Origin of the sequence: Pseudomonas sp. CCI1.1 (assembly GCF_034348165.1) — a bacterium.
GTDB classification, from domain to species: domain Bacteria; phylum Pseudomonadota; class Gammaproteobacteria; order Pseudomonadales; family Pseudomonadaceae; genus Aquipseudomonas; species Aquipseudomonas paracarnis.
This window is the reverse complement of record NZ_CP133780.1, coordinates 3,785,033-4,011,799: the sequence shown is the minus strand read 5'-3', so window position 1 is coordinate 4,011,799 and position 226,767 is coordinate 3,785,033. Positions and strand designations below refer to the sequence as shown.

At 57.5% G+C, this 226,767-nt stretch carries 221 protein-coding genes, 6 tRNA genes, 3 rRNA genes and 7 pseudogenes (2 of these 237 only partly in view); 148 read left to right on the top strand and 89 right to left on the bottom strand.

Going from position 1 to position 226,767, the window contains the following annotated elements; translation table 11 throughout:
* A protein-coding gene (gene trpE / locus RHM69_RS18205) for an anthranilate synthase component I (RefSeq protein ID WP_200600066.1) crosses the window boundary here: on the top strand, nt 1–1,116 show its 3' portion. The gene continues 366 nt to the left of window position 1, outside the view; only the last 1,116 of its 1,482 coding nucleotides appear in the window; its start codon lies beyond the left edge, outside the window; it ends in the stop codon at nt 1,114–1,116.
* A 122-nt stretch (nt 1,117–1,238) separates the two neighbouring features.
* Here the strand turns inward: trpE and estP are convergent, their stop codons facing one another.
* Complete coding sequence (gene estP, locus RHM69_RS18200) at nt 1,239–3,161, bottom strand: esterase EstP (RefSeq protein WP_019817792.1); 1,923 nt, start codon at nt 3,159–3,161, stop codon at nt 1,239–1,241.
* 411 nt (nt 3,162–3,572) lie between these two features.
* Here estP and RHM69_RS18195 point away from each other — a divergent pair, with 411 nt between their 5' ends.
* From RHM69_RS18195 to RHM69_RS18180, 4 genes are all read left to right on the top strand, one after another.
* Entirely contained in the window at nt 3,573–4,166 is a 594-nt protein-coding gene (locus tag RHM69_RS18195; protein WP_014720169.1) for an aminodeoxychorismate/anthranilate synthase component II, read from the top strand.
* A gap of 9 nt (nt 4,167–4,175) precedes the next feature.
* Nucleotides 4,176–5,225 carry an anthranilate phosphoribosyltransferase gene (trpD, locus tag RHM69_RS18190; protein ID WP_200600055.1) on the top strand — a complete coding sequence of 350 codons (1,050 nt, stop codon included), beginning with the start codon at nt 4,176–4,178 and terminating at the stop codon, nt 5,223–5,225.
* Nucleotides 5,222–6,058, top strand: coding sequence for an indole-3-glycerol phosphate synthase TrpC (trpC, locus tag RHM69_RS18185; protein WP_014720168.1), 837 nt, complete (start codon nt 5,222–5,224; stop codon nt 6,056–6,058). The genes trpD and trpC overlap by 4 nt, the downstream gene beginning before the upstream one ends.
* A gap of 143 nt (nt 6,059–6,201) precedes the next feature.
* The gene (locus RHM69_RS18180) at nt 6,202–6,897 is read left to right on the top strand and encodes a lipoate--protein ligase family protein (protein WP_014720167.1); all 696 of its coding nucleotides are present in this window, start codon (nt 6,202–6,204) and stop codon (nt 6,895–6,897) included.
* Here the strand turns inward: RHM69_RS18180 and crp are convergent.
* Nucleotides 6,894–7,538, bottom strand: coding sequence for a cAMP-activated global transcriptional regulator CRP (gene crp / locus RHM69_RS18175; protein ID WP_014720166.1), 645 nt, complete (start codon nt 7,536–7,538; stop codon nt 6,894–6,896). The two genes, RHM69_RS18180 and crp, sit on opposite strands and share 4 nt — an antisense overlap.
* Nucleotides 7,539–7,783: 245 nt before the next feature.
* Here crp and RHM69_RS18170 point away from each other — a divergent pair, with 245 nt between their 5' ends.
* Nucleotides 7,784–8,206: an OsmC family protein gene (locus tag RHM69_RS18170; RefSeq protein ID WP_003194686.1), complete on the top strand. Its 423-nt coding sequence runs from the start codon at nt 7,784–7,786 to the stop codon at nt 8,204–8,206.
* Between the two features lie 46 nt (nt 8,207–8,252).
* Here the strand turns inward: RHM69_RS18170 and coq7 are convergent, their stop codons facing one another.
* The 6 genes from coq7 to hemJ all read right to left on the bottom strand — a co-directional run bounded on the left by coq7 (nt 8,253) and on the right by hemJ (nt 12,660).
* Nucleotides 8,253–8,900: a 2-polyprenyl-3-methyl-6-methoxy-1,4-benzoquinone monooxygenase gene (gene coq7, locus RHM69_RS18165; RefSeq protein ID WP_003194684.1), complete on the bottom strand. Its 648-nt coding sequence runs from the start codon at nt 8,898–8,900 to the stop codon at nt 8,253–8,255.
* 85 nt (nt 8,901–8,985) lie between these two features.
* Nucleotides 8,986–9,324 (bottom strand): histidine triad nucleotide-binding protein, encoded by a 339-nt coding sequence (locus tag RHM69_RS18160; RefSeq protein WP_003194682.1) that lies wholly within the window; start codon nt 9,322–9,324, stop codon nt 8,986–8,988.
* Nucleotides 9,325–9,369: 45 nt separating this feature from the next.
* Nucleotides 9,370–10,158 carry an SDR family NAD(P)-dependent oxidoreductase gene (locus tag RHM69_RS18155; protein WP_003194680.1) on the bottom strand — a complete coding sequence of 263 codons (789 nt, stop codon included), beginning with the start codon at nt 10,156–10,158 and terminating at the stop codon, nt 9,370–9,372.
* 61 nt (nt 10,159–10,219) lie between these two features.
* A complete protein-coding gene (locus tag RHM69_RS18150) occupies nt 10,220–11,176 on the bottom strand; it encodes a DUF805 domain-containing protein (RefSeq protein ID WP_032903899.1) in 957 nt (318 codons plus the stop codon).
* Nucleotides 11,177–11,244: 68 nt separating this feature from the next.
* Nucleotides 11,245–12,207, bottom strand: coding sequence for an NAD(P)H-dependent flavin oxidoreductase (locus tag RHM69_RS18145; protein ID WP_014720163.1), 963 nt, complete (start codon nt 12,205–12,207; stop codon nt 11,245–11,247).
* Nucleotides 12,208–12,231: 24 nt separating this feature from the next.
* Nucleotides 12,232–12,660 carry a protoporphyrinogen oxidase HemJ gene (gene hemJ / locus RHM69_RS18140; protein WP_038451716.1) on the bottom strand — a complete coding sequence of 143 codons (429 nt, stop codon included), beginning with the start codon at nt 12,658–12,660 and terminating at the stop codon, nt 12,232–12,234.
* A gap of 134 nt (nt 12,661–12,794) precedes the next feature.
* On the opposite strand from hemJ, the gene argC reads away from it, so the two are divergent.
* Nucleotides 12,795–13,829, top strand: a complete 1,035-nt coding sequence (gene argC / locus RHM69_RS18135) for an N-acetyl-gamma-glutamyl-phosphate reductase (RefSeq protein WP_014720162.1) — start codon at nt 12,795–12,797, stop codon at nt 13,827–13,829.
* Nucleotides 13,830–13,994: 165 nt separating this feature from the next.
* Nucleotides 13,995–14,345 carry an iron-sulfur cluster insertion protein ErpA gene (erpA, locus tag RHM69_RS18130; RefSeq protein WP_003176443.1) on the top strand — a complete coding sequence of 117 codons (351 nt, stop codon included), beginning with the start codon at nt 13,995–13,997 and terminating at the stop codon, nt 14,343–14,345.
* Between the two features lie 65 nt (nt 14,346–14,410).
* Here the strand turns inward: erpA and RHM69_RS18125 are convergent, their stop codons facing one another.
* Both RHM69_RS18125 and RHM69_RS18120 read right to left on the bottom strand, forming a co-directional pair.
* Complete coding sequence (locus tag RHM69_RS18125) at nt 14,411–15,502, bottom strand: anhydro-N-acetylmuramic acid kinase (protein WP_032903897.1); 1,092 nt, start codon at nt 15,500–15,502, stop codon at nt 14,411–14,413.
* 3 nt (nt 15,503–15,505) lie between these two features.
* Complete coding sequence (locus RHM69_RS18120; protein WP_191949467.1) at nt 15,506–16,918, bottom strand: peptidoglycan DD-metalloendopeptidase family protein; 1,413 nt, start codon at nt 16,916–16,918, stop codon at nt 15,506–15,508.
* Between the two features lie 209 nt (nt 16,919–17,127).
* Between RHM69_RS18120 and tyrS the strand changes: the two genes are divergently transcribed.
* The 55 genes from tyrS (at nt 17,128) to bfr (ending at nt 59,592) form a co-directional block, all read left to right on the top strand.
* Complete coding sequence (gene tyrS, locus RHM69_RS18115) at nt 17,128–18,327, top strand: tyrosine--tRNA ligase (RefSeq protein ID WP_014720158.1); 1,200 nt, start codon at nt 17,128–17,130, stop codon at nt 18,325–18,327.
* Between the two features lie 495 nt (nt 18,328–18,822).
* A 16S ribosomal RNA gene (locus tag RHM69_RS18110) occupies nt 18,823–20,359 on the top strand.
* A gap of 81 nt (nt 20,360–20,440) precedes the next feature.
* Nucleotides 20,441–20,517 (top strand) — tRNA-Ile (locus RHM69_RS18105).
* Nucleotides 20,518–20,547: 30 nt separating this feature from the next.
* Nucleotides 20,548–20,623 (top strand) — tRNA-Ala (locus tag RHM69_RS18100).
* 247 nt (nt 20,624–20,870) lie between these two features.
* Nucleotides 20,871–23,762, top strand: a 23S ribosomal RNA gene (locus RHM69_RS18095).
* Nucleotides 23,763–23,918: 156 nt separating this feature from the next.
* Nucleotides 23,919–24,034, top strand: a 5S ribosomal RNA gene (gene rrf, locus RHM69_RS18090).
* Together the 16S, 23S and 5S rRNA genes with 2 tRNA genes alongside form the textbook arrangement of a ribosomal RNA operon.
* A 155-nt stretch (nt 24,035–24,189) precedes the next feature.
* Nucleotides 24,190–25,149: a bifunctional biotin--[acetyl-CoA-carboxylase] ligase/biotin operon repressor BirA gene (gene birA / locus RHM69_RS18085; protein ID WP_014720157.1), complete on the top strand. Its 960-nt coding sequence runs from the start codon at nt 24,190–24,192 to the stop codon at nt 25,147–25,149.
* On the top strand, nt 25,139–25,888 hold the full coding sequence (locus RHM69_RS18080) for a pantothenate kinase (protein ID WP_014720156.1): 750 nt from the start codon (nt 25,139–25,141) through the stop codon (nt 25,886–25,888). Before birA ends, RHM69_RS18080 begins: the two co-directional genes overlap by 11 nt.
* A gap of 7 nt (nt 25,889–25,895) precedes the next feature.
* Nucleotides 25,896–26,342 carry a hypothetical protein gene (locus RHM69_RS18075; RefSeq protein ID WP_200600938.1) on the top strand — a complete coding sequence of 149 codons (447 nt, stop codon included), beginning with the start codon at nt 25,896–25,898 and terminating at the stop codon, nt 26,340–26,342.
* Between the two features lie 142 nt (nt 26,343–26,484).
* Nucleotides 26,485–26,569 (top strand) — tRNA-Tyr (locus RHM69_RS18070).
* Nucleotides 26,570–26,593: 24 nt separating this feature from the next.
* Nucleotides 26,594–26,667 (top strand) — tRNA-Gly (locus RHM69_RS18065).
* A gap of 26 nt (nt 26,668–26,693) precedes the next feature.
* Nucleotides 26,694–26,769: transfer RNA gene (locus RHM69_RS18060), tRNA-Thr, on the top strand.
* 143 nt (nt 26,770–26,912) lie between these two features.
* Nucleotides 26,913–26,988: transfer RNA gene (locus tag RHM69_RS18055), tRNA-Trp, on the top strand.
* 45 nt (nt 26,989–27,033) lie between these two features.
* Nucleotides 27,034–27,402 (top strand): preprotein translocase subunit SecE, encoded by a 369-nt coding sequence (gene secE, locus RHM69_RS18050; RefSeq protein ID WP_003194658.1) that lies wholly within the window; start codon nt 27,034–27,036, stop codon nt 27,400–27,402.
* Between the two features lie 9 nt (nt 27,403–27,411).
* The gene (gene nusG, locus RHM69_RS18045) at nt 27,412–27,945 is read left to right on the top strand and encodes a transcription termination/antitermination protein NusG (RefSeq protein ID WP_003176436.1); all 534 of its coding nucleotides are present in this window, start codon (nt 27,412–27,414) and stop codon (nt 27,943–27,945) included.
* Nucleotides 27,946–28,061: 116 nt separating this feature from the next.
* Nucleotides 28,062–28,493, top strand: coding sequence for a 50S ribosomal protein L11 (gene rplK / locus RHM69_RS18040; RefSeq protein WP_003176435.1), 432 nt, complete (start codon nt 28,062–28,064; stop codon nt 28,491–28,493).
* The gene (rplA, locus tag RHM69_RS18035) at nt 28,493–29,188 is read left to right on the top strand and encodes a 50S ribosomal protein L1 (RefSeq protein ID WP_003176434.1); all 696 of its coding nucleotides are present in this window, start codon (nt 28,493–28,495) and stop codon (nt 29,186–29,188) included. Before rplK ends, rplA begins: the two co-directional genes overlap by 1 nt.
* A 199-nt stretch (nt 29,189–29,387) precedes the next feature.
* A complete protein-coding gene (gene rplJ, locus RHM69_RS18030; RefSeq protein ID WP_003176433.1) occupies nt 29,388–29,888 on the top strand; it encodes a 50S ribosomal protein L10 in 501 nt (166 codons plus the stop codon).
* 78 nt (nt 29,889–29,966) lie between these two features.
* Nucleotides 29,967–30,332: a 50S ribosomal protein L7/L12 gene (gene rplL, locus RHM69_RS18025; protein WP_003176432.1), complete on the top strand. Its 366-nt coding sequence runs from the start codon at nt 29,967–29,969 to the stop codon at nt 30,330–30,332.
* Nucleotides 30,333–30,551: 219 nt separating this feature from the next.
* On the top strand, nt 30,552–34,625 hold the full coding sequence (gene rpoB / locus RHM69_RS18020; RefSeq protein WP_019819139.1) for a DNA-directed RNA polymerase subunit beta: 4,074 nt from the start codon (nt 30,552–30,554) through the stop codon (nt 34,623–34,625).
* A gap of 64 nt (nt 34,626–34,689) precedes the next feature.
* Nucleotides 34,690–38,889 carry a DNA-directed RNA polymerase subunit beta' gene (gene rpoC / locus RHM69_RS18015; RefSeq protein WP_019819137.1) on the top strand — a complete coding sequence of 1,400 codons (4,200 nt, stop codon included), beginning with the start codon at nt 34,690–34,692 and terminating at the stop codon, nt 38,887–38,889.
* 216 nt (nt 38,890–39,105) lie between these two features.
* Nucleotides 39,106–39,477, top strand: a complete 372-nt coding sequence (gene rpsL / locus RHM69_RS18010) for a 30S ribosomal protein S12 (RefSeq protein WP_002555494.1) — start codon at nt 39,106–39,108, stop codon at nt 39,475–39,477.
* Between the two features lie 118 nt (nt 39,478–39,595).
* On the top strand, nt 39,596–40,066 hold the full coding sequence (gene rpsG, locus RHM69_RS18005; RefSeq protein ID WP_002555493.1) for a 30S ribosomal protein S7: 471 nt from the start codon (nt 39,596–39,598) through the stop codon (nt 40,064–40,066).
* Between the two features lie 30 nt (nt 40,067–40,096).
* Nucleotides 40,097–42,202 carry an elongation factor G gene (fusA, locus tag RHM69_RS18000; protein ID WP_003194651.1) on the top strand — a complete coding sequence of 702 codons (2,106 nt, stop codon included), beginning with the start codon at nt 40,097–40,099 and terminating at the stop codon, nt 42,200–42,202.
* Between the two features lie 30 nt (nt 42,203–42,232).
* A complete protein-coding gene (gene tuf / locus RHM69_RS17995) occupies nt 42,233–43,426 on the top strand; it encodes an elongation factor Tu (RefSeq protein ID WP_003176426.1) in 1,194 nt (397 codons plus the stop codon).
* 157 nt (nt 43,427–43,583) lie between these two features.
* Nucleotides 43,584–43,895 (top strand): 30S ribosomal protein S10, encoded by a 312-nt coding sequence (gene rpsJ, locus RHM69_RS17990; RefSeq protein WP_003186070.1) that lies wholly within the window; start codon nt 43,584–43,586, stop codon nt 43,893–43,895.
* An 81-nt stretch (nt 43,896–43,976) separates the two neighbouring features.
* Nucleotides 43,977–44,612 (top strand): 50S ribosomal protein L3, encoded by a 636-nt coding sequence (gene rplC, locus RHM69_RS17985; protein ID WP_003194649.1) that lies wholly within the window; start codon nt 43,977–43,979, stop codon nt 44,610–44,612.
* Nucleotides 44,613–44,624: 12 nt separating this feature from the next.
* Nucleotides 44,625–45,227: a 50S ribosomal protein L4 gene (gene rplD / locus RHM69_RS17980; protein WP_003176424.1), complete on the top strand. Its 603-nt coding sequence runs from the start codon at nt 44,625–44,627 to the stop codon at nt 45,225–45,227.
* Entirely contained in the window at nt 45,224–45,523 is a 300-nt protein-coding gene (gene rplW, locus RHM69_RS17975; protein ID WP_002555488.1) for a 50S ribosomal protein L23, read from the top strand. Before rplD ends, rplW begins: the two co-directional genes overlap by 4 nt.
* Before the next feature lie 14 nt (nt 45,524–45,537).
* Nucleotides 45,538–46,362, top strand: a complete 825-nt coding sequence (rplB, locus tag RHM69_RS17970) for a 50S ribosomal protein L2 (RefSeq protein WP_003186055.1) — start codon at nt 45,538–45,540, stop codon at nt 46,360–46,362.
* A 16-nt stretch (nt 46,363–46,378) separates the two neighbouring features.
* Entirely contained in the window at nt 46,379–46,654 is a 276-nt protein-coding gene (rpsS, locus tag RHM69_RS17965) for a 30S ribosomal protein S19 (protein WP_002555486.1), read from the top strand.
* Between the two features lie 11 nt (nt 46,655–46,665).
* Nucleotides 46,666–46,998: a 50S ribosomal protein L22 gene (rplV, locus tag RHM69_RS17960; protein ID WP_003103908.1), complete on the top strand. Its 333-nt coding sequence runs from the start codon at nt 46,666–46,668 to the stop codon at nt 46,996–46,998.
* A gap of 13 nt (nt 46,999–47,011) precedes the next feature.
* Nucleotides 47,012–47,698, top strand: coding sequence for a 30S ribosomal protein S3 (gene rpsC / locus RHM69_RS17955; protein WP_003176422.1), 687 nt, complete (start codon nt 47,012–47,014; stop codon nt 47,696–47,698).
* A gap of 12 nt (nt 47,699–47,710) precedes the next feature.
* Complete coding sequence (rplP, locus tag RHM69_RS17950) at nt 47,711–48,124, top strand: 50S ribosomal protein L16 (protein WP_003176421.1); 414 nt, start codon at nt 47,711–47,713, stop codon at nt 48,122–48,124.
* Nucleotides 48,124–48,315 (top strand): 50S ribosomal protein L29, encoded by a 192-nt coding sequence (gene rpmC / locus RHM69_RS17945; protein ID WP_002555481.1) that lies wholly within the window; start codon nt 48,124–48,126, stop codon nt 48,313–48,315. The genes rplP and rpmC overlap by 1 nt, the downstream gene beginning before the upstream one ends.
* A gap of 2 nt (nt 48,316–48,317) precedes the next feature.
* Nucleotides 48,318–48,584, top strand: coding sequence for a 30S ribosomal protein S17 (gene rpsQ / locus RHM69_RS17940; RefSeq protein WP_003194644.1), 267 nt, complete (start codon nt 48,318–48,320; stop codon nt 48,582–48,584).
* 23 nt (nt 48,585–48,607) lie between these two features.
* Complete coding sequence (rplN, locus tag RHM69_RS17935) at nt 48,608–48,976, top strand: 50S ribosomal protein L14 (protein WP_002555479.1); 369 nt, start codon at nt 48,608–48,610, stop codon at nt 48,974–48,976.
* Nucleotides 48,977–48,987: 11 nt separating this feature from the next.
* Nucleotides 48,988–49,302: a 50S ribosomal protein L24 gene (rplX, locus tag RHM69_RS17930; protein WP_003176416.1), complete on the top strand. Its 315-nt coding sequence runs from the start codon at nt 48,988–48,990 to the stop codon at nt 49,300–49,302.
* A 22-nt stretch (nt 49,303–49,324) separates the two neighbouring features.
* Complete coding sequence (gene rplE, locus RHM69_RS17925) at nt 49,325–49,864, top strand: 50S ribosomal protein L5 (RefSeq protein ID WP_003194642.1); 540 nt, start codon at nt 49,325–49,327, stop codon at nt 49,862–49,864.
* Between the two features lie 13 nt (nt 49,865–49,877).
* On the top strand, nt 49,878–50,183 hold the full coding sequence (rpsN, locus tag RHM69_RS17920; RefSeq protein WP_003176414.1) for a 30S ribosomal protein S14: 306 nt from the start codon (nt 49,878–49,880) through the stop codon (nt 50,181–50,183).
* Nucleotides 50,184–50,391: 208 nt separating this feature from the next.
* Nucleotides 50,392–50,784: a 30S ribosomal protein S8 gene (gene rpsH, locus RHM69_RS17915; protein ID WP_003176413.1), complete on the top strand. Its 393-nt coding sequence runs from the start codon at nt 50,392–50,394 to the stop codon at nt 50,782–50,784.
* 12 nt (nt 50,785–50,796) lie between these two features.
* Nucleotides 50,797–51,330: a 50S ribosomal protein L6 gene (gene rplF / locus RHM69_RS17910; protein ID WP_003194640.1), complete on the top strand. Its 534-nt coding sequence runs from the start codon at nt 50,797–50,799 to the stop codon at nt 51,328–51,330.
* Nucleotides 51,331–51,340: 10 nt separating this feature from the next.
* A complete protein-coding gene (gene rplR / locus RHM69_RS17905; RefSeq protein ID WP_003186037.1) occupies nt 51,341–51,691 on the top strand; it encodes a 50S ribosomal protein L18 in 351 nt (116 codons plus the stop codon).
* 3 nt (nt 51,692–51,694) lie between these two features.
* A complete protein-coding gene (gene rpsE, locus RHM69_RS17900; protein ID WP_003176409.1) occupies nt 51,695–52,195 on the top strand; it encodes a 30S ribosomal protein S5 in 501 nt (166 codons plus the stop codon).
* Between the two features lie 2 nt (nt 52,196–52,197).
* Nucleotides 52,198–52,374 (top strand): 50S ribosomal protein L30, encoded by a 177-nt coding sequence (rpmD, locus tag RHM69_RS17895; RefSeq protein WP_003176408.1) that lies wholly within the window; start codon nt 52,198–52,200, stop codon nt 52,372–52,374.
* A 3-nt stretch (nt 52,375–52,377) separates the two neighbouring features.
* Nucleotides 52,378–52,815, top strand: a complete 438-nt coding sequence (gene rplO, locus RHM69_RS17890; RefSeq protein ID WP_003176407.1) for a 50S ribosomal protein L15 — start codon at nt 52,378–52,380, stop codon at nt 52,813–52,815.
* Nucleotides 52,816–54,144, top strand: a complete 1,329-nt coding sequence (secY, locus tag RHM69_RS17885; RefSeq protein WP_003194637.1) for a preprotein translocase subunit SecY — start codon at nt 52,816–52,818, stop codon at nt 54,142–54,144.
* Nucleotides 54,145–54,172: 28 nt separating this feature from the next.
* Nucleotides 54,173–54,289 (top strand): 50S ribosomal protein L36, encoded by a 117-nt coding sequence (rpmJ, locus tag RHM69_RS17880; RefSeq protein ID WP_002555468.1) that lies wholly within the window; start codon nt 54,173–54,175, stop codon nt 54,287–54,289.
* A 129-nt stretch (nt 54,290–54,418) separates the two neighbouring features.
* Nucleotides 54,419–54,775, top strand: a complete 357-nt coding sequence (gene rpsM, locus RHM69_RS17875) for a 30S ribosomal protein S13 (RefSeq protein WP_003194635.1) — start codon at nt 54,419–54,421, stop codon at nt 54,773–54,775.
* 30 nt (nt 54,776–54,805) lie between these two features.
* Nucleotides 54,806–55,195: a 30S ribosomal protein S11 gene (rpsK, locus tag RHM69_RS17870; protein ID WP_002555466.1), complete on the top strand. Its 390-nt coding sequence runs from the start codon at nt 54,806–54,808 to the stop codon at nt 55,193–55,195.
* Nucleotides 55,196–55,213: 18 nt separating this feature from the next.
* Nucleotides 55,214–55,834 carry a 30S ribosomal protein S4 gene (rpsD, locus tag RHM69_RS17865; RefSeq protein ID WP_003176404.1) on the top strand — a complete coding sequence of 207 codons (621 nt, stop codon included), beginning with the start codon at nt 55,214–55,216 and terminating at the stop codon, nt 55,832–55,834.
* Between the two features lie 22 nt (nt 55,835–55,856).
* A complete protein-coding gene (locus RHM69_RS17860; protein WP_003176403.1) occupies nt 55,857–56,858 on the top strand; it encodes a DNA-directed RNA polymerase subunit alpha in 1,002 nt (333 codons plus the stop codon).
* Between the two features lie 41 nt (nt 56,859–56,899).
* Entirely contained in the window at nt 56,900–57,286 is a 387-nt protein-coding gene (gene rplQ, locus RHM69_RS17855) for a 50S ribosomal protein L17 (RefSeq protein ID WP_003176402.1), read from the top strand.
* A 237-nt stretch (nt 57,287–57,523) separates the two neighbouring features.
* On the top strand, nt 57,524–58,972 hold the full coding sequence (locus RHM69_RS17850) for a catalase (RefSeq protein WP_014720152.1): 1,449 nt from the start codon (nt 57,524–57,526) through the stop codon (nt 58,970–58,972).
* Nucleotides 58,973–59,127: 155 nt separating this feature from the next.
* Nucleotides 59,128–59,592 (top strand): bacterioferritin, encoded by a 465-nt coding sequence (bfr, locus tag RHM69_RS17845; protein WP_003176400.1) that lies wholly within the window; start codon nt 59,128–59,130, stop codon nt 59,590–59,592.
* 69 nt (nt 59,593–59,661) lie between these two features.
* On the opposite strand, the gene uvrA is transcribed toward bfr, so the two are convergent.
* Nucleotides 59,662–62,496 carry an excinuclease ABC subunit UvrA gene (uvrA, locus tag RHM69_RS17840; RefSeq protein WP_014720150.1) on the bottom strand — a complete coding sequence of 945 codons (2,835 nt, stop codon included), beginning with the start codon at nt 62,494–62,496 and terminating at the stop codon, nt 59,662–59,664.
* A 178-nt stretch (nt 62,497–62,674) separates the two neighbouring features.
* On the opposite strand from uvrA, the gene RHM69_RS17835 reads away from it, so the two are divergent.
* From RHM69_RS17835 to RHM69_RS17810, 6 genes are all read left to right on the top strand, one after another.
* A complete protein-coding gene (locus RHM69_RS17835; protein ID WP_014720149.1) occupies nt 62,675–64,069 on the top strand; it encodes an MFS transporter in 1,395 nt (464 codons plus the stop codon).
* A gap of 9 nt (nt 64,070–64,078) precedes the next feature.
* Nucleotides 64,079–64,594 carry a single-stranded DNA-binding protein gene (locus tag RHM69_RS17830; RefSeq protein ID WP_003232445.1) on the top strand — a complete coding sequence of 172 codons (516 nt, stop codon included), beginning with the start codon at nt 64,079–64,081 and terminating at the stop codon, nt 64,592–64,594.
* Nucleotides 64,595–64,737: 143 nt separating this feature from the next.
* On the top strand, nt 64,738–65,973 hold the full coding sequence (locus RHM69_RS17825; protein WP_200600936.1) for a site-specific integrase: 1,236 nt from the start codon (nt 64,738–64,740) through the stop codon (nt 65,971–65,973).
* The gene (locus RHM69_RS17820; RefSeq protein WP_200600928.1) at nt 65,966–67,528 is read left to right on the top strand and encodes a site-specific integrase; all 1,563 of its coding nucleotides are present in this window, start codon (nt 65,966–65,968) and stop codon (nt 67,526–67,528) included. The genes RHM69_RS17825 and RHM69_RS17820 overlap by 8 nt, the downstream gene beginning before the upstream one ends.
* On the top strand, nt 67,525–69,477 hold the full coding sequence (locus RHM69_RS17815; protein WP_200645933.1) for a hypothetical protein: 1,953 nt from the start codon (nt 67,525–67,527) through the stop codon (nt 69,475–69,477). Before RHM69_RS17820 ends, RHM69_RS17815 begins: the two co-directional genes overlap by 4 nt.
* Before the next feature lie 16 nt (nt 69,478–69,493).
* The gene (locus RHM69_RS17810) at nt 69,494–69,922 is read left to right on the top strand and encodes a hypothetical protein (protein ID WP_200600538.1); all 429 of its coding nucleotides are present in this window, start codon (nt 69,494–69,496) and stop codon (nt 69,920–69,922) included.
* A gap of 363 nt (nt 69,923–70,285) precedes the next feature.
* Here RHM69_RS17810 and RHM69_RS17805 read toward each other — a convergent pair whose 3' ends face one another.
* The 6 genes from RHM69_RS17805 to RHM69_RS31135 all read right to left on the bottom strand — a co-directional run bounded on the left by RHM69_RS17805 (nt 70,286) and on the right by RHM69_RS31135 (nt 75,327).
* A complete protein-coding gene (locus RHM69_RS17805) occupies nt 70,286–72,007 on the bottom strand; it encodes an ABC-three component system protein (protein WP_200600536.1) in 1,722 nt (573 codons plus the stop codon).
* The gene (locus RHM69_RS17800) at nt 72,004–72,252 is read right to left on the bottom strand and encodes an ABC-three component system middle component 6 (RefSeq protein ID WP_318533490.1); all 249 of its coding nucleotides are present in this window, start codon (nt 72,250–72,252) and stop codon (nt 72,004–72,006) included. The genes RHM69_RS17805 and RHM69_RS17800 overlap by 4 nt, the downstream gene beginning before the upstream one ends.
* Nucleotides 72,249–73,169: an ABC-three component system protein gene (locus tag RHM69_RS17795; RefSeq protein WP_200600534.1), complete on the bottom strand. Its 921-nt coding sequence runs from the start codon at nt 73,167–73,169 to the stop codon at nt 72,249–72,251. Before RHM69_RS17795 ends, RHM69_RS17800 begins: the two co-directional genes overlap by 4 nt.
* A gap of 48 nt (nt 73,170–73,217) precedes the next feature.
* Nucleotides 73,218–73,409, bottom strand: coding sequence for a type II toxin-antitoxin system RelB/DinJ family antitoxin (locus RHM69_RS17790; protein ID WP_200600532.1), 192 nt, complete (start codon nt 73,407–73,409; stop codon nt 73,218–73,220).
* A 707-nt stretch (nt 73,410–74,116) separates the two neighbouring features.
* Nucleotides 74,117–75,094, bottom strand: a complete 978-nt coding sequence (locus RHM69_RS17785; RefSeq protein ID WP_033902000.1) for an IS5 family transposase — start codon at nt 75,092–75,094, stop codon at nt 74,117–74,119.
* A 59-nt stretch (nt 75,095–75,153) separates the two neighbouring features.
* Nucleotides 75,154–75,327, bottom strand: coding sequence for a helix-turn-helix domain-containing protein (locus tag RHM69_RS31135; protein WP_369124982.1), 174 nt, complete (start codon nt 75,325–75,327; stop codon nt 75,154–75,156).
* Nucleotides 75,328–75,415: 88 nt separating this feature from the next.
* On the opposite strand from RHM69_RS31135, the gene RHM69_RS17780 reads away from it, so the two are divergent.
* Entirely contained in the window at nt 75,416–75,877 is a 462-nt protein-coding gene (locus tag RHM69_RS17780; protein WP_200600528.1) for a hypothetical protein, read from the top strand.
* Nucleotides 75,878–76,349: 472 nt separating this feature from the next.
* Here the strand turns inward: RHM69_RS17780 and RHM69_RS17775 are convergent, their stop codons facing one another.
* The 6 genes and pseudogenes from RHM69_RS17775 to RHM69_RS17750 form a co-directional block, all read right to left on the bottom strand.
* Nucleotides 76,350–77,399: a copper resistance protein B gene (locus tag RHM69_RS17775; RefSeq protein ID WP_200600526.1), complete on the bottom strand. Its 1,050-nt coding sequence runs from the start codon at nt 77,397–77,399 to the stop codon at nt 76,350–76,352.
* A gap of 11 nt (nt 77,400–77,410) precedes the next feature.
* On the bottom strand, nt 77,411–79,222 hold the full coding sequence (locus RHM69_RS17770; protein WP_200600524.1) for a copper resistance system multicopper oxidase: 1,812 nt from the start codon (nt 79,220–79,222) through the stop codon (nt 77,411–77,413).
* A gap of 458 nt (nt 79,223–79,680) precedes the next feature.
* Nucleotides 79,681–80,023 (bottom strand): annotated as a pseudogene (locus RHM69_RS17765) (DUF3147 family protein).
* Nucleotides 80,024–80,066: 43 nt separating this feature from the next.
* The gene (locus tag RHM69_RS17760; RefSeq protein WP_200600522.1) at nt 80,067–80,525 is read right to left on the bottom strand and encodes a DUF411 domain-containing protein; all 459 of its coding nucleotides are present in this window, start codon (nt 80,523–80,525) and stop codon (nt 80,067–80,069) included.
* A 26-nt stretch (nt 80,526–80,551) separates the two neighbouring features.
* Nucleotides 80,552–80,806, bottom strand: coding sequence for a heavy-metal-associated domain-containing protein (locus RHM69_RS17755; RefSeq protein ID WP_200600520.1), 255 nt, complete (start codon nt 80,804–80,806; stop codon nt 80,552–80,554).
* Between the two features lie 64 nt (nt 80,807–80,870).
* A complete protein-coding gene (locus RHM69_RS17750; protein WP_267911869.1) occupies nt 80,871–83,243 on the bottom strand; it encodes a heavy metal translocating P-type ATPase in 2,373 nt (790 codons plus the stop codon).
* A 165-nt stretch (nt 83,244–83,408) separates the two neighbouring features.
* Here RHM69_RS17750 and RHM69_RS17745 point away from each other — a divergent pair, with 165 nt between their 5' ends.
* From RHM69_RS17745 to RHM69_RS17720, 6 genes are all read left to right on the top strand, one after another.
* Entirely contained in the window at nt 83,409–84,092 is a 684-nt protein-coding gene (locus tag RHM69_RS17745; protein ID WP_200600518.1) for a heavy metal response regulator transcription factor, read from the top strand.
* Nucleotides 84,089–85,453, top strand: coding sequence for a heavy metal sensor histidine kinase (locus RHM69_RS17740; RefSeq protein ID WP_200600516.1), 1,365 nt, complete (start codon nt 84,089–84,091; stop codon nt 85,451–85,453). Before RHM69_RS17745 ends, RHM69_RS17740 begins: the two co-directional genes overlap by 4 nt.
* A 164-nt stretch (nt 85,454–85,617) precedes the next feature.
* A complete protein-coding gene (locus RHM69_RS17735) occupies nt 85,618–86,238 on the top strand; it encodes a tyrosine-type recombinase/integrase (protein WP_003152807.1) in 621 nt (206 codons plus the stop codon).
* 455 nt (nt 86,239–86,693) lie between these two features.
* Entirely contained in the window at nt 86,694–87,239 is a 546-nt protein-coding gene (locus tag RHM69_RS17730; protein ID WP_318533489.1) for a sugar O-acetyltransferase, read from the top strand.
* Between the two features lie 215 nt (nt 87,240–87,454).
* Entirely contained in the window at nt 87,455–87,745 is a 291-nt protein-coding gene (locus RHM69_RS17725; protein WP_150580276.1) for a hypothetical protein, read from the top strand.
* A 2-nt stretch (nt 87,746–87,747) separates the two neighbouring features.
* A complete protein-coding gene (locus RHM69_RS17720) occupies nt 87,748–87,978 on the top strand; it encodes a hypothetical protein (protein ID WP_412072138.1) in 231 nt (76 codons plus the stop codon).
* Between the two features lie 702 nt (nt 87,979–88,680).
* Here RHM69_RS17720 and RHM69_RS17715 read toward each other — a convergent pair.
* A complete protein-coding gene (locus RHM69_RS17715; RefSeq protein WP_200600514.1) occupies nt 88,681–88,872 on the bottom strand; it encodes a hypothetical protein in 192 nt (63 codons plus the stop codon).
* A gap of 368 nt (nt 88,873–89,240) precedes the next feature.
* Here RHM69_RS17715 and RHM69_RS31130 point away from each other — a divergent pair, with 368 nt between their 5' ends.
* From RHM69_RS31130 to RHM69_RS17690, 6 genes are all read left to right on the top strand, one after another.
* Nucleotides 89,241–89,465: a cupin domain-containing protein gene (locus RHM69_RS31130; RefSeq protein WP_323055222.1), complete on the top strand. Its 225-nt coding sequence runs from the start codon at nt 89,241–89,243 to the stop codon at nt 89,463–89,465.
* Between the two features lie 257 nt (nt 89,466–89,722).
* A complete protein-coding gene (locus RHM69_RS17710; protein WP_200600512.1) occupies nt 89,723–90,592 on the top strand; it encodes a c-type cytochrome in 870 nt (289 codons plus the stop codon).
* 58 nt (nt 90,593–90,650) lie between these two features.
* Nucleotides 90,651–92,027: a cbb3-type cytochrome c oxidase subunit I gene (locus tag RHM69_RS17705; protein ID WP_150580280.1), complete on the top strand. Its 1,377-nt coding sequence runs from the start codon at nt 90,651–90,653 to the stop codon at nt 92,025–92,027.
* Nucleotides 92,028–92,038: 11 nt separating this feature from the next.
* Nucleotides 92,039–92,848: a CbbQ/NirQ/NorQ/GpvN family protein gene (locus RHM69_RS17700; RefSeq protein ID WP_200600546.1), complete on the top strand. Its 810-nt coding sequence runs from the start codon at nt 92,039–92,041 to the stop codon at nt 92,846–92,848.
* Nucleotides 92,848–94,878, top strand: a complete 2,031-nt coding sequence (locus RHM69_RS17695) for a nitric oxide reductase activation protein NorD (protein WP_200600510.1) — start codon at nt 92,848–92,850, stop codon at nt 94,876–94,878. Before RHM69_RS17700 ends, RHM69_RS17695 begins: the two co-directional genes overlap by 1 nt.
* A gap of 26 nt (nt 94,879–94,904) precedes the next feature.
* On the top strand, nt 94,905–95,612 hold the full coding sequence (locus RHM69_RS17690; RefSeq protein ID WP_200600508.1) for a succinate dehydrogenase iron-sulfur subunit: 708 nt from the start codon (nt 94,905–94,907) through the stop codon (nt 95,610–95,612).
* A gap of 233 nt (nt 95,613–95,845) precedes the next feature.
* On the opposite strand, the gene RHM69_RS17685 is transcribed toward RHM69_RS17690, so the two are convergent.
* From RHM69_RS17685 to cadR, 10 genes and pseudogenes are all read right to left on the bottom strand, one after another.
* Complete coding sequence (locus RHM69_RS17685) at nt 95,846–97,036, bottom strand: NnrS family protein (protein WP_200600506.1); 1,191 nt, start codon at nt 97,034–97,036, stop codon at nt 95,846–95,848.
* A gap of 163 nt (nt 97,037–97,199) precedes the next feature.
* Entirely contained in the window at nt 97,200–97,412 is a 213-nt protein-coding gene (gene tnpB / locus RHM69_RS17680; protein WP_200600504.1) for an IS66 family insertion sequence element accessory protein TnpB, read from the bottom strand.
* A complete protein-coding gene (gene tnpA, locus RHM69_RS17675) occupies nt 97,409–97,741 on the bottom strand; it encodes an IS66-like element accessory protein TnpA (RefSeq protein ID WP_234452060.1) in 333 nt (110 codons plus the stop codon). Before tnpA ends, tnpB (RHM69_RS17680) begins: the two co-directional genes overlap by 4 nt.
* Before the next feature lie 191 nt (nt 97,742–97,932).
* Nucleotides 97,933–98,786 (bottom strand): IS5 family transposase gene (locus RHM69_RS17670; RefSeq protein WP_200600500.1). Its coding sequence is split into 2 segments (ribosomal slippage): nt 97,933–98,442 and nt 98,445–98,786, totalling 852 coding nucleotides; the frame shifts between segments, so codons are not numbered across the junction.
* A gap of 56 nt (nt 98,787–98,842) precedes the next feature.
* The gene (locus RHM69_RS17665; protein ID WP_318533492.1) at nt 98,843–99,049 is read right to left on the bottom strand and encodes a BPSL0761 family protein; all 207 of its coding nucleotides are present in this window, start codon (nt 99,047–99,049) and stop codon (nt 98,843–98,845) included.
* Nucleotides 99,050–99,596: 547 nt separating this feature from the next.
* Nucleotides 99,597–100,463 carry a sterol desaturase family protein gene (locus RHM69_RS17660; protein ID WP_069553801.1) on the bottom strand — a complete coding sequence of 289 codons (867 nt, stop codon included), beginning with the start codon at nt 100,461–100,463 and terminating at the stop codon, nt 99,597–99,599.
* A gap of 68 nt (nt 100,464–100,531) precedes the next feature.
* Complete coding sequence (locus RHM69_RS17655; protein WP_069553802.1) at nt 100,532–101,278, bottom strand: helix-turn-helix transcriptional regulator; 747 nt, start codon at nt 101,276–101,278, stop codon at nt 100,532–100,534.
* Nucleotides 101,278–101,787: a signal peptidase II gene (lspA, locus tag RHM69_RS17650; RefSeq protein WP_069553803.1), complete on the bottom strand. Its 510-nt coding sequence runs from the start codon at nt 101,785–101,787 to the stop codon at nt 101,278–101,280. Before lspA ends, RHM69_RS17655 begins: the two co-directional genes overlap by 1 nt.
* Nucleotides 101,784–102,126: pseudogene (locus tag RHM69_RS17645) on the bottom strand (DUF3703 domain-containing protein). The gene lspA and the pseudogene RHM69_RS17645 overlap by 4 nt, the downstream one beginning before the upstream one ends.
* A 104-nt stretch (nt 102,127–102,230) precedes the next feature.
* A complete protein-coding gene (gene cadR / locus RHM69_RS17640) occupies nt 102,231–102,638 on the bottom strand; it encodes a Cd(II)/Pb(II)-responsive transcriptional regulator (RefSeq protein ID WP_069553804.1) in 408 nt (135 codons plus the stop codon).
* Between the two features lie 98 nt (nt 102,639–102,736).
* Here cadR and RHM69_RS17635 point away from each other — a divergent pair, with 98 nt between their 5' ends.
* From RHM69_RS17635 to RHM69_RS17605, 7 genes are all read left to right on the top strand, one after another.
* Nucleotides 102,737–103,633: a cation transporter gene (locus RHM69_RS17635; RefSeq protein WP_371859254.1), complete on the top strand. Its 897-nt coding sequence runs from the start codon at nt 102,737–102,739 to the stop codon at nt 103,631–103,633.
* 201 nt (nt 103,634–103,834) lie between these two features.
* Nucleotides 103,835–104,410 (top strand): recombinase family protein, encoded by a 576-nt coding sequence (locus RHM69_RS17630; RefSeq protein WP_069553806.1) that lies wholly within the window; start codon nt 103,835–103,837, stop codon nt 104,408–104,410.
* A 4-nt stretch (nt 104,411–104,414) separates the two neighbouring features.
* Nucleotides 104,415–106,052, top strand: coding sequence for a DDE-type integrase/transposase/recombinase (locus RHM69_RS17625; protein WP_200600544.1), 1,638 nt, complete (start codon nt 104,415–104,417; stop codon nt 106,050–106,052).
* Entirely contained in the window at nt 106,042–107,013 is a 972-nt protein-coding gene (locus RHM69_RS17620) for an ExeA family protein (protein WP_069553808.1), read from the top strand. Before RHM69_RS17625 ends, RHM69_RS17620 begins: the two co-directional genes overlap by 11 nt.
* 869 nt (nt 107,014–107,882) lie before the next feature.
* The gene (locus RHM69_RS17615; RefSeq protein WP_200600498.1) at nt 107,883–108,332 is read left to right on the top strand and encodes an antitoxin Xre/MbcA/ParS toxin-binding domain-containing protein; all 450 of its coding nucleotides are present in this window, start codon (nt 107,883–107,885) and stop codon (nt 108,330–108,332) included.
* A 73-nt stretch (nt 108,333–108,405) separates the two neighbouring features.
* Nucleotides 108,406–108,585, top strand: a complete 180-nt coding sequence (locus tag RHM69_RS17610) for a hypothetical protein (protein WP_200600496.1) — start codon at nt 108,406–108,408, stop codon at nt 108,583–108,585.
* 220 nt (nt 108,586–108,805) lie between these two features.
* Entirely contained in the window at nt 108,806–109,681 is an 876-nt protein-coding gene (locus tag RHM69_RS17605) for an SIR2 family NAD-dependent protein deacylase (RefSeq protein ID WP_200600542.1), read from the top strand.
* A 332-nt stretch (nt 109,682–110,013) separates the two neighbouring features.
* Here RHM69_RS17605 and RHM69_RS17600 read toward each other — a convergent pair.
* The 8 genes and pseudogenes from RHM69_RS17600 to RHM69_RS17565 all read right to left on the bottom strand — a co-directional run.
* A pseudogene (locus RHM69_RS17600) lies at nt 110,014–110,475 on the bottom strand (OST-HTH/LOTUS domain-containing protein); the annotation flags it as partial.
* A 1,190-nt stretch (nt 110,476–111,665) separates the two neighbouring features.
* Nucleotides 111,666–114,389 carry a hypothetical protein gene (locus tag RHM69_RS17595; RefSeq protein WP_200600494.1) on the bottom strand — a complete coding sequence of 908 codons (2,724 nt, stop codon included), beginning with the start codon at nt 114,387–114,389 and terminating at the stop codon, nt 111,666–111,668.
* A gap of 144 nt (nt 114,390–114,533) precedes the next feature.
* Nucleotides 114,534–115,175 (bottom strand): hypothetical protein, encoded by a 642-nt coding sequence (locus tag RHM69_RS17590; RefSeq protein ID WP_200600492.1) that lies wholly within the window; start codon nt 115,173–115,175, stop codon nt 114,534–114,536.
* Entirely contained in the window at nt 115,175–115,921 is a 747-nt protein-coding gene (locus RHM69_RS17585; protein ID WP_200600490.1) for a hypothetical protein, read from the bottom strand. Before RHM69_RS17585 ends, RHM69_RS17590 begins: the two co-directional genes overlap by 1 nt.
* Before the next feature lie 60 nt (nt 115,922–115,981).
* Nucleotides 115,982–116,647, bottom strand: coding sequence for a hypothetical protein (locus tag RHM69_RS17580; protein WP_200600488.1), 666 nt, complete (start codon nt 116,645–116,647; stop codon nt 115,982–115,984).
* Between the two features lie 44 nt (nt 116,648–116,691).
* Complete coding sequence (locus RHM69_RS17575; protein ID WP_200600486.1) at nt 116,692–119,727, bottom strand: ATP-binding protein; 3,036 nt, start codon at nt 119,725–119,727, stop codon at nt 116,692–116,694.
* A gap of 35 nt (nt 119,728–119,762) precedes the next feature.
* Nucleotides 119,763–120,872 carry an ankyrin repeat domain-containing protein gene (locus RHM69_RS17570; protein ID WP_200600484.1) on the bottom strand — a complete coding sequence of 370 codons (1,110 nt, stop codon included), beginning with the start codon at nt 120,870–120,872 and terminating at the stop codon, nt 119,763–119,765.
* 524 nt (nt 120,873–121,396) lie between these two features.
* Nucleotides 121,397–121,642 carry a hypothetical protein gene (locus tag RHM69_RS17565; RefSeq protein ID WP_200600482.1) on the bottom strand — a complete coding sequence of 82 codons (246 nt, stop codon included), beginning with the start codon at nt 121,640–121,642 and terminating at the stop codon, nt 121,397–121,399.
* A 119-nt stretch (nt 121,643–121,761) separates the two neighbouring features.
* Between RHM69_RS17565 and RHM69_RS17560 the strand changes: the two genes are divergently transcribed.
* Together RHM69_RS17560 and ltrA (RHM69_RS17555) are read left to right on the top strand one after the other, a co-directional pair.
* On the top strand, nt 121,762–122,637 hold the full coding sequence (locus RHM69_RS17560; RefSeq protein WP_200600480.1) for a helix-turn-helix transcriptional regulator: 876 nt from the start codon (nt 121,762–121,764) through the stop codon (nt 122,635–122,637).
* A gap of 884 nt (nt 122,638–123,521) precedes the next feature.
* Nucleotides 123,522–124,943: a group II intron reverse transcriptase/maturase gene (gene ltrA, locus RHM69_RS17555; RefSeq protein ID WP_011805433.1), complete on the top strand. Its 1,422-nt coding sequence runs from the start codon at nt 123,522–123,524 to the stop codon at nt 124,941–124,943.
* 188 nt (nt 124,944–125,131) lie between these two features.
* Here the strand turns inward: ltrA (RHM69_RS17555) and RHM69_RS17550 are convergent, their stop codons facing one another.
* The gene (locus tag RHM69_RS17550; RefSeq protein WP_318533491.1) at nt 125,132–125,440 is read right to left on the bottom strand and encodes a YetF domain-containing protein; all 309 of its coding nucleotides are present in this window, start codon (nt 125,438–125,440) and stop codon (nt 125,132–125,134) included.
* 404 nt (nt 125,441–125,844) lie between these two features.
* Between RHM69_RS17550 and RHM69_RS17545 the strand changes: the two genes are divergently transcribed.
* The gene (locus tag RHM69_RS17545; protein WP_200600478.1) at nt 125,845–126,090 is read left to right on the top strand and encodes a hypothetical protein; all 246 of its coding nucleotides are present in this window, start codon (nt 125,845–125,847) and stop codon (nt 126,088–126,090) included.
* A 264-nt stretch (nt 126,091–126,354) separates the two neighbouring features.
* Nucleotides 126,355–126,918 (top strand): annotated as a pseudogene (locus RHM69_RS17540) (IS5/IS1182 family transposase); the annotation flags it as partial.
* 854 nt (nt 126,919–127,772) lie between these two features.
* Here RHM69_RS17540 and RHM69_RS17535 read toward each other — a convergent pair.
* Entirely contained in the window at nt 127,773–127,970 is a 198-nt protein-coding gene (locus RHM69_RS17535; RefSeq protein WP_234452058.1) for a PIN domain-containing protein, read from the bottom strand.
* On the opposite strand from RHM69_RS17535, the gene RHM69_RS17530 reads away from it, so the two are divergent.
* Nucleotides 127,969–128,232 carry a hypothetical protein gene (locus RHM69_RS17530; RefSeq protein ID WP_200600550.1) on the top strand — a complete coding sequence of 88 codons (264 nt, stop codon included), beginning with the start codon at nt 127,969–127,971 and terminating at the stop codon, nt 128,230–128,232. The two genes, RHM69_RS17535 and RHM69_RS17530, sit on opposite strands and share 2 nt — an antisense overlap.
* Nucleotides 128,233–128,675: 443 nt before the next feature.
* Here RHM69_RS17530 and RHM69_RS17525 read toward each other — a convergent pair whose 3' ends face one another.
* The 4 genes from RHM69_RS17525 to RHM69_RS17510 all read right to left on the bottom strand — a co-directional run bounded on the left by RHM69_RS17525 (nt 128,676) and on the right by RHM69_RS17510 (nt 133,138).
* The gene (locus tag RHM69_RS17525; RefSeq protein ID WP_200600474.1) at nt 128,676–130,583 is read right to left on the bottom strand and encodes a nuclease-related domain-containing DEAD/DEAH box helicase; all 1,908 of its coding nucleotides are present in this window, start codon (nt 130,581–130,583) and stop codon (nt 128,676–128,678) included.
* A gap of 429 nt (nt 130,584–131,012) precedes the next feature.
* Nucleotides 131,013–131,258, bottom strand: coding sequence for a hypothetical protein (locus RHM69_RS17520; protein WP_234452057.1), 246 nt, complete (start codon nt 131,256–131,258; stop codon nt 131,013–131,015).
* Between the two features lie 382 nt (nt 131,259–131,640).
* Complete coding sequence (locus tag RHM69_RS17515) at nt 131,641–132,618, bottom strand: IS5 family transposase (RefSeq protein WP_033902000.1); 978 nt, start codon at nt 132,616–132,618, stop codon at nt 131,641–131,643.
* A 289-nt stretch (nt 132,619–132,907) separates the two neighbouring features.
* Nucleotides 132,908–133,138, bottom strand: a complete 231-nt coding sequence (locus RHM69_RS17510; RefSeq protein ID WP_200600472.1) for a TIR domain-containing protein — start codon at nt 133,136–133,138, stop codon at nt 132,908–132,910.
* An 82-nt stretch (nt 133,139–133,220) separates the two neighbouring features.
* On the opposite strand from RHM69_RS17510, the gene RHM69_RS17505 reads away from it, so the two are divergent.
* The 4 genes from RHM69_RS17505 to RHM69_RS17490 are packed head-to-tail and all read left to right on the top strand — an operon-like array spanning nt 133,221 to nt 140,674.
* Nucleotides 133,221–135,953 carry a DNA methyltransferase gene (locus RHM69_RS17505; RefSeq protein WP_200600470.1) on the top strand — a complete coding sequence of 911 codons (2,733 nt, stop codon included), beginning with the start codon at nt 133,221–133,223 and terminating at the stop codon, nt 135,951–135,953.
* Between the two features lie 2 nt (nt 135,954–135,955).
* Nucleotides 135,956–138,040 carry a DEAD/DEAH box helicase gene (locus RHM69_RS17500; protein ID WP_200600468.1) on the top strand — a complete coding sequence of 695 codons (2,085 nt, stop codon included), beginning with the start codon at nt 135,956–135,958 and terminating at the stop codon, nt 138,038–138,040.
* 10 nt (nt 138,041–138,050) lie between these two features.
* Nucleotides 138,051–139,352: a GIY-YIG nuclease family protein gene (locus tag RHM69_RS17495; RefSeq protein ID WP_200600467.1), complete on the top strand. Its 1,302-nt coding sequence runs from the start codon at nt 138,051–138,053 to the stop codon at nt 139,350–139,352.
* Nucleotides 139,349–140,674 (top strand): ISL3 family transposase, encoded by a 1,326-nt coding sequence (locus RHM69_RS17490; RefSeq protein WP_200600465.1) that lies wholly within the window; start codon nt 139,349–139,351, stop codon nt 140,672–140,674. The genes RHM69_RS17495 and RHM69_RS17490 overlap by 4 nt, the downstream gene beginning before the upstream one ends.
* 35 nt (nt 140,675–140,709) lie before the next feature.
* On the opposite strand, the gene RHM69_RS17485 is transcribed toward RHM69_RS17490, so the two are convergent.
* A complete protein-coding gene (locus tag RHM69_RS17485) occupies nt 140,710–141,156 on the bottom strand; it encodes a TIR domain-containing protein (RefSeq protein ID WP_282378252.1) in 447 nt (148 codons plus the stop codon).
* 482 nt (nt 141,157–141,638) lie between these two features.
* Here RHM69_RS17485 and RHM69_RS17480 point away from each other — a divergent pair, with 482 nt between their 5' ends.
* The gene (locus RHM69_RS17480; protein WP_200600463.1) at nt 141,639–142,331 is read left to right on the top strand and encodes a hypothetical protein; all 693 of its coding nucleotides are present in this window, start codon (nt 141,639–141,641) and stop codon (nt 142,329–142,331) included.
* Nucleotides 142,332–142,374: 43 nt separating this feature from the next.
* Nucleotides 142,375–143,157 carry a hypothetical protein gene (locus RHM69_RS17475; protein WP_200600461.1) on the top strand — a complete coding sequence of 261 codons (783 nt, stop codon included), beginning with the start codon at nt 142,375–142,377 and terminating at the stop codon, nt 143,155–143,157.
* 147 nt (nt 143,158–143,304) lie between these two features.
* On the opposite strand, the gene RHM69_RS17470 is transcribed toward RHM69_RS17475, so the two are convergent.
* Nucleotides 143,305–143,628, bottom strand: a complete 324-nt coding sequence (locus RHM69_RS17470; RefSeq protein ID WP_200600459.1) for a hypothetical protein — start codon at nt 143,626–143,628, stop codon at nt 143,305–143,307.
* A gap of 662 nt (nt 143,629–144,290) precedes the next feature.
* Between RHM69_RS17470 and RHM69_RS17465 the strand changes: the two genes are divergently transcribed.
* The 3 genes from RHM69_RS17465 to RHM69_RS17455 all read left to right on the top strand — a co-directional run bounded on the left by RHM69_RS17465 (nt 144,291) and on the right by RHM69_RS17455 (nt 145,145).
* Nucleotides 144,291–144,581 (top strand): hypothetical protein, encoded by a 291-nt coding sequence (locus RHM69_RS17465; RefSeq protein ID WP_200600457.1) that lies wholly within the window; start codon nt 144,291–144,293, stop codon nt 144,579–144,581.
* Complete coding sequence (locus RHM69_RS17460; protein ID WP_200600455.1) at nt 144,578–144,847, top strand: hypothetical protein; 270 nt, start codon at nt 144,578–144,580, stop codon at nt 144,845–144,847. Before RHM69_RS17465 ends, RHM69_RS17460 begins: the two co-directional genes overlap by 4 nt.
* Nucleotides 144,848–145,034: 187 nt before the next feature.
* Nucleotides 145,035–145,145 (top strand): BPSL0761 family protein, encoded by a 111-nt coding sequence (locus tag RHM69_RS17455; protein ID WP_318533488.1) that lies wholly within the window; start codon nt 145,035–145,037, stop codon nt 145,143–145,145.
* Nucleotides 145,146–145,521: 376 nt separating this feature from the next.
* Here RHM69_RS17455 and RHM69_RS17450 read toward each other — a convergent pair.
* Both RHM69_RS17450 and RHM69_RS17445 read right to left on the bottom strand, forming a co-directional pair.
* Nucleotides 145,522–145,719, bottom strand: a pseudogene (locus RHM69_RS17450) (integrase); the annotation flags it as partial.
* 245 nt (nt 145,720–145,964) lie between these two features.
* A complete protein-coding gene (locus RHM69_RS17445; RefSeq protein ID WP_200645932.1) occupies nt 145,965–146,477 on the bottom strand; it encodes a hypothetical protein in 513 nt (170 codons plus the stop codon).
* A gap of 575 nt (nt 146,478–147,052) precedes the next feature.
* Here RHM69_RS17445 and RHM69_RS17440 point away from each other — a divergent pair.
* The 5 genes from RHM69_RS17440 to gabD all read left to right on the top strand — a co-directional run bounded on the left by RHM69_RS17440 (nt 147,053) and on the right by gabD (nt 153,885).
* The gene (locus RHM69_RS17440) at nt 147,053–147,616 is read left to right on the top strand and encodes a hypothetical protein (protein ID WP_234452056.1); all 564 of its coding nucleotides are present in this window, start codon (nt 147,053–147,055) and stop codon (nt 147,614–147,616) included.
* A 537-nt stretch (nt 147,617–148,153) separates the two neighbouring features.
* A complete protein-coding gene (locus RHM69_RS17435) occupies nt 148,154–149,527 on the top strand; it encodes a sigma-54 interaction domain-containing protein (protein WP_200599828.1) in 1,374 nt (457 codons plus the stop codon).
* Nucleotides 149,528–149,697: 170 nt separating this feature from the next.
* Nucleotides 149,698–150,846: an iron-containing alcohol dehydrogenase gene (locus RHM69_RS17430; protein WP_200599826.1), complete on the top strand. Its 1,149-nt coding sequence runs from the start codon at nt 149,698–149,700 to the stop codon at nt 150,844–150,846.
* Between the two features lie 97 nt (nt 150,847–150,943).
* Nucleotides 150,944–152,374: a hypothetical protein gene (locus tag RHM69_RS17425; protein WP_200599825.1), complete on the top strand. Its 1,431-nt coding sequence runs from the start codon at nt 150,944–150,946 to the stop codon at nt 152,372–152,374.
* Between the two features lie 59 nt (nt 152,375–152,433).
* Nucleotides 152,434–153,885, top strand: coding sequence for an NADP-dependent succinate-semialdehyde dehydrogenase (gabD, locus tag RHM69_RS17420; protein WP_200599824.1), 1,452 nt, complete (start codon nt 152,434–152,436; stop codon nt 153,883–153,885).
* Here the strand turns inward: gabD and tnpB (RHM69_RS17415) are convergent.
* Both tnpB (RHM69_RS17415) and RHM69_RS17410 read right to left on the bottom strand, forming a co-directional pair.
* On the bottom strand, nt 153,808–154,176 hold the full coding sequence (gene tnpB, locus RHM69_RS17415) for an IS66 family insertion sequence element accessory protein TnpB (protein ID WP_267911859.1): 369 nt from the start codon (nt 154,174–154,176) through the stop codon (nt 153,808–153,810). The two genes, gabD and tnpB (RHM69_RS17415), sit on opposite strands and share 78 nt — an antisense overlap.
* Nucleotides 154,173–154,364: a hypothetical protein gene (locus RHM69_RS17410; RefSeq protein ID WP_200599823.1), complete on the bottom strand. Its 192-nt coding sequence runs from the start codon at nt 154,362–154,364 to the stop codon at nt 154,173–154,175. The genes tnpB (RHM69_RS17415) and RHM69_RS17410 overlap by 4 nt, the downstream gene beginning before the upstream one ends.
* Between RHM69_RS17410 and RHM69_RS31125 the strand changes: the two are divergent.
* Nucleotides 154,296–154,481 (top strand): annotated as a pseudogene (locus RHM69_RS31125) (hypothetical protein); the annotation flags it as partial. The gene RHM69_RS17410 and the pseudogene RHM69_RS31125 overlap by 69 nt on opposite strands.
* Nucleotides 154,482–155,291: 810 nt before the next feature.
* Nucleotides 155,292–156,053, top strand: coding sequence for a trans-aconitate 2-methyltransferase (tam, locus tag RHM69_RS17405; RefSeq protein ID WP_200599822.1), 762 nt, complete (start codon nt 155,292–155,294; stop codon nt 156,051–156,053).
* Between the two features lie 21 nt (nt 156,054–156,074).
* On the opposite strand, the gene RHM69_RS17400 is transcribed toward tam, so the two are convergent.
* On the bottom strand, nt 156,075–156,638 hold the full coding sequence (locus RHM69_RS17400; protein WP_014720147.1) for a cysteine hydrolase family protein: 564 nt from the start codon (nt 156,636–156,638) through the stop codon (nt 156,075–156,077).
* Between the two features lie 96 nt (nt 156,639–156,734).
* On the opposite strand from RHM69_RS17400, the gene RHM69_RS17395 reads away from it, so the two are divergent.
* The 3 genes from RHM69_RS17395 to RHM69_RS17385 all read left to right on the top strand — a co-directional run bounded on the left by RHM69_RS17395 (nt 156,735) and on the right by RHM69_RS17385 (nt 159,730).
* Nucleotides 156,735–157,706 carry a GlxA family transcriptional regulator gene (locus RHM69_RS17395; protein WP_073452015.1) on the top strand — a complete coding sequence of 324 codons (972 nt, stop codon included), beginning with the start codon at nt 156,735–156,737 and terminating at the stop codon, nt 157,704–157,706.
* Between the two features lie 169 nt (nt 157,707–157,875).
* Nucleotides 157,876–158,985 carry a DUF3182 family protein gene (locus tag RHM69_RS17390; protein WP_019818880.1) on the top strand — a complete coding sequence of 370 codons (1,110 nt, stop codon included), beginning with the start codon at nt 157,876–157,878 and terminating at the stop codon, nt 158,983–158,985.
* Nucleotides 158,975–159,730: an alpha/beta hydrolase family protein gene (locus RHM69_RS17385; RefSeq protein ID WP_019818878.1), complete on the top strand. Its 756-nt coding sequence runs from the start codon at nt 158,975–158,977 to the stop codon at nt 159,728–159,730. The genes RHM69_RS17390 and RHM69_RS17385 overlap by 11 nt, the downstream gene beginning before the upstream one ends.
* 114 nt (nt 159,731–159,844) lie before the next feature.
* On the opposite strand, the gene RHM69_RS17380 is transcribed toward RHM69_RS17385, so the two are convergent.
* The 4 genes from RHM69_RS17380 to RHM69_RS17365 are packed head-to-tail and all read right to left on the bottom strand — an operon-like array spanning nt 159,845 to nt 163,758.
* Nucleotides 159,845–160,810 carry a lysylphosphatidylglycerol synthase domain-containing protein gene (locus tag RHM69_RS17380; RefSeq protein ID WP_014720143.1) on the bottom strand — a complete coding sequence of 322 codons (966 nt, stop codon included), beginning with the start codon at nt 160,808–160,810 and terminating at the stop codon, nt 159,845–159,847.
* Nucleotides 160,800–162,062 carry a cardiolipin synthase ClsB gene (gene clsB / locus RHM69_RS17375; protein WP_019818875.1) on the bottom strand — a complete coding sequence of 421 codons (1,263 nt, stop codon included), beginning with the start codon at nt 162,060–162,062 and terminating at the stop codon, nt 160,800–160,802. Before clsB ends, RHM69_RS17380 begins: the two co-directional genes overlap by 11 nt.
* Nucleotides 162,059–162,835, bottom strand: a complete 777-nt coding sequence (locus RHM69_RS17370) for an endonuclease/exonuclease/phosphatase family protein (protein ID WP_014720141.1) — start codon at nt 162,833–162,835, stop codon at nt 162,059–162,061. The genes clsB and RHM69_RS17370 overlap by 4 nt, the downstream gene beginning before the upstream one ends.
* Nucleotides 162,832–163,758: a DUF72 domain-containing protein gene (locus RHM69_RS17365; protein ID WP_014720140.1), complete on the bottom strand. Its 927-nt coding sequence runs from the start codon at nt 163,756–163,758 to the stop codon at nt 162,832–162,834. Before RHM69_RS17365 ends, RHM69_RS17370 begins: the two co-directional genes overlap by 4 nt.
* 187 nt (nt 163,759–163,945) lie before the next feature.
* Between RHM69_RS17365 and RHM69_RS17360 the strand changes: the two genes are divergently transcribed.
* Nucleotides 163,946–166,039 (top strand): mechanosensitive ion channel family protein, encoded by a 2,094-nt coding sequence (locus RHM69_RS17360; protein ID WP_020302444.1) that lies wholly within the window; start codon nt 163,946–163,948, stop codon nt 166,037–166,039.
* 11 nt (nt 166,040–166,050) lie between these two features.
* Here the strand turns inward: RHM69_RS17360 and RHM69_RS17355 are convergent, their stop codons facing one another.
* Complete coding sequence (locus RHM69_RS17355) at nt 166,051–170,298, bottom strand: DEAD/DEAH box helicase (RefSeq protein ID WP_200599821.1); 4,248 nt, start codon at nt 170,296–170,298, stop codon at nt 166,051–166,053.
* 166 nt (nt 170,299–170,464) lie between these two features.
* Here RHM69_RS17355 and RHM69_RS17350 point away from each other — a divergent pair, with 166 nt between their 5' ends.
* Nucleotides 170,465–171,349, top strand: coding sequence for a sugar nucleotide-binding protein (locus RHM69_RS17350; protein WP_072435451.1), 885 nt, complete (start codon nt 170,465–170,467; stop codon nt 171,347–171,349).
* 164 nt (nt 171,350–171,513) lie between these two features.
* Here RHM69_RS17350 and RHM69_RS17345 read toward each other — a convergent pair whose 3' ends face one another.
* The 5 genes from RHM69_RS17345 to RHM69_RS17325 form a co-directional block, all read right to left on the bottom strand.
* On the bottom strand, nt 171,514–172,212 hold the full coding sequence (locus RHM69_RS17345; RefSeq protein ID WP_014720136.1) for an OmpW/AlkL family protein: 699 nt from the start codon (nt 172,210–172,212) through the stop codon (nt 171,514–171,516).
* Nucleotides 172,213–172,359: 147 nt separating this feature from the next.
* Nucleotides 172,360–172,881: a DUF3299 domain-containing protein gene (locus RHM69_RS17340; RefSeq protein ID WP_020302441.1), complete on the bottom strand. Its 522-nt coding sequence runs from the start codon at nt 172,879–172,881 to the stop codon at nt 172,360–172,362.
* 11 nt (nt 172,882–172,892) lie between these two features.
* Entirely contained in the window at nt 172,893–174,158 is a 1,266-nt protein-coding gene (locus RHM69_RS17335; RefSeq protein ID WP_014720134.1) for an ABC transporter permease, read from the bottom strand.
* Nucleotide 174,159: 1 nt separating this feature from the next.
* Entirely contained in the window at nt 174,160–174,870 is a 711-nt protein-coding gene (locus tag RHM69_RS17330; protein WP_014720133.1) for an ABC transporter ATP-binding protein, read from the bottom strand.
* Between the two features lie 148 nt (nt 174,871–175,018).
* Nucleotides 175,019–175,618 carry a DUF2796 domain-containing protein gene (locus RHM69_RS17325; protein WP_014720132.1) on the bottom strand — a complete coding sequence of 200 codons (600 nt, stop codon included), beginning with the start codon at nt 175,616–175,618 and terminating at the stop codon, nt 175,019–175,021.
* Between the two features lie 129 nt (nt 175,619–175,747).
* Between RHM69_RS17325 and RHM69_RS17320 the strand changes: the two genes are divergently transcribed.
* Entirely contained in the window at nt 175,748–176,089 is a 342-nt protein-coding gene (locus RHM69_RS17320) for a hypothetical protein (protein WP_003194591.1), read from the top strand.
* Here RHM69_RS17320 and trxA read toward each other — a convergent pair.
* The 3 genes from trxA to RHM69_RS17305 all read right to left on the bottom strand — a co-directional run bounded on the left by trxA (nt 176,086) and on the right by RHM69_RS17305 (nt 178,192).
* A complete protein-coding gene (gene trxA / locus RHM69_RS17315) occupies nt 176,086–176,958 on the bottom strand; it encodes a thioredoxin (RefSeq protein ID WP_069868792.1) in 873 nt (290 codons plus the stop codon). The genes RHM69_RS17320 and trxA overlap by 4 nt on opposite strands.
* Nucleotides 176,959–177,083: 125 nt before the next feature.
* Nucleotides 177,084–177,740, bottom strand: a complete 657-nt coding sequence (locus RHM69_RS17310; RefSeq protein ID WP_014720130.1) for a class I SAM-dependent methyltransferase — start codon at nt 177,738–177,740, stop codon at nt 177,084–177,086.
* Nucleotides 177,737–178,192 (bottom strand): YbaY family lipoprotein, encoded by a 456-nt coding sequence (locus tag RHM69_RS17305; protein ID WP_003194586.1) that lies wholly within the window; start codon nt 178,190–178,192, stop codon nt 177,737–177,739. Before RHM69_RS17305 ends, RHM69_RS17310 begins: the two co-directional genes overlap by 4 nt.
* Nucleotides 178,193–178,331: 139 nt before the next feature.
* Between RHM69_RS17305 and nrdR the strand changes: the two genes are divergently transcribed.
* The 11 genes from nrdR to RHM69_RS17250 all read left to right on the top strand — a co-directional run bounded on the left by nrdR (nt 178,332) and on the right by RHM69_RS17250 (nt 186,506).
* Nucleotides 178,332–178,796 (top strand): transcriptional regulator NrdR, encoded by a 465-nt coding sequence (nrdR, locus tag RHM69_RS17300; protein ID WP_019818855.1) that lies wholly within the window; start codon nt 178,332–178,334, stop codon nt 178,794–178,796.
* Nucleotides 178,793–179,920, top strand: a complete 1,128-nt coding sequence (gene ribD, locus RHM69_RS17295; RefSeq protein ID WP_200599818.1) for a bifunctional diaminohydroxyphosphoribosylaminopyrimidine deaminase/5-amino-6-(5-phosphoribosylamino)uracil reductase RibD — start codon at nt 178,793–178,795, stop codon at nt 179,918–179,920. The genes nrdR and ribD overlap by 4 nt, the downstream gene beginning before the upstream one ends.
* A gap of 49 nt (nt 179,921–179,969) precedes the next feature.
* Entirely contained in the window at nt 179,970–180,632 is a 663-nt protein-coding gene (locus RHM69_RS17290; protein WP_014720128.1) for a riboflavin synthase, read from the top strand.
* 15 nt (nt 180,633–180,647) lie between these two features.
* Entirely contained in the window at nt 180,648–181,739 is a 1,092-nt protein-coding gene (gene ribBA / locus RHM69_RS17285; protein ID WP_003194579.1) for a bifunctional 3,4-dihydroxy-2-butanone-4-phosphate synthase/GTP cyclohydrolase II, read from the top strand.
* Nucleotides 181,740–181,826: 87 nt separating this feature from the next.
* Nucleotides 181,827–182,303, top strand: a complete 477-nt coding sequence (ribE, locus tag RHM69_RS17280; RefSeq protein WP_003194576.1) for a 6,7-dimethyl-8-ribityllumazine synthase — start codon at nt 181,827–181,829, stop codon at nt 182,301–182,303.
* Nucleotides 182,300–182,800 (top strand): transcription antitermination factor NusB, encoded by a 501-nt coding sequence (nusB, locus tag RHM69_RS17275; RefSeq protein WP_014720126.1) that lies wholly within the window; start codon nt 182,300–182,302, stop codon nt 182,798–182,800. Before ribE ends, nusB begins: the two co-directional genes overlap by 4 nt.
* Nucleotides 182,801–182,818: 18 nt before the next feature.
* Complete coding sequence (gene thiL, locus RHM69_RS17270; protein WP_019818852.1) at nt 182,819–183,784, top strand: thiamine-phosphate kinase; 966 nt, start codon at nt 182,819–182,821, stop codon at nt 183,782–183,784.
* Between the two features lie 54 nt (nt 183,785–183,838).
* Nucleotides 183,839–184,561 carry a substrate-binding periplasmic protein gene (locus tag RHM69_RS17265; RefSeq protein ID WP_019818851.1) on the top strand — a complete coding sequence of 241 codons (723 nt, stop codon included), beginning with the start codon at nt 183,839–183,841 and terminating at the stop codon, nt 184,559–184,561.
* Between the two features lie 129 nt (nt 184,562–184,690).
* The gene (gene ribA / locus RHM69_RS17260) at nt 184,691–185,308 is read left to right on the top strand and encodes a GTP cyclohydrolase II (protein ID WP_005791841.1); all 618 of its coding nucleotides are present in this window, start codon (nt 184,691–184,693) and stop codon (nt 185,306–185,308) included.
* On the top strand, nt 185,305–185,724 hold the full coding sequence (locus tag RHM69_RS17255) for a hypothetical protein (RefSeq protein ID WP_014720123.1): 420 nt from the start codon (nt 185,305–185,307) through the stop codon (nt 185,722–185,724). The genes ribA and RHM69_RS17255 overlap by 4 nt, the downstream gene beginning before the upstream one ends.
* On the top strand, nt 185,721–186,506 hold the full coding sequence (locus tag RHM69_RS17250) for a cobalamin-binding protein (RefSeq protein ID WP_019818849.1): 786 nt from the start codon (nt 185,721–185,723) through the stop codon (nt 186,504–186,506). The genes RHM69_RS17255 and RHM69_RS17250 overlap by 4 nt, the downstream gene beginning before the upstream one ends.
* Nucleotides 186,507–186,596: 90 nt before the next feature.
* On the opposite strand, the gene RHM69_RS17245 is transcribed toward RHM69_RS17250, so the two are convergent.
* From RHM69_RS17245 to RHM69_RS17220, 6 genes are all read right to left on the bottom strand, one after another.
* The gene (locus RHM69_RS17245) at nt 186,597–188,471 is read right to left on the bottom strand and encodes a TonB-dependent receptor domain-containing protein (protein ID WP_032904143.1); all 1,875 of its coding nucleotides are present in this window, start codon (nt 188,469–188,471) and stop codon (nt 186,597–186,599) included.
* A gap of 137 nt (nt 188,472–188,608) precedes the next feature.
* Nucleotides 188,609–190,507, bottom strand: coding sequence for a 1-deoxy-D-xylulose-5-phosphate synthase (gene dxs, locus RHM69_RS17240; RefSeq protein ID WP_014720120.1), 1,899 nt, complete (start codon nt 190,505–190,507; stop codon nt 188,609–188,611).
* A 110-nt stretch (nt 190,508–190,617) separates the two neighbouring features.
* Nucleotides 190,618–191,505 carry a (2E,6E)-farnesyl diphosphate synthase gene (gene ispA / locus RHM69_RS17235; protein ID WP_014720119.1) on the bottom strand — a complete coding sequence of 296 codons (888 nt, stop codon included), beginning with the start codon at nt 191,503–191,505 and terminating at the stop codon, nt 190,618–190,620.
* Nucleotides 191,502–191,744, bottom strand: a complete 243-nt coding sequence (locus tag RHM69_RS17230; RefSeq protein WP_003194556.1) for an exodeoxyribonuclease VII small subunit — start codon at nt 191,742–191,744, stop codon at nt 191,502–191,504. The genes ispA and RHM69_RS17230 overlap by 4 nt, the downstream gene beginning before the upstream one ends.
* Nucleotides 191,745–191,900: 156 nt before the next feature.
* The gene (locus RHM69_RS17225; protein WP_034133857.1) at nt 191,901–192,278 is read right to left on the bottom strand and encodes a MerR family transcriptional regulator; all 378 of its coding nucleotides are present in this window, start codon (nt 192,276–192,278) and stop codon (nt 191,901–191,903) included.
* A complete protein-coding gene (locus RHM69_RS17220) occupies nt 192,217–192,861 on the bottom strand; it encodes an NAD(P)H-dependent oxidoreductase (RefSeq protein ID WP_014720117.1) in 645 nt (214 codons plus the stop codon). The genes RHM69_RS17225 and RHM69_RS17220 overlap by 62 nt, the downstream gene beginning before the upstream one ends.
* Nucleotides 192,862–193,035: 174 nt before the next feature.
* Here RHM69_RS17220 and RHM69_RS17215 point away from each other — a divergent pair.
* The 9 genes and pseudogenes from RHM69_RS17215 to RHM69_RS17175 all read left to right on the top strand — a co-directional run bounded on the left by RHM69_RS17215 (nt 193,036) and on the right by RHM69_RS17175 (nt 200,426).
* A pseudogene (locus RHM69_RS17215) lies at nt 193,036–194,075 on the top strand (PDDEXK nuclease domain-containing protein).
* Nucleotides 194,076–194,303: 228 nt separating this feature from the next.
* Nucleotides 194,304–194,885: a YjfI family protein gene (locus RHM69_RS17210; RefSeq protein WP_116665030.1), complete on the top strand. Its 582-nt coding sequence runs from the start codon at nt 194,304–194,306 to the stop codon at nt 194,883–194,885.
* Nucleotides 194,886–194,902: 17 nt separating this feature from the next.
* The gene (locus RHM69_RS17205) at nt 194,903–195,601 is read left to right on the top strand and encodes a PspA/IM30 family protein (RefSeq protein ID WP_014720114.1); all 699 of its coding nucleotides are present in this window, start codon (nt 194,903–194,905) and stop codon (nt 195,599–195,601) included.
* 156 nt (nt 195,602–195,757) lie between these two features.
* The gene (locus RHM69_RS17200) at nt 195,758–196,318 is read left to right on the top strand and encodes a rhomboid family intramembrane serine protease (RefSeq protein WP_019818836.1); all 561 of its coding nucleotides are present in this window, start codon (nt 195,758–195,760) and stop codon (nt 196,316–196,318) included.
* A 72-nt stretch (nt 196,319–196,390) separates the two neighbouring features.
* A complete protein-coding gene (locus RHM69_RS17195; protein ID WP_191949050.1) occupies nt 196,391–197,425 on the top strand; it encodes an ion channel in 1,035 nt (344 codons plus the stop codon).
* Nucleotides 197,412–198,086 (top strand): DUF2491 family protein, encoded by a 675-nt coding sequence (locus tag RHM69_RS17190; protein ID WP_020302431.1) that lies wholly within the window; start codon nt 197,412–197,414, stop codon nt 198,084–198,086. Before RHM69_RS17195 ends, RHM69_RS17190 begins: the two co-directional genes overlap by 14 nt.
* 16 nt (nt 198,087–198,102) lie before the next feature.
* Nucleotides 198,103–198,531: a DUF350 domain-containing protein gene (locus RHM69_RS17185; protein WP_003194539.1), complete on the top strand. Its 429-nt coding sequence runs from the start codon at nt 198,103–198,105 to the stop codon at nt 198,529–198,531.
* A gap of 18 nt (nt 198,532–198,549) precedes the next feature.
* Nucleotides 198,550–199,257, top strand: a complete 708-nt coding sequence (locus tag RHM69_RS17180) for a DUF1190 domain-containing protein (protein ID WP_014720111.1) — start codon at nt 198,550–198,552, stop codon at nt 199,255–199,257.
* 11 nt (nt 199,258–199,268) lie between these two features.
* On the top strand, nt 199,269–200,426 hold the full coding sequence (locus tag RHM69_RS17175) for a glutathionylspermidine synthase family protein (protein ID WP_014720110.1): 1,158 nt from the start codon (nt 199,269–199,271) through the stop codon (nt 200,424–200,426).
* Nucleotides 200,427–200,563: 137 nt separating this feature from the next.
* Here RHM69_RS17175 and ycaC read toward each other — a convergent pair whose 3' ends face one another.
* Nucleotides 200,564–201,196, bottom strand: a complete 633-nt coding sequence (ycaC, locus tag RHM69_RS17170) for an isochorismate family cysteine hydrolase YcaC (RefSeq protein WP_014720109.1) — start codon at nt 201,194–201,196, stop codon at nt 200,564–200,566.
* Nucleotides 201,197–201,706: 510 nt separating this feature from the next.
* Here ycaC and RHM69_RS17165 point away from each other — a divergent pair.
* Nucleotides 201,707–201,943 (top strand): DUF6124 family protein, encoded by a 237-nt coding sequence (locus RHM69_RS17165; RefSeq protein WP_019818827.1) that lies wholly within the window; start codon nt 201,707–201,709, stop codon nt 201,941–201,943.
* 296 nt (nt 201,944–202,239) lie between these two features.
* Here the strand turns inward: RHM69_RS17165 and RHM69_RS17160 are convergent, their stop codons facing one another.
* Nucleotides 202,240–203,010, bottom strand: a complete 771-nt coding sequence (locus RHM69_RS17160; protein WP_014720107.1) for a LexA family transcriptional regulator — start codon at nt 203,008–203,010, stop codon at nt 202,240–202,242.
* A 194-nt stretch (nt 203,011–203,204) separates the two neighbouring features.
* On the opposite strand from RHM69_RS17160, the gene RHM69_RS17155 reads away from it, so the two are divergent.
* Nucleotides 203,205–204,167 (top strand): IS30-like element ISPpu17 family transposase, encoded by a 963-nt coding sequence (locus tag RHM69_RS17155; RefSeq protein WP_004577240.1) that lies wholly within the window; start codon nt 203,205–203,207, stop codon nt 204,165–204,167.
* A 528-nt stretch (nt 204,168–204,695) separates the two neighbouring features.
* Nucleotides 204,696–206,117: a group II intron reverse transcriptase/maturase gene (gene ltrA, locus RHM69_RS17150; RefSeq protein ID WP_011805433.1), complete on the top strand. Its 1,422-nt coding sequence runs from the start codon at nt 204,696–204,698 to the stop codon at nt 206,115–206,117.
* A 93-nt stretch (nt 206,118–206,210) separates the two neighbouring features.
* Here the strand turns inward: ltrA (RHM69_RS17150) and ppa are convergent, their stop codons facing one another.
* The 8 genes from ppa to RHM69_RS17110 all read right to left on the bottom strand — a co-directional run bounded on the left by ppa (nt 206,211) and on the right by RHM69_RS17110 (nt 214,657).
* Nucleotides 206,211–206,738 carry an inorganic diphosphatase gene (gene ppa, locus RHM69_RS17145; RefSeq protein WP_003176323.1) on the bottom strand — a complete coding sequence of 176 codons (528 nt, stop codon included), beginning with the start codon at nt 206,736–206,738 and terminating at the stop codon, nt 206,211–206,213.
* A 109-nt stretch (nt 206,739–206,847) separates the two neighbouring features.
* Complete coding sequence (locus RHM69_RS17140) at nt 206,848–207,663, bottom strand: zinc-dependent peptidase (protein ID WP_014720106.1); 816 nt, start codon at nt 207,661–207,663, stop codon at nt 206,848–206,850.
* 6 nt (nt 207,664–207,669) lie between these two features.
* On the bottom strand, nt 207,670–208,326 hold the full coding sequence (locus tag RHM69_RS17135; protein WP_003194521.1) for a DedA family protein: 657 nt from the start codon (nt 208,324–208,326) through the stop codon (nt 207,670–207,672).
* Between the two features lie 321 nt (nt 208,327–208,647).
* Complete coding sequence (locus tag RHM69_RS17130; protein ID WP_014720105.1) at nt 208,648–209,106, bottom strand: GNAT family N-acetyltransferase; 459 nt, start codon at nt 209,104–209,106, stop codon at nt 208,648–208,650.
* Between the two features lie 89 nt (nt 209,107–209,195).
* Nucleotides 209,196–210,032, bottom strand: a complete 837-nt coding sequence (gene eutC, locus RHM69_RS17125; protein ID WP_019818775.1) for an ethanolamine ammonia-lyase subunit EutC — start codon at nt 210,030–210,032, stop codon at nt 209,196–209,198.
* Complete coding sequence (locus tag RHM69_RS17120; protein WP_014720103.1) at nt 210,029–211,423, bottom strand: ethanolamine ammonia-lyase subunit EutB; 1,395 nt, start codon at nt 211,421–211,423, stop codon at nt 210,029–210,031. The genes eutC and RHM69_RS17120 overlap by 4 nt, the downstream gene beginning before the upstream one ends.
* Nucleotides 211,424–211,486: 63 nt before the next feature.
* A complete protein-coding gene (gene eat, locus RHM69_RS17115; RefSeq protein ID WP_003194515.1) occupies nt 211,487–212,920 on the bottom strand; it encodes an ethanolamine permease in 1,434 nt (477 codons plus the stop codon).
* A 216-nt stretch (nt 212,921–213,136) separates the two neighbouring features.
* On the bottom strand, nt 213,137–214,657 hold the full coding sequence (locus tag RHM69_RS17110) for an aldehyde dehydrogenase family protein (protein ID WP_005791797.1): 1,521 nt from the start codon (nt 214,655–214,657) through the stop codon (nt 213,137–213,139).
* A 272-nt stretch (nt 214,658–214,929) separates the two neighbouring features.
* Here RHM69_RS17110 and RHM69_RS17105 point away from each other — a divergent pair, with 272 nt between their 5' ends.
* Nucleotides 214,930–216,840 (top strand): sigma-54-dependent Fis family transcriptional regulator, encoded by a 1,911-nt coding sequence (locus RHM69_RS17105; protein WP_200599744.1) that lies wholly within the window; start codon nt 214,930–214,932, stop codon nt 216,838–216,840.
* A 345-nt stretch (nt 216,841–217,185) separates the two neighbouring features.
* Here RHM69_RS17105 and RHM69_RS17100 read toward each other — a convergent pair whose 3' ends face one another.
* Nucleotides 217,186–217,470 carry a hypothetical protein gene (locus tag RHM69_RS17100; RefSeq protein ID WP_177480889.1) on the bottom strand — a complete coding sequence of 95 codons (285 nt, stop codon included), beginning with the start codon at nt 217,468–217,470 and terminating at the stop codon, nt 217,186–217,188.
* On the opposite strand from RHM69_RS17100, the gene RHM69_RS17095 reads away from it, so the two are divergent.
* From RHM69_RS17095 to RHM69_RS17080, 4 genes are all read left to right on the top strand, one after another.
* Nucleotides 217,457–218,215 (top strand): hypothetical protein, encoded by a 759-nt coding sequence (locus tag RHM69_RS17095; protein WP_234451985.1) that lies wholly within the window; start codon nt 217,457–217,459, stop codon nt 218,213–218,215. The genes RHM69_RS17100 and RHM69_RS17095 overlap by 14 nt on opposite strands.
* A gap of 109 nt (nt 218,216–218,324) precedes the next feature.
* Nucleotides 218,325–219,674: a UDP-N-acetylmuramate:L-alanyl-gamma-D-glutamyl-meso-diaminopimelate ligase gene (mpl, locus tag RHM69_RS17090; protein ID WP_020301976.1), complete on the top strand. Its 1,350-nt coding sequence runs from the start codon at nt 218,325–218,327 to the stop codon at nt 219,672–219,674.
* Entirely contained in the window at nt 219,671–220,300 is a 630-nt protein-coding gene (gene ubiX / locus RHM69_RS17085; protein WP_003194503.1) for a flavin prenyltransferase UbiX, read from the top strand. The genes mpl and ubiX overlap by 4 nt, the downstream gene beginning before the upstream one ends.
* A complete protein-coding gene (locus tag RHM69_RS17080) occupies nt 220,293–220,577 on the top strand; it encodes a YceK/YidQ family lipoprotein (RefSeq protein WP_122301361.1) in 285 nt (94 codons plus the stop codon). Before ubiX ends, RHM69_RS17080 begins: the two co-directional genes overlap by 8 nt.
* Before the next feature lie 143 nt (nt 220,578–220,720).
* Here the strand turns inward: RHM69_RS17080 and RHM69_RS17075 are convergent, their stop codons facing one another.
* From RHM69_RS17075 to RHM69_RS17065, 3 genes are all read right to left on the bottom strand, one after another.
* Nucleotides 220,721–221,362 (bottom strand): oxidoreductase, encoded by a 642-nt coding sequence (locus RHM69_RS17075; RefSeq protein WP_014720096.1) that lies wholly within the window; start codon nt 221,360–221,362, stop codon nt 220,721–220,723.
* 29 nt (nt 221,363–221,391) lie between these two features.
* Nucleotides 221,392–223,110 (bottom strand): C13 family peptidase, encoded by a 1,719-nt coding sequence (locus RHM69_RS17070; protein WP_019818759.1) that lies wholly within the window; start codon nt 223,108–223,110, stop codon nt 221,392–221,394.
* Nucleotides 223,111–223,273: 163 nt separating this feature from the next.
* Entirely contained in the window at nt 223,274–223,729 is a 456-nt protein-coding gene (locus tag RHM69_RS17065; RefSeq protein WP_019818757.1) for a MaoC family dehydratase, read from the bottom strand.
* A gap of 184 nt (nt 223,730–223,913) precedes the next feature.
* Here RHM69_RS17065 and RHM69_RS17060 point away from each other — a divergent pair, with 184 nt between their 5' ends.
* The 4 genes from RHM69_RS17060 to RHM69_RS17045 all read left to right on the top strand — a co-directional run bounded on the left by RHM69_RS17060 (nt 223,914) and on the right by RHM69_RS17045 (nt 225,908).
* Nucleotides 223,914–224,267, top strand: a complete 354-nt coding sequence (locus tag RHM69_RS17060) for a CidA/LrgA family protein (protein ID WP_014720093.1) — start codon at nt 223,914–223,916, stop codon at nt 224,265–224,267.
* The gene (locus tag RHM69_RS17055; RefSeq protein ID WP_014720092.1) at nt 224,264–224,980 is read left to right on the top strand and encodes an LrgB family protein; all 717 of its coding nucleotides are present in this window, start codon (nt 224,264–224,266) and stop codon (nt 224,978–224,980) included. The genes RHM69_RS17060 and RHM69_RS17055 overlap by 4 nt, the downstream gene beginning before the upstream one ends.
* Before the next feature lie 21 nt (nt 224,981–225,001).
* A complete protein-coding gene (locus RHM69_RS17050; protein WP_014720091.1) occupies nt 225,002–225,592 on the top strand; it encodes an LON peptidase substrate-binding domain-containing protein in 591 nt (196 codons plus the stop codon).
* Between the two features lie 100 nt (nt 225,593–225,692).
* Nucleotides 225,693–225,908, top strand: coding sequence for a hypothetical protein (locus tag RHM69_RS17045; protein ID WP_019818751.1), 216 nt, complete (start codon nt 225,693–225,695; stop codon nt 225,906–225,908).
* On the opposite strand, the gene RHM69_RS17040 is transcribed toward RHM69_RS17045, so the two are convergent.
* Nucleotides 225,902–226,767: the 3' portion of a bifunctional DedA family/phosphatase PAP2 family protein gene (locus RHM69_RS17040; RefSeq protein ID WP_019818749.1), read on the bottom strand. 451 nt of this gene lie beyond the right edge of the window; only the last 866 of its 1,317 coding nucleotides appear in the window; its start codon lies beyond the right edge, outside the window — the gene reads right to left on this strand; the stop codon is at nt 225,902–225,904. The two genes, RHM69_RS17045 and RHM69_RS17040, sit on opposite strands and share 7 nt — an antisense overlap.

The window sequence follows — 226,767 nt, the reverse complement described above, 5'->3', positions numbered from 1 at the left end:
TTCGGCTATGACTGCGTGCGCTATGTGGAAAAACGCCTGGGCAAATGCCCGAACCCGGACCCGCTGGGGGTGCCGGACATTTTGCTGATGGTGTCCGACGCGGTGGTGGTGTTCGACAACCTCGCCGGCAAGATGCATGCGATTGTCCTCGCCGACCCCGCCCAGGCTGATGCCTTCGAACAAGGCCAGGCCAACCTGGAAGCGTTGCTGGAAAAACTTCGCCAGCCGATCACCCCGCGTCGCGGCCTGGACCTCAGCCGCCCCCCGGCGGCCGACCCGGTGTTCCGCTCCAGCTTTACCCAGGATGACTACGAGCGCGCCGTCGATACCATCAAGGAATACATCCTTGCCGGTGACTGCATGCAAGTGGTGCCGTCGCAACGCATGTCCATCGACTTCAAGGCGGCGCCGATTGACCTGTACCGCGCACTGCGTTGCTTCAACCCGACGCCGTATATGTACTTCTTCAACTTCGGCGACTTCCACGTCGTGGGCAGTTCGCCGGAAGTGCTGGTGCGGGTTGAAGACAACCTGATCACCGTGCGCCCGATTGCCGGCACGCGCCCCCGTGGGGCGACCGAAGAAGCCGACGTGGCGCTGGAAGAAGACCTGCTCAGCGACGAAAAGGAAATTGCCGAACACCTGATGCTGATCGACCTGGGGCGCAACGACACCGGGCGTGTCTCGGAAATCGGCTCGGTGAAACTGACCGAGAAGATGGTCATCGAACGGTATTCCAATGTGATGCATATCGTGTCCAACGTCACCGGCGAGCTGAAGGCCGGGCTGACGGCGATGGACGCCCTGCGAGCGATTTTGCCGGCGGGCACATTGTCGGGGGCGCCGAAGATCCGTGCGATGGAAATTATCGACGAACTGGAGCCGGTCAAGCGTGGTGTCTACGGCGGCGCCGTCGGGTATTTTGCCTGGAACGGCAATATGGACACCGCCATTGCGATCCGCACGGCCGTGATCAAGGACGGCGAACTGCATGTGCAGGCGGGCGGCGGGATTGTGGCGGACTCGGTGCCGGCCCTTGAATGGGAAGAAACCCTCAACAAGCGTCGGGCGATGTTCCGTGCCGTGGCATTGGCAGAGCAAACTCCACAAGACTGAAGCTGGAATAAAAAATGTGGGAGCGGGCTTGCCCGCGACGACGGTGTGTCACTTGAGATATTCAGTGACTGATCCACCGCCATCGCAGGCAAGCCAGCTCCCACATTTATTTTGCGCAGTATTTAGAAATCCAGACTGACTCCGACATTGATGCCTTGCTGGGTCAAGTTGTCATCCTTTCTCACGTTATACGCCGCCCGCAACGCCAGGTCCTGAGTCAGCTTGTGGCTGACACCCAGGCTCAAGCGGTCAGAATTACTGCGAGGCGTATACCCGTCGAGCTTGAAGTCGATCCCCTGCACGCTGTTGAGCGAAATGTTCACCTTCTGGGTGTCATTTTCAAACTCATGCTCGTGGGCCACTTCGCCAAAAACCTGGGTTTGCGGCGTGATGCGGTAGCTGCCTTGCAGGCCGACGCCCAGGCGTTTGGAGTCGCGTTGTTGATCGTCAAAGGTCAGGGCGGTGGAGCGGCTGCTTTTCTCCGAGTAACCATTGACTTCAACCCGCGCGTAATCGGCGCTGATGAACGGCGAGAGGTGCCAGTCGCTGCCCGGCGCGGCGATGTCATACCCCACGCGGCCGCTCAGGGCCCAGAGCCAGCCATCGGTGTCACCTTTCTCCGAGCCTTCGCTGACACCCAGGGCAAACTTGCGTTTGAGGCTGTCAAAGTCCAGCTTGCCGCCGGTCAATGCGGCATCGGCCCACCAGTGGTTCTGCTGATACTGAGCGAATGCCGTGCCCATATAGCTGTTGAGCTTGTAGTCCGAATCATTGGCGCCGGCTTCGAGAGTCTGCCGATACAGGCCGGCGGCAACGCCCACGCGCCAGTTTTCATCGAGCCGGTAGCTGCCACCGATATTCAGGTTATAGCCGCTGCCGTCGCCACTGGCCGAGCTGCTCTGATCATCGAAATCCAGGCGTTGGCCGCCGCCGGCCACTATGGCGCGCCATTGGCCGACGGCTTGCCAACTGCCGTTGTCCGCTTGCCATTGGTTACGCAGCTCGTCCTGGTGGGCGCGCAATGTGCCTTGGGCCATTTCCGGCAGCAAGGTCAGTTCCCACGGCGCGGCGAGTAGCGAATAGGCGTAGTCGGCAATCAAGCGTTGCCCGGCCACGGTAGGGTGGACCGAGTCGTTGTAGATCAGCTTGGTTGGGTCCGGGTTGGTGCCGCCGATGCCATAGGTTGGGTTGGCGGTGCAACTGTTACCGCTGAAGCAGGTGCCCGTCAGGTTCTGCCCGGTGGCTAGGCCGAAGCGGGCTGGATCGGCGAAGGCCTCGTTCAACAGCAGCGGGATGTTCAGCGGGATAACCTGCGCATCCACTTGTGACAGACGCTGTACCAGGGACTGGTTGAAAATAGTGCTCAGGGCCGAAGTCGCTGCTTGCTGTGGGGTGCCGTTGATGGCCGGCGTCAGGCCCAGGTCGGGTAGCATCCACACCATAATGTAACGCGCGCCGGCTTGTTGCAGGGCCTGGGCGCTGTCCGCCAGCCTGCCACCGGCGGCGACCGCTTGAGCGGGGCTGAGTACCCGGCCTTGCAGGAAGTCATTGCCGCCACCGGAAAGGAAGTAAAGTGCGTTCGGGTCGGCTCTCCCACCATTAGCCGGCAGATAGCCCTGCCGACTGCGCAACACAGTGCCGCCCCCGGGGTTGCCTGGGGGAATCGCAGCATTGGAGACTGAGGTAATGGAGTCGAGGATATTGTCGGTACGGTAGCCACCCACTGCCCAGTTGTTGCCGTCTGGCAAACCCTGGGCTGCGCGAACCGGTGAGGTGGAAGCATTCAGGTCGTTGGGAGCGACGCCCAGTTTCGTGCCCAGCAGGGTCGATGAGACCAGGCCGTATTCACCCTGGAAGGTCGGCCCGGTTCGGTTGGTAAAGCGCAATGTGGCGCCGGCCGAACCGTCGGGAAACTGGCCTGCATCCGCCAGGCTGTCGCCGAAAACCACCATGGTTGAATAAGGTGACGGGGCTGCGAACGCCTGGGCGCAGGCCAATGATAGGAGGCAGCCGGCAAGGGGCGCGAAAAACGCTGGTCTGAGCATGCAAGATTCCATTGGGTTGTTTTTATGTCGGAAGTGAACACTAGCAAAATTTCTGGCATTTTCTGTAGGGAAATCCGGAATCCACCTACGTTGCGTCCCCGTATTTGCGGCTCCATATTGCACCGCTGGCGAGCCTACGTTACTGTGCCTGAACGTATGAATGAGACCCTCCCCGTGTTGATCATCAGCAAACTCTTGATGCGAGTAGTCAAGGCACACGCCCGTTGGCGTTGGCGCGCCTGACATTTTTCTCTGCCGGCCTGGCCGGACCTGTACCGATTTGCCTTCTTCACCCGTTGTCTGACGCCCCTTGCCAACTCACCCTGGCAACCGGAACGTGCGTCTGGCAGCGGGTCACACGCTTGGAAGGCGGTCATTTGAAATCAGTGAATTCAAGAGGTTTGAACCCACATGTTGCTGATGATTGATAACTACGACTCCTTTACCTACAACGTTGTGCAGTACCTGGGCGAACTGGGTGCCGAGGTCAAGGTGGTGCGCAACGATGAACTTACCGTTGCTGAAATCGCTGCGCTGAACCCCGAGCGCATCGTGGTTTCGCCTGGCCCGTGCACGCCGACCGAGGCGGGCATCTCTCTGGAAGCTATCCAGTATTTCGCCGGCAAGCTGCCGATCCTGGGCGTCTGCCTGGGCCATCAGTCCATCGGCCAGGCGTTTGGCGGTGATGTGGTGCGCGCGCGCGAGGTCATGCACGGCAAGACCAGCCCGGTGTTCCATCGGGATTTGGGTGTATTCCATGGCTTGAACCTGCCGGTGACCGTGACCCGTTACCACTCTCTGGTGGTCAAGCGTGAAACCTTGCCCGAATGCCTGGAACTGACCGCCTGGACCCAATTGGAAGACGGCTCGGTCGACGAGATCATGGGCCTGCGCCACAAGACATTGAACGTCGAAGGGGTGCAATTTCACCCTGAATCAATCCTGACCGAGCAGGGCTACGAGCTGTTCGCCAACTTTCTCAAGCAGAGCGGCGGCACGCGCTAAGGACTTTTCATGGATATCAAGACTGCCCTGAGCCGTATCGTCGGCCATCTGGACCTGAGCACCGCGGAAATGAGCGATGTGATGCGCGAGATCATGACCGGTCAATGCACCGATGCTCAGATCGGCGCTTTTATGATGGCGATGCGCATGAAGAGCGAAAGCATCGACGAAATCGTCGGTGCGGTGTCGGTGATGCGTGAGCTGGCGGACAAGGTCGAACTCAAGACCCTCGACGGCGTCGTCGATGTAGTGGGCACCGGCGGTGACGGTGCGAATATTTTCAACGTGTCGACCGCCTCATCCTTCGTGGTGGCCGCCGCTGGTTGCATCGTCGCCAAGCACGGGAACCGCGCGGTGTCTGGCAAGAGCGGCAGTGCCGACTTGCTGGAAGCTGCCGGTATTTACCTGAACCTCACGCCGGTGCAAGTAGCGCGCTGCATCGACAGCGTTGGCATTGGCTTCATGTTTGCTCAGTCCCATCACGGCGCGATGAAGCACGCTGCCGGCCCGCGCAAGGACCTTGGCCTGCGTACCCTGTTCAACATGCTCGGCCCGCTTACGAATCCGGCCGGTGTGAAGCATCAGGTGGTGGGCGTGTTCAGCCAGGCGCTGTGCCGGCCGCTGGCCGAAGTATTACAACGCTTGGGCAGCAAGCACGTGCTGGTGGTGCACTCCAAGGATGGCCTCGACGAATTCAGCCTGGCTGCGCCGACCTTCGTGGCGGAGCTGAAGAACGACGAGGTCACCGAATATTGGGTCGAACCTGAAGACCTGGGTATGAAAAGCCAGAGCTTGCACGGCCTGGCGGTGGAAAGCCCGGCGGCTTCGTTGGAGTTGATTCGTGATGCTCTGGGGCGTCGCAAGACCGAAAACGGTCAGAAAGCTGCGGAAATGATTGTGCTCAACGCTGGCGCAGCACTTTACGCCGCCGACCATGCCTATAGTCTCAAGGAAGGTGTCGCCTTGGCCCACGATGCGCTGCACACCGGCCTGGCTCGTGAGAAGCTCGAAGAGCTGGGAGCATTCACCGCCGTATTCAAGATGGAGAATGAAGGATGAGTGTGCCAACCGTTCTGGAAAAGATCCTGGCCCGCAAGGCTGAAGAAGTGGCCGAGCGCCGCGCCCGCGTGGGCCTGGCCGAGTTGGAAGCCCAGGCGAAAAGCGCCGATGCGCCACGCGGCTTTGCCAATGCCTTGATCGCCCAGGCCAAGCTCAAGCAGCCGGCCGTGATCGCCGAGGTCAAGAAAGCCTCGCCGAGCAAGGGGGTGATTCGCGAGAACTTTGTACCCGCCGAGATCGCCGCCAGTTATGAGAAGGGTGGGGCGACTTGCCTGTCCGTACTGACGGATATCGACTACTTCCAAGGTTCAGACCTGTTTCTGCAACAGGCGCGCGCCGCGTGCAAGTTGCCGGTGATCCGCAAGGATTTCATGGTGGATCCGTACCAGATCGTTGAAGCCCGAGCCTTGGGTGCCGACTGCGTGTTGCTGATTGTCTCCGCATTGGATGACGTGAAGATGGCCGAGCTGGCGGCCGTGGCCAAAAGCGTCGGCCTGGACGTGCTGGTCGAAGTACACGACGGCGACGAACTGGAGCGCGCATTGAAGACCCTCGATACTCCGCTGGTGGGCGTCAACAACCGTAACCTGCATACCTTCGACGTCAGCCTGGAAACCACCCTCGACCTGCTGCCGCGTATCCCGCGTGATCGTCTGGTGATTACCGAGAGTGGCATCGTCAACCGCGCCGATGTGGAACTGATGGAAATCAGTGGCGTGTACTCGTTCCTGGTGGGCGAGACGTTTATGCGCGCAGAGAACCCGGGGGCGGAGCTGCAGCGCTTGTTCTTCCCGGAGCGCGGTACGACGATCAGCGGTTCGACACTAGACTGATTTGAAATACGCTCGGAACTGTAGGAGCTGGCTTGCCTGCGATAGCGGCGGGTCAGCCAACCTCTGTGTAGCTGACACACCGCTATCGCAGGCAAGCCAGCTCCCACATTGGTTTTGTGTTTATTCAGGTAGGTAGGTGTTCGATGCTCCAGCCCGTGATCATGACTGTCGAAGCAGGCCTTGCCGCCGAGCAAGACCTATTGGCAGCCGTTTGCGCGGGTGAGCAGGCATTCGGATTGCTGTTCTGGCAGCCCAGTGACCAAGCACTGGTCATGCCGCGCCGTTTGAGCCGGCTGCCGGCATTCGCGGTGGCGAGCCAGGTTTCGGCCGATGCGGGTTGGCCGGTATTGCTGCGTGAAACCGGTGGTGAGCCAGTGCCGCAGTCCGGCGCCACGGTCAACATCGCCCTGGTCTATGCCCCACCGCGCAGTGAAAGCGACCAGGGGCGCATCGAAACCGGCTATCAGCGCTTGTGCCAACCGATTTGTGATCTGTTGATCGAGTTGGGTGGCGATGCGTCCGTCGGCGAAATTGACGGTGCCTTTTGCGACGGCCGTTACAACGTCAACCTCAATGGCCGCAAAATGGTGGGCACTGCCCAGCGTTGGCGACAAAGCGGTGGCCGCCCGGTCGGGTTGGTGCATGGCGCAATGTTGCTGGAGAATGATCGTGAGCAATTGATTGCGGCGGTCAACCGCTTCAATCAAGCCTGCGGTTTGGAGCAGCGGGTTCGCGCCGATAGCCATATCGCACTGCACGAAGCGTTTACGGCGCCGGATGCGATCCGTCGGCTCGACACGTTGTACCGTCAGATGCTGGCTGGCTTCCTGCCGGTTTAACGGGTACCGAACACCACCATCGTCTTGCCTTTGACGTGCACCAAGTTGCGTTCTTCCAAGTCCTTGAGCACGCGGCCGACCATTTCTCGTGAACACCCGACAATACGTCCGATCTCCTGGCGCGTGACTTTGATCTGCATGCCGTCGGGATGGGTCATGGCATCGGGTTGCTTGCATAGGTCCAACAGGCAGCGAGCGACGCGGCCGGTGACATCAAAGAACGCCAGGTCGCCGACTTTGCGGGTGGTGTCGCGCAGGCGCTGGGCGATCTGACCGCTCAGGGCGTACAAGATGTCCGGATCATGCTGGGCCAATTCGCGAAATTTTGCATAGCTGATTTCGGCCACTTCGCACTCAACTTTGGCTCGTACCCAAGCACTGCGTTCCTGCTCTTTGCCTGCTTGTTCAAACAAACCCAGCTCCCCGAAGAAGTCTCCGGCGTTGAGATAGGCAATGATCATCTCACGGCCATCCTCATCCTCGATCAGGATGGTGACTGAGCCCTTGATGATGAAAAACAGGGTTTCTGAGCGCTCGCCGGCGCAGATGATGTTGTGCTTGGCCGGATGACGTCGGCGCTGGCAATGCAGCAACAGCTTGTCGAGGTTCTTGATCTTGGGTGTGGGAGTAAGAGCAACCATGGTTGTATCCCGAAAAGACTGCGCGGTGTAGTTGGCGTTGTTTTTATCCAGCGGCATCTCATTGATATACGCTGTACAAGTCATGGCAATGCGCCATTCATTTGGCGCCAGCTTACCAGACACCTTCTGTCGCGATTAGCCAATTTAGCGGCAAACGCTGTCATTTATCGAATTTATGCAGAGCGCTGTTGTTTCAAGGCCCTGTGCTAAGCTGGCGACCCTTTTTTAGCAGTGGAGTCTGGGCGATGAAGGCACGCATCCAATGGGCGGGCGAAGCCATGTTCCTCGGTGAGTCGGGCAGCGGCCATGTGGTGGTCATGGACGGTCCGCCGGAAGCCGGCGGTCGTAACCTGGGTGTACGCCCCATGGAAATGTTGCTGCTGGGTGTGGGCGGTTGCAGCAATTTTGACGTGGTCAGCATCTTGAAGAAGTCCCGCCAGGCCGTGGAAAGCTGTGAAGCCTTCCTGGAAGCTGAACGCGCCACTGAAGACCCCAAGGTTTTTACCAAGATCCATATGCATTTCGTGGTCAAGGGCCGGGCGCTGAAAGAAGCCCAGGTCAAGCGCGCCATCGAGCTGTCGGCAGAGAAGTACTGCTCAGCATCGATCATGCTGGGGGCTGCGGGCGTGGTCATTACCCACGACTACGAAATCATCGAGCTGGGTTGATTACAGCAGGCAAAAGAAAGGGCGCTTCGGGCGCCCTTTTTTCGGTTCAGATTCGATAAGTGCTTTTGGTCATGACCTTGGCCAACAGGCTCATGCCGAACCGTACCGGGGCTGGAAAGCGGAAGCCGCCCGCGTCCAGCGCGCTTTCTGCATGGTGCTCTTCGTCAATGCGCATCTGCTCAAGAATGGCCCGTGACTTTTCGTCTTCGGCCGGCAGTTGCTCCAGGTGTTCATCCAGGTGCTTGCACACCTGATGTTCTGTCGCGGCCACAAACCCCAGGCTGACTTTGTCACTGATCAGCCCGGCAGCCGCGCCGATACCAAACGACAAGCCATAAAACAGTGGGTTGAGCACGCTGGGATGGCTGCCCAACTGGCGGATGCGTTGTTCGCACCAGGCCAGATGGTCGATCTCTTCCTCGGCCGCATGCTCCATCGCCGTGCGTACCTGTGGCAACTTGGCGGTCAGCGCCTGGCCCTGGTACAGCGCCTGGGCACAGACTTCGCCGGTATGGTTGATGCGCATCAGGCCAGCGACGTGACGGGTATCGGTCTCGCTCAACTGTACATCCGGCTGCACGATGGCGGGCGATGGGCGGTAGGGCTGGCCACTGAACGGCAGCAGGGTGCGCATGGCCATGTCGGCTTGCAGCAACAGACGGTCAATCGGCGAGTAGTGACGTTGGGTAGTCATGCTGACCTCCGGGAAGAATCTCGGCGGCCAGTTTACCGCAAGAGAGCGTCCAGCGTTTGTGCTGAGTCAATTTGCCCTTGTGCACTCAGCCCGGTGGCCAGTTCATCTGGCGCTGACCCAGCACGTGCATATGGATGTGGTAAACGGTTTGCCCGCCGTCTTCATTGCAATTCATCACCACACGAAAGCCTTTTTCGCAGCCTTGTTCCACGGCCAGGCGTTGGGCGGTGAACAGGATATGGCCGGCCAGCGCCTTATCGTCCTCGGTCAGGTCGTTGAGGGTACGAATGGGTTTTTTCGGGATAACCAGGAAATGCACTGGTGCCTGGGGGGCGATATCGTGAAAAGCCAGGACTTGGTCATCTTCATAGATGATCTTCGCCGGTATTTCCCTGTTGATGATCTTGGTGAACAGAGTATCCACAGCTGTATCTCCATCGTGAAAAGTGAGGTAAGTGTACGTAGGCCGTCAGCGCGGGCAATAGGCCTTGTTGATGGCACCGGCAATTTTGCGGGTCAGCCAGCGGGGGCTCAGGCGTGGGCTGAACGTCAGCCAACGATTGCGGCGCCCGGGAATGATGATGGCCTTGTTCTTTTCCAGCGCCCGCACGGTGTAGAGCGCGACTTCTTCCGGGCTCATCAGTTGCTGGCTGCGGTCGAGTTTCGCCGTATCCATCTGCGCGGTGCCGAAGAATGCGGTGCGCGTAGGGCCAGGGCACAGCACTGAAACCTTGATGCCGCAGGTCTTCAATTCCTCGCGCAACCCTTCGGAGAAGTGCAGCACGTAGGCTTTGCTGGCGTAGTAGCTGCTCATCCACGGCCCAGGCTGGAAGGCCGCGACCGAAGCCACATTGAGGATTTGCCCGCCGCCATGCAGGGCCATGGCATTGCCCAGTGCGTGGCACATGCGGGTCAAGGCCAGGATGTTGACTTCGATGAGGTCCTGCTCGGTCATCCAGTCCTGGGCCAGGAACGGCCCGCTGGTGCCGATGCCGGCGCAGTTGACCAGCAGGTCGATCTGTCGCTCACCCTCTTCGAGCTCCAGCAAAAAGCCGGACAAGCGCAGCGGCTCGCCCAAATCACAGGCGCGAAACAGTACCTCGACGCCGAAGCGTTGGGTCAATTCCAATGCAATGCTTTCCAACTGATCACGCTGGCGGGCCACCAGAATCAAGCTACGGCCACGCCGTGCCAAGGCTTCGGCCAATGCCAGGCCGATGCCACTGGAGGCGCCGGTGATCAGAGCGTAACGGGTCATGCCTTTCTCCATCGCAACGCCGCCGGCCCATGACAGTGCGTCACAGGCGGCGGGCGTTTCTTCACTGTTCTGGAGAGTCTACAGGTTCGGCTGCATCGTCAGCACTTTGCGCTGCGGCTTCGTCAACGATAGCGCTTTGATCGGCGTCTGCATCGGAGGTGATGGAGCTGCTTTCGTAGCTGCTGTCCATGTTGGCTTCAAGCTGGTCCAGGTAGCCGTTCATGCCCAGGGTGACGACGATGATGAGCATCAAGGGAATGAACGCCAGCCACAGCGAGGCCAGGATTTTCACCGCAGTGGAGTTGCGTGGTGGTGGCGCGCCGTATTGGTTGGCGCCCGTGTTGCCTGGCAATACCAGCAACAGCAGCGGGAAAACACTGTTAACCAGCGGAACCAGGTTGAGCAGGTACAGCCAGCCAGACCAGCCCAGGTCATGCAGGCGCTGCACGCCGATTTGCACGCTCACCACTACCAGTGCCACAAACAGCGCGAAACCCAGCAGTGAGCCAATAATGATGGCGATGGTTGGCGAGGCTGTCGCCACCGCGAAGCCCACCGTACTGATGATGCCCGCTGCCACCAACATCGCGACGGTCAGTGCCAGCGTCCAGGCCAGGTAGCGCAGGCGCCCGATGCGCCCGTGGATGGTGAAGACCTTGAGGGTTGCGAACTCCGGCAGGTCGTCGCCAACGGCAGCGCGTGGGGGAGCATAAGGTGAGGCGGCGGCGCGGTCAGCGGTTGACGAGCTTGTTTCGTGGGTTTCTGCCAGGCTGAATGCCACAGGTTGTTCGGCCTCGATGCGAGCGTCGACCCCGGCGTTGTGCAGTGCCGTGAGGTAAGTTTGCGCGTCGGGGTGGGACAGGTCGCGCTTGAGCGCGACGGGGCGGCCGGTGAAGAGCTTTTCGATCGCTTCAACATCACTTTTGAATAACTCGGCGAGGTTCAGCTTGGCGGTGGTGCTTTCGACACCTGGGCGCAAGGCTCCGTCAAACACAATCTTGAAACGGCTGTCGCTCATGCGGGCATCCTTGTCACTTAATCAGGGAGAGTATGCAGGCCTGTCCAATCGGCAGGCCTGCCAGTGGGTCAGCGTGGCCAGCGCAGTTGCGCGGCGTGCTCGCGTGCTTTGCGGTATTCGGCATCCAGGCGGGCAACGAGGTCATCCACACTGGGTACATCATTGATCTCACCGACGCCTTGGCCAGCAGACCATACAGTTTTCCACGCTTTGGCCTCATCGCTCAATGGCTTGAGCTTGGAACCGAAGTTGACTTCACCTTTGCCTTGAAGCGCAGCGAGGTCAAACCCGGCATTTTCCAGGCTCTGGCGCATGAAGCTGGCAGGTACGCCGGAGACTGCTGGAGTGTGCACGATGTCGGCGGCGCGCGATGTGAGCAGCATCTCCTTATACGCATCCGGTGCCTGGCTTTCGGTGGTGCCGATAAAGCGCGTGCCGAAATATGCCAGGTCTGCCCCCAGCACCTGGGCGGCGAGGATTTCGTGCCCATGGTTAAGGCAGCCCGCCAGCAGTAGGGTTTTGTCGAAGAACTGGCGAATTTCGGCAATCAGTGAAAAGGGGCTCCAGGTGCCAGCGTGGCCACCCGCACCAGCGGCGACGGCAATGAGGCCATCAACACCCGCTTCAGCGGCTTTCTCGGCATGGCGTCGGGTAGTGACGTCATGAAATACCAGGCCGCCGTAGCTATGAACCGCGTCCACCAACTCCTTTACCGCACCGAGACTGGTGATGACGATGGGCACCTTGTGCTCGACGCAGATCGCCAGGTCTGCCTCCAGTCGCGGGTTGCTATTGTGCACGATCAGGTTCACGGCATAGGGCGCAGGGTTGTCCAACTGAGCCAGGCCCGCTTCGATTTCTTCCAGCCAGGCCTTGAAGCCACTGCTTTCGCGTTGGTTGAGCGCCGGGAAACTCCCAACTACCCCGTTGCGACAGCAGGCCAGGACCAGTTGCGGATTAGAGATCAGAAACATCGGCGCGGCCACCACGGGCAGGCGCAGACGTTGTTCCAGCAGAGCGGGCAGCGACATTGGAGGTTCCCCGAGTAATTGACGTTAGAACGGTTTGACCACGACCAAAATTACGATAGCCAGCAATATCAGAACCGGGACCTCATTGAACCAGCGATAAAAGACATGGCTGCGGGTGTTTTCGCCACGGGCGAAGCGCTTTACCTGTGCGCCGCACATGTGATGGTAGCCAATCAGCAGGATGACCAGGGTCAACTTGGCGTGGATCCAGGCGCCCGACTGGAAAATGCCGGGGTTGAGGGCCAGCATCCAGATGCCGAAGACCAGTGTGGCAACCATCGCCGGGCCCATGATGCCCCGGTACAACTTGCGCTCCATGATGCTGAAGCGTTCCTTGCTGACGGTGTCTTCGCTTTGGGCGTGGTAGACGAACAGGCGCGGCAGGTAGAACAGCCCGGCAAACCAGCAAACGATGCTGACGATATGGAAGGCTTTGACCCATAGATAGAGCATTTTAGTTATTCCCAGGTTCACGGTAGCGAAGATAGTAGTGGCTCATGCGCCCGTACGTCACGTTGACGGTTGTCGCAGGACGATACGGCCCCTATTATCGACGGCTTTCCAGTGGGTTCGTTGAGGGCAGGTTTATGGTCAAGGTCGGTATCGTCGGCGGCACGGGTTACACCGGTGTCGAATTGCTGCGTCTGTTGGCTCAGCATCCGCAAGCTGAGGTGGTGGTCATCACTTCCCGATCCGAAGCCGGGCTGGCCGTGGCCGATATGTACCCGAACCTGCGAGGCCACTATGACGGTCTGGCGTTCAGTGTGCCGGACACCAAGACTCTGGGTGCCTGCGACGTGGTGTTCTTCGCCACGCCTCACGGTGTCGCCCATGCTCTGGCCGGTGAGTTGCTGGCGGCCGGTACCAAGGTTATCGACTTGTCGGCAGACTTCCGCCTGCAAGATGCCGACGAGTGGGCCAAGTGGTACGGCCAGCCCCATGGTGCGCCGCAGCTGTTGGAAGAGGCGGTTTACGGCCTGCCGGAAGTCAATCGCGAGCAGATCAAGCAAGCACGCCTGATTGCGGTGCCGGGTTGCTATCCGACGGCGACGCAATTGGGCTTCCTGCCATTGCTGGAAGCTGGCCTGGCGGATGCGTCGCGGCTGATCGCCGACTGTAAGTCGGGCGTCAGTGGTGCGGGCCGTGGCGCGGCGGTCGGTTCTCTATACTCCGAAACGTCGGAAAGCATGAAAGCCTATGCGGTAAAAGGTCATCGTCACTTGCCGGAAATTCGCCAGGGCCTGCGCCGCGCTGCCGGCCAGGATGTGGGTCTGACCTTCGTGCCGCACCTGACGCCGATGATCCGCGGGATTCACTCCACGCTGTATGCGACTGTCACTGATCGCTCGGTAGACCTGCAGGCGTTGTTTGAAAAACGTTATGCCAATGAGCCGTTCGTCGATGTGATGCCGGCCGGCAGCCATCCGGAAACGCGCAGCGTGCGTGGTGCCAATGTGTGCCGTATTGCGGTGCATCGTCCGCAGGATGGCGACCTGGTGGTGGTGTTGTCGGTGATCGACAATTTGGTCAAGGGCGCTTCGGGCCAGGCGGTGCAGAACATGAATATCCTGTTCGGCCTGGACGAGAAGTTGGGCCTGTCCCACGCGGGGATGTTGCCTTAACGCGGGATCACCGTTGCGCAAAAGGCCCTTTGATCGGGCCTTTTGCATTTTTAATGGTCGCTGGGCGGATTGATATACCGTAACAATAGTTGACCGCTTTTCTAGGAGAAGCGGATAATACCCGCCATTACGCATATGGCGGCGCTACGCCGGGAGATTATCAGCATGAGCGTTGAGTCCTTCACCCCCACGGCTTTGCAATTCACCCACGGTGCTGCGCACAAGGTGAAGAGCCTGGTCGATGAAGAGGGTAATGATCGCTTGAAGCTGCGCGTATTCGTTACGGGCGGCGGTTGTTCAGGGTTTCAGTACGGTTTTACCTTCGATGAAGATGTGGCCGATGACGACACTATCGTTGAGCGCGAGGGTGTAAGCCTGGTCGTGGATCCGATGAGCTTCCAATACCTGGCAGGTGCCGAGGTGGATTATCAGGAAGGTCTGGAAGGCTCGCGTTTCGTGATCAAGAACCCTAATGCCACCACGACATGTGGTTGCGGGTCTTCGTTCTCGATCTGATCGGTAGCAGATACAAAAACGCCGCTTGGCTTTTACGGGCCAAGCGGCGTTTTGCTGTCTGGGATTCAGGCGGGGTAGATCGCGCCAAGCACTCGAAGCCCACGTGCGCCAGTGACGCTGGGACGATTGGCGGCAATGCCTTCAAGGCAGCAATGGGCCAGCCAGGCGAAGGCCATTGCCTCTACCCAGTCAGGGTCTACGCCATAGGCCGCTGTAGTGCTGACATGGGTGGAAGGCAGCAACGTTCTCAGCCTGCCCATCAGTGCCCCGTTATGGGCGCCGCCGCCGCAGATCAGCAAGGTTGTTGTGTCAGTCTGGGCGCTTTGCAGGGACTCGACGATGGTCAGGGCCGTCAGCTCCAGCAGGGTGGCCTGTACGTCTTGGGGTTCAAAGGTGGGCAAACGGCCAAGGTGCTGCTGCAGCCAGGCCAGGTTGAACACCTCTCGGCCCGTGCTTTTCGGGCCTTTGGTCATGAAGAACGGATCGCTGAGCAGCGTATTGAGCAGCTGGGGCTGGACCTTGCCGCTGGCCGCCCATTGCCCGTCCCGATCAAAGTGTTCTCCGCGCTGCAGGTGAATCCAGGCATCGAGCAGCACGTTCCCCGGGCCGCAGTCGAAACCGGCGACAGGCTTGCCCGTCTCGATCAGGCTGAGGTTGCTGAACCCGCCGACATTCAATACCGCGCGATTGCCCGTCTGCTCGCCGAACAAGGCTTCATGAAAGGCTGGAACCAAAGGAGCGCCTTGGCCGCCGGCAGCGACATCGCGGCTGCGGAAGTCGCTGACGACAGTGATGCCTGTCAGTTCGGTGAGTAGGGCAGGGTTGCCGATCTGAACGGTGAAGCCTCGGGCGGGTTCATGGCGAATCGTCTGGCCATGACTACCAATCGCCCGAATGTCCTGAGGCTTGAGGTTTTGTTGCTCCAGCAAGGCGATGATCCCTTGTGCAGCGAGCGTCACCCATTGCTGCTGGGCAATTGCCGAACGGGCGATTTCATCCGGGCCGCTGGCGCATAGGCTCAGCAGTTCTGTGCGCAAGGCGTCGGGCATTGGGATATAGCGAGTGGCGATCAGATTGATCGCCGCGCCTTGTTCGATAAGGGCGATATCCAGGCCGTCGAGGCTGGTCCCGGACATCACACCGATATAGAGCGGCATACCTTAACGCTTCGCCGAAGCCAGCAAGGTGGAGCGCTCTTGATCCATCCGTGCCATCAGCGGCTGGCTCTGCTGCATGAAGCGCGCGCGTTCGGCCTTGGCAATCGGGTCAGCCATTGGGAGCTTCTGGCCCAGTGGGTCGACGTGTACGCCGTTGACCTGGAACTCATAGTGCAAGTGCGGGCCGGTGGAGAGGCCGGTGGTACCGATGTAACCGATCACTTGGCCCTGTTTCACGTTGCCGCCAGTCTTGACGCCCTTGGCAAAACCTTGCATGTGGCCGTACAGCGTGCGGTACGTGTTGCCGTGCTGGATGATCACCGTATTGCCGTAACCACCACGACGCCCCGCCAACAAGACCTTGCCGTCGCCTGCCGCTTTGATTGGCGTGCCACGCGGCGCGGCATAGTCGACACCCTTGTGCGCGCGAATTTTGTTCAGAATTGGATGCTTGCGGCCCATGGAGAAACGCGAGCTAATACGGGCAAAGTCAACGGGGGTACGGATGAAGGCCTTGCGCATGCTGTTGCCATCAGCTGTGTAGTAGCTGCTGCTGCCCTGTTTGTTGGTGTAGCGCACGGCGGTGTAGGTTTTGCCACGGTTGGTGAAGCGTGCAGACAGAATGTTGCCAGTGCCGACCACTTTTCCGTTGGCTACTTTCTGCTCGTAGATCACGTCGAATTCGTCGCCTTGACGGATGTCCTGAGCGAAGTCGATGTCGTAGCCAAATACGCTGGCCATGTCCATGGTCATGCTATGCGAGAGGCCCGCACGCGCGGCCGATTGCGACAGGGAGCTGTTGATCACGCCGTGTACGTAGGCGGAACGCATGACGGGTTTGGTGGTGATTCGGTTGAATGCGAAGCCTTTGGCGCCTTTGCTCAGGCTGATACTTTCCAGGTCACTGATGCTGGTGTGCAGGTTGTTCAACTGGCCGTCTGGCGTCAGCTCAAATTCAAGCTTCTGGCCACGTTTGAGCTGAGTGAATTGCTTGGCTTGCTTATCGCTGGCGAGCACTTCATTTACAGCGGCGGCAGGCAACCCAACCTTTTCGAACAGGGTAGATAGTGTATCGCCTTTGCCCACGATGACTTCGCGATGCTGGGGATTCTTGGCTGCGGCTGCTGCAGGTGCTTCCTGGGCGGCTTGCTGGGTGTCTTCGGGAGTGCTTTCGATCTGTGCGAAAGGTGACTCAGTTGCAGTGTTTGTGGCTTGTTGAGCGTCGGAAGCGTCTTGATCTTGTGTCAGTTGTTCAACTGGGCTTTCCAGATCGAGGCTCAGGGATGTTCGTTTGGCTTCAACGTCACTGGAAGGGAATACCAGCAGTGCCAGGCTGAGAAGGGCGGCGATACCACTTGCGGCGAGCAGGTGGGTCTTCGGGTAAAGCGGCGGCGCTTTAGACGGTTCAGTGGTCATAAGTAATTTTGACTTTGAAGATGAAATGGAAAAGATGAATGACATGATGAAGATGAAATAACTGTATAAAATATAACCAAATCATCTGTGGCGCAAGCTCGCGAACGCTGGGCTTGCTGAACGGTGTCCGTGCGCAGGGCAAAACTTGTAATTAGTCCCTGATCTTGTATGGTTGGTTCCCTTTTGAATCTGAGCCTTGCGGGTCTGTTATGAAGTCGGTTGAAGAGCAGCTAGCGCTGATAAAACGTGGTGCGGAAGAACTGTTGGTCGAGGCCGAGCTGATCGAAAAGCTCAAGCGTGGCCAACCCCTGCGTATCAAGGCTGGCTTTGATCCGACCGCGCCGGATCTGCACCTGGGTCATACCGTGCTTATTAATAAGCTGCGTCAGTTCCAGGAGTTGGGCCATCAGGTCATCTTCCTTATAGGTGACTTCACCGGGATGATCGGTGATCCAAGCGGCAAGAGCGCTACGCGCCCGCCGCTGACTCGCGAACAGGTGCTCGATAATGCCGAGACCTATAAGACCCAGGTATTCAAGATTCTTGACCCGGCCAAGACCGAGGTGGCGTTCAACTCCACCTGGATGGACAAAATGGGACCGGCAGATTTCATTCGCCTGACGTCCCAGTACACTGTGGCGCGCATGCTCGAGCGCGATGACTTCGACAAGCGCTACTCGACCAATCAGCCAATCGCCATTCATGAGTTCCTTTACCCGCTGGTTCAAGGGTACGACTCGGTGGCGCTGCGTGCGGATGTCGAGCTGGGTGGCACCGATCAGAAGTTCAACCTGCTGATGGGGCGTGAATTGCAGCGCGCCTATGGTCAGGAGGCTCAGTGCATTCTGACCATGCCATTGCTGGAGGGCTTGGATGGCGTCAAGAAGATGTCCAAGTCCCTGGGTAACTATGTCGGTATCCAGGAGGCGCCGGGTGTGATGTACGGCAAGCTAGTATCTATTCCGGATGCGCTGATGTGGCGCTACTTCGAGCTGTTGAGCTTCCGCTCGATGGACGAGATCAATGGGCTGCGTGCGGATGTCGAGGCGGGCGCTAATCCTCGCGATGTGAAGATTAAGCTGGCTGAAGAAATCGTTGCGCGTTTCCATGGTGAGGAGGCTGCGGCCAGCGCTCACCGTGCGGCAGGTAATCGCATGAAAGATGGCGAGCTGCCTGACGATCTGCCCGAGATTGAGCTGACTGCTGCCGAGGCGATGCCGATTGCCGCTGTGCTTAATAAAGCTGGCCTGGTGAAGAATTCAGCGGTCGCGCGTGATCTTTTGGGGTCCGGCGGTGTGCGTATAGATGGTGAGGTGGTTGATCGCACCTTTATATACGAGCTGGGCGCCACTCACGTTTGCCAGGCGGGCAAGAAGGCATTTGCGCGAATTACGCTCAAATCCGAATAAGTCTGAAATAGATGTTGACGGCGAATTATATCTGTCTATAATTCGCCCCACTTCCGGCGCAGTCGAAACGGAAAACTCCTTGGTAAACAATGAGTTACGCAGTTCTCGACAGCAAGTTGCTTCAGTTCATCGAAGCCAAAAGGAAGTTGAAAAAGAGGTGTTGACAACGGCGTGTAACGCTGTAGAATTCGCCTCCCGCTTACGAGAGATCGCAAGCGCAAGTGGTTGAAGTTGTTGAAGAAATCTTCGAAAACTTCTGAAAATAACCACTTGACAGCAAATGAGGCTGCTGTAGAATGCGCGCCTCGGTTGAGACGAAAGATCTTAACCAACCGCTCTTTAACAACTGAATCAAGCAATTCGTGTGGGTGCTTGTGGAGTCAGACTGATAGTCAACAAGATTATCAGCATCACAAGTTACTCCGCGAGAAATCAAAGATGTAACCAACGATTGCTGAGCCAAGTTTAGGGTTTCTTAAAAACCCAAAGATGTTTGAACTGAAGAGTTTGATCATGGCTCAGATTGAACGCTGGCGGCAGGCCTAACACATGCAAGTCGAGCGGTAGAGAGAAGCTTGCTTCTCTTGAGAGCGGCGGACGGGTGAGTAATGCCTAGGAATCTGCCTGGTAGTGGGGGATAACGTTCGGAAACGGACGCTAATACCGCATACGTCCTACGGGAGAAAGCAGGGGACCTTCGGGCCTTGCGCTATCAGATGAGCCTAGGTCGGATTAGCTAGTTGGTGAGGTAATGGCTCACCAAGGCGACGATCCGTAACTGGTCTGAGAGGATGATCAGTCACACTGGAACTGAGACACGGTCCAGACTCCTACGGGAGGCAGCAGTGGGGAATATTGGACAATGGGCGAAAGCCTGATCCAGCCATGCCGCGTGTGTGAAGAAGGTCTTCGGATTGTAAAGCACTTTAAGTTGGGAGGAAGGGTTGTAGATTAATACTCTGCAATTTTGACGTTACCGACAGAATAAGCACCGGCTAACTCTGTGCCAGCAGCCGCGGTAATACAGAGGGTGCAAGCGTTAATCGGAATTACTGGGCGTAAAGCGCGCGTAGGTGGTTTGTTAAGTTGGATGTGAAATCCCCGGGCTCAACCTGGGAACTGCATTCAAAACTGACTGACTAGAGTATGGTAGAGGGTGGTGGAATTTCCTGTGTAGCGGTGAAATGCGTAGATATAGGAAGGAACACCAGTGGCGAAGGCGACCACCTGGACTAATACTGACACTGAGGTGCGAAAGCGTGGGGAGCAAACAGGATTAGATACCCTGGTAGTCCACGCCGTAAACGATGTCAACTAGCCGTTGGAAGCCTTGAGCTTTTAGTGGCGCAGCTAACGCATTAAGTTGACCGCCTGGGGAGTACGGCCGCAAGGTTAAAACTCAAATGAATTGACGGGGGCCCGCACAAGCGGTGGAGCATGTGGTTTAATTCGAAGCAACGCGAAGAACCTTACCAGGCCTTGACATCCAATGAACTTTCTAGAGATAGATTGGTGCCTTCGGGAACATTGAGACAGGTGCTGCATGGCTGTCGTCAGCTCGTGTCGTGAGATGTTGGGTTAAGTCCCGTAACGAGCGCAACCCTTGTCCTTAGTTACCAGCACGTTATGGTGGGCACTCTAAGGAGACTGCCGGTGACAAACCGGAGGAAGGTGGGGATGACGTCAAGTCATCATGGCCCTTACGGCCTGGGCTACACACGTGCTACAATGGTCGGTACAGAGGGTTGCCAAGCCGCGAGGTGGAGCTAATCCCATAAAACCGATCGTAGTCCGGATCGCAGTCTGCAACTCGACTGCGTGAAGTCGGAATCGCTAGTAATCGCGAATCAGAATGTCGCGGTGAATACGTTCCCGGGCCTTGTACACACCGCCCGTCACACCATGGGAGTGGGTTGCACCAGAAGTAGCTAGTCTAACCTTCGGGAGGACGGTTACCACGGTGTGATTCATGACTGGGGTGAAGTCGTAACAAGGTAGCCGTAGGGGAACCTGCGGCTGGATCACCTCCTTAATCGACGACATCAGCTGCTCCATAAGTTCCCACACGAATTGCTTGATTCATTGAAGAAGACGAAAGAAGCAGCCCGAAATTGGGTCTGTAGCTCAGTTGGTTAGAGCGCACCCCTGATAAGGGTGAGGTCGGCAGTTCGAATCTGCCCAGACCCACCAATTTTGTGTGGGAAACGCCTGTAGAAATACGGGGCCATAGCTCAGCTGGGAGAGCGCCTGCCTTGCACGCAGGAGGTCAACGGTTCGATCCCGTTTGGCTCCACCACTACTGCTTCTGTTTGTATAAAGCTTAGAAATGAGCATTCCATCGTTGTGATGGTGAATGTTGATTTCTAGTCTTTGACTAGTTCGTTCTTTAAAAATTTGGGTATGTGATAGAAAGATAGACTGAACGTTACTTTCACTGGTAACGGATCAGGCTAAGGTAAAATTTGTGAGTTCTCTTAACTGAGAAATTCGAATTTTCGGCGAATGTCGTCTTCACAGTATAACCAGATTGCTTGGGGTTATATGGTCAAGTGAAGAAGCGCATACGGTGGATGCCTTGGCAGTCAGAGGCGATGAAAGACGTGGTAGCCTGCGAAAAGCTTCGGGGAGTCGGCAAACAGACTTTGATCCGGAGATGTCTGAATGGGGGAACCCAGCCATCATAAGATGGTTATCTTGTACTGAATACATAGGTGCAAGAGGCGAACCAGGGGAACTGAAACATCTAAGTACCCTGAGGAAAAGAAATCAACCGAGATTCCCTTAGTAGTGGCGAGCGAACGGGGACTAGCCCTTAAGTGGCTTTGAGATTAGCGGAACGCTCTGGAAAGTGCGGCCATAGTGGGTGATAGCCCTGTACGCGAAAATCTCTTAGCCATGAAATCGAGTAGGACGGAGCACGAGAAACTTTGTCTGAATATGGGGGGACCATCCTCCAAGGCTAAATACTACTGACTGACCGATAGTGAACTAGTACCGTGAGGGAAAGGCGAAAAGAACCCCGGAGAGGGGAGTGAAATAGATCCTGAAACCGTATGCGTACAAGCAGTGGGAGCCCACTTTGTTGGGTGACTGCGTACCTTTTGTATAATGGGTCAGCGACTTATTTTCAGTGGCGAGCTTAACCGAATAGGGGAGGCGTAGCGAAAGCGAGTCTTAATAGGGCGTCTAGTCGCTGGGAATAGACCCGAAACCGGGCGATCTATCCATGGGCAGGTTGAAGGTTGGGTAACACTAACTGGAGGACCGAACCGACTACCGTTGAAAAGTTAGCGGATGACCTGTGGATCGGAGTGAAAGGCTAATCAAGCTCGGAGATAGCTGGTTCTCCTCGAAAGCTATTTAGGTAGCGCCTCATGTATCACTGTAGGGGGTAGAGCACTGTTTCGGCTAGGGGGTCATCCCGACTTACCAAACCGATGCAAACTCCGAATACCTACAAGTGCCGAGCATGGGAGACACACGGCGGGTGCTAACGTCCGTCGTGAAAAGGGAAACAACCCAGACCGTCAGCTAAGGTCCCAAAGTTATGGTTAAGTGGGAAACGATGTGGGAAGGCTTAGACAGCTAGGAGGTTGGCTTAGAAGCAGCCACCCTTTAAAGAAAGCGTAATAGCTCACTAGTCGAGTCGGCCTGCGCGGAAGATGTAACGGGGCTCAAACCATACACCGAAGCTACGGGTATCACGTAAGTGATGCGGTAGAGGAGCGTTCTGTAAGCCTGTGAAGGTGAGTTGAGAAGCTTGCTGGAGGTATCAGAAGTGCGAATGCTGACATGAGTAACGATAATGGGTGTGAAAAACACCCACGCCGAAAGACCAAGGTTTCCTGCGCAACGTTAATCGACGCAGGGTTAGTCGGTCCCTAAGGCGAGGCTGAAAAGCGTAGTCGATGGAAAACAGGTTAATATTCCTGTACTTCTGGTTATTGCGATGGAGGGACGGAGAAGGCTAGGCCAGCTTGGCGTTGGTTGTCCAAGTTTAAGGTGGTAGGCTGGAATCTTAGGTAAATCCGGGATTCTAAGGCCGAGAGCTGATGACGAGTTACCTTTCAGGTAACGAAGTGGTTGATGCCATGCTTCCAAGAAAAGCTTCTAAGCTTCAGGTAACCAGGAACCGTACCCCAAACCGACACAGGTGGTTGGGTAGAGAATACCAAGGCGCTTGAGAGAACTCGGGTGAAGGAACTAGGCAAAATGGCACCGTAACTTCGGGAGAAGGTGCGCCGGTGAGGGTGAAGGACTTGCTCCGTAAGCTCATGCCGGTCGAAGATACCAGGCCGCTGCGACTGTTTATTAAAAACACAGCACTCTGCAAACACGAAAGTGGACGTATAGGGTGTGACGCCTGCCCGGTGCCGGAAGGTTAATTGATGGGGTTAGCTAACGCGAAGCTCTTGATCGAAGCCCCGGTAAACGGCGGCCGTAACTATAACGGTCCTAAGGTAGCGAAATTCCTTGTCGGGTAAGTTCCGACCTGCACGAATGGCGTAACGATGGCGGCGCTGTCTCCACCCGAGACTCAGTGAAATTGAAATCGCTGTGAAGATGCAGTGTATCCGCGGCTAGACGGAAAGACCCCGTGAACCTTTACTATAGCTTTGCACTGGACTTTGAATTTGCTTGTGTAGGATAGGTGGGAGGCTTTGAAGCGTGGACGCCAGTCTGCGTGGAGCCATCCTTGAAATACCACCCTGGCAACTTTGAGGTTCTAACTCAGGTCCGTTATCCGGATCGAGGACAGTGTATGGTGGGTAGTTTGACTGGGGCGGTCTCCTCCTAAAGAGTAACGGAGGAGTACGAAGGTGCGCTCAGACCGGTCGGAAATCGGTCGTAGAGTATAAAGGCAAAAGCGCGCTTGACTGCGAGACAGACACGTCGAGCAGGTACGAAAGTAGGTCTTAGTGATCCGGTGGTTCTGTATGGAAGGGCCATCGCTCAACGGATAAAAGGTACTCCGGGGATAACAGGCTGATACCGCCCAAGAGTTCATATCGACGGCGGTGTTTGGCACCTCGATGTCGGCTCATCACATCCTGGGGCTGAAGCCGGTCCCAAGGGTATGGCTGTTCGCCATTTAAAGTGGTACGCGAGCTGGGTTTAGAACGTCGTGAGACAGTTCGGTCCCTATCTGCCGTGGACGTTTGAGATTTGAGAGGGGCTGCTCCTAGTACGAGAGGACCGGAGTGGACGAACCTCTGGTGTTCCGGTTGTCACGCCAGTGGCATTGCCGGGTAGCTATGTTCGGAATAGATAACCGCTGAAAGCATCTAAGCGGGAAACTAGCCTCAAGATGAGATCTCACTGGAACCTTGAGTTCCCTGAAGGGCCGTCGAAGACTACGACGTTGATAGGTTGGGTGTGTAAGCGCTGTGAGGCGTTGAGCTAACCAATACTAATTGCCCGTGAGGCTTGACCATATAACACCCAAGCAATTTGCGAACTCGAGAGAGACCAGATTGCGGTGTGTGAAGACGCAATGAACCGAAAGTTCGACGCTCACAAAACACCACGATCTATCACATACCCAATTTGCTGAAGCGAGGCCAACTGGCCACGACTCAGTACCCGAATTTCTTGACGACCATAGAGCATTGGAACCACCTGATCCCATCCCGAACTCAGCAGTGAAACGATGCATCGCCGATGGTAGTGTGGGGTTTCCCCATGTGAGAGTAGGTCATCGTCAAGATTAAATTCCGAAACCCCAATTGCGAAAGCAGTTGGGGTTTTGTTTTGGGCGCTCGAAAATCTTGTGGGGCGTCGATCAGTACTGATATTCACCCTTTCTATGCAATGACCCTGCGCATGGCTATCATGCGTGCCTCATTCTGAGGCGATATGTGCATGCTGACGTTGTTGAAACTTCTGAAAGATGGTCAGTTCCATTCTGGAGAAGCGCTTGGCGCCGCCCTGGGCGTTAGTCGCAGTGCCGTGTGGAAGCAGCTTCAGCATCTTGAGGCAGAATTGAATCTTCCTATCCATAAGGTTCGGGGTCGTGGGTATAGATTGGCTGCGCCATTGGTATTTTTGAATGCGCAGGAGGTTTCTCGGGAGGCGACTTCCCTATCTTGGCCCGTTCATATTTTCGATTCCATTGACTCCACTAATGCCGAGGCCTTACGTCTTGTCGATGCGGGTAGTGCGGCACCTTTTGTTGTGCTAGCGGAGCAGCAGACGGCTGGTAGGGGGCGCAGAGGCCGTAAATGGGTCAGCCCATTTGCGCAAAACGTTTACTACAGCCTTGTATTGCGTATTGAGGGTGGTCTGCGGCAACTGGAAGGGTTGAGTCTGGTGGTAGGACTGGCAGTCCTGCAGGCTCTGCGTGAGTCGGGTGTGCAGGGCGCGGCTTTGAAGTGGCCAAACGACGTCTTGGTTGGGCACAAGAAAATCTCAGGCATCTTGCTTGAGCTGGTGGGAGATCCCGCGGATATCTGTCACGTTGTGCTAGGGATAGGTATCAATGTGAATATGCAGAGGGCAGCTGATGTTGATCAGCAGTGGACCTCGATGCAGCTTGAGACGGGCTTTTCAGTTGATCGCAATCACCTGGTGGCGCGACTGGGTTTGCAACTCCAAGCCTACCTAGATCGACACAAGGCTGCGGGTTTTGCAGGGTTGCAAGACGAATGGGAGCAGCATCACGCGTGGCAGGGGAAGTCCGTGTCGCTTATCGCGGGCGTCAATCAGATTGATGGGGTTGTGCTGGGCGTGGATCGTCAGGGCGCCTTGCGTTTGGATGTCGGTGGCGTTGAGAAAATATACAGCGGTGGTGAGTTAAGCCTGAGGTTGCGTGATGATTCTTGAGCTCGACTGTGGAAATAGCTTTATCAAATGGCGTGTTCTTGAGTTGAGTGAGGCAACTGTTCGCGCGGAAGGTATCGCAGGTTCAGATATCGCGCTGATCGATAGTTTGGTGGCTTTGCCTGGTCTATTGCTCACGCGTTGTCGGTTAGTGAGTGTTCGCGCGCTTGAGGAGACCGATAAGCTGATAGCTGCCTTGGTAGCGGCATTTGGCGTTGCTGTTTCCTGTGCAACCTCTGCTCAAGAAATGGGCGGAGTGCGCAACGGCTACGAAGACTTCCAGCGCCTGGGGATGGATCGATGGCTGGCCATGCTAGGCGCGTTCAAGTTGGCGTCAGGTGCATGCCTGGTACTCGACTTTGGTACAGCGGCGACAGCAGATTTTATTGGTCCGGACGGTGGGCACCTGGGTGGGTTTATTTGCCCGGGTATGCCGCTTATGCGTAATCAACTGCGAACCCATACCCGCAAGATACGCTATGACGACGCGGCCGCTGAGCGGGCTGTGGAACGTCTCTCTCCTGGTCGTACGACCGTAGAGGCCGTCGAGCGTGGGTGTACGCTCATGCTTAGAGGGTTTGTGCTGACCCAGCTCGAGTTGGCGCGAGGCTATTGGGGGGAGGATTTCACGGTCTTCCTCACTGGCGGCGATGCTGACCTGGTGAGGGATGCTGCGCCTCAGGCTCGGCTGGTCCCGGATCTGGTGTTTGTTGGTTTGGCAATGGCGTGTCCTTTGTCTTGAGGTGATTATGCGCTGGCTGTTTTTACTTTTACTGGTCCTCAATGTTTTCTATTACGTCTGGCATCAGCAAGAGGCGCCATTGCGGGCCAAGGATGTCACGCCCTTGAGTCTCCATCGGGGGGCACAACAAGATATTCGCCTCCTGAGTGAGTCGGCAGATGCGGTGGCGCGGCGTGATCGAGCGAGGCCGGCAGAGGCGCAGAATACCTGCTTGTACATCGGTGGGTTCACTGATCGACGCCAAGCCTCCTCTCTCGAGCAGAGGCTCACCAGCCTGGATATCAAGGTCAAAGTACAGTTGCTGAATACGCCGGACGCCTCGGGTTATTGGTTGCGTGTAGCCCCTGAGAGCCGTCGCCTGGCTGACGATCTGCCCTTTGAAAGCCTTGCTAATGAATTCAATGAGTTAAAACATAAAATAATGCTGTGTGAAGGCATTGCAACTCTCGAATAGTTTGCATAGAATGGCGCCCGCTTCGCAGTGAAGACCTTTAAGGGCTACAGTGCAAAGCGACCGTCAATGCAGCTAACCTCATAATTTAAATGAGAAAATGCTTGACAGAAGGTCGGCGTGATGTAAAATGCCGGCTCGCTTAGGAGGGGTTCCCGAGCGGCCAAAGGGATCAGACTGTAAATCTGACGTCTACGACTTCGAAGGTTCGAATCCTTCCCCCTCCACCATTTTTAGCGTGAGCTGCAAGCTCCGCGGGTATAGTTTAGTGGTAGAACCTCAGCCTTCCAAGCTGATGATGCGGGTTCGATTCCCGCTACCCGCTCCAAGTTTGCAGGTTGTGCAAGGTGTTTCGCTCTTGTAGCTCAGTTGGTAGAGCACACCCTTGGTAAGGGTGAGGTCAGCGGTTCAAATCCGCTCAAGAGCTCCATATGACAAGGCAGATATGAAAATATCTGCCTTTGTTTTAACAGCTGCCTCGGCTTGAATGTTGTTCGATGTTTCAGGTCTTGTGGGGTTGGTTGTTGTAAAGTCTTTTTCAGGCCTGCATAATGGTCGGCCTGATTTTGTTTTAGGTCAGTAGCTCAATTGGCAGAGCGACGGTCTCCAAAACCGTAGGTTGGGGGTTCGATTCCCTCCTGACCTGCCAGATTCACGTGGTGTGTCTGGCTTTCTTTTCACAGGATCTTCATAGATGACTCCTAAGGCTGAAGCTCAAAGCTCTCGTTTCGATCTGGTAAAGTGGCTCGCTGTAGTCGCCTTGGTGGTCGTAGGCGTTGTTGGCAATCAGTACTATTCTGCTTCGCCGATCCTGTACCGTGTACTCGCTTTGCTTGCCCTCGCTGCTGTAGCTGCCTTTGTAGGCCTGCAGACTGCCAAAGGCAAGTCGTTCGCGGTACTGGTTAAGGAAGCTCGCACCGAAATCCGTAAAGTCGTTTGGCCGACTCGCCAAGAAACCACTCAGACCACATTGATTGTCGTGGCTGTTGTTCTGGTTATGGCGTTGCTGTTGTGGGGGCTTGATTCCCTGCTCGGCTGGCTTGTTTCCTTGATTGTTGGCTAAGGGTGTCCCGTGGCTAAGCGTTGGTACGTTGTGCATGCTTACTCGGGTTACGAGAAGCATGTTATGCGCTCTTTGCTGGAGCGCGTAAAGCTGGCAGGCATGGAAGATGGCTTCGGCGAAATTCTGGTTCCCACTGAAGAAGTGGTTGAAATGCGGAATGGGCAGAAGCGCAAAAGCGAACGCAAGTTCTTCCCTGGCTACGTGCTGGTACAAATGGACATGAACGAAGGTACTTGGCACTTGGTCAAGGATACCCCTCGCGTCATGGGCTTCATTGGCGGTACTGCCGACAAGCCTGCTCCGATCACCGACAAAGAGGCGGAAGCAATTCTGCGTCGTGTTGCTGATGGTAGCGACAAGCCCAAGCCGAAGACATTGTTCGAGCCGGGTGAGGTTGTTCGCGTTACAGACGGTCCGTTCGCTGATTTTAACGGTACGGTCGAAGAAGTTAACTACGAAAAGAGCCGGATCCAAGTGGCAGTGCTCATTTTCGGTCGCTCTACCCCGGTAGAGTTGGAGTTCAGCCAGGTCGAAAAGGTCTAGCTGGGCAAGCATCCCAACCCCGCAGCCTAGGCTGTGGGGTTTTGTCGTCACTGGGATAAACGCGCAAGTAACCGGGGAGCCTTTCGAGGCGTTTGAACCCGTAATTGGAGTGCCTCATGGCCAAGAAGATTACCGCTTACATCAAGCTGCAAGTGAAGGCCGCTCAGGCCAACCCTAGCCCACCCGTCGGTCCAGCTCTGGGTCAGCACGGCGTGAACATCATGGAATTCTGCAAGGCCTTCAACGCCCGTACTCAGGGTCTTGAGCCAGGTCTGCCGACTCCAGTGATCATCACTGTATACAGCGACCGTAGCTTCACCTTCGAAACCAAGTCGACCCCGGCTTCGGTTTTGCTGAAGAAAGCTGCCGGTCTGACCAGCGGTTCCGCTCGTCCTAACACCGTTAAGGTTGGCACCGTAACCCGTGCTCAGCTGGAAGAAATCGCGAAAACCAAAAACGCGGATCTGACTGCAGCTGATATGGATGCAGCCGTGCGTACCATCGCCGGTTCTGCTCGTAGCATGGGCCTTAACGTGGAGGGTGTGTAATGGCTAAGCTGACCAAGCGCCAAAAGGCTATCGCCGGCAAGATCGAAGCAGGCAAGTCCTACAACTTCGTAGACGCTGCTGCCCTGCTGACCGAGCTGTCGACTGTCAAGTTCAGCGAGTCTGTTGACGTTGCTGTAAACCTGGGTGTTGACCCACGTAAATCCGACCAGGTCGTTCGTAGCGCTACTGTGCTGCCACACGGCACTGGCAAGACTGTACGTGTTGCTGTCTTCACCCAAGGCCCAGCTGCTGAAGCTGCTCTGGCCGCTGGTGCTGATCGCGTTGGCATGGACGACCTGGCTGCCGAAATGAAAGGCGGCGACCTGAACTATGACGTCGTTATTGCTTCCCCGGATGCAATGCGTGTTGTAGGTCAGTTGGGTCAGATCCTCGGTCCACGTGGCCTGATGCCTAACCCTAAAGTCGGCACCGTAACTCCAGACGTAGCTACCGCGGTTAAAAACGCCAAGGCTGGTCAGGTTCGTTATCGCACCGACAAAAACGGCATCATTCACACCTCCGTTGGCAAAGTCGGCTTCGATGCCGTCAAGCTGAAGGAAAACGTTGAAGCCCTGATCGCTGATCTGAAGCGTATCAAGCCTGCTTCCTCGAAAGGTATCTACGTCAAGCGCGTTACCCTGAGCACCACTATGGGCCCAGGTCTGGTCATCGACCAAGGCTCGCTGGACGTATAAGACATAAATTGGCGCAAGTAATTGCGCCAATTGAAAGATTGGGGTCCCTGCCTGGCGGGGGCTATCCAAGACCGTAGGCGACGCAAGTCTTAAACCAACAAGCCTACGCAGATGGTGCTCCCGGTTCCTTACCGAATCAGACACCAAAACGACATCAGGCCTAGGCCAGATGAAACGGTAACAAGCAGGAGTTAAACCCGTGGCAATTAATCTCGAAGACAAGAAGGCCATCGTCGCTGAAGTCAACGAGGCTGCCAAAGCTGCTCTGTCCGCTGTCGTGGCTGATGCCCGTGGTGTGACAGTAGGCGCTATGACCGGACTCCGTAAAGAGGCTCGTGAAGCTGGCGTATACGTACGTGTTGTACGTAACACCCTGCTCAAGCGCGCCGTTGCTGACACTGAATACAGTGTTCTCAACGACGTGTTCACCGGCCCGACTCTGATCGCGTTCTCTAAAGATCATCCAGGCGCTGCTGCCCGTTTGTTCAAAGAATTCGCCAAGAGTCAGGATAAGTTCGAGATCAAGGCAGCTGCGTTCGAGGGCAAGTTCCTCGCAGCTAACCAAATCGACGTACTGGCAACACTGCCGACCCGTAACGAAGCTATTTCGCAGCTGATGAGCGTGATTCAAGGCGCTACCAGCAAGCTGGCTCGTACTCTGGCTGCAGTTCGCGAGCAAAAAGAAGCTGCCGCAGCCTAAGGCTGAGCAAATTCTCTCGCGTATTTTTGTTTATTTCGATGGCCGCGTAGGCCGTCCCCCAATTCAGGAAATACAGCAATGTCTATCTCCCAAGACGATATCCTCAACGCCGTAGCTGAAATGTCGGTTCTGCAGGTTGTTGAGCTGATCAAAGCTTTCGAAGAAAAATTCGGCGTTTCCGCTGCCGCTGCTTCCGCTGGCCCAGCTGTTGCTGCTGTCGCTGCTGAAGAGCAAACCGAATTCAACGTCATGCTGCTGGAAGCTGGCGAGAAGAAAGTAAACGTGATCAAGGCAGTACGTGAACTGACCGGTCTGGGCCTGAAAGAAGCCAAGGCTGTAGTTGACGGCGCTCCTGCCCAGGTTCTGGAAGCAGTGTCGAAAGACGCCGCTGACAAAGCCAAAGCTACTCTGGAAGAAGCAGGCGCTAAAGTCGAGCTGAAGTAAGCATCGACCTTGCGTCTCCAGCCCAAGCGTTAAGCTGAAGGCTGATGGCTGGTGGCTCTTGCCACCGGCCTTTTTCCGTTCTTGGCTGTCGACTCGGTCGCCGCCATTAACGCGCTGTAGCCACCCGAAGCGGTGGTGCAAACCATGGGGTTTGCAAGATTTTCTGGCTGCTCCCGTCGGAGGGGCCAAACAAGCAGGTGACCAAGCTGGGGAACGCTGATGGCTTACTCATATACTGAGAAAAAACGTATCCGCAAGGACTTTAGCAAGTTGCCGGACGTCATGGATGTCCCGTACCTTCTGGCTATCCAGCTGGATTCGTATCGTGAATTCTTGCAGGCGGGAGCGACCAAAGATCAGTTCCGCGACGTGGGCCTGCATGCGGCCTTCAAATCCGTTTTCCCGATCATCAGCTACTCCGGCAATGCTGCGCTGGAGTACGTCGGTTATCGCCTGGGCGAACCGGCATTTGATGTCAAAGAATGCGTGTTGCGTGGCGTTACGTACGCCGTACCTTTGCGGGTAAAAGTCCGTCTGATCATTTTCGACAAAGAATCGTCGAACAAAGCGATCAAGGACATCAAAGAGCAAGAAGTCTACATGGGCGAAATCCCACTGATGACTGAAAACGGTACCTTCGTAATCAACGGTACCGAGCGTGTAATCGTTTCCCAGCTGCACCGTTCCCCGGGCGTGTTCTTCGACCACGACCGCGGCAAGACGCACAGCTCCGGCAAACTCCTGTACTCCGCGCGGATCATTCCGTACCGCGGTTCGTGGTTGGACTTCGAGTTCGACCCGAAAGACTGCGTGTTCGTGCGTATCGACCGTCGTCGCAAGCTGCCGGCCTCGGTATTGCTGCGCGCGCTCGGTTACACCACTGAGCAAGTGCTGGATGCTTTCTATACCACCAACGTATTCAGCCTGAAGGATGAAACCCTCAAGCTGGAACTGATCGCTTCGCGTCTGCGTGGTGAAATTGCCGTCCTGGACATCCAGGATGAAAAAGGCAAGGTCATCGTTGAGGCTGGCCGTCGTATCACTGCGCGCCACATCAACCAGATCGAAAAAGCCGGTATCAAAGAGCTGGAAGTGCCTCTGGACTACGTTCTGGGTCGCACTACCGCCAAGGTCATCGTTCACCCGGCTACAGGCGAAATCCTGGCTGAGTGCAACACCGAGCTGAACACCGAGATCCTGGCCAAAATCGCCAAGGCCCAGGTTGTTCGCATCGAGACCCTGTACACCAACGATATCGACTGCGGTCCGTTCATCTCCGACACACTGAAGATCGACTCCACCAGCAACCAATTGGAAGCGCTGGTCGAGATCTATCGCATGATGCGTCCTGGTGAGCCACCAACCAAAGACGCTGCCGAAACCCTGTTCAACAACCTGTTCTTCAGCCCTGAGCGCTATGACCTGTCTGCGGTCGGCCGGATGAAGTTCAACCGTCGTATCGGTCGTACCGAGATCGAAGGTTCGGGCGTGCTGTGCAAGGAAGACATCGTTGCGGTACTGAAGACCCTGGTCGACATCCGTAACGGCAAAGGCATCGTCGATGACATCGACCACTTGGGTAACCGTCGTGTTCGCTGCGTAGGCGAAATGGCCGAGAACCAGTTCCGTGTTGGCCTGGTGCGTGTTGAGCGTGCGGTCAAAGAACGTCTGTCGATGGCTGAAAGCGAAGGCCTGATGCCGCAAGACCTGATCAACGCCAAGCCAGTGGCTGCGGCGGTGAAAGAGTTCTTCGGTTCCAGCCAGCTTTCGCAGTTCATGGACCAGAACAACCCGCTCTCCGAGATCACCCACAAGCGCCGTGTTTCTGCACTGGGCCCGGGCGGTCTGACCCGTGAGCGTGCAGGCTTTGAAGTTCGTGACGTACACCCGACGCACTACGGTCGTGTTTGCCCGATCGAAACGCCGGAAGGTCCGAACATCGGTCTGATCAACTCCCTGGCCGCTTATGCGCGCACCAACCAGTACGGCTTCCTCGAAAGCCCGTACCGTGTGGTGAAAGACGCTCTGGTCACCGACGAGATCGTGTTCCTGTCCGCCATCGAAGAAGCTGATCACGTGATCGCTCAGGCTTCGGCCACGATGAACGACAAGAAAGTCCTGATCGACGAGCTGGTAGCTGTTCGTCACTTGAACGAGTTCACCGTCAAGGCGCCGGAAGACGTCACCTTGATGGACGTTTCTCCGAAGCAGGTAGTGTCGGTTGCAGCGTCGCTGATCCCGTTCCTGGAACACGATGACGCCAACCGTGCGTTGATGGGTTCCAACATGCAGCGTCAAGCTGTACCGACCCTGCGTGCTGACAAGCCGCTGGTAGGTACCGGCATGGAGCGCAACGTAGCCCGTGACTCCGGCGTTTGCGTCGTGGCTCGTCGTGGCGGCGTGATCGACTCCGTTGATGCCAGCCGTATCGTGGTTCGTGTTGCCGATGACGAAGTAGAAACTGGCGAAGCCGGTGTCGACATCTACAACCTGACCAAATACACCCGCTCGAACCAGAACACCTGCATCAACCAGCGTCCGCTGGTGAGCAAGGGTGATCGCGTTCAGCGTAGCGACATCATGGCCGACGGCCCGTCCACCGACATGGGTGAGCTGGCTCTGGGTCAGAACATGCGCATCGCGTTCATGGCATGGAACGGCTTCAACTTCGAAGACTCCATCTGCCTGTCCGAGCGTGTGGTTCAAGAAGACCGCTTCACCACGATCCACATCCAGGAACTGACCTGTGTGGCACGTGATACCAAGCTTGGGCCAGAGGAAATCACTGCAGACATCCCGAACGTGGGTGAAGCTGCACTGAACAAGCTGGACGAAGCCGGTATCGTTTACGTAGGTGCTGAAGTTGGCGCTGGCGACATCCTGGTCGGTAAGGTCACTCCGAAAGGCGAGACCCAACTGACGCCGGAAGAGAAGCTGCTGCGTGCCATCTTCGGTGAAAAAGCCAGCGACGTTAAAGACACTTCCCTGCGTGTACCTACCGGTACCAAGGGTACTGTCATCGACGTACAGGTCTTCACCCGTGACGGCGTTGAGCGTGATGCTCGTGCACTGTCCATCGAGAAGACCCAGCTCGACGAGATCCGCAAGGACCTGAACGAAGAGTTCCGTATCGTTGAAGGCGCGACCTTCGAACGTCTGCGTTCCGCTCTGGTAGGCCACAAGGCTGAAGGCGGCGCAGGTCTGAAGAAAGGTCAGGACATCACCGACGAAATTCTCGACGGTCTTGAGCACGGCCAGTGGTTCAAACTGCGCATGGCTGAAGACGCTCTGAACGAGCAGCTCGAGAAGGCCCAGGCCTATATCGTTGATCGCCGCCGTCTGCTGGACGACAAGTTCGAAGACAAGAAGCGCAAACTGCAGCAGGGCGATGACCTGGCTCCAGGCGTGCTGAAAATCGTCAAGGTTTACCTGGCAATCCGTCGCCGCATCCAACCGGGCGACAAGATGGCCGGTCGTCACGGTAACAAAGGTGTGGTCTCCGTGATCATGCCGGTTGAAGACATGCCGCACGATGCCAATGGCACCCCGGTCGACGTCGTCCTTAACCCGTTGGGCGTACCTTCGCGTATGAACGTTGGTCAGATCCTTGAAACCCACCTGGGCCTCGCGGCCAAAGGTCTGGGCGAGAAGATCAACCGTATGATCGAAGAGCAGCGCAAGGTCGCAGACCTGCGCAAGTTCCTGCACGAGATCTACAACGAGATCGGCGGTCGCAACGAAGAGCTGGACACCTTCTCCGACCAGGAAATCCTGGATCTGGCGAAGAACCTGCGCGGCGGCGTTCCAATGGCTACCCCGGTGTTCGACGGTGCCAAGGAAAGCGAAATCAAGGCCATGCTGAAACTGGCAGACCTGCCGGAAAGCGGCCAGATGCAGCTGTTCGACGGCCGTACCGGCAACAAGTTTGAGCGCCCGGTTACTGTTGGCTACATGTACATGCTGAAGCTGAACCACTTGGTAGACGACAAGATGCACGCTCGTTCTACCGGTTCGTACAGCCTGGTTACCCAGCAGCCGCTGGGTGGTAAGGCTCAGTTCGGTGGTCAGCGTTTCGGGGAGATGGAGGTCTGGGCACTGGAAGCATACGGTGCTGCATACACTCTGCAAGAAATGCTCACAGTGAAGTCGGACGATGTGAACGGTCGTACCAAGATGTACAAAAACATCGTGGACGGCGATCACCGTATGGAGCCGGGCATGCCCGAGTCCTTCAACGTGTTGATCAAAGAAATTCGTTCCCTCGGCATCGATATCGATCTGGAAACCGAATAACACGTGACGCGAATCGAGAGCGTGGCCGTTTGGCCCGCTCTCTGCTCCGCCAGGAGGAAAGGCCTTGAAAGACCTACTGAATTTGCTGAAAAACCAGGGTCAAGTCGAAGAGTTTGACGCCATCCGTATTGGATTGGCATCGCCTGAGATGATCCGTTCGTGGTCGTTCGGTGAAGTTAAAAAGCCGGAAACCATCAACTACCGTACGTTCAAGCCTGAGCGTGACGGCCTGTTCTGCGCCAAGATCTTTGGCCCGGTAAAGGATTACGAGTGCCTGTGCGGTAAGTACAAGCGCTTGAAGCACCGTGGTGTGATCTGCGAGAAGTGCGGCGTTGAAGTTGCGCTGGCCAAGGTTCGTCGTGAGCGCATGGCGCACATCGAACTGGCTTCGCCGGTTGCCCACATCTGGTTCCTGAAATCGCTGCCGTCCCGTATCGGCTTGCTGATGGACATGACCCTGCGTGATATCGAACGTGTTCTCTACTTCGAGAGCTATGTCGTTATCGATCCAGGCATGACCACCCTTGAAAAGGGTCAGCTGCTGAACGACGAGCAGTACTTCGAAGCGCTGGAAGAGTTCGGTGACGATTTCGATGCCCGCATGGGTGCCGAAGCTGTCCGCGAGCTGCTGCACGCTATCGACCTGGAACACGAGATTGGTCGTCTGCGCGAAGAAATTCCGCAAACCAACTCCGAAACCAAGATCAAGAAACTGTCCAAGCGTCTGAAGTTGATGGAAGCCTTCCAGGGTTCCGGCAACTTGCCAGAGTGGATGGTGCTGACCGTTCTGCCGGTTCTGCCGCCAGACCTGCGTCCGCTGGTGCCGTTGGACGGTGGTCGTTTCGCGACGTCCGACCTCAACGACCTGTACCGCCGCGTGATCAACCGTAACAACCGCTTGAAGCGCCTGCTTGATCTGTCCGCTCCGGACATCATCGTGCGCAACGAAAAGCGTATGTTGCAGGAAGCGGTCGATGCCTTGCTCGACAACGGTCGTCGTGGTCGCGCTATCACCGGTTCCAACAAGCGCCCTCTGAAATCCCTGGCTGACATGATCAAGGGTAAGCAAGGTCGTTTCCGTCAGAACTTGCTCGGTAAGCGTGTTGACTACTCCGGTCGTTCGGTAATTACCGTAGGCCCGACCCTGCGTCTGCACCAGTGCGGTCTGCCCAAGAAGATGGCACTTGAGCTGTTCAAGCCATTCATCTTCGGCAAGCTGGAAATGCGTGGTCTGGCGACCACCATCAAAGCGGCCAAGAAAATGGTCGAGCGCGAACTGCCCGAAGTTTGGGACGTTCTCGCCGAAGTGATTCGCGAACACCCGGTTCTCCTCAACCGTGCACCGACCCTTCACCGTCTGGGTATCCAGGCGTTTGAACCAGTACTGATCGAAGGTAAGGCTATCCAGCTGCATCCTCTGGTCTGTGCCGCGTACAACGCCGACTTCGACGGCGACCAAATGGCCGTGCACGTACCGCTGACACTGGAAGCCCAGTTGGAAGCGCGTGCGTTGATGATGTCGACCAACAACATTCTGTCGCCAGCCAACGGTGAGCCAATCATCGTTCCGTCGCAGGACGTTGTATTGGGTCTGTACTACATGACTCGTGAAGCGATCAACGCCAAAGGCGAAGGTCGTGTGTTTGCTGACCTGCAGGAAGTTGACCGTGTGTTCCGTGCCGGCGAAGCCGCACTGCACGCCAAGGTCAAGGTGCGGATCCACGAAACCGTCAACGACCGTGACGGCGGCAGCGTGAGCAACACCCGTATCGTCGACACCACTGTCGGCCGTGCGCTGTTGTACCAGGTTGTGCCAAAAGGTCTGTCGTACGACGTCGTCAACCTGCCGATGAAGAAAAAGGCGATCTCCAAGCTGATCAACCAGTGCTACCGCGTGGTTGGTTTGAAAGAGACCGTTATCTTCGCTGACCAGTTGATGTACACAGGTTTCGCTTACTCGACTATCTCCGGCGTTTCCATCGGCGTTAACGACTTCGTTATCCCGGATGAAAAAGCCCGCATCATCAGTGCTGCCACTGACGAAGTGAAAGAGATCGAGAGCCAGTACGCCTCCGGCCTGGTAACCCAGGGCGAGAAGTACAACAAAGTGATCGACCTTTGGTCCAAGGCCAACGACGAAGTGTCCAAGGCGATGATGGCCAACCTCTCGAAAGAGAAAGTCATCGACCGTCATGGCGTCGAAGTCGATCAAGAGTCTTTCAACTCGATGTACATGATGGCCGACTCGGGCGCACGGGGTTCTGCTGCGCAGATCCGTCAGCTCGCCGGTATGCGTGGCCTGATGGCCAAGCCGGACGGTTCCATCATCGAAACGCCGATCACTGCGAACTTCCGTGAAGGTTTGAGCGTACTTCAGTACTTCATCTCCACTCACGGTGCTCGTAAGGGTCTTGCGGATACCGCGTTGAAAACCGCTAACTCCGGTTACCTGACTCGTCGTCTGGTAGACGTTGCACAAGATCTGGTTGTAACCGAGATCGATTGCGGCACCGAGCACGGCCTGCTGATGACGCCGCACATTGAAGGCGGTGACGTTGTAGAGCCGCTGGGTGAGCGCGTATTGGGTCGTGTTATTGCCCGTGACGTATTCAAGCCAGGTACCGAGGAAGTTATCGTTCCTGCCGGCACCCTGGTTGACGAGAAGTGGGTCGAGTTCATCGAACTCAACAGCATCGACGAAGTGATCGTTCGCTCGCCGATCAGCTGCGAAACCCGCTACGGCATCTGCGCCAAGTGCTATGGCCGTGACTTGGCTCGTGGTCACCAGGTGAACATCGGTGAAGCGGTCGGCGTTATCGCTGCCCAGTCCATCGGTGAGCCGGGTACCCAGCTGACCATGCGTACGTTCCACATCGGTGGTGCGGCAAGCCGGACCTCCGCAGCCGACAGCGTTCAGGTGAAGAATGGCGGTACCGTCCGCCTGCATAACCTCAAGCACGTTGAGCGAGTGGATGGTCACCTGGTTGCTGTGTCCCGTTCCGGTGAGCTGGCCATCGCTGATGACTACGGTCGTGAGCGTGAGCGTTACAAGCTGCCGTACGGTGCTGTGATTTCGGTTAAAGAAGGTGACAAGGTCGACGCTGGCGCAATCGTGGCCAAGTGGGATCCGCACACTCACCCAATCGTTACCGAAATGAAAGGTACCGTGACCTACGTGGGCATGGAAGAAGGCATCACGATCAAGCGTCAGACTGACGAATTGACCGGTATGACCAACATTGAAGTACTCGACGCCAAAGATCGTCCAGCTGCCGGCAAAGACATCCGTCCTGCCGTGAAGATGGTCGACGACAACGGCAAGGACCTGTTGCTGCCAGGCACTGACGTAATCGCTCAGTACTTCCTGCCAGCCAACGCCCTGGTCGGTGTAGCGGATGGTGCGAAGATCGCGATCGGTGATGTTATCGCGCGTATCCCGCAAGAAACTTCGAAGACCCGTGACATCACCGGTGGTCTGCCGCGTGTTGCCGACTTGTTCGAAGCTCGTCGTCCGAAAGAAGCGTCGATTCTGGCTGAAGTCAGCGGCACCATCGCGTTCGGTAAAGAGACCAAGGGCAAGCGCCGTCTGGTCATTACCCCGAACGACGGTAGCGATCCGTATGAAGAGCTGATTCCGAAGTGGCGTCACCTGAACGTGTTCGAAGGCGAACAGGTAAACCGCGGCGAAGTTATCTCCGACGGTCCGAGCGATCCACACGACATCCTGCGTCTGCTGGGTGTGAGTGCGCTGGCCAAGTACATCGTTAACGAGATCCAGGACGTTTACCGTCTGCAAGGCGTGAAGATCAACGACAAGCACATCGAGACCATCCTGCGTCAGATGCTGCGTAAAGTTGAAATCGCTGAATCCGGCGATTCCAGTTTCATCAAGGGCGACCAGATGGAACTGACTCACGTACTGGTAGAAAACGAGCGCCTGGCGAACGAAGAGAAATTTGTCTCCAAGTTCACTCGCGTGCTGCTGGGTATCACCAAGGCGTCGTTGTCCACTGAGTCGTTCATCTCGGCGGCCTCCTTCCAGGAGACCACTCGCGTACTGACCGAAGCAGCGGTAACCGGCAAGCGCGATTACCTGCGCGGCCTGAAAGAAAACGTAGTCGTGGGTCGTCTGATCCCGGCAGGTACCGGTTTGGCTTACCACAGCGAGCGTAAGCGTCGCCGTGATGCTGACAAGCCGCTGCGCGTAAGCGCCAGTGAAGTGGAAGCTGCACTGACCGAAGCGCTGAACTCAAGCGGTAACTGAGTTCTGCGATAGATGAGTCTGGGCCCTGGCACTCCCGTTCGTCGGATCGAGGCATTTTTGCCCCGGTTCGACGCGAGGGGAGGTCGGGGCCTTGCCTTGACTGGGGACAAGATCCTCTTTAGACTCTTGTACCCCTAAATTTGGCGGGAATTCGTTCCTGCCATTTTGCTTTTCTTGCAAGACAATAGCGTCGCAAGACAACAGTGGAGCTAGTAGATGGCAACTATCAACCAGCTGGTACGTCAGCCGCGTAAGCGTATCGTCGAGAAATCCGACGTACCTGCGCTGCAGAACTGCCCGCAACGTCGTGGCGTATGCACCCGTGTGTATACCACCACGCCGAAAAAACCTAACTCGGCACTGCGTAAAGTATGCCGTGTGCGTCTGACCAACGGTTTCGAGGTTTCCTCGTACATCGGCGGTGAAGGCCACAACCTGCAAGAGCACAGCGTGGTACTGATCCGCGGCGGTCGTGTAAAAGACTTGCCAGGTGTTCGTTATCACACCGTACGCGGTTCCTTGGATACTTCCGGCGTTAAAGGTCGTAACCAGGGTCGTTCGAAGTACGGTACCAAGAAGCCTAAGTAGTAGCGGCTTTTTGTAAACCTGAATCATCTTATTTTCTGAGTCGATAAGAGTAAGGTCGGAGGCGTCCCGAAAGGGCACCGATTCCGAGCGAACCTGAAGACCGTTTGAGGGCTTATCCATGCCAAGAAGACGCGTAGCAGCCAAGCGCGAAGTGCTTGACGATCCAAAATACGGAAGCCAAATCCTGGCCAAGTTCATGAACCACGTAATGGAAAGCGGCAAGAAAGCCGTTGCCGAGCGTATCGTTTATGGCGCGCTGGAAAAGGTTAAAGAACGCAAGAACAGCGACCCCCTGGAAATCTTCGAGAAAGCTCTCGACGCCATCGCTCCGCTGGTCGAAGTGAAGTCGCGCCGTGTAGGCGGTGCTACTTACCAGGTTCCGGTTGAAGTTCGCCCGTCCCGTCGTAACGCTCTGGCAATGCGCTGGTTGGTAGACTTCGCCCGTAAGCGCGGCGAGAAGTCTATGGCTCTGCGTTTGGCCGGCGAACTGTTGGACGCTGCTGAAGGTAAAGGTGCTGCTGTTAAGAAGCGTGAAGACGTGCACCGTATGGCTGAAGCCAACAAAGCTTTCTCGCACTACCGCTTCTAATTTTAGCTTCACTAATTTTGCGAGGGCTTTATGGCTCGTACTACTCCGATTAGCCGCTACCGTAACATCGGTATCGTCGCTCACGTGGATGCTGGTAAAACCACCACCACCGAGCGCGTACTGTTTTACACCGGCAAAAGTCACAAAATGGGCGAGGTGCATGACGGCGCCGCGACCACAGACTGGATGGTTCAGGAGCAGGAGCGTGGTATTACCATTACTTCTGCTGCTATTACCGCCTTCTGGAAGGGTTCCGAGAAGCAGTACAAAGATGAGCATCGCTTCAACGTAATCGATACCCCGGGCCACGTAGACTTCACCATTGAAGTTGAACGTTCCCTGCGCGTACTCGACGGCGCTGTCGTTGTGTTCTGCGGCACCTCGGGTGTTGAGCCTCAGTCGGAAACCGTATGGCGTCAAGCCAACAAGTACGGTGTTCCACGTCTTGTTTATGTAAACAAGATGGACCGTGCTGGTGCCAACTTCCTGCGCGTGATCGGTCAGATCAAGCAGCGTCTGGGTCACACTCCGGTGCCTATCCAGTTGGCTATCGGTTCCGAAGACAACTTCCAGGGTCAGATCGATCTGATCAACATGGAAGCTGTTTACTGGAATGATTCCGACAAAGGTATGGTTCCTGTTCGTAAGCCTATCCCTGAAGAACTTCAGGAACTGGCTGACGAGTGGCGCAACAACATGGTTGAGGCTGCTGCCGAAGCCAGCGAAGAGCTGATGAACAAATACCTCGAAGGTGAAGAACTCACCAACGTGGAAATCAAGGCCGCTCTGCGTCAGCGTACTATCGCTGGTGAGATCGTCTTGGCTGTTTGCGGTTCCTCGTTCAAGAACAAGGGTGTTCCCCTGGTTCTCGACGCCGTTATCGACTACCTGCCTGCTCCAACCGACATTCCTGCTATCAAGGGTTCCAACCCTGATAACGAGGAAGAAGAAATGGAGCGTCACGCCGATGACAACGAGCCGTTCTCGGCTCTGGCGTTCAAGATCGCTACCGACCCATTCGTGGGTACTTTGACCTTCGTCCGCGTTTACTCGGGCGTGTTGGCCTCCGGCGACGGCGTGATCAACTCGGTTAAAGGCAAGAAAGAGCGCGTGGGTCGTATGGTGCAAATGCACGCAAACGCCCGTGAAGAGATCAAGGAAGTACGCGCTGGTGACATCGCGGCCCTGATCGGCATGAAGGACGTCACCACTGGTGAGACTTTGTGCGACGCTGCCAAGCCAATCATCCTGGTTCGCATGGACTTCCCGGAGCCGGTTATTTCGGTTGCCGTAGAGCCTAAAACCAAGGATGACCAGGAAAAAATGGGTATCGCTCTGGGCAAGCTTGCTCAGGAAGATCCATCTTTCCGCGTCAAGACTGATGAAGAGACTGGTCAAACGATCATCTCCGGCATGGGCGAGCTGCACCTGGACATCCTGGTTGACCGGATGCGCCGTGAGTTCAACGTCGAAGCCAACATCGGTAAGCCTCAGGTTTCCTATCGTGAGCGCATCACGAAGAACTGTGAAATCGAAGGCAAGTTCGTTCGTCAGTCCGGCGGTCGTGGTCAGTTCGGTCACTGCTGGATCCGTTTTGCTCCTGCTGACGAAGGTCAGGAAGGTCTGCAATTCGTGAACGAAGTAGTAGGTGGTGTTGTTCCTAAGGAATACATCCCTGCTATCCAGAAGGGTATCGAAGAGCAGATGAAGAACGGTGTTGTTGCCGGCTATCCGCTGATCGGCCTGAAAGCAACCGTTTTTGACGGTTCTTACCACGACGTCGACTCCAACGAGATGGCGTTTAAGGTGGCTGCTTCCATGGCAACCAAGCAACTGGCCCAGAAGGGCGGTGGTGAGTTGCTTGAGCCAATCATGGCGGTAGAAGTTGTTACACCTGAAGACTATATGGGTGATGTCATGGGCGACCTTAACCGTCGTCGCGGCATGATCTTGGGTATGGAAGACACGGTTTCCGGCAAAGTGATTCGCGCCGAGGTTCCGTTGGGCGAGATGTTCGGTTATGCGACCGACGTTCGTTCCATGTCCCAGGGTCGCGCAAGCTACTCTATGGAATTCAAAAAATACAACACAGCTCCGGCGCACATCGCTGAAACTGTATCCAAAAAACAAGGCTGATTCAGTCCTTTAGGCAAGGAGTTAATTGTCGTGGCTAAAGAAAAATTTGATCGTTCCCTACCGCACGTCAACGTTGGCACCATCGGTCACGTTGACCACGGTAAAACCACTCTGACTGCTGCTCTGACTCGCGTTTGCTCCGAAGTATTCGGTTCCGCAATCGTTGATTTCGATAAAATCGACAGCGCGCCAGAAGAGAAAGCTCGTGGTATCACCATCAACACCGCGCACGTTGAATACAACTCGCTGATCCGTCACTACGCTCACGTTGACTGCCCAGGTCACGCTGACTATGTGAAGAACATGATCACCGGTGCTGCCCAGATGGACGGCGCAATCCTGGTTTGCTCGGCCGCTGATGGTCCGATGCCACAAACCCGTGAGCACATCCTGCTGTCCCGTCAGGTTGGCGTTCCGTACATCGTGGTTTACCTGAACAAGGCTGACCTGGTAGACGACGCTGAGCTGCTGGAACTGGTTGAGATGGAAGTGCGCGATCTGCTGAGCACTTACGACTTCCCAGGTGACGACACTCCGATCATCATCGGTTCTGCTCGTATGGCTCTGGAAGGCAAAGACGATAACGAAATGGGCACCACGTCCGTTCGTAAACTGGTTGAGACTCTGGACAGCTACATCCCAGATCCAGTCCGTGTTATCGACAAGCCGTTCCTGATGCCAATCGAAGACGTATTCTCGATCTCCGGTCGCGGTACTGTTGTAACTGGTCGTATCGAGCGCGGTATCGTCAAGGTTCAAGATCCACTGGAAATCGTTGGTCTGCGTGACACTACCGTCACCACCTGCACCGGTGTTGAAATGTTCCGTAAGCTGCTCGACGAAGGTCGTGCTGGCGAGAACTGCGGCGTTCTGCTGCGTGGTACCAAGCGTGACGACGTTGAGCGTGGCCAGGTTCTGGTCAAGCCAGGTTCGGTTAAGCCGCACACCAAGTTCGAAGCTGAAGTATACGTACTGAGCAAAGAAGAAGGCGGTCGTCACACTCCGTTCTTCAAAGGCTACCGTCCACAGTTCTACTTCCGTACTACTGACGTGACTGGTAACTGCGAACTGCCGGAAGGCGTAGAAATGGTAATGCCAGGCGACAACATCAAAATGGTTGTCACCCTGATCAAAACCATCGCTATGGAAGACGGTCTGCGTTTCGCAATCCGTGAAGGCGGCCGTACCGTTGGTGCTGGCGTTGTAGCTAAAATCATCGAGTAATCTCTCTTTTGAGTGAGCTTTGATGTTTTGAGAAAGCCCCCGCTTAGCGGGGGCTTTTTTATTGGGTTGACACCTATCTAGGGCGTCTATAGAATTGCGCCTCCTTTTAACGGGCGTATTGCGCCCGGTGGGAATAGCAGCCGGAGTCTGAAATCCAATGCAAAATCAGCAAATCCGTATCAGGTTGAAGGCTTTTGACCATCGCCTGATCGACCAATCCACCCAGGAAATCGTGGAAACCGCGAAACGTACTGGTGCTCAAGTGCGTGGTCCAATTCCACTGCCTACCCGTAAAGAGCGGTTCACCGTTCTGGTCTCCCCGCACGTCAACAAAGACGCGCGTGACCAGTACGAGATCCGTACTCATAAGCGCGTACTGGACATCGTCCAGCCAACGGATAAAACCGTTGATGCACTTATGAAGCTCGATCTGGCGGCCGGTGTGGAAGTACAGATCAGCCTCGGCTAAGACTTGGGTCTTAGTCGTGTAACGCTCTGAAATGGGCGGCCATAGCGGGTGAAAGCCCCGTACACTCATGAGGTTTACAACATGACTATTGGTGTAGTCGGTCGTAAATGCGGTATGACCCGTATTTTCACCGAAGAAGGTGTCTCCATTCCGGTCACGGTCATTGAGATCGAACCGAATCGCGTCACCCAGTTCAAAACTGAAGAAACCGATGGCTATCGTGCAGTGCAAGTCACTGTCGGCGAGCGTCGTGCTTCGCGCGTGACTGCTGCTCAAGCAGGTCACTTCGCTAAAGCAAACGTTGCAGCTGGTCGTACTGTCATGGAGTTCCGTCTTGAAGACGGCGACTACCAGGCTGGCGATCTGATCAACGCTGAAATCTTCGCCGCTGGTCAACTGGTTGATGTAACCGGTCAGTCCAAAGGTAAAGGCTTCCAGGGTACGATCAAGCGTTGGAATTTCCGTGGTCAAGACAACACTCACGGTAACTCCGTTTCCCACCGCGTCCCGGGCTCTATTGGCCAGTGCCAGACTCCTGGTCGTGTATTCAAGGGCAAAAAAATGTCCGGTCATATGGGCGCTGAGCGCGTGACCGTGCAGTCCCTCGAAGTAGTGCGCGTCGACGCTGAACGCAATCTGTTGTTGGTCAAGGGTGCTGTTCCTGGCGCTACTGGCGGCAACCTGGTTGTACGTCCAGCGGCCAAGGCTCGCGGTTAAGGGGAAGCTGACATGCAATTAAATGTAAATGACGCTCAAGCGATCGAAGTTTCCGAACTGACATTTGGCGGCGAATTCAACGAGACGCTCGTTCACCAAGCAGTCGTGGCCTACATGGCCGGCGGCCGTCAAGGTAGCAAGCAGCAAAAGACCCGTTCCGACGTACGTGGTGGCGGTAAGCGCCCTTGGCGTCAGAAAGGCACTGGCCGTGCTCGTGCCGGTACTATCCGTAGCCCAATCTGGCGTGGCGGCGGTACCACTTTCGCAGCTCGTCCACAGGATCACTCTCAGAAGCTCAACAAGAAGATGTACCGCGCAGCACTGCGCTCCATCCTTGCTGAACTCGTGCGTACTGATCGTCTGGTCGTGGTTCAGGACTTCGCTGTTGAAAGTCCAAAAACCAAAGATCTGCTGGGCAAACTGAACAACATGAGCCTGACCGACGTTTTGATCGTGTCTGAAGCTGTTGATCAGAACCTGTACCTGGCTGCTCGCAACCTGCCACACGTTGATGTACGTGACGTGCAAGGTTCCGATCCAGTTAGTCTGATCGCATACGACAAGGTGTTGATCACCGTGTCGGCCGTGAAGAAATTCGAGGAGCTGCTGGGATGAACCAGGAACGCGTATTTAAAGTTCTGCTTGGCCCGCACGTTTCCGAAAAGGCTACGGTTCTGGCTGACAAGAAAGGCCAGTTCGTTTTCAAGGTTGCAACTGACGCAACCAAGCTGGAAATCAAGAAGGCCGTCGAAAGCCTGTTCAGCGTGAAAGTAGAGCGTGTTACTACCCTGAATGTTCTGGGTAAGAGCAAGCGCACTGCTCGCGGTCTGGGCAAGCGTAATGACTGGAAGAAGGCAGTTATCTCCCTTCAGCCAGGCCAAGATCTCGATTTCAGCAGCAGTGCTGAGTAAGGAAGGGGTGCATCATGGCAATCGTTAAATGCAAACCGACTTCCCCTGGCCGCCGTTTTGTGGTCAAGGTGGTCAACCAGGAGCTGCATAAAGGCGCTCCTCACGCACCGCTGCTCGAGAAAAAATCGAAGTCTGGTGGTCGTAACAACAATGGTCGCATTACCACTCGTCACATCGGTGGTGGCCATAAGCAGCATTATCGTCTGGTCGATTTCCGTCGCAACGACAAAGATGGCATCGCTGCCACTGTCGAGCGTATCGAATACGATCCAAACCGTACTGCTCACATCGCTCTGCTGCTGTACGCAGATGGCGAGCGTCGCTACATCATCGCCCCTAAAGGCGTGAGTGCTGGCGACCAGCTGATCGCAGGTGCTCTGGCACCGATCAAGCCGGGCAACGCTCTGCAACTGCGTAACATTCCAGTTGGTAGCACCGTACACGGCATCGAATTGAAGCCAGGTAAAGGCGCACAGATCGCTCGTTCCGCTGGTGCTTCGGCTCAGCTGATCGCTCGTGAAGGTGTCTACGTGACCCTGCGTCTGCGTTCTGGTGAGATGCGTAAAGTACTGGCTGAATGCCGTGCGACCCTGGGCGAAGTCTCGAACTCCGAGCACAGCCTGCGTTCGTTGGGTAAAGCTGGTGCCAAACGCTGGCGTGGCGTTCGCCCAACCGTTCGTGGTGTTGCCATGAACCCGGTTGACCACCCACACGGTGGTGGTGAAGGTCGTACCTCTGGTGGTCGTCATCCGGTATCGCCATGGGGCTTCCCGACTAAGGGCGCGAAGACTCGTGGTAATAAGCGTACCGACAAAATGATCGTCCGTCGTCGCAAGTAAATAGAGGGATACGACAGTGCCACGTTCTCTGAAAAAAGGTCCTTTTATTGATCTTCACCTACTGAAGAAGATCGAAGTGGCGGCGGAAAAGAACGATCGCAAACCAGTTAAGACCTGGTCGCGTCGTTCGATGATCCTGCCACAAATGGTCGGTCTGACCATCGCAGTACACAACGGTCGTCAACACGTCCCAGTTCTCGTTAACGAAGACATGGTCGGCCACAAACTGGGCGAGTTTGCCGGTACCCGCACTTATCGTGGGCACGTGGCAGACAAGAAAGCCAAGCGTTAAGGGGTTAGGAAATGGAAGTAGCCGCTAAGTTGTCGGGCGCTCGAATCTCCGCCCAGAAAGCCCGCTTGGTCGCCGACCAGATCCGCGGGAAGAAGGTGGGCGAAGCGCTCAACCTGTTGGCTTTCAGCAGTAAGAAAGCCGCCGAGATCATGAAGAAAGTGCTGGAGTCGGCCGTAGCCAACGCCGAGCATAACGAAGGCGCAGACGTTGATGACCTGAAGGTCAGCACCGTTTTCGTCAACGAAGGGCGTTCGCTGAAGCGCATCATGCCACGTGCCAAAGGCCGTGCTGATCGCATCGTCAAGCGGTCTTGCCATATCACTGTCAAGGTTGCTGACAAGTAACGGAGTCGAAGAGATGGGTCAGAAAGTACATCCCATTGGCATTCGCCTGGGAATCGTCAAGGAGCACACCTCCGTCTGGTACGCAGACGGTCGGACTTATGCGGACTACTTGTTCGCTGATCTGAAGGTGCGTGAGTATCTCCAAGACAAACTAAAAAGCGCGTCCGTAAGCCGTATCGATATCCATCGTCCGGCCCAAACTGCACGTATCACCATCCACACCGCTCGTCCAGGTATCGTTATCGGGAAGAAAGGTGAAGATGTTGAGAAACTGCGTCAGGACCTGACCAAGCAAATGGGTGTGCCTGTGCACATCAATATCGAAGAGATCCGCAAGCCGGAGCTCGACGGTATGCTGGTTGCGCAGAGCGTAGCTCAGCAGCTGGAGCGTCGCGTAATGTTCCGTCGCGCTATGAAGCGCGCCGTACAGAACGCCATGCGCATTGGTGCCAAAGGCATCAAAATCCAAGTGAGCGGTCGTCTCGGCGGTGCTGAAATCGCACGTACTGAATGGTATCGCGAAGGTCGTGTGCCACTGCACACCCTGCGTGCCGACATCGACTATGCCAACTACGAAGCTCACACCACTTACGGTGTGATCGGTGTAAAGGTTTGGATCTTCAAAGGCGAAGTAATTGGTGGTCGCCAAGAAGAACTGAAACCACAAGCACCAGCGCCTCGTAAAAAAGCTGCTAAGTAAGGGGTACGCCAAATGTTGCAACCTAAGCGTACGAAGTTCCGCAAGCAGATGACAGGCCACAACCGTGGTCTGGCTCAGCGCGGTAGCAAAGTCAGCTTCGGCGAGTTCGCGCTGAAGTCTGTAGCTCGTGGTCGTCTCACCGCTCGTCAGATCGAGTCAGCGCGTCGTGCTCTGACCCGTCACGTAAAACGTGGCGGCAAGATCTGGATCCGTGTATTCCCGGACAAGCCGATCTCCAAAAAGCCTCTCGAGGTTCGGATGGGTAAAGGTAAGGGTAACGTGGAATACTGGGTAGCCCAGATTCAGCCAGGCAAAGTCCTGTATGAAATCGAGGGTGTTTCTGAAGAGCTGGCGCGTGAGGCTTTCGCCCTGGCTGCTGCAAAGCTGCCGCTCGCCACCTCCTTTGTTAAACGGACGGTGATGTGATGAAAGCGAATGAACTTCGTGAAAAATCCGCACAGCAGCTGAACGAGCAACTGCTCGGCCTGCTGCGCGACCAGTTCAATCTGCGTATGCAGAAAGCAACTGGCCAGTTGGGGCAGTCTCATCTGCTCTCGCAAGTTAAGCGTGACATCGCTCGCGTGAAGACTGTGCTCAACCAGCAGGCAGGTAAGTGATCATGGCTGAAGCCGAAAAGACTGTCCGTACGCTGACTGGCCGTGTTGTCAGCGACAAGATGGACAAAACCATCACCGTTTTGATCGAGCGTCGCGTTAAGCACCCGATCTACGGTAAATATGTTAAGCGTTCGACTAAGCTGCACGCGCACGACGAAACCAATCAGTGCCACATCGGCGACAAGGTCACTATTCGTGAAACTCGTCCGATGGCCAAGACCAAGTCTTGGGCACTGGTTGATGTTCTCGAACGCGCTGTGGAAGTCTAAGGACTAGGGGTCGGAGAAATTATATGATTCAGACTCAATCCATGCTCGATGTGGCCGATAACAGCGGCGCTCGCCGTGTTATGTGCATCAAGGTGCTGGGTGGCTCCCATCGTCGTTACGCTGGTATCGGTGACATCATCAAAGTTACCGTGAAGGAAGCAATTCCTCGCGGTAAGGTGAAAAAAGGCCAAGTGATGACTGCTGTTGTAGTCCGCACTCGTCACGGCGTACGTCGTGCTGATGGCTCCATTATCCGCTTTGATGGCAACGCTGCTGTTCTTCTGAACAACAAGCAAGAGCCGATCGGCACCCGTATCTTTGGGCCAGTGACCCGTGAACTTCGTACTGAGAAGTTCATGAAGATCGTCTCGCTCGCCCCAGAAGTGCTGTAAGGAGATCCGACATGCAAAAGATTCGTCGTGACGACGAGATCATCGTGATCGCCGGCAAAGACAAAGGTAAGCGCGGTAAGGTGCTTAAGGTTCTCGCCAATAACCGTCTGGTTATCGGTGGTCTGAACCTGGTCAAGCGTCATACCAAGCCTAACCCGATGTCGGGCGTGCAGGGCGGTATCGTCGAGAAAGAAGCTCCGCTGGACGCTTCTAACGTCGCCATCTTCAACGGCGAAACCAACAAGGCTGACCGCGTTGGTTTCAAAGTAGAAGACGGTAAGAAAATTCGTGTCTTCAAGTCGACCCAAAAAGCGGTTGATGCTTGAACACTGCTAGGTAGATTAGACCATGGCACGACTACAAGAGATTTACCGGAAGGAAATCGCCCCTAAGCTTAAGGAAGAACTTAAGCTCGGGAACGTGATGGAAGTTCCGCGCGTCACCAAAATCACCCTGAACATGGGTCTGGGCGAAGCGATCGGCGACAAAAAAGTCATCGAGCACGCTGTTGCTGACCTGGAAAAGATCACCGGTCAAAAAGTCGTTGTGACTTACGCTCGGAAATCCATCGCTGGCTTTAAAGTCCGTGAAGGTTGGCCGATCGGCGTCAAAGTGACTCTGCGCCGTGAGCGTATGTACGAATTCCTGGATCGTCTGCTGTCGATCTCCCTGCCTCGGGTCCGCGACTTCCGCGGCCTGAATGCCAAGTCCTTCGATGGTCGTGGTAACTACAGCATGGGCGTGAAAGAGCAGATCATCTTCCCGGAAATCGACTACGACAAGATCGATGCTCTCCGCGGTCTGGACATCACCCTGACCACCACTGCCAAGAACGATGATGAAGGCCGCGCTCTGCTGCGTGCGTTCAAATTCCCGTTCCGCAACTGATTGGAGTAGGACCATGGCCAAGATGAGCATGAAAAACCGCGAGCTGAAGCGTCAGCTCACGGTTGCCAAGTACGCCAAGAAGCGTGCAGCACTGAAAGCAATCATCGTTGATCTGAACGCAAGTCCAGAAGCGCGTTGGGAAGCTACAGTTGCTCTGCAGAAGCAGCCACGTGACGCAAGCGCTTCGCGCATGCGTAACCGCTGCCGCCTGACCGGTCGTCCACACGGCGTTTACCGCAAGTTCGGCCTCGGCCGTAACAAACTGCGTGAAGCGGCAATGCGTGGTGACGTACCAGGTCTGGTTAAAGCCAGCTGGTAAGTACTTTCAACGTCCAGGTGGTCGGAATCGCAAGATACTGACCGCCGGTGACCTTGAATCTGGATCAAGCCCCTTTTGGGGCTTGTTTCATTTCTGGAGTATGTCTAAAATACGCGGCTCGCCTGAGCCCGTGTTTTTTGTGCTCGGAGATTCTCGGCGACATATGTAGCCGCAAGGCTAATTTTTTTGTATTAGGAGCGTCTAGCCCATGAGTATGCAGGACCCGTTAGCGGACATGCTAACTCGTATCCGTAATGCCCAGATGGCTGAAAAGTCCGTCGTAAGCATGCCATCTTCCAAGTTGAAGGTAGCTGTTGCCAAAGTCCTGAAAGACGAAGGCTACATTGCGGGTTATCAGATCAGCAGCGAAATCAAACCACTGCTGTCCATCGAGCTGAAGTACTTCGAAGGCCGTTCGGTCATCGAGGAAGTGAAGCGCGTTAGCCGTCCAGGCCTGCGTCAGTACAAGTCCGCTGAAGATCTGCCGAAAGTTCGTGGCGGTCTGGGCGTGTCTATCGTCTCCACCAACAAAGGTGTGATGACGGATCGTGCTGCGCGCGCTGCCGGTGTCGGCGGCGAAGTACTTTGCACTGTGTTCTAAGGGGGGATAAGCATGTCTCGCGTCGCTAAGAACCCCGTTAAGCTGCCAGCCGGTGTCGAAGTCAAATTCGCAGGCCAACAGCTTTCGGTGAAGGGTGCCAAGGGTACTCTTGAACTGAACATCCATTCGTCCGTTGAGATCGTTGAAGAAGCTGGTGAGCTGCGTTTCGCTGCTCGCAATGGCGATCAACAAACTCGCGCAATGGCCGGTACCACGCGTGCGTTGGTAAACAACATGGTCCAAGGCGTAAGCCAAGGCTTCGAGCGTAAGCTCCAGCTGGTCGGTGTTGGTTACAAAGCGCAAGCAAAAGGCACGGTTTTGAACCTTGCCCTTGGCTTCTCGCACCCAGTGGATTACGAACTGCCAGCGGGCATCACTGCTGAGACTCCTAGCCAGACCGATATCCTGATCAAGGGCATCGACAAGCAGCTGGTAGGTCAAGTGGCCGCTGAGATCCGCGACTTCCGTCCACCAGAGCCGTACAAAGGCAAAGGTGTGCGCTACGCGGACGAAGTCGTCCGTCGTAAAGAAGCCAAGAAGAAGTAGGGCATAGCAAATGACCGACAAAAAAGTTACTCGACTGCGTCGCGCTCGCAAAGCACGCCTGAAAATGCACGAACTCGAAGTCGTGCGTCTCTGCGTGTTCCGCTCGTCGCAGCACATCTACGCCCAGGTCATCTCGGCCGACGGCAACAAAGTCCTGGCAAGCGCCTCGACTTTGGATAAAGAACTGCGTGATGGTGCCACTGGCAACATCGACGCGGCCACAAAGGTTGGCCAGCTGGTCGCTACGCGTGCTAAGGCCGCTGGCGTCTCGCAAGTGGCTTTCGACCGCTCTGGCTTCAAGTACCACGGCCGCGTGAAAGCGCTGGCTGATGCTGCTCGTGAAGCTGGGCTGGAGTTCTAAGTTATGTCAAATAACGACCAAAAGCGCGACGAAGGCTACATTGAGAAGCTGGTTCAAGTTAACCGCGTAGCCAAAACCGTTAAAGGCGGCCGTATCTTCACTTTCACCGCGTTGACCGTGGTGGGTGATGGTAAAGGGCGTGTTGGCTTCGGCCGTGGCAAGTCACGTGAAGTGCCTGCCGCGATCCAGAAGGCAATGGAAGCTGCTCGTCGCAACATGATCCAAGTTGATCTGAACGGCACCACTCTGCAGTACGCAATGAAGTCCGCTCACGGCGCTTCGAAGGTGTACATGCAGCCTGCTTCTGAAGGTACCGGTATCATCGCTGGCGGCGCTATGCGTGCTGTCCTCGAAGTTGCTGGCGTTCAGAACGTTCTGGCCAAGTGCTATGGCTCGACTAACCCGGTAAACGTGGTTCACGCCACTTTCAAGGGTCTGAAGGCTATGCAATCTCCTGAGTCCATCGCTGCCAAGCGTGGTCTGACTGTCAAGGAGATCTTCTGATCATGGCTACCGTTAAAGTAACGCTGATCAAAAGCATGACCGGCCGCATCCCTAACCACAAATTGTGCGTTAAAGGTTTGGGTCTGCGTCGCATCGGTCACACTGTAGAAGTCCAGGATACTCCCGAGAATCGCGGGATGATCAACAAGGCTTACTACATGCTGCGTGTAGAGGGTTAATCGATGAAACTCAATGATCTGAGTCCAGCGCCGGGTTCCCGTCGCGAAAAGCATCGTCCGGGCCGTGGTATCGGTAGTGGTTTGGGTAAGACCGGTGGCCGTGGCCACAAGGGTCAAACCTCCCGCTCCGGTGGCACCATTGCTCCAGGCTTTGAAGGCGGTCAACAGCCGCTGCATCGTCGCCTGCCTAAGTTCGGTTTCGTATCCCTGAAAGCCATGGATCGCGCAGAAGTGCGTCTGTCCGAGCTGGCTAAAGTGGAAGGCGACATCGTTACTGTGCAGACCCTGAAAGATGCCAACGTGATCAACGTCAACGTACAGCGTGTGAAAATCATGCTGTCCGGTGAAGTGACTCGCGCTGTCACTATCGGCAAGGGAATCGGCGCCACCAAAGGTGCGCGTTCGGCTATCGAAGCAGCTGGCGGCAAGTTCGAGGAATAAATGGCTAAGCAAGGTGCTCTCTCAGCGCTCGGCAAAGGCGGTATGTCTGAACTTTGGGCTCGTCTGCGTTTTCTGTTCCTGGCGATTATCGTCTACCGAATAGGCGCACACATCCCGGTTCCAGGTATCAACCCGGACCGACTCGCAGACCTGTTTCGACAGAATGAGGGGACCATTCTTAGCTTGTTCAACATGTTTTCCGGCGGCGCGCTGGAGCGGATGAGCATCTTTGCACTGGGGATCATGCCGTACATTTCGGCATCGATCATCATGCAACTGATGACAGCCGTCAGCCCGCAGCTGGAGCAGTTGAAGAAGGAAGGTGAAGCTGGCCGTCGCAAGATTAGCCAGTACACCCGCTACGGCACTGTCGTCCTCGCCCTGGTTCAAGCTATCGGCATGTCCGTTGGCCTGGCGGGGCAGGGCGTTGCGTTCACTGGTGACTTTGGCTTCCATTTCGTCGCGGTATCCACGTTTGTGGCTGGTGCGATGTTCATGATGTGGCTGGGTGAGCAGATTACTGAGCGTGGTGTTGGCAACGGTATCTCGATGTTGATTTTCGCAGGTATCGTCGCCGGTCTTCCGAGAGCAATCGGGCAGTCTTTCGAGTCTGCGCGTCAGGGTGATATCAATATCTTCGCCTTGGTTGCCATCGGTTTGCTGGCAGTAGCGATTATCGGTTTTGTGGTGTTCATTGAGCGTGGCCAGCGTCGTATTGCTGTTCACTACGCCAAGCGTCAGCAGGGCCGTAAGGTCTTCGCTGCGCAGACCAGCCACTTGCCGCTGAAAGTGAATATGGCCGGTGTTATTCCGGCAATTTTCGCGAGCAGCATCTTGCTGTTTCCGGCTTCGTTGGGTACCTGGTTTGGTCAGTCTGAAAATATGGGCTGGCTGCAGGACCTCTCTCAGTCGATCGCTCCTGGTCAGCCGTTGAATATTCTGCTGTTTAGTGCAGGGATTATTTTCTTCTGCTTCTTCTATACGGCGTTGATGTTCAATCCGAAAGACGTAGCGGAAAACCTGAAGAAGTCCGGTGCCTTTATTCCGGGCATCCGTCCAGGTGAGCAGTCGGCACGCTACATTGATGGCGTTCTGACTCGTTTGACCCTGTTCGGTGCTCTATATATGACGGCCGTGTGCTTGTTGCCCCAGTTCCTGGTGGTTGCAGCAAACGTTCCGTTCTACCTTGGCGGGACCTCGTTGCTGATCGTGGTCGTGGTTGTGATGGACTTCATGTCCCAAGTACAATCGCACCTCGTTTCGCACCAGTACGAATCCCTGATGAAGAAAGCCAACCTGAAGGGCTACGGCAGCGGCATGTTGCGCTGAGTACCCCATAAGGTTCGAGGAGTTGGTGATGAAAGTTCGTGCATCGGTGAAAAAGCTGTGCCGTAACTGCAAGATTATTCGCCGCGAAGGTGTTGTTCGAGTAATTTGCAGCGCGGAACCGCGTCACAAACAGCGCCAAGGCTGAGTGTGATCCGCTTGAAGCCCGGCAGCTAGTGCGCTGCCGGGTTGATTATTTGTTATTACAGCGATATTATCTCGCGCCCTATTTCTTGGCTTCCGGGGCGTAGGTAGCTGTCAATTGGAGTCCCACTGAATGGCCCGTATTGCAGGCGTTAACATTCCAGATAACAAGCACACTGTTATCTCGCTGACCTACATCTATGGTGTTGGTCGCACTACTGCGCAGAAAATTTGCGCAGTTGCTGGGGTAAACCCAGCCGCTAAGATCAAGGATCTGAGCGACGAGCAGATTGAACAGCTGCGTGGCGAAGTGGCGAAGTTCACCACTGAAGGTGACCTGCGTCGCGAAATCAACATGAAAATCAAGCGTTTGATGGACCTCGGTTGCTATCGCGGTCTGCGTCATCGTCGTGGTCTTCCAGTACGCGGTCAGCGTACCAAGACTAACGCGCGTACCCGTAAAGGTCCGCGTAAGCCGATCCGCAAGTAATCGCCCCAGCGAATCGACAGGAAAATTATCATGGCAAAACCTGCTGCTCGTCCTCGTAAAAAAGTTAAAAAGACAGTGGTTGATGGCATCGCCCACATCCATGCATCTTTTAACAACACAATCGTGACCATCACCGACCGTCAAGGTAACGCGCTTTCTTGGGCTACCTCCGGTGGTTCGGGTTTCCGCGGTTCCCGCAAGTCCACCCCGTTTGCTGCTCAAGTAGCTGCTGAACGTGCTGGTCAAGCTGCGCTGGAATACGGCCTGAAAAACCTCGACGTTAACGTCAAGGGTCCAGGTCCAGGTCGTGAGTCTGCTGTCCGTGCTTTGAACGGCTGTGGCTATAAGATCGCCAGCATCACCGACGTGACGCCAATCCCGCACAACGGGTGCCGTCCGCCGAAGAAGCGCCGCGTGTAATCCAGGAGATTGTAAAGAATGGCTCGTTACATTGGTCCAAAATGCAAACTCGCTCGTCGCGAAGGCACCGATCTCTTCCTGAAGAGCGGCGTGCGCGCGATCGAATCGAAGTGCAACATTGAAGCAGCACCTGGTATCCACGGCCAACGCCGCGGTCGCCAGTCCGACTACGGCACCCAACTGCGTGAAAAGCAGAAGGTCCGTCGTATCTACGGCGTTCTCGAGCGTCAGTTCAGCGGCTACTACAAAGAAGCTGCTGGCAAGAAAGGTGCAACCGGTGAAAACCTGCTGCAACTGCTCGAATGCCGTCTGGACAACGTTGTATACCGTATGGGCTTCGGTTCGACTCGTGCCGAATCCCGTCAGCTGGTATCGCACAAGTCGATCAGCGTTAACGGTCAGACCGTAAACGTTCCGTCCTACCAGGTTCGTGCTGGTGACGTGGTCGCAGTTCGCGAGAAAGCAAAAAACCAACTTCGCATTGTCCAAGCTCTCGATCTGTGTGCCCAACGTGGCCGCGTAGAATGGGTAGAAGTAGACACTGAGAAGAAGTCGGGCGTTTTCAAGAACGTTCCTGCTCGCAGTGATCTGTCCGCCGACATCAACGAAAGCCTGATTGTCGAGCTCTACTCCAAGTAAGGGCTAGAAAATAGGTGCATCCATGCAGATTTCGGTAAATGAGTTCCTGACACCCCGCCACATTGATGTGCAGGTTGTCAGTCCAACCCGCGCCAAAATTACTCTCGAGCCTCTCGAGCGTGGTTTTGGCCACACCCTGGGCAACGCGCTGCGCCGCATCCTGTTGTCCTCAATGCCCGGCTGTGCAGTAGTCGAGGCCGAGATTGACGGTGTGCTCCACGAGTACAGCGCCATCGAAGGTGTACAGGAAGACGTAATTGAAATCCTGTTGAACCTTAAAGGTCTGGCTATCAAGCTGCACGGCCGTGACGAAGTTACGCTGACCTTGTCGAAGAAGGGTTCGGGGGTGGTTACCGCTGCCGATATTCAGCTGGATCATGATGTCGAGATCGTTAACCCCGATCACGTAATCGCTAACCTGGCGTCTAACGGCGCCCTGAACATGAAGCTCACTGTAGCTCGTGGTCGTGGTTATGAACCGGCCGACTCGCGTCAGAGCGATGAAGACGAAAGCCGCAGCATTGGTCGCTTGCAGCTTGACTCTTCGTTCAGCCCGGTTCGCCGTATCGCATACGTGGTGGAAAACGCCCGTGTCGAGCAGCGTACTAACCTGGACAAGCTGGTTATTGATCTGGAAACCAACGGTACCCTGGATCCTGAAGAGGCTATCCGCCGCGCTGCAACCATTCTGCAACAGCAGTTGGCTGCGTTCGTCGACCTCAAAGGTGACAGCGAACCAGTGGTAATCGAGCAGGAAGACGAGATCGATCCGATCCTGCTTCGCCCGGTTGACGATCTGGAACTGACTGTACGTTCGGCTAACTGCCTTAAGGCGGAAAACATTTACTACATCGGTGACCTGATCCAGCGCACCGAAGTAGAACTGTTGAAGACTCCGAACCTGGGCAAGAAATCCTTGACTGAAATCAAGGACGTTCTGGCCTCCCGCGGTCTGTCCCTCGGCATGCGCCTCGACAACTGGCCGCCTGCAAGTCTTAAGAAGGACGACAAGGCGACTGCCTGATCGTCGTAATCACCGAACGTGAGTTTGGTAAGGAATGAACCATGCGTCATCGTAAAAGTGGTCGTCACCTGAGCCGTACCAGCTCGCACCGCAAGGCCATGTTCCAAAACATGGCGGTGTCGCTGTTCGAGCACGAGCTGATCAAAACTACACTGCCGAAAGCTAAAGAACTGCGTCGCGTTGCTGAGCCGCTGATCACTTTGGCCAAGACAGACAGCCTGGCTAACCGCCGTCTGGCTTTCGACCGTACTCGTTCGAAAGCTATCGTTGGTAAGCTCTTCAACGACCTGGGCAAGCGTTACGCTACCCGTGAGGGTGGCTACCTGCGCATCCTCAAGTGCGGTTTCCGCGCTGGCGACAACGCGCCTATGGCGTACGTCGAGTTGGTTGATCGTGCTACTGCCGGCGAAGCTGTAAGCGCCGAGTAAGACGACAAGCTGCAACGAAAAACCGGGCCTAGTGCCCGGTTTTTTGTGCGCGTAACAAAAGCGCAACTTATACAAGCTTCCATAGGCCGGGCGCTGCACTATAGCGAACGGAGTGTTGTTAGTTATTCTCTATCGATGCCTGCAATTTAATGAATTTGTAGGCGTGGTGTTGATGATCAATACTCCCTCCAAGCCGATTAGCCGGCAGTTCCAAGTCCGACCTGAGGAAGATTGAGCATGAGCCAGAATAAAGTCCTTACCACCGCCAGCGGTGCTCCCGTTGCGGATAACCAGAACTCCCGTTCCGCGGGCCCTCGTGGTCCGTTGTTACTCGACGATTTCCACCTGATCGAGAAGCTCGCTCACTTCAACCGTGAAAACATCCCTGAGCGTCGCGTGCACGCCAAAGGATCGGGCGCCTACGGTACGTTCACAGTCACCCGTGACATCACCCAGTACACCAGCGCCAAGCTGTTCGAATCTGTTGGCAAGCAAACGCCGACATTCCTGCGATTCTCCACTGTAGGCGGTGAGCGCGGTTCTGCTGACACTGAACGTGATCCACGTGGCTTTGCCTTGAAGTTCTATACCGAAGAGGGTAACTGGGACATCGTGGGTAACAACACTCCCGTGTTCTTTATTCGTGATCCGCTGAAATTCCCGGATTTTATCCACACCCAGAAACGCCTGCCGCAGAGCAACCTGAAAAGCGCGCAGATGATGTGGGACTTCTGGTCGCACTCACCAGAGGCGCTGCATCAGGTCACCATTCTGTTTTCGGACCGTGGCATCCCGGACGGCTATCGCCACATGCATGGTTTCGGCAGCCACACTTACAGTCTGATCAATGCCCAGGGTGAGCGTCATTGGGTGAAGTGGCACTACAAGACTAAGCAAGGCATCAAGAACCTGGCGCCGGCCGAGGCCGCCCGCTTGGCGGGAACCGATCCTGATTACGCCCAGCGTGATCTGTTTGGTGCAATCGAGCGCGGTGACTTCCCCAAGTGGCGCGTGTGCATCCAGATCATGACCGAGGCACAGGCGAACGCCCATTACGAGAACCCGTTTGACGTGACCAAGACCTGGTCGCAAAAAGAATTCCCGTTGATTGAAGTGGGTGAGCTGGAGCTCAATCGTAATCCGCAGAACTACTTCGCCGAAGTCGAGCAGGCCGCATTTGGCCCAAGCAACATGGTCCCAGGCGTTGGCCTGTCGCCGGACCGTATGCTGCAAGGTCGGGTTTTTGCCTACGCCGATGCGCACCGCTACCGTGTGGGCACCAACCACCAGCAACTGCCGGTGAACGCACCACGTAGCCCGGTTAACAGCTACCAGCGTGACGGCTCCATGGCTTTCGGTAGTAACGGCGGTGCGGCTCCGAACTACGAGCCAAACAGCTATGCAGACGCACCGAAACAAGCCCCGCAGTATGCAGAGCCAGCATTGACCCTGAGCGGCGCGGCTGATCGCTACGATCATCGCGAAGATACGGACTACTACAGCCACGCCGGTGCGCTGTTCCGTCTGATGAATGATGAGCAGAAAGCCCTGCTCACCAATAACATCGCCGGTGCTATGGGTGGCGTTTCCAGCGATGTGGTCCAGCGTCAACTGCAGCACTTCTATAAGGCCGACCCGGCTTATGGAGAAGCAATCGCAAAGGCACTGGGTGTATCGCTTAACTGACTCTAAACGATAAGCAGAACCGCCCTCATTTGGGCGGTTTTTGCGTTATTTCAGCTACTTTTCTCCGGAAATCTTCACTTTTCTGCCGTTTGTCCCGTGACCTTCAAGTCAGCATGGTTCAAACTACAGTCTTTCAAGCAGGGAGATGTAGGGCGATGCAAGGTCACCCCGACGTAATCGATTACCTCAACACGTTGCTGACGGGCGAACTGGCAGCTCGTGACCAATATTTCATCCATTCGCGTATGTACGAAGACTGGGGCTTTACCGAGCTCTACGAGCGTATCAACCACGAAATGGAAGAAGAGGCACAGCACGCTGATGCCCTGATGCGCCGCATTCTGATGCTCGAAGGCACGCCGCGTATGCGTCCTGATGATCTGGACGTGGGTACCACAGTGCCTGACATGCTCGCTGCCGATCTTCGCCTTGAGTACAAGGTCCGTGCTGCACTCTGCAAGGGCATCGAGCTTTGTGAGCAGCACAACGACTATGTCACCCGGGAAATACTGCGAGTGCAGTTGAATGACACCGAAGAAGATCACACCTACTGGCTGGAAAAGCAGTTGGGCCTGATCAAGCTGATCGGCCTGGAGAATTACCTGCAATCGCAGTTCTGATTCCCGGCTATAAAAAAAAGCCCCTGTCACCGCAAAGTGGCAGGGGCTTTTTATTGGACGATGAAAAGATCAGGCCCGATCGCGTTCCAGCAATGGTTTCAGGTAGTAACCGGTGTGCGACTGCGGCATTTCGGAAACCTGCTCTGGCGTGCCCACTGCGATGATCTGGCCACCCTTCGAACCACCTTCCGGCCCCAGGTCTACCAACCAGTCGGCCGTCTTGATCACATCAAGGTTGTGCTCAATCACCACCACGGTATTGCCGTGGTCCCGCAAGCGGTGCAGTACGTCCAGCAACTGCTGGATATCCGCGAAGTGCAGGCCAGTGGTCGGCTCATCGAGGATGTACAAGGTTTTGCCGGTATCACGCTTGGACAGCTCGCGAGACAGCTTGACCCGCTGCGCTTCACCACCCGACAGCGTGGTCGCTGATTGCCCCAGCTTGATGTACGACAGGCCTACATCCATCAGCGTCTGCAGCTTGCGCGCCAACGCCGGCACGGCGTCGAAGAACTCGCGAGCTTCCTCGATTGTCATCTCCAGGGTTTCATGGATGCTCTTGCCCTTGTACTTGATCTCCAGGGTCTCGCGGTTGTAGCGCTTGCTCTTGCACACATCGCACGGCACGTAGATGTCGGGCAGGAAGTGCATCTCCACCTTGATCAGGCCGTCGCCCTGGCAGGCTTCGCAGCGCCCACCCTTGACGTTAAACGAGAACCGGCCCGGCCCATAACCTCGTGAACGCGACTCGGGTACGCCAGCGAACAGCTCGCGGATAGGCGTAAACAGCCCGGTGTAGGTGGCTGGGTTGGAACGCGGTGTGCGTCCAATCGGGCTCTGGTCGATGTCGACGACCTTGTCCAGATGCTCCAGGCCTTTGATGCTGTCGTGGGCCGCAGCTTCCAGAGTGGTCGCGCCGTTCAGGGCGGTGGCACTCAGTGGGAACAAGGTGTTGTTGATCAGCGTCGACTTGCCCGAACCGGAAACACCGGTCACGCAGGTCAGCAGGCCCAGCGGAATCTCCAGGTCGACATTGCGCAGGTTGTTCCCGCGCGCGCCCTTGAGGTGCAGAGCCATCTTTTTGTTGCGCGGCGTACGCTTGGCGGGCACTTCGATCTTCACCCGGCCAGACAGGTACTTGCCGGTCAACGAGTCCGGATGTGCCATCACTTCGGCAGGCGTGCCCTCGGCAACGATATGGCCACCATGCACACCCGCGCCCGGGCCGATATCGACCACGTAGTCCGCCAGGCGGATAGCGTCTTCATCATGCTCGACCACGATCACGGTATTGCCGATATCGCGCAGGTGTTTCAGCGTGCCCAGCAGGCGGTCGTTATCCCGTTGGTGCAAGCCAATCGACGGCTCATCGAGGATATACAGCACGCCCACAAGGCCCGCGCCAATCTGGCTGGCCAGACGGATTCGCTGTGCTTCACCGCCCGACAAGGTATCGGCGCTACGGTCCAGCGACAGGTAGTCCAGGCCAACGTTGACCAGGAACTGCAGACGCTCGCGAATTTCCTTGAGGATCTTGTCGGCAATTTCCCCGCGTCGCCCGGTGAGCTTGAGTACGCCAAAGTATTCACACGCATCGCCGATCGGCAGGTTGGTCACTGCTGGCAGGGTCTTTTCGCCTACCCACACGTGACGTGCCTCACGACGCAGGCGGGTGCCACGGCAATCCGGGCAAGGCTGAGTACTGAGGAATTTTGCCAGTTCTTCACGCACGCTTGCCGATTCGGTCTCGCGGTAGCGACGCTCCAGGTTCGGCACGATGCCTTCGAACGGGTGCGAGCGCTTGACGATGTCGCCACGGTCGTTCAGGTACTTGAAGTCGACATTCTGCGAACCGCTGCCATGCAGAATGACCTTCTGCTGGTCTGCCGGCAGCTGGTTGAACGGCACTTCCAGGCTGAACTTGTAGTGCGAGGCCAATGATCCGAGCATCTGGAAATAGTAGACGTTACGCCTGTCCCATCCGCGTATCGCCCCCTCGGCCAGGGTCAGGTCACCATTGACCAGGCGCTTGATATCGAAAAACTGCTTCACACCCAGGCCGTCGCAAGTCGGGCAGGCGCCGGCCGGGTTGTTGAAGGAAAACAGCTTGGGTTCCAGCTCACTGATGGCATGGCCACAGATCGGGCAGGCGAAGCGCGCGGAGAAGATGATCTCTTCGCCCGGCTCGTCATCCATCGGCGCTACGAGGGCAATGCCATCGGCCAGCTTCAGCGCGGTTTCGAACGATTCCGCCAAACGCTGCTGCAAGTCGGCGCGCACCTTGAATCGGTCGACCACCACGTCAATGGAGTGCTTTTTCTGCTTGTCCAGCTTCGGCGCTTCGTCCAGCTCATAGAGCTTGCCGTTGATGCGCGCCCGCACGAAGCCCTGGGCACGCAGTTCTTCGAAGACCGACAGGTGTTCACCCTTGCGCTCGCGAATGACGGGCGCCAGCAGCATCAGCTTGGCGCCCTCTGGCTGGGCCAGTACCAGGTCGACCATCTGGCTGACGGTCTGGGCTTCCAGGGGAATATCGTGGTCTGGGCAGCGCGGAATGCCCACGCGCGCATACAGCAGGCGCAGATAGTCGTAGATTTCGGTAATGGTACCCACGGTGGAGCGCGGGTTGTGGGACGTGGATTTCTGCTCGATGGAAATAGCCGGCGACAGGCCTTCAATGGTGTCGACATCGGGCTTTTCCATCATCGACAGGAACTGCCGGGCGTAGGCCGACAGGGATTCCACATAGCGACGCTGACCTTCGGCATACAGCGTGTCGAACGCCAGGGACGATTTGCCGGAGCCGGACAAGCCGGTGATGACGATCAGTTTGTCCCGGGGCAGGGTCAGGTCGATGTTCTTCAGGTTGTGGGTTCTAGCCCCACGAATCAGGATCTTGTCCAAGATGGCCTCGCACGGCGGGCGTAAATGATGCCGGAGTATACGGCTAAAGACTGGATGAATATACACTGTCAAAACGCCGCTTGCAGCCTTACATGAAAGCTGCGCGGCAAAGCGCCGCATATACCCTCTCAATCGATGGGACTGGTAGAATCGCCGCCGGTTCACACGAGGTTTTTCCATGCACGATCCCCACAGCGAACGCATGAGTAGCGGCGAGACCCGAGCGGCAAGCGGTCTGGCCCTGGTGTTCGCTTTCCGTATGCTGGGCATGTTTATGGTGTTGCCGGTGCTGGCCACCTATGGGATGGATCTCGCAGGGGCGACCCCCGCCTTGATCGGCCTGGCGATTGGCGCCTATGGCCTGACCCAGGCAATTTTCCAGATTCCGTTCGGGATTATTTCCGACCGCATTGGCCGTCGCCCGGTGATCTATCTCGGGCTGATCGTATTCGCCCTTGGCAGTGTGCTAGCGGCCCAGTCCGATTCGATCTGGGGCGTGATCGCCGGGCGCATCCTGCAGGGCGCAGGGGCAATTTCCGCCGCCGTGATGGCGTTGCTGTCGGACCTGACCCGCGAACAACACCGCACCAAGGCCATGGCGATGATCGGCATGACCATCGGCCTGTCGTTTGCCGTGGCCATGGTGGTCGGCCCCTTGCTCACGCGCGCGTTCGGCTTGCATGGGCTGTTCCTGGCCACGGGCGGCATGGCGTTGTTCGGCATCCTGATCGTGGCTTTTATGGTGCCGCGCTCCACCGGCACCCTGCAGCATCGTGAATCGGGCGTCGCACGCAAGGCGTTGCTGCCGACGCTCAAGCACCCGGACCTGCTGCGCCTGGATTTAGGTATCTTCGTATTACACGCCATGCTGATGTGCAGCTTCGTCGCCTTGCCCCTGGCCCTGGTGGAAAAAGCCGGTCTGCCCAAGGAACAGCACTGGTGGGTCTACCTCACTGCGCTGTTGATTTCGTTCTTCGCCATGATCCCGTTCATCATCTATGGCGAGAAGAAACGCAAAATGAAACGAGTTTTACTCGGCGCCGTCGCGACATTGATGCTCACTGAACTATTCTTCTGGCAGTTCGGCGACAGCCTGCGAGCATTGGTGATCGGAACGGTGGTGTTTTTCACCGCCTTCAACCTGCTCGAAGCGTCGTTGCCGTCACTGATCAGTAAAGTTTCACCGGCAGGCGGCAAGGGTACGGCCATGGGGGTGTATTCCACCAGCCAGTTCCTGGGTTCCGCGTTGGGCGGCATCATGGGCGGCTGGATGTTCCAGCATGGCGGTTTGTCGGTTGTGTTCCTCGGATGCGCCGGGCTGGCTGCACTTTGGCTGGTCTTTGCTGTTACCATGCGCGAACCTCCCTACGTCACCAGTCTGCGTTTGCCGCTATCGCCCGAGGCGATCCGCGAAGCCGGCCTGGTAGAGCGCCTGAAGGCTGTCGTAGGGGTAACGGATGCAGTCGTGGTCGCTGAAGAGGCGGCCATTTACATCAAATTGGACACCGAATTATTGGATCGCGCGACGCTCGAGCAACTGGTCAACCCAGTGCCGACAGCGCGCCCAGCCTAGGAGAACGTTATGGCCCGTGGGGTTAACAAAGTCATATTGGTCGGTACTTGCGGCCAGGATCCCGAAGTTCGCTACTTGCCTAACGGTAACGCCGTGACCAACCTGAGCCTGGCGACCAGCGAACAGTGGACCGACAAGCAGACCGGCCAGAAGGTCGAGAAGACCGAATGGCACCGCGTGTCGATGTTCGGCAAGGTCGCAGAGATCGCCGGTGAATACCTGCGCAAAGGTTCGCAGGTCTACATCGAAGGCAAACTGCAAACCCGTGAGTGGGAAAAAGACGGCATCAAGCGTTACACCACCGAAATCGTGGTCGACATGCAAGGCACCATGCAACTGCTGGGTGGCCGTCCACAGGGCGACCAACAGGGCCAGGGCGGCATGTCCAACTCGGCACCGCGCCCACAGCAGTCGCGTCCACAGCCAAGCCAGCAGCCACAGCGTGAGTCGCGCCCAGCACCACAGCAGGCTGCTCCGCAACCGGCTCCGGATTTCGACAGCTTTGATGACGATATCCCGTTCTAGAATGCACCTATGACAAATCTGTAAAATACCTTCACTAAAGCCCTGATTATTCGGGGCTTTTTTATTACATCTGCCAACGTATTGACAGCTTACTAAAGAGGAACTTAGCTACCTAGACCAAAATGTCAATTTTGGAGGTGGCCATGCTGCGGACTCAACGGTTCGTGATGAAGTCGGGTGAGCGTTATGTGGTATTGATCGATGAGTGCACAGGAATCCCGCACTACGCTGCCAATCTGTTCATCACCACCCAGCTGCGTAACGCCAGCGCATCCTATGCGTCGATGGTGGCTGCGGCTGGGCACCTGACCTTCCTCTACCGGTTTTTCGCGGTACGCAACATTGACCTTGTCGAGCGGTGCCAAACGAAGGCATTCCTTCACCCATACGAGGTCGACAGCTTACGAGACTTCCTCTCCTATCGATTCCGAGAATGGGAGCGCTGCACCGTCGATCCACAGCTGTTTACCGTCGAAGCGTTATTAGCCTCGCGCGGTGTCGTTCACAAGGATGTTCTCTATTCCCGTCTGACTACCGCTAAACAATACATCGTCTGGTTTGGCAGGCGCTTTTTCGACCACTTACGTCCCGAACCTGAGGCGCTGAGTCAACTGGGTATGCAAATCCTCGCGTTGCGCCCCCGTCATATGGGGCGTAATCAACAGTTAATCGACCGCGCCTTGAGTGAGCGAGAACAGGCGTTGCTAGCGCAGTGTCTCGAATTAGATGCACCCAGTAATCCCTTTGGTCATGACGTGCGGGTGCGGAACCGGCTGATCGTGCTGATTGAAATGGAATTGGGCATCAGAGGTGGCGAGCTGTTGAATATCAGGATTTCCGACTGCAACTTCTCTAATAACACGTTGCTTATCGCTCGCCGGGCCGATCAAGTGGACGATCCACGCAAATATCAGCCATTAGTAAAAACTCGTGAGCGAAAACTGCCGGTGTCCGACAGTTTAATGGCGGAAGTCCACAGTTACATCATGGTGCAAAGACGCGCGGTGCGAAATGCCAATCGGTGTCCGTATTTATTCGTGACCCATAAAAATGGACCGACAGTTGGCCAACCGCTGTCCATTTCCGCTTATCAAAAGGTATGGGATGTCTTGCGGTCATCGGTCGCTGAGCTTCACGCGGTAACGGGGCATCGCCTTCGTCATCAGTGGAATCACTCCTTTTCTAAGGAATTGGATGAACTGCCCAACCCGCCCTCCGCGGAAGAGCAGGAGCAGATAAGGTCACGTTGGATGGGGTGGAAAGAGGGCTCGGGAACCGCCGCTACCTACAATAGGCGGTTTATCCAGGCCAAAGCCGACGAGGCGGGACTGGCCCTCCAGCGTAAGGCCCGGTCACAAAAGGGAGAGTGCGATGAATGATTGCCAGATCGGCTTATCCCCCCAAACTATCGGGGTTTTTACTTCCTTCGACGGATACAGCTGTACGTTTGATGATGATCGCTGGAGCCTTAATAGAAATATCGCTTTGAATATTGGATTGGTCAGGCATCTTCTTTCGCCGGAATCTTTTGAAGGGTTACGTCATACCCTGAAGTTTTTTGCGGTTAATATGTCGGCTGCACATACTTCAAATTTATTTGATCGATATCATGCACTGCTAAAGTTTTGTAGTGGTGAAGCCATTACGCCAACGCTCGTTGTGAAATATCGTCAGTCCATCGGCGCTGCTCATGAGTGGTACCTCGCGGTGATAAGAGTGTTGATTAAACAATGGCATCGCTTGAACTACCCAGGCTTGAATCCGGAGTTAGTCGCATTTTTTAATCAGCTTACGCTTCGAGGTAACCGCAAAGGTGAGGCGGTGAAACAACTCGACAATGAAAAGGGTCCTCTTTCGGATATTGAGTTGCTCGGGTTTAACGATACTCTCGTTCAAGCCTATGAAGCGGGCCGCGTCAGCATCACTGAACTGGCACTGTCGATGTTGGTGAGTCATACCGGCAGCCGGCCTGTCCAAATCACCAACACCAGGTTGGTGGATCTCGCCGACTCCGTGAGTGAACAGGGTGAGCCGTTTTACTCCATTTTAATGCCTCGCGGCAAACAACCCGGTCAGTGGTTTCGACTTCGTTTTCGTCGGCGGGCGCTTACAGAAGAATTATTTATAATTCTGACGGCTCAAGCGACCTATGTCATCGCGACGGCAACAGCGTGTTGGCCCTTCAAGCTCAGTGAAGAGTTGCTCAAACAACTACCGTTATTTCCTAATTGGAACGCCATTAAGCAAATAAGCAATGAAACGGAGTTTCTTGCCACGATAAAAACAGATCAACTTCATCTTCCAAGCGGAAGGGTGACGAACATTTTACAGCAGGTAACCGAAGCAATCGGTTTGATCTCTGAGCGAACGGGTCAGACCCTTAAATTATCAGCGGTGCGTTTTAGATATACCCTCGGTACCAGGGCGGCGCGCGAAGGGTACGGCCCTTTGGTCATTGCCGAGTTACTCGACCACTCGGATACCCAGAACGTTGACGTGTATATCCAGAATGTTCCGGAGCATGCGGCACGCATCGATGAGGCGGTGGCTTCCCAGCTTGCGCCGTTTGCGCAGGCATTTGCGGGAGTGATCGTTACGTCAAAAACTGTTGGGGTCCGAGGCGGTGATCCGGGCAGTGACATCCGCTCGGACAGCGGCCGCGGCGCAGGTACCTGTGGTTGCTTTGCCTTTTGTGCCGCCAATGTGCCCATTCCCTGTTACACCTGCGTTCATTTTCAGCCATGGCTGGACGGACCCCACCAGGAAGTGCTCTCCGAGCTATTGGCGGAAAGAATACGTTTGATTGACGTCACCCAGGATGTGGCTGTTGCTTCGGTGTTGGACCGCAGCATCCTCGCCGTAACCCAGGTCGTCGAAGCGTGCAAGGCGCGCAAAATGCAGGATGCCTCTTCGTCCGATCCGGGGGCCATATGAGCGACACCTCGCGCGTCATTCCGTTTGTGTCGCGTAGCAATAGGACCGCCTCAGTCAATGTCCGAAACTTCATCGCCCATATGAAAAGGTGCTTCATGGGAACTGAGGCGGAATGGGATGCGGTTCGTTGGCCGGGTCTAGGCTTTTCCAAACTTGGATGCAAAAGCTTCCAGATACCACCCCAAATGATCATGGACATCAACTTCATGAGCTTTGCGAAAGCCTACGTTCACCATCGGAGGGTAATGGATCCGCGTGTAAATACTGCACAGATGGGGATCATGTTTCGCTCATTGGAGGCGGCGATGGTGAAAGCCCATGGTTCAGGCAGCATGCATCTTTGCACAATCGCCGACCTAGATGAAGCTGCTCAGGTAGCGCAGGATCACTACTCTCGCGACACCGCCTATGGAACCGGCCTTTATTTGATGAATTTGGCGCAGTTTTTAAGCAGCAACTTCATGTGTGGGCAAAACCTGAAAGATTGGGTGAGCCCTCAGCCCCGGCCACTAGACATGTTCAATTCGACCAGTCGGGAGGGCGAAGAATCTCGCTCCAAAAAACTGCCAGGCGAGGAGGAACTCGACGCCATTGCCGAGATCTTTGCCAGTAACCCGACCAATCCGAAAGATATATTCACGACTTCAGCATTTGCTTTGCTGATGTGCGCTCCATCGAGGGCCAACGAAATTCTCGCCCTGCGTGCGGATGCTGAAGTTGAGGAGGAGGATCGAGATGGAGTTTTAAGATATGGCTGGCGATTTTATTCCAGCAAGGGGTTTGGCGCTGATATCAAATGGATCCCGTCCTCTATGGAGGGTATTGCCAAGGAAGCCTTCAAAAGAATGCTTGCACTCAGCAGTGAGGCTCGAGCGCTCGCCTTATGGTTGGAAGAACATACGCATGAGTTTTTCCGGCACGAAATGTGCCCTGATGTTGAAGAGGATAAACCACTCAGCTTGAATGAACTCACCGAGGCGCTTGGCCACAAATTTAGTAGGCGCACCGATGCCGGTACTTTTGCAGCCTCACGAAAGTTGAGCGCGGCAGATGGCGCATATACGTTAAAAACTTTGTGTGAGCATCTGCGTACTAAATTGCCTCCGGGCTTTCCATGGTTTGATAAAGCCAAAGGCGTAAAATACTCTAACTGTATTTTTTCGATTCTGGGCAATCAACTCCACGCTCGTAGCTTGACAAGCCCAGTGACGCTTCAGAAAGTGCAGGTTAGTGCCCTGTGGGGGGACTTAGGGCCACGAAACACTGTTGGCAATCATCATAGCGTGTTTGATCGATACGGTTACCAACATCCGTCAGGCAGACGCTACAAGTTAACAACCCATCAACCTCGCCATCTGTTAAACACCATCGCACAACGCGGGGGGCTAAGTAATTTAGCACTGGCGAAATGGTCGGGTCGGGCGAATATTCGGAGCAATCAAGTTTACAATCACGTCAGCAACGCGGAGGTGTTTGAGAAGCTGCGAGAGCTAAGGACAATGGGGCAGGATGCGAACTCTAAAGGGCTCCATGAATTGCGCACGCCGGTTGATCACGACGATGTACTGATCTATCGGGAAGGAGCAGCGCATATCACGGAGTTTGGCTACTGTGTGCACAACTTTGTCATTAGTCCCTGCACGAAATTTCGCGACTGCATCAATTGTACGGAGCAAATCTGCATCAAAGGCCACGAGGCTAATCGAGAGCGTCTGGCCATCCGATTGGAGAAACTTGAGCGAGTTTGGGCCATGGCCTTGGAGGGCGAAAGCCTAGGTGAATATGGGGCGGATAAGTGGGTGACTCATCATGTCAATACGATCCAAAGAATTAAAAGTTTGTTAGCGTTGATGGACAACCCTGAAATCGCTGACGGTGCACTCATAAAATTGAGGGGGGCTGATTTCAGTCAGTTGACCAGGGTGTTTCATGGGATTGGTGCGGACTAATTGGATAAAATGAATAATGGCCAAACATTTGTCAAAGTTTGATGTGGGCGCCATCGTTAATATTATACATGGCTGGGACGGCGATAAAATAACATGGGAAGGAGTATGTGATGCGGCCCTTAGCGTAGTGGGTAAGCGACCGACCCGGCAGTCTTTGAATACCCATAAAGAAATAGTCGGTGCCTATACTGCGCAGAAGGCCAAGCTAAAGGTCTCCAAACCGTCAATCGCGAAGCCATCGAGCCTGACAGTTGCAGCGAGTAGGATTCGTCATCTTGAGAGTAAAATATCTGACTTGCAGCTGCAAAACTCAGCGTTGCTGGAGTATCTGACGTTGCTCCAGTACAACGCTTACAAGAAAGGGATGACGGAAAGCGAGTTAACGATTCCATTACCAAAGATTGATCGCGAGCGAACGCAAGAACCAAACACTCCTCGTAGATAATTCTACGGCCCGGCGGCCCATCAGCCGCCGGTGCAGTTACTCTGGAGTACTTAGGGACGGGCAATGTGATAGGCGAGACGCGAAATCAGGCTTTGTAAGGGGCAGCAGTTTCAGAGAGCAAGGGACGAGCCTCATGGACTCTGGCGGCTAAGTGCCATTGAGTTAATTCGAATGGCGGCTTCTGGTCGACTCCCGCCGAGCCATCGGGCAGAAAGCGACCCATTGCAGACGTTCCCATGTGACTACGAAAATAGGGTCGATTCAGTGGATCAACCACGATCCTTTGGTCTTCTTATCCATTGTATTTCCCTTAAGGTCCACTGCGGCCACCCTGCCCAGAGCTGAATAGCGCAAATCTGCTCTCTAACCAAACCTTATGCCAAACAAACCGCCGTCTTCGGTGGCGTCAGTCAAACGCTTGGGCAAGACATAGCCATTGAGGTCGAAACCATCGAGGGTCTCTTTGAAGGCATCGTCTTCATTCATCGTCACGATGTACTGAAAACCAAGCTCCTGGGCAATCTCAGAGCCAAGGCGCAATGCGCTAATTACCTGGCGGCCGTCAACACCATCGAACAGGTGGCTGTCATGAATCAAGAATCCAGGCCCAATTTGTCGGCTGATGCACAGGCGCATAAGCATCATGTCGAAGCAGAAGATTTGCATGTTCTTGATGCCTTTGCTGCGCTGCCCTTGCATTGGAAACTTGAAGACTGGTCCATTCGAGGTTTCATCGATCGTCATGCTCCCCGCCGATTCATACAGGCGTTGAGAGGTTTCCTCGAAGGCGACGATAGCTTCAGCCAGCCTGTCCTTTTGTTCGGTGAAGTCACGCCGTAGGCGGATCGTGAGGCGGTTGCGCTCGATCTCTAGCTCGTTCTTGGTGCCTTCGAGCTGCTCTGCGGCTTCGAAGCGTTGCCGCAGGGATTCCACTTCGAATTCCAGCCGTCCCAGCTCGCCTTGCAGTTTGAGGAACTGTTCGAGCGCACCATGGCTCCTGAGAATGCCCAGAATTTCGCCGCGCCTCTGGTCGAGCTGCGCCTTCTTACTATCACGCAGCTCGATACGCATCTTGGCGGCTTCGAGTTCGCTGGACAGATAGTCCCTGCGATTGCGCACCACAGAGTCATGAAAACTCTTCACATCCTCGTAGCGGCGCTTGACCAAGTCAGGCAGGACGATGCCCGCCTCTTGGTAGACCGCCTGGAGATCCTCATGGTCAGGAGGAACCTCGGAGGCGAGGGCGTTTTCCAGATCACGAATAGCTGAGAAGTCGATGGTATTGGCGTTGGCTAACTCGTTGAGCTGGCGGGTCAAGCTGGAACTTTCGACTTCCAGTTCCCGGTACTCAGGCAAGACCTGAAACGTCTCAACTTCCGCGTGAAGCTTCTTGAGGCGAGCTTCCTGAATGGTCAGCTCTGTGCGCAAGTCGGCGGCCTTGCCAATAATTGAGCCGAATGCACCGTTCCCGGCCGCCTTCTTTAGCTCTTCAAGGGTCTTTTCCCGATCCCGGACAACTTGCCAGTCCCTGGCAATCTGCCAGTCCAGTCCGAGCAGGAACATCAGTGCCATCTGCATGTCGCCGGTACCCTGCATCGTGGCCTGTTTTTCCGGCGTCATGAAGGCACCGCTCGCCTGTCGGCGCACAAAGTAGGCAAACAGCGATCTGAACGAAGGCGGCTTGCTGCCTGCGGCTTCAAGGCTAGTCAAACCAAACATTTGTTCGCCAAGGAACGTACACCACTCGGTGGCCGAGAACTTCACTTTCGCGGCTGGTGGGGCAGTCACGAAAACTTTGGCTTTGGAACCACCACTGCGTTCGACGACAGTGGGTTCCAACTTCAAGTCGAAGTCCATGCCGAAGGTGTACTCCGCCAATTCCCGGGTTCGGAAAATCGAGTCCGGCCCCGCGTCAGCACCAAGCAGAAAATGCACAAGCTCCACGAAACTCGTTTTACCAGCGCGATTGCGTGTTTGTTTTGTGGTCGCTCCCTCGGTTTTTTGAGCGAGCAGCACATTTAGACCTGGTTTCAGATCTCCAAGATTCTTAAAGGTCGGCAGAGTGCTGAAGATGTTGTGAATCAAGCTGTTCTCCGTGTCACAAGGCCGCTTTCGAGCTCAATGATTCCAAGGGCGTACAGAAGATCGAGGGAAAGTAAGAACCAGTCGTACGTAACTCGCCGAGGCATGGCAGTCACGCCCGTTTCATGCCTACTCAGCTCCTCCCAAAGTGCGGAGACAGTCTTTGGCCGTGTGAGAAACGTCAAAATATGACCGCCGACGGTCAACAATGCGCGATCCTGCGGAAGATGCTTGGATGGAAGGATCATGCTGTCCCCACCGTTTGAGCGTCCTCGAAAATTTCGCACTTGTCGAAAAGGTATGCCATGACTGCCAGCACTGCGGCCTTATGTGTGGGAGTGGTGTTCGCTGAGCCGCCAGCCCACGCTTCAAGGCGACCGAAAATTTCATCAGGATGCAGTAGAGGGGCGCTATCCCGTAGGGCTATGTATTCGCGCTTGAACGTCTGTGCAATTTGTTCGCCGTAGGTAGGGTTCTTCCAGTTATTGAAGAACTGCGCAACGAGCGGTGACTTCTGCATACCGATCTTCAGGAAGTCGGCCACAGCTTGAGACAGAAGGTTTGCTTCGATCTTCCCACGTGATACGTCTTTTACTTCGCTAGTAGTGGGCACTGGAGTGACTTTGATGTGGCTGAGCACGGCCATCAGGTCGCTGTAGCCCAGGTTGACATTTGCCTCCATCGTGAGCGACGGCCCAAACCAAGACTCAAGGTCCTGCAAGCTCAACTGACGGAACTTCGCCAGCATTTCTTCGTATCCACAGTGGCCGATTCTGATCTGCGGGTTGTCTTGCCCGAGCTTCGCAAGAGCTTCAATGATGTGAGGACCCAAACGGCCATCGGGTGCGTTGTGCACGAAGGTCCACTCATCGAAATGCTGCTCCCAGTGGTCTTTCGCTCCCTCGAAGTCTTCGTTGATTTTCTTGATGGCTTCAGCAGCGCTCAACTCGTTGGGGGCATAACTCTGGAACAAAATTCTTGCCGACGGCAGATATCCATCGTTCTTGCGGTCACCAACGTTTCCCCAAGGCCGGCAAGCCATGAAGTCGTTAGGGTGGGCTTTTGACATTAGCCTCTCAAAAAGACGTTGAAACCCGTCCCCCTTGGTTTCCAAAAATGCGATGCGGAAGTCTTTTTCATAATTGAGCTGCTGTATGCGATCCATGCGTTTAGGCCCGTGGAGTATTTTTCTTGATTTTCTTCAGGCAAGCCTTCAAGGCTTTTTGATTTCGGAGTGGGGCTGTGCTCGATTGATATCAAATGGGAGGGCCTTGTCCGCCGCGATGCGAACGAGCAGCATCCGAATCGCATCCGAAACAGACAGCCCCATACCAGCCAGCACATGGCTAGCTTCATCCTTGATATGGCCGTCGATCCGAGCGCGAACGACATCACTGTTTGCCATTGGATTTCTCATAGCGATTTGTAGCTACATTGTGCTCCAATTGGGCTGCCATGTCATTTGCTTCTTGCTGAATTGGGCAGGTGTCCCGCAGTTCCGCCATCACGCTCGGGGGCTGCCCCCCTTGCATCGCGCCAAGTTACAGGATCCTTGATGCCTTGGGCCCTTTCACGCTTGCGTACTCTGCCTACTAATACGTGGCATGGGTGGAGCGCGAAGGTCTTGCTGCCCCCTTTGCGCAAGCTGGACGTTCGCCTCGCCGCCAAACCCATTACGGGCATCCCTAGCGGCGCGGGCCAACTCGGCGCCGAGTTCAGGACGTTCTTCCGTCAGGCGGTTGGATACAGCGACAACTTGCCAGGTGCTTCTGCCGGAAAATTCTGGCCGAAAACGGTGCTCCACCATTGGCTGCTATTGGCCGAATCCTTTCGGTGGCGGTCCCAGAACCTAGGTCAGCTAGAAGCGAGGGCATTAAGCTCTAACTCAACACGCTTCAAAAGCGCGGATATATCTTCCCCCTCCAACAGGTAACTTTTTGCCAAAAGGGTAATTGGGTGGATGCCTAGGGAAGGTCTGAAGTAAGCAGCCGTTTTTAACGGCCTCGCTGTCTGAGGTTCAAAAAACACCGACTTAATCGAAAATCAGACCTTTCCTCCTGTCAGTTCACTGTTTTTTGCGGAATAGCACCTTTTCAGGGCTCATTGTCCACATCACAGGCGCACCTCGCCTGCATTCAACAGTCGTTTTCGCATCATCCACAGGTTCGATAAGGCAAACAGTGTGGTCTGCTGCGCGGTGTTTTTCACCAAGCCTCGGAAGCGGACTTTCGTATAACCAAACTGGCGCTTGATCACCCTGAATGGATGCTCAACCTTGGCCCGGACTTGAGCTTTCGCGTATTCGATTTTGCGGCGCATGCGACCGATCAGGCTCTTTTTTGCATGCTTCTTATAGCTGCTGGGGCGCGCTGCGATCGACCAGATCATCTGGCGATGTTGATGCTCCGCACGCTTCTCCACGCCGGTGTAACCGGCATCGCCAGAGACGTAAGTTTCCTCGCCATGCAGCAACTGATCGACCTGAGTCACGTCCGCCACATTCGCCGCCGTGCCCACCACGCTATGTACCAGACCGGATTCAACATCGACACCGATGTGCGATTTCATCCCGAAATAGTACTGATTTCCTTTCTTTGTCTGGTGCATTTCGGGGTCGCGTTTACCGTCCTTGTTCTTGGTCGAACTGGGCGCATGAATGATCGTCGCATCGACCACAGTTCCCTGACGCAGCAGCAAACCTCGGTCGCCCAAATAGCCGTTGATGACCTGCAAAATCCCACCGGCCAGCTCATGTTTTTCCAACAGCCGGCGGAAGTTGAGGATCGTGGTTTCATCCGGAATCCGATCCAAATGCAGCCCGGCAAACTGGCGCAGAATCGTGGTTTCGTAGAGGGACTCTTCCATCGCCGGATCGCTGTAGCCGAACCAGTTTTGCATCAGATGAACCCGCAGCATGGCCATCAACGGATACGCCGGACGACCGCCTTCACCCTTCGGATAATGCGGCTCGATCAACGCAATCAGGCCTTTCCAGGGCACGACCTGATCCATCTCAATCAGGAAACGCTCACGGCGGGTCTGCTTACGTTTGCCTGCGTACTCGGCATCAGCGAAAGACATTTGCTTCATCGGGGCTCAACCGTTCAGTTCGTGGGACAGCCGTATCTCACCAGATTTGGAAGTCTTTTTCAGAGTTTCCCTAGGGCCTTCGCGAGATCTTCTAACTTTTCGATTGAAGGGCTTTTCTTTCCATTCTCAACCTCGCTCACATACGCTTGGCTGGGTGCTAGCGTCTCCTGCGACAACCCCCTGTGCAGTCGACTTTTTCTTAGCGCTAACCCAAACGCGATCTTCCGTTCCATTTGTACGGCTCACAAAAGGAACGATGAAGCCGGTCAAGCACGGAAAGGACTATACTCGATAGCGATATTATAGCGACGGAGGTGCACCGTGTTCCGCACTTATGACTGGGCTGAAGCCATTTCAGTACCTCTTTTCGAGGATGATTTTCGCGTTTGGACTTATATCGAGTACGACGTCGGCGGGGTTTGGTTTCACGTCCAGATCGAGGAGCGTGAACGCACAAAGTGGCGTCGCTTCAATCTAATGATTAGCGGCGAATTTGCACTGCGATCTTTGATTGCCCGACAGTCTGAGGACCTGGTAGTAGTCGACGTACAGCTAGTTAGCGCTAGTGAAGTTAACAACAGTGGACGGCTAATGATGGAACCACTAGTCAAAGCTGAACATCTCTACCAAAAAAGAAAGAAGGGCGTTCTTTACGAGGTCGATAGTGGTCGGCGCTATTTGGTGGGTGATCCGACTCTTGATCCGGCTAGGTCTGATGGCCATGACCTGATTTTTGCTTCATCTATGTGCCTAGGCTCTCAGCTTTTTGATCCGTCAAGGTAGTGTGAAAACATGGATTCTTAGATTCTAGTGTTAGTCCGCACGTCGTGATCAGCAAAAAAATCTACAAGGCTAGCTTTATGCGCAATTATGCAAAAATTCATAATATGTCCGAAGCGTGACAGGATGATGGTTCATAGCCGCATACGGATTACTTTGTCGGGCTTCCCAAAAAATGCCGGTGGCAAAGAAAAGAAATGTTTCCTTTAAGTGCTGAAAACAGCCTTAAAGACAATATTTCTTTACCTACGGCTAACCATTGATCCAGTGAACGTTGCAACCATGACCGGCAGAGAACGACCCAAAGCCGCCCTTCGTAAAGGGCAGAGATCGGCCATAAGCCGCCATTTTTTGACTGATTGGATCATGATCTTAGGTGTCGCCGGATGCTCTGGCACCTCCGATGCGCTTCATCGTGAGGCTCGGAGGTGCCAGAGCAATTAGGGGCGGCCATTCATAGCCCCATGAAATCACCTCAAAACCAGAAACGGACCCCAGCCACTACTCGGCTTTCACTGCTGTTACCGTTGTCGGCTTGTCGCATGTCCGCAGTATTTCCATAGGCGCGTTGCCAGTTCACGCCGATATAGGGCGCGAATTGCCGGTTGATTTCATAACGAAGGCGCACGCCCAGCTCCGTATCGCTGAGGCCCGCGCCCACGCCACGTTGCGGGTCGTTGCGGCTATGCAGGTTGACCTCAAGGCTGGGCTGCAGGATCAGTCGGTTGGTTAGCAGGATGTCGTAGTCGGCGGCCAGCCGTGCAGCGCTTTGGCCATCTTCGCCGAGAAACGCGGTCGCTTCGATTTCCAGGCCGAACAGCGGCATGCCTTGTACGCCCAACGTAGCCCAGGTTTGCGGCGAGCCGGGCTTGAAGTCCTGGCGCACACCGGCCACCGTTTCCCACCAGGGGCCGATGGCGTGGCTCCACAGCACCTGCAGTTCGGCCTCTTCGGTATGACCATCGACGCGTTCGCCTTCTGAGCGGATCGCGAAGCGATCGATGTCGCCGCCAACCCAGCCGTTTATGTCCCAAACCAGCGCGCTGCCATCATCAGCGTCCTGCCATTCCAGTTGCTCAGCGAGCAGAAAGTAATTCCTTCCACCCTCGTGCATGGCCTGTGGTGGCAATTCCGGGAAGGCGGCGGCTCGGTCGGCGTCCGTTAACGCTGGAAGCGTGTGGCCGGCGGACGTTTGAGTGGGTCGCGGCATGGATGTTTTTGCACCTGAATGCCCCACACTCGGCTGCTTATGGCGCATGTGCTCCATCATCTGCTCATGGTCCATGTCGCCATGATCCATTCGCCCATCTTTCATGTGCTGGCGATGCATTTCCTGCATTTCCTGCATCGGCTGGCCATGATCCATTGCCGGGCCGCGTGGCTTAGCTGTCGTTTGGGTGTCGGGCGCAGCCTGCGGGTGGTGGCCTTGATGTTCATCCTGGGCCATGGCCTGCTGCAGTTGCAGTGCAGCCGTCAGACCAAGAGCCAACAGGGGAGTCAGGAGGTTGCGTGGGGTGGCATTCATCGCTTCTCTCCTTACTCGTACACACGGACTTCGCGGAACATGCCGAGGTCCATGTGCATCAACAGGTGACAGTGGTAGGCCCAACGGCCAAGGGCATCGGCCGTGACGCGGTAGCTGCGTTTGGCGCCCGGCGGCAGGTCGATGGTGTGTTTGCGGACTAGGAAGTTGCCCTGTTCGTCCTCCAGATCGCTCCACATACCGTGCAGGTGAATGGGGTGGTGCATCATGGTGTCGTTGACCAGCACGATGCGGATCCGCTCGCCATATTTTAGGCGGATCGGCTCGGCATGGGCGAACGCCACGCCGTCGATGGACCAGGCGAAGCGCTCCATGTGACCGGTCAGGTGCAGTTCGAGGGTGCGGCTTGGCTGCCTGCCGTCCGGGTCGGCGAAACGGCTGCGCAGGTCAGCGTAGGTCAGTACGCGGCGCCCGTTATCGCGCAACCCGATGCCCGGATCGGCCAGCTTGGGTACCGGCATCATGGTCTGCATATCGAGCAAGGGATTGCCGGCCTCGCTGGCCGGATGCTGCTGCATGCCGGTCATGGAACCATGATCCATACCCATCATGGCGCCGTGATCCATGCCTGCCATCGAGCTGTGATCCATAGCGGACATCTGGCTGTGGTCCATGCCTGCCATTGAGCTGTGATCCATACCGCTCATAGCAGCGTGATTCATCGAGCTGCCATGGGCCCCATGATTGCCGTGGCCCATGTCTTCCATGCTGAGTTCGGGGCGAGGATCCACGGCGGGTACCGGCGCGCGTAGTCCTTCACGTATCGCCAGACTGCCGCAGGCGTAACCACTACGATCCATGGCTTGGGCGAACAAGCTATAGGCCTGCTGGTCCTTGGGCTCCACCAGGATGTCGTAGGTTTCCGCCACCGCCAGACGCAGTTCATCCACCTCAACCGGCTCCACGGGCTGGCCGTCGGCAGCGATAACCGTCAGTTTCAGGCCGGGGATGCGGAAGTCGAAGTAGGTCATCGCCGAGCCGTTGATCAGGCGCAGGCGAATGCGTTCGCCGGGCTTGAACACGCCGGTCCAGTTGTTTGCCGGTGTATGGCCGTTGAGCAGAAAGCTGTAGGTAGCTCCACTGACGTCGGCAAGATCCGTGGGGCTCATATTCATTTTCGCCCAGGCCCAGCGGTCACTCAGGGTTTCGCTCCAACCCTTGTCAGCGACGTCCTTGATAAAGTCGCCGACCGTGCGGCGATGCTCGTTGTAGTAGTCCGACTGCTTTTTCAGCTTGGCCAGTACCCGCGCCGGATTCTCATCGGTCCAGTCAGAGAGCATCACGACATAGTCACGCTCATAGCGGTAGGGCTCGGGTCGCAGCGGATCGATGATCAGCGGGCCGTAAACGCCCAGCTGTTCCTGGAAGCCGGAATGGCTGTGGTACCAGTAGGTGCCGTGCTGTTTCACCTGGAAGCGGTATTCGTACTTACCGTCCGGCGCGATGCCAGCGAAGCTGAAGCCGGGTACGCCGTCCATGTTGGCCGGCAGCAGGATGCCGTGCCAATGGATCGAGGTGTCCACCGGCAGACCGTTACGCACGCGCAGCGTTACGGTATCGCCTTCACGCCAGCGCAACAGCGGGCCGGGGATCGAGCCGTTGATCGCCATGGCGGTGCGCCGCTTGCCGGTGAAGTTTACCTCCAGTGCGTCGATGGTCAGATCGAAGTCGGTGCCGGCCAGCACGGTCGGCTGACCTGGGCTGCTCAATGCCCAGACCGGCTGGTGCCACAGGCCGAAGCCGGCGAGCGCGCCGCCGGCGGCCAGGCCCTTGATCACGGTGCGGCGTGAAGGAGTGGAAGGCATCTGGGGTATCCCTACAGGAAAAAATGTTTGGACGAAACGTGTTGGCGCGCTTTGCTGACGCCGGGGGTCGCTACCCTGGTTGGCCACAACCAATTGCCTGCCATCAGGCGACACGAACACCTGGACTGGGCCGGGGCCGACCGGGTAGGTATCGAGCAGCGTGCGCTGATTCGGGTCCACTGCCGACACCGCGTTCTCGCCGCTGAGGGACACCAACAGACGCTGTCCGTCGGGCGCAAAGGCTACTTGCACCGGCTTTTGGCCATCGGCGACAGGCGAGCAGGGCGCCTGCAAAGACGCCGGCAAGAGAGAGGGCAAATAGACGGGGTCGCATGAAAGTTTTCTCCGACAGTTTCGATGGCCAGCCTAGCGAGCCTTGGCTGTCGCCAGCCTGAAACCGCGATTACATTTCTGTCAGCTTGTCGGTGCGCAGACCGCCGACCGAGCCACGCCGGGCTTCATAGCAGCTCGATGCCGAAGCGCCGCAGCACGAGCGCCAGCGCGCCGAAGCAGATCACCGTCAGCACCGCGCACGCCAGGCCAGAAGCCCAGGCGCGGCAGCAGGCGTGGAAAGACCAGAAACATCGGTAGCGTCGGCAGCACGTACCAGAAGGTGTACCAGGCGTGGCTGGCGATCTTCTCCGTCGGCTGACGCTCCAGGTATAGCCAGGTCAGGCTGGGCAGGGTGATCAGTGCCAGCGCGGCGAGGAAGCCGCCCAGCTTGTCGCTGCGCTTGGCGGCTTCCGAGACCAGCACCACCACGGCGGCGCTGAGCAGGTATTTGGTGACCATCCAGCCCATAAAGGCTCCCGATGCTGTTCTGTTGTTGGCCATCATCCCGGTCTCAGCGCGCCGGCTGGCTGCCGATATAGTCGCCGATCACCAGGTCGCGGCCGCCAGCGGTCAGACCGATAACCTGGTAGCGCTGGTACGGCTGGCCGTAATCCATGCCCGGTGAGCCGGCCGGCATGCCCGGCACGGCGACGCCGGCGAGGTCGTCGCGCTGTCGCAACGCGAGAATCGCGGCGACCGGTACATGCCCCTCGACGAACTTTCCATCAATCACGCCCGTATGACATGAGGCCAGGCGCGGCAGTACACCCAGATCTTGCTTTACCGCATTCATATTGCGTTCGACGTGGTCACGGACCTCAAAGCCGTTGTCCTTCAAGTAGCTGATCCAGTCTTTGCAGCACCCGCAGTTGGCGTCGCGGTGTACATCAATGGTCAGGGGCTCGGAGGCTTGTACAATCCCACTCATCAGCAGGACGGAGAGGGCCACCCCCGTCAGCTTTCTTGACATAAAGAACCCTCCATCCAATCGCTTGTTCAGTTGCAACAGCAACCACCTTTTTTCGCGCTGCTCGGCGCGACCGCCGCGAGGGCCAGTTGGGCCGGATAGCCGGCCTGGGTCAGGGCGTCGATCAGGGCCTGACTGTCGCTCTGGCCGCCGACTAAAACCCGTGCCGACTGCAGATCGACCTCCACGCTTACGACGCCTTCAACGCTGTTGAGCGCCTCCGTGACATGCTTGACGCACGCGCCGCAGGTCATGCCCTGGACGCTCAGTTCTGTAGTGCTCATGGAATTTTCCTCATGCTGGGTACAGGTCAATCCTCAACCTTGCCAGCATGGCAAGGTCAAGGGCTTATCCATCAATGGATACCTTGCGCAGCCTCAAGGCGTTGAAGACTACCGAGGCCGAACTCAAGCTCATCGCCAAGGCGGCGATCATGGGTGACAGTAAATGACCGGTCAGCGGGTACAGCAGGCCGGCGGCCAGCGGAATGCCGAGAGCGTTGTAGAGAAAGGCGAAGGTCAGGTTCTGGTGCATGTTGCGCACGGTGGCCACTGACAGGCTGCGCGCCCGCAGGATGCCGAGCAGGTCGCCCTTAACCAGCGTGACCTGGCCGCTGTTCATCGCCACATCAGTACCGGTGCCCATGGCAATGCCGATATCAGCGCGTGCCAGGGCCGGAGCATCGTTGATGCCATCCCCGGCCATGGCGACGCGGTGCCCTTGCTCTTGCAGGGCAGCGGCCAGGCGTTCCTTGTCTTGCGGTTTGACCTCGCCGTGCACTTCCTCGATGCCCAGCTCGCGCGCCACGGCGCGAGCGGTGGTCAGGCCGTCACCGGTGGCCATGATCACCCGCACGCCGTCGGCCTGCAGGCGCTGAACTGCGAGTTTCGAGGTCGGCTTGATCGGGTCGGCAACCGCCAGCAGACCAGCCAGCGCGCCGTCCACCGCCAAAAACATGATGCTGACGCCTTGGCCGCGCAGCTGTTCGGCCTGCGCTTTGAGCGGGCTCGCATCGACGCCGGCATCATTCATCAGCGCGGTGTTGCCCAACTGCAGGTGGCGGCCGTCAACCTGGCCACGCACGCCGATGCCGGAGGCCGATTCAAAGGTCTCGGGCGTGCTCAATGCCAAGCCTTCGGCGCGGGCATGATCGACGATCGCTTGGGCCAGGGGGTGCTCGCTGCCCTGATCCAGGCTGGCTGCCAGCCGCAGCACCTCGTCCGGGGTGAAACCGGGCGCCGCTTCTACGCTGTGGAAGGCAGGGCGCCCTTCAGTCAGGGTGCCGGTCTTGTCGACGATCAGGGTGTCAATCTTGCGCAGGTTCTCGATGGCGCCGGCATCGCGGAACAGCACGCCGCTGCCGGCCGCCTTGCCGGTGGCGACCATGACCGACATCGGCGTGGCCAGGCCCAGGGCGCAAGGACAGGCAATGATCAGCACCGCCACCGCGTTGATCAGGCCGAACACCCAGCTTGGCTCTGGCCCCCACAGACCCCAGCCGAGGAATGTCAGTACGGCAATGCCGATGACCACCAGCACAAAGTAACCGGCGATGACGTCGGCCAGTCGCTGCATCGGTGCCTTGGAACGCTGCGCTTGGGCAACCATCTGCACGATTTGCGCAAGCATGGTCGCGCTGCCGACCTTCTGCGCCTGCATCACCAGGCTGCCATGGGCGTTCAGGGTGGCCCCGATCAGGCTGTCACCGGGACGCTTCATGATCGGCACGGGCTCGCCGGTGAGCATCGACTCGTCCACCGCGCTTTCGCCTTCCAACACCAGACCGTCGACCGGTACCTTCTCGCCCGGTCGCACGCGCAGCATGTCGCCGCTGTGCACGTGAGTGAGCGGGATGTCTTCTTCCGTGCCGTCCGCGTTGATGCGCCGCGCAGTCTTGGGCGTCAGGCCGAGCAGAGACCTGATCGCCGCCGAGGTCTGCGAACGCGCTTTGAGTTCGAGGATCTGGCCAAGCAGGGTCAGCGAGATGATCACCGCCGCCGCCTCGAAGTACACGCCGATGCGCCCATCCTGCAGGAAGTCGGCGGGAAACACGCCCGGCATCAGGGTGGCGACCAGGCTGTACAGGTAGGCGGCGGCGGTGCCGAGGCCGATCAGCGTCCACATGTTAGGGCTGCGCAGCAGGAAGGAACGCAAGCAGCGGACGAAGAACGGCCAGCCGGCCCAGAGCACCACAGGAGTGGTCAAGGCGAGTTCGACCCAGTTCTGCGTCACTCCGTGGAACAGAATGAGGGCATGACCGCCCATGGCCAGCACGGTGACCATCACCGTCAACGGTAATGTCCACCAGAAACGGCGGGTGAAGTCCGTGAGCTCCGGGTTTTCCTCTTCTTCCAGTTCGGGCATGAGCGGCTCCAAGGCCATGCCGCATTTAGGGCACGTGCCGGGGCCGGTTTGAAGAATTTCCGGATGCATCGGGCAGGTGTATTCAGCACCCGTATCGGCGGCAGACGCCTTGGTGGCGATAGGGCTTTGGTTGCCATGCGGGGCCTGTACGGCACACCCACCCGTTTTCCCCGGCACGGCTAAATAGCGGCGTGGCTCAGCACTGAACTTGTCCAGACAGTGCTGGCTGCAGAAGCGCAGCGGTTGGCCATCGTGGCTGGTCTGGTAAAGGCTGTCGGGTTTAACCGTCATGCCACAGACCGGATCACGATCTATTGGCAATTGAGCCATCGGGTGGGACTGCATGGTGTTGGACATTGACCTCTCCTGTAGCACTTGTGCGCACCCTGGGACTAAGCATATTGCGACAACCTATCCGCACAGGGCTGACATCACCCTGACCTCAAGATTACATTCCTGTCAGCTTCTGGCCGGCATCCTTCCTGCGCGGCACACTGACACTCTGTCAAATGAGTCCTGCCCATGAAAATCCTGGTCGCGGAAGATGAACCCAAAACCGGCACCTACTTGCAACAGGGGCTCAGTGAAGCCGGATTTTCCGTCGATCGCGTCACCAGCGGTATCGATGCCCTGCAGTATGCGCTGAGCACGCCCTACGACCTGTTGATCCTCGACGTGATGATGCCCGGTCTGGATGGCTGGGAAGTGCTGCGCCTGGTGCGGGCCGCTGGCAAGGACATGCCTGTGCTCTTTCTCACCGCGCGGGATCGGGTAGAGGACCGGGTCAAAGGCTTGGAGCTGGGTGCCGACGATTATCTGGTTAAACCCTTCGCCTTCTCTGAGCTGCTGGCGCGGGTGCGCAGCCTGCTGCGGCGCGGTAACACGCCGCTGATTGCGACACACCTGCACATCGCTGATCTGGAGGTTGACCTGTTAAAACGGCGCGCCATACGCGGCGGTCGGCGCATCGATTTGACCGCCAAGGAATTTGCTCTGCTGGAGCTGTTACTGCGCCGGCGAGGCGAGGTATTGCCCAAATCCCTGATTGCGTCGCAAGTCTGGGACATGAATTTCGACAGCGACACCAATGTGATCGAGGTGGCGATTCGCAGGTTGCGGGCCAAGATCGACGACGACTTCGAGCCCAAGCTGATCCACACGGCCCGCGGCATGGGCTACATGATCGACGAGCCCGAGCAGCCATGAGCCGCCTGTCGCTGACCATGCGTCTGAGCCTGCTGTTCATGCTGGCCGTCACAAGCGTGCTGGCGCTGACCGGCCTGTCATTCAATATGCTCAGTCAGCATCATTTTGACGAGCTGGATCGCCGGGTGTTGGCTGATAAGCTGGCTGCTACCGAGCGTTTGCTGCTCGGGCTCAGCGACCTTAAGCGCCTCGACGCCGTGCGGCCCCAGCTATACGCCATGCTCGGCGGGCATCGCGATTTGGCCGTGCTGATCCTTGATGGCGAAGACCGCATCCTGTTCAGCGTGCCGGAACTCTCCGAGGTTCCCCGGGCATATCAGCAGTTGGCCACGCAAGGAGAGGGTGAATGGCAGCGCGATGGCCAGGTGTTGCGCGGCGCGGCGCAGGTAATCGAGCGCGGCAATCAGCACCTGCGCGTGTTGCTCATGCTCGATGTGACCGCTCACAAGGTGTTTTTCCATGTCCTGGCCGGCTGGCTGTGGGCGGCTTTGGTTCTTTTCGCACTGCTGAGCGCATTGCTCGGCTGGATGCTGGCCAGAAGCGCTTTGCGACCCGTGCGCGAAGTCACCCAGGTGGTGGCCTCAGTGTCGGCCAGGTCGCTGACGGAACGCATTCCCACGCAGAACATACCCGTTGAGCTGTTAGCGCTGGTGGAGGCTTTCAACGACATGCTCGCGCGCCTGGAAGAGTCCTTCGTCAGACTGTCCAACTTCTCGGCAGACATCGCTCATGAGCTGCGCACGCCGGTCAGCAATCTGCTGACCCATACCGAGGTGGTGCTCAGCCGCGCTCGAAATCTGGACGACTATCAGGAAAACCTGCATTCGAACCTGGAAGAACTGCAGCGCATGTCGAGGATGATCGACGACATGCTGTTTCTGGCCAAGGCGGACAACGGGCTGATTGTTCCGGAGCACCAGCCGGTGGACCTGCACCGGCTGTGCGCCAGCCTGCTGGAGTTCTACGACATGGCCGCTGAAGAAAGGAATGTCCGTTTCGTGCTCACCGGCTCGGCAACGCTCAACGGCGACGCGCTGATGCTGCGCCGTGCGCTGTCCAATCTACTGTCGAATGCGCTGCGTTACACCCCGGATAGTGGGGCCATCGTCATGTCGATTCGACAACAAAACGGCGAGGTACGACTGACGTTGAGCAACCCCGGCGAGAGTATTCCACCGGAACACCAAGAGCGTCTGTTCGACCGTTTTTACCGGATCGACAAGTCTCGTCGTGAAGGCCTTCCAGGAAATGCCGGTCTGGGCTTGGCCATCACCCGTTCAATCGTCGAGGCCCATCAAGGGAGCATCCATTGCCGCAGCGTAGAGGGCGGCACAACATTCGAATTGGCATTTCGCGTCTAACGGGTTGGCCTGATGGCGAACGTTGCATTTCACAGCGCCTCCTGCCCGTCCCGTGAATCGAGTCACCCTAGTTTTGTAGGCGCGTCTGAGCGGCTGCTCCTGGCCGGTTAGCGACCACTTCTCTGGCTAGCCATGCTTGTCCTCCCACATGTGGAGGACTTGCCATGAACATCACTGCTACCTGCACCCGCCGGCCCTGGAACAAAGGAAAGTTGGTCGGACAGAAAACCCCGCTCCGGCTGAGAGATATCTGGGCCATCCGAGTAAGGCTTCAGCTTGCAGAACGAACCCGGGATCTGGCTTTGTTCGATCTGGCCATCGACAGCAAGCTTCGAGCCTGCGACTTAACCAAGCTCCGTGTATGCGACGTTGCTCATGGCGAGCATGTGTCATCACGAGCAATGGTTATGCAGCAGAAAACGAAGCGACCAGTGCAGTTCGAAATTACTGAGCAAACACGGTCTGCTCTCGCGGCCTGGATACACCAAGCCCAGCTCCGTAGCCAGGACTGCCTTTTCCCGAGCAGGCTGCACACCTCAGACCATCTATCCACTCGTCAATACGCTCGTATCGTCAAAGGCTGGGTGCAAGCCATTGGCCTTGATCCGGCCATGTATGGCACTCACACAATGAGACGTACAAAGGCATCACTGATCTATCGCAGGACAAAGAACTTGCGGGCCGTTCAACTTCTGCTTGGCCATACGAAGCTGGAGAGCACCGTTCGATATCTTGGGATTGAGGTCGACGACGCCTTGGAAATGGCAGAGCAGACCGAGGTTTGACCATGTATAGCGACGGTCGAAGTCAGGCCGTCGCTAACGGGTCGATTGCTGCCGTTCGCATCTGGCGGAGTCGACCAAGTTTCGCTCACTTTCGACGACTTCCAAGTGGTGAAGATTGTTCTGCACCGAGGCAGAGCAACTGATTAAAGGAAAGATGCTTTATACATATGAATCAATGTGTTACAGATTTCCTTATTACGTCGCAACACTATGGAAACCGCGATTTGTATAGGGCTACCGGTCCTTATTACGTGGTTTCATCGGGTGCAGTCGGGATGACGCAATCCATGCCGACGGGGCCTATGCCCATCCAGCTGCATGAGCAGGGGGCGCCGTGACCGATTTGTTTTTAGTCTGAGGGAGATCAACTCATCTGCTCGAAGTGAGCAGGTAGCGGTTCGACCAACGGATCCATATGTTTAACTGGTACCTGGCAGCCTGATCGAACTACACGGGTGAAAAATATAAATGAGATGCAAAAAGCGGCGGCGGGGCTTCTTCACAACGCCAATCACGACATGGAATTGCTGAAGCAGCGAGCTGAGGTCAAAGACAAACTTTTCGAATTGAACAGTACCCGACCCAGCGACACGGCAGCCCGTACCCAACTCATAAAGGCCATCGTCGCCCGAATTGATGATGGCTTCACCATCGAAGGTCCATTTTACTGTGACTACGGCTACAACATTGAAATTGGGAAAAACTTTTACGCTAACACCAATCTGGTGATCCTCGATGGCGCCAAGGTCACGATTGGCGACAATGTTTTTATAGCCCCTAATGTGGGTCTTTATACAGCGGGGCACCCGCTTGATGCTGCCCGCAGAAACGAAGGCCTAGAGTACGCATTCCCGATTCACATTGGTCACAACGTATGGATCGGCGCCGGTGTTTCCATCCTTCCCGGCGTGAGCATTGGTGACAACGTAGTGATCGGATCAGGAAGTGTTGTTACACGCTCTCTGCCCGCGAACGTGGTGGCAGTCGGAAACCCCATGTAAGGTGCTCCGCGAGATCACAGCGGCTGATGCTCAGGCCTTCAGCCAAAATGAAGGCCTGCCAAAGGGCGCATAACGGGACATTCGTCAAACCACCCCCTACAGACGAGCTCGCTGCGGCGGGCTTTTTGTGCTCGCTTAAAACCAGAGCCCGGCAGTCTGGTCTACCCTTACCGGTGCTCATGGTGTTGGCAGGTCGATGGACTGGAGGAAAGCTAGTGTCGTTACCGATCACCGCCCGGCAACTGAACGCCTTGCGAGCACTGCAACGCATCGACCCCGATTTGGGTGAACTGGCCACCACGATTGCGCTGGCGTTCGATCCGTCGAGCATCGAGAACCCACAAATGGCGCGGCTAATCCTTGAAAAAACTTGTCGACGGATTGTCGCCGGTCAACCGGGGAGTCATGAAGCGATGATCCAGCATCTGGAGCGCTTCGGTGACTTGGACTGTCTGTCACCTGAGCAGGTCAGTGACTTTACAGACCGGATCAGGAAGCATGCGTAATCATGCGCCAAGGTATCCACGAAGACGCGCTGCGCGCCATGCTCGAGGGCGGTGCGGTGCGCGATGTACTGGTCAATCGTCATGACGAGAAGTGGATGTTGGCCGTCCGTCTGGGCGGGGCCGGAAGTCGCTGGCTGCCCGTGCGCTCACGCCGCGAAGCGCTGCGCACACGGGCGAGCCTGACGGCGGTGGGCGCTTTGCCGAGGCGGCAGGCATCCGGGTGTTCCAGGTAGAAGTTTAGTCGGCAGATTTACAGCCGACTGTCATCCGCCTGCTGGGCTCAAGGGAATGAACCGGTAAGTTCGCCTCATCCCCTGCAAGGAGCTCTTGCATGACGAAGGACGCGGTATTCACGCATTGCGTGGCGCTTGATCGCTGCTCTGTGAGCGGCAAATTGGCTGAGCGGAGCGATGGAGCCTTATGGGAAATTTCGTGATCTGCACCCAGTGCCAGGCGACACAGTCGATCAGCCTGGCGCATGAACCCTTTGATCATTTGACCGCTTGTGCGGCTACCGGGTACGGTCTGCACCCTGGCACGATCTAGCCCGTCTGTTGAGCCAGCTTCCAGCCGTTACCCACTGAATCACTGCACTGACAGGATCCGTTTCTGTTGCAGGTCAACGTCCCGGCAGGTAGCTACGTCTGCGAGGCATTCGCTTTAAAACTTCATCAAGATCTTACTCATCCGCAACAGTCTGCCGGCCAAAAGCTGACAGTCGTGGCCGCACTGTGACGCGCTGACCCCAGTCGAGGCGGTGGGCATTCGATGCTTGAGCTCCACACGACATCCCCTGTCGGGACCGACAAAGACAACAAGAGTCTTGGCAAGCGCGTCTGCATTACAAACGTAAGCGTTCCGCCAACTCCCCTTGCAGGGCTGGGGGTATTGCGCAGACTCGGTCTTTATCGGGGTATATGAATCCAAGCGACATGTTAGTGAGCGTTGCCCTCATCGATGGCCAGATGCTCAGGAAACCCATGCACACCGACGCCAAATCGCTCAATAAGCACCGTCATGGCTAATTGCTTTTTTAGCGTTACACGATTTGTGAAAGGCAAAGAAAAAGGGCGACTCGTTATCGAGATGATTTTGCAACCAAAAGAATCGGCATGTTTCACGGTCATTATTTTCTGTTCCTTCTACATCGATACTACCAGAACTGGAGCATTTGCTCGGCCATCATTCGATCATGCCAAAAGGCACCCATATATGGACGACAATTACCCGAGCGATTAGACGGTATTAGGTATACACCCTGGTGAAGTCGTCCTACTATCGGCCGTAGGGCTTTGACATTGATCGTAGAAAGTAGCCTGAATCGTTTCGGTTGTGGCTATAGGCCTGATCAGCGACTACCCTCCTATAACAATGGGATATAAACGTGGCTTTAAAACATGCCAAATCGGCTGAGGTGGTCAGTCTGCTCAGCTCAGTCGACTCATCGCAGGCCCCGATCTCCCAAGCGCTCGTCAGCAGCCCAGAGATCGAGCTAATGCGTTTGATTCTGAAAGCTGGCAAAGAGCTTCCGCCTCACGCTGTCGCTGGTCCTATCACGCTTTACTGTCATCAGGGTTCGGTCGAAGTCCGGGCAGGTGGGGTCTGGCAGACGATGAGCGAAAGCGATCTGATGTACGTCGAAGGTGGGGCGGAGCATGCCTTGCACGCTCTTACCGACGCGATCGTTCTGGTGACTATCTTTCGACTGCCGGACCGATAGTCTATCTTCAACACGCGAACGATCAGCGCGGCAAGGCACCGATACGGCCACTGCACCCACTTGTGCCTAATGAAAAGCGACGCTTCGTCCATTCACCGCTAACCGCACTGAAATAGGAGATCTGCGTTGGAAAAGACTTTCAGAATTCTCAGTTTCGCGGTCATCGCGCTCATGCTTGTGGCCTCTGTCTATGCCGGCGCCATCGGCATCTATTACTGGACCGGTATCGGCGTGTAACACGTCCCTGAGAGCATCCCATGAACAAACGTCAAACTCGCCTGTTCGCTGTGATCTCCACAGCTATCGCTGCTGTGGCTTTCCTGGGCATGACCTTGGACACCCACCGGCAATTCCCGGCACTGACACATTCCGAGAACATCACGCCGGCCGTTACTCGCGGCAAGGATGTCTGGCATGAGAATAACTGCATCAACTGCCACACCATCTTTGGTGAAGGTGCCTATTACGCGCCGGATCTGACAAAGATCTCTCAACATCGCGGCGCGCCGTACCTGACCGCGTTCCTGAAAGACCCGTCAAAATTCTATGATGAGAAACGGCATCGCCGGCTGATGCCCCAGCCAAATCTGAACGACCAGGAAATCTCGGACCTGATCGCCTTTTTCGACTGGGTCGCCAATGTCGACAACCAAGGCTGGCCTCCGCGCCCAATCTTGGTAACCGGGTCATCTATTCCAGGCACTACTCTCACAGTCGCGCAGCAGGATGCTTCAGGGCCCGGCAGAACCACCGACCCCATGCCACCCGGCGCCCGTCCGGTCAGTGGTAGCGATGACCCGATAGCTCTTGGCGAAGCGCTGTTCGGCACCGCCACGCCAGTCTGCAACGCCTGTCATTCGATCGCCCCCGGCGTGAACCTCGCCGGCCCAACACTGGCCGGGATTGCTACCCGCGCGCAAGAAACCATAGCCTCCCCGGAATATGCGGGGAGCGCCGACAGCGTGGAAGCCTATATCCGCGAGTCGATCACCAAACCCAGTGCCTATCTGCACCCTGGCGAAATGTACTCAGCAGGCGGTACTTCATTCATGCCGAACAACTACGCCGAGTCTCTGACCGACGAGCAGATCGACCAACTGGCCGCCTACCTGGCGACGTTTAAATAACAAGGTCGTGTTAGAGCTGTCGACGATTTGACCGGACATTATTTTTCAGGGGTGGGCAATGCGTTATAAATCACAGTCGGTCGCTTACTGGTACTTTGCCATCGCAATGGTACTTTTTGGATTGCAACTGGTGTTCGGACTGCTCTCGGCAGCCAAGTATCTGGGTCCGGATCCGTTGCTAAACATCTTGCCATTTGACGTCACCAAGACGATTCACACCAACTTGCTGATCGTTTGGGTACTGACCGGCTTCATGGGCGCAACCTACTGGATGGTACCGGACGAATCGCGCACTGAGCTGTACAGCACCAAACTCGCCTACATCCAGCTCGGTTTGTGGACAGTAATGGGTGTCACTGCCGTCATCGGTTATCTGTTCGGTTATGGTACCGGGAACAAACTGCTCGAGCAGCCGTTACCGCACAAGATCGTTATTGTTATCTGCATGCTGATCTTCCTCTACAACATCGGCATGACGATCAAGAAATCCGGCCGCTTCACCACCACCGAGGGCGTGTTACTGCTCGGCTTGGGTAGCGCGGCAGTGCTCTATTTGCCGGCCCTGCTGCATTACGAGAATTATGTGGTGTCGATCTACTACCGTTGGTGGACCATCCATCTCTGGGTCGAGGGCGTATGGGAAATGATCCAGGGCGGCTTCCTTGCCTACTTGCTGATCCGTCTCTCCGGCGCCGATCGCGAGGTGATGGAGAAGTGGCTGTATGTGATCGTCGGCTTGGTTTTCATCGCTGGAATTATCGGTACCGCGCATCACTATTATTGGATCGGCGTACCCACTTACTGGCTGCCGATCGGTGGCTTATTCAGCGCGCTGGAGCCAGTCGCACTGGTGGGCATGGCGATGTACGCCTACTACGCTATGCGCCGCTCCGGGCTTGCACACCCGAACAAACTGGCTCTGCACTGGACCATCGGGAGCGCGCTGTTCACGATGTTCGGCGCCGGCCTGCTAGGCCTTGCGCATACCTTTCCCAGCGTCAACAAGTGGACTCACGGCACCCTGATCACCGCCATGCACGGACATGCGGCCTTCTACGGCGCATACGTGATGATCGTACTGGCGATGATCACCTACGCCATGCCCTCGATCACCCGCCGCGAGAATGTGGACGGCACTAACCTCGGCTACTGGGCGTTCTGGTTGCAGCTGGCCGGGATGTTTGGCATGACCCTGTCGTTCGGTACGGCGGGAATCGGCCAGGTCTACCTGGAGCGCATCCTCGGCATGGGTTACCTCGATACCCAGCTGAAGATCCAGGTGCATTTCCTGATGCTGGTAGCGACCGGATCGCTCTTCGCCCTTGGCGTTGGCATGTTCATCTACGACTTCTTCCGCTTCCCGCCGCGCCTGAGCGTGGGCGACAGCGAACCCCTGCCGATAACCACCACCAGCGCCGCAAGGCCAGGTTTGTGACCGACCTGCGAATGGCCGGCTCCGGACCGGTCGCCAAACACGCCGATGAAGCGCCCTGGTACGAAGCCAGCGGCGACGAAGTGATGCTTTTCGAGCAATGCCACGCACGGCAGTTGGCCGTCATGCTCAAAGGCCCGACCGGCTGCGGCAAGACCCGTTTCGTAGAGCATATGGCTTGGCGCCTGGACCGTCCGCTGGTGACCATTTCCTGCCACGACGACATGACTGCCAGTGACCTGATCGGACGTTTTCTGATCGGTAACCAAGGCACCCGCTGGGTCGACGGGCCGCTGACCCGAGCGGTGCGCGAAGGCGCTATCTGCTACCTGGACGAAGTGGTCGAGGCGCGCCAGGACACCATAGTCGTGCTCCACCCGCTCACTGACCACCGACGCATTCTGCCGCTGGACAAAACCGGCGAAACCCTCGAGGCTGCGGCCGGCTTCCAGCTGGTGGTCTCTTACAACCCTGGTTATCAGCGCATGCTCAAGGATCTGAAACCCAGCACCCGGCAACGCTTCGTCGCGCTGGATTTCGACTTTCCCTCCGCCGAGCGAGAGACACGCATCGTAATGCGCGAGAGCGGCGCCGACCACGCCATCGCCACCGCCCTTGTCTCGCTGTGCCAGCGGTTGCGCGCATTGCATGATCGTGGCCTCGCCGAAGTACCAAGCACTCGCTTGCTGATCGCCACCGCCCGTCTGATCGCCAGCGGCATCCCGGTGCGCACAGCCTGCAACGCCGCGCTGATTTCGCCGCTATCCGACGATGCCACACTGGTGGGTGCCATGCATGATCTGGTCGACATGACCTTCGTCTGATGGCCGAAGCCGAAGACGTCATCAGCGACGTCGCCCGCCATGCCACCGTGTACGTACAACGGCTCTGGCAACGCCGACGCAACGCGCTCAATATGCCGAGACCCATCGCTCTGGAGGATGTGGCCGAGCGGCTCGACCTGTTAATTCACGCGGTCTTCGGTTGCAGCTATCCGCTGCGCATCGCTCAGCCACCGGCGCCGCCGACACTGCTGGCCAAACTCTTTCAGCATGTCGAACGCCCCTATCGACAAACCGCCGTGCCCGCCACCGACGGGGTGCGTATCTGGCTGCCTGCTCATTTGGGCATCGCGGATTTTCAACAGGCGCTCCCGCGGTATCGCACCCTCGCTCTGCAACAGGCGATGCGTGCCTGGCGTGGCAGCGCCACGCTCCACGACGCCTTGGATACACCGCTGCAACGCAGTCTTTATCTGCTGCTCGAAGCCTGGGCCGCAGACTTGCAGCTGCTTGAACGTCTGCCGGGTATCGCCGATGCCCTGAACGGATTGCGCCGGCAAGCCTTGAGCGAAAGGCCGGCGCTGAGTCAGTTCTCTCCATCCCGTCAGCCGTTGGAGCGCTTGCTTCGGCAAGTATTGCAGCAGCGCTGTGGCGAGCCCATCGCTGGATTGCATCCACCCGTCACACCCGACGACGCACTGATTCAGGCGCGCCACCTGGCAATCACGTTGAATGACCGACAGCTATCGGCGCAGCCGGGCAAGCAACCCCTGCTGCTTGATCACTGGACGGGAGACCTGCGTTCGGCTCCCCACAGTGGCTCGCACGACAATGACAACTGCAGCGAACCCGACCCCGCGCCAACCAGCCCGCACGGCGCCCGCCTGTCTCGCCGCCCCGAGGTGCGCGAAGCGATGGAAGGCGAAGACGAGGAGCAGCCGGATGGCATCTGGATGGTGCAACCGTCTCCCCCGCTGGAGCAGGCGGAAGATCCGATGGGCATGCAACGCCCCACCGACCGCAACGAGGCCACCCCGGCCGAGGAATACGCCGACTCGCTATCCGAGCTCAACGAAGCGCGCCTGGTTCGCACCCCGGGCAGCCCGAAAGAAGTTCTTATTTCCGACGATCCGCCGGATGCCTGCAGCTTGCAAGCCAGCAACGAGCCGGAAAGCCATGCCGAACAGCTCAGTTATCCCGAATGGGACTACAAGCGCGGCAGCTATCGTAACCCCGGCGCCACAGTTCATCTCTTGCCGGCCCCGTTGGGAACATCGCAGTGGGTCACGCAAACACTGGAAACCCATCGATCGATGCTTGACGCCATTCGCCGCCAATTCGAGATGCTGCGCGCCCGCCGGCTACGTCTGCGCCGCCAACTGGATGGCGACGAGTTGGATCTGGACGCCTATATCGACGCCTTGGGTGAAGCGCGTGCCGGCTTGGACATGCCCCAGGCCGTCTACCAATCGCAGCGCAGCGCACGGCGTGACATGGCCATCATGCTGCTAATCGACGCCAGCGGCTCCACCGACGGTTGGCTATCAAGTAACCGTCGCATCATCGACGTCGAGCGCGAAGCCCTGTTGCTGATGTGCATGGCGCTCGAAGGCTTGGACGAACCCTACAGCGTGCAGACCTTTTCCGGCGAAGGACCGGGCATGGTGACGCTGCGCAGCATCAAGGCATTCGACGAGCACTACAGCGAGGAAATCGGCCAGCGCATCGCTGGGCTCGAACCGGAGCGCTACACCCGCGTCGGCGCCGCGATTCGTCACGCCAGCGGCCTGCTGATGAAGGAGCCGGCCACGCACCGGCTGCTGTTGCTGCTCTCCGATGGCAAACCTAATGATGTAGACGACTACGAAGGCCGTTACGGCGTCGAGGACATGCGCCAGGCCGTCAATGAAGCCAAGTTGCAGGGCATCTACCCCTTTTGCTTGACCATCGACCGCCAGGCCGCCAACTACCTGCCTAAAGTCTTCGGCGCCCGGCAATACGCCTTGCTGCCCAAACCGGAACTGCTGCCGGGCGTTCTCCTGGAGTGGCTCAAGCGTCTGATATCGGCCTAAACACACCGCAACGCGAGGAAATATTTATGCTCGTAATACAGGTGTATCGCTATAACGAAGAACAGGACTCCACGCCCTACATGCAATCAATGTCGGTGGCCGATGAATTTCGCGGGCGGATGGTGCTGGATGTATTGGAGCATTTGCGCGAAATCGATCAGTCACTTGCTTACCGTCGCTCCTGCCGCGAGGGTGTTTGCGGCTCGGACGGCATGAACATCAACGGTAAAAATCGTCTGGCATGCATCACCCCGGTTTCGGAGGCACTGGGCGGTTCAAACAAGCTGATTATCCGACCGTTGCCTGGAATGCCGGTGATTCGCGATCTGGTCGTGGATCAGAGTCTGTTCTTCAAACAGTACGAACGGGTCAAACCTTGGCTAATCAACGAAGAACCCGCGCCAAGTACTGAACGCCTGCAATCTCCAGCAGAGCGTGCCCTGCTGGATGGCCTTTACGAATGTATCCTCTGCGGCTGCTGCTCCTCGCAGTGCCCTTCTTGGTGGTGGAACCCGGAGAAATTTATTGGCCCGGCGGGGCTGCTGCAGGCTTGGCGCTTCATCGTGGATAGCCGCGACACCGCGGCGACCGAGCGGTTGTCGAATCTCGGCGATCCATTTAGCGTGTTTCGCTGCAGAAGCATTGGCAATTGCAGTTGGGTTTGCCCGAAGGGTCTCAACCCCATGGGCGCGATCGGCCACATTCGTAGAGAACTCACCAGACAGGGCACTTGAACGAGTGGCTGGCCTACACCCAGAGGCTTCTGACGGTAGAGCGAGCGCCGCGCAAGTGCCCGACCGAGTCCAGAGCTGCCTCGGTGAAGGTCGTCAAGCGGTCTTGAAAATGATTTTGCATCGTCATTTCCATCATGCGCAGCCGGGCCGCAGGCTGCCCGCTCCGGGTCTGTGGGCAGCGTTTTCTAGGGTCAAGTGGTACAGAGGCGTTTGGAAATGCCGTTGCGCAAGGGTCAGCCTGGGTTGCCATCGACCCGCGCGCTGACCAGCATCGGCGCATACCGCCAGATGTAAAGCGCGAAGGCCACCGCCCAGCAGGTCGCCGCTAACCATAGGCCCATTATTGGCCACTGGCCAGAGAGGAACACCCGCGACGCGGCTCCGAGATTGAGCAGCACGAAGGCGCCAATGATGCCACTGGGTAACGCCAAAGAACGCCCGGTATGGCCGAGGGTGACGCGGGCGATCATCGCGAGGATCAGGCCGCTCATGGAGCCAACCGATAGTGCGTGCAACGACGGGCTGGAACTGTCCAACAGACCGAAATTCCACAGCGCCAGACCTGCCGCCGCAACCACCAGCCAGAGCATCGCCAAGTGCAATGACCAAAGCAGCGGCACACGCCAGATAGCGGCGTCGTGCCAGCGCACCAACCGCAGCAGGTGGCCGGCGGCAATGGCGAGGAACAGTACACCGAGCAGCAGGTTTTGCTGCGACGCGACACCTGCGGCGTAGAGCACCGCGATCAGACCGGAACCGACCAGCAGCGCCACGTCCAGCCAGCCCAAGGGTTTCACAGCCGTGGTATGGCCCAAGCCGCGCTGAGTGAAGAAGGGAATAACGCGTCCGCCAATAATTGCCATCAACGTTGCCACCAGCCAAAGCCCGGCTAGTGTGCCTTGGCGCTGCAGACCGTCGTCGCTTAGAGCAATCCCGCAGAGCACCATTACATTGGCGGAGATCATCAGGGTGAGAACGGCGATAATCGGATAGTTGCGTTTCTGCCTGACGACCCAGAGCATGCGCACCATCAGTCCGGTTAAGCCGAACATGAACATCAGGTCCAGCGGAATCATCAGAGCCAGGGGCAAGCCGAACAGCCAGCCCAGACGTGCCAGCAGCCAGACGCCGGCCAGCACCATCAGCTTCTTGCCCGAAACCCCGGGCTGCCCGGTCCAGGTCTGCCCCGCTGTGAGCAGGAAACCTGCGACGATCGCCATGGCGAAGCCGAACAGCATTTCGTGGCGATGCCAGGATAGCCAGCCTCCGGTTGGCTGAAAACCCTGCCAGATGCCCGTCCAGGTGGCGACCCAGAGCGGAATCGCGAGCATCGCAAAGAAGCTGCCAGCGAGAAAAAACGGGCGAAAGGCAAGGCGCCACATGGGCGGAATACTCATGGCCTTTCGCCGATCGATAACTCGCACAAAGGCCTCCTGAACTACTAAGTGTCTACCGGCAGGATGAGAAACTAGCCGGGCAGAACGGTAATGGCTCCCAATATCGCGGAGCCAGGATTACTTTCTACAGGTTAGCGGGTTCCGACAGACTTAATTGCAATTATCATTCATCGACAGACATCGGTGCCGACTACTCGCAGGTCTTAGGGCGAGCCGCCAGCCAGATACCCAATCCGTCATGCACCAGCACTTTCATGCGATTGGCGCGGCGGTTGGCAAACAGATAAGCACAGTGCGGCTGCGCCGCACCGAACACGGCCACCACCTGCGCCAGCGCGGTGTCAGTGCCGGCGCGCATGTCCATGGGCTCGGTGGCGACCCAAATGGCATCAATACGGATCATCGCAATATATCTCGAAGGAAGGTCGCACAGGCCGCCGCGCTGTCGGTTCGCCAACTCACTTTGACGGTGCCGCGCGGGTGCTGGATTTCAACGCAGATGTTCGATGATGCAGCTTGCGACTCTGCTCCGGCGAGTTGCATGGGCAGTGGAACAAAAGCGGGTTGCAGCCCCTTGCTTTGCTGCGTTTGCACCCGAATCCACTTGTAGACGAGGTTCGCGTTAAGGCTGTGGCTCAGCGCGACGTTGGCAATCGAGGCACCGAGCTGAGAGCACTCTTGAATGACCTGCGTCTTGAAGGATTTGGAATAGGAACGGCGTTGTGGCTGCATGAAATACCCGCTTAAAAGGCAAGAAATGGTGTCCACTTAAATTAGGTGGACACCATCGCCTTTGGCGTCGGGATCAGGAAGCGTGTTGGCCGGACGGTTACTTACAAACGGCAGACCTTGTCAAAGAACTGGCCTAGAGTTTTATCTCCGCAGTGAACATGGGGTGATAACCGCTGATGGCTAATTCCCACCTAGGCTCTGTACGTAAAGTATTGTCGCAAGCACCGCATAGCGCAGGCCAATGAGACCATCGCCGCAAAACTTGTTGCGAGCTTGTCGAAGCGCGCCACGATGCGACGGTTCTCCTTCAGCCAGCCAAACATGCGTTCGATGATGTTGCGCTGCCGATATTTGGGGCGATCAAAAAGTCGAGGCAATCCTGGCTTGGTTTTGCGCTTCATGCTTCGCAACGGAATGACTGGCTGCATGCGATAACGATCACAATACTGGCGCAGCGCTTCAGCGTCGTAACCCTTGTCAGCCAGCAACCAGCGGCAACGCTTGCGTGGGCGACCGCGCAGGCTGGGTATGCAAGCCTGATCGAGTAGCGGTTGGGCATAGGCTATATCGCTGGCTTGTCCGCCTGACAACAGGAAACGCAGAGGCACACCATTGGCGTCGCACAGCATGTGAATCTTGGTCGTCAGGCCACCCCGGCTGCGCCCGAGCGCGTGGTCTTGCGGTTCTTCAAATCCCCTTTTTTCCCGGCACCTGATGAGGCCCGGGTTGCTCGTACGGCAGTGGAGTCGATCATCCATGTTTCCAAGTCAATCAAACCCTGCTCATTCAATCGGATATGAAGACGCTTGAGCATCTGATCAAAAGCTCCGCAATCACGCCATCCCCGGAACCGTTGATAGATCGTTGACCAAGGGCCGAATCGTTCGGGCATGTCTCGCCAGGCTGCGCCAGAGCAAAGCACCCAGAGAATACCGTTTAGCATCAGGCGATCATCGGCCCGAGGGCGCCCGGTGCGCTGATTTTTGGTGAAGATAGCTGCAACCAGATCCCAGGCTGCGTCGGGGAGTTCATACCGCTTTGCCATCTTGGCCTCCTGGCTTTAATGGCGGTGTATTTTACAGAAAATCGTATTTCTTGGGTTTACGTACAGAGCCTAGGATCTCCGGGTTCTGCACCTTGAATAATGTCATCCATCTTGCCGGCGAATAGGACAAACGACGACTCAGGGTAATGTCTTAGAAGGCGCTTCGCTTCATTACGGTACTCCTCAGGAATGAGGGGGCTCTTTGACAACTCTCGCAAAAACGCTTCTGTCTGGATCACACTTCGGGTGCGTTCACTCGGCATACTCATTTCAGCCCACCCCTCTTTGCGTTTTCGTAGTCAACCGATAAATGGCCGAGACCACTATTATGACTGAAAGACTGACGAGGTCCTAGCCGGATAGCCGCCGGCATCCTCTGCGCGCATTGGAATAGCTCCGCAACAATTTCAGAAGCCCAACCGGCAACTCGAAGGTCTTTTGGAGGCAGCTATGGGTCGATAGCAGCCAATTCGGGAATGCATGAGGGGGAATATCAGGCTCTATTGCCCAACGTGAGCCCCTAGCTGTAACGACCTGCAAACGAAAACACCCCGACCTGCAATCAAGGCGATTTTCGGCCAGGATTAACTGCGACTGTCCGGCCCGGCGAACCAGCATTAACTGCGAATGAACCTGCATTGATCCATGCCGACCTGCATTCCATCGCCGCCAGCCAGCATTAGCTGCAAATGACAGGTAGGCGATGTTGAGTCCAAAGTATCCACTGACTGCCCTGCTTCGAGCAGATCGGAGCACGCTCACTTTGCAATGACACAGTCAACAGGTTGCAGGAATCGTTGAGGCCCTACGCTATGTGCGTGCTCGGCCTCGCCCAAAGGGTTCGGCCAACTGACCAAGGTAACCCTTGGGGTAGTCCCTCTCACGCAAGCCGACATTGGCGTCGCCCAGCGTTCCAGTGCTGTCGTAGAAGGTGCCGAAGATCCGATCCCACACCATCAGAAACTCACCAAAGTTCACCTGGGCATCCTCAAAGTCGCGCTTGTGATGCCAGCGATGAATCTCGGCGACTCCGAGAACATACCGCAGCCAACCCACCCGATAATCGAGGTTCGAGTGCTGGAAGGCCAGATGCACGGTCAGGATACCGAACCAAGTGGCAACTACTACTGAAGGTGCGCCGGATGCAAACAACACCACCAACCCAGGGCCGGCCATGAGTGCGGCATGCAGCGGGTGCCGCCGCTGCCCGTTCATCCAGTACAAGCGCTCGGCGCTGTGGTGAATCATATGAAAGCGCCACAGCCAGGGGACGTGGTGACTGACTCGGTGCATACCGTAAAGGCTCAGATCGAGCACGGCGGCGACCAGCAGCAGTTGCAGCCACAGTGGGCTCTCAACTGGGAAGAGACGAACTGCAGCCGGCACGGCATCGCCCAGCCTGGCCAGGATTTCGGCGGTGAATTGGATGACGGAAAGATTTACCAGCATGTGCACCAGGTCCGTCAGGGTGTCCTGGTGATCGTGCAGCCAGCCCTCCCGGAACGGCTGGACACGCTCTAGTCCTGCGACAGCCAATAGACCGACTGCGGCAACCAAGGGTTTGGTGGGCCAGTACGGTACTCCAGCGTACAAGGCCCAGACCATGAAGGCGGTGCTGCCACCAAACACAAGCGGGTAGCTTAACCAGCGTAGGGCGAATCGTAGAGAAATAGGCATCACTCAGCTCCTGTGCAGAGAGCCTTCACGGTATAGGGAGAGAGCGACGTGCGACTTGAACGAAAGAGCTAAGACTCTTGGAGTTCGACCTCAACTAGGGCGGAGGACGGATCGATGCCCAGCAGCGCTCTGAATGTTCGGGAGAAATGCGCGGAGTCGGAAAAGCCCGCCGCATGAGCGGCCTCGGTCAACCGTACCCCTTTGGCCAGGTGTTGCAGGGCTTGGGTGAGGCGCAGCCATTTGACGTAGCTGCGCAACGGCAGGCCGGTTTGCTCTACAAACCAATGGGAAAAGCGCGTGGGAGACAAATGCACCAACGCAGCCATTGCCTCACGCCCCATTTGGCCTTCACGCAGAGCCGTGGTGATTCTGGTCAAGCGAGGATCACAGATCGGCGGATCAGGAAGCCGCAGCAGTTGCCGTACCTGCATTCGCAACTGGACTGCCGAATGCCCCGATGTGCTCAAAGCCTCAACGGTCGCCGCAACGTCGGCCGGGAGGATCTCCATCAGCCTCGCGGTTTCACTCACCTGCAAGGTTCGGGCCTCATCGGACAACACATCCAGGTAGATCGACAGGACATGCCCGGCACTGAGCCGGTGCTTCAAGCCTGCCGGAATGAAGATGGCATTCCCTGACAGCCTGTCCAACGGGGCTTCAACCGTTATCGCAGCGTCGAGCCCTACTGCAATTTGATGCGCTTGATGGCGGTGCCAATCCTGGTGGCCGGCATAGCCGAAAAAGACACCGATACCGGGGCCGACCCACACATGGCCTGACCAACGAGCCACTTCTCCGGCATCTGAACTTCGCATTATCTGCCCCGGTCCAGTTCTGCGTTTGGACTCAGCACACTGCTCAGGACCAATGTGGTGGCACCGACCACGATGCCGATGTCCGCCAAGTTAAACGCAGGCCAATGCCAGGACTGCCAGTAAAAATTCAGGTAGTCGATTACATGGCCTCGAAATGCGCGATCAATCAGATTCCCAACTGCCCCGCCCAAGATGAGGCTATAGCCCAAGGCTTCGCTGTTGGCTCTGGGTTTACGCAATATCAGAGCCAGCACCATCGAAACGACCAAGGCGATGACGATGAAAAAATAACGCTGCCAACCACCTGCATCAGCCAGGAAGCTGAACGCTGCACCGGTATTCCAGAAATGAACCAGATTGAAGAACGGGGCGAGAGGAATTACGGTGCCAACTGGGAGTGAGCCCTCAGTTGCAGTCTTGAACGCTTGATCGGCCGAGGCAATGCCCAGCGATAGCGTCCACCAAAACCATGGAGCAACGAAAGGCGACCTTTTAGGAGACGAACTCATCGCGTCTCTCCTTCAAGAAGTCGCTGCAACTCCTGTGAGAGGGGCATTGGCGCGAAAGCACTGACCCTGGCGCGCCCGGTGTTACCGAGCGGCACCCAGATCTTTGAGAACAGCAGGGCCGCCATGATTCGCGGTATTTGGCTGAGCATCTCCCGAAAGTCGCGCAACTGCCAGCCAGCCCTCAGCATCAGCCAATGACTCTGAGCATGAAGAACAGGCAGTCGCTGGCTCAAAATGGTGGACTCGTTCCAGCCAAGGGAAAGCCTCGGTTGGCGCATCGAGTGCTTTCCTTGCCCGAAAGAAGGCCTCATCGATGGCAATGCGAAGGGCGGTATTCATCTGGATCTCACTTACGCAGCAGATGGGCAAGTGAACACCCTATAGCCGCTATAGGGTCAAGCGCTATGGATTGAGGCGCCGCGAAAATGACTTTAAGCCGTGAATTACGAAAGAGTTTTGTCGCCCTCCAGCAGGCCCGAAAGTATTCCGCAGTCCAGGCTTTGTCGTTCGTTATCGCAGCAGCTCCGCAACGTCACCAACTGGTTTTCGAGGGCGTGCAGGGATGCGATCTGAGCCCTTACCTGGGTGATATGTGTATCAAGGAGCGCATTGATCGCCGTGCAGGGTTGCTGCGGCTGTTCCTGATAGCTCTGCAAAACACCAATTTCTTCCAGTGACATGCCAAAAGAGCGGCATCGGCGAATGAACAGCAGTCTTTCCGCATGGTCTGCTTTATAGGTTCGATAGCCGTTGTCCTGGCGGTTAGGAGGGGGAAGCAGTCCCTGGCGTTCATAAAAACGGATCGTCTGAATGTCCACCCCCGCCAGCTGTGCAAGTTGGCCAATGCGCATTATCTGCCCCTTGGTAAAAAAGCCAGTATATCCATGCTTGACCCTATACCTGCTATATGGTTTTCAATCGGCAGAATCAAGTCCAATAGGAGCAACGGATCATGAGTTCTTGTGAGAAATCCTGTGGCTGTGGCCCAGTGTCGGCAACCACTGAAGCGGCAACCGCGTCGTCGAATGAAGGAACATGGGTCAGCAGTTTTTCTGTGCCCAAGATGGATTGCCCTTCAGAAGAACGAATGATTCGGCTCGCGCTGAATGGCTTGCCTGAGCTCAATTCGTTGTCCTTTGATCTGACCAGCAGACAGGTACGCGCTTTCCATGACGGTCCGGTTGACCAGATCGCGACCAAGCTGGAGTCACTTGGCCTGGGGGCAACGTTGCTGGGTACTCAACCGGCCAGTCAGGAAGCAGCTTCGGCCAATAGCGCCAGTGAAGAGCTGACTGCTTCCAAGGAGGCCAGCACGCTCAAAATCCTGCTCGGTATCAATGCCGCGATGTTTGTCATCGAGATGGGCGCAGGCTTGATCGCCCAGTCGACGGGCCTGATTGCCGACTCGCTGGACATGTTTGCTGATGCTGCCGTCTATGGCCTGGCTCTCTTTGCGGTCGGCCGGGGTGCACGGCTGCAGGTTCGCGCTGCGCACCTGGCGGGTTTCTTTCAGATCGTGTTGGCTCTGGGTGTACTGGTGGAAGTGGCTAGACGCTTTCTCTACGGCAGCGAACCTGAGTCGATGTTGATGATGGGGATTGGCTTAGTCGCACTGATTGCCAACGTCAGCTGTCTCTTGATGATCTATGGCCACCGCGAAGGTGGTGCACACATGAAAGCGAGTTGGATTTTTTCGGCCAACGATGTGCTCGCGAACCTTGGCGTTATCGTCGCAGGTGCTTTGGTTGCATGGACAGGTTCTCCCTACCCAGATTTGGTGATTGGCACGGTCGTTGGCCTCATCGTGCTGAACGGTGCGCGCCGAATCCTGGCATTGAAAGCCTGACCAACCGAACCTGTATTCCATTGCGATGGATTCACGCTTTCAAACACCAATGGTACGCATAGTCCAACAAACCTTCGTTTGTTGGACTACACACCCCGAGCTGGAAATTCTCAAGCAACCCGCGTCGCTGGCATCCAACTATAGCTTCCATCTTTCAGTATCCGACTACACTGAGCTATCGCTGAATAGTTGGACAACGCCATGTTGATTGGATACGCCCGCGTCTCGACCGACGATCAACTCCTCGATCTGCAACGTGATGCGCTGGCAACGGCCGGCTGCGAGCGCGTGTTCGAGGATACCGCCAGCGGCGCCAAGGCTGAGCGGGTTGGTTTGACCGCTTTGCTGGCCACGCTACGCCGTGACGACACCGTGGTGATTTGGCGCCTGGATCGCCTCGGCCGCTCGCTGAAGGACCTGATCCGGCTGGTTGAGCAATTGGACTCCGCCGGCGTCGGCTTGCGCAGCTTGCAGGAAAACATCGACACCGCCTCGATTGGTGGCCGCCTGGTGTTTCACCTGTTCGGCGCCTTGGCCGAGTTCGAGCGCAACCTAATCCGCGAGCGCACCCAAGCCGGGTTGTCCGCTGCACGGGCTCGCGGCCGTAAGGGCGGTCGCAAGAAACGGCTCGATCCGGCAAAGCAGAAATTGGCCCTGCGCCTCTACCACGAGCGGCAACATACCGTGGCGGAAATCTGCCGGATGATGGGTATCGGCCGTTCGACGCTCTACAACTACCTCACCGAGGCCGAACGCAATGCCCAGCGGGCGGCGTAAAACCATTCCGACCGATTCGCTGATGCAGTTGCGGCAGCGGCTCGACCGCCTACCCAAGAAAAGCCCGGAACGGATTGTTCAGGTGGCCGCGATAGCCGAGTTGTACGGCGTGTCCCCAAGTACCGTATACCGGGCGCTGAACCTCATCCATAAACCCCACACGGCTCACCGCGCCGACCATGGTAAGCCGCGGGTATTGCAGCAGGCCGAGCTAGAGCGCTACTGCGAGCTAATTGCCGCGCTGAAACTGCGCACCACCAACAAACAAGGGCGGCACCTATCTACCCGCCGTGCCATCGATCTGCTGGAGGGCTATGGGGTGGAAACCGAGCAAGGCTTGGTCAAGGCGCCCCAAGGGGTTCTGACCCGCAGCACGGTGAACGAGTACTTAAGCCGCTGGCACCTGGACCAGTCTCGGCTGTTGCGGCAACCACCGGCCATCCGCTTTCAAGCGGCGCACAGTAACGACTGTTGGCAATTCGACCTGTCGCCCTCCGACCTCAAGCACATCGATAAGCCGGTCTGGATCGATCCGGCTAGGGGCATGCCGACGCTGATGTTGTTCAGCGTGGTGGATGATCGCAGCGGGGTGGCCTATCAGGAATACCACTGCGTATACGGCGAGGACGCGGAGTCAGCGCTGCGCTTCCTGTTCAACGCCATGGCACCGAAGGTCGATCCGACCTTTCCCTTACAAGGCCGCCCCAAGATGATTTACCTGGACAACGGCCCAGTGGCCAAGCGCCGGGTCTTCCAGAACGTCATGCAGGCGCTGGACATCGAATGGCAGACACACATCCCGGCCGGCAAGGATGGCACCCGCACCACGGCGCGCTCGAAAGGCAAAGTGGAGCGCCCCTTCCGCACAGTGAAGGAAGCCCACGAGACGCTGTATCACTTCCACAAGCCGGAAACCGAAGCGCAGGCCAATGAGTGGCTGCTGCGTTACCTGGTGCGCACCTACAACCTTCAGCGGCATCGCTCCGAGCCGCATTCGCGGATTGAGGACTGGCTGGCCAACTTGCCCGTTGAGGGCCTGCGCGAAATGTGCACCTGGGAACAGTTCTGCCGCTTCGCCCGCGAGCCGGAACGACGCAAGGTCGGCGTCGATGCCCGCGTCACCATCGACGGCACGGCCTACGAGGTAGAGCCCGACATGGCGGGCGAAACCGTGCTGTTGCTCTGGGGCTTGTTCGATGACGAACTCTATGCTGAATTCGAGGGAGAGCGTTTCGGACCTTACTACCCCGTCTCTGGCCCCATTCCCCTGCATCGTTACCGCGCCTTCAAACGCGGCAAGGCGGATGAGCGCTCCGATCGAATCCGCTCGCTGGCCGACCAGCTTGGCCTGCCTATCGCCGCATTGGCCGGCGATGACGTGCGGTTGACGCCTCCCGCGACGCCCATGGTATTGCCGCGCCAACCCTTCGATGCCGAGGCGCACGAATATCGGTTTCCCAACGCCATCGCCGCCAAGTTGGCTATTGCCGATGACCTGGCGCAGCCATTGGCTAAGCTCTCCGCCGACGATCAAACCTTCATCCACCAGGTGCTGAGCGAAACCCTGACACGCCGCATCGTGTTGGAGCGCGTGCGGGGCTACTTCCGCCACACGAAAGCAGGAGAAGAACATGCGGGCTGAAGTGATGCTGCACTACGGACTGGCGTTACCACTGAACCAGGCAGGCTACTTTGAAACCGGCCACCATCAGCAGTTGATCAAGGACATCAAGGGGGCGATCTTCGAAGGGCGGCTGATTGCCCTGTGCGGCGTCATCGGCAGCGGCAAGACCGTGATGTTGCGCCGGCTTCAGCAGGCGATGGAGGAGGAAAGGAAGATCACGGTATCCAAGTCGCTGGCCATAGAGAAGCACAGCATCAAGCTGGCCACCTTCATCGCCGCGCTGTTCTATGACCTCTCCACCGAGAAGCAGGTACGCATCCCCACCCAAGGCGAGAAACGTGAGCGTGACCTGCGCGAACTGGTGAGGAAGAACAAACGTCCGGTGGCCCTGTTTGTCGATGAGGCCCATGACCTCAACGGCCACACCCTGACCGGCCTGAAACGCCTGATGGAGTTGGTCGAGGACGGTGACGGGCGGCTATCGATCGTGCTCGCCGGACACCCCAAACTGCGTAATGACCTGCGCCGACCAACGATGGAGGAAATCGGCTACCGCACCGACATCTTCTCGCTCGACGGCATCACCGGCAGCCAGCGGGAATACATTCACTGGTTGCTGGAAACCTGCACGGAGGGAAAGGTCGAACCCGAGTCGATTCTGACCGAGGACGCCATCGATCTGCTGGCCACCAAGCTGCGCACACCGCTGCAAATCCAACTGCACCTCAGTCTGGCCTTGGAAGCCGGCTACTTGACCGGCGAGAAACCCGTGTCGGCGGAACTCGTGCAATCGGTGCTGTCGCGCCAACTGGATGACTTGGAACCGACGCTCACTCGCCACGGTTACCGCATCAAGGATCTGGTGGAGCAGTTCGACGCCAGACCCACCGAAATCAAGGCGTTGTTCAGCAACACGCTCGACCCAACACGCGCAGCCGATTTGCGCGACAAGATGCTAGCAGCGGGCCTGCCGATCTGAGCCCCGTCATTTGCAATTAATGCTGGTTGGTAGTGCTGGAATGCAGGTCGGCGCGGATCAATGCAGGTTCATTCGCAGGTAATGCTGGTTTGCGAGTTCGGACAGTCGCAGTTAACTCTGGCCAAAATCGGTGTCGATTGCAGGTCGGGGTGTTTTCGTTTGCAGGTCGTTACACCTAGCGAAGTCATCTCTCCAATCTGCAACAGGTCGTGCCGATTAAGTAGGGCGCATCAAACCTACAACGGCAATTCGTCAAATGAGCACGATAGCGCCGATGGAGGGGCGGGGCAGTCATGAGATAAAACAGCATTAATAAATTTTGGCTTGCCCGCAGCGTTACAGCAGCTTGCTTCGGGGGGGGAATGTAGTCAGTTAGGGCTGCCTTAGGCAGATGCTTTACGTGCTTCTCGCCACGTGCGCATCCACCGAAGCTATCTCCTGCCTACTGCGCCAGGTTGTGTCCGAGTACATAGGGCTCACCAAACCTACAATTCCAATCGTCCGATCCGTTACGATTTCGGCGGTCAACAGAAAGGGGGTCAACGAGGAGATAATGCAGCTTTGAATCAATTTTTCGCAAATGATCCGCCAAGTGTCGGCGCTACTGCGAAATTTACGAATCTGCCCGCGCTGGTCCAGCCAAGTTTTTTATATCAGGTGCCGTTAACGCCTCACGGCCATCAGCTAGGGCTAGTGACATGGGTAAACGGATCAATCCGTTATCAGCGACAACACTTAGGGGGATCGCATACGGGGGGCAGCGCCCAGGGAACAGTGCCATTTCGATGGATCTAATGACAATTAGGCTTCACACGACTCGTAATTTGCCACATGCTGATCCGCGGAACGTACTGGGTGGGAGGTAGGCTATGTTTGCTGAGGCCATGCGCGCGGATGGATACCGTTCCTATCGGATCAGGCTAGAAAGTCTACTCGGAATTCCCTGTGACGCTTCTGATCAAGACATCCATAACATGATCGAATCCGGCTTTCCGACTTTCAGGCTTAAAGAGCTCTGCGACCTCTACGAGATGAGAATATCCGAGCCCAACCTGATTATGGCGCGTCGCGCCTTGGCGGCCAGAATGACTCGTAATCAACGGCTTACAATAAGTGAGAGCGATCGGCTATTCAGGCATGTGCATATCACGGCCATGGCAGAGGTGATTTTCGGGGACGAGATTAAAGCCAGCAGATGGTTATCGAAGTCAAAAGATCGGTTTGTCGGAAAGAAACCGTTAGAGATGCTTTCTACCGTCGCCGGCACAAGAGCGGTTGAGGTGATGTTGATTCAAGTGACTGAACAATTTGCCTTGTGAACCACCGTGCTGCCGCGTGTGGTGATACGTTTGCCCCAAGCCTTTCCAAACGTTTTTCCTAATGAGATTGATCATGAAAGGTAAACGCAAGGCCAAAACAACCAAGTGGCTCATGAAAGGTCAATTCGAGATCGAGGCTAGGCTAATCCTGCGAAAACGATCCCGTGGCGCTTCGAACCATTTCCTTGATGCTGCAGCTATGTTTGGAGTCGAGCATGAACCGGTAGGTTTGCTAGCCGGTAAATTGCCTTGAGTTATCTAAATATTCTCCAAAGCTCGCCGCCTAATGTTGTACAAACGCTACCGATAACTAATTGCCGCGGTTTCGCAGAGAGACAGGATGCGACGGACTGCTTCCGGCCAACTTCTGCGCGTCGAGCACACCAAGTGTGCTGGTCAAATCCAATGCAAACGACTGGTCAAGTCGAATGCAAATGGGTGGTCAAGTCTATGCAATTACGCAGGTTGGTATCATATCTGTCACAGAGCAAGCTGTAATCGCACTACTGAAGGCCAAGAAAGTGGTCTTTTTCACAGGCGCTGGTATCTCCGCCTATAGCGGTATCCCTACATACCGAGAGAAACTTTCTGGAATTTGGGCAGGATACGATCCGAGGGATTTAGAGACGGCCAAGGCCTTTCGGGCGAATCCAGCATTGGTATGGGGATGGTATCTGTGGCGACGGTTCCGAGTCGCTCAAGCAGAGCCAAATGCCGCACATCTTGTGATATCTCGCATGGCTAACTCACTGCGCCAGGTTTCTGTTATCACCCAGAATATTGATGACCTCCATGAGCGAGCAGGCTCTTTAAACGTTGTGCATTTGCATGGCAGTTTGGCAATGCCCAAGTGCTTCGCTTGCCATCGGCCTGCAGCTGTGTCACCTGATCAATCCGCAGTGCCGGATGATGGTGCTCTGATCGAGCCGCCTAGGTGTCAGCGTTGTAATGGCAAAATTCGTCCAGCGGTGGTCTGGTACGGAGAGGATTTGCCACCTCAGGCTTGGAAGGCCGCGGTACTTCTAGTGAAGGATTGCGATCTTTTGATTTCAGTGGGTACCTCTGGGGTCGTCATGCCAGCCGCAGGTTTTCCCGACCTTGCATTGGCATCTGACGCTTCAGTCATTCATGTGAATAAGGTTGACGTGGCAATGGATGAGCCGAAGGGATACATGCTGATCGGGCCTGCCGCCAAAGTACTGCCGATGCTGCTCGAAAAGATAGAGGCACCCGCCCGAGTCGATTTCTCATCGCTTTCAATGGAGCTGATCGCCCGATTGAATGCAGAGTCGACGGTCGAGATTCTGCTACCGAAGTGGAATGCACCTATTGCTGCCGCGCTCCAATAACCACACAGATGACCACGTAAAAATGGCTACGGTTGTGACGTGTTCGAATTAATCGTTTTGGAGCATCGGCAATGTCGGCTTTCATCATCGGATCGTCCTTGAAAAGCTATAGGCTGCCCTATGCTTCGCGCACCGTCCGCATCATCCACAATCACGCTTTAAGAAGCAGGGCCATGATCCACAGCGGTAGCAAGAATACGAGAGGAACCACAATTACAAGGATGACGCCACGGATGACGTATCTCCAGATCCCCAAGATTGATAAGCAACGGTGGCCTCGTTTCATGATGCTTTGGAGCGCTGAAAGTATACCGCGGGCTGAATGAAGGGGGCTACGAGCTCGGCTGCCGGTGCCGGGTATAGAGTATTGAACCACCCACTCCCGACGCTCCTCTAGTTTGAAGTTCAAACGTATCCGGATACCCCTTGATCAATTCACTGAGCTTTTTATAACCATGGGTGCGAGGGTCGAACTCAGGTCTCAATTTGCTGATATTGGCGCCCAGCGAACCCAAGTGAGCCCAGCCGTCTTCATCGGCAATATCATCCAAGATCTTTGCGATGAAACTTACTGGTGCCTTGGGTAGCTTTTTTACTCCGGGCGTACTGGCGACTTTGACGGCCTCGATTTCGGTGGATGGCTCAGGTTCGGGTCGACCATGTCCATTGCTTGCAGCAACCAGCACTTCACCGCGCAGCAATTCGGTATAGATGAACTTGTCACAGGCCGACACGAACGGTCTCGGGGTTTTTTCTTCACCAAACCCGTAAACCGTCAAACCTTCTTCTCGTAGCCCTCCGAGCTGAACGAGCTTATCGGTGCTGATCGCATTAGCCGCCGGGACATACTCGGCCGCGATCTCGAACGGCACCTCAACTTGCAGAACGCCTTGCTCAAAGGAGGACTGGTAAAAGGTTGCCGGGTAGCGAGTTTTGCCTAAAAGAATCCACACCGCTTGCATAGCAGGTGTGCCGGGGCTGAGAAGGATAGACAACTGGGCACCTGGAACACTCAGATGCTTTGAATGCTGATTAGCTGCCTGGTAGATCTCCCCTAAATGAACGGGGGAAGACAATTTTTCGTAATACGCCGTGATTGGCACATCGATCTGCTCGCGGAGCCACGCAAGATAGGGCTCAACGCGCTCCGTGGGATACGAGCAAGCAACTGGACGTTATCGACAGGTACAGCTTTTAGCGTGGACAGAATCGGGCCCGCCTCACCGCCTGAAACTGCCTTGAGATCATTACCGCCAATCCAACTAACCAACACGCGTTGCTTTGTCATTACTTTCCCTGTACTCCGGTCTCCCTCTTACCCATTTTTAGGCTGGGGAAATGTGCTCTGGTTCGCGACGTAGATGGTAAACCATCAGTCTCCACGGCTCTTGATACGACTACCGATCAGCAGGTGACAATAAGTGTTTGCATGACGCGATGAGAATCCGCCGTCGAGATAGGTGGGATGGCCGTACTTAAGGAATACGAGCGCAGAAGGTTGCTCGTCTCGAATCATTCAAGACCAGCATTGCTGTTGACGCTAACGCCGAATTGATCCATTCATCGACGCAGCACTGACCCCCCTCTGACCCGAACAAATCCTAGCCGATGAGGCTGAGGGCAATTGGCGCTTAACGATTGGCAAATTTCTTCCAGTCATTTACAGCTAGCTTTGGGTCGATTTCTGCCTGTCGAGATGGGTAGTGAACGGCCAGAAGCGGCAGCGAGTGTCTAAAAAGTCAGGGGGGCGATTCACCGTGTCATTGGCACCGCGGCGGCTAATGACGCCTGATTGACCTCAACAATAGAGCCGCTTAGATAATGTCCGCCTTTTACCTGGACAGCTACCTGCTCCCGTCATCCGACGCAGGCAACTCTGTACAGATCCAAAGCGCTGGATGCAAGGACTTGCCCCCACAAAACGGGACACCAGCTCCCTTTTACATTCATGCGGCTATCATGGAACTTGCCCCCTTATACACTGCTAAATCTTCGACAAATCAAGCATCCCAATCACACTGCAATCCCCCGCTTGCAATGCATCCAGCGAGCTGGCTGTGCACAATTGGACCTGATGCGGGCCGACGGCTTTGGCGAATATCCGGTGGCCCTGGTGATCGCCTGCGATGCTGAGGCGATGTTTGTGCAGGCCGGTTTCGCCTTCCTGCATTTCACCCGTATGGGCCCTTGGTGATTGCGAATGGAACAGGTTGAAAACGCGGTCGCGTGGTACGCCGAGCTCTTTCCAGGTTTCGAACGGATCGCCTTGTTGCAGCCCGGCGACAAATTTTCCTCGTTGCACCCGACCGACATAATGAGCGAACGGCGCGTCTTCAGTGGCGTGGCTAATCCTGGAGATGACTTTCACCGCGCTTCCGGGTGCCAAGCGCAGTAGACCGATAGCCACCCCGGTTTTGCCATTAGGGCTGTACGGTACGTCCGGGTTGGAGACCAGCGGTTGATGGACGATGATCGCCTGGCTGGATGCGACCGGTTGGCTCACCGTTGCCGAGCCCTCTAACTCACCTTTAGCGAGTCTGCCTATTTCAGCTTCCAGTACCTGGAACATAGCCGCTGCAAATCCACCAATCGGCCCATTAGCTGCAGGGGCATTGTCCTGGTTGCCCGAAGCCGGCTTCGTCATCGTGCCGCCAGCCACCGATTCAAACAGTGTCTTAACAATGCCTGAGCGGCTGCTGTTCCCCGCCAGCAGTACATGCACACACTCAACCCGGTGACCGCTAAAGGCTTTGCTCATGGCGCTGAAGAAGTTCTGAATGCCAAGACCAATGCGGTCATTGAGGTAGCTCAAGACTTTGTCCACCGGGACGGCCAGTTCGACGTTATCGACCTTTACACCATCGCGATTAAGCATTGGCAGTTTTATTGTTCCGTCCTTTCCGGGCAGAGCGCCCTTTTCCCACAATGGGCGCAGTCTCGACATCAACATTACGCTGTTGGTCGAGGCACTCTGGCTGTCGACCAGGAACACTTCCGAACCCGGAAAATCCTCAGCATCCAGCGGACGGACGAAGCCAATGTGTTTGGCGCGGCAAACCTCCAGATTATGGCGAAACACCAGATAGGCCATGTTTTCGAGCAGGTTTTCGCCGCCCAAGTAAGCATCCCCGGCGTTGCCGTAGTGCTCGAAAACCTCCTCCCAGCCTTCGTCCTCTTCGTCGGCAGTGGGCAACCGGTAACGACCAAAATCAAAATCGGTAGTGCCGCCACCAAAATCAAATACGCCGTAGGCGATGCCCTCTTCGGTGGGTTCGATGCCTAATCGTGGCAGTGCGGCTGCCGCGTAGGCCGCTGGTTCGTTGGCCAGTTCTTCGACACAAAAGTCCTTGAACGCCTCGCTCTCGAGCAACTGCGGCGGCAGGCTGCGTTGCAAGCCCCTACGGAAAGACATCAGGATGGTTTCTTTGAGATCCCTGGTGTAGGCAACGGGGAATGTCATGTAGTAGCGCAAGAACAGTCCGCGACTGCGCCAGTTGATTGCCATCCCAAGGTACCAGGCATATAGCTCTATCGGATCAAGCAGGTCATTGGGGCTGACGGTCAAGGGTTTGCCTTTGACCACATCACGCTTGGTCAACGCCTGTAGCGGGTATTCGTAATCATTGGCACGGTCGGTGATACGGGTGAGATTGTCTGAGCCGTGACGGAGAGCCCAATGCTTGATTTTTGACAGGATGCTGGCGACAACTTTAGGGTCGCCGCCATTGGTGCGCAGGCTGTGCAATGCTTCGTGAGAGCACCGCACGTTGTCCCAGTTAAGGTCGGGGCGGTAGGCCTGCGACGTCCAGGTTTCCAGACTGCGCTGCAAATCGATAAATTCGAGCACTGTCGGGTTTTCGTAGTGCTCGGGTTGCTCCTTTTCCCACTGATCCTTGGCACCAATACGCAAAAGTTTGTAGCGGCCATTGTCGTCGTAAGCCACCACGCTGCTGCTTGTGCCAAAGTCGATGGCAATGTTCCAGTTCTTGATATCCGCCACGGGGTCCCGTGCACGCAGCTTGGCTTCGCTCAGCACTGCTGGGTCCTCACCAAAAAGCTCCCATAGGCCTAGGTTAGGGTCGGTGAATTGAGCATCAGTGAGTTTTGGCAGGCGGCAGATACGGTAGTCAACTTCGCGGTAGAGGGTGACAAAGTCTGGTGCAGGCGTATTCATGATTTTTAACGGATCCTCTTTGCGATCGGTGTCGAGTGACTTCATATACCAGCCACGCTGGATAGCGCGGGTCACAAATTCCTGGGTGTCGAAATACCTCACCTGATCACTGCATGCGATCAGGCAGCCTCTGCCTCCGGGGTCGAACCTATCGCTTTGAACACCGAGCATGCCCTCCCGTGTAATCCAGTAGTCGGTTCGTTTCAGCTGCTTTGAAGAGCCTTCGCGAAGGGGGTTGCCGCCGCTAGCGGCGAACGCCTCCAACTCGGCACGCGTGGGCAGGCGCCATGGAGACGTGCGCAAAATTCCGTTCTTTTTTTCGACGTATTCCTGGGCCTCGAGCAGCGTGCAGTCGTACCAGGTTTCGCAGCTGTAATCCCACATCAATCGGCTTTGGGTGTCATACAGCATCATCGCGGATTCTTCGGGATGCCCCACCAGCCAGAATCGCGAAGCGGCAATTACAGACGCACACTTGATGCGCAGATTCGCCATAAACGCGTTACGCGCAATAGGTGGAGTAGTCCCGGACATTTGGTTTTCCTTTATTTTTTGGACTTGTTGCAACAACCCGATCAACTTACGGCGCGCAGCGGTCAATCCCACAGTCTGAGCTTCGACCATGGGCCTTAAGAGACTCTGTTTGATTAGCAGCCATGAATGCACGGACATACGGTTTTATTCAGCCGCGACGAGCGGCAAACGCTGGAGCTCACCACCGGCATTGATCAGGCCAGGCAACCACTGCGCAGCAATGACCTCGCCGCGCAGCGTCGTACGATTGTGCAAGCGATAGTCGTATTCAGCGCCGACTTCCACGGTGCGCAACTGCGCCTGACGATCCCGCCAGATCAGGTTGTGGGTCTGCAAGCAGCCATCAAGAATTTGTAGTTCGGCTGCACTGGCCGGGCTGGATGCGGTTTTGCAGCGTTCTGCCAACACATCCCATAAATCAAGCAATCGCTCCCACTGTGCGGCGGTAGCCAAAAGGCGCGTCAGTTGCAGCCCCTCGTTCTCGCCATGAACCAGCCAGTAGCTGTTGAGTCCCTCATCAGCGCAGAGCGTTGCCAGCAACTTCAACGGAGCTTTCAACTGGTCGCGCAACGGATCATGGGGGCACTCAAGTGGTGGCTGCGTTGCTACAGCCACGGGCTCTGGCACTGGCACTGGCACTGGCACTGGCACAATGTTTGAAACTGAAGCCTGCGTGGCAACGATATCCAGCACTGACTGGCGAACTTCGGCATCCTCCTTCAACAGCCTGATCAATTCAACACGCAGCTCTGGCTCGAGCATGCCCTGCGTAAATTGCTCTTCCATCAAACTGCCTCCAAGAGGTCGCGCAACTGCACGCGCACCTTCAGCTTGTAGGTCAGCTCATGAGCAAATCCCAACACCGTTTGGCGTTGTGCAATCGGCAACTTGAGGAAACGTCGACGCAACACGGCGATGGCTTCCGGCGAAGGTTCAGGGAAGGGTGACTCAACGTCCGGAATGTGAAACGAACCCGACATGAATGCCAGATCCTGCGGGCTGACACTGGACCAGAAATGCTGAAACAAAAGCGGCAGGTACAACTGCAGCAAATCGACGTCCGGCAATCCTTGAGTGACACCAGCAATGAGTGCCGGGCCGGAAGGCGCGTCCTCGACCGCTGGAGGCAGGGAAAGCGTGGCCAATAGATGCTCAGCTAACCAGGCACCATCGTGAGGCCGAAGCTGTTCCCCGGCCTGCAGTGTGATGCGTTCTGCCAGCGCCTCATAACGCAGCACTTCCCAGCGCTGGCATTGCAGATCTCTGAGCGTGCTCGAAACGTCAGCCAGGTGCCGGGCTGCGGCCTCCTCATAGATTAGCGTGATGTTCGTTTTCGCTAGCTTCGATTTCAGGTTGCGGCGATCACTCAATTGTTTGAGCACCGAACCTGCGGTGTACGCTGAATGGCTGTTCAAGGACAACCACTGTTCACCACCGATGAACGTGGCCACCCACGATTCATCGATTTCGGTTGATTCGAAACAGGCAATACGGTCGCCTATCAACACTAAAGCGTATTTTTCAGTAGACACGGAGCGGTCCCAATCAATGGCCACCACGCAACGAAACCGATGCGTGGAGTATGGCGGTTATCAGACGGAGTCAGGCTTTTTGAAGTGCTCGATCGCAGAATCCAGTTCCGAATGGATGGCCGCTTCGGTTTTTTCCGGGGCCATGGCTTTTTCGGCAGCGACGATTCTGCCTTCTGTCTCTGCCGCTGCAGCCGGTGCCAGGTTGCCTTCGAAGTACTTGAGCAGGCTGATGACGTCCGTGGTCGAGCTCAGCAATGCGGTCAAACGCTCACTGCTGAAGTATTCCGGATTCTTCGCCACCAGCGGCCAAAGGTTGGCCATGGTGCCTTCACGCACATTGAATTTTTCGTCCAGGCCCTGGGCACCGACCGCCAGGCCGGCGGCGAACTTTTCGGTATCGGTGATTTTGCCGCTTTCAGCCGGATCGAGTTCAAAGGCACGGATTTCTTCCATGTACGCTTCGAAGCTGTCGAAATTCTCCGGTTTGATGTCCTGACGTGCCGCTTGAATGGCGCGGTCGCCGATGTCGTTGAGCTTATCGTCAGGCCGGAAAATCTGCATGATCTGCAGTACGGCCTGAACCACACTGACGAACGTGCTGAGCTTTTCCAGGCCGCCGATCAATACCGGCACGACCTTTGGCAGCACGGTGGTGCAGAACGTGGCGACGGCCGGGCCAATCGCTGCGATCACCGGCGTAACGGCGGCAACGACAGAGGCGACCATGCTGATTGCTGCTGCTATAAAAGGAAAAACCATCATTCAGATTCCTAGATTGAGTCGAAAGTTTGAAGGAGTTCAAGCCTTTTCATCGGCCGTTGTGCGCAGGCAACCTCAAAGGCATCCAGCGAGTTTCCTAACGCGTTGAATGCGTTATTCAGCAGTGGACGCATGACCGCCCAATCCTCTTCGTACCAGCCAGGAATGCTCGCGCAATCCTCGAAGACTTTGACCAAGAGCCCGAATACCTGCGCAGATGTCAGCGCGAGCCCATCGCTCAACGCGCGTGACTCGATACCAAAGCGCTGAGCGATGCGTATGTGCAACGACTTGGAACTGTCCGGCTGCAAGCGCAAGCGGTTGAGCGCCAGGAACATGTTGAGCAACAAGCACCCCTTTTCCAGCACTTGCGACAGGTGCTCCGGCTGTGTCATCAGCGGATCCGCCGCCAATCGCGGCAACAGCTTTTCACGTTGCTCCCAGAGCTGGAGTCGACCGCGTTGCTTGATCATTTCCTCAGGGATTTCCGCTGCATCGGTTTGCGCGATCTGCTCGATCTGAACCCGCACCGCACCGTGCCAGCCGCCGCAATAAACAATGGTTTCGCCCGGCTTTAGCAGCGGCAGAAACGCCTGTTGCTCTTCGCTCAGGCCAATGGCGTCACCAATGATTTTCCGGTCGTCGGCTGCGAACAGACGATGGACGATTTTGGTGTTGGTGTTCTTGATCACGTCAGCTATCAACTTGTTGGGAATCTGATCGGCAATGATCAGTCCTTCGCCATATTTGCGCACTTCGGCGAGCAGGTTGGCGAACATCTCGACGCCCATCTTTTTCGATTCGGCATCGCCTGGCTCCGGTCGCGACAGCAGTCGGTGGGCTTCTTCAATCAGGGTCAGATGCCGAAAGTCGGGCTGGATTCTATGCCGCTGCTTCATGCATTCGGCCAAGCGATTGATGATCAAGCCCATCAGCAGAGCCTTATCCTTCTCGTCCTTGATCTCTTCCATTTCGATCACCACGCGGCGGTCGAGCAATTGGTCGAAGTTCATCGAATAACGCGAGTTGAGCATTCGCCCCTTGACGCCCAATGTCAGGCTGGTCAGACGCGCGACCAGTGAACCACGGTATTTCTCTTCGAACTCACGGCCCATTTGCTTGGACGTAATGACTTTGTCCAGTTGGGCGATCATGTCGCTAAAGGTTGGCCAGGCATCGCTACCCGATTTCCAGGGGTCATCGAGCAGGAAGTTCTGGGTGCTGTGGATGTCCCAGCCTTTGGCCTTGTAAGCTTCGATAATTGATTCTTCGACAATCGAAGGCATCGCAGCTTCCATCGGGAATACCGCAGCCAGCGTGGCATTGAGTACTGATATGTGGCTGGCCAGGTTCTGCCGGCTGGACACCAGTTCGAACGGATTGAGACGAAACGGCGTCAGGTCCTCGCGGCCCAGGGTGTAATAGTCGACTTCAACACCACGACCATGCAGGGCGCGGTATTCGGTCTTGGCCGGCTCGATCACCATGAATGGCAACCGGGACTCCAGCAACAGGTTCATGCACGTGGTGGTTTTCCCAGCACCCGTTACGCCTGTCACAAAGACGTGTTTGGACAATTCCTTGAGCGGCAAGCTGACCGGTTTGTATTGCAATAATCGACCATGTTGAATGATCTTTCCGATCTTCAAGATGGGTTCTGTGCTGGAAGGGTCTGTGCCGGTATTGAGGGCAAAGTCGACGTTCTTGCGGATCTTCAGGCCCGGCAGTTCCAGGCTTGGCAAGCCAGCCACCAGCGCCAGCTCTTCAATGTTCAGCCATGTCGCCCCCACCAGTTCACCACTCGCCAGCAGCGGAGCACTATGGGCAATACAGTTGTCGGCGGAAATGCTTTTGTTCTTCAAGCGACGCAATTGCAACAGTTCCGCGAGATTGAAGGTGGTGCCGGATTGCAGCTTATGAACCCTCAGCGGGGTGACGCTGGAATTGTTGCCCTGGAAGGTCGAAATCAATCCGCGAGACAGACGCTCGAAAGTGCTGCGGGTTTCGGCACTGACATAAATGGCGGTGCGGTACATGCCCTTGCTGCGCCCCTGCAGGAAACGCTCGATCAAAGTTTCACTCAGATGTTTTTGCAGTTCTTCCGCGCGCTTGTCGGTGCGTTCACGGGTCATAGCCAGGCTCTGGCCGCCACTGTTCCCTTGGGCCTGGGAATCACTGGTACCAGTGGACGTTGAATGATCGTCGCCTTTGGTAACTGACTTGTTGGTGCCATTCTGGGTCGATCTACTGTGACTACTGCCCTCACTGCCGGTGTTTTTTGAGGCGCCCATCGACGTTCCACTATTCGTCGATTTGGACGTACTGTTGGATTCATTGGTCGAAGTGCCGATGGTCTGGGTGTGCTGCCAGCCACTGTTCTCAGACTGCTGCACCGACTGCTTGATATGCGCCGATAGCATTGTCGACAGGTTGTAGACACTGTCCAGAGTGGCACGAACCTCATCGTCCGAGCCGGGTTCTGCGTAGATGGTCAATTGCCAGGTCTCGCCAACCAGGCTGTTGGCCAAGCGTTCGACCCCCTGAAAGTCTTCTTCCGCCGCCCGGTCACTATCATTGAACGAGGGCACACCGGTGATCATTCCCAGGTGGCGGCTGTCGCGGTATAGATGTTGGAACTGCTCATCATCAGCTCTGACGTCTTCCAGACGGGCACCAAGGAAGTTGCCTTCGAAGGTTGCTCGCAGCATTTTCGCAGCATCGGGGATATCGACATCCGATGCGGAGGTCGCGACACCCAGATACAGGTCGATTCCTTCCGGCCGGCCAGAAAGGATGTACACGCTGGCACACGAGGTGCTATTGAGGCATGAGATCACATTGGTCATCGCCTGGCGATACGCCTCAGGCTTGCCCTCACCGATTTCGCTGATGTGCAGCAGGCGGTATTTGATCTGCTCGTCTGGAACCTTGGGTAGGCGAACCAGCTCGGCGAAATTGGGCGCATCCCAATCGATGCGCGGCAGGTCGTTGACAACCGATACACCATTTTTCTGCGCAACGGACGTTGGATCATACTTGGCATTCATTAAATGTTCCCAATCCATGAGGAAGTCTTCAGTGCTCAGCGTTTGCTGATATTGAGCACGCCTTTGGCGTCGAAATGATGGTCGTAGTTCGCACGAAAATAGCGGTCCACGGCCTGCTCGTAGGTCTTGGCCCGAAGCCACTCGATGACCTCGATGTTGGCATCCGGTTTTGCTCTGAGATTAAGTGTTGTCGCTCGACCCAAAGCGGTTCTGCCCTTGGCATCGAGCAGTTGCAGATCAGCATCGTTTTCGACCAGCAGCTTGACTATGCGCAGGTTGCCGACTCGGGTTCTGATCATCTGCCCGTCTGCTGCATGCATTAACGCAGTCATTGACCATTTGTCGATGTCATTGACCGTTGAAGCCAATAGTCTGAAGACACCGGCTTGAGGCTTGAAGCGCCTGGAAATGCACAACTGGATAAGCGGGGTTTGCCCATTGTGGTTCCTGATGTCAGGTGCCACGCAGCGGAGCAATTGCCAGCACGCCTCTACGTCTCCGGCCTCGGCAGCCAGGTGCAAAGGTGTATTACCCTCTTCGAAGGCTTGCGTCAAACCAATGATTGCCCCGTGCTCGCTCAGGTACTGCTCAAGATCACCGACATCACCCGAATTCAACGCTTCATTGAACTGGCGCGTATTGAGCTGTTGCTCAGACAGTGCTTTTGCCTCCACTCGCCAAGTAGCAGCAGCCCGCTTTTCGCTCACAGGTGAACGCTCAAGCGGTGGCTGGTCTCGCTCAGCCCAATTGCTCAGATCGTTCGATGTCCAGACGTTGTCATCTTCAAAATGGAACGACGGCTGCCAGTCCTGATCCCTGGCAATTACTGCCTCTTTGCCAACCGTGAGCACTTGGCCCAACTCATCACGCAAATAACGACCCAAACGAGTCAAAAAATCTTGAGGCAGCTTGGTGCTGGTCGCTAGATGGATACCATGGCGCCCGTCAAAGCGTTCACTTGAAGTGGTCAGCGACCACAGGGTCGCAGGTTTCTGCTCGGGATGGGCAAGCGCCCATCGCCGGGAAAACTGCAGAACCAAGGGGTACCAGGCGTCATCCCCAGTGCTGATACGCGCTACATCGATGGCCAGGAAAGGCACCGGCGCTTTCGGGATCTTGACGATAGAGGTGTAGCGCATGTTCATGGCTCGGGCTTCCATTTTCCGGTGGGCATGATTCAACAGCAGAGCAACAGGTAAAAGCGCTGAACCGGGTGCGCTCCCTCAACGGGTGCACAACCGTGAAAAAGAACATGGGGCAGGCCGCGACAAGAGGCTCTTTCTTGTGCAAATAAATTACGCGAAGTGCTCTATGCATGAACGGGCCTGCAACAGGCACGCTATCGGCTGCAGTTGCCGCTTCTTGAATGCGCCTACCTCAGGCGGGGACAACGATATCATTACGACATCAATTTGACGTATATGACTATTCAGAATCTGCGTAGCCATGCAAGCCATTCGACCATCGCGCCGGCCAGCGCATCTGCTCGACGCAGCGTTAACGCCTCGCTGCCACATGCAGGACACCGGGCAAACCATTCGCCTGGTCCCAACGCGTCACTGCGTGGGGCAACCGTCTTCTTCCAGCCACAATCTTCACAAACGTAGGTCATTGGGTGAGGTTTGATCGGCATTGCAATTCTCCAGAAACATCAAGGTGGACTTAGTTTTCATGCTGTTGGCTCCGATGCTTTCTGGGCCCCCTGGAGTTGTTCGCTCCGGGCTTTCTCCGCACGCAACTCTAAACGCAGCTGCCGATTTTCCAACTCCTGAATACGCGCCCACCGCATCGTGGCCCGGCAATTGATCATCAGCTCCCAAACATCACGCAACTTTAAAAACTGAAGCGACAACAACATCAATATCAACACTAGGAGCACCATCGCACCTGTCGTAACCATGTCCAATCCAGTCATATCCTGTTCCCTCACGAGTTCGAGCAATCCTCAAAGACAGCAACACGATATGTAGTTATTTACGACAGATCTATAATGTAGACTCATACAGGTAAACAAAACGAACACATGGAGGAGACATGAAACGTAAGCAATCCATCGAGCAGGTGCGCTGGGACCTGGCACTTCGCTATCGTTTGATCGAGACTGTGACCTGGTGGGAAGGCCGGCTGACCACGGGACACCTGGTCCAGAGCTTCGGCATCAGTCGTCAGCAGGCATCGAAAGACATCAATACCTACATCACCGAACATGCGCCTAAAAACCTTACATATGACAGACATCTGAAAGGCTATGTGCCGAGCAAGGCGTTCAAACCGCTGTTCATCGACGACAGCGCCAGTGCCTATTTACACCTTCTTTATCAAAACAATGCGCGTGCGCCGCACGTTGAAGGCCTAGCTCTGGCCTATGCCCATACCAAGGTGCTCGAAGTACCGGATCGCTCGATCAAAGCTGAGGTTTTGCGTCCGTTGCTCAAGGCTTGCCGCGACCATCTCCGGCTGGACATTGATTATGTCTCGCTAAACAGCCCGGAGCCAGAAGGACGCACCATCGCGCCGCATACATTGGTCTATACCGGCATGCGCTGGCATGTTCGCGCCTACTGCGAGAAAAACCGAGAGTACCGCGACTTCGTTTTGAGCAGGCTGCGAGGTGTGCCCGATTTATGGGGTGACGTAACCGAGAACGATATTGCCGCAGATGATGCTTGGAACACCGAAGTTGCGGTAGTCATCAGACCCGATGAGCGCCTGGATAAAGCGCAGCGGGAGGTCATTGAGGTCGACTTCGGCATGACCGAGGGTCATTTGGTGGTCCCGAGCCGCAGAGCGTTGGTGAAGTACGTGTTACAGCGCTTTCAGATTGATCCGAAAAATCTGAACCCTAATCCTGAGGCGCAGCAGATTGTGGTCGCTAATCTAAAAGAGCTGAAGCCATGGCTGTACGATTGACGCTACGGAAAACCACGGTTGTATAGAAATCAAAGTCTGATTTGCCATTCACAACAAGCCCGATGTGAAGCATTAGAGAGGTGGAGAGCTCGGCGAGTGTTGGGCGACACTCGCTGCAGTGACAAAATCAGTTCCAGAGCGGGCGCGGTTCCCACCTAGAGAAAAAACCCATGATCTCAGGCGTCATGCCGGCGTTGGCAATCCAACAGATCACCTCATCAGTCTCAGGATGCTTTTTTCGAGGAAAACAAAACCGTACTGTATGCGCAGATGGGGGTTTCGGAATTTAATCTTCACGATGACCTTTCACATGGGGAAACCCCACACTATCACCGGCGATGCATCGTTTCACTGCTGAGTTCTGGATGGGTCAGAGGTCCGCCATTAGTGCAGCGAAGATTTCCGAAGTGATTCTTTTTCGACTACAAAAGGCCCATTTAGGGCCTTTTTATTTTTGGTGCGCCAGGCATGGCGCGTTGCGCGCAAGCGCAACCAGCTTGGCTGTGGTGGCCACGCTGGTGACTGGGAGGTGAAAGTCCTCTACACACCCGGCAAGGGGAAGTGTTAGCCAGAGGCAAGGGTGTCGCGGGTGACTGCGAATCTGAAGGAAGCCCGAGGCAAAATGCTGGCCTGACGAACAGGAAGCGGATAGAGGCGGCGCAGCGGGGTAAGAAGGCCAAAATCTTCAAAGCCCAATACTTGCACGGAACGCTGTGACGTAGATCCGACAGGCATAAGCAGGAAGGTCGCGCGAATTACCCTGGGAGATCTGCACGTTTGCCAGTGTGCTACCGAGCGTCGAGAGGCGATGGGATGAGCGTGCAGAAGTCAGCCGAAGCCGTAGTAAGTGGCGAATAACCGCGCCACCAAGGGCCGAACAGGTTATGCCGCCAGTAGGCGTCAGAGTCTCGTTGAATACCGAAATGCAGAAATTTCTCCAAGAGAAGACTGTGACTCCGAGTCCCGGACAGAATCCGAGGATGACGGCTGACAGCGCAAAGGTATCGACGGCATCTGTGACGTGGACGAACGCGGAGCCGGACACGCTGATGGCGCGGGTGCTTGCACCGGCCAACCTCAGACGTGCGTATCAGCGCGTGGTCAGCAACAAGGGCGCGCCGGGTGCCGATGGCATGACGGTCGACGACTTGGCGGACTACGTGAATCAGTATTGGCCGATCCTCCAGAGGAGGTTGCTGGCCGGCGAATACCACCCGCAAGGTGTACGCGCCGTCGACATCCCCAAACCCAAAGGCGGCACCCGACAACTGGGCATTCCCTGCGTCGTGGATCGCCTGATCCAACAGGCACTGCTGCAACAGCTCACGCCGATCTTCGACCCGCTGTTTTCGGATTACAGCTACGGCTTCCGTCCGGGCAGAAGCGCCCACCAAGCCATCGAGACAGCCCGCGCCCATGTGGCGGCAGGGCATCGCTGGTGCGTGGAACTCGATCTTGAGAAATTCTTTGACCGGGTCAACCACGATCTCCTGATGGCGTACGTGGCGCGCCAAATCGTAGATAAACGCGTGCTCAGACTGATCCGGCGGTACCTCCAAGCCGGTGAGATGTCGGGTGGGATCGCCAGCCGACGGCAGGAAGGGACGCCGCAAGGCGGCCCGCTCTCGCCGTTGCTGTCGAACATCCTGCTCAACGAACTCGACCGCGAGCTGGAACGGCGGGGTCATCGCTTCGTGCGTTATGCCGACGATGCGAACATCTATGTGCGCAGCCCTCGTGCTGGCGAACGAGTGATGGCCAGTGTTGAGCGCTTCCTGAATCAGCGCCTGAAACTAACGCTGAATCGGGATAAGAGCCGAGTAGCCGGGTCTTGGATGTGTGATTACTTGGGTTACGGGATGAGCTGGCATCAGCAACCGAGACTGAGAGTGGCGACGATGAGCCTGGGTCGCTTGCGCGACCGGCTCAGAGAGCTGCTACGTAAAGCGCGGGGCCACAAGGTGGCGACTGTCATCGAGCGGATAAACCCCGTGCTGCGCGGATGGGCGGGCTACTTCAAGCTGAGCCAGAGCAGACGGCCACTTGAGGAATTGGACGGCTGGGTGCGTCACAAGCTTCGCTGTATCGTCTGGCGTCAATGGAAGCGGCCCTCTACGAGGGCGCGCAACTTGATACGCTTGGGACTTAATGCGGCGCGGGCGTGGAAATCGGCAGTCAATGGCCGAGGCCCATGGTGGAACTCGGGAGCGCCCCATATGAATCAGGCGTTGCCGAAGAAGCTGTGGGACCGCCTCGGGCTGGTCTCGATACTGGATACGATAAACCGACTTAACCGTATAACCTGAACCGCCGTATACGGAACCGTACGTACGGTGGTGTGAGAGGACGGCGGATGTGAATCCGCCTCCTACTCGATTCTTTTCGACCTCAGCAACCAAATATTCAACAACTGATTCTGTTATCTACTACACCTGCATCCACTCGTCATCACCGACAGCGTGGTGTTTTGAGCGCAGTTGACCAGATGTCACGATCACAACGGAAAAAATCTGCCCCTTGAGCCTCCCCTGTGCTGAGCGAAACCGCAATTCACGCAGCAATAAAGTGCCGACGCAGGCGCTGTTTCAAACTCGGCGCGATGCTCTAAAGGCAGGACGGAGAGCCCAGGGCGCAAATCTTTCTGTCCAAAAAAATAAAGGCTGAGGTCGCCGTCGGTCTCAAACAGCCCCAAGCTCACTTGGCCCAGATGCTCAACACCCTGTTGACGTAAGTCCATCAGTAATTCGTTCGATGAGATGTTCAGCTTTTTTAGAGACTTGAGCTCATAGAGACCGTCACGGATGACGGATACCCGCAGCCCGTCAATCCAGGCCTAGAATTTTTTTCTCTTTGTCATCACCAGAACGGTGAGCCGGTAAAGAACCAGGAGGTCATGAGCCTGCCTCAAGCACAAGTTGCTCAGTCATCGATCAACAATGCTAAGCGGGTACTTGATATGCCGTCTGCTGCATTGTTGAGCGTGTCTTATCTCGGCGAAATGACGGCGGAGGTGTTCACTCCGCGCCGGCGTGAGCGACCCGCCGCGTTACGAATAATGGGGCATTCGTTCAATCGCCCCCCACACCCGAAGGGAGTGCGGGGCCTTTTTTTGGGCCGGCGGCAACCAATGCCACCTGCACCGATCTACCAGCCCTCGGCTTTCTGGTTTTACGCAGAGCCGGCCATGTACTCGAAAAGTGATTGCCCATGTACTCTGGATCGGCCGACGTGGCCTTTTATCACAAGTACCTACCCTTGCCGGACGATCAGCTCGACGTGTATTTCAACGTCGGGGTGACCATCATGCTCACCGAGTTCCAGCCGTGGATTGCGCAGCTGGATTTTGCCCCGGACGTGGTCGGTGTCACCCGGGCCACCGATGTGCGGGTGCGCCTGCCAATGGCCTGGAATACGAAGGCAAGATCACCCCCAGGCCAGCGGTCCAGCGGGTGACCTCCTTGTTCTTCAGGCTGCAACGCATCGAAAACCTAAACGGCGAGATCGATCTATGAACAGCCAGGCCCCCACCGATTCGTGGGTTCCTTTGACCCTGCCCGCCGCCATCCGCGCCTAGGCCGCCCGCTTATTGACCGTCATCTGTACGGCGCGCACGTTCAGCGACCTGCTGCGTGCGGCGGATCGCGGCGAGGTTTTTGTCCTGGGTTTGGAAATCGTTCGCGCGCTGCCCCCCCTCGTCGGGGAAAACCTGTACCCGGTGGCGTCTGCCGCCAATTCGTGGTGCTGTGCCAGAAGCTGGGGCTGTTAGGAGAAAATCTGGTCGCCATCTACGGCAGTAAATTCAAGGCTGTTAACAACCGCGTCCTCATTTCACCAGCGCCAAGCTGAAGCGGCGGATGAAAGAAATTGAATCGAGTATCAATCGGTACCTGACTGCGCTCGACGAAGCTGATCGGCAAGAACCCTCGATCGCTCAGCCCAAGGCTGCTCGTTTACAAGAAAAAATCGACAAGCTCAATACTCAGATGAAAGAGTTACAGGTCATTGAAACTCAGCTCAACGAATCGACGCTGGGAACATGAAGCCATACTGGAGGAAATGCAGAACAAGCTGAGCAACGCGCCGGCCATGATGCGAGTCCGCAAGCGTAAGGTTGTGCATCCCTTCGGGACGCTCAAACAATGGATGGGTCCGACGCACTTCCTGACGCGAAAGCGGGCCGGGGTAGGTGCAGAGATGAGTTTGAACGTCCTCGCCTACCACTTGAAGCGGGTCATGAAAATTTACGGTACCAGCGGTTTAATGAAGGCGCTTTCGGCCTGAAGAGGTCTGTATTTTGGCCACTCAGCAAGGTAGAAGCGGCGCTGGGGGCTCCCACGCCCTAGTGATGATCCGCAGGACTTGTTGCGAGCAGTTCCTCAGCTAACAACCGTCGGCGCTACGCGCGAACAGTGCATCTGCGCGTTTTTACACACTCTGGGCCAAAAGGAGACGTTCAGTTGATGCCGTCGTCTTGTCCTTGAAATAGAGGAATTCTGTTTCATTTCTCAACGCCGCGATATGTTGAATGGCGCTTCAATTCCTCCTCTGATCCTATAGATGGATACAACTGCTCATGACGAGCGAAGCGGGGAGGCTCCCTTTTTTCATTCACATTATTGGATCTTCCCAAGGTGTTTCTTCGACGTCAAATTCGAGTCCTTTGTGAAGTCCCTCCCCGGTTAAGTCAAATTGAGGATTTTAAATTCACCTTCATCTGACTCGAAAGCTACATCCAATTCCACAGAGAAGTCGTGTTCCTGCTCCTCTTGATGCTCGACGTTATCGAACGTATACAAAACTCCGTCTTCCTTATCATAATGTCCTTTCACTGTGTCAGGGCCGTTGACATCAGCTAACAGTTTGACCATAACATCGAAATTTACCCCACTGCTTTCATTGTCAATCTGGGTGATTTCAGGCTCGACTCTCCAATCTCTGTGACACTGAATTCTTCAAGCTCAGCATCTTCCCACGTAGAAACGTTATAACCGTCAGAACTCTATAGTTGGGACTTAAGCTCTTGGATGATAACCTCTTTATTATCCTCGAGAAATTTCTCAATGAAAGCGGCCCTTCTCGCTTCGATATACTTGTAAAAATTATCCAAAAGCGAATTGAGATCTACACTGATAAATTTAACGTTTGATACGCAAAAATGCTTTGTGGTCTGGATCATTCGAAACCACATAGATACTTTCCCCTTCCTTCAATTCTTGACGTAGCGAAATCAGGGAAAAGGCGTCACGGAACTCGTTTTGTTTTTTGGCTGCACCAAATGGCCGCTTTTGTTTAAAAAACATATCCAAGATTTCATCAGGATCTATTTTCTTCATGTCCAAGATCCTGGCACGAGTGGCTTTAAGAAAAGCTTCTAAATCCGCCTCACCTTTTTCGTTCGGCTTTTCTTCCAAAAGAATAGGGAATACTTGGATAATTCCTTATCAGAGCGTAGAAAACCAGCTCGCTTTTGAAAATTCTCAATCCCTTTCAGCCCCTCTTTTATGGATTCGAGAATTTCTTTTTTATCTCTTGGATAACCACTCTGTTGGTAATGTGAACAAGCTCGCCTGTCTGACAAAGCTAGTCAAAAGATGAGATACTACCTGACGAAAAATCTACTCAGAAGCCATAAATAACTGTGTGCCTATAAAAACATTTTTGGTTAGCAACGTCATTTATTCCCCCAAACATCACAAATTAATGCCGAACATTCCCTCTATTAATAAGTTTTCCGTAACGAACTGATAAACCTTGTGCGTAATAGATTCATGGTATTCAATTCGAAAACCCGTAATCGCTATTCCTTCATTCGACCAATCGGCCATCCGACGAATCAGAGTATCCACCAGATTGACTTACCCAGATCACGGCAAACCAGCTTGAGTAACCGGCGGTGCGGTTTTCAGACGGCAAGAGTATAGTTTGATTCTCTCCGATCTGTGAACAAGTTCGCCATCGCTCGACTTTCATACCTTCTTGACGTATCAGCGCCTGATTACTTTAGCTTTATCACACCGCAATTATAACTCTCAAATCAATTAAATAATACTGTTCAAATGGTCAAAATTTTTTTCAAAAAAATCTTTATAAACACTTTTGCTAGGTATAAAAGCAACAATGCTTTCCTTTGCACGAGTAAGCCCTGTATAAATTATCTCAGCAGAATCTTTGTCACAGACAAGAAGAACTACAAGCGGGGACTCATATCCTTTGAAGCTATGAATAGTGGATAGCTTGGTAACCCCACTATTGAGGTTGAATCCAACTTTTTTTGAATTACCAAGAGCCTTAGCAGATTTGCTAAATTTCGGATGCTGCATCACTTCTAGAGTGGCGAACGTCGTGAGCGTACGCTGCTTATGCCCTTCACCATTGCGGAGATGATAATCCAAATTTTGAAGCACACTTTCCCTTGAACATACTATTGTCAGGTCGTTTGGATGTAAGCCTTCTTTTTTTGTTAGATCTACAATCAATTTCGCACATTTATCCAGCTCGTCCTCATGATAAGAGGAATAGGCATTAACTCCTAGCATCGACAGAGACGGCTGGTAAGACTCATCCACATCCAAGTCATAGTTTTCCAAGAGGTGGGTCGCCTGAAAAAGAGCGGCAATTTTCATGACATGGCTATCTTGTTTGAATCGGAAACTTTTGGTTAGTTTTTCCCACCGTCCAAAGCCATCGATCAGCTTAGATCGTCTTTCGGAGTCAATAGCCCGTGAGTAAATGTTTTGCTTTTCATCACCGAACAACACCATTTCGCCAGCCGGGTTTAAAAAATTATCCCTTATTAATTTTAGCCATTCTGCCTTATAATCTTGAACTTCATCTATCAGAATCGTCTCGTATCGTCGAATATTTTCGACACTTTGAAAAATATCTTCATTTGAAAAGTAGCGCTTTTCTAGCTCATCCCACGACAAATCTTTAAAATCAACCTGAACACCATAATTGTTAAACGCAGAACTCATAAAACCATGATAGTGCGCAATTTCAAAATTGGCCCATGAAAAATCGTCACGAACCTCGCTGATTTTTCCCTTAATATACAATTGCAAAGTGATATTGAAGGTCAAAATCAAAACAGCACCTTCATGGCGTTTGTGCGCGTTCACCGCACGTTTTGCTAATACAGTAGTTTTTCCTGAGCCAGCCACGCCGCAAATTTTAGCTCTGGCTCCCTCTGAACTTTCACATAGCCGTGATTGTAACCTGGTGTATTGTAGCTCTTTACCCTCATTCGCATAGTGATAAGGGGGAAACAGTAAACGATAAAATTCTTTATACACAGTTTCGTAAAAATTTATGCCTCTTAAATTTTTGCTAAACGAAATTTTATACAGGTTATCCCTAGTTACTGACAATAGCGTCAAATCTCGCATGAGTTTTTTCTTCTTGTTCTCCAGATACTCTCGTTCCTTATCATAGCTTTTGTGTAATATTTTTTCCGACTTGAAATTACTCTCGTTTTCTCTAAGCTGTTGCTTTAGATTTTCGATAGCTGGCCTATAAAAACCCTCAAGCCCTTTTTTATCAACACAGTGAAAATAAACACTCACCTTAACAACGTTGAAAAATCTTTCGTCCCTTATGTTCTTTTCTAAAAGCCCATTAATGTGAACATCAAAAAATGTTTTCTTGTATGCAAAGGCCTGTGCGAAAGGGGACTTAATTATTTGTCCGTTACTCTTCAAACTCCAAACGTTGTCCGAAGACACCCTATACTGTTGAAGATCCCAATCTTTAACCTCGAGAATCACAACCCCCAACTCCTTATTGAGCAATACAATGTCTGGCCTGTCGCCATTGAAGCAAGGTTGAAAAAAAACATTTGTATTTTCGTCGAACATTAGGCTGAGAGCTTCGAGCAAATGTAACTCTCCAGGCGTAGGTGCTTGCCTAGATTTTTTAATTTGATCAATATTAGGGATTACATTTGCCACAGTCTGTATTCCTTTGAACATGCTCAATACGCACGTTAGCACAAAGCCATATCCCGCACATGAAATGCGCCATCTGTTTAGTTGATGATACAGGAAGCCTCAATTTTTATTAAAGCAAAAATCGCCCCTCGAAAACGGCCTCCGTTGTCAACTTTTTTACTAATCTGCTTTTTCTATCACTGAAGGGAATCGAGCAAGCGGCAGGTTTCTGCTTAATGCTGCCTCCAGGAAGGGTAGCAATGGGTCGCTATCTGCCGGTCATGGATGCGCAGCGTGATGAGCAAATCCGATGCAAATGATTGGTCAGGTCGAATGCGAATCGGTGGGCAAGTCTGTGCAATTACCATTTGCCGCGTCCCCACCGTTGGTGAAACTCGAATCATCTGCAGCACACCGTGCAAACTAACCGACCTACGACCTGATACGCCTCTATGGTGACAAAACAAGCCGGGTGGCCAAGACCTTGAAAAGCTCTGCAAGCATTTGCGCATCTAGCAACGCGTGGCGTGGCAGATCAGATAGCTCTACTTGTTCAAGAGCTTCCGCATCGATTTTATTTAAACGGATAGTGAGGTCGGTCGGTTGATTCATAACCTGGGCTGGCCAAAGGTGATGATCTGAACAGACGAGATCACAGAAAAACTTCCAATCCCGATTGGGCGCATCTGAACGCACCTCAAGCTTCTCTTCGAAGCAGCCTAGAACCCTTCGGAGTGAGGCCTGCCTTCGATAAGCGACTGACCATGCTGCAGAAGATCGAGCTGCGGTAAACGTTCTGGATGTTAAAGTCACTGCAATCGTGGACCGAATAGGTATCCGTCAACTCAACGTAAAACTCTTCGGCTGACTCTGATACCAGCGCTAGAGATATCAGCTTCGAGTACTGATTGAGCTGAGTGAATTCGCCATCTAGGGAAGGTCTGAAGTAAGCAGCCGTTTTTAACGGCCTCGCTGTCTGAGGTTCAAAAAACACCGACTTAATCGAAAATCAGACCTTTCCTCCTGTCAGTTCACTGTTTTTTGCGGAATAGCACCTTTTCAGGGCTCATTGTCCACATCACAGGCGCACCTCGCCTGCATTCAACAGTCGTTTTCGCATCATCCACAGGTTCGATAAGGCAAACAGTGTGGTCTGCTGCGCGGTGTTTTTCACCAAGCCTCGGAAGCGGACTTTCGTATAACCAAACTGGCGCTTGATCACCCTGAATGGATGCTCAACCTTGGCCCGGACTTGAGCTTTCGCGTATTCGATTTTGCGGCGCATGCGACCGATCAGGCTCTTTTTTGCATGCTTCTTATAGCTGCTGGGGCGCGCTGCGATCGACCAGATCATCTGGCGATGTTGATGCTCCGCACGCTTCTCCACGCCGGTGTAACCGGCATCGCCAGAGACGTAAGTTTCCTCGCCATGCAGCAACTGATCGACCTGAGTCACGTCCGCCACATTCGCCGCCGTGCCCACCACGCTATGTACCAGACCGGATTCAACATCGACACCGATGTGCGATTTCATCCCGAAATAGTACTGATTTCCTTTCTTTGTCTGGTGCATTTCGGGGTCGCGTTTACCGTCCTTGTTCTTGGTCGAACTGGGCGCATGAATGATCGTCGCATCGACCACAGTTCCCTGACGCAGCAGCAAACCTCGGTCGCCCAAATAGCCGTTGATGACCTGCAAAATCCCACCGGCCAGCTCATGTTTTTCCAACAGCCGGCGGAAGTTGAGGATCGTGGTTTCATCCGGAATCCGATCCAAATGCAGCCCGGCAAACTGGCGCAGAATCGTGGTTTCGTAGAGGGACTCTTCCATCGCCGGATCGCTGTAGCCGAACCAGTTTTGCATCAGATGAACCCGCAGCATGGCCATCAACGGATACGCCGGACGACCGCCTTCACCCTTCGGATAATGCGGCTCGATCAACGCAATCAGGCCTTTCCAGGGCACGACCTGATCCATCTCAATCAGGAAACGCTCACGGCGGGTCTGCTTACGTTTGCCTGCGTACTCGGCATCAGCGAAAGACATTTGCTTCATCGGGGCTCAACCGTTCAGTTCGTGGGACAGCCGTATCTCACCAGATTTGGAAGTCTTTTTCAGAGTTTCCCTAGGAATACCTTCAACGCCCGCTCCTATTCAACGATCTTGGTGTGCTGGACCGGCACGCTTGCCAAGCGCAGCGTTTCACTACACGGTAGAAGCAATCGGCTAAAAACGGACTCTCTTATCATTGCGGGCAGGCTGATGACTGACAAGAAAGAAACCAATAGCTGACTTAAGCCCGCATGACCATATTCCAGTCAGTCTCATGCCCGCAGCTTCTAATTCACGCCCCTGGGCCTGTTTTCAGACCTTCCATGGACTTCCATACGACACCGGCAAAATCACTGGGAATCTCCACGGTGCCAAGCTTCAGCGTACACACCTTCTCGCGCCCCAGGCGTCCCAAGAAATAGTCGGGTAGCCCGAACTTAGTATGTAAATCCACTTTCAACCTAGCGTGACATAAAGCCTGTAAACCGGAATTGCGCGTGTAATCACAGCATCGTACAATCATTCCTGTAAACCGGAACTGAGTGTGTATCCTTCGGCTCCGCTTAAATGAAACGCCGCCAGTTATGAACGCAAGGAGAAGTTGGATGGCCGTCAGTCAGGGCAGCATCATCGAGTCAATGGAGCGCATTTGCTCTGACCTCAATCGGGACGAGTTTGTCTTTTCCTTCCTGGATGCCTACGGCTTTCCCAAAAGCACCATCACGCGCCTGCGCAAAGGCGGTGATAGCCGCAACGTGGCAACCGGTGACGACATAGGGCTACGCAAACAGCTCCATTTCCGTGTGGTGGAGCCTGGCGTTGATGTTGGCACTGAGGCTGAATCGCTCAAGGCAGGCGACGTGGTAGCCCGCAACGACATCCGTTTTGTGATCGTCACCGACTTTGAAAGCATGGTGGCTTTTGACCTCAAGGCTGATGAGCGTCTGGACGTAGCATTTAACGAACTGGACAAGAACTACGCATTCTTTCTGCCGCTGGCTGGTTACGAGAAGGCGGTGATGCATTCAGAGCACCCTGCTGACCTGAACGCATCCGAGAAGATGGGCCAGTTGTTCGATCTCATCCGTGAGCGCAACGACCTGACCAAGCCGGAGGATATTCACGCGCTTAACGTATTCCTGACGCGCCTGTTGTTCTGCTTCTACGCTCAAGACACTGGGATCTTCGACAAGGGCCAGATGAGCTACGCCCTCCAGTCCTATACCAAAGATGACGGCTCTGACGTTGACCAGTTCTTCACCGACCTATTTGCTGTGCTCAACCTGGATAACGGCGCGCCTGAGCGGCAATACATGCCTGCGCACTTTCAGGCCTTCAAATATGTCAACGGCGGTTTGTTCCGTGACGACGAACCAGTGCCGGAGTTTGGGCGCAAGTCCCGGCGCATTCTGCTGGATTGTGCTCGCCTTGACTGGTCAAAAATCAATCCTGATATTTTCGGCTCGATGTTCCAAGCGGTCATTGATGAAGATCAGCGTGGCAACCTGGGCCAGCATTATACGTCCGTATCGAACATCATGAGGGTGATCCAGCCGCTGTTTCTCGACCCGCTGAATGCCGAGCTTGAGAAAGTCCGTTGCAACGAAAAGAGACTCAAGGCGCTGCTGGTACGTATCGGGGACCTGAGAGTCTTTGACCCAGCTTGTGGCTCCGGCAACTTCCTCATCATTGCCTACAAAGAACTGCGCCGCGTAGAAATGCACGTCATTGATGCGCTCAATGCGACCGGCCAACAATCTGAGATCTACTATTCTTGCATCCGCTTGAACCAATTTTACGGCATCGAGGTTGACGACTTCGCTTGTGAGATTGCAACGCTGTCCCTGTGGCTGGCCGAGCACCAGATGAACACGGAATTTAAGGCTAAGTTCGGTTATGCCGAAGCTGCACTGCCGTTGAAGGATGGCGGTAACCTGGTGTGTGGCAACAGTCTGCGCTTGGATTGGGAAAAGGTGTGTCCGTCTGCTGATAAGCATGGCAATCAGCACGAGGTGTATATCTGTGGCAACCCTCCGTTTCTGGGATTTAAGTTTCGCTCTTCTTCACAGAATGAAGATATGGATATCGTATTTAAGAGTTTTGCAAAGCACCGTCTTCTTGATTATGTGTCCTGCTGGTTTTGGAAGGCAGCATGTTATATGCAAGGCGACTACATTGAAGCAGCGTTTGTGGCAACAAATTCATTAAGCCAAGGCGAGCAAGTAGGTATTCTCTGGCCTGAAATCCTGGATAAAGGCATTAGGATTAAATTTGCATACAGAACTTTTAAATGGACGAATTCAGCTAAGAGCGCTGCTGCTGTGCATGTAACAGTCGTTGGTCTTACTAGGTCGAACAATCCTGCGAAGCTTTTCAGTTTTGATGATAAAGCTTTGAGGGTTTCAATGCATGACAATATAAATCCTTATCTGGTTGGCGCTAAAAATATCATTGTCAAGGGCTCTAGCACCCAAACATCTGGTCAGAACTCAATTAGGCTCGGGGCTTACTTAAGGGATGGCGGGGCTCTTGTGTTAGATGAAAATGAAAAAGACCGTTTACTTAAAGAGTGCCCAGATGCAAAAAAATGGATTAGGTTACTAATTGGGGCTGACGAAATGCTAAATGGAAAGCAGCGTTGGTGCTTATGGTTAGAAAATGAAAATTTAGAAGATCTTTATAAAACTCGTTTAATTTCTGAAAGACTCGAAAGTGTGGTTAATTCCCGAACTTCAAGCACAAAAATAGAAACCCAGCTTCAAGCAGAGACCCCCCATCTGTTTTCTTATGTAAATCAACCTAAAGATGGTTCCTATCTTCTTATTCCAACAGTAAGCTCTGAACGAAGAAGATATATTCCCTTGGGTTTTTTTGACGCTAAAGATATTGCAGTGGCGCCAAACTACATAGTTCCAGAAGCCACCCTCTACGAGTTCGGCATCCTGACCTCAGAAATGCACAACGACTGGATGCGGACGGTGGCAGGTCGCTTGAAAAGCGATTATCGGTATTCAGCCACCTTGGTCTACAACACCTTCCCGTGGCCAGAAGCCTCCGAATCCAAGCGCAAACACATCGAGGGGCTGGCCGAGGAAATTATACTGATCCGTGAGGACTATCCAGACAAGACGCTAGCTGATCTTTACGACCCCGACAAAATGCCTGTACCGCTGCTGGAGGTACACAAGACATTGGATTGTGCTGTTGAGGCGCTTTACCGCGACCGGCCTTTCCGCGATGCCTCAGAGCGCCTGGAACACCTGTTTGGTCGCTACGAAAAGCTGACTGCCGCAGAAAAAGCAAAGGCACCGGTGAAAAAGACCAAAGGGAGTAACTGAGCATGGCCAACCTGCTAACTGTCAGCTACAAACAAACTGGCAAAAGCTCCAATCTGAACAGCATGGGTATGCGTGAAATGCAGGCCCGCGCCTTTGAATCGCGTGATGCCCAGTACCTGCTGCTCAAAGCACCGCCTGCGTCGGGTAAATCTCGCGCCCTGATGTTCCTGGGGCTGGACAAGCTGCACAATCAAGGCTTGAAAAAGGTCATCGTGGCGGTGCCGGAAATGTCCATTGGTGGTTCGTTTAAGAACACCAAGCTCACAGAGCACGGTTTCTTTACCGACTGGACGGTGGCGTCGAGCTACAACCTATGTATCCCTGGCGGCGAACAGGGCAAGGTTAATACCTTCATCCGCTTCATGTCTGATCCAGACGCTCAAGTGCTGGTTTGTACTCATGCAACATTGCGGTTCGCCTACCAGAAGCTTACTCCCAGTGATTTTAACGACTGCCTGCTGGCTATTGATGAGTTCCACCACACCTCGGCGGATGGCGAGAACCGGCTGGGTGAGCTGATTGACGGTGTAATGAACGGCTCAAGTGCCCATATCATTGCCATGACCGGCTCGTACTTCCGGGGTGACGCAGTACCTATCCTGCTGCCGGAGGATGAGGATCAGTTCACCCAGGTCACCTACTCGTACTACGAGCAGCTGAACGGCTACCAACACCTCAAGTCCTTGGGTATCGGGTATCACTTCTACACAGGCCGCTACCTGGATGCCTTGCACGAGGTACTGGATACCTCGAAAAAAACCATCGTCCACATCCCCAACGTCAACTCGGTTGAATCGACCAAGGACAAATATTCCGAGGTGGATCACATTCTCGACGTGATTGGCGCGGTAGTTGATAAGAACATGGCAACGGGCATTATCACAGTGCGGGACAAGTCCGGGCGGCTGCTGAAAGTGGCCGACCTAGTGGATGACAACCCACAGCGCGTTGAGGTGCAAAACTACCTGCGCAATGTTTCATGCGCTGAGGACATGGACATCATCATTGCGCTTGGCATGGCCAAAGAGGGGTTTGACTGGCCTTGGTGCGAACACGTTCTGACCGTTGGCTACCGCTCCTCGCTGACAGAGATTATTCAGATCATTGGCCGGGCGACTCGTGACAGTGAGGGTAAGCCTCATGCCCAGTTCACCAACCTGATTGCCCAGCCCGATGCCGAAGATGATGACGTAAAGGTATCGGTCAACAACATGCTCAAGGCAATCACTGTATCGCTACTGATGGAGCAAGTATTGGCCCCGTCGGTCAACTTCAAGCCACGCTCCCGGATGCTGCCTGGCGAGCAGGCCAAGCCGGGAACGGTCATCATTGAAGACACGACCGCGCCGGTGTCTGACAAGGTAATTAAAGCCCTGGAGAACATGGACAACATCAAGGCGGCGATCCTGCAAAAGCCAGAGGTGGTTGCGCCCGCTGTGACAGGTGATGCCGACCCGCAAGTGTTGGAAGCGGTCGAAATACCAAAGATAGTTGAGAAGATGTATCCAGACATGGACGCCAGCGAGGTGCAGACGGTTTCTGAGGCTGTTTACATCTCTATGGGCATTCAGTCTCAGGGTGGGATGTTCGATGAGTCTGAGCTACCAGAAAGCGCTGAAGTCCACGTTCCCGAAGGCGCGGAGCAACCGGCAACGCCAGCCGGTGAACAGCCAGAGGATGTCGCAGGCAAGCCTGGCCCGCCCAGTGGTGGAGCCGCACCCCTGCAGCCCGAAGCCAACCGCAAGTTCGTTCTAATCGGCAAGAAGTTTGTCAACATAGAACATTTGAACGTGGACTTGATTCGCCAGATCAACCCATTCCAGGGCGCCTATGAAATCCTGTCCAAAGCTGTGACGCCTTCGGTTCTAAAAGCCATCCAGGATACGGTTGTCGCCATGCGCACCACCATGTCCGAGGAAGAGGCTGTTATCTTGTGGCCGCGCATCAATGCGTTCATCAAGGACAAAGGACGGGAGCCATCACCTTCCTCGGGGGATACATACGAGCGGCGACTGGCGGAGGCGCTGGCCTATATCAAGCGCAAGGCGCAGGAGCGTAAAACTCAGGCAGCCCAAGCTCAGCTATAAGGAGGCAGGTATGCCACCGATTCGGCACAGCAAAAGTAAGGCAGCAGACCGGCCGTCACTGGACGATATTTTCAACGGCCCGGACGAGTTCGGGCTACTGAACGTTCAGTACAAACACGTCAGCAAGAACGCGCCCATCGAAGTTTCTAATTTCGAAGCAATCAGCGCGTTTATTGATGAACACAGGTATCACCCCGGTGACGAAGGCGATTTATCAGAAAAGCGGTTAGCCCGGCGATTAAAAGGCTTTCAGGTAAACCTCGGGTTTCACCACATCCTCAAGCCCTATGATCGCCACGGGTTATTGCCGGAGCTGGGTACCCAAGTCGAGCTGACAGAAGCCAGCATCGCCAGTACTGCGCCGGTAGACACACAAAGCCAGCCAGCTCAAACGCCCGAGGTTGAGGGTGTCACTTCGCTGGATGACATTTTTGCCAGCGCTGAATTTGGCCTGCTAGATGAGGGCGACAACAGCGTCTTCGACATGCAGCATGTACCTGCGCTGTCCGCTACAGACAAAGAGCAGCCTGATGAGATTGCCCAGCGTCGGGTCTGCGAGGACTTCTATCAGTTTGAGCGCATTTTCCGTGAAGTGCATACAGGGTTGAAATCCGGCGAGGTAAAGACAGCACGCTTCCAGCAGGCTTCCCAGGTCTCCGCTGGTGATGTCTTTATCATGGAGGGTGTTCTGTGCTTGATTGACGATGTAGGTGAGCACCGGCTGGACAGTCAAGGCCGGTATGATCCAAGGCTGAGGGTTATCTTTGAGAACAGCACTGAATCCAATCACCTGCTCCAGTCGTTAGCCAAGCGGCTTTATGTGGACGAGACCGGCAGGCGCGTCATTCGTGATGCCGACTCGGTTGTGGATGCCTTCAACAACATATCCCACAAGGACAAGCGTGCCGGGCAGATTTACTTTGTAACGACGCTGAGCAATAACCCAGCATTAACCGCGGTCCCGAACCGGCTCAAAATCGGCTACACCGAGCTGACCGTTGAGGAAAGGACGAAAAACGCTGAGCGGGATATTGCGTTTCTGGAGTCGCCGGTCAAGATTCTGGCCTCAATTGAGTGCTACAACCTCAATCCCAACAAATTCGAGTCGCTGATTCATGGCTTCCTTCATGCCCAGCGGCTGAAAATGACGTTGACCGGCAAAGACGGCAAGACATACAAGCCTCGCGAGTGGTTTTCTGTTCCGCTTGAAACAGCGATGGAAGTGGTAAGGCGCATCATTGACGGCAGCATTGTTCACTATCGGATGAACAACACCACTAGCCGCCTGGTGAAGAAGGCGGTGAAGTTATGAGTCAGCTCGACCTGCTTAACCTCGGCAGCCTCAGGGCAGCGAGCCTTATTGACGAAGGTGACCACTACGTTGTCGAGGTGGACGGGCAAGGGATGCCCGCCTGCTGCCCTCACTGCCAGTCTGAGAGCCCGTACCGACACGGCTCACAGCAACAGCACTACATCGACATTCCCATGCACGGCAAGCCCGTCCTCCTGCGTGTAGAGAGGGCGCGTTTCCGCTGCAAAGTGTGCGGCAAGACGTTTTTTTCACACCTCCCTGACATTGACGCGAAAAGGAAGGCGTCTGTTCGCTTTATCAGATACATCGAACAGGAATCAATGAAGAAAACCTTTGCCTTGCTGTCACGCGAGGCAGGGATTGATGAGAAGACCATCAAGCACATTTTCGAGGACTATGTTGAGCGGCTGGGCCAGACTATTCGGTTTGAAACGCCGGAGTTTTTGGGGATTGATGAGCTTAAAATCATTGGCGAATACCGCTGCATGATCACCAACGTGGGCGAGCTATCCATCTTCGACCTGCTGCCCAATCGACGCAAAACCGACCTCACGACGTACTTCAAGGCACTCCCTGACAAACACAAGGTCAAGGTGGTGACGATGGACATGTGGCGTACCTACAAGGATGTCGTCAAGGCACAGCTCCCTGGTCGGGATATTGTTGTTGACCGCTGGCATGTGGTCCGCCTGGGTAATGATGCGCTGGAGACGGTACGGAAGAAGATCAGAAAAGACCTGAACACCCGGCAGCGACTCAAGCTGAAAGATGATCGCTTTATTTTGTTAGAACGCGAGGTAGGGCTTACCACAGATGAACATAACAAGATGCTTGAGTGGTTTGAGCTACATCCAGAGCTGGAGCTGGCCTACCGGATGAAGGAGAGCTTTCATGAAATCTATAACTGTAGTGACAAAGAAGATGCTCAGGCATTCGCACGAACCTGGCTAGACTCCCTATCACCGGAAATGGAGTATGCTTTTGGTGCGGCCAGAACGGCGCTGACGAACTGGTGGGGTGAGATCTTTAACTACTATGACCACCGGGTCACCAACGCCTACACCGAGTCTACCAACTGGCTGGCGAAGGACATGAACAGGATGGGACGAGGATACAGCTTTGAAGTGATGCGGGCCCGACTCATCTATGAGAAGCAAGCCCGTAAGCCGACAACGAAAGTGCGCGGCATAAAGCCAAAGCCCTTCCTGCCAGAAAAAGTCATGTATCGTTTCGGCATAATAGATGAGAAGGTAAAGACTATCGAGTACGGTCCGCATATTCCAACCCTGTGCGACCTTCTTGATAAGAGTTATTTTTCCTAACTTTTCAAAAAAAACCTAGATAAAGCCGGAAGTGGCTAAAACAATATTTCCACACTTGATTCCGGATACTCAAATAGTCCAACTCTAACAACGCGTTGCCCAGCCCGTGGCTCCGGCGTGCCACCCTTGGCGAAGCCATCATCGTCCGGGGTCAGCAGTACCACCGCGAAACCCACTTGTCCATGCGCTTCAACCTTCTCCATTACCGGTGCGCCCTGATTGGCTTGCTCATGCAAAATGATCGGTTCGAAGCCCAGCTGCATCAAAAAGCGCGCCACGGTCTCTCGTGTGCCTTCATCATGGCCATGCACTACAAACACACGGCTAGAAAGTTCTTGCGCTACCGGTACTGATATAGCTGGGAGTGACGGAGTGGGCTCTAAGTCAATATCCTTAAGATCCTCCACCAGGGCCAGTTGAGTCTGCGTAAGCAGCGCGACCGCATTGCCGATGTTTCGCCGGGTAGGGGTGACATAGTCCACCACTTCACCGCGAGAAATAACCCTTGAATGATGTTGAAGATGCGCCGCTCGTTCATAAGCTCATGCGCCGAGGTGCCCTCGCCAAAACAGCGGGTCAAGGTGACCTTGATCGCTACTTCCAACGCCGCGATCTCAGCACTTCGTCCTTAACCAACGTACCGACATCAAAGGCTTGCAGCTCAGAGATTCTTTCTCCCAACCTCGCAATGCCCCGTTCTATACCTTGGGGGCTCAGTTGTAGCTTGGGAGCGACAGAACTGATTGAAGATTTAGCTCGGCCATCGCAGTGAATCTTTCTTATCCTATGTGTGATAAAGGAAATTATCACATAGCGATACTCCCCAGAGGCACTGCGCCTGGCCGGTGCAGATGTTTCCGTCGGCCAAATAAAAAATCAAAGCAGATATCATAAATTAATCATTGACGATGTCATATTTGCTCGGTAGTCTGTGCCCCATACCGACTGACCGAGAGCAGCACCGATGAACACCTCCTGGCGTGACCGATTTGAGAAAAACTTTATCTCCCCCGAGAAAAAACTTGGCCTGGACGAGATCTTGGAGGAAGCGCACGACGCCTATCTGGGCTGGCTGGCCGCTTCACTGACAGCATTCCACAGCGATTTTAATGAAGACCAGGTCGACCAACTGGATCGGATTTTTCAGGGCGAAAGTCGAATTCGTTCAATTGCCAACGATTGCTACAACTACGCAATCAATGGACGTTTCAGGCTTGCTAAAGATGCCCAAGAGCAAGAGCAGATGAATGATGACTGGGTCTGCCTGGCTATCCTGGTGCAGTCTGCCCGGCCTGGAATTGAAGAGTTTTCGCTCACCGTCAGAGGACGCCCGATTGGCGTACCGGCAAAGCTTGAGCAGCTTCTGTTCCATGCACAGATACGGGCTCTGCTGGATTTCTCTACCGTCGACGGATTTGACGAAGATTCGGATTCGGTACCGCAGTTTTTTAGTCAGCCAGTCCCGGGCTATCTCACGCTCAAGGAGATCGCCCTGTTAGGGCAAATGTCGGAACGAGCGGTGCGCAATGCGGCCCAGCCCGCAGCGGCGGATCGATTGCAAACGCGCAAGGAACAAAGCCAGACGGTGGTCGACTCCGAAGAGGCGTTGCGCTGGTTGAAAGGTCGCCGGGGCTTCATTGCTACCCGTGCGGATTAACGCTCGCTAACCCAACAATTGCCTATCACCAAAGGACATCACCATGAGCCTCGAACAGTTCAGCCGCCTGCTTTCCGCCTCCACCCACAACTTTGCCAACGCTCTGCCCGCCGAGCTGTTGCTCTCATCGGAAGGCGGCTTGCAGACCTTCTATGCGCCCTTCGACCACGTCAATGCGGGGGCTCGAATCGTCCTGTGTGGCATTACGCCGGGGTTGCAGCAGGCCAGCCGCGCCCTGGACGAAGCCCGCAGCCAGCTGCGCCAAGGCGCTTCCCTCGAGCACGCCAAACAAGCCGCGAAGGAAACGGCCAGTTTTGCCGGCGCGATGCGCCGCAACCTGATCAACATGCTCGATCACGTCGGTGTTCATACGCTGCTGGACATCGAGAGCTGTGCGCGCCTGTTCGACACCCACCGGCATTTGGTGCATTACACCTCGGCACTGCGTTACCCCGTGTTTGTGGATGGCCAGAACTACAGCGGCAGTCCGGCGATGCTCAGTCGTGCCAGCCTGCGACACCAGGTGGAAACCCACCTGGCGGAAGAGATCAAGACACTCGGCCCGCAGTGCCTCTATGTCCCACTCGGGCCCAAGGTCACGGAGGTCTTCCAGCACCTGCAAACCCAAGGCCTGCTGAAACCAGAACAGCTGCTGGATGGACTGCCGCATCCTTCGGGCGCCAATGCTGAACGCATCAGTTATTTCCTCGGCAGTAAGCCTCGGGAAAAACTCTCGAGCAAAACCAATCCAGTGGTGCTGGATGAGGCCAAGGCGCGACTCCTGGCTAAGCTGGCCACGATGCGCAGCGAAAATCGGATGGATTGAATATCACCAGGAGAACGCCTGCCGCTAGAGCGCTGTAAGCGTGTCTCGTTAAGTGTTTTGTTGTAGTCACCGCCTGGGGTGGGGCGGCAATACGCGCTTGAAGCTGCTCAGGGGTGTTCTCGATATCATAAGGCGGGCCCACGCGGCTCATTCCCATTTCCAACCATTCAAAGGGGGCGGCGGGGACAAGCCCAAATGCTGCTCGACGTAAAACTCCAGCCAGCCACCTAACGGTTCGTTGCGCCCGTCGGTGATCGGGCCGTGCAATATCACCCCATCGGGCCGTTCAATGCACAAAGCATTGGATTTTTCAGGGCCATGCAAATAGCGGAAAAACTCCATACGCACACGGCCGCGGCCGGCGTTGCTCAACACCACCGGCAGCTCAAGGGTAATGAACTCCGTGGGCGGCTGGCGCGCATATAGCGCCATGACGGTGACGGTAGCCAGTCCCTGATAGTCGTAAGTCATGGGATCAATTCCTGTCCAACGAAATGCTCGGCAAAGCGTAAACCATGGCTGCGGGTCTGTGGGTTGGGCCATAAAAACCTCGTGATGCGGAGTCGAACGTCGTCAACACATCTAGCCGAAGAACGTTGCTAAGAAGATCTCCTGCTTTACTGGACTGACAAACCTTAACGACGCAACGCAGTTGCCTATGTACGTGCGGGGTATAGCTGAGGGGCGCGACGCATAAAGAACCGAAAGAATCCCTAAGCTATTCGGCGCTGCTAGTGATTACACTGAGTCACCATCACAAGAAGTCAGCTCAATGAGTGTTTACACCGGTCCCGACTGTGCTGAACTGTTCCACGTTGTCTACCTGAGTGGCACGTTCCCGGGCGGCAAGGAACGAGAAAACATAGATTGTCCCGCTCGTGGCAAGTCGGTCGGCAGTGAGGTGACCAGCGCTGTGCTGAGTACCAAGGCCCTGACTACCGCGGAAAAGGTCGCATATCAGACGGGCCAAGGCTGGGCCGAGACTGCGCATAACGGCGTTTTCGTTCAATCGCCCTTCCAAAAAGCCCACTCCGGTGGGCTTTTTTGCGCCTGGTGGATGCCAGAACCCCGGGGTCTGGTCTACCGTTCCTAGCACTCTTGGCTTTCGGCGTATTGACCCCTAGGAGAAGCTCATGTCGCTCCCCATTACCGCACGACAAATGAACGCCTTGCGTGCCCTGCAACATAACCACCCCGATCTGGGAGAGCTGGCCACCGCTGTCGCGCTCGCCTTCGACGCCTCGAAAGTCGACAACCCGGAACTGGCTCGGCTCATCCTGGAGAAGACGTGTCGGCGTATCGTCACCAGGCAAGCGGGCAGCCACGAGGCGTTGATCCAGCACCTGGAACACTTTGCGACGCTCGAATGCCTATCACCGAAGCAAGTCTCCGAATTCACTGAACGCATTAGGAGGTTGGCTTGAGCACACGCCAAGGGATTCACGAAGACACGCTGCAGGCCATGCTCGAGGGCGGCGCGGTGCGTGAGGCCCTGGTCAGCCGGCACGGTGATAAATGGGGCCTGGCCATCCGCCTAGGCGGCGCCGGCAGTCGCTGGCTGCCTGTGCGCTCGCGCCGTGAGGCGCTGCGCACCTGGGCCAGTTTGACGGCGGTAGGACGCTTTGCAGAGGCCGTGGGCAAGCGCGGTGTGCCAATTAAGACATCAACTTACCCCGCACGCATTGGATAACTTCGTCAACACACCAGTTTTGGTCGGTATAAATTCAGCAGGCTATGCTGAAGGAGTGACTATGAGCACGGGTTGGGAGCTATTTCTGCTCGACGTACGTAATCGTTGGCTTGGTCTGCACCTGGGACAGTTGGCCACCGAAACTGGTCGCTCGCGAGGGGCGCCGATCTGACACGTGGAGGATTAAATGACGATGCCATTTGAACGGAGCAGGTCCGTCGCACAGACTCATGCTTTCCTAACGGAACATGCTCGCGACACCGAATTACCCGAACGCATTAGACAAAACGCTCACTAGCTGTAAGGAAAGAAACGTTGTCTTTACGGCTGATTTCAGCCCTTAAAGAAAACATTTCTTTTCCTCGCGCTGCCATTTTTTGAGCAACGATGAAGCGCAGGGCAACAATCGCACGTGCGGCCAGGAAGCGTCACCCCTTCAAATTTGACGAACGCGCCTCATATTGACATTCGCTTTTTTTTGCTATTGCTTCGCGGTTTCAGCTAATGCTGTGGCTACAGCTGCTTGCTTGGACGATTTCTGTGTGTCGCAACCGTCGGCTATGGGTCGGAGAGCGACGGTCTGGCATAGACCGTTGCAGGGAGTGGTCAGACTTCTGTCTGCTCTGCCATTTCCAGAGCTTCATCGACCTTGATGCTCAAGTATCTGACGATGCTTTCAAGCTTCGTATGTCCCAGCAGGCACGCAGTTTGCTGTCGATAGCCAAGTTGAAGAGGGCCAGATCCCGCGTCTTCTCAGCAAGCTGAAGTCTTACGCGGATGGCACCAATATCTCTGACTCGGATCGGCGCCTTTTGCCCAACGAGCTTTCCCTTGTTCCAAGGCTGATGGCAATATCTAGCAATTGAGTTCATGGCTTGTCCTTCAGGCTGAGGGAAGACAAGGGTGGTTCAGTCACCGTGCGTCGTGGTCGCTATTCGACCCGAAGCCGCTGTTCGTGGAAGACAGAAAACGGCCAGGAGCAGCCGGTGTCGGCAGGTAGAAGCGATCCTCAACGTCAGAACTCACTGAACCTTCTTCCTTGGTGATGAGTAGGCCCAACGCCTGAATTGAGCCGCGCCACGAAGCGGCGTCGGCTTGAATGAGTTGTCGTGTGCTATCAGCCTCGGTCAAACAGTGAGCCGTCGCTGCCAAGCCAAACGCCATCACTGAGATAAACTTCGCCACCCAGATCGCCAGTTGAAAGATCATTGTAGAGTTCAATCATTTCGTCTCTGGCGCGATATCTTACGTCTGTGTATGAATCATAGATCTCAAAAAATCTACTGAACGCACCGGAAAGCTCGCTGTTGAATTCTTTGTCTTTTTGATTCTTGTGCTGAGTAATGACGCATATTTTTACGTATTCTCTTCCTGCCCAGTCCCTTTGTACCGATGGGGATGTCTCAAACTCGGCTCCTAGTCGTAAAGCAGATTCAATCAAGCGGAGCTGGTTGGGGCATACCTTGATGCGCCCATGATCTTCGCTCGCAGTGGCAGTCATAAGTTCCCACTGAGGATCATCCCCAAGGATTCTTAGAAAGCCAGTCTGTTCTCTGACAACAATGTAGCTTTCTGGGCTGTTCAGTCCCGTTTTTTTTGATTGAAGAATCTCAAAGGTAATGTCTTCCATGCTGCTCCTCTTGCACATAACTTAATGTAGACCGCACCAACCCGCAGGCCATATCTAGCGCTTGGGGTCTAAATTGGTGATTCAAGAGCCCCGGGATGGGCTTGCAGCCTAGCTCCTAACCATGTGAGCTGTGTGAGAACACCTTACCAAATTCAGTCATAAAATCAGCGCGCCAGTTGTTGTACTACCATCCGTTCAACTCGGTTGGCTAGCGCACCACAAACACGATAGCTTGTGCCTGCCACCATCTTGAAGGACGGCTTTGGAGCGTTGATCTGAACGTCAGCACTGGGTCGTTTTTCGCCCGTCGCGACAGGCAGAAAACGGCTGTGGAGTCATTCGGAAGTATCTAGCAAATCCGGGTGGATTCACCGCTCCAACCTGCGGTGAGTTAAAGTTGCGGGCCACTCACGTCAAGCGACATCTACATGAACCTACGAGCTCTCGCTGTCGCCGCAATCGCCGCCCTTTCCGCGATCGGTATAGTTTGCATCATCTACATCCTTGCATTCGGGACAACTCGCTCTTCTGATCCCGCGATCTGGGGGCAGTTTGGAGACTACGTCGGAGGGGTCTTGAATCCGTTGTTCGCCCTTGCTGCGTTCTTGTCTGCTCTTTGGTCGATAAGCTTGCAGCAACGGGAATATCGCGCCGCCTCAAAGCAACTGGCGGCACAAATCGAGATTGCACGGGAGGAACTAGAGACATTCAGCTCCGAGAGGCTAGGAGAGGAGTTCCTGCACGTGATTCGGGACATCGACCAGCGACTCTCCGCTCTGCTGTTGGAGGTCATATCCCCTCCGAATGCGCCTCAAGCAGTCACTATCTCTCAGATGGTTGCGGAGGCTGACCGCATTGTGATGCAAGGAGGGAGCTCTCCCGCTTTCACCCACTTCCTGCACTATGCGAACTCTCCTGGTTCGGTTGTGGAGGCCCCTGTCCGTGAAATCAAATACCTCGTGAACAAACTGCGAGAGTTCTTGGAACACTACTCAAGATACAAGGCAAAAGGCTTTGCGCCTGTTCTTGTATATTACGCTGACAAAGCCTATCAACTAATGAACATGCTAGAAGCGATTGGTGGGATGCCTCCTAAGACTCGAGAGTTCTTTGCGACCGTTAGCGACCCTCACCGCTAACAGCGTGCTTAACGCGGAGACCAAAGGGTTGAAGACCGTCACGACTGGCTACTTTGGGCCGTTTTTGACTACCGCCACCGGCAGCTGTGGGTCGTTTGCAGCCATCCGCGACGGGCAACAATCGGCCAAAAGCGGACAATTTTGTCCCAAGCTCTGTTGCTCAGATATTAGACTTGGAAGTCTCTAGGAAAGCTGGGCCTATTCAATAATGCCGAACCCCCTATGTGCGAAATGAATCTGGGTCTTGAATCAAGAAGACTGACTCACAGCGATCTATGACGAAGCGTCTATCGCTGACCGGAGCGGGGGTAGCCCATCATGCAAGTGGCCCCAGCTTTGGACATTGGCGAGCACGCTTCTGCACAGTGCTAGTGCCACAGCCTTGTGACTGATTACATTTCGTCTTGGTGGCGCTCACTGGATTGTCTGCCGGTTTGTTCGGGCCAGCGGGCTATACTAAGTCTCTGTTTGACATGCTGGCGTCTGTCGAGTCAGATCTGCGCCGCTTTTCTTTAAGGCGCTACTTACGGGGAACAAATGGACTTCAGTGAGACCTGTTTCGAAGAACTACTTGATGCGCTACACGACGGTGTATACATCACAGATGCCAGCGGTATGACGCTGATGGTCAATCGGGCATATGAACGCCTGACCGGCCTGCGTAGCGAGGAACTCCTCGGGCGGTATATGCAGGATTTGGTCAAGGAGGGGGCCATCTCGCAATCGGTCTCGCTGCGGGTGCTCAAGGAGGGCAAGGCGATCTCCATGATGCAGAGCCTGAGCCAAGGCAAGCAACTGCTGGTCACAGGTACGCCGATCTTCAAGGCCGACAAAAGCATCCGTTTTGTCGTCAGCACGGTGCGCGACATGACCGAGCTGCTGCACATCAAGCACGAACGCGACGAGCTGCAACAGCTCAAACAACTGCGCAGCAGCACCGCCAAGCTGCATGCCGGCCAGCGCGACAATTTGCTGCATTCTCAGCTGGTCGCCGATCAAGAAGTCTCCGGGCGAATTTTTGCCCAGGCCCGGCAGGTCGCCGGCAGCGACGTCAAGGTGCTGCTACAGGGCGAGACGGGGGTGGGCAAAACCTTGGTGGCACACTACATCCACAACGCGAGCGCACGGGCCAAGGAGCCGTTTATCGCGCTCAACTGCGGCGCGTTGCCGGAAAACCTGATCGAGGCCGAACTGTTCGGCTACGTCCCGGGTGCCTTTACCGGCGCAGGCCCCAAGGGCAAGCGCGGCCTGCTCGAACTGGCCAACCGCGGCACGGTGTTTCTCGATGAAGTTGGCGACTTGCCGCTGCCCTTGCAGGTCAAGCTGCTCAAGGTCATTGAGGAGAGCTGTTTCATTCCAGTCGGCGGGCTGGAACTCAAAGAGGTGGATGTGCGGATCATCACCGCCACGCACCATGACTTGAAGCAGATGGTTGCCGACGGGCGCTTCCGTGCCGACCTGTATTACCGTCTAAACGTAGTGCCGATCAATATCCCGGCGCTACGCGAGCGCAGCGAGGAGGTGGAGCCGCTGCTGAACTACTACCTGGCGAGCTTCAATCAGCGCTACGGACGGGAGCTGCAGTGGAGCCTGGAAGCCCTCGATAGGCTGCTCGACTATGCCTGGCCGGGGAATATCCGAGAACTGATCAACCTGGTCGAACGTCTGGTGGTCATGTGCGAAGGGCCGAGTGTGGCGGTGTTAGATCTGCCGGAAGAGTACCGCACAGGCGCTCTGGACAATGCCGATGAAAGTCAGCTGCCGCTGCGCAAGATAGTCGAAAACGCCGAGCGCGGTGCCATCCGTAACGCCATGGTGCAGCACAAGACCACGCGTCAGGCGGCCAAGGCACTGGGCGTGAGCCAGGCGACCATCGTGCAGAAGATGAAGAAGTGGGAGTACGTTGAGTAGAAAATCAATCATTTGCCGGGTTTCCGATTAATCAGCTAATCAGATTTTCCCGTTTGAAGGTTGAGGCTTTACGTTGAACCGCTCTATTTCAGGGGTTGTAGGGGGCTGGCACAGTATTCGCTATAGATCGGTTAGACCGCGTTCAGAATAACAACGTATAGGTATAGCCGATGAGTTTCACTGCTTTCAAAATCGCTAATAAGCTGATCACTGGCCAAGGTGCCGTTGAGCAGCTGGCTGGCGAACTGACCCGCCTGAATATCACCAATCCGCTGATCGTCACCGACGCCGCGCTGCTCAAATCAGGCACCGTCGAACACGTCATCGGCCAGCTTGGCGAGCGCCGTTATGGGATCTTCGGTGAAGTGCAGCCGGAACCGGAAATCGCCATTGTCGAAGACTGCACCCGCGTCTACCGCGCAGGTGGTCACGACGGCCTAATCGGTGTCGGCGGCGGTAGCGCGATCGACATCGCCAAGAGCGTGGCGGCCTACGCCGATCACGATGGCAAGCTGGAAGAACTCTTCGGCGTCGACTTGGTAACGCGCAAGGGGCCGCCTCTGATCGCCATCCCTACCACCGCCGGCACCGGCTCTGAAGTGACCAACGTGGCGATCCTTTCAGACAAAGCCGCGCAGTTGAAAAAGGGCATCGTCAGCGACTACATGCTGCCTGATGTGGCCTTGGTCAGCCCGCTGATGACCCTGACCTGCCCCCGTAGTGTCACTGCCGCTAGCGGCATTGATGCGCTGGTGCACGCCATCGAGGCGTATCTGTCGACGAACGCCTCGCCGATTACCGATGCCCTGGCGATTGGCGCGATCAAGCTGATCGCTAAGGCGTTGCCCAAGGCTTATGCCGCCCCAGCCAACCTGTGCGCCCGTGAGGACATGGCCACAGCCAGCCTGATGGCTGGGATGGCCTTCGGCAATGCTGGCGTCGGCGCGGTGCACGCTTTGGCCTACCCGCTTGGAGGTCGTTTCAATATCGCCCACGGGGTGAGCAATGCGCTATTACTGCCATACGTCATGGCGTGGAACAAGCTGGCCTGCGTCGAGCGCTTCCGCGATATCGCCGAGGCCATGGGTACCAAGGTCGCCGACCTGAGCGACAAGGATGCGGCCGACCAGGCGGTCAAGGCCATGGCTGATATATGCGCCGCGGTGGAGATTCCCACCGGCCTGCGTGGCTTCGGTGTGCCGGAGGACGCTATCCCTGCCATGGCCGAAGAGGCCAGCGGCATAGAGCGCTTGATGCGCAATAACCCACGCAGGCTCAACGCCCAGGACATCGAAAAGATCTACCGCGCGGCTTACTGATCCGCCAGCAAAGATGCACCACATCCGTCCCCTAGAGGGACGGGTGGGGTAGCTGTGCTACAGGCTCCATAACTTCAAAAATAAATAGGTGCTCAACATGTCTCAGCCTTCCGAATTAGGCCAGGAAACTTCCTACACGCCGCTCGGACCTTTCAAGATCCGACTGCCGTTTATTCATTACAAGTTCGAGATGTCGGACTACATGCAAGGTCTGCTGATGTGTGCGGTGGATCTGGCGGCAATTCCGCTGATGACCGAGTTTCTTGGCATGCCGTTCGAAGTGGCGCTGGCGGTGGTGATGCTCAACGGCTTGCTCTATCTGACCCATCACCTGCTCGGCGACCCGGTGGTACCCGGCTGGATCACCCCGGCGATTCCGCTGCTGATGGCCTACTGCGAGCAATTCCCCGAAGGGCCGGAACGCGTGCATGCGTTGATCGCCTTCCAGATGATGCTCGGGATATTTTCCATAACCCTTGGCATAACCGGGATGGCCCGCAAAGTCGTCGACTTCGTCCCATCGGCGATCAAGGCGGGGATCATCCTCGGTGCCGGCCTGGCAGCGGTGAGCGCGGTATTCAAAGTTGGAGGGCGTTTCGACAGCTTCCCTTGGACCATCTCGATTGCTGTAGGCATCGCCTTTTACCTGATCTTCTCCCAGCACTTCCAGATGCTGAAGAAGCGCAGTGCGTTCTGGTGGAATTTTGCCAAGCTGGGCATTTTCCCGATCATCATCCTCGCAGTGATAGTCGCGCCGCTGGCTGGTGAAGCGGCCTGGCCGACCATCGAGTGGGGTTTCAGCAAGCCAGACTTCGCCACCCTGTGGAACGAATACACTGTGTTCGGCCTCGGCATGCCGCCGCTGTCGATGTTCCTCATGGCAATCCCGACAGTGCTGGCGGCCTACATAGTGGTCTTCGGCGATGTGCTGGGCGCCAGGGCAATCCTCAGTGAGGCTGATCATATCCGCCGCGACGAGAAGGTCGATTTCAACCCGAGCCGCTCACACCTGATCTTCGGCGGTCGTAACGCGCTGATGAGTATCTTTGGCCCTGACCTGGCCATGTGCGGCCCACAGTGGTCGGCGATGCAGGTCGTGATCACCGAGCGCTTCAAGGGCGGTGCCCAGGCGATGAAGTCGATCTACGGGGGCGTCGGTTCGTTCCGCTGGGGCACTAATACTGGCCTGTTGCTGTTGCCGGTGGTGACCTTGGTGCAGCCGATCCTCGGTGTGGCGCTGGCGCTGACCCTGCTGATCCAGGGCTATGTCAGCGTGCGTTTGGGCATCCTTGAGGCGCGCAGCAATCGCGATCTTGGCATCGCTGGGATCATCGGAGCGGTACTAGTGCTCAAGGGCGCGAGCTGGGGCTTCGGTGTCGGCGTGGTGCTGTGTCTGCTGATTTACGGCAAGAACTTCTTCCGCGGCGAGAACGACAAGGTCTTCAGCAAAGATCTCGACAAACCCGAACTGCCGGTCAGTGCGCCTGCGCAGAGCTGCGAGTCGACGGCGACGCAAAGCAACGTCTGACTGTGCATTATCGGAGTGCCAGTGTCTCTGGTGCTCCTGCTTCGATATGAGGATTACCCATGCAATTGCAAGACCCCAGCCTCCTCCAGCAGCAGGCTTATGTGAACGGCCAATGGTGCGAAGCGGACAGCGGTGCGCGTAGCGAGATATACAACCCGGCCACGGGTGAAATGATCGGCAGCGTGCCCAATATGGGCCGCGCCGAAACCCGCAGAGCCATCGACGCAGCTCAAGCCGCCCAACCAGCCTGGCGCGCGCTGACCGCTAAGGAGCGGGCGAATCGCCTGCGCCAGTGGTTCAACCTGATCCTGGCCAACCAGGAAGACCTGGCACGGATCATAACCGCCGAGCAGGGCAAAACCCTGGCCGAGGCCCGTGGCGAGATTGCCTATGCCGCCTCCTTTATCGAGTGGTTTGCCGAAGAAGCTAAGCGCGCCTATGGCGATATGATTCCGGGCCATGCTCCGGACAAGCGCATTCTGGTGCAGAAGGAGCCGGTCGGCGTCGCTGCGGCCATCACACCCTGGAACTTCCCGAGTGCGATGATCACCCGCAAGGCCGGCCCGGCTCTGGCGGCGGGTTGCGCCATGGTCCTCAAGCCGGCACCGCAGACACCGTTCTCGGCCCTGGCGCTGGCCACCCTGGCCGAGCGCGCTGGTATTCCCGCCGGTTTATTCAGCGTGCTGCCTGCGGATGTCACCAGCTCCCGTGACATTGGGGCCGAGCTGTGCGAAAACCCGATCGTACGCAAACTGTCGTTCACCGGCTCCACCGGCGTAGGCATCAAGCTGATGCAGCAGTGCGCGCCGACCCTGAAGAAACTCTCCCTGGAGCTGGGCGGCAATGCGCCCTTTATCGTGTTCGACGACGCCGATCTAGATGCTGCGGTGGAAGGGGCGATCATATCCAAGTACCGGAATGCCGGGCAGACCTGCGTGTGCACCAACCGCTTCTACGTGCAGGAAAGCGTCTACGATGCCTTCGCCGAAAAACTGCAGGCGGCGGTGGCCCGGTTCAAGGTTGGCAACGGTATGGACGAGGGTGTGACCACCGGCCCGTTGATCAATGCCGATGCCGTGAGCAAGGTCGAGCTCCATCTGTCTGATGCGCTAGCCAAGGGCGCGACCCTGGTCGCCGGCGGCAACCGCCTGGGCGGTAATTTTTTCGAGCCGACCATCGTCACCGGGGTGACTGCCGACATGCTGGTGGCGCGCGAGGAAACCTTTGGCCCGCTGGCTCCGCTGTTCCGCTTCAATGACGAGGCCGAGGTAATTCGCCAGGCCAACGACACCGAGTTTGGCTTGGCTGCCTACTTCTACGCCCGCGACCTAGGCCGGGTGTTCCGTGTGGCCGAGGCGCTTGAGTACGGCATGGTCGGCATCAACACAGGGGTGATCTCCACCGAGGTGGCACCGTTTGGTGGTATGAAGGCCTCAGGCCTGGGCCGTGAAGGATCGAAGTACGGACTGGATGAGTATCTGGAGATCAAATACATGTGCTTGGGGATTTGATTGTCCTTTTATAGGGTATGAGTCGCCCTGAATTTGTAGGTGCTCGATGTCTGCTATTGGCCGACTGCAGCCTTTCGCGTAGCTAACGCTACGTTGCCGGTGCACTAGCCAAACTCCCACGCAGTCGTGCACCAGCACTTTCATCCGGTTAGCCCGGTGATTGGCGAACAGATAAGCGCAGTGCGGCTTCGCCGCACCGAACACCGCGATCACCCGGGCTAATGCCGCCTCAGTGCCGGAGCGCATGTCCATCGGTTCTGTGGCCAGCCAGTTCGCATCAATGCGGATCATTGAGCGACAGCCCGAATAAATTGCGCGCAGCCTTCAGGATCCGAGGTTGGCCATTTAACCGTGATCAATTGCCCGGCCATGGGTAACTCAATGATCGTTGATGCTTCGGCTGGCCGTTTAACCCAAACATCGTAGTAAATGGTGATGCCGAGCTGATCCATGTGCTGGATTTCAACATCCAGTGTCATGTGAAGCAGACTGGTTCTTTACAGGAACAAGACATGCGGCAAGAGGTTTGCCAGGTGATGGAAGGGGACTCGGAGGCGTTTGAGCGACGCTACCAGCGCTTGGGAGGTGAGGTCTGATAGGGCTTGGGCACCCACGCTAGGGTGTGGAAGGCTAGAAAAAACTAACCCCCTGGTGCGCAGTACAGATACTGGGATCTGCCCGAGGCGTGGGGGCTATTCTTGCCATGGAGGATAACACGACGTAGTCGATGGCTGCAGTCAGTTCTGACAACGGGCATACGCCGGTGGCGGTATAGGGCAGTCTGAACTTAGCAATCTACATTCGTGAATCGTCAAAATAGTGTGAATGCAGGTGGGCTTGATTTTTTTTGTGTCGGTTCGCAGGTCGTGGTTGATTAAAAATTCTACAAAGCTAGCTTTATGCGCAATTATGCAAAAATTCATAATATGTCTCGAAGCGCGACAGGATGGTTCATAGCGGTATGTGGATTCTGTGTCTGAATCGCTCCGGGTTTTCTAGACTGCCCCGTGGAATCAGCATGATCTGTTCAAAAATCAAGATTCCCTTCCGCTCAACCATCAAGGACGTGGATTCGTAGACACTGAATTGTAAAAACTTCAGTTCTTCTTTTAAAAATTTTACGCGATTAATATTCCTAGTGATTGAAAAATCAGTATGCAGTTGATTCTTAGAAAAAATAATTTTACAACCAACCTCTTTGGTACAACTAAGATTTTTAAGGTCCAAGACCGACCCTGAACAAACAAAACCCCCGATAGCGAAAGCATCGGGGTTTTTTTATGGGCGATGAACAGGCGTCGGTGCACGCGCTGCCTTTTTGCAGGCAGCACACCAACCCCAGCATTTGTTCTCATGGCTCACAAGATTTAGGCTGTCGCCACCTCTAAGAAAGAAGGAAGGCTGTGATGACCTGGTCCGCCAAGCAGTACACGATGTTCGAACAGCAGCGCACTCGCCCTGTCCGTGACTTGATTGCGGCAGTTCCCAACGCCGACGTGGGCACCGCAGTCGACCTGGGGTGCGGGCCGGGGAACTCCACCGAGGTACTGGCCGAGCGTTTCCCCCAAGCGCACGTCACTGGCATGGACAGCTCCGATGACATGTTGGTAGACGCCCGCAAGCGCCTGCCCAGGTTGAACTTCGAGCTGGCAGATATCGGCGCCTGGCATCCTGCGCAACGCTTGGATGTGATTCTGGCCAATGCCTCGCTGCAATGGCTGCCCGACCACGCCACGCTCTACCCGCACTTGGTCCACCAACTGAACCCAGGCGGTACGCTGGCGGTGCAAACCCCGGACAACCTTGACGAGCCCGCCCATCGCCTGGCCCGTGAAGTTGCGGCCGATGGCCCGTGGTCGGCGAAGATAGGGGCGGTCAAACACAATGAGCGGCACACCGCCAGTTACTACTACGAACTGTTGAGCAAGTATTGCAGTACCGTGGATGTATGGCGCACCACCTATCACCACCCGTTGGCGGACCACACGGCGGTGGTGGAGTGGTTCAAGGCTTCGGCATTGCGGCCTTTTCTTGCGCCGTTGACCGACGATGAAAAAGCCGCCTTCCTGCAGCAATACCAGGCGCGAATTACCCAGGCTTATCCCGCCCTGGCCGATGGCACGGTGTTGTTGCCCTTTCCGCGCCTGTTCATCATCGCCACACGCTAAAGCGATCGGCCTGATTGGCGGTCACGCGGCCGCTGCTTGGGCCTTCAAATATTCCTCTGCCGACACCACACCCGCATAGCCAAAGGCCAGGGAGGCCATGTACGCCCCGTGCACCTGCGCCGCCGGAATCACCTGCCCGTTGAATTCCTGGTCGCGGGTCGCGCAGGCATCATGGATCACCGTAACCTTGTAGCCTAGGTCCGCCGCCGCCCGTACCACGGCGTCAATGCACATATGGCTCATGCTGCCTACCACCACCACGTCGGTGATGCTGCGCTGTTCCAGCAGTTCGCGCAGGTTGGTTTGGCGAAACGCATTCACGAAGTGTTTGAGCACCACCGGTTCCTCGCCCTCGTTGAGCACCTTGGCATGCAAGTGCGCGCCTTCGGAGCCCGGTGTGAAGAACGGTGCGTCGTCGCCAGCGAACTCATGCCGTACATGAATCACCGCATCGCCTGCTTGTCGAAACGCCTGTAGCACCTGCGCTGCCTTGTCCGCTGCGGCTTCCACGCCGTCGAGCGGCCACTTGCCCTGGGGGAAGTAGTCGTTCTGGATATCGATTAGGATGAGCGCCTGCTTGGCCATGTGTGTTGCCTCGTGATGGGTTGATGGGCCTAGTATCTTAGCTGGCGATCACGCCGAGAATTGGCCGCACCGACAATAACAGGGGGAAAACTGACAATGGCCGCGCAACGCAGCACTGTCGAGCTGGGTGTGTTGATCTACCAAGGTGCGCAACTCGCCGCAGTCCACGGGCTGACTGACCTGTTCGGGGTCGCTAACCGCATCGCCGCCGAGCATGACTCTGCGCAACTGCCGCTGCTGCGGGTCAGCCACTGGCAGGTAGATGCCCACGGCACGCCCGCGCGCACGTTCGACAGCCACCCAGGCCCCGACCAACCGATGATGGCCGTGTTGGTGCCGCCCTCGATTGCAGAGTTCACCGAAGACCAGGCGCCGCCTGCGCTGCTGGAATGGCTGCGCCTGCAACATGCGGGCGGCACCGTGCTGGGCGGCGTGTGCATCGGCTCGATCATGCTGGCGCGCAGCGGCCTGTTGGATGGCCGCAGCGCCACCACCCACTGGTCCTCCGCGAAGTCTTTTGCGGCCAGTTACCCGGCGGTGCGCCTGGAAGCGGATAAACCCATTGTCGATGACGGCGACCTGATCACTTCCGCGGGGCTGATGGCCTGGTCCGAACTGGGCCTGCGCCTGGTCGACCGGCTGATGGGCCCGAGCGTGGCGGCCGATACGGCGCGTTTTCTGGTGATCGAACACAGCGCCAGCGCCAGCCAATGTGGTAGTAACTTTGCGCCGCTTCTCAGGCACGGTGATGGTGCGGTCCTCAAGGTCCAGCATTGGCTGCAAGCCAGTGGCGCGGTGGACGTGTCCGTGGCAGCGATGGCGCAGGAGGCGAACCTTGAAGAGCGCACCTTTCTGCGGCGCTTTCGCAACGCCACCGGATTGAAACCCACCGAGTACTGCCAACACCTGCGGGTCGGCAAGGCGCGGCAGATGCTGGAGTTCACCAACGGCACCATCGATCACATTGCCTGGACCGTGGGCTATCAAGACCCCGGTGCCTTTCGTACCATTTTCAAGAAAATCACCGGCCTGTCCCCCAGCGATTACCGCAACCGCTTTGGGGTTTGAATCGTGCAGAACGCCGCAGGGTTCGCCCCGGGTCGTGCAGAATAAAACAGGCTAACGGCCATCACTTTTTGCGCAACTGATTGATTTAACAACTATCCGCTCAATCACAGCGTTGGCCTGATCCATGCAACCTCATTGCTACACAAAGGTTGATGGAAAAGGGGACCGCATGACCCCCATAAGTCGCAAGAAGTTGGTGGTCGCCCACTCCATGCGAGAGGGGGCGCCCCTGCATGAAATCGAAACCAACCGCGCCCTCGCACGCTGGCTGGCGCAGATCTTGGGGCTCAAGTTCGGTGGCAGTTACGACCCGGCCTTGCATGCGGGCCGGGAATTGTATCTGCTGCCCACGCAAACCCTGGTCGGGCCAGCCCAAGCGCGCCAGCTCAATATCAAGGGGCCTGGCGATCTGTGGGGCGGCTATGTCGATCACGCTTTTATCTGCACCAAGGCCATCACGCATGGCCTGTTGAGTCCCGACGCCAAGGCGCCCGAAGGCTGGTCGCCGTCATTCTGCGAGCGTGTGCGTGACGTGGTGTTGGACGGCGTGAGTGTGTTCGCCCTTGAGGACGCGCGGCCTGCCGCGACCCGCTTGCTCTACAGTGGCCCGATTCGTCTGAAACCCGTGAACGCCTGTGCAGGGCGCGGGCAGGAAGTTATCCACAGCCTGGATGAGTTCGACGCGATAGTGGCGCGCCCGGAAGCGGCCCGAATGTTCAATGAAGGCGTGGTGCTGGAACAAGACCTGCACGCGGTGGTCACCCACAGTGTGGGCCAGAGTTTTATTGGCGATCACCTCATTAGCTACTGCGGCGAGCAGCACCTGACCCAAGACGGGCAGGGGGAAGAGGTCTACGGCGGTTCCGATCTGCTGGTCGTCCCCGGTGATTATGCTGCCCTGCTCAAACTGGATCTGCGTGAAGACGTGCGTGAGGCCATCGAACAGGCGCTGGTTTTCGACCGTGCTGCGGACGAAGCCTACCCAAGCTTCTTCGCCTCGCGCCGCAACTACGACATCGCCCAAGGCCTGGACAGCACAGGCCAGCGCCGCAGTGGTGTGCTCGAACAATCGTGGCGCATGGGCGGGGCCAGCAGCGCGGAAGTCGCGGCGTTGCAGAGTTTTATAAACCATCCGGGCCTTAAGGCCATCCGTGTGTCCTCGGTAGAAACCTATGTAGACCAGGCGCTGCCGGCGGATGCCATCGAGGTATACCGAGGCCCGGCCGAAAACAGCGACTTTCTACTCAAGTATGTGACGGTCAAGACTTATGACGGCTAGAAGCGAGAGCATCACCATCGATATAGACGACGAACAGATGAGCGGGACATTCCTCAGTCCCAAGTCCAAAGTGCCCGGCGTGTTGTTCGTGCACGGCTGGGGCGGCAGCCAGGAGCGCGACCTGGAGCGGGCCAAAGGTATCGCAGGCCTTGGATGTGTATGCCTGACCTTCGACCTGCGTGGCCATGCTGGCACCGGCATCCCTTTGTCGCGCGTCACCCGCGAAGACAACCTGCGCGACCTGTTGGCCGCCTACGACCGCCTGCTGTCCCACCCGGCTATCGACACCTCGGCTGTGGCAGTGGTGGGCACCAGTTATGGCGGGTACCTCGCGGCGATCCTCACCTCATTGCGCCCGGTACGTTGGCTGGCGCTGCGAGTGCCGGCGCTGTACCGCGATCAGGAATGGCTCAAACCCAAGCGCGACTTGGATAAAGCCGACCTGATGGATTACCGCGGCACCCTCGTGCACGCCGAAACCAACCGTGCCCTGCATGCCTGCGCGCAATTTACCGGCGATGTGCTGATTGTCGAATCGGAAACCGACGACCATGTGCCCCACGCCACCATCATGAGTTACCGCGCGGCGTGCCAGCAGACCCATTCGCTGACCCACCGCATCATCGACGGCGCCGACCATTCCCTGAGCGACCCGGTGTCGCAACAGGCCTACACCTCGATCCTGGTGGACTGGATTACCGAGATGGTGGTGGGGGAGCGGTTGAGCATCATTCAGGCTCGATAGTCGTTGCCCTTGTGATCGCTTTCGCGGGCAAGCCCGGCTCCCCACCTGGGAATGCATTCCCCTGTGGGAGCCGGGCTTGCCCGCGATAGCGATTCCACCGTCACCACCGTCTCATCAGGCAGTTTTCTTAACCCGCAACGCCTTGGCCTTGGCCTCCACCCCCAAATACATCACCAGTGCAATCAACAACGGGCAGATAAAATAAATCGCCCGGTACGCGATCAGCCCGGCCAGCAAACTCCCCCGCGACGCCTCATGCTGCAACAGCGCAATGAACACCGCCTCCAAAACCCCCAAGCCGGCGGGAATATGGGTGACCACCCCGGCAATTGCGCTGATCAACAGCACCCCCAGCACTAGGGGGTAATCCAGTTTGGCGGGCAACAAGGCAAATATCACCGCCGCCATCAACGACCAGTTCAACGCACCCAGGGCCAGTTGCAAACAGGCCATACGCAGCGACGGCAAGTTGATCTCGATACCGCGGATCGACCACGCGCGCTTTTTCGAAAACCGGCACGCCGCCAGGTAGCCCAGGCTCGCGAGCACCAACAACCCCCCGACCCCTTGCAAGGCGCCGCTGCTGAGCTTCCAGCCCGGCGGCAGGGTCACCAACCCGCTGCTGAATACCACTCCGGCCAACGCCATATAGCCAAACCAATTGGTGGCCAGGCTCAGGCCGAGGATCTTGGCGATATTGCTGGTGCTCACGCCCAGGCGCGAATACAGCCGATACCGCATGGCGATGCCACCGACCCAGGCGCTGAGGTTGAGGTTGAATGCGTAGCTGATGAAACCCACCGGCAATATCTGCTTCCAACGCAACGGCTGGCGAATGTAGGTGCGGCCGATCAAGTCGAAGCAGGCATAGACGATAAAACTGCACAGCGTCAGCGCGCCGGCGATGAACAATGTGCGCAGCTTGAACTCGCTCAGGGTCTGGAACACTTCGCTCCAGTCGATGCGCCGGGCCAGCAGGGTAAACAACACGATCAGCAGCACGAAGAACGCGATCGTCAGCGGTTTCTTCCAGCGCTTGAACCCAGAGGCTTGCGCTTGGGGGCGGGCTTCAGACGTCATGGGGCGTGGCCTCAAAAGGTTTCAAACGCGGTTTGTGGGCCGGTAACCAACTGGCCAGTACCGGGAAATGGCGCATCACATGAAACACCAGGAAACCCACGGTCAAGCGCCAGAGCCACAGACGTGGCTTGCGCTTTTCCGGAATGGTCTGGCAATGATTGTGGGCGAGGGCTTCCAGGCGTTCGTAGAGCTGCTGATTGAAAGCCCGGTCGCGAATCAGCACATTGGCTTCCAGGTTTAATGCCAGGCTCAGTGGGTCCAGGTTGCTCGAACCGACGGTGCTCCATTCGTCATCCACCAGCGCCACCTTGCCGTGCAGCGGGCGTTGGCAGTATTCGTGAATCACCACGCCATCCTTGAGCAAGTAGTCATAGAGCATGCGCGCAGCGAGTTTCGCCAACAGCACGTCCGGCTGGCCTTGCATGATCAACTGCACCTGCACGCCACGGCGCGCCGCGTTGCGGATCTCGCGAAGCAGGCGATAGCCGGGGAAGAAATACGCGTTGGCGATCACCACGCGCCGCCGAGCCTGGCTCAAGGCGTGGATATACGCGTCTTCGATATCGTCACGATGCTGAATGTTATCGCGATAAATCAGGCGCACCAGGCCGTCGCCTGGCTCGCTCGTCCAGGGCGAAGGCCGTTGCTGGCGCCGTCGCCAACCGCGACGGCTGCGCACTTGGCGGCCACTTTGGGCGAGGGCGAAATGGTGCAGGTCGGCCACGGCCGGGCCGATCACCTGTACTGAGTAATCCTGCTTGGCTTCGGGGCCGAAATCCGCCAAGTGGTCAGCAGAAAAATTGATCCCGCCGATAAACGCCACGCGGGCATCCACCACGACAATCTTGCGGTGAAGGCGGCGAAACCAGTTAGTGCGTATGCCGAAGGTCTTGGGCGCCGGGTCGAACATCTGCACCATCACCCCGGCTTCGGCCAACTCCCGCAGGAAGCCCGGGCTCAGCTCGCCGCAACCAAAACCGTCGAGGCTGACCACCACCTTTACCCCACGCTTGGCCGCCTCGATGAGGATGCTGTGCAGCTCAAAGCCGACCTTGTCTTCAAAGAGGATGAAGGTCTCCAGCAGGATCTCGCGCTCTGCCGCCCGCAAAGCCTCGAACACAGCGGGAAAGTACGCCTCGCCGTTCTCCAGCAACGCCACCTGGTTGCCGCTCTGCCAGCCGTAATCCAGATCCCGCGCTTTGCTGTCATCTGGCGGTTGGTCTGTGGCGATATGGTCTACCGCGACGTTCATAGCTCAACCTCCACCGACAGCGGCACATGGTCTGAGAGATGGGACCAAGGGCGAGTGGTGAGTACGCGCGGGTTGTGCACCGTCAAGTTACGCACATAAATGCGGTCCAGCGGCAGCAACGGCAGGCGTGCCGGGAAGGTGCGCGCCGGTTTGCCAAGGGTGTGCATGAACACTTCCTGCAAACCGCTTTCGCTCAGGTCGGCTTTTTGCCGCCAGTCGTTGAAATCGCCAGCGACCACCAACGGCGCATCGGCCGGAATCTCGCTGATACGTTGTTCCAGCAACCGCAATTGTTGTTGGCGATGCACCTCGCGCAAGCCCAGGTGGATGCAGATCGCGTGCACCTGCTGGCCGCTGCCCGGCAGGCGCAACACGCAATGCAGCAGGCCGCGGTTTTCATGGCCGCTTTGCGAAATGTCGAGGTTGTCGTAGCGGATGATCTGGAATTTCGACAGCAGTGCATTGCCATGGTCGCCATGGGGGTACACCGCATTGCGCCCATAGGCAAACTGCGGCCAGATGCTGTCGGCCAGGAACTCATACTGCGGCATTTTTGGCCAGTCGCTGTAGCGCTGGGGATGGCGTTCGTGGGTGCCATGGATCTCCTGCAAGAACACCATGTCGGCGCCCACGCTGCGCACCGCTTCACGCAGTTCGGGCAAGATGAAGCGGCGATTCAGTGCGGTGAAACCCTTGTGGATATTGACCGTCAGCACCGTGAAGCGGGTGATGGCGGTGGTCGGCGGGGTGGGGATCAGCTCTGGATGCGTCATGGCAATACTCCTGGTTCCGGCAGTCGGCCAGGCTCGGTGAGCAGGTGTTCGTCCAGTCCGAAGCGTTGCAGCAATTGGCGTGCATCGAAGGGGGCGCGAACTTTGATGTCGTTGTCGAAAAAACAGAACACATCGCGCTGTTTACGCCTGCGGGGTGTGTGGTGCGGGTCGACCAGGTGTGCATCGGCAGGCTGCTTGCCCTGGGCCCAGCGTTCGATGCGGTCACCCCAGCGTTGGAGCGCTTCGGCGCTATAACCACTGGCGTATAACTGCTTGTCGCCGTGCAAGCGCAGGTACATGAAGTTGGCGGTCACGTCTTCCATGTACGGCCACTTGCCGGCGGTGTCCGCGACCACCAGCGCCACACCGTGCTTATCCAGCAGTTGGATGAACTCCGGCACGGCAAAACTCTTGTTGCGAATCTCCACGGCATGGCGCAAAGGCTTCTTGGCATAGGCCTTCATGCTCGCCTTGCCGTTCAGGCGTGGCTCATGCTGGCGGGCGAGGGCCGCCGCCTGTTGGGTATCGGTGGGTAATTGGGCCAGGAAGGTTTCGAACAGCGTGGCGTCAAATTTGAAGCTGGGCGGAAACTGCCAGAGGATGGGGCCGAGTTTTTCTTTGAGTTCCAGCACCCCGGAAGCGAAGAAGTTCGCCATCGGCTTGTGCACGTCCCGCAGGCGCAGGATATGCGTGATGAAACGGGGCGCCTTGACACTGAACAGGAAACCTTCGGGCGTATCGGCATACCACTCGGCATAGCGCTTGGGGGTTTGCAGCGCGTAGAACGAGCCGTTGATTTCGATGCTGTTGACGGCGCGTGACGCAAACTGCAACTCGCGTTTCTGGGTCAGCCCTTCGGGGTAAAAGTCCCCGCGCCAGGGCGTGTAGCGCCAGCCGGAAATGCCGATGTGAATCGCCGCCATGTGTGCTCCCGTGGATGGTGGGTGAGGTGACCTCCGTTATGGGATGACTGCGCTGTTTGGCTGAAAGTTTCCATATTCCTACAGGCGGTACAGGGGGGAAATGTGGGAGGGGCATTGCAAACGCAGGGAACGATAAGGGCCCAAGCTCGTCAGTTCCTTACAGACCCTGCTGAAGGAGCTTGCTGTTTTGCTGAATCCAAAGACTGCATTACTGCTCGTCGCGCTGCTGCTCTGCGGCAATGGCGCCCTGCAAGCCGCGGCAACGGCGCCCGCTGCCGAAACGCCGGCCAAGCCGGAACTGCTGGTAGAAGGCGGGCTGCTCGGGGCCATCAGTTCAAGCATCGACGACGTGCAGAACAAGCTCGACCTCGACCAGAACCTCATCGACGCCTGGCGCCTGCGTGCTGATCGCGCCGCGGACGAAGTAGGGCGCCTGGTAGACCAGACAGCCGCACGCTCGCCGTGGAGCGTGGCGGGCGATTTCCTGCTGTTGTCTGGGGTGTGGGTCGGTGCCTTTGCGGTCTTGACGATACTTGGGCGCCTGGTTGTGCAACGCTCGAGCCGCCGCCCATTCCTCGCGCGGCGCCAACGGCTGCAAGGCTTGCTGGGCTATGTAGTTCCCTACACGATTCCAGCGCTGATCTGCCTGCCGCTGACCCTTTATGTCAGTCACTTTTTACCCACGTCTGTCGGCCGAGCCCTGGCACTGTGTTTTGCCTACGCCACCAGTAGTGGCATCTTTTCCACCTCGCTGTTGCTGTGCGTCATTGTCATGTTCAACGTCGGCCACAAGCGGCCTGCCGTGCGGATCATTCGTGACTATTGCCCCAAGCCGCTGTTCCTGATCGGCTTTCTCGCGGCCCTCAGTGATGCACTGACCAGCCCGCAAATCGCTCGTCAGTTGGGCGGCAATATCACCAGCAGCATCGCCGTGTTTACCGGCCTGTTTGCCGCGGTCATCTTTGGCGTACTGGTGGTACGCCTGCGTCGGCCGGTGGCCCATTTGATCCGCAACCGGCCACTGGCCCAGCGCCTCAAACATCCAGCATTGCAACAGTCGCTGCGGGTGTTTTCCGGGCTCTGGTACTGGCCGATTCTGTTGATGGTGCTGGTGTCGGCGGTCAACCTGATCGGTGCCGGTGACGACAACCAAGAGGCCCTGCGCTGCGCGCTGCTCACCACCTTGTTACTGATCGGCACGGTGTTTCTCAGCACCGTGCTGCAACACCTGTTCAAGTCCCGCAGCCAGGTATCGATCCAACGCAGCAGTGCCTACAAGGAACGCTTCCTGAGTTTGCTGCACGCGATTTTGCGTATCGCCATGGCCATCGCGTTTATCGAGATACTCGGGCGTATCTGGGGCGTTTCGCTGTTCGAATTCGCCCAGCGCAACTCGGTGGGCCGGGCCATCAGTGATTCCCTCAGCAGTATCGGCCTGATCCTGTTGGTGACATGGCTGTTCTGGGTGGTGCTCGACACCGCGATTCAGGAAGCCCTCAAACCACCGGTGAATAAACGCTCCAGTCGCCAGCCCAGCACCCGGGTCAAAACCATCCTGCCGCTGCTGCGCAATGCAGTGAAGATCATCCTGGTGGTGATCTGCGCGATTACCACCATGGCCAACCTGGGCATCAATGTCGCGCCATTGCTGGCGGGCGCCGGGGTGGTGGGACTGGCGATCGGTTTCGGTTCCCAGCAATTGGTGCAGGACGTGATTACTGGCCTGTTCATCATCATCGAAGACACCCTGTCCATCGGCGATTGGGTGGTGCTCGACTCTGGTCACGCCGGCACCGTGGAGGGCCTGACCATCCGCACCCTGCGCCTGCGTGACGGCAAGGGGTTTGTGCATTCGGTGCCGTTCGGGCAGATCAAGGCGGTCACCAACCAGTCGCGTCAATTCGCCTATGCCTTCTTCTCAGTGCAGTTCACTTACGACACCGACGTGGACAGGGCCGTGGAGCTGATCCGCGAGGCCGGCCAGTCGATCCGCGACGACGTGTTCCTCAAGTACAACCTGCAAGGGCCGCTTGAAGTATTTGGCGTGGACAAGATGGACCTCAATGGCGTGGTGCTCACCGCGCAGTTCCGCACGGTTTCGGGTGGCCAATACGCAGTCAGCCGGGCGTTTAATCAGCGCTTGAAAAAGCTTGTGGATAACTGTGATGAGGTGCATTTTGCGCAAACTTATCCACAGCAGGTGTTGTTGCCTAAGCGTGTGGCGCAGGAGCATGAGCAGGATGCGGTGGTGTTGACGGAGCAGCCCAGGTCTCAATCATGAGGCCCTCAAGGTCAGCGCCTGATCAACTTCTCCTGCACCGCCTGCTGATCCACCTCCAACAAAACCTGCTGCTTGCCCCCTACCATCACCGCCGCCGGCACCCCATCACGGTACACAACCCGGTTACCGCTTACCGCTGGCACCTTGGCTCCCGGCAACAGCGTGCCGACAAGATTCAACGGATCCGCCCCACACACCGCAATTAAACTCCCGTCATGGGGCCGTCGCCGCACCTCGCGCAGCAACGGTATCGCCTCCGGCAATGCAAACTGCTCTCCCGCCAACCCACTGACAAACCGCCCGCCACGGATCTCGCCTCGCGCCTCCAACCGATGGAAAGTGCGCAGCAACTCGCGCCAATTCGGTAACCAATCCGCCTCGCGCTCCAGCAGCCGCCAGAACACCACGCCATAGCGGCGCAGCAGGGTCATCGCCACATGCTCCAAGGTCTCGGCCGTATGCGCGCCGGCGGCGGTCGCCGAGCGGCGAACCAAGGCCCAACGCCCGGCGTCGTCCATACCGCCGACAAACGCCCCGCGCCCACGTCGACTGCTGCGCGCCTGGCGTTTGCTGGCGGGGGTGGTCAAGGCGCGCAGGCCGGCGAAGCTGTCAGCATTCACCAAGCCGGCGCCTACCAATTCCTGCAAGGCTGTCTCCAGCTCGCTGCGCAGCAAATGGGCCTCGTGTACCAGTTCATCGAAAAACAGCGCGCCATGTTCGCGCAGGGCCAGGTGGACCTTCTGCGTCTTGGGCGACAAGGTGGCGCTGTCGGCAGGCTCGGTCAGCCCGCTCCACAACGCTACCTGGCTACGGGGGAGCAAAACCACCGGGGTGCTGCGCAACGCCATGGCGCCGGCCTTGTTGCTCAGGCGCGTCCAGACCAGCTTGCCGCTGCGGCACAGGTCATCGAGCCAGGTCGATGAGTAATCCTTGATGCGGGCGCTGAGCAGGTCTGTGTCCCAGGCTGACGTGGCGGCGGCATAGCCTTCGAACTGGCCGACGATTTGCGGCAACACGGCGCTGCCCTGGCCGCGTGTGCTGTCGGACAGGTGCTGCCAATCGAACAGAAAGCGCATGAAATCCTGCAATGCCACCGGCTCGATTTCCCGGCGCAGGCGCTTGACCGTGTAGCGATGAATGCGCGCCAGCAAATGACGTTCGCACCATTGTTCTTCACCCACGCCGGGGCTGAAGTGACCGCGCAGCACGTAGCCTTCTTGTTCCAGGCGTGCCAGGGCCTGGGTAAGCGCCACCACCGGTAATGCCAGGGGCGCTGCGATCTCGACCAGGGTCAGTGGGCCGAAACCACTGAGGCGCGCACGTAGCACTTCCACCAGCGCTTCATCAAAGGACCAGGGCTCATCGAACCCCGGCAGCAACGGCAGATCGTTGGGATACAGCGCCTGCAAACAATTCAAGCGCTCTACGGCGACCCACATTCCGTTGGGCAACTGATAGGCCCGCCCGGCCTTGCGCAGTGCCTGCAACCATTGGGCCCATTGCGGCGTAACTTCGCCCGCTGCGATGCACGCCAGGCTCATCAACGCTTCATGCATTTCATCCAGGCCATTGGGCGCCGGCCAGGCTTCTTCGCGTACACCGGCGATGGCGTCGGCATCCAGGGCGCCCAAGTCGTCAGTGCTCTGCGGGTCGCTCCAGCGGCGGTTGAGCACGGCCTGGGTGCGGCGCTCTTCCAGGGGGGCGTCGTCGAGGAAGGTATAGGGTTTAGCGCTGAGGATTTCTGCGGCCATGGGCGAGGGCGCGGGCAGGTCGCGGCTGATCAACCGCACGTCGCCGCGTTCCATGCGCCGCAGCAGCGCCAGCCAGGCGTCGCTGTCCATGGCCTCGTGCAGGCAGTCGTCGAGGGTTTGCTCCACCAGCGGGTGGTTGGGGATTTCGCGTTCGCCGGCGAGGTTTTCCAGGCAGGCGATCTGGTCGGGAAATACGCTGGCGATCAGGTCTTCGCTCTTCATGCGCTGGATCTGCGGCGCCACCTTGCGCCCGCCGGTATAACGCGGCAGCGCCAGGGCCACGCCGGCATTCCAGCGCCAGCGCACACCGAACAGTGGCGCATCCAGCACGGCCTGGATCAGGATGTGCTCGGCACTGTTGCTGTTGAGGTAACGCCACACCTCATCCAGCGCGAAGCTGTGACTGGTGGACAACGACAGCACGATGGCATTTTCACTGGCCGCCGCTTGCAACTCGAAATTGAAGGTACGGCAAAAGCGCTTGCGCAAGGCCAGGCCCCAGGCGCGGTTGATGCGGCTGCCAAACGGCGTGTGGATGATCAGTTGGGTGCCGCCGGACGCATCGAAAAACCGTTCCATGATCAATGTGTCCTGGGACGGCAAGGCGCTCAGGGCCTGGCGCGACCGGGCGAGGTAATCCAACAGTTGGTCGGCGCTGGCGACATTGAGACCCAGGGTGCCGGTAAGCCAGTCGAGGGCCGGTTGCAGGTCGCCGGGCGTGGCGCCGAGCAAGCTGTCCAATTGCCCTTGCAAGCGGGCCACGGCCACCGATAACTCGTTGCTGCGCCCGGGGGCTTCACCCAACCAGAACGGAATGGTCGGGGGTTGGCCCTGGGCATCTTCGACCCGCACCTTGCCGGCTTCGACCCGTAGGATGCGATAGGAGGTATTGCCGAGCTGGAAGATATCCCCGGCGATGCTTTCCACCGCAAAGTCTTCGTTGACGCTGCCGATATTCAGGCTTTGCGGCTCCAGCAACACGCTGTAGTCGGCATTGTCGGGGATCGTGCCGCCGCTGGTTACCGCCGTGAGCCTGGCGCCACGGCGGCCGCGCAGGGTGTGGGTCACGGCGTCGCGGTGCAGGTAGGCGCTGCGCATGCCCTGGCGGCCGTTGTAGCCCTCGCTGAGCATCTGCAAAAGGGCCTGGTAGTGGCGTTCATCCAGTTCGGCGTAAGGCGCGGCGCGGTGGATAAGCGCCAGCAGCGCCTGTTCCGGCCATTCCTGGGCGCTGACCTCGGCGATGATCTGCTGGGCGAGTACATCGAGCGGTGCCACCGGAATATGCAAGGTATCCAGCTCGCCACGGCGCACGCAGTCGAGCAGCGCGGCGCACTCGATCAGGTCGTCGCGGGTGGTGGCAAACAGGCGCCCCTTGGGCGTGCCGCCGACCTGGTGCCCGGAACGGCCGACCCGTTGCAGGAAGCCGTTGATGGAACCGGGTGAGCCAATCTGGCACACCAGGTCCACTTCGCCGATATCAATCCCCAGCTCCAGGGACGCCGTGGCGATCAACACTTGCAGTTCGCCGGCCTTGAGGCGCTGTTCGGCGTCCAGGCGCATCTCCTTGGCCAGACTGCCGTGGTGAGCGGCCACGGCGGTCTTGCCCAGGCGCTCGCTCAAGTGCCGGGCCAGGCGTTCGGCCAGGCGCCGGGTGTTGACGAATACCAGGGTGGTGCGGTGTTCACGGGCCAATTGCGCGAGGCGATCGTAGACCAACTCCCACACGTCGTTGGCCATCACCGCCGAGAGCGGCACCGGCGGCACTTCGATCGCCAGGTCACGGGGGCGGGCGTGGCCGATATCCACAATGGCGCAATCACGTTCGGTGCCGACTAAAAAGCGCGCGACGGCTTCGATGGGTTTTTGCGTGGCCGACAAGCCGATACGGGTCAATGGCTCGGCACACAGCCCTTGCAGGCGCTCCAGGCTCAAGGCCAAGTGGCTGCCGCGCTTGCTAGCGGCGATGGCGTGGATCTCATCGACGATCACCGTACGTGTGCTGGCGAGCATGTGCCGGCCGGAATCCGAGCCGAGCAGCACGTAGAGCGATTCAGGAGTGGTTACCAGGATATGCGGTGCGCGTTTGCGCATCTGGGCGCGGTCTTTTTGCGGGGTGTCGCCGGTGCGCACAGCGGTGCGGATTACCAGCGGCGGCAGCCCCCGCTTCTCTAGATGTTCGGTAATGCCGGCCAGCGGATTTTGCAGGTTGATCTGGATATCGTTGGATAGCGCCTTGAGCGGCGACACATACACCACCAGGGTTTGGTCCGGCAGTTCGCCGCCGTTGGCCAGGCCTTGGTGCACCAGGTCGTCTAGCACTGCCAGGAAGGCCGTCAGCGTCTTGCCGGAGCCGGTGGGCGCGGCGATCAGCGTCGAGCGGCGCTGGCGGATCAACGGCCACGCCTGGGCCTGGGCGTTGGTCACCGAAGGAAAGGTACTACGGAACCAAGTGCTGACGGCGGGGTGAAAGCCGTGCAAACCCTTGTCCGTTGATTCGGGAAGGTTCATTCACCCTATATGCAACCGGCGGGGCCAAGTTGCAACCCCGCACTTTATCCGTGACGGTTGCGCTACAAACCCGCAAAATGCAACGATTCTGGCAACTACCTACGGCAAGGCGCACATGCCTGTCGTTAATAACCATCGTTCCAAACAGACCGGGCCTGCTCAATCTATGCGAATGCGCCTTATGTTACTGGGCGGCGGGAATGCCCTCGGGCAGGCGCTGATTCGCCTCGGTGCGGAGGAAGACATCGGTTTCCTCGCCCCCAAACCGCCCCAAGACGGCTGGGATGCCGCAAGCCTCACCCAATTGCTCGACGACACCCGTCCCGATGCGTTGATCAACCTCGCCTACTATTTCGACTGGTTCCAGGCCGAAGCCGTAAGCGAAACCCGCCTGGCCGGCCAGGAATTCGCCATCGAGCGCCTGGCCGAACTGTGCCAGCACCACAGCATCACCCTGCTGCAACCGTCCAGCTATCGTGTGTTCGATGGCTCCCGCGCCACGGCCTACAGCGAGAAAGACGAGCCGGTGCCCCTGGGCCTGCGCGGCCAGGCGTTGTGGCGTATCGAACAAAGCGTGCGCGCTACGTGCCCGCAGCATGTGCTGCTGCGGTTTGGCTGGCTGCTCGATGACAGCGTCGACGGCACCCTTGGGCGTTTCCTGGCCCGGGCCGAGAAACCCGATGAGTTACTGATGGCGGACGACCGGCGCGGCAATCCGACGCCGGTGGACGATGCGGCGCGGGTGATCATCTCGGTGCTCAAGCAACTCGATTGCGCCGCGCCGCTGTGGGGCACTTACCATTACGCCGGCCACGAGGCGACTACCCCGCTGGCGCTGGGGCAGGCGATTCTGACTGAAGCGCGCAACTTCCATCCGTTGGCCATCGAGTCCCCCACCGCCCAGGCCCACGCGGCGCGGCCGGACGCGGCAGAAGAACCGCAGCACGCGGTGTTGGCCTGCAAGAAAATCCTGCATACCTTCGGCATCAAGCCCAGGGCATGGCGGGCAGGCTTGCCGGCGCTTCTGGATCGCTTCTACCGCCATAGCTGACACCCCAAAACCAAAAGTGGGAGGGGACTTATGTGGGAGCTGGCTTGCCTGCGATAGCATCACCTGGGTATCACTGATACACCGTGGTGTCTGCATCGCGGGCAAGCCCGGCTCCCACATAAGCCCCCTCCCACTTGGGTTATGCGGTGTGGCGTAAACGGGACTTAGAACTTGTAGCCGATACCCACCATGTAAACCATCGGGTCTACATCCACATTGACCTTGGCCCGAGTGCCCTGGCCCAGCGCGTTGTTATCCACAGTCGCCTTGGTGCTGATGTCGATGTAGCGCGCCTGGGCGTTGATCATCCACTTGTCGTTGATCATGTAGTCGGCGCCGATCTGTGCAGCCCAACCCCAGGAGTTCTCGGCCTTGAAGTTGCTGAAGCCGGCCTGTTCGGCGCGGCTGCCCACGTGCTCGTCGTAGATCCAGGTGTAGTTGATACCGGCGCCCACATACGGCTGGAACGCGGACTTGTGGTCCAGCGGGTAGTACACGACGCTCAAGGTCGGCGGCAGGTGTTTCAGCGTGCCGAGCTTGCCGTTGGCGGCGCCGAGGGCGGTGTTCTTGATCTTCACGTCATGCTCGAACGGCGTGGCCGCAAGCAATTCGATGCCGACGTGGTCGGTGATCATGTAGGCGAAGTTCAAGCCCAATTGGGTGTCGCTGCTCATGGTCGCCTTGCCGCCCAGGTTGGTACCGGCCAATGGGCCCTGGTCAACCTTGACGCTGCTGCTGTCGGCCTTCGGGTTCACGGTAATTGCACCGGCGCGAACCAGAATGTCGCCCGCCTGGTGAGCGTGGGCGACGGGGGCGACGAGGGCGAGCGCGAAGAGGGACGCGCCGAGCAGAGACTTGTTCATGGGAGCTCCAAAGGACGTTTAAAAGTTGTACGTCCAATGGTAAAGATCGTTCCGTTCGGTCTTTTGACTCAGCTCAATGAAAGGGTGATCAGTCACTTTCGGCACTGATCAAAACCTGTGGGAGCTTCAGTGTGTTGCTGGTGGGGGTTATTCCTCCAGCTCGTACATATAAATCTTCTGGGCATCCATCTGGTAACCGGCATCGGCCAATTCGCTGGACGATGGCTTGACCTGCATCGCGCCTTCGATCCAGTACGGCTGATACAGCTCATCGAGCTTCACCCCCACCTCGCTTTTCACATGCACGATCTGGTTCGACGGCGGTGGCGGCACATGGATACAGGCGCCGAAATACGGCACCAGCAGAAACTCCGTGGTGCGGCCTTCTTCGCTGACTTCCAGCGGCACGATATACCCCGGCAAGCGAATGTGCTGGCCGTCCAGGCTCTGCACTACCGGCGCGTTGGGCAGGTCCTGCTTGGCTGCGGGCGCGGCCTCGACGGACAAGGCATCGGCCATGTTCGACAGGTCGTGCAGCGGCTTCATATTGGGCACTTCCGGCGGCGCGTCCGGCGGGATCATCTCCTGCCAGGACAAATCCTTGGGCTGTTCATCCGCCCACACCGGAACGGCCGTCAGCAGCAACAGGGCAAACAGGGCACGACGCATCGGAGCCTTCCTCATAAACGGATGGACAGGCCATCGGCCAAAGATTGTCGATAGGCGCGCCACGCGGGCACGCTGCCCATCAACAGGGCGGCTGCCAGGATACCGGCGAGCAACGTCCATTCATATTCGCTCGGCCACGACATCGGCAGGTCCAGGCCGTAGTTGGCCTGCAAATAACCCCGTGATGCGGCTATGCACAGGTACAGCAACCCCAGGCCCGCCAACACGCCAGACAAGGCCAGGGCAAAGGCTTCGAAGATCAGCAGCGTTGCGATGTGCCAAGGCCGCGCACCCACCGACCGCAGGATCGCCATCTCGCGGCGACGCTCGTTAAGGCTGGTGAGGATCGCCGTGAGCATGCCGATCAAACCGGTCAGCACCACAAACAGCGAAATCACGAACAAGGCTTTTTCGGCGGTGCCCATCATGCTCCACAGCTCTTGCAACGCCACGCCTGGCAGGATCGCCAGCATTGGCTCGCCACGGAATTCATTGATCTCTCTTTGCAAGGCAAAGGTGGAAATCTTGTTGTTCAGGCCGAGCATGAACGCGGTAATGGCTTGCGGCGTCAGGTCCATATTGCGGGCCTGGTCGGCACTGATGCGGCCTTTGCCCTGGGCCGGCACGCCGTTGTGCCAGTCGATATGAATCGCTTCCATGCCGCCGAGGCTGATATGCAGCGTGCGGTCCACCGGCGTGCCGGTACGCTTGAGAATGCCCACCACCGTAAACGGCTTGTCGTCATGCTTGACCAGGCTGACCACCGCCACGCCGTGGGCCAGCACCAGCTTGTCACCGAGCTTGTAATGCAGGGCGTCGGCCACTTCGGCGCCGAGCACCACTTCGAATGGGTCGGTGGCGAAGGCGCGGCCGCTGGCCAGCGCGAGGTTTTGCTTTCGCCCGTACTGGTAGTGCTCGAAATAGGATTCGTTGGTGCCCATCACCCGGTAGCCGCGATGGGAGTCGCCGAGGGAAATGGGAATCGCCCATTTCACTTGAGGGCTGGCGGCGAAGTGCTCGTAGCTGTCCCAACGGATGTTGTTGGTAGCGTTGCCGATGCGGAACACCGAGTACAGCAGCAGGTTGACCGAGCCGGAGCGGGCACCGACGATCAGGTCGGTACCGCTGATGGTGCTGGCGAAACTGTTGCGCGCCTCGACGCGCACACGCTCCACCGCGAGCAGCAAGCAGACGGAAAGCGCGATGGCAAACGCAGTGAGGATCGCGGTGAAGCGGCGGTTAGCCAGGCTGGCCATGGCTAGACGGAACAGATACATCTCAAACCTCTGCGGGCATGGCGGCGCGATTGAGTTCGGCCAGCGACAGGTTGCGGTCGAACAGCGGCGCCAGGCTCTGGTCATGGCTGACAAACAACAGGCTGGCGCCCGCTTCGCGGCATTCTGCGAACAGCAACTGCAGGAAGGCTTCGCGGGCGTCGTAGTCCAGGGCCGAGGTGGGTTCGTCGGCAATCACCAGTTCTGGCTGGCCGATCAGCGCTCGGGCAGCGGCCACCCGTTGTTGCTGGCCAATGGACAGCGAATCGGCGCGGCGTTCCAGCAGGCTCGGGTCCTTCAAACCCAGGTGCGCTAGCAAGGCCGCGGCGGCCTGGTCGACACTGCCGTGGCGCTGTTTGGCCCGTTGCGCGCGCAGCTTGGAAAAGTGGCAAGGCAGCTCGACGTTTTCGCGTACTGACAGAAACGGCAGCAAGTTGAACTGCTGGAAGATATAACCGGTGTGGTCCACACGGAAACGGTCACGAGCGCCGGCCGAGAGTTCGGTCAACTCCTGGCCGAGCAGGCGGATGCTGCCTTGGCTGGGTTTCTGCACGCCTCCCAACAGCCCGAGCAAAGTGGTCTTGCCACTGCCGCTCGGGCCCTTGAGGAACAGGGTTTCGCCGGGTTCCAGGCGGAACGCGGGGATGTCCAGCAACCGCGGGTGCCCGGGCCAGTTGAAGCCCAGGTCGGACAGTTCGATTAACGCTTGAGTCATGGGAATTCAGTGTCGCCTGGTAGTCGAAAATGGCGCCGATCCACTGTGGGAGCTGGCTTGCCTGCGATGGCATCGCTACGGTGTGCCTGCTGCACCGCATCGCCTGTATCGCAGGCAAGCCAGCTCCCACAGGGACTGTGCTTTCAAGTCAGAACTTCAGGGTGGCGGCGGTGGCCGTCGCGTCAACACCTTGCTGACCGCTCGGGCCGATCAGTTGTACCTGAATTTTCTGGGTGGCGGGGAAGGTCTTGAACACTTGGCTCAAGTCCAGGTTGCCCAGGCCCGTCGGCGTGGCGCAGGTGAACTGGTAATGGGCGTGGATTTCACTGTGGTCGTGATCATGCTTGTGGGCGGCGGCGCCTTTGCCGTCGGTGGCGTGGTCATCATCGTCATGCTCGGCTTCTGGTTTGTCACCGAACAACGGGCTGTTGAGTTCCTGGCTGCTGACCACGCAACCTGCGGCCTTGGGCAGGTTGAACAGTGCCGATGGATTTTCCAGTTGCTTGCGCACGGCGGCGACCTTGGCTTTGTCGGCGGCGCTGGTCGCTACATGTTCGAAGCCCACCAGGTTCATGGCCGGGCTGTCCAGTTCCAGCTCCAGGGCCTGGCCGTCCAGTACGGCATTCAGGCGCCCGACGCCATGTTCATGGGCGCCGAGGCTGCCGTGCTCGTGGTCATGGTCTTCATGGGCATGAGCGACAGCCAGTGGCAGCAGGGCAAACGGCAAAGCAAGCAGCAAACGGCGCATGAGAGGGCTCCAGGATGAAAGTTTTGTTATGTGATCTTATAACAATTGATCCGAGAGTTTGACCGCCCGCTTGGTGTTGCGCAAGCTGCATGGGAGCATGCCCGTCAGAAAAATGCAGGAGTAAGGACGATGTTGCGAATTCGTGGAACCATCGGCGACCTGCCGGTGGACTTGACCCTGGAGCTGGACGACGGCGATTGGGCGCGATTGGGTGCCCAACTGCAGGCCACACCAACGCCCAGCGCGCCCACTGCGGCTCCGGTCAAACAGAACGAGGACCTGTGGCAGAACGCCCAGGATTTGCTGCGCAAGGCCGGACAACTCAATGGTCTGGAATTGCTCGATCAACTCGAAGGCTTGGCTGGCGATGCCGGGGCGGGCAAGCGCCTGCTGGTGCGCCTGCGCCACAGCGCCAAGGTGAAGGTGAGCAGCGGCGGAGATACGCCGCTGTACAGTTGGATCGGTGATTAATACAACGCGGCAAACAACTTGCGGCGGTACACCGTGACCAGCGGGTGATCATTGCCCAGCAATTCGAACACTTGCAGCAAGGTCTTGTGGGGCAGGCCTTCGCTGTAGCTGCGATTGCGGATAAACAACTTGAGCAAACCTTCCAGCGCCGCGTCGTATTGCTGGCGCGCCAGTTGCTGGACCGCCAACTGATAGGCCGCTTCGTCATCCTGCGGGTTTTGCGCCAGGCGGCTTTTCAGCTCGGCAGCGTCCGGCAAATCCGCCGCCTGGCGCAGGAAGGTGATTTGCGCCTTGGCCCCGGCCAGGGCAGCCTTGTGGTCGTCGCTCTTGACCGCGTCGAGCACGGCCTGGGCTTCACCCAGCTCACCGCGCTCGGCCAGGCAGCGTGCATAGAGGATCAGGGCGGCGGCGTTGGTATTGTCCTCGCCCAACAATTGCACCAGCAACGCTTCGGCCTCGCTGATGCGCCCTTCGCTGAACAGCGCCTGAGCCTGCTCCAACGGGTCCGCCGCAGCCGGCGGTGGCATTTGCACATGGGGCTCCAGCATCGCCCGCACGGCCGACTCCGGCTGTGCACCGGCAAAGCCGTCCACCGGTTGGCCATCCTTGAACAGTACCACCGTCGGCAGGCTTTGAATGCCAAAACGCGCCACGATGTCCTGTTCGGCTTCGCAGTCGATCTTGGCGAGCAGCAACTCACCCTGATAACTCTCGGCAATCTTCGCCAGCATTGGCATCAGTGCTTTGCAGGGTGCGCACCACTCGGCCCAGAAATCGACCAATACAGGCTTTTCGAAGGAGTTCTGGATAACGGCCTGATCGAAGTTGGCGGTGGTGACGTCGAAGATGTACGGCGTGGGCTCACTCATGGGGCGTCTCGAATAAAGCGGGAATGGGGGCAACTATAAGGGCTGGCGAGGTTGGCTGAAAGCATCGTGGTAGCTCCCACCTTGAAATGCATTCCCCTGTGGGAGCCGGCTTGCCCGCGATGGCCTCAAGCACGCCGCGAATGGTACAGGCTCACCTTGCGAAACTCCCACGGCTCGGCCAGATCTGGCAGGGTCAAGGCCTCGAGGATCTCCAGCCGCTGGTAATCCGGATGCTGGAAATCCCGTACCCGCGAATCCGCCACCAGCGCTTCGCGGCCACGGGTGAGGAACTGATCCAGCAACGGCAGGTTGGCGCGGTCATAGAGCACGTCGGCCACCAGAATCAGGTCGAAGCGGTCGGCTTCGGCAAAAAAGTCTGCCGAATAACTCAGCGCCACCTGGTTGAGTTCGGCATTCGCACGGCAAGCGGCCAAGGCCAGTGGGTCCAGGTCGCAGGCCACCACCTCCAGGGCGCCAGCCTTGACGGCGGCGATCCCGGCTACGCCCGAACCTGCGCCGAAATCCAGCACGCGTTTGCCGGCGACCCACTCAGGATGCGCTGCCAGGTAACGCGCCAACGCCAGGCCGCTGGCCCAGCAAAAACTCCAGTAGGGCGGCTCATGCAGGATACGCCGGGTTTCTTCCTGGCTGAAGGCACGGTCCATGTTGTCGGCGTCCAGCAACCACAACGACAACGCGGTACCCGGCAACGGGCAGGGCACCAATTGCGCATCGCCAATCAACGCGCTCAAGGCGTGTTGCAGGCCCAGCGGTGGCGTCATGGCGCCTTGACGAGTTGCAGGGGGCCGGTGCTCTGGGTGATCGCCTGGGTGACGCGCACGGCAGGCAGATGCAGGATCAACTGGCCGGACTGGCTGGCGCGGCCGCGCAATTCAACGCGGGCACCGGCCGGGAAGGCTTCAGGGTTGAAGCGCAGGCGGAAGGCCAAGGGCTTGCCGTTGCCGCTCAGTACGCTGCTGGCGAGCAGTTGCTGCGGGCGCGAACGGTCGTCGATCACCAAGAGCGCCATCTCGACTTCGGCACCAGCGGGCACGTTGGTCAGGCTGCCGCTGATTTCGCGCTGATAGGCGGGCAGGGGGCCGAGGTCTTCAATGCCCGGGACTTTTTTCTCTTGCGCCGGTGTTGGTTGAGGCGCGGCCGGCTTGGGGGCTTCGCTGCTGCAGGCGACCAGAAAACTGAACAGGCTGAGTAGAACGAGTGGTCGTAACTGCATGTACGGCTCCAGAAAGGACAAAATCCGTGGCTTAAAAATATGAAACATATAAGCCTGCCTATATACCGTAAAGGCTATGGCTTGTCTTGCCACAGGGATGCGCTACCATGGCCCTCCCATTTTTTGTTGCCTGCCAACCATGCACTGTCCCTTCTGCGGTGCCAACGACACCAAGGTCATCGACTCGCGTCTGGTCGCCGAGGGCGACCAAGTGCGTCGCCGGCGCGAATGCCTGGCCTGTGGTGAACGTTTCACCACCTTCGAAACCGCCGAACTGGTGTTGCCGCGTCTGATCAAGTCCGACGGCAGCCGCCAGCCTTTCGACGAAGAAAAACTGCGCGCCGGTATGCAGCGCGCCCTGGAAAAGCGCCCGGTGAGTGTCGAGCGCCTGGAAGCGGCGCTGGTGCATATCAAGCACAAGCTGCGGGCGACCGGCGAGCGCGAGGTCAAGAGCCTGGTGGTCGGTGAGCTGGTGATGGGCGAGCTGCAAAAGCTCGACGAAGTCGCCTATATCCGTTTTGCCTCGGTGTATCGACGCTTCCAGGACCTCAACGAGTTCCGCGAAGAGATCGACCGCCTGGCCCGTGAGCCCTCCAAACAATGACATCTGAACAGGCTGTGCTCGACGCCCACTACATGGCCCGTGCCCTCGAATTGGCGCGCAAGGGCCTGTACACCACCCACCCCAACCCGCGGGTTGGCTGTGTGATCGTGCGTGACGGGCAGATTGTCGGCGAAGGCTGGCATGAGCGCACCGGCGAGCCCCATGCCGAGCCCAATGCCCTGCGCGCCGCTGGCGACAAGGCCCGTGGCGCGACGGTGTACGTGACCCTTGAACCGTGCAGCCATCATGGCCGTACGCCGCCCTGTGCCGATGCGCTGGTGACCGCCGGCGTCGCGCGGGTGGTGGCCGGCATGCAGGACCCGAACCCCGAAGTGGCTGGCCGAGGCATGCAACGCCTGGCCCAAGCCGGTATCGAGGTGCGTAGCGGTGTGCTGGAAACTGAAGCGCGGGCGCTTAACCCCGGCTTCCTCAAGCGCATGGAGTACGGTCTGCCGTTTGTGCGGGTCAAGCTGGCGATGAGCCTGGACGGCCGCACGGCGATGGCCAGCGGCGAAAGCCAATGGATCACCGGCCCCGCCGCCCGTGCTGCGGTGCAACGCTTGCGTGCCGAGGCCAGTGTGGTGTTGACCGGTGCCGACACGGTACTGGCCGACGGTGCCCGCTTGACCGTACGCGCCGCCGAACTGGACCTGGACGACGCAACCACCGCCCTGGCCATGTCGCGCCCGCCGTTGCGCGTGCTGATCGATGGCCGCCTGCGGGTGCCGCTCAACGCGCCGTTCTTCAAGGCCGGGCCGGCATTGGTCATCACCTGCGTGACTCCGGAGAACCAGTTCCCCCGGGGCCCTGAGTGCCTTGTGGTTCCAGGTGTGGAGGGCCAGGTTGACCTGCGCTCGGCGTTGGTCGCCCTGGCTGCCCGTGGCGTCAACGATGTGTTGGTGGAAGCCGGCCCAAGCCTGGCCGGCGCGTTTGCCCAACAAGGCCTGGTGGATGAATACGTGATATTCATCGCCGGCAAGTTCCTCGGCTCCGCTGCCCGCCCGTTGCTGGACTGGCCGCTTGATAAGTTGGCCGATGCTCCCCAACTCAAGATCACCGAAATGCGCGCTGTGGGCGACGACTGGCGAGTCACTGCCATCCCCGTCCCAGCAGTGAGCGTATAATTCCCGGCCTGCGCTTGAGCGTCAGCCCCCTCGTTTTCAGGAGAACGAAATGTTCACCGGCATTATCGAATCCATCGGCAGCATCCGTGCAATGACCCCCAAAGGCGGGGATGTCCGCCTGCTGGTTGAAACCGGCAAGCTGGACCTCGGCGACGTCAAGCTGGGCGACAGCATCGCCGTCAGCGGCGTGTGCCTGACCGTCATCGAGCTGCCGGGCAACGGCTTTGCTGCCGATGTCAGCCGGGAAACCCTGGACTGCACCGCGATGAACGATCTTGCGGCCGGCAGCCCGGTCAACCTGGAAAAAGCCCTGACGCCCACCACCCGCCTGGGCGGTCACCTGGTCAGCGGCCACGTCGACGGCGTCGGCGAAGTGGTGGCCCGCAGCGAGAACGCCCGCGCGGTGGAATTCCGCATCCGCGCGCCCAAAGAGCTGGCCAAGTACATCGCCCACAAAGGCTCGATCACCGTCGACGGCACCAGCCTGACCGTGAACGCCGTGAATGGCGCCGAATTTGAACTGACTATCATTCCCCACACCCTCAGCGAAACCATCATGGCCTCGTACCAGCCGGGTCGCCGGGTGAACCTGGAAGTGGACTTGCTTGCCCGTTACCTGGAGCGCCTGTTGCTGGGCGAAAAGGCCGCAGAGCCTGCATCAGGCAACATCACCGAAAGTTTTCTGGCCGCTAACGGCTACCTGAAATCCTGACCAAGGGGGTGCCGCGTGGCGCTCAATAGCATCGAAGAACTGGTTGAAGACATCCGCCAAGGCAAGATGGTCATCCTCATGGATGACGAAGATCGCGAGAACGAAGGCGATATCATCATGGCCGCCGAAGCGTGCAAGCCCGAGCACATCAACTTCATGGCCAAGCACGCCCGTGGGCTGATCTGCATGCCCATGAGCCGCGAACGCTGCGAATTGCTCAAGCTGCCGTTGATGGCGCCGCGCAATGGCTCGGGTTTCGGCACCAAGTTCACCGTATCCATTGAAGCCACCACGGGCGTCACCACCGGCATTTCCGCCGCTGACCGCGCCCGCACCGTGCAAGCCGCCGCCGCGAAAGACGCCAAGGCCGAAGATATCGTGAGCCCCGGCCACATCTTCCCGCTGATGGCCCAACCGGGCGGTACCCTGGCCCGTGCCGGCCACACCGAAGCCGCCTGCGACCTGGCGCGCATGGCCGGTTTCGAGCCAAGCGGGGTGATCTGCGAAGTGATGAACGACGATGGCACCATGGCCCGTCGTACTGAACTCGAAGCCTTTGCCGCCGAGCACAACCTCAAGATCGGCACGATCGCCGACCTGATTCACTACCGCATGATCCACGAACGTACCGTTCAGCGGATTGCCGAGCAGCCCCTGGACAGCGAACTGGGCCAATTCAATTTGGTGACCTACCGTGATTCAGTGGAAGGCGATGTGCACATGGCCCTGACCCTGGGCAACATTTGCGCCGAAGAACCGACCCTGGTACGCGTACATAACATGGACCCACTGCGTGACCTGTTGATGGTCAAGCAGCCCGGTCGCTGGAGCCTGCGCGCCGCCATGGCTGCGGTTTCCGAGGCTGGCAGCGGTGTGGTGCTGTTGCTCGGCCACCCGCTGGACGGTGATGTATTGCTGGCGCATATCCGCGAAACCGCTGACGCCGTGCCGGTGAAAAAACCGACCACCTACAGCATCGTCGGTGCCGGTTCGCAGATCCTGCGCGACCTGGGTGTGCGCAAAATGCGCCTGATGAGCGCACCGATGAAATTTAATGCGATATCCGGATTCGACCTGGAAGTTGTAGAATACGTGCCCTCCGAATAAAGCCGGCGATTCTTGCCCCTTGTTCGCGGTTAAATCATCACTGAGGGACGCACTTTTCGCGTCCCGGCTCTTTAAGAGATTTGTCGAATGACCCTGAAGACCATCGAAGGTACCTTCATCGCCCCCAAAGGCCGCTATGCCCTGGTGGTTGGCCGCTTCAACAGCTTCGTGGTTGAGAGCCTGGTAAGCGGTGCGGTTGACGCCCTGGTTCGCCACGGTGTGAGCGAGAGCGATATCACCCTTATCCGCGCGCCTGGCGCCTTCGAAATTCCACTGGTTGCGCAAAAAGTTGCTCAGCAGGGTGAATACGCGGCGATCATCGCCCTGGGCGCGGTCATTCGTGGCGGCACCCCGCACTTCGAATACGTGGCCGGCGAATGCACCAAGGGCCTGGCCCAGGTGTCCATGGAATTCGGCGTGCCAGTCGCTTTCGGCGTACTGACCGTTGATTCCATCGAGCAAGCCATCGAGCGTTCCGGCACCAAAGCCGGTAACAAAGGCGCTGAAGCTGCCTTGTCCGCCCTGGAAATGGTCAGCCTGCTGTCGCAGTTGGAGGCCAAGTGATTTCCGACGAAAGCGATCAGTTCAACCCTCAGGACCCGCGTCCTGCCGATGCCGGCAAACCGTCCAAGAGCGAGAAGCGCCGCAAGGCGCGTCAACTCGCGACCCAGGCGCTGTACCAGCGTCACCTGGCGGGCGCTTCGCTGAACGAAATCGAGGCACAGTTTCGCGTCGATAACGATTTCACCTTCGCCGACCAGAGCTACTTCCACGACATCCTGCACGGCGTGCACGCCAACCTGACCGAGATCGACACAGCCCTGGCGCCATGCCTGGACCTGACCATCGAAGAGCTCGACCCGGTTGAGCTGTGCGTGATGCGCCTGTCTACCTGGGAATTGCTCAAGCGCGTTGACGTGCCGTACCGCGTCGTGATCAACGAAGGCATCGAGCTGGCGAAAGTCTACGGTTCGACCGACGGCCACAAGTTCGTCAACGGCGTGCTCGACAAGCTGGCCCCGCGCCTGCGTGAAGCCGAAGTGAAGGAACACAAGCGCTAATCTGCGCTTGATTCCTCAATGGGTGAGTTTGAGCTGATCCGCACATACTTCGCCGCCGCGCCCTGTGCGCAAGGTGGCGAAGGCATTGCCCTGGGGATCGGCGACGACTGCGCCTTGCTGGCGCTTCCCGCCGGGGAGCAACTGGCAGTCTCCACTGATACGCTGGTGGCTGGCGTGCATTTTGCCGACCCCTGTGACCCGTTCCTGCTCGGCCAGCGCTCGCTGGCCGTGGCGGTGAGCGACCTGGCCGCCATGGGCGCCCACCCCCTCGCCTTTACCCTTGCCCTGACCACGCCGAGCGTCGAAGCCGATTGGCTGCAACGCTATGCCCAAGGTTTGAATGCCATGGCGCAAAACTGCGGCGTGGGCCTGGTGGGCGGCGATACCACCCGTGGGCCGCTGAGCCTGACCCTGACCGTGTTCGGCCGCGTGCCGGCTGGCCAGGCCTTGACGCGCAGCGGTGCACAGCCGGGCGACCTGCTGTGTGTCGGCGGCGAGTTAGGCAATGCCGCTGGCGCGTTGCCGCTGGTATTGGGGCAACGCACGGCTGACGCAGCAATCGCCGAGCCGCTGCTGGCGCATTACTGGTCGCCGCAACCGCAGTTGGCCCTGGGGCTTGCGCTGCGGGGCAAGGCGACAGCGGCGATGGATATCTCCGATGGGCTGTTGGCCGACTGTGGGCATATCGCCAAGGCGTCAGCGGTGCGCCTGGTGGTTGAGCGCCACCGGTTGCCGTTGTCCGAGGCCTTGCTGGCGTTTGTTGGTGAAGACCAGGCTCACGTGGCGGCGTTGAGTGGGGGCGACGACTATGTGCTGGCGTTCACCTTGCCACCGTCCGAGTTAGCGCCGTTGCAGGCGGATGGCTGGCCGGTGCATGTGGTCGGCCGGGTCGAAGCGGGGCAGGGCGTAACGCTGCTCGACGTCCACGGCCAGGACATCACCCCGGCTGTGCGCGGCTACCAGCATTTTCGCCAGGCGCCCTAAGCCGGCGGTCTGCGCTACCCTTTATACGATTATCCCGAGTAAGAGGCCGTGACTATGGCTGCATGCCGCTGGCTGCTGATCGTGCTGTGTACCTTCGCTTCCCTGGCCCAGGCGGACACTCCCATGCCCGGCAAAATCGTGCTGGCCAGTGAGGAGTGGAACGACTACACCAACAAAGATGGCAGCGGCCTGGCCTGGGACCTGTTGCGCCAAGTCTTTGAACCGGCTGGCATCACCGTGCACATCCGCAGCGTACCCTATACCCGCTCGGTCGGCCTGGCCCAGCGTGGTGAGGTGGATGGTTGTGTCGGCACCTATCGCGATGAGGCCAGCGGTGTGTTGTACCCCCGCAGGAATTTCGACGCCGATCATGTCTACGCCCTCGGGTTGGCCACTGCGCCGACACCGACCCTGGCGACCTTGGGCAACTATCGCCTGGCCTGGGTGCGCGGCTATAAATACGAGGAATACCTGCCCACCGTGCGCCGCTTCAACCAGATCGAGCGGCGCAGCGGCATTCTGCCAATGCTGCAACACGGCCGTGCCGATTTTTATATCGACGCCCTCACCGAAGCCAAATACGTGCTCAGCCAGGCGCAAGACCCGGCGCTGTTCAAACTCACCCATATTGCTGAACTGCCGCTCTACGTAGGCTTTGCCGACACCGCGCGCGGCAGGGCATTGATGGCCATGTATGACCAGCGTTTGGGCATCCTGGTCCAGACCGGTGAGCTGAAAGCGATTTTCGAACGCTGGAAACAGCCGTATCCGTTCTGACGCCCATAGAACTGACTCAAAGGCCAATCGAACCTATTGATCTTTATCAGCGATAATTCAGCTTAAGCGTCTGTAGGAACGTGCTGTTACAATGCCCGCCTCTGTGAAATCTGAAATCAGGAGCACACGGTGCCCGTCGTTTTCGTCGCCGCTTCCAAGCTGCCTACCCCTTTTGCCACGTTCACCATGAACGGCTTTCTTGAAGAAGCCACCGGGCGCGAGCACGTTGTGCTCAGCCTCGGCGACATCACGGATGGCGCGCCGGTGCTGGGGCGTGTGCATTCCGAGTGCCTGACCGGCGATGCGCTGTTCAGCCAGCGCTGTGACTGCGGCTCGCAACTGGAGGCTGCACTGCAAGCCATCGCCCGTGAAGGCCGTGGCGTGTTGCTGTACTTGCGTCAGGAAGGCCGCGGCATTGGCCTGTTGAACAAGATCCGCGCCTACGAACTGCAAGACGGCGGCGCCGACACCGTCGAGGCCAACGAGCGCCTGGGCTTTGCTGCCGACCAGCGCGACTACGCCATCTGCCTGCCGATGCTCGAGCACCTGGGGGTCAAATCCCTGCGCCTGATGACCAACAACCCCCGCAAGGTCAAAGCCTTGACCGAGATGGGCATCACCGTGGCCGAGCGCGTGCCGCTACACACCGGGCACAACCCGCACAACAAGCTCTACCTGGCCACCAAAGCCAGCAAGCTCGATCACATGATGGGCAACGAGCACCAGGGCGAGGTCGACCGCGCGTGACCCGTGGCCAGGTGAAACGGCGACTGTCCTTCAACTGGTGGCAGTACCTGGCCCTGGCATTGCTGCCGTTGTTCGTGATCAACCTGCTGTTTGGCCGGGCTGAATCCTTGTTGCCCGTCTTGGCCATGCCGTTCTTCATCGCCGGCGTGGCCTCGATGTTTCTCAGCCTGCGTTATTTTCACGCCTACAAACACGCGCTGATCGCCACCTCCAAAGCCCTTGATACTGCTCAAGAGCCCGCAGCCTGGATCACCCTGGCGGCGCGTCGGCGCACGGCGTTGCTGGTTGCAGCGTTACCGGCCTGGATTGGCGCGCTGGCGGTGTTCGTCGGCCTGGAGGCGGTGCCGCTGTTTCTGTTGGCGCTGTCGACGCTGGTGTTGTTCTATCTCTATCGCATACCGCGTCAGTTGGGATGAAGCGCTATTGGCTGGCGCTGCTGCTGATATTCAGTGCCCAGGGCTGGCCGGTCGAGCGGGTTGTCAGCCTGGCGCCGTCACTGTCTGAAATCGTGCTTGAGCTGGGTGCCGAGGACTTGCTGGTCGGCGTGCTTGATGGTGGTGACCGCCCGGCGGCGTTGGCGAAGGTGACCTCGGTCGGGCACTACGGCCAGTTGGACATGGAGCGCCTGCTCAGCCTCAAGCCCGACCTGATCCTGCTCTGGCCTGGCAGCGTCGGCCCGGCCCAGCGCGAGCAGCTCCAACGATTGAATATCCCGGTGTACGTCGCCGAACCCCACAGCCTTGAACAACTGACCGCGCAGGTGCAGGCCATTGCCGAGCAATTGGGCCGCGCCGAGGCCGGGCACCAGCGCGCGGCACAATTGCGCCAGCGCTTGGCCGAGTTGCGCCAGCGCTACCAGCGGGCCGAGCCGCTGCGAGTGTTCTACCAAGTGTGGAACCAGCCGCTGTACACCGTGGGCGGTGGGCAGATCATCAGCGATGCCCTCAGCGTGTGCGGGGCGCGCAATGTGTTCGATGACCTGAAGTTGCCGGCGCCGCAGGTGAATATCGAATCGGTGCTGGCGCGAGACCCCGAGGTGATCCTGGTGGGGGATCAGGCTCAGAGGGAGGCCTGGACGGCATGGCCGGCGATGGCGGCTCGGGTGCGGTTAGTGCCGGACAAGGGCCTGGAGCGGCCCAGCGGGCAGATGTTGGAGGCGGTGGGGCGGTTGTGCCAGGTGATTGCGCCGAACCTGTGACAACGCTATCGCAGGCAAGCCAGCTCCCACAGGGGAATGCATTTCAATTGTGGGAGCTGGCTTGCCTGCGATGACGCCGGTTCAGATTACTTAAAGCTCGGGTGTCCACGTCACCCCGAACATCCACACCCGACCTTCTTCACGATAATTCTGGTTTTCCCCGAGGTAGCTGTACTTCGCCCGTGCATAAGACTTGTCCAGCGCGTTATCCACCTTCAGCGACAACGACACCTCCCGGTTCAACGCCCAACTACTGCGCAGCCCCAACAAGGCATAACCGCCCAGACGGTTGCGGTTGGCTTCATCGTCGTAGCTGCTGCTGATCGCTTGCCAGCTGGCGCCGAGACCGAGTTGATCAAATTGCCGGTCCAGATCCAGGTTCACCGTTCGCCGTGCGCGACGTGCCAGGGTGTGGCCGCTGTCACGGTCACGCGGGTCGATAAGCGACAGGCCCAGGTTGCCCTGCCAGCCAAACAGTTCTTGCTTGAGCGCCGCTTCAAAGCCGTTGATCCGCGCCGACGCCACGTTTTGCGGCTTGCCGGCGTCAAGGATGATCGCGTCGCTCAGGTCGGTGCGATACAGCGAGGCTTCCAGGCGTGTGCTGTCGGTCAGTTGGCTGCGCCATTGCAGCTCGTAGCTCTTTGATGTCTCGGGCTGCAGGTTGGGGTTGCTGTACTGCGTGTCGGGGTAATAGAGGTCGTTGAAGGTTGGCGCACGAAAGCCTTCGCTGTAGCTCAAGAGCAAGTCATTGTCGGGGTTGACCGGCAAGGTCAGGGTGCCGCTCCAACTGTTCTGGCCGCCGAACTGCTGGTTCTGGTCACGGCGCAGGCCCAGCTCGGTGGAAAACCATTGGCTTTGGAAGCGGTGCTGCACGAAGGCCGCCCGGTTCCAGCGGCTGTTCTCGGTAAAGGTGGTGGAACCGTGGAAACGGTCTTCATACCAGTCGCCACCGACGATCAGGCTGTTTTGCTCATCCAGGGTCAGGTCGTTCTGCCAATTGACCGAGTCGCGGTAGGTGTTGAATGCGCTGTAATCATCGCTGAGGGTATCGCGCTTGGTGTCGCGGTTTTCACTGTGGCCCAGCTCCAGGCGCGACTGCCAGCTGTCATTGAGCTTGGCATCGACATAGCCGCTGGTGCTGCTCACGGTGTAGTCGGTGTAGGGTTTCTGGCCCAGGCTTTGCCCGGTGGCGCCGTCGTAGCGGCCATAACTGTTGTCGTACTCCGACTTGCCACGGTTATCCAGCAGATTGAAGCCCACCTCCAGCTCATCACTGAACGAGTGGCTGAGGTTCAGGCTGATGGACTGGTTGCGGTAGGCATCATGGTCGCCGTCACTAGGGAACGACGCGTGGCTCGCGTTGATGCCGGCGGTTTCATCCAGGCTCGCGCCCAGGTTGAAGCGCGTGTGTTCATCGCCGCCCGACAGGCCCAAGCTGCGCTCCCAGGTCTGGTTGCTGCCAAAGCCAAGTTTCAGGCGCGGCTGCAAGCCTTGCTCGGCATTGCGCCGGGTGAACACCTGAATCACCCCGCCAATCGCATCGCTGCCGTAAATCACCGAACGTGAACCGCGCAGCACTTCCACCCGTTCAATCTGATCGACGTTGAGGTATTGCAAGCCGCTGTCGCCGGAGGTGGTGTTGGCGATGCGTTGGCCGTCCACCAGCACCAGGCTCTGCGCCGACTTGGTGCCGCGAATGAAAATCCCCGGCAAACTGCCACGCCCACCGGTCGGCGCAACTTGCACGCCCGGCACGCGGCTGAGCAGGTCGGTGACGCTGGTGGGTTGCAGGCGGTCGATGTCGGCGCGGGTGAAGACGGTGTTGGCGGCGCTGCTGTCATTACGCGCCTGGACTTGGCGGTTGGCACTGATGACCACGTCGGAGAGCTTCAGGGCCTGGTCGCGGGTGTCGGCGAGCAGGTCAGCGCAGGGTAGCAGCAGCAGGGCAAGGCACAGGCGTTTCATGGGCTGTCCATAGCATTCGAAGGTCATGCAAAACCACTGTGGGAGCTGGCTTGCCTGCGATAGCGGTGTATCTGACACATTGTTAGCGAATGTGCCGCCGTCATCGCAGGCAAGCCAGCTCCCACAGTTGGGGCTGATTACAGATTCAGTAGCGCCAGGCGCTCGCGCACGGACGCCTCGATACCCGCTTCATCCAGCCCGCATTCAGCCAGCATCTGCGCCGGCTTGGCGTGTTCGACGTATACATCTGGCAAGCCCAGGTGCAGCACCGACTTGAGGATGTTCTCCCGCGCCAGGAACTCACTGACCGCCGCACCGGCGCCGCCCATGATGGCGTTCTCTTCGACGGTCACCAGCAGCTCATGGCTGGCGGCAATTTCGCGTACCAACGCTTCATCCAGTGGCTTGACGAACCGCATGTCGACCACGGTGGCGTCGATCTTCTCGGCGACTTTCAAGGCTTCAGCCAGTTGCACGCCAAACACCAGGAACGCAGTTTTGCTGCCTTGGCGACGCACGATGCCTTTACCGATTTCGATCGGCTCCAGGTCTTTTTCGATCACGGCGTTCGGGCCGGTGCCGCGCGGGTACCGCACAGCGGCCGGGCCGTTGTACAGGTGGCCGGTGCTGAGCATCTTGCGCAGTTCGTTCTCGTCGCTCGGGGTCATCACCAGCATGCCGGGGATGCAGCGCAGGTACGACAGGTCGAAGCTGCCCGCATGGGTCGGGCCGTCCTCGCCCACCAGGCCGGCACGGTCGATGGCGAACAGCACGTCGAGGTTCTGCACCGCCACATCGTGAACCAGTTGGTCATAACCGCGTTGCAGGAAGGTGGAGTAGATCGCCACCACCGGCTTGGCGCCTTCGCAGGCCATGCCGGCCGCGAAGGTCACGGCGTGTTGCTCGGCAATCGCCACGTCGAAGTAACGCAGCGGGAAACGCTCGCTGAACGCCACCAGGTCGGAGCCTTCCTTCATCGCCGGGGTAACACCCACCAGACGCGGGTCGGCGGCGGCCATGTCGCATAGCCATTCGCCAAACACCCCGGAATACTTCGGCCCGCTGGCCTTTTTCGGCGCGGCGGCGGGAGCGTCCAGGGGTTCGAGCTTAGTGATCGCGTGGTAACCAATCGGGTCGACTTCCGCCGGAGCGAAACCTTTGCCTTTCTTGGTGACGATATGCAGGAACTGCGGGCCCTTGAGGTCGCGCATGTTGCGCAACGTCGCGATCAGGGTCGGCAGGTCGTGGCCGTCGATAGGGCCGATGTAGTTCCAGCCCAGCTCTTCGAACAGTGTGCCGGGTACCAGCATGCCCTTGGCATATTCTTCGGTGCGGCGCGCAATTTCCCATGCGCCAGGCAGACGCGACAGCACTTTCTTGCTGCCTTCGCGCATGCTGGCGTAGGTACGGCTGGAGAGGATCTTCGCCAGATAATTGGACAGGCCACCCACGTTGCGCGAAATCGACATGTCGTTGTCGTTTAGGATCACCAACATGTTGGCGTCCACTTCCGGCGCATGGTTCAGCGCTTCGAAGGCCATGCCGGCGGTCAGCGCGCCATCACCAATCACCGCAATCGCCTTGCGCTCACTGCCTTGCAGGCGGGCGGCAATCGCCATGCCCAGTGCTGCACTGATGGACGTGCTGGAGTGGCCGACGCCAAAGGTGTCGTACTCGCTCTCGGCACGGCGTGGGAAGGCGGCCAGGCCGTCCTTCTGGCGCAGGCTGGCCATGCGCTCGCGACGGCCGGTGAGGATTTTATGCGGATACGCCTGGTGGCCCACGTCCCACACCAGCCGGTCGTCCGGGGTGTCGAACACGTAATGCAAGGCGATGGTCAGCTCGATCACGCCCAGCCCGGCGCCAAAATGCCCACCGGTCTGGCCGACCGTGTAGAGCAATTCCAGGCGCAGCTCATCGGCCAGGGTTTCCAGCTCGGCTTCACCCAGTCGACGCAGGCCGTCCGGCGTGGCAGCACGGTCGAGCAGGGGCGTAGACGGGCGTTTGCGGGGAATCTCTTGAAACGTCGTGGGCATCAGGCGAATCGTTATAGGTATAGAAGAGGCGGCAGTTTACCTCAAGCCGTGCAAACTGCCCACGCAGAGGGCCGAACTTGGCCGATATGCGGCGCAAATGGCCGCGGCTGTCAGTGGCGACGTTCGACGATATACCGCGCCAGGTCACGCAGTGGCTCGGCCGCCGCGTCGAAAGGTCGCAGGGCATCCAGAGCCTGGTCACGCAGCTCGATGGCATACGCCTTGGCGGCTTGCAGCCCCAGCAAGGCAGGATAAGTCGGCTTGTCACGTGCGATATCGGCGCCCTGGCGTTTACCGAGGGTGGCGGTGTCGCTTTCCACGTCGAGGATATCGTCCTGTACCTGGAAGGCCAGGCCGACAGCGCGAGAATAGGTCTGCAGCGCCGCTAATTGCTCGGCGTCGGCACGGCCACTGGCCAGGGCGCCCAGTTGCACGGCGGCCTCAATCAGCGCACCGGTCTTGTGGCGATGCATGTGTTCGAGGGCTTTTTGATCGAGCTTGAGGCTGACCGAGCCCATGTCGATGGCCTGCCCGCCGACCATTCCGGCCGGGCCCGCTGCATGGGCCAGGGCGGTGACCATGCGCAAGCGGATCTCGGCGTTGACGCTGCTTAGCGTCGGGTCCAGCAATGCGCTGAACGCCAGGCTCTGCAAGCCATCTCCGGCCAGAATTGCATAGGCCTCATCGAAGGCTTTGTGGGTGGTGGGCTGGCCGCGACGCAAATCATCGTCGTCCATTGCCGGCAAGTCGTCATGCACCAGGGAATAGGCGTGGATCAACTCGACCGCACAGGCCGCGCCATTCGCCTCGGCTGCCGGCGCCCCGAGAGCTTCGCAGGCGGCATAGGCCAGCAACGGGCGCACACGCTTGCCGCCATTCATCACGCTGTAGCGCATGGCTTCATAGAGGCGCGTCATTTCCGGGCTTGGCGCAACAAACAGGGGCTCCAGCGCGGCATTCACCCGGGCTTGGCTACTGGCCTGGTATGCGCTGATCATTCCGGCTGTTCCGCATCGAAAGGCTCTTCGGCCAACTCCCCGTCACGCTCCAGCAACACCTGGACCTTCTGCTCCGCCTGCGCCAACGCGCTCTGACAGTCGCGGGTCAGGCCGATGCCTTGCTCAAACGCTGTCAACGAGTCTTCCAGCGACAACTCGCCGTTCTCCAGACGCTCGACCAGGGCTTGCAGGTCGGCGAGGGATTGTTCGAAATCGAGTGCAACTTTTTTGCGGGCCATGGCGGCAATTCCGGTAGACGGTAAACCGGCGCGACACTAGCAGACATGGGGGATTGGGGCAAATGAGTGGCGCACACACGGTGATGTGAGCCGATTGATGGGTTTATTCGGCTCACCCCATGAGCCGATTAGCGACCTTATTCGGCTCACCGAGTCTCAGCCTGCCTTCGTGGCGACCCAGCATTCCCCCTGCGCCGCTTTCAATTGGGCCTCGAAGACCAATAAACCCTGATGCATATTCTGCAATGCCACAATTTGCATGGCTAACGCTTGCTTCTTATTGGCGATGGCTTGGTCAGCCTTGTCCCAGGGAAGCGCATCACCCTCGTACCCCTGCAAAATCTCCTGTAATTCCTTGAGCTTGAACCCCAGCTGTTGCGCGCACTTTATAAACATCAGCCGCTCGACACTCTGCTCGGTATAAACGCGATAACCGCCCCGACGCGCAGGCGCTGGCATCAGCCCGATTGCCTCATAGTGACGAATCGCCTTGATGGTCGTGCCGGACAACTGCGCGGCTTTGCCGATGTACATGAAAACTCCCTTTTTCAAATAGTGCGCCGGCCTGTTTCAGCCACTTGGCCCGCTGCGTCAGCGAAGAGCCCAGCACCGGCCCCAACAGCAGCGTCTTGCTCGTCGCGATGCCGCACAGCGCCAGCGTGGTGCGCCGCATTTGGTGGATGGCCGGCATGCGATAAACCCAGCGGTAATACCACGGCGGCGTGTCGAGGGTCACTAACAAGTGCGCGGTTCGGCCCTTTAGCAGCTTGTCTGGGAATGCCTTGCCTGCGCGGTACTTGAAGGCAAAGCCGGGGAGGAAAACGCGGTCGATAAAGCCCTTCATCAGTGCCGGGATACCGCCCCACCAGACAGGGAAAACCCAGGCCAGATGCTCGGCCCAAAGGATGTCGGCTTGGGCGCTGAGCAAGTCAGGTTCCAGCGCTTGAACCTGGGTGTAAGCATGATGAAGGATGGGGTCGAACCTGAGATCACCCAGGCGCAGGACGCGGACTTCGTGACCGGCCGTTTTAGCAGCGTGGATATAAGTGTGCGCGAGGGCGGAACAAAAGCTATCGGCGGACGGGTGGCCGAGAATGACCAGAATGCGCTGACTCATGGTGATAAGTTCTGAGAAAAGGGCATTCAGGGTAGGGGGTGCCGTATAGGGGAGAGTCAAGTGCCAGCAGGACCTTTCTGTGAGGTACGCAGGACCCTTCCTGAACTGTTCTCGAATGCTTGTGACGGTACTGTCGGCTGGCTAGCCTGCCGAAAACACCAGAGTAAAAAAGGCATGAGCGAAACTTCTATCGGGTTGATCGCGCCTCCTGAGGGCTACGGCGATTGGCTGATTGGCTGACAGACCTCAAGGGCCGTATCCATCAGGCGCAACAGCGCGCATCAATTGCCGTTAATCGTGAGCTGGTGCTGCTCTACTGGCAGCTCGGTCACGATATTTTGGCGCGTCAGCACGCTCAAGGTTGGGGTAGTAAAGTGATCGACCGCCTTGCGCAAGATCTGCGGGCGGCCTTTCCTGACATCAAGGGTTTTTCGCCGCGCAATCTGAAATACATGCGTGCTTTTGCCGAGGCGTGGCCGGATTCGGAATTTGTGCAACAGGCTGCTGCACAATTGCCTTGGGGCCACAACGTGGTGCTGCTCGATAAGCTTCCCGGCCCCGAAACTCGTCGTTGGTACATCATCCAGGCCTTAAAACATAACTGGTCGCGCAACACACTGGTGATGCACATTGAAAATCGCCTGCTGGAGCGCAGTGGCAAGGCCGTCAGCAACTTCGAAAGCCATCTGCCCAAAGCGTAATCCGACCTGGCGCGCGAATCCCTCAAAGACCCGTACCGCTTTGATTTCCTCAGTCTGGGCCAGAATGCACAAGAGCGCGAAATCGAAAACGCCCTGATCAAGCATGTCACTGACTTCTTGTTGGAGTTGGGCGCAGGTTTTGCCTTCGTTGGCCGGCAAGTGCTGCTGAATGTAGGCGGCGATGAGTTCTTCATCGACCTGTTGTTCTATCACCTGAAGCTGCGTTGGTATGTGGTGATCGAACTCAAGGCTGGCAAGTTCAAGCCCGAGCATCTGGGCAAATTGAGCTTCTATCTTGCGGCGGTGGATGCCGAGATAAAGCACCCACAGGACGGCCCGACTATCGGCCTCTTGTTGTGCAAGGGTAAAAATGAAGTGGTGGCTGAATACGCACTGCGCGATAACAACCGACCTATTGGTGTGGCGGAATATCAACTGATGGAGTCTTTGCCAGCCGAACTGCAATCGAGCTTGCCTAGCATCGAGCAAATCGAGCGAGAGTTGGCGGGGTAGGCAGGGTCTTTTCGGTGGTTGAAAAATGTAAGGAAAAATCTCACGCGTGAGCTATTGAGTACCTTGCGGATTGCCTGTAGATTTTCTCACGCGTGAGTTTTTCACAGCGAGGTCAGTACCATGAACAGCAGCTCTCCATCGAGCCCATCAACTGGGCCCGATACCGATTCAACAAGCCTCAAGGGAGAGCGCTTGAAGCCGTCCGCAAAAAAGCCGTCGAGCTTTTACATGAAGCAGATGCGTGCGGGGCTGGCGGCGGCCGGTTATGTGAAACACGAGACTTGGGTGCTTCCCGAAAACCGAAGCCTGCTCAAGCAAATGGAGAAACAGCTACGCCAACCGATCCTGGCTGGCTCATTCATGTCGGAGAATTTCATGAGCGCAGGTACCAACTGGAATATCGATCGTCTCTACAGTGCTCTTCAGGCGCTGGATGACGTGACGTCCAATGACATTACGCTTTCTCTCGTCCAAGGCTCCGAGTCCAGCATCAAGCTGGAGATGAACGACTTTGGTGGCTTGCCGATTTACATCGCGGTGGTGGGCGAGCAAATCATCGTGGATACCGTCCTGGTCGACGCCGAGTCCATCAACGATGTCGCGAAATTCAACGACGCCGTGCTGCGCAGCCGGGAGATGTTCCCGTTGTCGTCGATCGGTATCGAGTCCATGCCGAACGGGCAGGTGGTTTACAACATGTTCGGTGCGCTCAGCTCCGACTCCAGCCTGACCAACATCGTGACCGAGGTGAAAACCCTGGTTGATAACGTGCAGCGCGCCAGCGAAGCCTTCGAACGTTTCTTCATTTAATTATTCGGGAAAACCCAATGACTCAGTCCATCTGGAGCAAATTGTTCACCGCGTTGCGTGGCGGTGCCAGCGAAGTCGGCGAATCGATCGTCGACCAACAGGCCCTGCGCATCCTTGACCAGGAAATTCGCGATGCAGACAGCGCCTTGGCCAACGCCAAGCGTGAGCTGGTGAGCATCATGGCCAAGCACAAACTGGCGGCTGATCGTGTTGGCGAGTACGACGCCAAGATCAAAGACCTGGAATCCAAGGCGATGGCCGCTATCCAGGCCAACCGTGAAGACCTCGCCCTGGAAGTGGCCGAAGCCATTTCGACCCTGACCAACGAGCGGGACGTTGAGCAAAAGCAGACCACCGAGTTCGGTGGGTACGCTGAGAGCATGCGCAAAGACATCACCAAGGCCGAAAGCCGCATCAAAAGCCTGCGCCAGCAAGTGGACATGGCCAAGGCTCGCGACAGCGTGCAAAAGGCCCAGGTCAGTGCCTCCATTGCCAGCGGCGGTGCCAACGGCAAGCTGGAAACCGCCGTCGGTACGCTCAATCGCTTGCAGGCCAAACAGCAACAACGCGCCGCTGAGCTGCAAGCCCAGGATGAGCTGGCTGAAGCGTCGACGGGGACAGACCTGGAACGCAAACTGCGCGATGCCGGCATCACGCCGAACGAAGGCAGTGCCAATGCGATTCTGGAGCGTCTGAAGCAAAAGTCGGCTGAGTAATCAACGTAGGTCAGTTAAGCCTGCAACTCTGTGGGGAGGGAGCTTGCTCCCGCTGGGCTGCGCAGCAGTCCTGTTTTTGGGGCCGCTTCGCGCCCCAGCGGGAGCAAGCTCCCTCGCCACAGTCGCAGTGCTCTTCTTTTGTATGTTGAGGTCAGGATGAACGCCTTGAAGGGTTTCAAGACAATCGCAGGCCTGGCCCTCTTCATGGTCGCGCTGCAACTGCTCAATGTGGTGACCGGTTACAGCCTCATGGCATTCGGGCTAATCCCGAGAACGATGCAGGGTCTGTTCGGCATCCTCACATCACCGTTTTTGCACGCCTCCTTCGCCCACCTGAGCGCCAACCTGATTGCCTTTGTGATCCTGGGTTCTCTGGTCATCATCGAAGGGGTCAACCGGTTCATTGCTGTCAGTGCCATCGTCATTCTGCTGGGTGGCTTGTTGGTCTGGCTGTTCGGTTTTTCAGGCGTACACGTCGGCGCCAGCGGCTGGGTGTTCGGGCTATGGGCCTATCTGCTGTCTCGCGCCTGGTTTCACAGAAGCTGGGGCAACCTGCTAACAGCCGCTGTTGTGGCTTTGCTGTATGGCGGACTGGTCGTGGGCTTCCTTCCGCGGCAGGGCGTTTCCTTCGAAGGGCATCTGTTTGGTGCGCTCGCCGGATTTATTGCAGCCAAGGTACTTCTATCCACGCCGCGCAGCGGGTTTAATGCCGGGTGAACGCACTTGAGCATCCAGACGTCGAGGCGATGCTGTCGTCAGGATTCAAGTACCCAGGGAGCCAGGGGCTAAATGTCGATTTTCCTACTGTTACGCATGTACGCCTCGTCCCTCTTTCATCGCTTCGGTTGGGCAGGCCTGATCGTTGCCTTGGGTGTCCACCTGAGCACCGCTTACCTGGGCCTGGTGTTGCTGGGCGAACAACACCTCACCGCTGCCGCCACGTTTATCTACTTCTATCTCACCACCACACTCACCGTCGGCTATGGCGACCTCGCACCGCAGACTTCTGCTGGGCGAATTTTCGTGGCGGCCTGGGTCATGCTCGGGGGCATTGCGCTGCTCACGGCAGCCATCGGCAAAACCACCAGCAGTGTTATCGATGCATGGAGAAAGGGCATGAAGGGCAAAGGTGATTTCACCGGCAAGGTCGGCCATACCGTGCTGATCGGCTGGGAGGGCGCGTCCAGCGAGCGGGTGATTGAGTTGTTGCTGCAAGACGAAACCTCGAACGACAACCTGATCGTGATCTGCGATTGCAGCCTCGAAGAAAATCCGATGCCGGGCAAAGCAGCGTTCATCCGCGGCGAAAGCCTGTCTTCCACCGCACTGTTGCTGCGTGCCGGTGTGCCCGGTGCCGAGCGTGTGCTGGTGCGGACCCCGTCTGATGACCTGACGCTGGCCACCGTGCTGGCGGTGAATCAACTGAGCCCCGTCGGGCATGTGGTCGCCCACTTCAACGAAAGTGAAATCGCTGCACTGGCCAGCTCCTACGCCCCGCGCCTGGAATGCACGTCCAGCATGGCGATCGAAATGCTGGTGCGCGCCTCTCAGGATCCGGGCTCGTCGGTGGTCATCAATGAGTTGCTGTGCGTGGGGCAGGGCGCCACCCAGTACCTGATGAAATTGCCCGACGCCTTTGAGGCAACGTTCGGCGAGCTGTACACGCAGATGAAGGAGCGCCACAACGCCACCCTCATTGGCTATCGCGCCAAAGGTGTTCAGCAGCCGTCGATCAACCCGCCCAGTGCCACAGCGGTCAAAGGCGGCGAACTCTTCTACATCGCTTCCACTCGCCTTAAGGAAATCTCCCATGGGATGGCTTAAACAGTTGATGGGGCTTGAGGCCCCAAAAGCCACTACCGACTCGAGCCGAACCGCCAGCCCAAGCCTGCCTGCCACCGGCCCTTTGGGCCTGGCGCCGGGCAAGGGCGTGATGTTTGACACGACTCTGAAATTGCTGCTCGATGAAAAAACCAACGTGGTGATCCCCGGCTCCCAGGAAATCTGGAGCAACGGCACCATCGACCTCGGCCAGTCCACCTGGCTGTCGCGCTATTACATGAACGACGAAGATTATTGGTTGCAGGTGCACACCACCGGCCAGATAGCGGGCCAGGTCGAGTCAGTGATTCTGTTCAACTACCTGAGTTACGTCACCATCAGCAGTGAAGCGGAACTGAGCAGGCTCGCGGGCCCACAAAGCCTGATCGGTCTGCCGACCTACACCCACGACGGCGTCGAGTTCTTCCGGGAGTGGGGCAGCGAAGATGGCCAGACCGAATTGGTGGCGATGAGCGAACAGGTCATCAGCCCAGAAGCCACCTACAGCGTCGAGCACCGTTCGATGCTATACGCCCGCGACACCGGCTTGACCGACCGCCGAGAGTTCCTGCTGTTCTCCGTCGAAGAAGATGCCGAAGGCACCATCAGCCTGAGCACATCCCTGGGCATTTCGCTGTACACCACCGACCTGACTACGCTCTAAAAAAAGGAAGCCGTCCATGCTAGAAGCACTCTCCATCTCCCTCAACAAAGCTGCGGTGCTCGGCTTTGTCCTCTACATCCTGGGGGCTGCGGTACTGTTCGCGCTGTTCCAGTTCATCTACACCCGCATCACCCCGCACAAGGAGTTCGAACTGATCCGTGCGGGCAACACCTCCGCAGCGGTCGCCCTGGGCGGTGCCATCGTCGGTTTCGCCATTCCGGCCAGCAATGTGATTGCCTACTCGATCAACGTTCTCGACTTCATCGTCTGGGCCGTGATCGCCGCCGTCGTCCAACTGCTGGCGTTCCTGCTGACCAGCCTGGTGCTCAAAGGCACGTCCGAGCGCATCAAGAAGGGCGAACTGGCGGCCGGTATCTACGTGGCCGCGGTGGCCATCAGCGTCGGCATGCTGAATGCCGCGTGCATGACGCCCACCTCGAACTGATTGCCCACGGAGCTCCCGATGAAACGAAGCAAGTACGTCCAGCTGTCGCTGGCAGCGTCGGTCGCCATGGCGATATCCGGCTGTGGCCCAACGGAAAAAACCTACGACCTGCAAAAGAAGTACAACTTCCAATCGGTACAGCAATGCGCCGATGAAAAACTTCCGGTAGACGTCTGCTCGGACGCCTACATGACGGCCATGGCCGAGCATCGCCGCATTGCGCCGGTGTATGACAGCCAGGCCGATTGCGACGCCGACTTTGTCGCTGACTGGTGCCAGCAAGACTCCACCGGCAAATTCATCCCGCGCTTGGGCGGTTTCGAACTGACCGCCGAAGGCCAGGTGACCCAATCCCAAGTCGACGCTGCCAATGCGCAAGCGGCCAACGCTCAGGCCAGCGGCGGCTCAGGCTTCTCCACCAGCAGCCTGCTGACCGGCTTGCTGATCGGCAACATGCTGAGCAACAACCGCAACAGCTACCGTTCCGAGCCGGTGTACCGCTATCGCGATGATCGCGGCAACTACGGTAACTCGACGCTCAACCAACGCGTGTCCAATGGCGCGACCTTTGGCCGTTCCAACCAGGCCCGGTACGGCAGCAGCAATTACACCAGCACGCTGCGCTCTTCACCTAAGTCGAGCTCGGTTTCATCGGCCACCTCCCGCGGCGGCTTCGGCAGCAAAGCCAGCGCACGCAGCGGCTGGGGCGGCGGGTCAAGCAGCTAAGGAAACCGGCCATGAAGAAGATCCAATGCGCAGAGCGTCATGACTGGAAACACACCGCCGAGAGCCTCGGCTTCCTGTTCCATACCATCGACGGCGAACCCTACTGGGACGAAAGCGCGTACTACCAGTTCACGCTCAAGCAAATCGAGCGCGACCTCGAAGACCCGACCACCGAGCTCCATGACATGTGCATGGACCTCGTCGCCCGCGTGGTCCACAGCGAAGAACTGCTTGAACGCCTGAGCATCCCCGCGCCTTTCTACGACATGATCCGAACCTCATGGCTCGAAGGCCACCCGCACCTGTACGGGCGCATGGACTTCTCCTACAACGGCAGCGGGCCCGCCAAGTTGCTGGAGCTCAACTACGACACCCCCACCAGCCTCTACGAAGCAGCCGCGTTTCAGTGGGGCTGGCTGGAACAATGCATCGAACGCGGCCTGCTGCCCAAGCACGCCGACCAGTTCAATAGCATCGACACCAAACTGCACCAGGCCTTCGCGCAACTGCAGGTCAACCAGCCGTTCTACTTCGCCTCGATGAAAGACTCGATCGAAGACAAAGGCACCACCGACTACCTGCGCCTGGTCGCTGAAAAGGTCGGCATCGAATCGCGCCACATCGACATCGAAGACATCGGCCTGAACAGCGAAGGCCGCTTCGTCGACCTTGAAGATCGCTGGATTCCCCACCTGTTCAAACTGCACGCCTGGGAGTTCATCTTCCACGAACCCTTTGGTGCCGCGATTGCCCAGAGCGACACACAGTTCTTCGAGCCCGCGTGGAAATCCATTATTTCCAACAAAGGCATCCTGCCGCTGCTGTGGGAATTCAACAAAGGCCACCCCAACCTGCTCGCGTCCCACCTGGACACCGACCCAGGCAAAGCCGTGCCAAAAGGCTGGGTGCGCAAGCCGTTCTTCTCCCGTGAAGGCGCCAACATCGAACTGCAAACCGCCGAAGGCCTGACCGTAAAAGAAGACGGCCCCTACACGGATGCGCCCTTCATCCTTCAAGAGTTCGCACCGCTGCCAAAATTTGGTGACAGCTACACGCTGATCGGCTCTTGGGTCATTGGCGACCAGGCCGCCGGCATCGGTGTGCGCGAGGACAATAGCTTGATCACCAAGGATTCAAGCCGGTTTCTGCCGCACTTGATCCTGGATTAGGGACGTCTGACGGGTTCGTTCCCACGCTCCGCGTGGTAACGCATCCAGTGACGCTCTGCGTCACCCGCACGCCTCTCAATCTACACCCATAAAAAAGCCTGCCTTTTCAGGCAGGCTCAATACGGAGCATGGCAGTCTTAGCTCTGGCGAGCAGACAGGGCCGAGTAGCTGTTCATCAAATTGCGGTAGTTAGGAATCCGCTGGGACAACAAATTCCCCAGCCCTTCGATATCGTTGCGCCAGTCGCGGTGCAACTCACACGCCACCGAGAACCAGTTCATCAACTGCGCGCCGGCCTGCGTCATCCGGCTCCACGCCGCTTGCTGCACGGTGGTATTGAACGTGCCCGATGCATCCGTCACCACAAACACCTCAAAACCTTCTGCCAGCGCCGACAAGGTCGGGAACGCCACACACACATCCGTCACCACACCGGCAATGATGATCTGCTTACGCCCGGTGGCCTTGATTGCCTTGACGAAATCCTCGTTGTCCCAGGCGTTGATCTGACCAGGGCGAGCGATATACGGCGCGTCCGGGAACATCTCCTTCAGCTCCGGTACCAGCGGGCCGTTAGGGCCTTGCTCGAAACTGGTGGTGAGGATGGTCGGCAAGTTGAAGAACTTGGCCAGGTCAGCCAGGGCCAGCACGTTGTTCTTGAACTCGTTGGGGGAGAAGTCCTGCACCAGGGAGATCAGGCCGGTCTGGTGGTCGACCAGCAGAACAATGGCGTCGTCTTTGTTCAAGCGGTTGTAGGTTGCAGTGCTCATGGTTGAATCCTTTTTTGTTTAGGTTGGTTGGGCGTTGCGTTCAACATGGGCACAGATTAATGGGTAGGTGACGAGGGATAAATCGGGTGGAAGGAGTCTTACTGTCAACTTAAAGTGGACAATAGTTGGCACCCGATTTCAGGCCTCCGGGTCGCTGTGCAGACCAGGAGTGAATTGCCTGATTTTGAGTAGCTAGCAGGTCCGATCCCTTTCCTTTGCAGGACGTTTCCGAGAGAATCCCAACCGCTTGCGCCAGTGGAATTGGGTGACTAGGCTGCTGACCGTCACTGCTAATTCAGTGATCGGGTTTAGTCGCCCGGACCTCGCTAGGCGCACGCGCCATCCCAAAGACAGGTGTCTTCTTGCCTGCACTTTATGGTGGCTGTGCGCAGGGCACCCTCGGGTGCGCCGGTGCCTAGCGGCCGGTCGACTAACCTGCGTACAGCCGCCACCTCTGCTCGTTTAGTCGCGAAAGGACGGTGGTAGTCACTTACTGCTAGGAGTTTTGCTATGGATAACGTTTGTTCAGATACGCTGTCGTCACACCTGACCAACCCATTCACGGTCAATGAAGAACTGAGCTTCGAGGATGCCTGGGTGCAGGTGGCTGAGCTGCTGCATTGTGCGCTGGCTACGTCGCAAGTTATCAGCGAGTCAGTGGCTGCACCACAGAGGGCGGTAATGCACTTGGTGGAGATGGCGAAGATGGTGGCGGATAGGGCGGTGGAGTGTTTGCAGCCTAAATGACGCGTATTGAAGAGTGGGTAGGATACTTGCCCGCCTTTGTTGACGATTCAATTGTCCAGCAGCTGTTGGGCAATTGAACTGCATTCTTACAGGCATTAAAAAGCCGGCTTGTGGCCGGCTTCTCGGGGACTGCCTCAGCTTGTTTTTGACAAGCCTCACCAGCCTTCAAATCGCTCAGCCCACATTGCGTCGGGCTGAATAGTAGGGCATCCGCGGGAACTCCTCCGCTTCGCCAGCAGGGAGTCAGCTAGAAGCGACCCCTGCCAAATGTGCGGCGCATGATACTCACATTCGCTTCAGTTGCCCACCTCCGGTTCCGATTTAGAGCCTTCCCAGCCCAGCAGGTGTTCATCCAGTGGCACCGGTGGGCGGCGGTTGTTGAGGGTGGACCACCAGAATACCCAGCCGACGATCTTGAAGCTTTGCTCGAAGCGTTCCTCGTGGTTGAGGTATTCGTCCGGGTGTTCGCTGGCGTTGTGGCTGCGCAGGCGCAGGCCGCCGCCAGGGCGGTTGTAGAGGTATTTGATGCGCAGCATGCCGTCGTGTTCGACGGCGTAGATTTCACCGTCGATGATTTGGGTACGGCCTCGGTCGATGGCGAGGGTGGCGCCTTGTTGGATGATGTCGATCATGCTGTTGTCGACCATGTAGGCGCCTATCGCGCGGTCGGGGTTTACGTTGAGTGTTTCCAGGCTGTGCAGGGAGACGCGGATGCGTTCGGTTGAGGTGAAGGTGGGGTGGAGGGGGATCTCCACGTCGGTTTTTTCCGGGCGGCAGGCGGGGCCTGTGAGGTATTTGCCTGTGTCTTCGCGGGCGGTTGCAATCCTTGCGGTGGGGCCTTCCAACAGGTAGTTGGCGGGCGGGTGTTTGGGGCCTTTGCCGTCGCTTAACCAGCGACTTGAGACGCACAGCAACTCTGCGATCTCGTTGAGTCGGCCCATGGGGACCCCGCGTTTGAACCAGTTGTTCACGTGCTGAGGCGTGACGCCGCGGTTCTTGGCGAAGTCGGAGGCGGAAAGATGAACTTCCCGTAGTAGCGCTTTTAAACGATCACCTGATGTATTCATAAACGCAGAGTTTACTGGCCGGAAAGTCTAATCAAATAAACCATGCGTTGATTTGCGGTTGTAGGATTTGGCTTAGTTGTGGCCGGATCTTTCAGGTGCCTGAATTCATAGAATAAGCGCAACGCTTGAAACGAGAGGCAGAGAGCCAGCCACCGGTAGAATCCAGGCTCTCACACCGAAGGATTCAAGCGCAGATGACTACGCATTACCGGCAGCTGACTCAGGGACAACGTTACCAGATTGAGGCTGGCTTGAGCGCCGCAGAGAGCCAGGCGAGCATTGCAAAGCGGGTCGGCGTGCATCCCTCGACGATCAGTCGCGAGGTTCGCCGCAACAGCACCCAGAATATCTACAAGGCTGTTTCTGCGGCCCATGAAAGTGATGCTCGTCGAGCGGGTGCGCGCAAGTTTTGCAAGCCGGCGACATGGCTCAGCCATCATCTCCCGGTGTGGCTCAAGCATGGCATGAGTCCGGAGCAGATCGCCCAGCGGTTGAAGCAGGAGCAGCCAAGCCGGGCGGTCAGCCATGAGTGGATTTATCGGTTCATTGCCGCCGAACAGCGCGCCGGTGGTGAGCTTTATACCTATCTGCGACATCGCCGAAAGCGCTACCGGAAACGCTATGGAAGCCACGATCGGCGCGGGCAGCTGCGTAATCGCGTGTCAATCAGTGAACGCCCAGCCGAGGTCGAAAGCCGCGAGCGCCTGGGGGACTGGGAGGGCGATACGGTACATGGACTGGGCGGTAACCTGGTGACCCTGGTTGATCGCAAAAGCGGCTATCTGAGCGCCTATCCGGTCAAGCGCAGAACGCGCCGGCAGGTAACGCGGGCGATCAATCTGATGCTTCAGGGCCATGCCGCTCACACGCTGACGCTGGATAACGGAAGGGAGTTTGCCGGGCATGAACGCATCGCGCTACGGAGCCAGTGCCAGGTCTTTTTTGCAGACCCCTATTCATCCTGGCAACGTGGCACCAATGAAAACACCAACGGTCTGCTCCGCCAGTATTTCCCCAAGGGCAGCGACTTCAGCAAGCTGACCGTCGAAGCCGTCAATCGGACAGTAGCGAGGATCAATCTACGCCCGCGCAAGCGCTTGGGCTGGAAGACGCCGTACGAAGTGCATACAGGGGTGAGCGTTGCACTTATGTGTTGAATTCAGGGTGTGCAACTTAGTTAAACGCTGCAAATAAACATTGAACTTGATGTTTAATTCGGCCCATAAAAAAGCCCCGAATTAACGGGGCTTTTTAATTGGTGCGCCAGGCATGGCGCGTTGCGCGCAAGCGCAACCAGCTTGGCTGTGGTGGCCACGCTGGTGACTGGGAGGTGAAAGTCCTCTACACACCCGGCAAGGGGAAGTGTTAGCCAGAGGCAAGGGTGTCGCGGGTGACTGCGAATCTGAAGGAAGCCCGAGGCAAAATGCTGGCCTGACGAACAGGAAGCGGATAGAGGCGGCGCAGCGGGGTAAGAAGGCCAAAATCTTCAAAGCCCAATACTTGCACGGAACGCTGTGACGTAGATCCGACAGGCATAAGCAGGAAGGTCGCGCGAATTACCCTGGGAGATCTGCACGTTTGCCAGTGTGCTACCGAGCGTCGAGAGGCGATGGGATGAGCGTGCAGAAGTCAGCCGAAGCCGTAGTAAGTGGCGAATAACCGCGCCACCAAGGGCCGAACAGGTTATGCCGCCAGTAGGCGTCAGAGTCTCGTTGAATACCGAAATGCAGAAATTTCTCCAAGAGAAGACTGTGACTCCGAGTCCCGGACAGAATCCGAGGATGACGGCTGACAGCGCAAAGGTATCGACGGCATCTGTGACGTGGACGAACGCGGAGCCGGACACGCTGATGGCGCGGGTGCTTGCACCGGCCAACCTCAGACGTGCGTATCAGCGCGTGGTCAGCAACAAGGGCGCGCCGGGTGCCGATGGCATGACGGTCGACGACTTGGCGGACTACGTGAATCAGTATTGGCCGATCCTCCAGAGGAGGTTGCTGGCCGGCGAATACCACCCGCAAGGTGTACGCGCCGTCGACATCCCCAAACCCAAAGGCGGCACCCGACAACTGGGCATTCCCTGCGTCGTGGATCGCCTGATCCAACAGGCACTGCTGCAACAGCTCACGCCGATCTTCGACCCGCTGTTTTCGGATTACAGCTACGGCTTCCGTCCGGGCAGAAGCGCCCACCAAGCCATCGAGACAGCCCGCGCCCATGTGGCGGCAGGGCATCGCTGGTGCGTGGAACTCGATCTTGAGAAATTCTTTGACCGGGTCAACCACGATCTCCTGATGGCGTACGTGGCGCGCCAAATCGTAGATAAACGCGTGCTCAGACTGATCCGGCGGTACCTCCAAGCCGGTGAGATGTCGGGTGGGATCGCCAGCCGACGGCAGGAAGGGACGCCGCAAGGCGGCCCGCTCTCGCCGTTGCTGTCGAACATCCTGCTCAACGAACTCGACCGCGAGCTGGAACGGCGGGGTCATCGCTTCGTGCGTTATGCCGACGATGCGAACATCTATGTGCGCAGCCCTCGTGCTGGCGAACGAGTGATGGCCAGTGTTGAGCGCTTCCTGAATCAGCGCCTGAAACTAACGCTGAATCGGGATAAGAGCCGAGTAGCCGGGTCTTGGATGTGTGATTACTTGGGTTACGGGATGAGCTGGCATCAGCAACCGAGACTGAGAGTGGCGACGATGAGCCTGGGTCGCTTGCGCGACCGGCTCAGAGAGCTGCTACGTAAAGCGCGGGGCCACAAGGTGGCGACTGTCATCGAGCGGATAAACCCCGTGCTGCGCGGATGGGCGGGCTACTTCAAGCTGAGCCAGAGCAGACGGCCACTTGAGGAATTGGACGGCTGGGTGCGTCACAAGCTTCGCTGTATCGTCTGGCGTCAATGGAAGCGGCCCTCTACGAGGGCGCGCAACTTGATACGCTTGGGACTTAATGCGGCGCGGGCGTGGAAATCGGCAGTCAATGGCCGAGGCCCATGGTGGAACTCGGGAGCGCCCCATATGAATCAGGCGTTGCCGAAGAAGCTGTGGGACCGCCTCGGGCTGGTCTCGATACTGGATACGATAAACCGACTTAACCGTATAACCTGAACCGCCGTATACGGAACCGTACGTACGGTGGTGTGAGAGGACGGCGGATGTGAATCCGCCTCCTACTCGATCCGTGGCAATGAGGCGCGGGTATCAGCCTTTGTAGGCGGCAACCGACTTCATGATCTCGGCGCGGGCGGCGTCTGCGTTGCCCCAACCGTCGATCTTCACCCACTTGCCTTTTTCGAGGTCTTTGTAGTTCTCGAAGAAGTGCTTGATCTGTTCCAGCAACAGTGGCGGCAGGTCGGTGTATTCCTTCACGTCCACGTACAGCTGGGACAGCTTGTCGTGTGGCACTGCGATGACTTTGGCATCGCCGCCGCCGTCGTCGGTCATGTTCAGGATGCCGACTGGGCGGGCGCGGATAACCGAGCCTGGGGTGACCGGGTAAGGGGTCACGACCAGCACGTCGAGGGGGTCACCGTCGTCAGCCAGGGTGTTAGGGATAAAACCGTAGTTGGCCGGGTAGAACATCGGGGTGGCCATGAAACGGTCAACGAACAGGCAGTCGCTGTCTTTGTCGATTTCGTATTTGATCGGCGCGTGGTTGGCCGGAATTTCGATGGCGACGTAGATGTCGTTCGGCAGGTCTTTGCCAGCCGGAATCTTGCTGTAGCTCATTGGGCGTTGCCCCCGTTAGTTGGCCATATGACATGGCCGGATTGGCCTAAAAGTGGCGGCGATTATAGGCATATTCTGACGCCGATGCCATGCGCCAAGCGTCGTACGGTCATTCGCCCTGTGGCGCGTAGCGCAGGTCGCTGGCTTGCAGTTGAGTCAGGCGGGCCAGGGGATCCTGGCGATAAAAGCGGCTGAGTTGGGCGTACACCTGTGGATAACTGTTGACCAGTAAATCCGGGGCGCTGAAGAAATACTCGCTGGTGACGGCAAAGAACTCCGCCGGGTTTTCCGCAGCGTAAGGGTCTATCTCGGTCTCGGCGTCCGGGTTGGCGTCCAACTGGCGATTGAGGTCATCGAAGGCGCCTTGCATGACGCTGGCCCAATCCTGCACGCGCATGTCGTGGTGCAGCGGCGGCAGGCCGTTGGCGTCGCCGTTGAGCATGTCCAGCTTGTGCGCTAGTTCGTGGATGACCAGGTTGTAGCCTTCCCATTGGCCGCTGGCGAGCACGCCGGGCCAGGCGAGGATCACCGGGCCCTGTTGCCAGGCTTCGCCGCTGTGTTCGCCGTCCCACTCGTGTTCGACGCCGCTGGCATCGCGATGGCGTTGTGGGCTGAGGAAGTCGTCGGGGTACAGCACGATCTCATGAAAGCCTTGGTACCAGTCGAGGTCGCCCAGGTTCATCAGCGGCAGTTGCGCCTGGGCGGCGAGCAGCAGGCGTTGTTCCTGGTGCAGTTCGACGCCAGGCAGGGCGGTGAGGTGTTTTTCGCTGAGGAACACCACGCAGGCTTCGCGTAGCCACTGATCTTGCTCCGGCGTGATGCCGTCGAGGAAGGTCAGGTGGTGGCGCACCCGTTGCCAGATGTCATCGGCAATCGGGTGCTTGGCCAGCAGGCGCCGGCGACGCCAGGCGCTGAAGGACCACACGGGCAATCAGTGCGGGTTGGCTTCGGAGGACGTGCGGCCAAAGCGGCTGCGCACTACGCCAATAATCATCGGCACCAGGGACAGCAGAATGATGAACACCACCAGCAGCGACAGGTTCTTCTTGATAAAAGGCACGTTGCCGAAGAAGTAACCCAAGGTCACCAGGCCGCCGACCCACAGGATGGTGCCCAGTACGCTGAAGCCGAAGAAGCGTGGATACGGCATCTTGGCCACGCCCGCGACGAACGGCGCGAAGGTACGCAGGATCGGCAGGAAGCGCGCCAGCGTCACGGTCTTGCCGCCGTGCTTGTCGTAGAAGTCGTGGGTCTTTTGCAGGTAGTCGCGGCGGAAGATCTTGGAGTTCGGGTTGCTGAACAAGCGCTCGCCCGCCGTTCGTCCGATCACATAGTTGGTGCTGTCGCCGAGGATGGCCGCCAGCATCAGCAGGCCGGCCAGCAGGACTGGGTCCATACCGCCGCCGGCCGCTACGGCACCGGCAATGAACAGCAAGGAGTCGCCCGGCAGGAAGGGCATGACCACCAGGCCGGTTTCGCAAAAAATCACCAGGAACAGAATGGCGTAGATCCACGGACCGTAGTTGGTTACCAGCATATCGAGGTAAACGTCGAGATGCAGGATAAGGTCAAGCGGGTTGAAATCCATGGATGGCACCTGTGTGAATGGCCCGGCTCAGCGGGCTTGTGCGGAAGCTCAGGCAATAAGGCTACAAGTAATTGTCGCGGTTCTTACAACCCTGAAAGGTCGGCATTATACGGATTGAGAGGTGAAAAGCGTGTGGCTTTTGTAGCGGGGAGTGTCGCGAAATTGTGAAGGGGTTGGGCTTCAAGCCAGTCGCCGGACCCAATGTGGGAGCTGGCTTGTCTGCGATAGCGGTGGGTCAGTATGAGAAGTGCTCGCTGACACTTCGCCATCGCAGGCAAGCCAGCTCCCACAAGGATATTGCGGTGTTTGGCTTACCGGTTTTCAGTCTTCGTTGATCGGCAACACGTAGTTTTTGAATTCGGTGTCTTCGCGAAACCCAATCGACTCATAGGTCTTCTGCGCCACGTCGTTATCGCTGCTGGTCGATACCCGCAACCGTACCGCGTGGGTGTCCTTGGCCATTTTCTTGGCCGTGCGCATCAGGTTGTCGGCCACCAGTTGCCGGCGCGCATCCTCGGCCACATAGATGTCGTTGAGGATCCATACCCGCTTGAGAGACAGTGAGGAAAAGCTCGGATAGAGCTGGCAAAACCCCAGCAGCCGCTTGTCATCATCGTCGGCCAGGGCCAGGTAGATCACCGACTCCTTGCGCCGCAGGCGCTTTTCCAAAAAGGCCCGTGACGAGTCCGGGAACGGCAGGGCCCCGTAGAACTCGCGGTATTTGACGAACAACGGGGTCAACAGGTCCAGGTGTTCCAGGGTCGCTTGAGTAATCCGCATGCCAGGCCTCAACTTCCAAATGGGGTATGACCACACGAGCGGCCGTGACTCGATGCTGCCTAATGACGCCAAAAAGCGCAATCTTGCCGCTATCGGTCATCGGGCGGGCTGAGCAGGAAATTGCCCTTCATCAGGTCCGGGTCGTCCGATTCGAGGGTCTGAACCTGTGCCTCATCCTTGAGATTAACCCCCGACAACTGCCGGCGACACGCCTCGCGCATCAAGTACAGCAGGCGATGGGCCGCCATGCCATAACTCAGGCCTTCCAGCCGCACGTTGGAGATGCAGTTGCGATAGGCATCGGTGAGGCCGACCTTGGGGTTGTAGGTGAAATACAGGCCCAGGCTGTCCGGCGAGCTGAGCCCCGGTCGTTCGCCGATCAGGATCACCACCATCTTGGCGCCCAGTAGCTGCCCGATTTCATCGGCTACCGCCACGCGGCCTTGCTCTACCAGGATCACCGGTGACAAGGACCAGCCTTCGGCGTGGGTCTGTTCTTCCAGGCGCGCCAGAAACGGCGCTGTGTGTTTATGCACCGCCAATGCCGACAGGCCATCGGCTACTACGATGGCCAAGTCCACCCCGCCGGGCTGGGCCGAAGCGTAGTCGCGCAATGTTTGCGCCGACTCATCGCTCAAGCGTCGCCCCAGGTCCGGGCGTTGCAGGTACATGTGCCGGTCTGTGGCGGCGCTGTGCAGCAACAGGCTGTCTCGGCCACGTTCGGCCAATTGGCGGCTGAGGCCGGTGTGATCGAACGGCAAATGCACCGCGTCCCGCGCCTGGGCGTGGGCAAACTGGAAGTCCAGTTGGGCGCTGGTGGGAAGGCTGGTGCCGGTGCGGCCCAGGGCAATACGCGCCGGGGTGAGGCGGCGCAGTTCCAGCCACGGGTTGTCAGGCAATTCTGGTTGCACAGTCGGCTCCTTCATCCCAATTGCGCCAAGGCGTGACGAAAGGCCGGTGGCAAGCTATTGCCAAAATGCACCTTGCCATCAGCCTGCGTGAAGATGCCCATTTTCGCCAGCCACTGCTCGAACTCCGGCGCCGGTTTTAAACCCAATGTTTGCCGGGCGTACAGGGCGTCGTGAAACGAGGTGGTCTGGTAGTTGAGCATGATGTCGTCGGAGCCGGGGATGCCCATGATGAAGTTGATGCCGGCCACGCCGAGCAGGGTCAGCAGGGTGTCCATGTCGTCCTGGTCGGCTTCGGCGTGGTTGGTGTAGCAGATGTCGCAACCCATGGGCACGCCGAGCAGTTTGCCGCAGAAGTGGTCTTCAAGGCCGGCGCGGATAATCTGCTTGCCGTTGTAGAGGTACTCCGGGCCGATAAAGCCGACCACGGTGTTCACCAGAAACGGCTTGAAGTGCCGGGCCACGGCGTAGGCACGGGTTTCACAGGTTTGCTGATCGACGCCAAAGTGCGCATTGGCCGACAAAGCGCTGCCCTGGCCGGTTTCGAAGTACATCAGATTCTGGCCCAGGGTGCCGCGCTTGAGGCTCAAGCCCGCGTCATAACCTTCCTGCAGCACGTTCAGGTTGATCCCGAAACTGGCATTGGCCGCTTCGGTACCGGCAATCGACTGAAACACCAGGTCCAGCGGTACGCCGCGGTTGATCGCTTCGATGGAGGTGGTGACGTGGGTCAGCACGCAGGCCTGGGTGGGGATGTCGTAGCGCTGGATGATCGCGTCCAGCATCTCGAGCATGGCGCAGATCGAGGCGATGCTGTCGGTGGCCGGGTTAATGCCGATCATGGCGTCGCCGTTGCCGTACAGCAGGCCGTCGAGGATGCTCGCCGCGATGCCGGCCGGTTCATCGGTGGGGTGGTTGGGCTGCAAGCGCGTGGACAAGCGCCCGCGCAGGCCCAGGGTGCCGCGAAACTGGGTGACCACGCGGATCTTCTGCGCCACCAGCACCAGGTCTTGCACGCGCATGATCTTGGACACGGCCGCGGCCATTTCCGGTGTCAGCCCTGGCGCCAATGCGCGTAGGGCCTGTTCATCGGCCGCATCGCTGAGCAGCCAGTCGCGCAGGCCGCCGACAGTGAGGTGGCTGACCGCTGCAAACGCCTGTTTATCGTGGGTGTCGATGATCAGCCGGGTGACTTCATCGCTTTCATAAGGAATCAATGCTTCCTGCAGGAAGTGCTTGAGCGGGATATTTGCCAGCGCCATCTGCGCCGCCACACGTTCGCCGTCATTCTGCGCGGCGACACCGGCGAGGAAGTCCCCGGAGCGTGCCGGGCTGGCCTTGGCCATCACGTCCTTGAGGCTGTCGAAGCGGTAGGTTTGAGCACCCACCGCGTGGGAAAAGCTTGCCATACAGTGTCTCCTTGATGACGCGCGCCTGCTGTGGGCAAGGCGCCGCGTCGAGGTTTTCGGCAGTTAGTGCAGGGCGGCCTCTGCGGCCTGGATCGCCGCGAATTCCTCTTCCGGCGTGCCTGCTACCAAGTGATGCCGGCTGTAGAAAGCAAAGTAAGCAATTAATACTCCATAGATGATCGCCGCGCCAATCACCACGCGCGGGTCCACCAGAAAGCCCGCCACCACGGCCACGCAAGCCAGCACCAGTGCCACGCCTGAGGTGAAGATGCCACCGGGTGTGCGGTATGGCCGCTCCATTTTAGGGCGACGGATGCGCAGGGTGATGTGGGCGGCCATCATCAACACGTAGGAAATCGTGGCGCCAAACACCGCCACCAGGATCAGCAAGTCACCCTGGCCGGTCAGCGACAGGCCAAAGCCGATAATCCCGGGGATTACCAGTGCCAATACTGGCGCCTTGCTCTTGTTGGTCTCGGACAATTTGCGCGGCAGGTAACCGGCACGGGACAAGGCAAAGATCTGCCGCGAATAGGCGTAGATGATCGAGAAAAAGCTCGCGATCAAACCGGCCAGGCCGACCAGGTTGACGAAGCTGCCCATCCAGGTGGAACCGCCGTAGGACAACGCCAAGGCTTCAACCAGCGGGTTGCCGGATTTGATCAGCGCATAAGTGCCCGCACCGCCCGGCGCGATCACCAGGATCAACAGGGCAAAACTGGTCAGCACCACAATCGCGCCGATCAGCCCGCGCGGCAGGTCGCGCTTGGGGTTCTTGGTTTCTTCAGCGGCCAGCGGCACGCCTTCCACCGCCAGGAAAAACCAGATGGCATAAGGGATCGCGGCCCACACGCCGACGTAGCCGAACGGCAGGAAGCTGCTGGCGCCCTTGGCCTCGGTCACGGGTATATCCAGCAGGTTGGCGACGTTGAAGTGCGGCACCATCGACACCAGGAACACGCCCAGGGCAATCGCGGCGACGGCGGTGATCACGAACATCAGCTTCAAGGCTTCGCCCACACCAAAGATGTGGATGCCGATAAAGATGATGTAGAACGCCAGGTAGATCATCCAGCCGCCAATACCGAACAACGACTCGCAATAGGCGCCGATAAACACCGCGATGGCGGCGGGCGCGATGGCGTATTCGATAAGGATGGCAGTACCGGTGAGGAACCCGCCCCAAGGGCCAAAAGCGCTGCGGGCAAAACCGTAGCCACCGCCAGCAGTGGGGATCATGGACGACAACTCGGCCAGGGAAAAGCACATGCACAGGTACATGGTGGCCATCAGCAAGGTGGCGAGGAACATGCCACCCCAGCCGCCCTGGGCCAGGCCGAAGTTCCAGCCGGCGTAATCGCCGGAAATAACATAAGCGACGCCAAGGCCAACCAGTAGTACCCAGCCGGCGGCGCCTTTTTTCAGTTCGCGTTGTTGAAAATAATCGGTGCCGACTTTTTCGAAGTCGACAGAAGAACCAGTGGGTTCGCTAGGCATGGGAAGTACCTTCCATTCTTATTGTTTTTGACTCGGCGTCTGTGTGCCGAACGAGGTAGCAATTGCGTGTGATATCAAATGTGGGAGCTGGCTTGCCTGCGATAGCGGCCTGTCTGCTACCCCTTATTTGGCTGATACATCGTTATCGCAGGCAAGCCAGCTCCCACACTTGATTGCATTTCAAGTTGGGAACTGGTTGCTTGCTATAAGGCTGAGTTAGAAAAAGCCCAACGGATTAATGTCGTAGCTCACCAGCAAGTTCTTGGTCTGCTGGTAGTGATCCAACATCATCTTGTGGGTTTCACGGCCCACGCCAGACTTCTTGTAACCGCCAAACGCGGCATGCGCCGGGTACAGGTGGTAGCAGTTGGTCCACACGCGGCCAGCCTTGATCGCCCGGCCCATGCGGTAGGCGCGGTTGATATCGCGGGTCCACAGGCCAGCGCCCAGGCCGAACTCGGTGTCGTTGGCAATCGCCAGGGCTTCGGCTTCATCCTTGAAAGTGGTGATGCTCACCACCGGGCCGAAGATTTCTTCCTGGAATACGCGCATGTCGTTGGTGCCCTTGAGCAGGGTAGGCTGGATGTAATAACCGGTGGCCAGGTCGCCGGTGAGCTTCTCCACCTTGCCGCCCGTGAGCAATTGCGCGCCTTCGCCCTTGGCGATTTCCAGGTAAGACAGGATCTTGTCGAACTGCTGCTCGGACGCCTGGGCGCCGACCATGGTGTCGGTATCCAGCGGGTCGCCACGCTTGATCGACTCGACCTTTTTCATCACCACTTTCATGAAGTCGTCGTAGATCGACTCTTCCACCAGAGCACGGGAAGGGCAGGTGCACACTTCGCCCTGGTTGAAGAACGCCAGCACCAGGCCTTCGGCGGCTTTTTCGATAAATGCAGGTTCCGCTTTCATGATGTCGGCGAAGAAGATGTTCGGCGACTTGCCGCCCAACTCCACCGTAGACGGAATGATGTTCTCGGCCGCCGCATGCATGATGTGCGAGCCCACAGGCGTTGAGCCGGTGAAGGCGATCTTGGCGATGCGCTTGCTGGTGGCAAGGGCTTCGCCGGCTTCCTTGCCGAAACCGTGCACCACGTTCAGCACGCCCGGTGGCAGCAGGTCGCCGATCAGCTCCATCAGCACGCTGATGCCCAGCGGCGTTTGCTCGGCGGGCTTGAGCACCACGCAGTTACCGGCGGCCAGGGCTGGGGCGAGTTTCCAGGCGGCCATCAGCAGCGGGAAGTTCCACGGGATGATCTGGCCGACCACGCCCAGCGGCTCGTGGAAGTGGTAGGCGGCGGTGAGTTCATTGATTTCGGCGCTGCTGCCTTCCTGGGCGCGGATGCAGCCGGCGAAGTAGCGGAAGTGGTCGGCAGCCAGGGGGATGTCGGCGTTAAGGGTTTCACGCACGGCCTTGCCGTTGTCCCAGGTTTCGGTGATGGCCAGCAGTTCGAGGTTTTGCTCGATGCGGTCGGCGATTTTCAGCAGCACCAGCGAACGGTCCTGGGCCGAGGTTTTGCCCCAGGCGTCCGCAGCGGCGTGGGCGGCGTCCAGCGCCTTGTCGATGTCTTTGGCGGTGGAACGCGGGAAGTCGGCTATCGGCTTGCCGTTGACCGGCGAGGTGTTGGAGAAATAGTTGCCATCGACTGGCGCCACGAATTCGCCGCCGATGTAGTTGCCGTATTTGGCCTTGAACGAAACGATGGCGCCTTCAGTACCGGGGTGTGCATAACGCATGGTGAGCATCTCCTGCTTTTATGTTTATTGGAGTACAGCGCGGCAAGCGCGTTATAAAGCGTAGAGCAAAGGTTGGGCCACTGCTGTGCGGGCCAGCAAAATCAATGGGTTGGGCTTTGTCGCAAGGCGGTGCCGTGACAGGTGTGGTACAGGCGTGGTGACAGTTTGTGCCATAAGCGGTACAGCCTGTGACCGGTGGGTCGGGCCGGGATTGCAAAGGCCCAATGGCTGGGGGATGCTGGGCGTTCTCACGCAGGGAGAATAATAAGAACATGCATAACGATCATTTCAGCCGCCATGCCCAGCAAGTCCTGACCGTCACCCGTGGCCAAGAGCTTTCCCAGGGGCCGGGCAGCGACCCGTCCATCGCCCGCTCCTGGCTGCGCTGCGTGGAGGACTACCACCTCGACCCGGCGCTGACCATCGCGCCTACCGTGCTTGAACACGGGCGCCTGCTGGAAAGTCGCGAACGCCTGCGCCAGGTGCTGCACATCGCCGGCAGCGAGATGAATAGCCTGCACCAGCAACTTTCCGGCGCCGGCCATGCGGTGCTGCTCACCGATGCGCGCGGGGTGATCCTCAACTGTGTCACCGCGCCGTCGGAGCGCAAGATTTTCGAGCGCGCCGGCTTATGGCTGGGCGCTGACTGGAGCGAAGCCTGCGAAGGCACTAACGGCATCGGCACCTGCCTGGTAGAGCGGCAGTCGTTGACGATCCACCGTGACGAGCATTTTCGCGGCCGTCATACCGGGCTGACCTGTTCGGCCAGCCCGGTGTTCGATCCTCATGGTGAATTGCTGGCGGTGCTGGATGTGTCCTCGGCCCGCGAAGCCGTGTCGCGCCAAAGCCAGTTCCACACCATGGCGCTGGTGAACCTGTCGGCCAAGATGATCGAAAGTTGCTACTTCCTGCGCCACTTCGAACACCACTGGCTGTTGCGTTTTCACCTGCAGGCCGAGTCGGTCGGGTTATTCAGCGAAGGCTTGCTGGCGTTTGATGGCGAAGGGCACATTTGTGCGGTCAACCAGAGCGCCCTGAACCTGTTGGGGCAGTTGCGCGGCGGCTTGGTGGGCCAGCCGGTGGAAGCGTTTTTCGACTGCTCCCTGGATCAGTTGCTGGGGCGGGCCAGCGCAAATGCCACGGCCAGTTGGCCGCTGCGCACCCGCGATGGTCGGCCTTTATTCGCAGCGCTGCGAGGCCAGCCGCGCAGTGCGCCGGCCCCTATCATCAAGCCACAGGCGTCACGCCCATTGGGTATCTGCCTGGGCGACCCGGCGTTGCAAAATGAGCTGCGCAAGGCCTCGCGAGTGTTCGAGCGCGATGTGCCCTTGCTGATCAACGGCGAAACCGGCTGCGGTAAAGAAGCCTTCGCCAAGGCCGTGCATCAGGGCAGCCAGCGGGGCGACAAGGCCTTTATCGCGCTGAACTGTGCGGCGATTCCAGAAAACCTGATCGAGAGCGAACTGTTTGGCTATCGCGCCGGCAGTTTCACCGGCGCCCTTAAAGAAGGCATGCGCGGCAAGCTGCAACAGGCCGATGGTGGCACGCTGTTTCTCGACGAAATCGGCGACATGCCCCTGGCGTTACAAACCCGCCTGTTAAGGGTGCTGGAGGATCGCCTGGTGGTGCCTATCGGCGGCGAACCCCAAGCCGTGAACGTGCGCATCATCAGCGCCACGCACCGCAATTTGCTGGAACGGGTGGCCGATGGCAGCTTTCGTGAAGACCTGTATTACCGCTTGAACGGCTTGGAAGTCGCCCTCCCGCCGTTGCGCGAGCGCAGTGACAAGTCGCAACTGTTGGATTTCCTCTTGGCGCAGGAAGCAGGCACCGAGCAGGTGATGCTCGACGAGTCGACGCGCCAGGCCTTGTTGGCATTCCACTGGCCCGGCAACCTGCGGCAGATGCGTACTGTGTTGCGCACGGTGGTGGCACTCTGTGAGGGCGGGCGAGTCGGTCTTGAAGACTTGCCGGCGCTGATTCGCCAGGCGCGGCCGCAAGGGGCAAGGGCGGATGCGCCGTACTCTTTGCCACTGGAGAGCGCCGAGCGCCAGGCATTACTCGATGCGTTGGCGCAGCAGCGCTGGCATATGAGCCATGTGGCGGAACAGTTGGGCGTCAGTCGCAATACGCTGTATCGCAAGTTACGCAAACATGGTATTTCACGGGGCGCCATGCATTAGGGCGCGCGACAGTTGTCGGAATAACTCCGTTATTGCGAACGACTCGTTTTTGTCCCACGTCATTTAAGGTTTTTTATCGCTCTACCCGTTCACGTCGTCCCGGAACGTGGCACGTTGTTTTAAGCACTGATGGAATAAGGGCAGAGCATTAATTGCCCTTAAACACCGCTGTTTGAAACTTCTAGGGTGACAACACATGAATATTACAAGTCCAATAACGACTCCTGTGCCACAACTCCCTGTTCAACTTGATGTTACGCCCACCTCCCCACCGCAACACTCGATAACGGGCTGGGGCGAACCGATGGACCCCCCTCAGCCTGACCATGACACGCCGCCTTCTGCTCAGGAGGCCGACCAAGCGCCGAAGGTACGCAACAAGCGTGGAATCTCCTTCTTCGGACGGCGGTTCCCATTTGGAGGCGCAACCCGGCCCACGGCGCCCGTATCTCCCACGCCATCGATCAAGGTGCCGTCGCCTGCGTCCGTGTCCCCCGGTCCATCGACCAGGGTGCCGCCCGCCCCGGTCAATCCCACTGCCACCAGGCTGCAGAACGCACTGGGTGGAAATAACCCTGGTACCAGCTCGACCGCAGCCAGTTCAAGCCAGTCGGCCTTGGATAAACTCAAGGGCGTAGTGACCAGGGGGCCTCAAACGCCCACCAGTGGCGGGGTTGTCTCCGTAAAGCCGGTGGAACCGCCCAAGATCAGTGTGGCCGATGTCACCCAGCGGCTTTTGGATGCCGACAGGCTGGTCAAGGCAGGGGTTATTTCCACCTCACCTTCAACCGGCAAGACGATCAAGGACGCGTTCATCAACGCGGGCGTCAATGGCATCGTCAGCGCGCCGATCAATGTGGGCGCATACGCCGGGTCCGTGGCCGCGGGAGAGGCGATCAAGGGCCAGTATGTACCGTCGCCATTGCCGCCGCCGCATTTGCCTGGTACTGCAAAGCCCGATCCCGCGTCTACACCGCAAGTAGCCGCGCCAACCACATCGGATACGCCAACGCCTTCGGCCACGCGCCATCTGGACCGGGTAGAAAAAGTGGTGCTGGAATTTGCCAATGTCATCATCACGCTGGCGTCGGGAAATACTGAAGACCGGCTTGCCATGGGCGACGCCTGGCCCAAGGAGCGGGGGGCACGCTTGGATAACCTTGAGCAGTTACTGAGCATTTCGGAAACCCATATGAAGCAAGTGGCCGAGGATAACGGCATTATTTTCAAACCTCACCTCGAACCAGAAACCGGCCCAGGCACGGGGGGCCGCTTAGGCGTGATAGAGCGCCGTTATCGCGCCTTGGAAAAGGCGGCTGACCGGATCATTACCCTGAAAGACGCGGAAGCCAAAAAAACCGAGGCCTCCGTTTAAGGCAGCCTTTTTGCCCGCCGGATCCTACCGGCGGGCGTTTCGCGCTCAGCTAAAGCGTGCGAACTTTCCCACCCTACGCTAACCTGCCTCGATGTTTACGAGGTCGACTATGCACATTCATATTCTGGGTATCTGCGGTACGTTCATGGGTTCGATGGCGGTTCTGGCCAAGGAGCTGGGCCATCATGTAACTGGCTCCGATGCCAATGTTTATCCCCCCATGAGCACGCAGCTACAGGCGCAAGGGATTGAGCTGACCCAAGGTTACGACCCCGCGCAATTCGACCCGGTGCCGGACCTGGTCGTGATCGGCAACGCCATGTCGCGCGGCAATCCGGCGGTGGAATACGTACTGAACAAAGGCTTGCCTTACGTCTCCGGCCCCCAGTGGCTGGCCGACCATGTGCTGCAAGGCCGTTGGGTCCTGGCAGTGGCAGGCACTCATGGCAAGACCACCACCAGCAGCATGCTCGCCTGGGTGCTGGAGCATGCGGGCATGAGCCCGGGGTTCCTGATTGGCGGCGTGCCGCAGAACTTCTCGGTATCAGCGCGCCTGGGTGAGACACCGTTTTTTGTGATCGAGGCCGACGAGTACGACAGCGCCTTTTTCGACAAGCGCTCCAAGTTCGTCCATTACCGCCCGCGCACAGCGATCCTGAATAACCTTGAGTTCGATCACGCGGATATCTTCCCCGATCTGCCGGCGATTGAGCGGCAGTTCCACCACTTGGTGCGCACCATTCCCAGCGAAGGCCTGGTCATTCATCCCACCACCGAGCCTGCGTTGCAGCGTGTGATCGACATGGGCTGCTGGACCCCGGTGCAAACCACCGGCGCGGGCGGGCAGTGGCAGGCGAGGTTGCTCAGCGAAGACGGTTCGCGGTTTGAAGTGCTGTTCGAAGGCCAACCCCAAGGCATCGTCGATTGGGGCATGACCGGCCAACACAACGTGGCCAACGCTTTGGTGAGCCTGGCTGCCGCTCGGCATGTTGGCGTGGTACCAGCCATGGGCATTGCCGCCTTGAGCGCGTTCAAGAGTGTGAAGCGGCGCATGGAGAAAGTCGCTGAAGTAAATGGAATTACCATCTACGACGACTTTGCCCACCACCCGACCGCAATTGCCACCACCCTGGATGGTCTGCGCAAGCGCGTCGGCGATGCGCAGATCATTGCCATCGTCGAGCCGCGTTCCAACTCCATGAAGCTGGGCGCGCACCGTGATGGCCTGCCCGAGAGCGTCAACGATGCCGACCAGGTGGTGTGGTATGCACCGGCCAACCTTGGCTGGGATTTACCCGCGATTGCTGCGCTGTGCACCGTACCCTCGACAGTCTGCGATTCGCTCGAAGGCATCATTGAGCATGTGAAGTCCTTGGCCCAGGCCGGCACCCACGTGGTGGTCATGAGCAACGGCGGCTTCGGCGGCCTGCACGGCAAGCTGGCCGAGGCACTGAAATGAGCGGGCCGGAACGCATTACCCTGGCGATGACCGGCGCATCCGGTGCGCCCTATGGCCTGCGCCTGCTCGATTGCCTGGTACGTGAAGACCGTGAGGTGCATTTTCTGATCTCCAAGGCGGCGCAGTTGGTGCTGGCGACCGAGACCGATGTCGCGCTGCCGTCCAAGGTGCAGACGATGCAGGCGTTCCTTACCGAGTACACCGGTGCGGCGGCGGGGCAGATCAAGGTCTATGGCAAAGAGGACTGGATGTCGCCGGTGGCTTCAGGCTCCGGTGCGCCAGCGGCGATGGTGGTGGTGCCTTGTTCCACCGGCACCTTGTCGGCGATTGCCACGGGCGCCTGCAACAACCTGATCGAACGGGCGGCGGACGTGACCTTAAAGGAGCGCCGCCAATTGATCCTGGTGCCGCGCGAAGCGCCGTATTCGAGCATTCACTTGGAGCACATGCTCAAGTTGTCGAACATGGGCGTGACCATTCTGCCCGCGTCGCCAGGCTTCTATCACCAGCCACAGACCATCGATGACCTGGTGGACTTTGTGGTGGCGCGCATTCTCAACCTGTTGAACATTCCCCAGGACATGCTGCCACGTTGGGGTGAGCACCACCTGGGCGGCGATGAATAAAGCACTGCTGCTCTTGATGGCGCTGCAACTCACCGGCTGTGCCACCGCGCGCACGCTGGATGCCGCGCAACCGGGCGCCCCGGTGGTGTATGCCGGCACGCGCCTGGATCTGTACGCGATCAATGGCGGCTGCTGCGCCAAGGACCGCTTTGGTGCCGAGGCCCCGAGCTCTCCCCATCTCGACCTGCCGGCCAGTGCGTTGCTCGATACCTTGTTGTTGCCACTGTCGGTGCTGACGGTGCTGGGGGTTGGCTTCAACGCCACGGGCGGGCTGTAAGATAATGGCTACCTGGGTGGATCGTTCCCACGCTCCGCGTGGGAATGCAGTCGGGGACGCTCCGCGTCCCAAGCATGACGCAGAGCGTCATAACCGGCGTTCCCACGCAGAGCGTGGGAACGATCAGTACCAGCCCTGCATCATCACTTGCCGAGTTTGCGCAACTCGTCCGACTCCACCACCCGCACGCCATCCTGTTCTTCCAGCGCCAGGCGCCACATGGCGCGGGCCAGTTCGCAGACTTCAATACCGTGGTACTTGCCCGGGATAAGCCGTGACAGCGGGCCGGCCAACTGTTCGGCCAGGCGCGGTTCCAGTCGCTCACCCAGCAGGAGCGAGGGACGTACGATGGTCAACTGCGGCCAGTCTTGCGCTCGGAGCGCCAGTTCCATTTCCCCTTTGACCCGGTTGTAGAACACCGAGGATTTCGGGTCGGCGCCAATCGCACTGATCACGATCAGATGCCGCGCGCCCAGTTCCCGTGCGCGTTTGGCGAAGGCCACTACCATGTCCAGGTCGACCGCACGGAACGCCGCTTCCGAGCCGGCCTTTTTAATCGTGGTGCCCAGGCAGCAGAAGGCAATATCCACGCGGCCGCTCAGTTGCGGCAGGAACACCGCCGGGTCGCCTACCGGGTTTTCCAGGCGTGGATGTTCAGCCAATGGTTTGCGGCTGGGTGCCAGCACGCGGGTCACGGTAGGTTCGTTGAGCAGGCGGTCGAGCAGGTGTTCGCCAGTGAGGCCGGAGGCCCCGGCCAGCAAGATATGCTGCGGTGTCAGGTACATGGTGTTTCCCCCTTGTTACACGTTACAGCTTAGTTGCCTTTGGCTTCCTTGCTATTCATTGAGACGCTTTCGAGCGCCTTTCGTGCCTGCTGTTTACGTAATAATTGCCAATGGGCGATCACGCCCTTAGGCGCCCAGATCTGCGGTTCGGAGGCTTCAAAATTGTCCGCCTGTTCGCGTTCGGCCACGTGCAGTTGTGCCAGTTTGAAGGCGTGTTGCAAATCATCCGTTTGGTTGAAAGCCTGTGCGAAAAGCGCATCACCGAAGTAGGTGAAGTCTGCTTCTTCCGAGCAGCCGAACGACACGCGGTCCGCGCGGGAGGCGGTCATGATCAGGGTGCGCTCATCTTTGAGCGCCGGTATGAAGCCGCCGGAATAACATGCGGAGATCACGATGACCTTGTCGCGGTTTTTCAGCGGTGCGAGCACGGCGGCCAGCTCGTCGGCGGGCAGGTCGGCCAGTTCCATGCGCGGTTGGTCGAGCACCAGCTCATGCTCATGGGTGCCATGGCTGGTCAGGTAAATGAACACCAGGTCTTCCGGCCCGGTCCGTTCGGCCAGGGTTTGTACCGAGCGGCGCAGGCTTTCGCGGGTGGCCAGGGGGCGGTCGGCGATATGGTCGCGGTGGTTGACCAGGCGCACTTGCCCGCGCGCGCCGAAGCGGGTGGCGAGCAGGTTGCTGACGTAATCGGCTTCGCGCAGGAACACGCTTTGTTTGCCGTCACCGGCCAGCACCAGGGTGTACAGCTCCACCGCCGGGGTGGACGCGGGCACGGTCGCCAGGGCGTCATCAAGCAAGCGGCCTTGGGCCAGTATGCCGGTCTCCAGTGGGTCGGGCAGCAGCTTGCCCTCGGCGTCGCGTACGCGCAGGCCATTGACCCAGGTGCCGGACTGCACGGTGCCGTCGGTGAGGACCAGGGTGCCACGGCCTTGATAGTTGTCACTGTCAAAGCCACCGATATAGAAACTGCCATCGGTGAGGTTCAGACGCCCTTCGCCGGTAAAGCGCCAGTCACTGAACTGGCCGACGTAGTGACTGCCATCAACCCCGATCAGTTCGCCTTTGCCGGTCAGCGCGCCCTCCTTGAACTGGCCGATCCATACATCGCCGTCGGCGTTCTCGTAGCGGCCTTTACCGTTGAGCTGGTTCTGCTTGAATTGGCCGACATAGATATCGCCCTCGGCGCTATTAAAGGTGCCATTGCCTTCCAGTTGGCCATCGACAAAGCGGCCGCTGAACTGGTTGCCGCTGTCGTCATTGCGCTGGCCTTCGCCATTGGGCTTGCCGTGGGCGAACTGGCCCTGATACTGGCTGCCGTCGGCCAGTTCCAGGCGGCCGAGGCCTGAATACTGGTCGTCCTGGAATTCGCCGCGATAGGTCATCTGCCCCTCTTTGAGGGTGCCTTCGCCGTTGCGTCGACCATTCTTGAAGCCGCCCACGTAGCTGCTGCCCGACGTGGTCAGGCTGCCCTGGCCGTCAAACAGGCCCTGTTTGAATTCGCCTTTATAGACTTCGCCATTGCTGCCATGCCATTCGCCCTGGCCGTGCCACTGGCCTTTGTCGAACTGGCCGGCGTACCAACTGCCATTGGGGTAGTCCACACGGCCTTGGCCTTGCAGCAAACCGTTGACCACATCGCCACGGTAGCGGCCGCCATCGGGCAGGCGCGCATCGGGCGGCAACAGCGATTCGCCGTCTCCGCAAGCGGTGAGCAACAGGGCAAGGGCAAGGGGAGCGAGTGGGCGCATAGCGGGATCCGGATAATTGAGCGCCGAGTATGCCGTAGCCGGGGTGCCGAACCTAGTGGTCTATGCGCAGGATCTACCACCTGTAGGAGCGGGCTTGCCCGCGAAAAACTCACAGGCACCGCATTTATTCAGCAAGCTCGCTCCTACAGAGCAGGTGTGGTGATTATACGAAGCAGAGTGACAGCGACTCGGCAATATAGGCCGGCTTCTCCTGACCTTCGATTTCCAGGGTGGCGGTGGCCTTGAACAGCCATTGGCCCGGTTTTTTCTCGGTGACGTCAGTGAGGGTGACGTTCAGCCGCACCTTGGAGTTCACCTTCACCGGCTGGATAAAGCGCACGCTGTCCAGGCCGTAGTTGACGGCCATTTTCAAGCCTTCGGGCATGATCAGGATGTCTTCCATCAACTTGGGCATCAGCGACAGCGACAGGAACCCATGGGCAATGGTGCTGCCGAACGGGGTTTGCGCCGCCTTGATCGGGTCGACGTGGATGAACTGATGATCGCCGGTGGCTTCCGCGAAGAGGTTGATACGCGCCTGGTCGATGATGAGCCATTCGGAACGTCCCAGTTCCTTGCCGACGTAATCTTTGAGCTGCGCTACGGGTACATAGGGCATTGCGTCTCTCCTTGGTTCATCACTTATGTGCCCGTTGATAAGGGGCGTTTTTTTTGGTTGCAGAGAACCACTGTAGATCATCACGGGCAATCAGCCCGGTCAACCCAACATGCTTTTGGCGAATGCCGGAGCATAGGGCGGGCGTGCTTATAATGCGCGCGGGATTTGAGGGGGAGAGAGCGGGATGCTGTTACGTGGCCTGACCTGGCTGGTGCTGTTTCAACTGATCGGCACCGCGATCAATCATTTGCTGGTGCCGGTGCTGCCTGGGCCAATCATCGGCTTGTTGCTGATGCTGGGCTTTCTGGTCTGGCGCGGTGAAGTCGGCGAGCCCCTGAGCCTGGCGGCCGGCAGCCTGTTGCGTTACCTGCCGCTGCTGCTGGTGCCGCCGGCCGTGGGGGTAATGGTGTACGCCAAGGACATTGTGGCGGATTTTTGGGCCATCGTCGGGGCGTTGGTGCTGTCGCTGGTGGTTGCCATGGGCTTTGTCGGCGTGCTGATGCAGCAGATGGTCAAGCGCAAGGAGAAGGACCAATGATCCTCGACTGGCAGGGCGCCTGGACGGCGGTCATTCATCACCCGTTGTTCGGTATCGGTATCACCCTGGGCGCCTATCAGCTGGTGCTGGCGGGGTTCGAGAAAACCCGCTGGATCTTCCTGCAGCCGGTGCTGGTGTCGATGTTGCTGGTGATCGGCGTGCTGCTCACCTGCGGGCTGAGCTACGCCGAATACCGCGAGAGCACCGAGATCATGGGCATCCTGCTGGGGCCTGCGACCGTGGCCCTGGCGGTGCCGCTTTATCTGAACCTGCGACGGATTCGCCAATTGTTCTGGCCGATTTTTACTACGCTGGTGGTAGGCGGGGTATTGGCCACTGGTCTTTGTGTGGCGTTGGGGTGGTGGTTCGGGGCTGAACACCGGGTGCTGATGACCATGGCGCCCAAGTCGGTGACCTCGCCGATTGCCATGCTGGTGGCCGAGCAGATCGGCGGCGTAGCGGCCTTGGCGGCGGTGTTCGTGTTGATCACTGGGGTGGTCGGCGCGATGATCGGCCCAGCGCTCTTGTCACGGCTGGGAGTGCGCAGCCCCGAAGCGCGCGGCATGGCTTTGGGCATGACCGCCCACGCCGTCGGCACTTCGGTGGCCCTGCAGGAAAGCGAAGAATGCGGCGCCTTCGCGGCGCTGGCCATGAGTTTGATGGGCGTGGCCACGGCGGTGTTCCTACCGTTGGCGGTGTCGGTCATTGTTTAACCCAGGTTTAAGGAAACCGTTATGAGTCTGGCGCTATTCCCCCTCAACACTGTGCTGTTCCCGGGCTGCATCCTCGACTTGCAGATATTTGAGGCGCGCTACCTGGACATGATCGGCCGTTGCATGAAAAAGGGCGAAGGCTTTGGTGTGGTGTGCATCCTGGATGGCTCAGAGGTGGGCGCGGCCCCTGACGGCTATGCGCTTGTCGGTTGTGAAGCGCTGATTCGTGACTTCAAGCAGCAGGATAACGGCCTGCTGGGCATTCGCGTCGAAGGTGGCCGTCGATTCCGCGTGCGTGAGGCCGACGTGCAGAAAGACCAATTGCTGGTGGCCCAAGTGCAGTGGTTGCAAGAGTTGCCGGACCCGCCGCTGGGCGAAGAGGACGCCGACTTGCTGGCGTTGCTTGAGGCCCTGGCCGAGCACCCGATGGTGGCCTCGCTGGACATGGGCGGCCACGCCGAAGGCCAGCAAGCCCTGGGCAATCAATTGGCCTATCTGTTGCCGTTTACCGAAGCCGACAAGATCGACTTGCTGCAACTGGACGACCCACAGCAACGGCTGGATGCGATCCAGATGTTGCTCGATGAACTGCAGGGCGAGCTGTTCACCTGAGGTTCGGATTTGCCTGACAGCGCTTTCAGACTTTGCTCGGTCGTCTCCACGGTGTCGCCTGCACTATTTTCCGATCACACAACAATGATCGGAGATAACCATGATTCGGCTGACACCCTCGGAACAAGTCGCGTGGGACGCTTATTTTGTCAGCGTGACCACGCAGTTACTCCAGCAGCAAGCCACGCGGGGCGCGGAGTACATTGCCGAGCGCGCCGCCGAAGTGGCTGATGAGATGTTACTGGAGCGCCGCGAACGTTGCGTTGAACGGCGCAGCGCCTCCGTGGACTGGATCGGCCCGGCCAAGGGTCAGTAGGCGTACCTGAGCAGGGCGTGGGGCGTGCCGGTAAAGGCGATAAAACCGAGCACGGCCACCACGGCGGGCAGCACCAGCCACCAGGCTTTTTGCGACATGGCTGGCAATGGGCTGCGGTACTGGATGGCCGTCAGGCTGAACGCACACACGGTCATCGCCAGCAACGTGCCGGCCAGGATGTCCGTCGGCCAGTGGGCGCCCAGGTACACCCGTGACAAGGCAATGAACGCCGCCGGAATGCAGCCCAGCAGCATCCAGGTCAGGCGCAGCCGCGTGGGTTGACCGCGACCGGCCAATACCGCGAGCGCCAGGAAGAAGGCAAAGGCACCGGAGGCATGGCCGCTGGGCATGCTGAAGCTGGTCAGCGGGTCGGTGAGGATTTCCGGGCGGCCCCGGGCGAAAAACAGCTTGGTGCCGGTGTTGATCACTGCCGCGCCAGCGAGGGTGGCGCCGACAAACACCGCGTGGCGCCACTGCCGTGCCAACAGCAACAGGCCAGTGAACACCGCGCTGGCGAAGAACATCTTCTTGAACTCACCCAGTTGGGTGACCCGTACCATCACTTCGTCCAGCCACGGGCTGCGATGCTCTTGCACCAGGGCGCTCAGGCCCTGGTCGAAGTCATTGAGGTGGGGATAGCCGATAAACAACGCGATCAACAACACCAGGCTGGCGCAACCGATCCACAAGGTGGCGCGCCGATGCCCGCGCCAACTGCTGTTCAAACTCAGCCCCAGCAGCACCGCCAGGCACGCCGCGATAATCGCCGCTTCCGGCCAGAAGCCTTCCGGCAACGGCAGGCGGAACGCGGCGCCGGCAGCCCAGCCCGGCAGCAGATAGGCCACGGTCCAACCCGCTG

Excerpts from the sequence above, each read along its gene's own strand:
- estP (WP_019817792.1), bottom strand. The coding sequence starts at position 3,161 with ATGCTCAGACCAGCGTTTTTCGCGCCCCTTGCCGGCTGCCTCCTATCA.
- RHM69_RS18195 (WP_014720169.1), top strand. The coding sequence starts at position 3,573 with ATGTTGCTGATGATTGATAACTACGACTCCTTTACCTACAACGTTGTG.
- trpD (WP_200600055.1), top strand. The coding sequence starts at position 4,176 with ATGGATATCAAGACTGCCCTGAGCCGTATCGTCGGCCATCTGGACCTG.
- trpC (WP_014720168.1), top strand. The coding sequence starts at position 5,222 with ATGAGTGTGCCAACCGTTCTGGAAAAGATCCTGGCCCGCAAGGCTGAA.
- RHM69_RS18180 (WP_014720167.1), top strand. The coding sequence starts at position 6,202 with ATGCTCCAGCCCGTGATCATGACTGTCGAAGCAGGCCTTGCCGCCGAG.
- crp (WP_014720166.1), bottom strand. The coding sequence starts at position 7,538 with ATGGTTGCTCTTACTCCCACACCCAAGATCAAGAACCTCGACAAGCTG.
- RHM69_RS18170 (WP_003194686.1), top strand. The coding sequence starts at position 7,784 with ATGAAGGCACGCATCCAATGGGCGGGCGAAGCCATGTTCCTCGGTGAG.
- coq7 (WP_003194684.1), bottom strand. The coding sequence starts at position 8,900 with ATGACTACCCAACGTCACTACTCGCCGATTGACCGTCTGTTGCTGCAA.
- RHM69_RS18155 (WP_003194680.1), bottom strand. The coding sequence starts at position 10,158 with ATGACCCGTTACGCTCTGATCACCGGCGCCTCCAGTGGCATCGGCCTG.
- RHM69_RS18150 (WP_032903899.1), bottom strand. The coding sequence starts at position 11,176 with ATGAGCGACAGCCGTTTCAAGATTGTGTTTGACGGAGCCTTGCGCCCA.
- RHM69_RS18145 (WP_014720163.1), bottom strand. The coding sequence starts at position 12,207 with ATGTCGCTGCCCGCTCTGCTGGAACAACGTCTGCGCCTGCCCGTGGTG.
- hemJ (WP_038451716.1), bottom strand. The coding sequence starts at position 12,660 with ATGCTCTATCTATGGGTCAAAGCCTTCCATATCGTCAGCATCGTTTGC.
- argC (WP_014720162.1), top strand. The coding sequence starts at position 12,795 with ATGGTCAAGGTCGGTATCGTCGGCGGCACGGGTTACACCGGTGTCGAA.
- erpA (WP_003176443.1), top strand. The coding sequence starts at position 13,995 with ATGAGCGTTGAGTCCTTCACCCCCACGGCTTTGCAATTCACCCACGGT.
- RHM69_RS18125 (WP_032903897.1), bottom strand. The coding sequence starts at position 15,502 with ATGCCGCTCTATATCGGTGTGATGTCCGGGACCAGCCTCGACGGCCTG.
- RHM69_RS18120 (WP_191949467.1), bottom strand. The coding sequence starts at position 16,918 with ATGACCACTGAACCGTCTAAAGCGCCGCCGCTTTACCCGAAGACCCAC.
- tyrS (WP_014720158.1), top strand. The coding sequence starts at position 17,128 with ATGAAGTCGGTTGAAGAGCAGCTAGCGCTGATAAAACGTGGTGCGGAA.
- birA (WP_014720157.1), top strand. The coding sequence starts at position 24,190 with ATGCTGACGTTGTTGAAACTTCTGAAAGATGGTCAGTTCCATTCTGGA.
- RHM69_RS18080 (WP_014720156.1), top strand. The coding sequence starts at position 25,139 with ATGATTCTTGAGCTCGACTGTGGAAATAGCTTTATCAAATGGCGTGTT.
- RHM69_RS18075 (WP_200600938.1), top strand. The coding sequence starts at position 25,896 with ATGCGCTGGCTGTTTTTACTTTTACTGGTCCTCAATGTTTTCTATTAC.
- secE (WP_003194658.1), top strand. The coding sequence starts at position 27,034 with ATGACTCCTAAGGCTGAAGCTCAAAGCTCTCGTTTCGATCTGGTAAAG.
- rplK (WP_003176435.1), top strand. The coding sequence starts at position 28,062 with ATGGCCAAGAAGATTACCGCTTACATCAAGCTGCAAGTGAAGGCCGCT.
- rplA (WP_003176434.1), top strand. The coding sequence starts at position 28,493 with ATGGCTAAGCTGACCAAGCGCCAAAAGGCTATCGCCGGCAAGATCGAA.
- rplL (WP_003176432.1), top strand. The coding sequence starts at position 29,967 with ATGTCTATCTCCCAAGACGATATCCTCAACGCCGTAGCTGAAATGTCG.
- rpoB (WP_019819139.1), top strand. The coding sequence starts at position 30,552 with ATGGCTTACTCATATACTGAGAAAAAACGTATCCGCAAGGACTTTAGC.
- rpsL (WP_002555494.1), top strand. The coding sequence starts at position 39,106 with ATGGCAACTATCAACCAGCTGGTACGTCAGCCGCGTAAGCGTATCGTC.
- rpsG (WP_002555493.1), top strand. The coding sequence starts at position 39,596 with ATGCCAAGAAGACGCGTAGCAGCCAAGCGCGAAGTGCTTGACGATCCA.
- fusA (WP_003194651.1), top strand. The coding sequence starts at position 40,097 with ATGGCTCGTACTACTCCGATTAGCCGCTACCGTAACATCGGTATCGTC.
- rpsJ (WP_003186070.1), top strand. The coding sequence starts at position 43,584 with ATGCAAAATCAGCAAATCCGTATCAGGTTGAAGGCTTTTGACCATCGC.
- rplC (WP_003194649.1), top strand. The coding sequence starts at position 43,977 with ATGACTATTGGTGTAGTCGGTCGTAAATGCGGTATGACCCGTATTTTC.
- rplD (WP_003176424.1), top strand. The coding sequence starts at position 44,625 with ATGCAATTAAATGTAAATGACGCTCAAGCGATCGAAGTTTCCGAACTG.
- rplW (WP_002555488.1), top strand. The coding sequence starts at position 45,224 with ATGAACCAGGAACGCGTATTTAAAGTTCTGCTTGGCCCGCACGTTTCC.
- rplB (WP_003186055.1), top strand. The coding sequence starts at position 45,538 with ATGGCAATCGTTAAATGCAAACCGACTTCCCCTGGCCGCCGTTTTGTG.
- rplV (WP_003103908.1), top strand. The coding sequence starts at position 46,666 with ATGGAAGTAGCCGCTAAGTTGTCGGGCGCTCGAATCTCCGCCCAGAAA.
- rpsC (WP_003176422.1), top strand. The coding sequence starts at position 47,012 with ATGGGTCAGAAAGTACATCCCATTGGCATTCGCCTGGGAATCGTCAAG.
- rplP (WP_003176421.1), top strand. The coding sequence starts at position 47,711 with ATGTTGCAACCTAAGCGTACGAAGTTCCGCAAGCAGATGACAGGCCAC.
- rpmC (WP_002555481.1), top strand. The coding sequence starts at position 48,124 with ATGAAAGCGAATGAACTTCGTGAAAAATCCGCACAGCAGCTGAACGAG.
- rpsQ (WP_003194644.1), top strand. The coding sequence starts at position 48,318 with ATGGCTGAAGCCGAAAAGACTGTCCGTACGCTGACTGGCCGTGTTGTC.
- rplN (WP_002555479.1), top strand. The coding sequence starts at position 48,608 with ATGATTCAGACTCAATCCATGCTCGATGTGGCCGATAACAGCGGCGCT.
- rplX (WP_003176416.1), top strand. The coding sequence starts at position 48,988 with ATGCAAAAGATTCGTCGTGACGACGAGATCATCGTGATCGCCGGCAAA.
- rplE (WP_003194642.1), top strand. The coding sequence starts at position 49,325 with ATGGCACGACTACAAGAGATTTACCGGAAGGAAATCGCCCCTAAGCTT.
- rpsN (WP_003176414.1), top strand. The coding sequence starts at position 49,878 with ATGGCCAAGATGAGCATGAAAAACCGCGAGCTGAAGCGTCAGCTCACG.
- rpsH (WP_003176413.1), top strand. The coding sequence starts at position 50,392 with ATGAGTATGCAGGACCCGTTAGCGGACATGCTAACTCGTATCCGTAAT.
- rplF (WP_003194640.1), top strand. The coding sequence starts at position 50,797 with ATGTCTCGCGTCGCTAAGAACCCCGTTAAGCTGCCAGCCGGTGTCGAA.
- rplR (WP_003186037.1), top strand. The coding sequence starts at position 51,341 with ATGACCGACAAAAAAGTTACTCGACTGCGTCGCGCTCGCAAAGCACGC.
- rpsE (WP_003176409.1), top strand. The coding sequence starts at position 51,695 with ATGTCAAATAACGACCAAAAGCGCGACGAAGGCTACATTGAGAAGCTG.
- rpmD (WP_003176408.1), top strand. The coding sequence starts at position 52,198 with ATGGCTACCGTTAAAGTAACGCTGATCAAAAGCATGACCGGCCGCATC.
- rplO (WP_003176407.1), top strand. The coding sequence starts at position 52,378 with ATGAAACTCAATGATCTGAGTCCAGCGCCGGGTTCCCGTCGCGAAAAG.
- secY (WP_003194637.1), top strand. The coding sequence starts at position 52,816 with ATGGCTAAGCAAGGTGCTCTCTCAGCGCTCGGCAAAGGCGGTATGTCT.
- rpmJ (WP_002555468.1), top strand. The coding sequence starts at position 54,173 with ATGAAAGTTCGTGCATCGGTGAAAAAGCTGTGCCGTAACTGCAAGATT.
- rpsM (WP_003194635.1), top strand. The coding sequence starts at position 54,419 with ATGGCCCGTATTGCAGGCGTTAACATTCCAGATAACAAGCACACTGTT.
- rpsK (WP_002555466.1), top strand. The coding sequence starts at position 54,806 with ATGGCAAAACCTGCTGCTCGTCCTCGTAAAAAAGTTAAAAAGACAGTG.
- rpsD (WP_003176404.1), top strand. The coding sequence starts at position 55,214 with ATGGCTCGTTACATTGGTCCAAAATGCAAACTCGCTCGTCGCGAAGGC.
- RHM69_RS17860 (WP_003176403.1), top strand. The coding sequence starts at position 55,857 with ATGCAGATTTCGGTAAATGAGTTCCTGACACCCCGCCACATTGATGTG.
- rplQ (WP_003176402.1), top strand. The coding sequence starts at position 56,900 with ATGCGTCATCGTAAAAGTGGTCGTCACCTGAGCCGTACCAGCTCGCAC.
- RHM69_RS17850 (WP_014720152.1), top strand. The coding sequence starts at position 57,524 with ATGAGCCAGAATAAAGTCCTTACCACCGCCAGCGGTGCTCCCGTTGCG.
- bfr (WP_003176400.1), top strand. The coding sequence starts at position 59,128 with ATGCAAGGTCACCCCGACGTAATCGATTACCTCAACACGTTGCTGACG.
- RHM69_RS17835 (WP_014720149.1), top strand. The coding sequence starts at position 62,675 with ATGCACGATCCCCACAGCGAACGCATGAGTAGCGGCGAGACCCGAGCG.
- RHM69_RS17830 (WP_003232445.1), top strand. The coding sequence starts at position 64,079 with ATGGCCCGTGGGGTTAACAAAGTCATATTGGTCGGTACTTGCGGCCAG.
- RHM69_RS17825 (WP_200600936.1), top strand. The coding sequence starts at position 64,738 with ATGCTGCGGACTCAACGGTTCGTGATGAAGTCGGGTGAGCGTTATGTG.
- RHM69_RS17820 (WP_200600928.1), top strand. The coding sequence starts at position 65,966 with ATGAATGATTGCCAGATCGGCTTATCCCCCCAAACTATCGGGGTTTTT.
- RHM69_RS17815 (WP_200645933.1), top strand. The coding sequence starts at position 67,525 with ATGAGCGACACCTCGCGCGTCATTCCGTTTGTGTCGCGTAGCAATAGG.
- RHM69_RS17810 (WP_200600538.1), top strand. The coding sequence starts at position 69,494 with ATGGCCAAACATTTGTCAAAGTTTGATGTGGGCGCCATCGTTAATATT.
- RHM69_RS17800 (WP_318533490.1), bottom strand. The coding sequence starts at position 72,252 with ATGATCCTTCCATCCAAGCATCTTCCGCAGGATCGCGCATTGTTGACC.
- RHM69_RS17795 (WP_200600534.1), bottom strand. The coding sequence starts at position 73,169 with ATGGATCGCATACAGCAGCTCAATTATGAAAAAGACTTCCGCATCGCA.
- RHM69_RS17790 (WP_200600532.1), bottom strand. The coding sequence starts at position 73,409 with ATGGCAAACAGTGATGTCGTTCGCGCTCGGATCGACGGCCATATCAAG.
- RHM69_RS17785 (WP_033902000.1), bottom strand. The coding sequence starts at position 75,094 with ATGAAGCAAATGTCTTTCGCTGATGCCGAGTACGCAGGCAAACGTAAG.
- RHM69_RS31135 (WP_369124982.1), bottom strand. The coding sequence starts at position 75,327 with ATGGAACGGAAGATCGCGTTTGGGTTAGCGCTAAGAAAAAGTCGACTG.
- RHM69_RS17775 (WP_200600526.1), bottom strand. The coding sequence starts at position 77,399 with ATGAATGCCACCCCACGCAACCTCCTGACTCCCCTGTTGGCTCTTGGT.
- RHM69_RS17770 (WP_200600524.1), bottom strand. The coding sequence starts at position 79,222 with ATGCCTTCCACTCCTTCACGCCGCACCGTGATCAAGGGCCTGGCCGCC.
- RHM69_RS17760 (WP_200600522.1), bottom strand. The coding sequence starts at position 80,525 with ATGTCAAGAAAGCTGACGGGGGTGGCCCTCTCCGTCCTGCTGATGAGT.
- RHM69_RS17755 (WP_200600520.1), bottom strand. The coding sequence starts at position 80,806 with ATGAGCACTACAGAACTGAGCGTCCAGGGCATGACCTGCGGCGCGTGC.
- RHM69_RS17750 (WP_267911869.1), bottom strand. The coding sequence starts at position 83,243 with ATGTCCAACACCATGCAGTCCCACCCGATGGCTCAATTGCCAATAGAT.
- RHM69_RS17745 (WP_200600518.1), top strand. The coding sequence starts at position 83,409 with ATGAAAATCCTGGTCGCGGAAGATGAACCCAAAACCGGCACCTACTTG.
- RHM69_RS17740 (WP_200600516.1), top strand. The coding sequence starts at position 84,089 with ATGAGCCGCCTGTCGCTGACCATGCGTCTGAGCCTGCTGTTCATGCTG.
- RHM69_RS17735 (WP_003152807.1), top strand. The coding sequence starts at position 85,618 with ATGAACATCACTGCTACCTGCACCCGCCGGCCCTGGAACAAAGGAAAG.
- RHM69_RS17720 (WP_412072138.1), top strand. The coding sequence starts at position 87,748 with ATGCGCCAAGGTATCCACGAAGACGCGCTGCGCGCCATGCTCGAGGGC.
- RHM69_RS17715 (WP_200600514.1), bottom strand. The coding sequence starts at position 88,872 with ATGACCGTGAAACATGCCGATTCTTTTGGTTGCAAAATCATCTCGATA.
- RHM69_RS31130 (WP_323055222.1), top strand. The coding sequence starts at position 89,241 with ATGCGTTTGATTCTGAAAGCTGGCAAAGAGCTTCCGCCTCACGCTGTC.
- RHM69_RS17710 (WP_200600512.1), top strand. The coding sequence starts at position 89,723 with ATGAACAAACGTCAAACTCGCCTGTTCGCTGTGATCTCCACAGCTATC.
- RHM69_RS17705 (WP_150580280.1), top strand. The coding sequence starts at position 90,651 with ATGCGTTATAAATCACAGTCGGTCGCTTACTGGTACTTTGCCATCGCA.
- RHM69_RS17700 (WP_200600546.1), top strand. The coding sequence starts at position 92,039 with ATGGCCGGCTCCGGACCGGTCGCCAAACACGCCGATGAAGCGCCCTGG.
- RHM69_RS17695 (WP_200600510.1), top strand. The coding sequence starts at position 92,848 with ATGGCCGAAGCCGAAGACGTCATCAGCGACGTCGCCCGCCATGCCACC.
- RHM69_RS17690 (WP_200600508.1), top strand. The coding sequence starts at position 94,905 with ATGCTCGTAATACAGGTGTATCGCTATAACGAAGAACAGGACTCCACG.
- tnpB (WP_200600504.1), bottom strand. The coding sequence starts at position 97,412 with ATGATCCGTATTGATGCCATTTGGGTCGCCACCGAGCCCATGGACATG.
- tnpA (WP_234452060.1), bottom strand. The coding sequence starts at position 97,741 with ATGCAGCCACAACGCCGTTCCTATTCCAAATCCTTCAAGACGCAGGTC.
- RHM69_RS17665 (WP_318533492.1), bottom strand. The coding sequence starts at position 99,049 with ATGCCGAGTGAACGCACCCGAAGTGTGATCCAGACAGAAGCGTTTTTG.
- RHM69_RS17660 (WP_069553801.1), bottom strand. The coding sequence starts at position 100,463 with ATGCCTATTTCTCTACGATTCGCCCTACGCTGGTTAAGCTACCCGCTT.
- RHM69_RS17655 (WP_069553802.1), bottom strand. The coding sequence starts at position 101,278 with ATGCGAAGTTCAGATGCCGGAGAAGTGGCTCGTTGGTCAGGCCATGTG.
- lspA (WP_069553803.1), bottom strand. The coding sequence starts at position 101,787 with ATGAGTTCGTCTCCTAAAAGGTCGCCTTTCGTTGCTCCATGGTTTTGG.
- cadR (WP_069553804.1), bottom strand. The coding sequence starts at position 102,638 with ATGCGCATTGGCCAACTTGCACAGCTGGCGGGGGTGGACATTCAGACG.
- RHM69_RS17630 (WP_069553806.1), top strand. The coding sequence starts at position 103,835 with ATGTTGATTGGATACGCCCGCGTCTCGACCGACGATCAACTCCTCGAT.
- RHM69_RS17620 (WP_069553808.1), top strand. The coding sequence starts at position 106,042 with ATGCGGGCTGAAGTGATGCTGCACTACGGACTGGCGTTACCACTGAAC.
- RHM69_RS17615 (WP_200600498.1), top strand. The coding sequence starts at position 107,883 with ATGTTTGCTGAGGCCATGCGCGCGGATGGATACCGTTCCTATCGGATC.
- RHM69_RS17610 (WP_200600496.1), top strand. The coding sequence starts at position 108,406 with ATGAAAGGTAAACGCAAGGCCAAAACAACCAAGTGGCTCATGAAAGGT.
- RHM69_RS17595 (WP_200600494.1), bottom strand. The coding sequence starts at position 114,389 with ATGTCCGGGACTACTCCACCTATTGCGCGTAACGCGTTTATGGCGAAT.
- RHM69_RS17590 (WP_200600492.1), bottom strand. The coding sequence starts at position 115,175 with ATGGAAGAGCAATTTACGCAGGGCATGCTCGAGCCAGAGCTGCGTGTT.
- RHM69_RS17580 (WP_200600488.1), bottom strand. The coding sequence starts at position 116,647 with ATGGTCGCCTCTGTCGTTGCCGCCGTTACGCCGGTGATCGCAGCGATT.
- RHM69_RS17575 (WP_200600486.1), bottom strand. The coding sequence starts at position 119,727 with ATGAATGCCAAGTATGATCCAACGTCCGTTGCGCAGAAAAATGGTGTA.
- RHM69_RS17570 (WP_200600484.1), bottom strand. The coding sequence starts at position 120,872 with ATGAACATGCGCTACACCTCTATCGTCAAGATCCCGAAAGCGCCGGTG.
- RHM69_RS17565 (WP_200600482.1), bottom strand. The coding sequence starts at position 121,642 with ATGACTGGATTGGACATGGTTACGACAGGTGCGATGGTGCTCCTAGTG.
- RHM69_RS17560 (WP_200600480.1), top strand. The coding sequence starts at position 121,762 with ATGAAACGTAAGCAATCCATCGAGCAGGTGCGCTGGGACCTGGCACTT.
- ltrA (WP_011805433.1), top strand. The coding sequence starts at position 123,522 with ATGCCGCCAGTAGGCGTCAGAGTCTCGTTGAATACCGAAATGCAGAAA.
- RHM69_RS17545 (WP_200600478.1), top strand. The coding sequence starts at position 125,845 with ATGTACTCTGGATCGGCCGACGTGGCCTTTTATCACAAGTACCTACCC.
- RHM69_RS17530 (WP_200600550.1), top strand. The coding sequence starts at position 127,969 with ATGTCCAAGATCCTGGCACGAGTGGCTTTAAGAAAAGCTTCTAAATCC.
- RHM69_RS17535 (WP_234452058.1), bottom strand. The coding sequence starts at position 127,970 with ATGAAGAAAATAGATCCTGATGAAATCTTGGATATGTTTTTTAAACAA.
- RHM69_RS17515 (WP_033902000.1), bottom strand. The coding sequence starts at position 132,618 with ATGAAGCAAATGTCTTTCGCTGATGCCGAGTACGCAGGCAAACGTAAG.
- RHM69_RS17510 (WP_200600472.1), bottom strand. The coding sequence starts at position 133,138 with ATGATTGTACGATGCTGTGATTACACGCGCAATTCCGGTTTACAGGCT.
- RHM69_RS17505 (WP_200600470.1), top strand. The coding sequence starts at position 133,221 with ATGGCCGTCAGTCAGGGCAGCATCATCGAGTCAATGGAGCGCATTTGC.
- RHM69_RS17500 (WP_200600468.1), top strand. The coding sequence starts at position 135,956 with ATGGCCAACCTGCTAACTGTCAGCTACAAACAAACTGGCAAAAGCTCC.
- RHM69_RS17495 (WP_200600467.1), top strand. The coding sequence starts at position 138,051 with ATGCCACCGATTCGGCACAGCAAAAGTAAGGCAGCAGACCGGCCGTCA.
- RHM69_RS17490 (WP_200600465.1), top strand. The coding sequence starts at position 139,349 with ATGAGTCAGCTCGACCTGCTTAACCTCGGCAGCCTCAGGGCAGCGAGC.
- RHM69_RS17480 (WP_200600463.1), top strand. The coding sequence starts at position 141,639 with ATGAACACCTCCTGGCGTGACCGATTTGAGAAAAACTTTATCTCCCCC.
- RHM69_RS17475 (WP_200600461.1), top strand. The coding sequence starts at position 142,375 with ATGAGCCTCGAACAGTTCAGCCGCCTGCTTTCCGCCTCCACCCACAAC.
- RHM69_RS17470 (WP_200600459.1), bottom strand. The coding sequence starts at position 143,628 with ATGACTTACGACTATCAGGGACTGGCTACCGTCACCGTCATGGCGCTA.
- RHM69_RS17465 (WP_200600457.1), top strand. The coding sequence starts at position 144,291 with ATGTCGCTCCCCATTACCGCACGACAAATGAACGCCTTGCGTGCCCTG.
- RHM69_RS17455 (WP_318533488.1), top strand. The coding sequence starts at position 145,035 with ATGACGATGCCATTTGAACGGAGCAGGTCCGTCGCACAGACTCATGCT.
- RHM69_RS17445 (WP_200645932.1), bottom strand. The coding sequence starts at position 146,477 with ATGGAAGACATTACCTTTGAGATTCTTCAATCAAAAAAAACGGGACTG.
- RHM69_RS17435 (WP_200599828.1), top strand. The coding sequence starts at position 148,154 with ATGGACTTCAGTGAGACCTGTTTCGAAGAACTACTTGATGCGCTACAC.
- RHM69_RS17430 (WP_200599826.1), top strand. The coding sequence starts at position 149,698 with ATGAGTTTCACTGCTTTCAAAATCGCTAATAAGCTGATCACTGGCCAA.
- RHM69_RS17425 (WP_200599825.1), top strand. The coding sequence starts at position 150,944 with ATGTCTCAGCCTTCCGAATTAGGCCAGGAAACTTCCTACACGCCGCTC.
- gabD (WP_200599824.1), top strand. The coding sequence starts at position 152,434 with ATGCAATTGCAAGACCCCAGCCTCCTCCAGCAGCAGGCTTATGTGAAC.
- tnpB (WP_267911859.1), bottom strand. The coding sequence starts at position 154,176 with ATGATCCGCATTGATGCGAACTGGCTGGCCACAGAACCGATGGACATG.
- RHM69_RS17410 (WP_200599823.1), bottom strand. The coding sequence starts at position 154,364 with ATGACACTGGATGTTGAAATCCAGCACATGGATCAGCTCGGCATCACC.
- tam (WP_200599822.1), top strand. The coding sequence starts at position 155,292 with ATGACCTGGTCCGCCAAGCAGTACACGATGTTCGAACAGCAGCGCACT.
- RHM69_RS17400 (WP_014720147.1), bottom strand. The coding sequence starts at position 156,638 with ATGGCCAAGCAGGCGCTCATCCTAATCGATATCCAGAACGACTACTTC.
- RHM69_RS17395 (WP_073452015.1), top strand. The coding sequence starts at position 156,735 with ATGGCCGCGCAACGCAGCACTGTCGAGCTGGGTGTGTTGATCTACCAA.
- RHM69_RS17390 (WP_019818880.1), top strand. The coding sequence starts at position 157,876 with ATGACCCCCATAAGTCGCAAGAAGTTGGTGGTCGCCCACTCCATGCGA.
- RHM69_RS17385 (WP_019818878.1), top strand. The coding sequence starts at position 158,975 with ATGACGGCTAGAAGCGAGAGCATCACCATCGATATAGACGACGAACAG.
- RHM69_RS17380 (WP_014720143.1), bottom strand. The coding sequence starts at position 160,810 with ATGACGTCTGAAGCCCGCCCCCAAGCGCAAGCCTCTGGGTTCAAGCGC.
- clsB (WP_019818875.1), bottom strand. The coding sequence starts at position 162,062 with ATGAACGTCGCGGTAGACCATATCGCCACAGACCAACCGCCAGATGAC.
- RHM69_RS17370 (WP_014720141.1), bottom strand. The coding sequence starts at position 162,835 with ATGACGCATCCAGAGCTGATCCCCACCCCGCCGACCACCGCCATCACC.
- RHM69_RS17365 (WP_014720140.1), bottom strand. The coding sequence starts at position 163,758 with ATGGCGGCGATTCACATCGGCATTTCCGGCTGGCGCTACACGCCCTGG.
- RHM69_RS17355 (WP_200599821.1), bottom strand. The coding sequence starts at position 170,298 with ATGAACCTTCCCGAATCAACGGACAAGGGTTTGCACGGCTTTCACCCC.
- RHM69_RS17350 (WP_072435451.1), top strand. The coding sequence starts at position 170,465 with ATGCGAATGCGCCTTATGTTACTGGGCGGCGGGAATGCCCTCGGGCAG.
- RHM69_RS17345 (WP_014720136.1), bottom strand. The coding sequence starts at position 172,212 with ATGAACAAGTCTCTGCTCGGCGCGTCCCTCTTCGCGCTCGCCCTCGTC.
- RHM69_RS17340 (WP_020302441.1), bottom strand. The coding sequence starts at position 172,881 with ATGCGTCGTGCCCTGTTTGCCCTGTTGCTGCTGACGGCCGTTCCGGTG.
- RHM69_RS17335 (WP_014720134.1), bottom strand. The coding sequence starts at position 174,158 with ATGTATCTGTTCCGTCTAGCCATGGCCAGCCTGGCTAACCGCCGCTTC.
- RHM69_RS17330 (WP_014720133.1), bottom strand. The coding sequence starts at position 174,870 with ATGACTCAAGCGTTAATCGAACTGTCCGACCTGGGCTTCAACTGGCCC.
- RHM69_RS17325 (WP_014720132.1), bottom strand. The coding sequence starts at position 175,618 with ATGCGCCGTTTGCTGCTTGCTTTGCCGTTTGCCCTGCTGCCACTGGCT.
- RHM69_RS17320 (WP_003194591.1), top strand. The coding sequence starts at position 175,748 with ATGTTGCGAATTCGTGGAACCATCGGCGACCTGCCGGTGGACTTGACC.
- trxA (WP_069868792.1), bottom strand. The coding sequence starts at position 176,958 with ATGAGTGAGCCCACGCCGTACATCTTCGACGTCACCACCGCCAACTTC.
- RHM69_RS17310 (WP_014720130.1), bottom strand. The coding sequence starts at position 177,740 with ATGACGCCACCGCTGGGCCTGCAACACGCCTTGAGCGCGTTGATTGGC.
- RHM69_RS17305 (WP_003194586.1), bottom strand. The coding sequence starts at position 178,192 with ATGCAGTTACGACCACTCGTTCTACTCAGCCTGTTCAGTTTTCTGGTC.
- nrdR (WP_019818855.1), top strand. The coding sequence starts at position 178,332 with ATGCACTGTCCCTTCTGCGGTGCCAACGACACCAAGGTCATCGACTCG.
- ribD (WP_200599818.1), top strand. The coding sequence starts at position 178,793 with ATGACATCTGAACAGGCTGTGCTCGACGCCCACTACATGGCCCGTGCC.
- RHM69_RS17290 (WP_014720128.1), top strand. The coding sequence starts at position 179,970 with ATGTTCACCGGCATTATCGAATCCATCGGCAGCATCCGTGCAATGACC.
- ribE (WP_003194576.1), top strand. The coding sequence starts at position 181,827 with ATGACCCTGAAGACCATCGAAGGTACCTTCATCGCCCCCAAAGGCCGC.
- thiL (WP_019818852.1), top strand. The coding sequence starts at position 182,819 with ATGGGTGAGTTTGAGCTGATCCGCACATACTTCGCCGCCGCGCCCTGT.
- RHM69_RS17265 (WP_019818851.1), top strand. The coding sequence starts at position 183,839 with ATGGCTGCATGCCGCTGGCTGCTGATCGTGCTGTGTACCTTCGCTTCC.
- RHM69_RS17250 (WP_019818849.1), top strand. The coding sequence starts at position 185,721 with ATGAAGCGCTATTGGCTGGCGCTGCTGCTGATATTCAGTGCCCAGGGC.
- RHM69_RS17245 (WP_032904143.1), bottom strand. The coding sequence starts at position 188,471 with ATGAAACGCCTGTGCCTTGCCCTGCTGCTGCTACCCTGCGCTGACCTG.
- dxs (WP_014720120.1), bottom strand. The coding sequence starts at position 190,507 with ATGCCCACGACGTTTCAAGAGATTCCCCGCAAACGCCCGTCTACGCCC.
- ispA (WP_014720119.1), bottom strand. The coding sequence starts at position 191,505 with ATGATCAGCGCATACCAGGCCAGTAGCCAAGCCCGGGTGAATGCCGCG.
- RHM69_RS17230 (WP_003194556.1), bottom strand. The coding sequence starts at position 191,744 with ATGGCCCGCAAAAAAGTTGCACTCGATTTCGAACAATCCCTCGCCGAC.
- RHM69_RS17225 (WP_034133857.1), bottom strand. The coding sequence starts at position 192,278 with ATGTACATCGGCAAAGCCGCGCAGTTGTCCGGCACGACCATCAAGGCG.
- RHM69_RS17220 (WP_014720117.1), bottom strand. The coding sequence starts at position 192,861 with ATGAGTCAGCGCATTCTGGTCATTCTCGGCCACCCGTCCGCCGATAGC.
- RHM69_RS17210 (WP_116665030.1), top strand. The coding sequence starts at position 194,304 with ATGAAGCAGATGCGTGCGGGGCTGGCGGCGGCCGGTTATGTGAAACAC.
- RHM69_RS17205 (WP_014720114.1), top strand. The coding sequence starts at position 194,903 with ATGACTCAGTCCATCTGGAGCAAATTGTTCACCGCGTTGCGTGGCGGT.
- RHM69_RS17200 (WP_019818836.1), top strand. The coding sequence starts at position 195,758 with ATGAACGCCTTGAAGGGTTTCAAGACAATCGCAGGCCTGGCCCTCTTC.
- RHM69_RS17195 (WP_191949050.1), top strand. The coding sequence starts at position 196,391 with ATGTCGATTTTCCTACTGTTACGCATGTACGCCTCGTCCCTCTTTCAT.
- RHM69_RS17190 (WP_020302431.1), top strand. The coding sequence starts at position 197,412 with ATGGGATGGCTTAAACAGTTGATGGGGCTTGAGGCCCCAAAAGCCACT.
- RHM69_RS17185 (WP_003194539.1), top strand. The coding sequence starts at position 198,103 with ATGCTAGAAGCACTCTCCATCTCCCTCAACAAAGCTGCGGTGCTCGGC.
- RHM69_RS17180 (WP_014720111.1), top strand. The coding sequence starts at position 198,550 with ATGAAACGAAGCAAGTACGTCCAGCTGTCGCTGGCAGCGTCGGTCGCC.
- RHM69_RS17175 (WP_014720110.1), top strand. The coding sequence starts at position 199,269 with ATGAAGAAGATCCAATGCGCAGAGCGTCATGACTGGAAACACACCGCC.
- ycaC (WP_014720109.1), bottom strand. The coding sequence starts at position 201,196 with ATGAGCACTGCAACCTACAACCGCTTGAACAAAGACGACGCCATTGTT.
- RHM69_RS17165 (WP_019818827.1), top strand. The coding sequence starts at position 201,707 with ATGGATAACGTTTGTTCAGATACGCTGTCGTCACACCTGACCAACCCA.
- RHM69_RS17160 (WP_014720107.1), bottom strand. The coding sequence starts at position 203,010 with ATGAATACATCAGGTGATCGTTTAAAAGCGCTACTACGGGAAGTTCAT.
- RHM69_RS17155 (WP_004577240.1), top strand. The coding sequence starts at position 203,205 with ATGACTACGCATTACCGGCAGCTGACTCAGGGACAACGTTACCAGATT.
- ltrA (WP_011805433.1), top strand. The coding sequence starts at position 204,696 with ATGCCGCCAGTAGGCGTCAGAGTCTCGTTGAATACCGAAATGCAGAAA.
- ppa (WP_003176323.1), bottom strand. The coding sequence starts at position 206,738 with ATGAGCTACAGCAAGATTCCGGCTGGCAAAGACCTGCCGAACGACATC.
- RHM69_RS17135 (WP_003194521.1), bottom strand. The coding sequence starts at position 208,326 with ATGGATTTCAACCCGCTTGACCTTATCCTGCATCTCGACGTTTACCTC.
- RHM69_RS17130 (WP_014720105.1), bottom strand. The coding sequence starts at position 209,106 with ATGCGGATTACTCAAGCGACCCTGGAACACCTGGACCTGTTGACCCCG.
- eutC (WP_019818775.1), bottom strand. The coding sequence starts at position 210,032 with ATGAAGGAGCCGACTGTGCAACCAGAATTGCCTGACAACCCGTGGCTG.
- RHM69_RS17120 (WP_014720103.1), bottom strand. The coding sequence starts at position 211,423 with ATGGCAAGCTTTTCCCACGCGGTGGGTGCTCAAACCTACCGCTTCGAC.
- eat (WP_003194515.1), bottom strand. The coding sequence starts at position 212,920 with ATGCCTAGCGAACCCACTGGTTCTTCTGTCGACTTCGAAAAAGTCGGC.
- RHM69_RS17110 (WP_005791797.1), bottom strand. The coding sequence starts at position 214,657 with ATGCGTTATGCACACCCCGGTACTGAAGGCGCCATCGTTTCGTTCAAG.
- RHM69_RS17105 (WP_200599744.1), top strand. The coding sequence starts at position 214,930 with ATGCATAACGATCATTTCAGCCGCCATGCCCAGCAAGTCCTGACCGTC.
- mpl (WP_020301976.1), top strand. The coding sequence starts at position 218,325 with ATGCACATTCATATTCTGGGTATCTGCGGTACGTTCATGGGTTCGATG.
- ubiX (WP_003194503.1), top strand. The coding sequence starts at position 219,671 with ATGAGCGGGCCGGAACGCATTACCCTGGCGATGACCGGCGCATCCGGT.
- RHM69_RS17080 (WP_122301361.1), top strand. The coding sequence starts at position 220,293 with ATGAATAAAGCACTGCTGCTCTTGATGGCGCTGCAACTCACCGGCTGT.
- RHM69_RS17075 (WP_014720096.1), bottom strand. The coding sequence starts at position 221,362 with ATGTACCTGACACCGCAGCATATCTTGCTGGCCGGGGCCTCCGGCCTC.
- RHM69_RS17070 (WP_019818759.1), bottom strand. The coding sequence starts at position 223,110 with ATGCGCCCACTCGCTCCCCTTGCCCTTGCCCTGTTGCTCACCGCTTGC.
- RHM69_RS17065 (WP_019818757.1), bottom strand. The coding sequence starts at position 223,729 with ATGCCCTATGTACCCGTAGCGCAGCTCAAAGATTACGTCGGCAAGGAA.
- RHM69_RS17060 (WP_014720093.1), top strand. The coding sequence starts at position 223,914 with ATGCTGTTACGTGGCCTGACCTGGCTGGTGCTGTTTCAACTGATCGGC.
- RHM69_RS17055 (WP_014720092.1), top strand. The coding sequence starts at position 224,264 with ATGATCCTCGACTGGCAGGGCGCCTGGACGGCGGTCATTCATCACCCG.
- RHM69_RS17050 (WP_014720091.1), top strand. The coding sequence starts at position 225,002 with ATGAGTCTGGCGCTATTCCCCCTCAACACTGTGCTGTTCCCGGGCTGC.
- RHM69_RS17045 (WP_019818751.1), top strand. The coding sequence starts at position 225,693 with ATGATTCGGCTGACACCCTCGGAACAAGTCGCGTGGGACGCTTATTTT.